The following is a 230686-nucleotide window of genomic DNA, read 5'->3' on the forward strand; positions in this document are numbered from 1 at the left end:
ATCTTCGCTTGGATTTTGATGGCTTTGTTGTAATTCGCTTCCGGTTCCATCACTTCCGCCTGTTCGTCGAACAAGCCGAGCATGGAAACCGCTGTGCGAAGAGCCGCCATCGGGTGGACGTTCTTGATGTCGTATGTCTTGAAATGATCCAGTACAGCTTGTGGAACGGCCATGTTGTCCGCCAATTGCTGTTTCAGTTCCGCCAGTTCGTCTGCTTTCGGCAAGCGCTGGTGCCAAAGCAGGTAGATCACTTCTTCAAAGCTTGCGTTAACGGCCAAGTCATCGATATCGTAGCCGACGTATGTAAGTGTGTCATCAATGATCGAGCTGATGGCGGATTGGGTCGCTACTACACCTTCTAAACCTTTAGTTGTTGTCATAAGAAAAATCTCTCCTCAGTAATTTTTTTAAGTTTGGGCTGACCCGATTATGGCGATGCTCTGATTTGCAGGAATAATCAGTTAAGCGTTTTCATTTGAATAATTTCGACATGTTCTACTGGGTCAATACCGCTACTCGGGGTAACTGTGACTATTCTGTGTTATTTATTTACTTTAACTTATCTGCCTGATAAAACAGTTTTAAATGGCTGTGATTGCTTATATATTGTCTAAAGCAGAATAATGGATGTTTGAAAGAGAGTATTTTTACGTTCGAGATGAATTCATAACACAGAAAAACCAGTAAAACAATGGAATTTATTTTTTCTGTAATATTTCGTTATTTCTCAAAATTTTTTTTAGACAATCAAACCTTACAGCCGCAAGGCTTGATAAGCAGGAAAATAAGAGTTTGAAATTACAAATTTAAAAAACGCTCTTGTGTTATTTTGGAATAACATATATTCTCTGTAGAATCGCTTCTCAGCTGATGAAGCAGATAAAAATGGTTTAAAGGAGGACTTTTGATGAGTAAAACAAAAAACAGATGGCTGATTGCTTTGGCAGCCATAGCGATTCAACTTTCGATCGGGGCGGCTTATGCATATAGCGTCTATACAACACCGATCAGCGACGAAATGGGATGGGCACCTAAAGAAATTACATACGCCTTTACGATCATGATGGCACTCGGTGGTATTTCGGCAGCCTTCTTCGGAGGATTTGTGGAAAAGAATGGCCCTCGAAAGTCAGCAATTGTAGCAGCATTACTATTCGGTTTCGGACAAGCCGGCGCAGGATTTGCCGTTCAAATCGATTCGTTGGTATTATTCCTGCTTACATATGGCTTGTTAAGCGGTCTTGGCTTAGGTGTAGGCTATATCGCACCTATCTCTACCCTTGTTAAATGGTTCCCGGACCGCAGAGGATTGGCTACTGGGATGGCAGTAATGGGCTTTGGTGCCGGTGCATTGATCACCGCTCCGGTTGCTGCAAACTTAATGGGATCATTTGGAGTCAGCACTACGTTCTATATCCTAGGAATCAGTTATTTCATACTGATCGTATTGGGTGCATCCTATATTGCCCCACCGCCGAAAGACTGGATGCCAGCTGGTATGCAGCAGGCTATCGATTCCGGTAAAAAAGTAATGAAAAAAGATTTAGCGCAGTTGTCGGCTAGAGAAGCCGTGAAAACACGCCGTTTCTGGATGCTTTGGTCAATGATGCTGATTAATGTCAGTGCCGGCATCATGATCATTTCAGTTGCTTCACCAATGTCGCAGGAGATGATGGGACTTTCAGCAGCTGGTGCTGCTACGTTAGTAGGCATCATGGGAATTTTCAATGGTGGAGGCAGACTAGGATGGGCTGCACTTTCCGATTACATCGGACGCCCAACAATCTTCACGATTTTCTTTGTACTGGAAATCGCAGCTTTCACTATGCTTCCGAACATCACCAATGTACTAATCTTCCAAGCATTGATTTTAATTATTGTCAGCTGTTATGGTGGTGGTTTCTCCAATCTGCCAGCGTATATCGGCGATTTATTTGGAACCAAGCAATTGGGCGCAATTCACGGCTACTTATTGACGACATGGTCACTGGGTGGCATCATCGGACCGGCAATCGTCTCGCAGATCAGAGAGCGGACAGACAGCTATGTGCCAGTGTTCTATGTCTTTATTGTTTTGGCATCTATCGCATTCCTGATTTCTCTGTTGATCCGTTGGGACATTAAGCGGGTTGAGGGGCTGCAGGATCCGAAAAAGGAGAATGTCTCTCCAAAAGGACTTAACTTACAAGAAGGAAATAACTAATAAAATTGATTCTAAAGAATCAATTTTAACTTAAAGAAAAATGAATAATTAGTAGCGTGTTAAAATAAAATTAATTTCACTCAATTACTACAGATGAAACAAAAAAGTCGCATCCAAAAACCTTAATGGGTTTCGGATGCGACTTTTTTATAGTGAAATTTCCAAGGAAACTGAATTCCAGCAGTAGTTATAGAGAGTGGAAGACGAGTCCAGAGTAAAGGAATCAGATGGTGGAGAATTCTCATTTTTTTTTGACTAATAATCCTAGTTCAATCACTCAATTTTCCAACACCCAGATAATCATTTTTTCATTACGAAAATCAAATGTCTGCCACTCTCTCTGTCCTGCCGGTAGGAGAAGCCTTTCGGGCTTGAAAATGTGCAGGTCGGATCAATTGAGATCTGTTCAGTTGGAACACCGGCAAGCTCACATTGCTTTTTTACCGTAGCCTGGTTGTCGATATGGTATTTGTTTGTGGCATTATTAAATTCTATAAATTCGCTGGCATAGCCAAGCAGATCGAACTTCAAGTAGACATCCTGATCGACTTCAAACTGTTGCTGGCTGATGGCTGCTCCAATCTGGATTTCTATATCGGAAGGCTTGCAGTTTTCAACATGGATCAACTGCTGAAGCAACTTAAGCGTAATTTCTTTGACCGTGCCTTGCCAGCCCGAATGGACAACGCCGACCATTCCGGTTTTCCTGTCACGGATGATGACAGGTACACAATCAGCTGCAAAGCTGCACAACACAAGTCCGCTCTCGTAGGTATATAAGGCATCCGTAGCGGGAAAAGCATCCTCCGCATCATATGCACCACGGCCTTTGTCCTTGCTCGACACACGCTGGAAATTGGCGCTGTGGGTCTGTTGCGTACAAATAAAATCGGCGAGCGAAACATCCAGGAGTTCCGCTAACTTCTTTCGGTTCGCCAAGATCGTTTGTGGATTTTCACAGGCATGTAAGGCCATATTGTTGTGTTCAGGTTCCGCGATATCTTTTTCCGTCATTCCGGATAGGAATTGTTCATCATTTACATATATTTTTGCTTTCATTTTCATCACCTTTCCTAAATATAGAACAATAAAAATTGGATGTACAGGGAAGAGGGAGACCGGATTGGAGTTTGGATACAAAAAATAGCCCTGCCGCTGCCAGCAGGCAACGAAGGACTATCTTTCAGGTATTCTTATACCAATGATGCCGGCTTAGCGAGAGCTTCATCGACAGAAACAAAGTCAAACCCAAGGTCTTTGGCGACAGCTTCATACGTAACACTGCCGTTTGCTGTGTTGACACCCAGTTTCAACGCTGGGTTTTCTGCGACTGCTTGTTGAACGCCTTTATTGGCCATCTGAAGTGCATAACCGACTGTGACATTCGTCAAGGCAATCGTTGATGTGCGTGGAACAGCGCCAGGCATATTCGCAACGGCGTAATGAACCACTTCATGTTTTACATAAGTTGGATCATCGTGTGTGCTGATGCGGTCTGTCGTTTCAAAAATTCCGCCTTGGTCGATGGCGATGTCTACAATAACAGAACCCGGGTTCATGGATTGGACCATTTCTTCAGATACCAATTTAGGTGCTTTAGATCCTGGAATCAATACAGCGCCGATAACCAGATCGGATTCTTTGACTGCTTCTGCGATATTGAATGGATTGGAAATCAATGTAGTTACATCAGTTCCAAAAATATCATCCAATTGGCGAAGGCGTTCCGGGCTCAAATCGATGACAGTCACTTGCGCGCCAAGGCCGATCGCCATTTTCGCTGCATTTGTTCCTGCAACACCGCCGCCGATGATTGTCACTTTGCCGCGTTGTACACCCGGTACTCCAGATAATAGGATTCCTTTGCCGCCATAAACTTTTTCAAGGAATTGAGCGCCGACTTGAGCAGCCATTCTTCCAGCTACTTCACTCATTGGCGTCAATAGTGGAAGCGTACGGTTTACTGATACCGTTTCATAGGCAACTGCAGTTACTTTGCTGTCAACCAAAGCTTGTGTTAACGCAGGTTCCGCTGCAAGATGCAGGTAAGTGAATAACAAAAGGTCTTCACGGAAATACTTGTATTCAGAAGCAACGGGCTCTTTAACCTTCATGACCATTTCTGCAGACCAGGCTTCCTGAGCTGTTTCAACCATCTTCGCACCAGTCGCTGTGTAATCAGCGTCTGTAAAGCTGCTTCCAAGACCTGCACCTGCTTCGATGATGACTTGATGTCCGGCTCTTACAAAAGCGTCGACACCAGCTGGAGTGATGGCCACTCGGTTTTCGTTGTTTTTGATTTCTTTTGGAATTCCAATAATCATTTTTCTTCCCCCTATAAAACGAATAGTGTAGATATCCATAAGTATAGCGGGAAGCCTATGATTCTTCATTGTATGAAACAAAGAAAGAAAGCGGTTTCTTTTGTGAAATTTCACAAAAAACTATTTGTTGCCCAGTTTTCGGGCTTTCAAATCCAAGTATATGCCCATTTTTTCATGGACATTGGTCATGCGGATTCCGCCTATTTCCGAAATTCGTTTAATCCGGTAATGAAGCGTATTGGTATGGACAAACAGTTTTTTTGCAGCATCGTTCATATTGCTGTCCTGCTGGATAAAAACTTCCAGTGTTTTCAACAGATTGGACTTGTGCTGGTTATCATAGGCTTCAAGTTTCGCAATGGCTGGATGTTCATAGCGTTCGGCACGCAGATCTTTTTGCAGTTTTTCCATATACCTGAAAATCCCGAGCTGGCGAAAATGGAACACATCCTCCAGTTCCTCCGGAAAAAAATCTTTCATCTTCAACACTTTTTGCGCTTCCTGATAACTCGTCTCTACTTTGACGAAATCGCTGTAACTTGTTCCGGCACTTCCTTTGACGCCAGAGATTGAAAAACGATTGGCCATTTCAGAAATAAAGAATGCAATAAAGTCTTCAAAGGCTTTGTCATCGGATTGTGACGGATGGGGAGAAGCGATGAGGATCAACTCCTCCTCCATGACCACCAAAAAATGATTGGTGATCTTTTGGCTAGTTGTAATTAAATAGGAAATCTGCTCTTCCATTTTTCGTGTAATACTTTGATCGAAACGGAAGGCGAGTACGGTGAACCGATCTGGTTTTTTCAGATTCAACTCATCGAATTTATCATGGATTTCTTCTAAGGTTTTATATTGGCCGGTCAAAAGCTTCCAGAGGAAATCCTGGTAATTTTCTTCTTTCCGCTTGCGGTTCTGATGCAGCTTGGACATTAAGGGGGTAGCAGCGGCAGCGGCATCCTTCAACAAATCCAATTGTGCATCAGTCAATTTCTTGCCGCCTTCAACTACCCAGATATACCCTAGAATTTCATTGTTTTTCCGGATGGCAATCGCGACGCGGTCACGAAGTCCGATGTCTTCAATGTGAGGGATGCGCAAAGCCGAATCCGATTTCATCAATTTGGGGATGACACCTTCTTTCCAAAGGCGATTGATGACTCTTTCGGGCACACGCTGTGAGATGATGGTGCCGATGCGGGCAGAATCGGTATCATCCTCATGGGAGCTATACGCATGCAGCCGATGGTTTGTATCTTCGATCGTAGCTGGGCACAGCAAATTTTCCTGGATGCTGTCGACCAATTCCTTCAGGTCAAAGAATGATTTCTTAAATGGATTTTCATATGGCATTTCGTACATGGAGCAGCTCCTTTGACGGTCTTTTCAACTCACAACCGTATTCATTGATCTCTATACTTCAGTATAACGAAAAACAACATCTTACTCTAGCAGAGTTGGGGAAGCTGAGTGTATTTGTACAGAAAATAACAATTGGTGCTGATGCTTTATATCTTTTTTGGCAGGGTATAGGATAAAAAGAGATGGTTTTTAGAAATGGGGAATACTGGTTGGGCGCAGCTGGCGATAATTTAGTCGGGGTAAGGGTTTTATGGAAGAACTTGAGGGGGTGTATATCATGCCATTGGAAATTGTACGAGAGGATATCACCAATGTGGAGGCGGATGCGATTGTCAATGCCGCAAACTCGGAACTGCAGATGGGCGGTGGGGTCTGCGGCGCCATTTTTCGTGCAGCTGGCGCGGAACAATTGCAGAAAGCCTGTGATGAAATAGGGCATTGCCCTGTAGGAGCCGCGGTTTTTACCGATAGTTTCCAGCTGCCCTCGAAATATATTATCCATACAGTCGGACCGATTTGGCAGGGTGGCTATGAGGGAGAAGAAGAATTATTGCGTTCCTGCTACCGTAATTCATTGGAGTTGGCGAGGTCACTTGATTGCGCATCGATCGCGTTTCCACTGATTTCTTCAGGAATTTATGGCTATCCGAAAGAACAAGCCAAACAAGTTGCTGTTTCAGAAATAGAGAAATTTATACAAGAGCATGAAATGACGGTTTACTTGGTGTTGTTCAATTAATGAACGGATAATTCACATCGAAAAACGGAAAAGATGAAAACAAGCCGCAGCTCCTTTAAGGAGCCGCGGCTTGTTTGGAGAGTTTAGAGCTACATTATTTCTCTACAGAAGTGAGAATTTCTGTGTCAACCAACGGAATGGCATACTTGACATCAGCCGCGGTTCCTAACGGGTAAGGGTTAAGGCGGAAATGATCAATGGCATTTCCAATGGCTTGTGCATGTTCGTGCAGCTGTAAATCAGCAAAAGAAATATAATCGATGGACAGCAGGGAGTCGGAAACCTCAATTAGGCGGACAGCCTGTTCATCCAGCACTGCCGCAAGCTGAAGGAAGGTCCAGTTTTCACGTGCGGCTATGGAATTGAAGTGGTTATGGCCGTTGACGTATAGACCGGTACCTTGTTTTTGGGATAGGATGTCCCACATCGGAATATCGGGATGGATGCAGCGCTTATCTTTGGTGGAGTTTTTGGTGGTGCCGTGGATTGGATGGTGCCCGAATACGATCAGAGGCCGTTTGTCGGTTTCTTTAACCACCGCCGACAGCCAGTCCTGCTGGAGCGGATCCATGGTTCCGCCCCAATCGGCGTAATTTTGTTCCTGTGCAGTATCCAAAAATGCCAGAACAACTGAAGCGGTTGAAACTTGATGGAAACGATGCTGGCGCGTAATGGCCAGTACTTCTTTCCGGGTCATCCCGTAGACATCATGGTTACCAAGAACATGCTTGAATGGCTTGCCGTGTTTCTCGATGATGGAATAGACATCTGCCAGTTCGTCCTTTGTGCCGAAATTAGTCAAATCACCGATCGATACATAAAGGTCTGCTGGAATTGAAAAGAATTCTCTCAGGAAAACCTCGTAAAATCTTTTCCGGTCCCTTTCGATAAAGGAATAGGACTCTTTCAAAGCCGGATAATGCAAGTCACCGATAACCGCAATTTTCATCTGCTGTTCCGCCCCTTTCAATCTTATCTAAATCCAGTATCTCAAAAGATTGTTGAGCTGCTTTTAAGCGGATGTTAAGAATTGTGTTCACCGGACAATAAAAGCATTATTTTGCTTTCAAGATGCCGCTTTCTACAAGATTGTTTAAGGCACCGATATTTTTGAACCGGAAATAACCGCTCAACCTGTTCAAGTCTTTTTGCGTCCAAGCTGTGAAGTCTGTACTCAGCTCATAATCCTGCTCAAGTTTCAGCACCAAGGTTTTGGCAAATTCAATCTGTTTTTGTGTCAGTCGCTTTTCCTCCGCTTTAGCTTTATTGGCGGAAAGTTGTTTGGTGACTTCGGAAGGGGAATTGATGGTTTTTTGGATAGCTTCGGTATAGAATCCTTTTTTTATCCAGGATAGATCTTCCCGTGTCAGGCTGAACCATTCGCCTTCAAGGCGCTTGTCTGAAAAATGCTGGTGAAAGGCGCTTTCCGTTTGATGATGATCTGCAGTTTTAATAAGGAAAATCAATTTGTTTTCAAAAGGGAGTTTGACATTGAAGACATTCATTCGTCTGTCGATTTGCTTGGTTTTGCCTATTTTAAACGAGCCGGTCATGTACTCCTGTACGAAATACACATAGCCGGGAGCTTTCCCTGGCTGTGCAGGAAGTTGGATGATCCGATCAAGTTCCTGTTGATTGGATTCAAAAAGATAAATTTTGTTAGAGTCTATTTTAGGGGATGAGGCTTGCGGGATAGGATTTTCTGGTTGTTTTGCAAACTTACTGAAAAAACTTTTGAACATGAGTGATGCCTCCTAAAGGCCGATTGAAGAATCTGGGCTTTCCATTTATTATAATATAAGTAAGCTGGTTTTAGAGGATGTAAATGTGAAAAATGTAAATTACTTTACTATCCAGGATATGTTTGGAAGACGAGTCTGAAAAGTCTCTTGAATGCATAGTGGAATTACATAGAAAATCTTTGCCTCTTTAAAGTTGTGGCAAGGTGGCTGTGTCTTAAAAAAACACAGCGGGAATTAGGCGTACATCAAAAGTTTAAAGAGAATTTTCAGCTGCGAAGTGGTAGGGAAGCAGAATGGAGTCAACTTTCAATTCGAAACCGATTTCAAAAGTAAAGATATATCAGCAGATCTTTTATTGCTATTCAATTTGCTTTAGACAATCGTATCGTAGTGGAGGGATCCAGTAGAGCTAACTCTTTTTAAAATTATATGGCTTAACTCTATGCGCCTACACATATAACCGTTCTTTTATTGCGTTCTTGAAAGCTTGACACAACTGGGTTTTTCTTTTTTTTTGAAAAAAACAATGAAGAGGGGAGGGGACTTTAGTGAAGAACCAACCGAAAATAGAAATACCAGGTTCAGTTCTTGAGGCATTTCTGAATGCTGTCTCTGTACTGGTCTTTTTAATGATGTTCGTCTATCTGCTATTTCACTATAATGCGTTGCCTGACCAAGTACCGAGCCACTATAACGCTGCAGGTGAACCCGACGGCTGGGGCAGGAAAACGGAGCTATTTCTTCTGCCGATAATCGCAGCAGCATTATGGAGCGGTATGACAGTTCTTGAAAAGTATCCGCATAGTTATAACTACCTAAACCTGACAGAAGAGAATATAGAGGCACAATACAGTAATGGCCGGTTAATGATCAATGTACTGAAAAACGAAATCAGTATCCTTTTCAGTTTCATCACTGTCCAGTCGGTTCGAGTGGCTACGGGTGCTGCAGATGGTCTGGGGAGCTTCTTTATGCCCGTCTTCTTGACAGTAATACTAGTCACAGGTATTTATTTCATCGGACGCATGCTGCGAAATTAGTTTTTCCACATCCAAAGCATACTATACACAGTTGCGCACAGATAAAGTAGGTTATCCACAGTGTCTGAAAGTTGTTAATATTTTGGTAATACAGTCGTATCAACAAAATAAAAGGTGAAAAACCATCCTAACACAGTCGTATTAAAAAGATTGAAAATTATTATTATTCTGATAATATAAAGCTATGCCAAAACTTATCGATTCAAACGAAAGAAAACAGTTAATTGCCGAAGCCACTTGGAAAATCATGCTTGAACATGGGATGGAAGCGGCATCCTCACGGAATATAGCAAAGGAGGCCGGTTTGTCATTGGGTGCATTGCGTTATTATTTTTCATCTCAGGAAGAATTGATGCTTTATGCAGAAGCATTGATTTTTGAACGGCTGACTGATAAAACAAGTGAAATATTCCAGCAAGAACAGACTCCGCTGGAGAAAATCATTGCTGTGTTGATGGTGTTTCTGCCTGCTGCTGATGAGCTGGAGGTTGAAGCCAAGGTCAGGCTGATCTTTAAGCTTCAGGGAGGACATAGCAGGAAGGGATACCGCGAAGGTCAGGATGTAGCCATGCAGGCGATCAAAAACGTTATGTCTAATTTAATCTTACTGAATTTGTTGAAGAAAGAGCTGGACGTTCCGCTTGAAACAAATAGATTGATCAACCTGCTGGACGGGATGGTGTTGGATGCATTGGTCAGGCCCGAGTATTCGGGCAGGGAACAGCAACGGAAAATGATCGTTTATCATTTGCAGGGGATCTGCAAGGAACCGGTCGGCTGATAAAATATGTCAGCGGCGAAGACACCTCTCCTGTCTTCGCCGCTGGCATTTTGTTTTGCATACTTATAAATGATTACTCTTGTGAAAACTGATTATTCAGAAAAAACTAACATTTTTGGCTAGGAATATGCTACCATTTAAATAAAGTCTTAGGGTTTTCCAGCTTGCTATTCTTCCTTCCTATAGAAAGAGGTGAGAACCGATGTGGCAACAGAACATCAGGATAAGCTGAACAGAAGCAGTCATCCAACACCTAACTTCATAGAGCATACGGCATACGAACTTCATCATGTAAGTACAAACCTCATCATTTACCCTGTTATTTTTTGTGACTAATATCAGAAGAGAGGGATTCATATGGCTGAAGGTAAAAATCGTGCACGGATCCAACGTTTCGGAAGTCATTTAAGCGGGATGATCATGCCGAACATCGGCGCGTTCATCGCATGGGGACTTATCACGGCATTATTCATTCCAGATGGATGGCTGCCTTACGAGCCGCTGGCGGCATTGGTCGGTCCGATGATCACGTATCTCCTTCCATTATTGATCGGCTTTACCGGTGGACGGCTCGTCTATGACTTCAGGGGCGGCGTACTGGGTGCGACTGCTACGATGGGCGTTATTGTTGGTGCTGATATTCCCATGTTCCTCGGCGCCATGATCATGGGGCCGTTGGCAGGTTATCTAATGAAGAAAGTGGACCAGCTTTTCCTGGACAAAATACGTGCCGGATTTGAAATGCTCTATAATAATTTCTCAGCTGGCATCTTGGGTGCAATTCTGGCAGGCATCGCGGTACTCGGAGTTGGACCGATTGTTAACTCCCTGACCAATAGCCTGGCAGCAGGAGTTGAGGTCATCGTCAATAACGGGCTTTTGCCTTTGGCGAGCATCATCATTGAGCCTGCCAAGATCCTGTTCCTGAATAATGCGATCAACCACGGGCTGTTGAGTCCGCTTGGAGTTGAACAAGCGGCATCGAATGGCAAGTCGATTTTGTTCCTACTGGAGACCAATCCGGGACCCGGACTCGGGATTTTGCTGGCTTTCAGTATTTTCGGAAAAGGGATATCCAAAAGCTCAGCACCTGGCGCAGCCATTATCCAGTTTCTCGGTGGTATCCATGAAATCTATTTCCCTTACGTTCTAATGAAGCCACTATTGCTGTTGGCTGTCATCGGCGGTGGGATGAGCGGTGTTTTCACCTTTGTCTTGCTGGATGCAGGATTAGTGGCCACACCATCACCGGGCAGTATTTTTGCCCTTCTCGCTTTGACGCCGCAAGGAAACTACGTCGGCGTGGTACTCGGTGTAATTGTTGCCGCAGCCGTCTCGTTCACTATCGCGTCGCTTGTCCTGAAAACCACCAAGGATGTGGAAGAGGACCTGACAGCTGCAACCGGTAAAATGGAGGAAATGAAAGGCAAAAAGAGCACAGCGGCTGGATACTTGGCGCCTCAGGCAGCCCAAGGACCGACAGCCACTTCTGATGGAGATATCCTTCAGGAAGGCGCTGTAGTGACTTCCGACCCTCATATGAAAGAAGCGGATCAGGTGCGTCGTGTCGTCTTCGCCTGTGATGCGGGTATGGGGTCCAGTGCCATGGGCGCTTCCTTGCTGAAAAATAAGTTCAAGAAAGAAAACATTGATATACCGGTCACCAACACCGCCATCAGCCAGTTGCCGGACGATGCAGATATCGTTGTCACCCACAAAGATCTGACGCCGCGTGCAAAAGAAAAATTGCCGCAGGCGGAACATATTTCAGTGGAGAATTTCATGAATAGTCCGGAATACGACAAGCTGGCACAGCGTTTAAAAAAATAAGCACTGATAGGAAATCATAAAAAACAAATCGGGAGTGATGATGATGGCCAAAGCAGTATTGAAAAGGGAAAATATTAAATTGAATGTCCCCATATCTACGATGGAGGAAGGAATTCGGTATACCGGAGGAATCTTGGTTGATAACGGCTATGTGGATGCAGCATATGTCGACAAAATGCTTGAACGGGAAGGCATGGCTTCCACTTTCATGGGGAATAGCCTGGCAATTCCCCATGGCACAGAAGATGCCAAAGCCAACGTCCTGGAAACCGGCATTTCGGTAGTCACTGTACAGGAAGGAGTCGATTTTGGCAGCGGCAATATCGCAAAAATCCTGATCGGCATTGCCGGAAAGAACAATGAGCATCTGGAGATTCTCTCCAATATAGCGATTGTCTGTTCAGAGGAGGAAAATATCGACAAGATCCTCAATGCAACTTCGGAAGATGAAATCATGGATTTGTTCAGTGAGGTGAGCTGAATGCAAGCGGTTCATTTCGGGGCTGGCAATATTGGCAGGGGATTTATCGGAGCATTATTATATGAATCGGGCTATGAAACGATTTTTCTCGATGTCAACGGAGCGGTCATCGATGAGCTTAATACAAAACGCCAATACGATGTGAATTTACTGGGAAAGGAACAATCCGTCCAAACGGTCAAAAATGTCCGGGGCATCAATAGCCAGACGATGCTCGATCAAGCAGCGGAAGCCATCAGCAAGTCAGATCTGGTAACGGCTGCCGTGGGACCGAACGTGCTGTCAGCCATTTCCGGGTTGATTGCCGAGGGATTGAAGATTCGGTTACAGACCGATCCGGAACCATTGAATATTATAGCCTGTGAAAATATGATCAACGGAAGCTCTGCCTTAAAAGAACATGTCTATAAGCATTTAAGTGAATCGGAAAAAAAGCAGGCGGATAAACTATTCGGCTTCCCGAACGCTGCGGTCGACAGGATTGTGCCTGACCAGTCCAATGAAAACGTGCTGGATGTTTCGGTTGAACCTTATTTTGAATGGGTGGTGGAGCGGCCAGCTGTCAAAGGCAGCGTCCCTGATATTAAAGGCATCACCTATGTAGACCAATTGACCCCTTATATAGAAAGAAAATTGTTCACCGTCAATACCGGTCATGCAGTTCCTGCCTATTTTGGCCGCTACAAAGGCCACCAGACGATTTTCGAAGCGATGCAGGATCGCGAAGTGGAGAAACTGCTTCAACAGACGCTGGCAGAAACAGGCGAAGTAGTAATCCGTGAACACGGCTTTGACCGTAGTGAACATGAGGCGTATACCCAAAAAATCATTGAACGCTTCCGCAATCCGCATATATCTGATCATGTTACGCGTGTAGGCAGAGGGCCGATCCGCAAGCTGGGCAAAAAAGACCGGTTGCTGCGGCCGGCGGTCCTTTATCAGCAATCCACCGGCAAAGAACCGGATGGCCTTGCCACAGTAATTGCGGCCGCTTTGCTATACCGCAGTGAAGAAGATGCAGAAGCAGTAAAACTAAGTGGAATGATTGCTGAAAAAGGTTATGAAGCGGCATTTCGGGAAGTTTCGGGAGTGGCGGAAGGCGACCCTTTAGTGTCCGTAGTGATGAAGAAACTGGAGTTAATGAGATAAAGAAAAGACAGCCTTGGTTTTCACCAGAGATCTCCCTTTTGTCTGTAATCCGCATATTCGCTGCCGAGGCAGCATCTCGAAGTGTGTATAAGCGAAATATATTTTAAAGAATTTTGATTTGTTAATAGTTTATTCACATTTGTTCTGTATACTGAGACTATGAAAAAGTCTTGGAGGTTGATGAAGATGAGCGGAACCTTATTTTATGTGAATCCCAAACCGAAAACAGCCCGTGAGATTGTTGAAAGCTTGAAAATCCGTGGAATTAAAGCGGAATTGTGTAAAAAAGCGGCCTGTTTGTAAGAAGTTCAAAAAAATCTCCAATGCCTGTATGGCATTGGAGATTTTTAGTTGGACTGGAAAATTTCAATAACTAAGCGCTTTTTCATACATCCATCTTTTTAAATTGCCGATTGAATTAAAAGAGATGGCTTCTCCTGTCCCCTTATGTTCCGCTTTCACGATGACGTCAAATTCATTGGGAGTGAATGACCAGCCATCTTCCACTAAAGCGCGCGCCATCTTCACAATCATGCTCGAGCCTTTTATTGAGTCTAAGTTCATTTTAACCATCTCCTTTTCTCGGTAGTTGCTTTTCATTATATTCTATTTGTCAGAATTTTAAAACTTTTATTCTCGAGATAAATGATGAAATAGGTTGATATGTGTTTTATTCTATTCCCAGCGTTTTAAAAATCCAAACTTTACTTTTTGGTTTTAATTAAAAGAAGAAAGGCTTTGTCACAGAATTGTGACAAAGCCTTTCTTACGGAGAGAATACAATCAGTTTTGTGCAAACCCTATTTTTCTTTAGTCAACTGGCTGACGATGACCTCGACGACTTTGTCGATATAGGGGTCTTTGCTGGTTTTCAGTAAGGCAGGCGCAAATGTGCGGTACTTCATAATTTTATAGTAGCCGTACATACTGTCTTCCAAGTTTATGTTTTCATCTTCCAAAAATGAAGAGTTCAGTATTTTCCGCAGAGCGGCGTCGTCCTGAGCAATGATCAAAGAAGGATTAAGAAGATTGAAATCCCCATCGATCATGCCGTTTTCGTAAAAAGTATGAAGTGTTGAAATCCGTTCGTTTGCGAGCTTCAGCTTGCGTTCATATAAGGAAGGAAGAGTTATTTTCAATTCATTCAAGTAGATTTCAGAGGCGTAGACAGCGGAAAAGGCAGCCTGTTCAAAAACAGTAGGAAATCTCTGGTTATAGGCAAAACGTGGGTTATTGATGAAAGCATTGGTGTTTGTCAGGTAATCAATATAGATTTCGGTGACTTCCAGGATGATGTCTTCTTTTGATGCGAAAAAGTTATATAAGGAAGCCCGGCTGATTCCCATCAAACGTGCCAAATCCTGAATTGTTAAGGTGATGAAGCCTTTTGTCCGAACAGTCTCCATAATTTTCTCGGCATAGGACCGCCGCATTATCCGCCGCTCCTCCGGAGAGATTTTCCGCATACAAACACCCCCATCTTGTGAAAATTATAACACAGGAATCGGATCGAGACGGTCTATTTTTCAGGGTAATTTGTTTAGTTTGGCGGAGGAATCGGGTAAAGGATTAGGGTGCAATAATAATAGACTGATTTAAACTGAAATGTCTAAAGTCAAGAAATGGAGATGAACAGATATGACAATAGATAAAACCGCAATCGTGACAGGAGCAAGCAGTGGAATAGGGCAGGCTACCGCAAGGGAATTGGCTGCCAAGGGATATCATGTCCTGCTCGCTGCACGGCGCGAAGACCGACTGGTGGAACTGAAAAAGGAAATTGAACGTGATGGCGGATCAGCGGATTATAAAGTGACCGATGTGACTTCGGCTGATGAGATGAAAGCTTTAGTGGAAGCCGGTTTGGAGAAAACCGGTAAAATCGACGTGCTGGTGAATAACGCCGGACTTATGCCGCTATCATTTATGAATAAATTGAAAGTCGACGAATGGGATAGAATGGTCGATGTCAATATCAAAGGTGTCCTTTATGGGATTGCCGCAGTATTGCCGGTTATGGAGAAACAAAAATTTGGACATATCCTCAATGTCTCTTCAGTGGCAGGACATAGCGTTTCCAAAGGCAGTGCCGTATACAGCGGTACCAAATTCGCTGTTCGTGCCATTTCAGAGGGACTGCGCCAGGAAATCGACCCATCACATGAAATTCGCGTGACGATTGTTTCACCGGGTGCGGTGGAAACAGAATTGACCAGTACGATTACGGACGAAGATGTTTTGACTGCCTTTAAACAAGGCGGAGAGATGAAGATGCTTCAAGCACAGGATATTGCTAATGCAATCGCCTATGCGGTGGAACAGCCGGCACATGTCGATGTCAACGAAATCCTGATCCGCCCTAGACAACAGCCGTAAACTTTAGAGAATGGAGACGATCCAAATGAAAACCGATTTTTCGAAGATTTATATAAATGGTGAATGGACTACCGGCTCAAGCGACAGCCAAATGAAAAACACCAATCCGTTCACTGGAGAAGAACTGGTGACAACTCAAGCCGCTGATAAGAATGACTTGGATGCTGCTTATAAAGCTGCAGCTGAAGCGCAGGTGGCATGGTCGAAAGAATTGCCTCAGACCAAGCGGGCAGTCATCGAGAAAGCGTTGGAAGTGATGCAGGAAAACAAAGAGCTGATTATCGAATGGCTTGTTAAAGAAGCCGGCAGTACCGTCATTAAAGCGACTGTCGAGTTCGGAGCTTCAATCAATATCCTGAAGGAAGCGGCGACTTTCCCGTACCGCATGGAAGGCAAAATCCTTCCTTCCCAGCAAGCAGGCAAGGAAAACCGGGTATACCGCAATTCCTTAGGTGTCATCGGCATCATCAGCCCGTGGAATTTCCCCTTGCATTTGGCGATCCGTTCCATTGCGCCGGCACTCGCAACCGGCAACGCCGTAGTCATCAAACCGGCAACAGACACTCCGGTAACCGGTGGTTTGCTGTTTGCCAGCATTTTTGAAGCAGCTGGATTACCGAAAGGGCTGCTAAATGTGGTGGTCGGACGCGGTTCAGAAATTGGCGATGACATTGTCACACATCCGACGCCGCGGCTTATTTCCTTTACTGGTTCAACGCCCGTCGGAAAACGCATCGGTGAACTTGCCGGTGGTGCATTGAAGAAAACGGCGTTGGAACTCGGTGGAAATAATAACTTCATCGTCTTGGGGGATGCTGATGTGGACCAGGCTGTGGATTCCGCCTTATTCGGCAAATTCTATCATCAAGGCCAGATCTGTATGGCCATCAATCGTATTTTTGTCCACCAGGATATTTACGATGAATTCGCAGAGCAGTTTATTGCCCGCGCCGGAAAGTTGAAGTTCGGCAATCCGGCAGAGCAGGATACTCAAGTCGGGCCACTCATCAACCGTGAACAGGTGGACCGGATCCTGAAAGACATTGAAGCGAGCGTCGAACAGGGTGCAAAAGTACAGCTTGGCGGCAATGCTGACGGCAATGTACTGGAGCCGACTGTGCTGACAGGCGTGACGAACGACATGCCACTTGCAGAAAATGAAATATTTGGCCCCGTAGCGATTTTGATCCCTTTCAACAGCGACGAAGAAGTGGTTGAAATGGCGAATGCCTACCCGTTTGGACTCAGTGGAGCGGTTCATTCCGCAAACATCGAGCACGGTACGAATATTGCTCATCAGATCCATACCGGCATGATCCACGTAAACGACCAGCCGGTCAATGATGAAGCGCATATGCCGTTCGGCGGAGAAAAAGATTCAGGACTTGGCCGCTTTAACGGCGAATGGGTGCTTGAAGAGTTCACTACCTTAAAATGGTTATCGGTTCAGCATCAGCGCCGTGAATACGGGCCATTTGTCAATAACACAAAAAACTAAACAGATCATGCGACGGCAATCTCGAAAAAGGGATTGCCGTCTTTTTGTGCTCTGGAATGCAGAGAGCCGTCCAAGACACTTGCTTTCTTCTGCACTGAAGTTTCATTGGCAACAAGGGAAACAAGCGCGAAAAGTCGAATTCTATACCATACAGAAAAACACAGAACAGGAGCTGAGTAGCTTGGCCGGATTGTTTCCGAAACTATACGATGTAGCAATGAAACCACTTGAGAAAACACGTTTTGAGAGGATCCGTGCGGGCCTTGTCAGGAAAGCCCAAGGGCGGGTTTTGGAAATCGGTTTTGGAACAGGCGCGAACTTTGGCTATTACAGAAATGTCGAACGAGTGGATGCGATCGAACCAAATCCTGCAATGGCTAAACAGGCAATAAAGCGGATTAAAAAGACCCGAACCCCTATTTATGCATATCAGGCAATAGCGGAAGAACTGCCGTTTTTCGACGATAGCTTTGACACGGTAGTTGCAACTTTAGTGTTCTGCACCATTCCAGAACCCGAGCGGGCACTCCAGGAAATTCGAAGAGCGAGCAAGCCAGGCGCGAAAATTCTATTATTCGAACATGTTAAAATGGACCAAAAAATGTTGGGGAAAACCCAAGAAGCTTTGACGCCTATCTGGAAAAGAGTATGTGATGGATGTCATCTAGACCGGGATACACTCCAACTGGTGAAGGAATCTGGTCTGCATATAGAGAAAGTCACATCCTATTATGGCGGGCTATTTCTAACGATTGAATGCCGCAACCCTCAATGAAAATCCGTTAAAACAGGGCAATCAGAAAGCTTATGTAGAAAGAAGGCGCTGAGCGTGGCTGATTTTATCCGCATTGTAAAGGCTTCCGAAAACAATTTGAAAAACGTCTCTGTTGCCATTCCAAAACAGCGATTTGTTGTGATCACCGGTCCATCCGGTTCAGGTAAATCGACATTGGCGCTGGATATCATCCAACGGGAGAGCCAACGGCAGTACATGGAACTGAATGGCATGACCACCAATTTCATCAATAAACCGAAAATGGAATCAATCAGCGGGCTGTCACCGTCCATTGGCATCGGCCAGCAGCAAACCACCAACCGCAATCCGCGTTCTACAGTCGGTACGGTGACGGATATGTATACGTATTTGCGGGTCATTTATGAAAAATTGGGGATGCGGGAATGCCCAAATTGTCATGAAAAGGTCAGACGGCCGCCGGAGCTGGATGAAGAAAGTGAAATGATGCCTTGTTCAGCTTGTGGCTTCCATATGAAGAATTTAAAGAAGGCCCACTTCTCCTTCAACACCGTTGAAGGGGCATGTGAAGCCTGTTCCGGCTTAGGGAAAAAGCTGGGGATCCGTGCTGAGCGGGTGGTGGATGAAGGGAAAAGCTTGAACGCAGGCGCTGTGACTGTTTGGAATGCTGCAGTCACTGAGTATTACGGCAAATCGGTTGTCGCTGCGGCAAAGCATTATGGCTTTGTGATTGATAAGGATCTGGCAGTGGAAAACTGGACAGCTGAACAGAAAGATCTTCTATTGTATGGTGTGGAGAGTGAGGAGTTCAAAAAACATCATCCGCAGACACCATCTCCCAAAACAGTCGCGAAAGGCAAGTTCGAAGGCGTCTTGACCGGATTGTGGAGGCGCTACAACGAAAAAGGCGGCAACTTAGCGGAAGCCGATTTTTTCTTTCAGCAAACCTGCCAGGAATGCCAGGGAACCAAGTTGAAAAAAGAAAGCCGCCAGGTAACAGTGGCTGGAAAATCGATTTCCGATGTGTCGCAAATTCCAATGGATGCAATACTTGCATGGGTGGAAGAAATCTCTCTGGGCTTTGAAGCGAATGACGAGTCAGTCGCGTCTTCATTGGTCTATGAACTGGCAGAAAAAATCAAGCGGATTATCCATGTCGGCATCGGTTATCTGTCGATGGAAAGGCAGTCGTCTACATTATCCGGAGGAGAAGCGCAGCGCCTTCGGCTGGCAACCATCCTGGGTTCCAGTTTGACGGGAGTGCTGTACATACTGGATGAACCTACAGCCGGGCTCCACCCCAAGGATATTCAGGGCTTGGTCGATGTCTTGAAACAATTACGGGAACTGGGCAATTCGGTCTTGGTCATTGAACACGATGTCGACGTCATGAAGCAGGCGGACTGGATTATCGACCTTGGGCCGGGAGCGGGAATTAATGGCGGACAAATTGTGGGAGAAGGCACATTGGATGAATTGATGGAGCAACAGAATTCCGTAACAGGTGCTTACCTGAAGGAAGAGCCGCCAGCAATAAAGATGCGTCGAACCGGAAACGGGCGCCATGTGGCTATACACAACGCCTATAAGAACAATTTGAAAAACATCACCGTTGCATTCCCACTCGGGTCATTTATTGCCGTTACCGGTGTATCGGGTTCAGGAAAATCGTCTCTTTTGTTTGGCATTCTGGCCGCCAGTGTCGAAACGGATCATATAAAAGAGGGCTACGATGAGATTACCGGAACAGCAGAACTCAGCCGGATGGTCACCTTTGGACAATCCGGATTGACCCGGATGCAGCGTTCTAATGTGGCAACGTATACAGAAATCTATACATTATTCCGGAATCTGTTTGCGAAATTGCCGCAAGCGAAAGAAAGAGGGTTAAGCGCAAAGCATTTTTCGTTCAACACAGAAGGTGGACGCTGTGAGCATTGCCTCGGCATGGGCTATGTCTTTACACCGATGTATTTTCTGCCGGACCTGGAAGTGATTTGTCCGGTTTGTTCAGGCAATCGTTTTAAAGAAGAAGTGTTGGCCGTGACGTATAAAGGCAAATCCATTTCGGATATCCTAAATATCAGCATTGAAGAAAGCAGCGTCTTTTTCGCTGGCCAGAAAAAGATAATATCCACTATCGAATTGCTTTGTGAAGTTGGGCTCGGCTACTTGACATGGGGCCAGACGCTTACCACTTTGTCAGGCGGTGAAGGTCAGCGTCTGAAATTGGCTAAGGAATTGAACAGAAATGTCAAAGGTGAGACACTCTACATTTTAGACGAGCCTTCTACCGGGCTTCACCCAAATGACATTAAAAAATTATTGATTTTGCTCAATAAGCTGGTGGATGAAGGCCATACCGTTATAATTGTCGAGCATAATATACAAATCATCAAACAAGCCGACTGGGTCATCGACCTTGGTCCTGAAGGTGGGAATGGTGGTGGCCGCATTATTGCCGAAGGAACGCCTGAAGAAGTAAAATTATGCAAGAAATCCTACACCGGGATATACCTGTAATGGTGATTTGACTGAATCCAAGCAGCAAAAAAATCTGAATTTCCCTGTTAATTTTGAAAGCTTTTAATTGACAAAAAAACATCATTTTCTATAATTATTATTAGAGAGCGGCAAATCACTCACCAGCAATTTAGAAGGCAAAGGAGGGATAATCGGTATTAGCAGGAAGACAGCAGTCGTTGGGTAAAGCAGATTTTCGTAGAGCATTTCAAAGTGATGTTCCATTAAAATTTTTTCGAGGGGAGAGTTTGAAAATGAGACTTTTACCAAGAAAACGGGAAGATTTTTTCCCAAGCCTTTTTGACAGCAATTTTGAAATGGATGTTTTCGATCGTTTTTTCAAAGAAGCCAATTATCCTCAAGTAGACATCAAAGATGCCGACGACCATTATGAAGTGGAAGTGGATGTACCAGGATTCAAAAAAGAAGATATCTCAGTTGAATACAAAGATGGTTATCTTCAACTTCAAGGGAAGAAGGAAGAAAACAAAGAAGTAACAGAAAACGACGGCCATTATATCCGGAAAGAACGGTCCTATGGCTCTTTCAAGCGAAGCTTCTATGTTGGTGACGTGGAACAAAACGAAATTTCCGGATCTTTTAAAGACGGTGTTTTGATGATTCAGGTTCCTAAATCAAAAGAAGACAAGAAGAAAGACGAAGGGCACCAGATTTTGATCGAGTAGCTTCATGTAAACTATATGAAAAGACCGAAAAGCCAAAAGGCTCTTCGGTCTTTTCTCTGGCATTAAGGAAGATTCCGGTATTCACGTTCAATATATATCGATAAATCTTCCGCTGCCTCTCCTGTGATGCTTTCAAAATCCTCTGTAACTTCCGCCATCAATCCTCTGGCTGCAGCTTCATACAAAGAAACAAGAACAGGACCGAACCCTTTCGGTTCGTCATAAAGTTCCGCGAATTCCTCATTGCTGAGCGGATCGTAGAAAATTGATGTTCCGCTGATTTGTGAGAGCAATTCGGCAAGTTCAGTCATAGACCACGCTTTTGGTCCGGTCAACGTAAACTCATTGCCGTGCAACTCCTGTTTCAATGCAATTTGAACGATGGCTTTTGCCAGATCCTTTCTGGAAATAAAAGAAATTCGCTCGTCACCAACCGGATAAAGAATTTTTCCCCGTTCGGCCAGTTCCGGCAGATAAGGAGGCAGGGGATCAGAATACATGCCGTTTCGGATATAAGTGAATGGAACTGATCCGGATGCCAAACGGCGCTGGACATAGCCGAAAAATGGGCTCATTTTAAACGGGTTATTGCCGTGGTCAGCCATGAAACCGATAAAAATGAATTGTTTGATCCCGGTTTGTTCAGCAGCCAAAATCGCATTCTCGAATTCCATGATTCGTGCGACGCTCGGGAACGTAAGACTTGGAATATAGATGAGCACATCTGTACCCTTGAAAGCATTTGCCATTGCTGATTCAGAGCGGTAATTCGCCTGTTTTATTTGTATTCCCTTTTTTTGGAAATGCAAAGCTTTTTCAGGATTGCGCACTGTCAGCACCAGATTTTTTGGATCCATGTACTTTAATGCTTCTTCGACGATTTTGACACCAAGATGGCCGGTTGCAGCGGTGATGTTATAGATCATAAGGATTCCTCCAGTCGTTCTGTTTTCTACCTACAGTTCTATTCCCGATTTTAACCAATAGTGAACTAATTCCTTGTTACATGCGTTTTGTATATAGCAGATAAAAACGGAAGAACTTTTTAATAACTTCCAGGCTATGCGTAGTTTCCAGCTGACTGTTGCTTTTTCGGAATTAGTAGAATTCAAGCGTAAGATTCTTTTCCGTAGCCAAGGACACGGAGAACAGCCCATGAAAAGAAAAGATTTTCCTGTAGCGGGAAGTATAGTAAGGTAGGTATACGAAATATGTAAAAAGGAGACAGGGGATGGAAAAAACTACCGATACACATCTATATTTGCGGATCAATGAACAAGACAAAGCCGCGCTCGAACAATTATACGACCGCTATGAAAAAATCCTTTTCTCTTTTCTATATAAGATGCTGGAAGATCGCGATCTGGCTGAAGAGGTGTTACAGGAAGTATTCATCAAGATCTGGCGCGGCAAAGGGGTGTACGATGAAAGTAAAGGGAAATTCACTTCCTGGCTTTTCAGAATGGCACAAAATACAGCCATCGACTTGATACGGAAACGCAAAAAACCGACCGTGCCGATTGAAGAGGCGGCTCAGGTGGCCAGCAACGATGCGCCTGTTGCCGAACAGGTGGAATGGCAGGAAAAGAAAGGGCAGATCGAAACGGCTGTTCAGCATTTGTCCATTGAGCAGCAAAAAATGATCGACTTGTTTTATTTTAAGGGACACACCCATGAAACGATTGCAGATATGTGCGATATTCCACTCGGAACTGTGAAGAGCCGAATAAGGCTTGCGTTAAAAAAATTAAAAACATCTCTGCATGGGTTGCAGGAAAGGGGGGCTTACGATGACTAACATGGATTGTGACCGTTTAGTGGATTATTTGAACGGAACGCTATCAGCAGACGAAATCCAGCAATATGAACATCATTTGAAAACATGTACGGAATGCCAGGAAATAGTAGAAGCGACAGGCGAGCTCCCTTATCTTGCAGATCCGGTGGAACCGCCGGCAGGCATGAAAGCGCGTATTCTGTCTAATGTATTTGAAGAAGAGCGGGAACAGGATGAACCGCCAGTGGCCTTGAAGCCGGAAATGGCCGCCATACCGATGCACAAGCCAAAAAGAAAGCCTGGCTTATGGAAGCCGCTCCTTGCGGCTGTACTCCTCGCATCCTTAATGGGCAATGCCTATGCTTTCTTCCAATTATCAGATCAGGAAGATGCACCGGAAACGGCGATCGAGTCTATCGAGCTGGAGCCGAATGAAGCATTTGAGGGAACCGCAACCGCAGCGATGATTGAAGAAGAGGGTTCGCTCAATTTAGTTGTACAAGCCGATCGATTGGCAGAGCTGGAAGATAGCCAGGTTTATCAGGTGTGGTTGATCAAGGATGACAAGCCGATACCGGCAGGCGCTTTTTCACCCAACCCAAATGGTGAAGGGGCAAGCTATTATCAGTTGGATGAAAGTTCAGCCGACTGGGATACGATTGCCATAACGTTGGAACCTCAGGCAGGAAACGAATTGCCCGAAGGTGAAGTTGTACTGAGTGCAGGAATTTAACTGGCCGCTTTAGCGGTCAGTTTTTTTTATTTGATTTTTTTTAAGTAAATGTGATCTAAATGTAAACGCTCTCCGTTATGTCTATGAAACTATAAAAAAAGAGGAGAGATTAAGATGAAATTAAACAAATGTCTATTAGCACTTCCACTATCATTAGCCTTATTAGTACCCACGGCGGCATTGGCGGACAGCCACGGCCATGCGACTCCAGCTAGCGAAACGGCCATGGAGTCAAGCACAGCAACGCCGGCAGCGGAATTGCGCATCGCACTGGATACCACATTGACCGAACATGCATTCCTGGCAGTCGAAGCGATGAGAAAAGGCGTTGATGGCGCCGAAGATTTCGAACAGGCTTCGGGTGCATTATTGGCAAACGCTGACGATCTTTCAGCGGCTGTCGGTTCTGTCTACGGGGAAGAAGGCGCAGCACAGTTTGACGAGATCTGGAAATCCCATATCGGCTACTTTGTTGATTATGTAACAGCAACAGCTGAAGATAACCAGGAAGGCAAAGAGCAGGCGTTGGCCGCTTTGGAAGAATACAAAGTGGAACAATCAACATTCTTCGACACTGCAACGGGCGGGCTTCTGCCGGCAGCAGCGGTTCAGGAAGGATTGGATATGCACGTCGATCAGCTGATTTCCGCTTTTGATGCGTATGTAGCGGGCGACTACGAAACTGCTTACTCGCTTGAACGTGAATCCATTCACCATATGAGCATGTTCGCGGAAAGCCTATCGATTGCCATCACGACACAATTCCCAGAGAAGTTCGATAACACGAATCCGGATACACCAGCAGCAGATTTACGCGCTCAATTGAACATGACATTTACTGAGCATGCCGGACTTGCCGCAATGGCAATGCAAGATGGTGCCGATGGGGCTGAAAGCTTTGAACAGGCTTCTGCTGCATTGATCGCCAATGCAGATGACTTGTCTGCAGCAGTGGAATCTGTCTACGGAGAAGAAGCAGGGGCGCAATTTGAAAAAATCTGGAAATCCCATATCGGCTACTTTGTGGATTACGTTGTAGCGACAGGTGAAGGCGATGCAGCAGCACAAGAGCAGGCAAAAGCTGATCTTGATGGCTATATTGTCGAACAGGCCGCTTTGCTTGATGCAGCAACAGAAGGCCGTGTACCGGCTGATGCATTGGAAGAAGGATTGACGGCTCACGTCGACCAATTATTGATGGCTTTTGACTCATATGTAGCAGGCGATTACGAAACAGCTTACAGCTCGATTCGTGAAGCCTATGCACATATGACAATGCCAGCAGCTGGATTATCAGCAGCCATCGTCGACCAGTTCCCGGAAGAGTTTGGCGCAACTGAAATGCCTTCAGAAATGCCGGCAACCGGTATGGGCGGCACAGCGGATACAGGTACGATTCCATACCTTTGGATCTTAGCTGGGCTAATGCTTGCAGGATTGACAACAACCCTTGCTTTGCGTTTCCGCAAACAATAAAGCAAGAAAGTGAAATGTAAACAGAGAACAGCCCTGAAGTCGTGAAACCCGGCTTCAGGGCTGTTCTTTTTTTGCGTTCTGTAAAGCATCCCATACTCGTGATGTTCTTAGCTGATAAAAAAATGTCTTGAGGACCTCAATAAGACTATATATTGTTTTGGATACCTGCTACTATTTAGAAAAGATTAAGGACTTATTACCTTTTCAAGCCATAAAATGTTAGGCAAGGGTGGACTTTTATAAGTCTGCAGATTTTCTATAAATGTAAAGTGGGGGTATCGATGAAAAGCACAGTTAAGCAATTCCTTATGTTAATTTTCAGTTCGTATCTTGCCTATTTCCTTATTCTAAATCAAGGGCTGATTGGGGGATTGATGGTTGCGGGCACGTTCCTTCTAGTCTGCACAATCCTTTTCTTAGCCGGTATGATAGGGGCCATAAAAGGAAAGTTGAGATTCTTGAAGCTCAAGAGTATCAGCGAAGCAGTCGGAATGCTGATTTTTTCATCCATCCTATTTCTTGTGGTGCTGGTAGTAGCCGTCATCAATTCTTTTGTCGTCTTTACAACCGGAGACGACAAGCAAGCATCAGATGACAAAGTCAGGCTGTTCGCCTCGACAGTTTTTCAAGTTTCCTCACAAAAAGAGTTGATGAAGACCGAAAAAAATGGGGTCATCTATTTTTATTCTGAAGAAACCGAAGCTGAAATCGCTAAAATGGATGAGGTTCTCCAACGGGAACGGCAAAGCTTCAATTCGATTCTGGGCACCAGCGATGAAGGTGGATTGACAGTCGAGTTCCATGATGATTACGGCTCTCTTGAATCCAGCTATGGTTCGGGGGAAGTCGCCGGGTATTATAACTTAGGCAACAAAAGCATCCACCTGGTTCCTACTGATGAAAACTGGGAACTGATCTTGGTGCATGAATACTCCCATTACCAGAGCCATCTTTTCTCCAATCAGTATAGTTTGCCGATTACACGGATTCCTTCCTGGTTTGAAGAAGGCATCGCCGATTATTTTGCGGATGATTCCAGTGGTTGGTATGACCTGAAAACTATTGAACTCATCGATTTCCATGATCTCGACAGCCAAGAAGAGTATGACAGTTCTGCTTCAGCTAGTTATGATCCATACGCTCAGGGTTTTTTGGCGGTGGAATCACTGGTGGATGCTTATGGAGAGGGTTTCATTGTGGATTTATTGAAATCCAGATCCACCAGTACATTCTATAATAAGCTGGAAACGATGATCGGTATGGAAATTGAAGAATATCAGGACATCTTCCTTGAAAAGATGATTGCGGAACAAGAGCAATTGGATGAATGGTACGAACTTTCCCATATACAATTCGAACAGAAAGATTATGAGGGGGCTGAAAAAACAGCGACGGCCATCAAAGAAGCTGGAGACATTTATGACAACGATGCAGCGGATTGGATGCTTGTGGATATCCAATTGGCTCGGGGGAATTTCATGGAAGCTGCAGATTTGATGAATCGGAAGATTGCGGCAGACCACGCAGATTTCCTCATTGATGACTTGTTTTTACTGGCGGAAATTTACTTGTTGATCGATCCGCAGCTATCGTTGGAGTCAGCTTTACAGGCAGAAAAATTACAGGAGGATACTGAATTCTATTTCTATGAAGAAGACCTGATAGCCATTTATGAAAAAATAAATTCCAGTAAAGCAACAGAAGGCTATCGTCAGCTTTTGGATGAAGAATGGCTTTATAATCCCTATGTGCTTGATCGTTTAAATGAGAAGTTGGACAAGGAGTATCCAGGTGAATTTTAACTGTTGCGGAGTAGCGAGTATGCCGGTGCTTTTATATCCACTCATTCAAATCAGGAGAACCATGCCTTAATTGAACATGGCTCACCAACTGGAAAGAAGGAATACGATGTGCAAGATGCTGCTGACATCCAACGGTTTTTTTACCGAAGGGATTAAATGGAAATTCTTATCAGTATTGCCGAAGCCCCCATCAGAAATCAGAGCGGTTATCATCACCACAGCTTCTCCACAGAAAGAGTCGAGCAAGTCTGCAATTAAAGCACAAAAAGATTTGTTTGAAATGGACATTTGCCATGTCGCTTTTTTTGACTTCGAATATGAAAATCCAACAGCACTTGAAACGTATGATGTCATCTTTTTGAACGGGGGAAATCCTATTCAACTTCTTTATCGGATGAAGATAAGCGGCGGCATAAAGGTCCTCAGAAAACTTGCTCAACAAGATACGGTCTTTATCGGCGCGAGTGCCGGTGCGATGGTCCTTGGGGGCACTATCGAGCTGGCTGCTTTTTTTGCGCCGGAATTGAATACACCAAAACTGACGGACTTTAATGCCTTGAACCTTACTGACATCCTCCTTTTCCCCCATTATGATCGGGAAGACCTTTTTCCTGATGAAGTGGGGAGAACGATAGAAGAACGGATAAAACAATTCGAATCCATAAAACGAGTAGCAGTATCCAGACTTAAGGACGATGAATATTTGTTGTTCGACTAATGTTCCATTAAAGTGAAGGTTCTGCTACACAGAAAAATAGAGAGTATCCAAAACAGGCCAGCCGCTTCCCGAAGTGGCTGGCCTGTTTGATTTCAGCAGAAAATTCTAAAACGGACAGATGCCGTATTTTACAATCAAATTATAAAAAAAGATTGCATTGGAAACTTCAAAAGGATATGATGTAAAACGTAACAGTTACAGTTTGTAAAATACATAAAGTTTATTTATAGAAGAGCTTAAGAAGAAAGTTCCCTTTTTCTCCAAGCTGTACAAGGAGAGAAAGGGAATATTTTTAATTTACAAACCGTAATAATTACACTTGAAAAAGGGGCGTGTTCATTGATGAAGAAGGTATTTGGATTACTGTTTATAGTAGTAACGCTATTCTTAACCGCATGCACATCAGGTGCAGCAAATCAGCAGGAAGAGGACCGCAAAGAACTTAATTTGCTGTTCAACTTCGCAGCACGGTCGCTGGATCCCAATGTTGACAGCAGCTATGTACCATTGCGCGCAGGAATTACAGAGACTTTGGTGCATTTGAATGACGATTCGCTGACACTTGAACCGTGGCTTGCAGAAAGCTGGCACAGTGACAATGGACAAGACTGGACAATTCAATTGCGCGAAGGGGTCACGTTCCAAAATGGCAATCCACTGGATGCGGAAGCCGTAAAAGCTTCACTGGAACGGGCGATGAAGGATAATGTGGCTATTGAGAATGCTTTGCGGATCGAGTCGATGGAAGCTGATGGACAGCTGTTAAGGGTGAAAACAACCATGCCATTTCCTGAATTTCCTTCCGAACTGGTTCATCCTAACACTTCGATTATAGATATTACTGAAACCGATTATATTAACCGGCCGATCGGTACTGGTCCGTTTGCCGTCGAATCATTTACCCCTGGAACGGCAGTCGATCTTGTCCGGTACGATGATTATTGGGATGGAGCTGCAAAATTAGAGGCGGCACGCTTTTCATTCAATGAAGATGCCAACGCTAGATCGCTTGCACTCGAATCAGGAGATGCGGACATTTCATTCCGCCCAGAAGTTGAAAGTTTGGAAAATCTGGAGTCGGTTCCGGGTGTAAAAGTCGAATCGACCTCCACTTTCCGGGTACACCAGATGACGATGAACCTACAGAGGGAATCAATGAAAGACATCAACGTGAGAAAAGCTGTAGATGCACTGATCAACCGTGATTTGATTGCAGACACAATTTTAAAAGGACATGCAGAAGTGGCAGAAGGTCCATTTCCTTCGACTTTCTCATTTGCCCCGGATTATCCTGAAAAACAGACCGGACCTGAAGCAGCCAAAAAGCTTTTGGCACAGGCAGGTTATGAAGAAAAAGACGGCGTAATGCAAAAAGATGGAGAACCTTTAGTATGGACAATGCTGACTTACAGTGCTCGTGCAGATTTGCCATTGATCGCCCAGGTGTTTCAGTCAGATGCCAAACAATTGGGCATAATTGTAGATATCCAACAAATTGAAGTGCCGGAAGAATATATGGCAGCCAACCGTGATTGGGACTTGACTACCTACAGTAATTTAACAGCTCCACGCGGAGACGCAGGCTATTACTTAAATGCAACTTACCATCCGCAGGGAGCTTTGAACTTTAGCGGAGCTGCTGATGATCAGTTGACTGCTTTGATCGATGAACTGAATTTGACAGTAGGAGAAGAAGCGCGTTCAGTCATTGCTGAAAAAATCGCGTTGTATGTGGATGACCATGTATACAATTCGTTTATCCTGCATCCTAATACATTAGTCGCTTACAACGCCGATAAAGTAGAAAATTGGGTTACGACCCGCAGCGAGTATTATATGTTGACCAATACCCTGGATGTGAAATAAATGGCACGGATTTTATTGACAAGATTTATCGAAGTGGCAGTTTTTCTCTTATTAATTACTTTTGTTAGCTTCCTGTTTGCAAGGCTGGCACCCGGGGATCCGGTGTTGTCGATTTTGCGGGTAGATGATGTATCGGTGACCGCGGCACAAGTGGAAGAGCTTCGTGAAGACATGGGATTCAATGAGCCGCTTTTAGTCCAGTATGGCGAGTGGTTTGTGAATTTTGTGAAATTGGATTTTGGGGAATCCTATTTGACCAACCAACCGGTTTTGGAAATGCTGGTAAGCGGGCTTCCGGCGACATTGGAATTGACCGCAGGAGCACTGATTGTCATGGTTCTCATCGCTCTGCCTTTAGGATCGCTCGCAGCCCTTTACCGGGGAAGCTGGATTGACCACGTCAGCCGCTGGTTCTCACTGTTCGGCGCCGCTGTCCCAAGCTTTTGGCTTGGACTTTTATTAATTGATCTGTTTGGCGTCCGGTTGAATGTGCTGCCGACGATGGGCAGGGACGGCTTTGTTTCCATCCTCTTGCCGTCCGCAACATTGGGGCTTGCCATTACAAGTGTTTATGTCAGGCTGCTCCGCTCCAGCTTAATCGATTCTTTAAGCAATGAGTATATAAAAGCAGCCCGCTCGAGAGGAATTTCCGAAATTCGGATTTTTTTCACTCATGCACTGCGGGCTGCTTTACCGCCGGTGATTACCGTATTTGGTGTCAGTTTGGGAAGTTTGATCGGTGGAGTGGTGGTCATCGAGGTGATTTTTGCTTATCCAGGAATTGGTAAGATGGTCGTAGAAGCCATTAGAAGCCGTGACTATCCCGTTATCCAAGGCTATCTGTTCATCATGGCCATTATTGTATTTGTGGTCAACAGCCTGGTTGATCTCTCATACCGCTATTTAAATCCGGAAATCAGGCTAAAGGAAAGGAAGGGGAATTGATGGGCGCTTTCCCGATCAACTACAGTAAATTAAATTGGAAGACAGGTCTTTTGCTGTTATTGCTGAGTCTATTGGCTTTGCTCACCACCTATACTTTTCTATTCTTAAAACATGATCCGGATTTTGTTGATTTAGGCTCTAGACTTTTGCCGATGAGCTTTTCGCATCCATTTGGAACGGATCATTTGGGAAGGGATGTGCTGACGCGCATTTTACTTGGAGCACAACTGACAGTAGGGTATGCATTTTTGGCATTGCTGATAGCGGTAGCCATCGGCCTGCCGATTGGTTTGATTGCCGGATACAAAGGGGGCCTGCTCGAACGCGTACTTATGCGAATTGCCGATACATTTCTGGCTTTTCCGGATACCATTGTGGCGATTGTCTTAAGTGGTCTGCTCGGACCGGGGATTGAAAATTTACTGCTCGCTATCGTTTTTGTGAAATGGGTCAATTATGCACGCCTTGTCAGAAGCACGGTGGTAAGTGAGCGTCAAAAAGAGTATATAGCGATGGCGAAAATCAACGGCTTGCATGACGGGAAAATTATTCGGAAACATCTTTTCCCCCATATTATCGGCAATGTGCTGGTTCTTGCCAGCCTGGATATGGGGAAAATCATTTTATTGATTTCGTCCCTATCCTATATTGGGCTTGGCGCTCAACCGCCGGCTCCTGAATGGGGAGCCATGCTGAATGATGCGCGCCCTTATTTTCAGTCCATGCCTTCGTTGATGGTTTATCCAGGTCTGGCCATTATTACGGTTGTGCTGATTTCAAATGTTCTGGGTGATTATCTGCGGGACAAGTTTGATGTGAAGAAGGAAGTGCGATCATGAGTTTATTGAAAGTCCATAAACTGACAGTCGAAACAAAAGATCAACAAATCGTCAAAGAAATCTCATTTGAAGTAGACCCAGGGGATTGGCTCGCTATCGTTGGCCAGAGCGGAAGCGGCAAAAGCATGACTGCGTCTGCCATTGGACAATTACTGAAGCCCAATCTGCAAGCCAAAGGTACGATTGAGTTTAACGGAGCCAATGTATTGGCCATGACTTCCAAAAAAATGAGAAGCATCCGTGGAAATAGGATTTCCTATATTTTTCAGGATTATCAGAGTTCCTTTACGCCATTCTTGACCATTGGAAAGCATTTTGATGAATACCAGCGAACGCATCTCCGGATGACAAAAGCTCAGCGCAACAAGAACACACAGGAGGCATTGGGCTCTGTAGGACTTACAAAAGACTTAGTAAGCCGCTACCCTTTCCAACTAAGCGGTGGACAGCTGCAGCGCACCGCAATTGCGTTAGCATTGCTGCTTAAACCTGATCTGGTGATTGCGGATGAACCGACGACAGCTCTGGACAGCATTTCATCATTCCGGATTCTTCAACTGCTGGCAAAGCTGCAGGAAGAGACGGGATGCGCCATTTTGTTTATCACACACGATCTGCGGCACGCAAGCAAATACGCTGACCGTATACTCGTGATGAAAGAAGGCCATATTATTGAGCAAGGAGATCAGTCCACCATTCTCGAGTTTCCGAAACACCCATATACACAAGCATTGGTTGAAGCAATTCCGGTGTTAAAAAAGCCGGAAAATCTGCATGACAGGAGGTCGGATGAGAATGTTGATGAAGATTAGCCATGTCGATAAATCATTTCCGAACGGCAAACAGGTATTGAAAGATATCTCCTTTACACTGGAAAAAGGCCAATGCCTGGGAATCATCGGAGAAAGCGGCTGCGGCAAAAGCACATTGGCACGCTGTCTTCTGCAACTTGAAAAAATAGATGCGGGAGAAATTTCCATGAACGGCTATATGCTCCATAATCAAACCGATAAAAGTCTCAATCCTTTCAGGAAGCACATTCAGGCAGTTTTCCAGAATCCCTCCGCTTCGCTGAACCCGAAATTGAAAATAAAAGATTCGCTGATGGACCCCTACCAGCAATATGGCAGCCAGAAAGAGTTGCAGCATTTCAATTTTACAAGCAAAGAAGACTATATTAGCCAATTGCTGGAGGCGGTTGAACTTCCTGCCCACCTTGCAGACTGTTATCCGCACGAACTGAGCGGCGGGCAACAGCAACGCGTGACTATTAGCCGGGCCATCAGCATAGAACCCGAAGTCCTCATACTTGACGAACCGACTTCCAGCCTTGATGTGCTGTCCCAGGCTTCGCTATTGAAATTGCTGGAGAAACTTCGCCGGCAATTTTCACTTTCCTACGTTTTTATATCCCATGATTTAGCGGCCGTTGCTTCTTTAAGCCAGAAAATGCTGGTGATGGAAGAAGGGCGCATCATTGATGGTTTCAGAAGTGATGAGATTTTTTTGCAAAACCGGCATCCTTATACGAAAGAACTGATTTCCATGTTTTGAAGAATAAATTCTGTACTGCCTGAATATATTTGCTAATATGGCATATGGCAGTAATTTTTCAAATTAATAGTTAGGAGCTTCAAAATGAATCATCGTACATACCTTGCTCTGGCGATTCCATTGACACTATCAACTATCACCACCCCTTTGCTGGGAGCTGTCGACACGGCGGTCGTTGGTCAATTGCCGGACCCCGCTTTTATAGGCGGTGTTGCCATCGGGGCAGTGATCTTCAACACACTATATTGGCTTTTCGGCTTCTTGCGAATTGGAACATCCGGTTTTGCTGCACAGGCGAATGGAGCTAACGATTCCTTATTAGAGACACTTGCCCTTATTCGGCCATTGATTATTGCGCTTGTTGTAGGACTCAGTTTCTTTCTGCTGCAGAAACCGATTGAATTTCTTGCGTTAACTTTGCTTGATCCTGCTGATGACGTCTCTGCGCTGGCATCCGACTATTTCGGCATCCGAATCTGGGGAGTACCGTTTACTTTGGTCAATTACGTCATCATGGGTTGGTTAGTCGGCATGGCGCGCATTAAAATATCAGTGATGATACAGGTTTTTATGAACTTGCTGAACATTCTGCTGGATGTGATTTTTGTTTTTGGTTTCGGCTGGGGAGTATCCGGAGTCGCCTCTGCCACGTTGATCGCTGAAGTAACGGCCTGTCTGTTCGGACTTTGGATCGTTTGGAAAGGAACTTCTTATCAGTTCCAGGTGCCTTCAATAACACTGGTCACCGATGGATCTTCCATCAAGAAGATGATGGCTGTCAATCAGGATTTATTTATCCGTACGCTCTGCCTGCTTACTGTTATAAACTTGTTCACTTATAAAAGCGCGGCATTTGGCACAGAAACATTGGCCGCTAATGCTGTTCTGCTGCAGGTTCATTATTTAATGGCTTATTTTTATGACGGAATTTCCAATGCTTCAAGCATCCTTTCCGGAAGAGCGGTTGGTTCGAATGATTCCAGACTTTTTAAAAAAACGATCAATTTATCATTTCAATGGGCCATTTACTCCTCACTGTTGCTGACTGTGAGTTATTGGCTTTTTAGCGAATCCTTATTTTCGTTTTTCACCTCGATTCCTGAAGTAATCGAATTGGGCGGAATTTATGGAGACTGGCTATTGCTGTATCCTTTAGTCGCAAGTTTTGGCATTGTATTATACGGCGTCTTTACAGGTGCTACCGAAACAGCACATATCAGAAATTCGATGCTTTTCGCATTAGGGGTATTTTTGCTTGCCCTCTGGGGAGGGGTCCCAATTTTACAAAATCATGGACTATGGCTGGCTTTTATCTTGTTTAGCCTTGGCAGATCTGTTTTTCTAGTAATGTATATTCCAAAGTTAAATTTATTACAGGGTAAATCCCAATAGATACATCGTCTAAGATGAAATCCTGCTATTGACAAGCAAATATTTTTGTTCTTTGACATCTCCTCCAAAATAAAGTACATTATCATATGGACGAACAATAATGATGGTATATCGAAAAATCATTCGTGTATAGGGGTGTAATTTATGGAAAATGTGTTTGATTACGAAGATATTCAGTTGGTTCCTGCAAAAGCGGTGGTGGAAAGCCGATCAGAATGCGATACCTCGATTGAATTCGGTGGACGGACCTTTAAGTTGCCGGTCGTACCTGCAAATATGCAGACCATTGTAGATGAAAAAATCGCCGGATTTCTGGCTGAAAATAATTATTTTTATATTATGCATAGATTTGAGCCTGAAAAACGCTTGGCATTTACAAAAGACATGCAACAGCGCGGACTTTACGCTTCCATAAGTGTCGGCGTAAAATCGGAAGAGTATGAATTTATCCAACAGTTGGCTGATGAAAAAATCACGCCGGAATACATTACAATCGATGTGGCTCATGGCCATTCGAACGCTGTGATCAAGATGATTCAGCATATCAAGAAATTGGTGCCAGACAGCTTTTTGATCGCTGGAAATGTCGGTACACCAGAAGCTGTCCGGGAATTGGAACACGCCGGAGCAGATGCGACGAAAGTGGGCATCGGTCCCGGAAAAGTGTGCATCACCAAGATTAAGACAGGGTTCGGTACAGGCGGCTGGCAGTTGGCTGCACTTCGCTGGTGCGGAAAAGCGGCGAGCAAACCGATCATTGCGGACGGTGGAATCCGTACGCATGGCGATATTGCCAAATCGGTACGTTTCGGTGCTTCAATGGTGATGATCGGTTCTCTTTTTGCGGGGCACGAGGAATCACCTGGACAAACGATCAATCAAGACGGCAAGCTGTTAAAGGAATATTTCGGATCAGCTTCTGAATTTCAAAAAGGTGAGAAGAAAAACGTCGAAGGCAAGAAAATGTATGTGGAATATAAAGGTTCACTTAAAGATACGCTGGTGGAAATGGAACAGGATCTTCAATCTTCCATTTCATACGCTGGAGGAGACAAGTTGCTGGCGATCCGCAATGTGGATTACGTCATCGTCAAAAACTCCATCTTCAATGGCGATAAAGTCTACTGAATCAGTCAAAAAGCCCTCAATCCGTTGATTGAGGGCTGAGCTTGTAGACAAAAGAATATTGATGTCATTTAAAGAATGAATACACATTTCAACTTGTTTATACCGGATCCTGCGCTCCAGGCGGACGCTTTCCACGGGCTCGCGCCGAACTAACTCGGACTGGTGCCCGAGTGGATTTCGGCACTTCGCTGTTCCCGCAGGAAGCGAGTCGGGCTGTGCCTGACTCGTTTGCGACGAAGCAGCGCAGCGATGCAGGAGCATATCTTTGCCCTTCGCCGCCTTGTGCTCCGGATCCTTGAGTGAAGGGTTTTCTAGATTTGTTAGGACTATTTTTTCCTGATATTGACTAGCCAGCTTCTCTCTTTGATTGAAGCAACATGCCCCCAACCGGGCTGGCCACGAAGACTCCTGTGGGACAGCGAAAGCTGAAGACCCCGCAGGAACGCAGTGACGAGGAGGCTGAAGCTGAGCCCACGGAAAGCGAAGTGGCCGGACCGGTTGGGGATTATGCACCACTATACATTTTGGTCAGACTTTGTCTACAGTCTGAGCCCTCAATCCGTTGATTGAGGGCTTTTTTTCCGTTTGGAAGAGTTAATAAAAAAGATAGTTAGAGAAATAGCCAATACTGCGCAGAATAAGATGTACTGAATGGTGACTGGCACTGCTTGGGTAAATCCGTAAACTGCGGCCAGTTCCAGGAGGACAGCCGGTATTTTGCCGATGGTGCTGGCGGTAAAGAACAGTTTGCCGCTGATGCTCGTCAAGGCTGCTCCTGCTGTCACAAAACCGGATGGCATAAAAGGAAGCAGCCGCAGCAAAATCACCAGGCTGAACACACGGGTTGCCGGCTGGTTCTGAAATTTTTGCCAGAATGGGTGCCGCAGCCATTTCGGGTCTGCTTTGGAAAATCCGAAGCGGTACAGGTAAAATCCGAGCAAGGCACCGATGATTTCACCAGAGAAAGTTAAAACTGCACCGCCATAAAGGCCGAAAGATTGAATATTGACAACCGTGACGAGGACGCTTGGAATAAATCCGACAGCTCCAACTGATAAATTGACGATCAGGAGAACCAGGAATTCCACTGTAGTGGATAAAGACTCGATAAGCGATGCCCCTTTCTCAGAGAACCTGTGTTTACTATACATAGCAACAGCAACTCTTTTTAGATTCATTTTAACACAGCCGAAAGATAGCTATTTGCGAGCTCGGTCGGTAAAGTTTTTAAAACAGAAAAAACTGCTTAAAATCCTCTTTTTTTGCTGAAAAAACGTTTTATTTTTTGTGGAATGGATAAGGAATAGTAGATGAAAAAGAAAGGAGGAGGTTTGGCGAAAGATGATGTGATCAATCAGTCCAGTCGTCGGAAATAGCCATTTGGCTGAGTATAAGCAGTAAAATTTTTAGAGGAGGAACTATTCATGAAGATTACCGACATCATGACGAAAGACGTCGAGACATGTGCACCGGAAACGTCCCTTCAGGAAATTGCATCTAAGATGCTGGAACTCGATGTAGGGTCCATTCCAATCAGCGACGGCAAACGATTACTTGGAATCGTTACAGACCGCGACATTGTCACACGTGGAATCGCTTCTCAAATTTCATTGGATAGCCCTGTATCACAGATTCTGACTTCAGAAATGGTCATTGGAACAAAAGATATGTCTATCGAAGACGCTGCTGATTTAATGTCCGAACATCAAATTCGCCGACTTCCAATTGTTGAGAATGATCAGTTAGTAGGGATCGTATCATTGGGAGACATTGCCGTAAGAGACCAAACAGACGACAATGCCAGCCTTGTACTGGAGGAAGTCTCCGAGTCAGAAGACACAGAGCTGCATTAAAAAAAGAAGATTCGAAAGAAGCATGTCCTTGGTGGGCATGCTTCTTTTTGTTTCGTATGAATGTGAATCAACGAAAGATGGCCAGGTATTCGGCTGCATGTTTAACCTTCGTTTTGTGCTTTTACGTCTGCTGCCGACTAGGGGAAAGTTCCTGCAGATCCACCTATCATTATAAATTCAGGATGGTAAAATAAGTATGAGAATTGATGAGTACAAGAAGATTTATGACAGTTTTACTCATCAGGTGATTGAAGATAAAAAGAGGGGGAGTTAGATGAAAGATCGAATCCTGTTCGCTATTATCATATTTTTCGTCTTAGGATCGAGTGTCACCAGCGGCAATGATTCCATAAACCAGACGGCTAAGTCAATATTCCATGGACTTGGCATGTTTACTCTTGGGTTGATCGGAATTTATAGTCTTTATAATGTATTCGAAAAAAGGCGGGCAGAAAGAAAGTTGGATCATAAAAAATAAAAGCAGAAATTACTGCAGCTTGACTCTTGATTTTTCCATCAACGCCATACATAGCTGAACGTATTGATAAGGATCGCAACAAATCAACTATTTAATAGGGGTGGGCATTTGAGAAACCAAAAGCGAATTCGTGATTATGGAGTAGAAATCGGCAAGATGAAGCCCGGTGTGCTGAACGCCATAACAGATGTAGAAGGTGTTTCCATAGGGCATGTAACTTTAAGTGAAGGCGATATGCAGACCGGTGTGACAGCAATCCTGCCGCATCAGGGAGATCTGTTTCATGAAAAATTGATTGCCTCGAGCCATGTCATCAATGGCTTCGGAAAAACGATGGGGACGATCCAACTGGCGGAATTGGGTACGTTGGAGACGCCGATTGTTTTGACTAATACATTGAATGTCGGGACGGCAGCCAATGCCGTCATCGACTATATGCTGGAGAAGAATCCGGATATCGGCAACACGACCGGCACGGTAAATCCAGTGATTGGCGAATGCAACGATATGTTTTTGAATGATGTCCGGGGCCGTTTTGTCAAAGAAGAGCACGTTCGGCAGGCACTTGACAATACCGCTGTTGAATTTGAAGAAGGCGCGGTCGGAGCAGGCAGAGGCATGCTGTGCTATTCGCTGAAAGGCGGCATCGGCACCGCTTCGCGCATTATGGAGCAGGAGCATGGAACCTATACGATAGGTGTACTGGTGCTGTCGAACTTCGGGATGCTGAGTGATTTGACGATCGACGGCAATCCCATCGGCGAAGCATTAAAGAAAAATATCCAGCAAACGCATAAAGAAGAAGACAAGGGCTCTGTCATGGTCATCGTGGCCACCGATCTTCCGTTATCTGAACGGCAATTGAACCGGATCCTTAAACGGGCGGTAACGGGGCTTTCGCGGACGGGATCCATCATCACCAACGGCAGCGGAGAAATCGTACTGGGTTTTTCAACTGCCAATAAAATCCCTCATGCCAAACCGGAAAAAACCCTTTCGATCGAAACCATTCATGAAGACGATCTGGATGAAGCCTTCCGCGCTGTTGGGGAAGCTGTGGAAGAAGCAGTGCTCAATTCATTGATCACTGCAGAAGCGGTTGTTGGACGTTATGGCAATGAAAGACCAGCACTGAAAGAATTGCTAGAAAAATATGCGATGACTTTAAAGGACCTTTAATCGGGTTCTTTTTTCTTTTCAGCAAAGGGAAGAGCTCGATAAAAACAAAATATTGCCTGCTGATTAAATAGTTTATTTGAATAATACTTTATCTTCTGGGCTGAATACACTTTCTAGACAGCGAGCAATACAAAAGAAAATAACTATCGAATTAAAGATATCCAAGTATAGAAGAATACAGTGAAGAAATAGAGAAAAATAGTTTTTGGAAAAATAAGGTTGCAATAAAAATACTAAATTAACGTTAAATTGTTTACAATTTGCATAATCCATTGTAGTCTATGAGTATTATGAAAAACACTGAATTTCAATTTAATAGTAAATTAAATGGGTTTAAAGACTGTTAATACGACTGACTATTTTCAAAACAGCAAATTATTTTTAATAATATTTTGCTTGTTCATTCTAACGGGAAGACGAGAGGATGGAGTACATGATTAGTGCACAACCGGTAAAAACTTTGACTGAAATCCTGGAGAATATATTGGAAGCACCGGTCGAGGTGTTTGGAGATCTTCACGTAGTGAATAAGCAGAGGGAGTTAGCCATCAAAACAGGAAATTCCACTTTGTGCTTTAAAATCGATTACGAAATTACGTTTCAAAATATCCACCAGCAAGGCAAGATGCTGAATAAAGCCGAACTGCTTTTATTGCCTGAAGAACTGCCCGTGTTTTCCTCAGCGTTGATCAGCCAAAGTGTCTCATTACCCACCAATTACACACAACGGTTGGTTATGGAAACGGATGTCTTTTGCTTATACATGGAGTCCCAAGAACTTCCTGAACTTTTTGCCGAACGTTTTGCAGCCGCATTAAAAGCTGTCATTAATTGATCTTTTTGTCCGGATCGTCAAACTTTGATACCCACAACAGAAAAGAGGGTGTTCTTATGAATGGGAAATGTTTATCATGCATCTCGGCAGTCCTCTTTTTATTGACCATGCTGCCCTTGTCAATGGCAGCGATTCACTGGTTCTATAAACCACTTGAAATTTTGCTGAGCCTTCACCTGCATCTGCCTTGCGTGTTGAGCGGTTTGGGGATTGTGGCAGCGATGATCGGCGCAAAAGGAGATTTGAGGTTCAATCTTGTCTTATTCAATGTGCTGACGCTAAGTCTGTACCTCATTTTTTCTACAAGTCTGCACTCTATGTAAACCCGGTTGCATGCTACTGAAATATCGTACGAAATTACATGAACTTCTAAACAAAAAGATGGAATGCAGTGCATATTTGCGCAGCGTTCCATCTTTTCGATTTAATGTGCAATAATCGGCCTTACCCATAGTTTGGAAAAATCGACATAGCCGAAATGACTGATGGAAATATTCATTAAGTCAACAGAAAAAGGAATTTGACGCTTTTCATAATACAAAGTCAGCATGATGGAGGACTCGATCAGATCACGTTCAATTTCCAGATTTAAGGCCGTCCAATTTTCAAATGGCGTTTCAGCATACAGCTGCATGTAATCAGTAAATCGTGGTTGGGATTTCATGATAGCCGCCAGCGGAGAATAGCCGTTTGAAAGAAAATAGAAAAACGAGAAATTTTGGTTCATTTCAAAGACCTCTCCGTGAACAAAAAGGTCGGCTGTTTGGTCGTCTTTGGTATCCATCAGTTTGTCCCGGAAAGACAGCCATTGGATTTCGACAGGAATGCCTTCGCTTTCCAGAGCTTCTTTCAGCCAGCGGGTAGCTCCGTTGGTATAGTTTGCCGCTTTAATGATCAATGGCTGTTCAATGCGCGGACATACAGGCTTTGGCTGTGTATAGGCTTGTTTTTGTCCGATTAAACAGCTGTGGTGATTGGGCAAGGCACGCGGATGAAACTCGCCGATTTTATGGCGGTGTTTGGCGATGGCATAGTGGACATACTCACGTACTTCTTTCCGATTGATGGGTGAATTCCTGAATGCATTTAATATGACCACCCCAAACCCTGAATCGCTTTCTACTTGAAACGTCTCATTGGTCTGTTCATTCGCTGAAGAACGATAGGCAAAGTCGAAATCCTCGGGTACCTGGAGGAATTCGACGATGTCGAGCAGCGGCCGTTCACGGAAGTATCCACCGAATGCCATCAAGGTGGTTTTCAGCATGTCATTTTCCGTGACATAAAAGCTGCCGGTGCCGATAGGGTTCAATGGTCCTTCTTTATAGATGCTGGAATTGATCATGCCGAGCATATAGAGGCAGTAGCTGCAGCCATTTGGAAATGAGATTTCAAGAACATGTGGGGAGATTGCTTTTATGGCTGTAATCGGCTTCCAAAGATCCGCGTAAGAAGCATCCGTACGCAGCCGGTTTAGGCATTCGACTACATCTTCTGAAGTCAAAAAAGAGCCATCGTGAAAACTGACTTCTTTCCTGAGATACAGCCGAAGAGTAGTGGGGGTAAGGTCCCAACTATGGGCCAGCTCCGGAGAAACGTCTCCGTTTGCATGGACTGACACCAAACGGCTATAGACATTGGAAACCATATTTGCACTTTGGACATCTGCCGCTTCCAATGGATGGAGCGTCAGCAACGGATATTTCCGCGGGATGATCAGTTTATCTTTCTGGCTAACAGCGTTTTGGACATAACCGAAGTTGGACCGGAAGTGATGGAGCAAACGCTGCCTGACTTCCGATGACCAATCAAAAAGCAGGTATTTCCCGGCCGCTTCGATGGATTGTTCTTCAATCAAGTGAAGAAGCTGTTGTTCATATACTTCTTCTACATCCTGATGCCACTCAATATGGGAAGTATTTCCACGGCCACGGCCCGACGTAAAGGTGAACCAGCCCTCGTCAGCCCATTTACGCAACAGCCGTGCCGTTTGTTTATTGCTCAATTGAAGTGAATCTGCCAGCTCATTTTGCTTGATGTTGCCGGACGGGATCGCTTGCCATAACGCCAAAAGGGATTTTTCCATAATGCCTCCTTGTAAAAGTGGACATGATTTATAAAATTGTCTATTTTTAGTATCTTTCGTCTAGTTTAATATACATAAGACAAAGGAGGTTGACAAGATGAAATGGAAGGACTATCCACAAAATATTAAAGTGCGTTTGATTACTTCATTCTTTAACCGGGCTGTCGCTTCAGCCGTCATGCCATTTATGGCATTGTTTTTTGCCCAGGAGATGAGCAAGGTCTGGGCAGGTTCTTTTTTGATCATCACCGTTTTCATCGGTTTCTTTGTCAACATGATCGGCGGCTATATTTCTGATCGCTTCCCGCGAAAAAGAGTGTTGGTGATGACCTCTTCTCTGAGTGCTGTCATGTTCCTGTTGATGGCGATCAGTTTGTTGCCGGATGAAAAATGGATTCGCCTGTTTGCGCTCGCCTACGTCATGTTTATCGTCACCAGCAGTTTGGGCAGACCGGCGATGCATGCCATCATCATCGATTCGACAACTCCGGAAAACCGTAAAGCGATCTATGCCATCGATTATTGGATGATCAACCTGTCGATGGCCATCGGTGCAGCACTCGGTGGCTTATTGTATCTGAATCATCAGATTGAATTGTTTATTCTATTGACAGTAACAGCTGCCAGCTTGCCGATTGCTTATCAGATTTGGCTGAAGGACGAACGCGTCCAAAGCTTGAAAAAACAGCATCAGAATGTGGTGATCGATCTGCTGCAAAACTACAAAGTTGCTTTCCAGGACCGGCCTTTTGTGAAAGTGGTGATCGGTTCCATGTTCATTTTTTCGGCGGAATTTTCCTTGAACAGCTATATCGGCGTCCGGCTTGCCGAGAGCTTCGATTCTTTCACCATCGGGGATTTCGAGGTTGCCGGAGTCCGGATGCTGAGCCTCTTGAATATCCAAAACATGCTACTGGTCGTCTGTATGACATTTATGGTCAATAAATTCACGGACCGATTTTCCAAACGGCATGTCCTCTTGACCGGATTGTTGCTTTACAGCATTGGCTATGTCACGATTACATCAGCGAACAGCTGGTACCTGCTGCTCCTGTTCAACTTTATCGGGACAATCGGCGAACTCGTATATTCGCCGGTGCGCAATGCAGAGATGGCGAATATGATACCCGAAGACAAGCGGGGTTCGTATTCCGCTTTCTCCAATGTTTCATTCAGCGGCGCGGATCTATTGGCCCGCTCCACCATCATCATTGGTGCATTCCTGATTCCGACAATGATGTCTGTCTATATCGGCGTCCTGTTGATGATCGGAACGCTCCTTGTTTACACGGGCCTGTTTGTCAGAAAATCGAAGAAAGAGCAAGTGGCCGAACTGGAAATCGTTTGATCTCCACTACTTTAGTAGACAAATGAAATGCCAGGAGGATGAGCATGATGATTAGAAAAGCAGTTCCAGCAGATGCGGCTCAGTTAACCACACTCATGAAGCATGTGGAAGAATCGAATTTGATGCTGTTTGAGCCGGGAGAACGAAAAACCACTGCCGAACAGCTGAAGAAACGCCTTGGTGCTGCAGGGGATGAGTCAATCGTGCTGGTGGCAGAAGAAGAGTCGGAGTTGACAGGCTATTTGTTTGCGATGGGCGAAGGAGTCAAACGGAAACGGCATTCCGTTTATGTGGCGCTGGGCATTAGGCAAAACGAGCGGGGAAAAGGCAGAGGCACCGAGCTGTTTCTGGCGTTGGAGCAATGGGCCAAAGAAAAGGCGCTTCACCGCATTGAACTTACCGTTCTCGAGCATAATAAAGCTGCCATTGCACTATATGAAAAAATGGGGTTTCAAGTAGAAGGAATCAAGCGGGATTCTATATGGATTAACGACAGCTATGCCAACGAATTGTATATGTCGAAACTGCTTTAGGTCATAGAGCGGCAAAGGGTTCTATTACCACCAGTAACGTCGGTGGCTATAGAACCCTTTGCCGCTTTTTAGGAAATGAAGCGAGAAATGTGGAAATAAGACGATATCTTATGTTTATATACTAGAGGTATGTAAAATATTGTAGTTTATCTGTATTTTTAGACGCAATGATTGTAAACTAATAAAGAATGTTTTTACGGGGAGTTGGATAAATGGATTCGTTGCTTTTTTTCTTTCTTGAAAATATGGCGTTGATCATCGCGCTGCTATACCTGGCTTTAAAAGCTAAGGAATTATTATTCCCCGATTTAACCGAATCAACATTTTTATTGGTGTTGAGTGTAGTGTTCATCGGATTTTTAACGTTTTCAGTCATGTACAACCCTTATATCCACGAAGGGATGAGGCTTGACCTGCGGGAAGTGCCGCTTTATTTCATCTCCTATGTGGGAGGGTGGAAAGTTGGGATTCTGTCTGCTGTGTTCCCGTCGTTCTACCGCTATTCGCTAGGTGGTCCAACCGCAATAGAAGGTGTATTGCAGACAGTGGTGTTGCCGGTCATCATCGGCAGCTTGTTCCGCGATAAGAAGACCGTCAATAAGTTTTTTGCCTTGCTGGATATCAAGAGAATGGTTCTGGGATTGCTTGTATTCGAAGTCCTTAAATCGATAACGATGCTGGTAACTACACCGGCAACGATTTTTATAACACTATCGATGATGTTCTTTTCGATGGTTGCTGTATTGGCCATGGGATTGATCGCAAATGGGGAAAATCATCACATCCTCGTCCGCAAGGAACTTGAATTTTATTCGAATCAGGATCCGATGACACAATTGCCCAATATCCGCTATTTCCGAAATAAAGTTCAAATGCTGGTGGCGCAATATGTCCCAGTGGCTATTGTAATGATCGATGTCGATTACTTCAAAACCTATAACGACACGCATGGCCACCAAAAAGGGGATGCTGTGCTCCGGTCGATTGGCCAGCTGCTGCGGGACAATACACGAAAAAAAGATTATATCGCCCGTTATGGCGGTGAAGAATTCATCTTTTGTATCACCGATCCTCTAGATGATGCGGAAGCACTGGAAATCGCTGAAAGGGTTCGGGAACGGATCGAACAGTATCATTTTGAGGGTGAAGAGCTGCAACCTGAAGGCAAGCTGACTGTATCTATGGGAATATCCTTGAATTCCTACCACAAAACGCTGGATCAGCTGATTGGCGAAGCCGACCAGGCACTTTACCAATCCAAGCACCATGGAAGAAATCAGGTTACCGCTTTTTCAGAAACCGAGGAAAAGGAATCCGTGAATGTGTAGAGTGAAAAACTTATCGAACCGGACAGCCGTCTTTTCTCAAAAGCGGCTGTCTTTTTTTAGTGAAAGCGAGACCTTAAACATAGAAGCATGGAAAATTGGGTAGAGGGGATAAAGAGGAAAGCTGGCTCAATGGACAATGGGCTTTCCAATTAACATAAAAGACGGGAGGAATCCAGATGGAGCACAATCTGCAGACGGGATTAGCGTCTATGGAGACACTAGTCGTCATCTTGCTGTTCTTGGCATTTTTGCTGTACCCACTTGCAGCAGCTTTGACGAGCTTGCGCTTAAAAGCGTGGCCGCTCCATCGCTATTTTTTATGGAGCCTCGGTGTTTTTTGCATCGCAGCCGTCTTTACAGGGCCATTGGCGGATATAGCGCATGATGATTTCACTGGACATATGTGGACACATCTGCTGCTTGGCATGCTGGCACCTCTACTATTATTGCTGGCCATGCCTATGACTCTGCTGTTGCGGTCCCTGCCGATTTCTGCAGCAAGAAAGGTTACTTCAATTTTAAAGAGCCAGCTGTTTCATTTGTTGAGCAACCCGATTACCGCATGGATCCTCAATACCGGCGGGTTGTATATGCTGTACATGACGGATTTATATGAGCTTATGCACCGGTCGCTGATTGCTTACGCCCTTATCCATCTGCATGTATTTCTAGCAGGCTACCTGTTCACTGCTTCTATCCTCTATATCGATGTCACAAGCCATCGCCTGGGTTATTTGTTCCGTTCCATTGTTTTGATCGTGTCGTTGGCGGCTCATAAAATCCTTTCAAAACTCATCTACGCCTATCCGCCTGACGGTGTGCCAAGAGAGCAAGCCGAAGCAGGAGGAATGATCATGTATTATGGTGGGGACTTCATCGATTTGGTCATCATCGTCATCTTTTGCTGGCAGTGGTATAAAGCCACTGCTCCAAGGAAAAGTGAAATGGCTGAGAAGATATGAAGCGTACGGGGAAGCTGTTTCGTCGGTGCGTCTTATGTCTTTCGGGGCTGAACGGCCGTTTCCGCTTTTCTTTTTGTCCAGCTCCAACGGCCAACTCCTCGGGTCATAAGCCACACTGACTATGCGGCAAAAAACGCCGCTTCGTCAGCGCGTCTTATGCCTTTCGGAGCTGAACGGCCGTTTCCGCTTTTCTTTTTCTCAGGCAAAGTCTCTTGTTTTGGGTTAAACTAGAGATAAGCGTTTGGATTCGAATAATCTGCTCTACTACATAAGAACGAATGAATTTAAGCATCACCATCATTAGGAGGCAATTCATGAATAGTTTTATTGTTATGCAAGGAGAGACTTATCAGGCAGAACGCAATGCGGGGGTTCTTTGGACGCCGCAGATCGACAAATCCGGCATGGTGCCGCATTCGTGGAACCGGATGCAGGAATTGAAGAAAGGCGATATTGTGTTTCATTATGTAAAAGGCTCCTTTATGGCCATCAGCCGAGTACGGGAAGATTGCCATAAAGGCACGAAGCCGAAAAATCCGGATGAGCAGCAGAATGGACATGAAGACGCGTTCGTGGCACACACTGTCTATCGCGAACTGGATAAGCCCTTGTCAGTGAAGGAATTCTTTGCGGAAATCGAGCCTTTATTGCCGGTGAAGTATTCCGCGTTCCAGGAAGATGCCAGCGGCAATTCAGGCTATCTGTATCCCTGCAATGAAGAACTGGCGATGAAGTTTCTGGAGCTGATCAGCTCGTTGAACATTTTTACAATTGAAGTGGAACAGTTGGAATTATCGATGGAAGTGATCAAAAAAACGGAGCACAATCCATTGCTGGGGCTGATTGCCGAAGCGGAACTTGAAATCAAAACTAAAATGCGCAGAGGCAAAGAACAATTTCGGGAAAGTTTGCTGCCGCAATGGAACGGCGAATGTCCGCTTTGCGGCATCGGGGTCGAAGAGGTTTTAAAAGCGACCCATGCGAAGCCGTGGAAGGACAGTTCGGATTCAGAGCGATTGGATCCGTTCAATGGCATTCTGCTTTGCGCTAATCACGCCGCCTTGTACTCAGCAGGTTATATTGCCTTCACCGGTGGGGGAAGGCTCCATATTTCGAGCCGGATTCCCGAAGAAGACTATCCGGTATATAGATTGCGTAAGAGCATGAAAGTTCCGGTCTCCCCGGAGCATGCGCCTTATTTAAGGTGGCATAAACGGATTGTTTTTGCAGAACCGAGAAAAGTGAAATTGCTGACAAACCAGGAACAATAGATTTTTTTAGCTGTCTATAGGCGAATGGAATATGCTACACTGAAAACAAGTGAATAATCATGCAGAAAAAAGGTGCTGATTCGTCAGCATAACAGGGAACCCGGTTAGATTCCGGGGCTGTTTCCGCAACTGTAAGTGCGTATGAAATAAGAAAATGCCACTGTTCCGATGACTAGTCATCGGGACGGGAAGGTTCTTAGAGTAAATCGATGCACAAGCCAGGAGACCTACCTTTTTTTGAACGTATTTTTACTCTTCGGAAGATAAGGGAATCATACGGCAACGTTTCTATTTTTGACTGCTGGAGTATGTCTCTGAATAGCTATGGCGCCGCCCTTTTTTTGAGGGCGGCTTTTTGGTGTTTAATGAGAGCGTTCAATGCAGTGATTTTCACCAGACAAAAGTGAGGTGAAATGATGAAGAAAGACATGCGTTACCTATGTTATCCATTCATGCGGGAATCCGCCTCTACAGTGGACTTTGAAATCAGAACAGATTCATTGACCACACACATCGGGGAAGCCCTGGCGCTGACAGAAGATGTAGCTGCAGTTCAGCGCGACCTGCAGATTCTCCAGCCGATGGCCTATCATTTGAATGGCTCAGTCCGAGGGAAACTGGCTATCCGGGATGAAGATTTGATCGAGTTAAGTAACATGTATGATTATTATGTCAACTGTACAAGGGACAAAATCGACCACTTCGTTTTGCCTCAAGGGACTATAGGTGCTTGTGTCCTGCATGGATGCCGTAGTGAGGCGAAAAAATCTGTCCGCGCCTTGCATAAAGTAAGCTTGGAACGTGAAGTTCCGGAAATCCTTTTCAATTACGCCAATCTTTTGGCGAATGTATTCTTTACCATGGCTGTTTATGTCAATCAACACCACGGCGTGGAAGAAATTCCGTTTGTCAGCAAGTCCTATCCAACCAAAAAAACCAAAAAGAAAGAAGTGGCCAACTAACAATGAAAATTTCCCTATTCAAGTACCTATCCATCGGAGCAGTGGCATTAACGCTCGGCGCCTGCCAGTCAGACACATCCCAAACAGCTGATTCGGATGCAGCAGCTGAAGTTGAAGAACAGGCAAGTTATACCGTGACGGATGACCTGGACAAGGAGCTGACTTTTGAAGAAGTTCCTGCTACTGTCGTGTCATTGATTCCCAGCAATACTGAAATCCTCTATGAAATCGGAGCTGGAGACAAAGTGGTCGGTGCGACAGATTACGACAACTACCCGGCTGAGGCAGCCGAAGTGGAGCGTGTTTCCGATTCGGTGGCTTTCAATGCCGAACGCATCATTGAACTGGAACCGGATGTGGTCATCGGTTATTCGACAGGTGGACCGACCGGCTACGACGAATTGGAAGCAGCCGGCATACAGGTATTTGTCATCGAATCAGCGGAATCCTTCGACGACGTTTACGGAGACATCGAGCAAATTTCAACTGTAATGGGCTTGGAAGACAAAGGCGAAGAAGTGATCGGGGCCATTCAGCAGCAAATTGAAGGCGTACAGGGAAAAGTAGCAAGCGTGGAAGAGAAAAAACAGCTGTATTTCGAAATCAGCCCTTCACCGGAAATCTATACAACAGGCCAGAAGACTTTTCAGCAGGAAATATTGAATCACGCCAATGTCGACAACCTGTTTGGCGATTTGGAAGGATGGCCGCAGATTTCTGAAGAAGAAGTCATCAAACGAAATCCGAAAATCATTGCGACCACAGTCTCTTATATTGATGACCCAATCGGCGAAATTAAAAGCCGCGAAGGTTGGAAAGATATCGAAGCAATCCAAAACGATCAGGTGTTTTTCCTGGACTCCGATATCACTTCCCGTCCGGGACCAAGAATCGGAGATGCTGTCGAGCTGGTAGCGAAAACAGTATATCCCGAAGCTTTCGAATAATAGTGAAAACCCCGCTCAAATATGAGCGGGGTTTTCTGATCCATTCATAGTAGAGGCTGTTATTGGTGCTGTTTTTCAAGCACATCCAAATCAATGCCGAATTCTTCCTTCAATACACTTTGTTTTTCTGCAGCCGACAATTCTGTCTTTTCCTTTTTCCCATTTTCAGAACGCGTCAGCTGACTGCCTGATAACGTCACCCGGCCATTTTCAGTAGCCCGTGTAACTAGGTCATCATGGGTAAAAGGAGACTCCTGTGAAACCTGGTTGAAGACACAGCCTTCGTGAAAATCAGCCAGCTGTTTTGCTTCTATGGAAAATCGGTATAGTGTTTTCTCCGTATCTTCGGTTTCACGAATCAAGTCGTAGTAGACTTCATCAACGTGTTCAACACGGTAAGTGCCGCTATGGTCTGTATGCCGTTCACCGCCGAGCGGAATTGGGCTGATGGTGGAATCCCCGAATCCAGCATCGACCAGATAGAGGGTATCGAGCTCAACGAGAATCGCTGCATGGGTATCGGCTTTCGACCATGTACCGTCGGGTTTTTGTACAGTAGCGGAAATCAGTTTTGCATCAAATCCCAATTCATTCAGCAGCCAATGGAACAAACCATTTATTTCGTAGCAATAGCCGCCGCGGTGTTGATTGACGATTTTGTCGTAAATGCTATTGATATTTAAATAGATCGGCGTCCGGCGGATAACATCCAAATTTTCAAAAGGGATATTCTGCATATGCAAAGACTGCAGCTCAGCCAAGTTCTGCAGGTAATGCTCCTGTACGGGTGAAGCTTTGAATCGCTTAAGGTAGTCGGTGGTATTCATATTTATTATTCATTCCTTTCGGCTAGTCGAATGGGTATATATTTTATTCTGTGAAATAAACATTCATTCATTATAATAAAAGAGTGTAGAGTTTGCTCCTGCGTGGTATAGTGAATAAGTATGTGAATTTAAAATGAATATCACAAACTGAATGACTGTATGAATGCTGTTCAAAAAAATAGGAAGCAGGGTGATGGATTTGGTATCCACTACGGATGTTGCTAAGCATGCAGGTGTTTCGCAGACCACGGTTTCACGTGTGTTGAATAAACCCGATCAAGTGAAAAAGGAAACTTATGATAAAGTGATGGCTGCTGTAACTGACTTGAATTATTCGCTGGATGGGAATGAAGAGGCAGTTCCAATCATCGAAAAAACCAAATCAATCAGCCTGATTGCCGGACCATTGGATGACCCGATTTTCATCGGTGCTGCTCCAGCTATTATCAACTATGCAAAAGAACGGGGCTATCAAGTAAACGTTCATTTTGTTACAAAAGAGAATGAGTTGGAGACTTATGACGCCGTTTTGTCCAGCAAAACCGGTGGCATTATTTTGGCTTCCGTACTCCTTGATGATGTAAGCCATAAGAGACTGGTTGAATCAAATATCCCATTCATCCTGTTGAATTCGAACCATCCTGGTAGCCAACACTCAATTGGCCTGGACAATATCGAAGCCGGATATCTTGCGGCCAGCCACCTGCTTACCGCTGATCATCAGGAAGTGGCTTGGGTGGGGGGACCTTTAAATAGCTCCACCTATAAAGACCGGTTTTTAGGCTTCATTCATGCGCTTCAGGAAGCGAAAAGCAAAATACGCAAAAAACGATTGGTGATTACCGATACCGATAAATCTTCTCTCTATGCAGTTTATCAGGATCTGCAGAGTTTGAAGAAAAAACCGACGGCTATTGTGGCGGCTACCGATGAAATTGCCATCCAGCTGTTGGATTTCTATCAGGAAGACGGATATCGGATTCCGGAAGACATCAGCATCATCGGTATCGGAAATTCAGAAATCGGTCAGCATTCAGCATTCGGACTGACTTCTGTCGGTTCAGCCGATAGCCTGGCTAATCTCGGTCAGGAAGCCGTGAAAAGACTTTTTGATATCTTGACGCTCGATCAAGATGAAGCCTTTCATGTAAACCGGGAAGTTCTTCTTTATGAGCGCAAGACTACTGTTCACGGATAGGTGATGAAACTGTACGGAATGCAGGATTCATTTTCTGCATCCATTATAGTCTTACCCTGAAAGGAACGGAGATTAACCCATAATTAAAAAGCTGTACTGGCAAAGATGCCGGTACAGCTTTTTTCAGTGAGTAAAAACCCACGGCAAAGTCCGAGATACGGGTTCATTTCTTTCATTCTGTTCTGCATAAATGGATGGAGTTGCTTATTATTTCATTTCTTTATGCGTAAAGGGACACTTCCCCTGTATCGGTTCACTGTCGTCGCCGATGAAAAATTGCTTCCATTCGTTATGTTCAGGGTCTCCGAAATGGCTGATATCCGGGTGTGTCGGCAAATGATCCCATGCCTCTACACGCTGCCGCACTTTATCGCGTGACATGACGCCGCCTTTTTCGGTTCCTTTTAATCCTTCAAAGATGCGGCGGGGCTGGAATCCTAAAACCATTGCGTTGCCGAGGTCCCGGGTTTTCCGTTGTTTATAAGCCGGTGTATTGCCGAAGATGAAGATCGGCTCTCCCTGGAAAGTGAAATCCCATAGATAATGGTCCGGGTCGCGTGGTGCTTCTTCCGGCCATTCCATTTCATCTTCATCATGCAGGTATTGGAGAATGTCCCAGAATTGCTGGCGGTAGGTTTCCAGTGAACCTTCTTCCTTGAATGGTTCAACAAAAACAAACAATCCATGCCGCTTGTGTTTCGGATCATTGAATAGCGTCAAAAATGATTCAACGGCGGCAGGCAAGTTGCTCCAGTCGTCTTGGGTGATATAAGCGTAGCGCAATTCTCCCTTCAGTTCGCCGCTCATCCCGAAATAACATGGAAAAGTCTTATCCGTTACGGTTTCGTGAAAGGTTTTGTATTCGGCCAGCAACCATTCAGGCAAGTCTGTCCGTACTGAAAAATCTTCTTTCGTCAATAAAGCTGAGTGGGTTGTAATCATCAAATATTCCTCCATATGCATAAAATAGCGTCTTCCTTCTACTTCCCTAAGAAACACAGGACAAAACAAAAACGGCTGAGAAAAATCACAGCCGTTTCATCAATTGAATTAAAAAGCTCCGGAACCGCCACCGCCGCCTCCGACTCCACCGCCTGCAGGCATAGAGCCTGTCCCGCTGGCTGAAGCACTGGTGCTGGAATTCGCAGCGATGAAAATACCCGTCAAGAGGACTGGATTGTAGAACACGCCAAACTCTGCAAAAGCAGATTCACTGTAGGCATTGGTGAAGCTCTGCGTTTTCGGATTGGCCGATTTTTCGTCCGCTCCCAAAACGTAGGCATAGGCACGCATTTTTTCATCCTGCGTCAAGTTTTCCCAGTCTGAAGCATCCAGATTTTCCATGGCAGTACGCAGTTGTTTCCATTCTTCCCGTATCTCGTGGCCATCACGGGTAATCGGGGAGTAGAAGCAAAAAGCGACAAAACCGATTCCAATGAAGAGAGAAAAGAACATCAACGGCAATAGATCCATTACCCCGAAAAAGATGCTTGCTGCAAATAAGGCAAGCCCGATCAGTCCCACGGTCCAGCGCAGCAACGGGTGCTTGCCGTATAGGTCATGTTGCTTCACTTCTTCGACGACGCCCTGCTGCCAGGCCGTGATCGATTCGTTATAGGAAGAGTGGTTCAGTTCGTTATTGGTATAGGTTTCAAGATCCTTGGTTGCAAAAGTTTCGCCATCCCCGACTTTATCGAATAATAAGTCGATCAATGTCGCCTCATGCGCATGTTCCGCATGGCGATCGATCAGCCGGAAGTGTTCTTCCGACAATTGCTCTACATTCTTTTTGCGCACCAGTTCCATTAAGGCGGCTGCTGTTACGGCAGGCGTCAAGATGGAGGATTTGGTGAAATACAAGGTCGCCGGAATACTCATTTTCTGTTTGGGCACGAAGAAGGCGCTTGTACTTGGTTTTGCTTGCTGTTTGGTTCTGCGCGCACGGTTCCACCCCCAGGCGGCAAGTGCAAGCAGCAAAGCCCCGGCCCCCGGAATCAGTCCATTGCCGATGAGAGAGCCGGTGTCCCGTCTTGCCGCAAAAGCGATGGCCTCATCTTCCAAACGTTCTTTTTCATCTGCCAATTCCCCGCGGATAGATCCATCCTGCTCGGGAAGGGCGGGGAAGAGCTGAGCGTCAAAGATGACACGGACATCTCCGTTAGATCCTTCCGGCACGCGACCCATATCGAAGCGGACCGCTCCATCGTCCTGCAGGCTGCCCGTCCCATAAGCTTCATCATAGCCGACAAAATCCGTTTCTTCGGAAGGAGCGGGAGGGGTGACCGTAATGGTCATTTGTCCGTAATCACTTTCGTTGCGGTCATCGAAGAACGGCCAGTAGAATTCGGCGCCGTCTTCGAATTTGTCCACAGCATCCTGGATTTCGTAGTGCAATTCGATGGTTACGGTTTCATCTTCGCCTGCACGGAAGACCTTGTACAGATCGCCTTCCCGTTCGACTTCCAATTCCTGGCCGTTTTCATAACCGCTGAACTTTTGGATCGAGCTTCCTTCTTTCGGAGCGATTTCCCGTGTGATGCCGTTGAAGTCATCTTCAAATTCATATGTGTGATGTTCCACCACATCCACGGTGCCGTCTGTGTTCACCTGTGCATCGATAACAACTTCAGCAATCGAGAACTCGACGGCTAATGCCTGCAAGGGAAACAGCATGAGAACCAGCAGCGTCAAAAAACAGATAAACGGTTTTTTTCTGTGCATTTCCATCACCTCTTTCTCTATTTACGAGAATCTCCATAAAAAGTTTCAGAAAGAACAATCAGCGAAGAACGCCATGAGGCAAAATTGCATGAACGCCTTTGACCCCATTGACGACTTGGGTGACATGCAGATCGACTGCGACACTCGATAAGGCAGTCGCTTCTGTCCGTGAAATGCTATAGAGCTGTTGCATAAACGAAATCATTTCAGCTAAAGCGACAGCTGCAGCTTCGTTCAGGTCTTCATTGAATCCGAATGTAATCCATCCGGCGGGTGTGTTTGCACGCGGCATCGATAATGTCCTGTCTTTATGGAGAATCAGCGTGATATCCGCGAGATCCATCGGGCATTCAATTGCAGTTCCGGAACTTTCCCCATCACCTTGAAGGGCGTGGCCATCTCCCAGTGAAAACAACGCACCCTCCACAGATATAGGCAGAAATAAGCTGCTTCCCGGCACCAATTCCTTGCAGTCGATATTGCCTCCGAAATACGCAGGTGGTTTTGTCGGAAAAGTTCCCGCTTCCTTTGGCGCTACGCCCATCAACCCTAAAAAAGGGGACAAACCGACTTTGAATTCCTGCCCGGCGAGTTTACAGCTGCCCGTCATCCGTGCGGCATCGAGCCTCCAATCCACCTGCAGCCGTCCGCTGTCTGAGATGCCCAACTTGTCATTTTGCCAAGCCGGGAGACCGCCTGCCCAATTGCGGCCGTACCAGCCTGGGATGAGTTTATTGGTGCGCACTTCAAGCACCATGCCGGGTTTCGCACCTGCAACGGCAATCGGGCCAATGATTGGATGTGCGAGCTTTTCTTCGTTTTCACGCGACGTGAAAATCGTCCGTGCTTCAGTTTCGGCTGCCGAATAGCCCCATTGGATATCGATGGTCTTCAACTGGATGGTATCGCCTGAATCGACGGTTAGAATCGGGTTATAATCCCGGTTAAAGGAAGAATGAAGGTGCTTTGAATCGAGTGGAATGGAATGAATCACAGAACTGCCCCTTTCTATTAAACAAACTTTCTGTCATTACGGTAATTATAGCAATGAAGCTGGCAATAAAACAAAAAATGGCCTTGCTGACCTGAAGAATGAGGCGACGGAGAACAGGCACACAAATTTTCCTGAAAATAAATAAGCGGCTGAAACCCTAAGGTTCCAACCGCTTTGTCATCTAGTCAATCTCTATTGCTTAAGTTGGATATGGTTAATCCTGATGCCATTCCATTAATACCTCACCGATTTGACGATGATTGATCACCAGGTCGGCATAATCATCAAGCGGCGTGGCTTCCTGATTGACGATGACCAGTTTCGCACCGTGTTCCTTGGCGATGAGCGGGAACTGATTGGCTGGTGTCACGGACAAGGAAGACCCGAGAACGATGAATAATTCTGCACGGCTTGCTTCGTCAAACGCCGACTCGAATGGCTGTTCCGGCAGCATTTCCCCGAACAGCACGACGGAGGGGCGCAAAATGCCGCCGCAATTGCAGCGGTATGAACCGTCGAGAAACGCTTCGCTGTTGTAGGAGGTTCCACACGATTGGCAATGGACCTTCTGCAGCGTGCCGTGCAGTTCTGCCACATTTTTGCTGCCGGCCTGTTGATGGAAGCCGTCGACGTTCTGGGTGATCACCGACTGGATCCGGCCTTGCCTTTCCCATTCCGCTAAAATGCGATGGCCGTTGTGCGGACGGTATTCCTTTACACCAAGCACACGCTTCCGGTAGAAATCGATAAACTCGTCAACATTCCTATTCAGCGCTTCGACACTGGCAACCTGGCTGGGGTCTTTTTGCTGCCATAAGCCCTGATTTGCCGAGCGGAAGTCAGGAAGCCCGCTCTCCGTCGACATGCCGGCACCGGTAAAAACCACTGTATGTCTTGAATTGGTCAGCCAGTCTTTAATCAACAAAACCACTCCTTTTTTGAATACCCATTTTACCGGGTTGGCCATGCCCGTTCATCTGCTTCAATAACACCCAATAATTTGCTGCGGCGTTGCTGCAGCTCTTCATAAGCTTGTAGATAATCTTTTTCCGGCATCAATGGAATTCCTGACTGGCGAAGAAACTCAAAATCAGGAAGAGATGGATTGTGTTCCGATGGACGATAAAAGGATTTATTGAGCGTTTCCAAATATTGCTGGACGCTGGAGCGCGCATTTTTCAAAAGCAGCCTGTTGGGGTGGTGTTCGGCAGGTATACTGAATTTAATGAGGCTCAGCGTTTCGTCCAGAATCGCAACGGCTGTCGGCATGGCAGATTTTTTGCTCACTGCATGATAATAATGCAACACAGGATAAGCAATATGCTGAGTAGTCAAAGAGCCCAATTGCTCCGAATAAGTATCCAGCAATAAATCGAAATCGTGGAAGTCGTCTCCATTCCATGCGCTTTCGACCAGTTCCTCAGCGGTTTCACCCACACCATGGATACTGGAAGCGAAAGATCGCTTCATCGTAACTGCACTCAAGATAGAGATTAAGTAAGTGACGCCAAAGGTGATGAACAGCATGCCCGTGCCGGTAGCAAGAACAGAAGCGATTTGCCAAACTCCTTCTTTCGGACTGAAATCACCGTTGCCCAGCGTAAAGATCAAATAGCCGGCAAAATAGACGCGGTCGAACCAGGAGATCGGGTCGGTTCCGCTGGAAGGCGAGATTGAATCCGCCAATCCGGCGAAAATGAGTGTCCAGCCGCTCCATAACATGAAAATCCACATGGCCAGCGTGGCACTCAAAACAAAAGGACCTGCTAAACTCAATGCTTTCGAGTGGTCTCCCGCGATTGCTTTGACCGTTCTCCAGACCAATGATGACAAGCGGTCTGTAACCGGTCCCGCTCCACCATCGATCCATAACGTGGTCCACGTGAAATCGATGATGCACAGGACAATCAGCACGATTCCTGCGATTAAGTAAACCATATCCATTGGAGTTCCTCCTTATGTATATACTAAATGAAATATTGAAAAAACAGCCTTGTTTTTTATGATAATGCCTACAGTTCAAAATGTAAAAAAAACGACGTTGCCTGAGGCTTATTCAATAGGTCGAGTGCCGAAATATGTTAAAATAAGAGAGAAAATCAGCAAGAAGGGACGTGCAGCAGATTGGTTAAGATTCGATCCGGTGCCCTTTTTGGAAGAGCACCTTTTCTCGCTTCGAAAAAAATTAAAACCCCACTTGATATAGAAAATATCGTCATACTAGGTGATTCTGTGGCTTACGGCTATGGCACCAAAGGCGGCATCGCCAATTATTTGAAAGAAACCTTCCCATCAAGCCGCATCACCAATCTCGGCATCAATGGATTGACCAGCAGCGGGCTCGTCCAAAAAATGCGGACAGGCTCCTGGCATAAACCGCTCGAACAGGCGGACCTGGTCCTGTTGAATATCGGCGGAAATGACTTGCTCCGCGGATTCCGAGACGGCGGAGCAAAAGGATTAATTCGGCAGTTCGCCATTCTGAAACGGACTTACCGCCAAAACCTGCTTCAAATATATGCATATCTTCGACAGGCCAATGACCAAGTCATTATCGTCCAGAACAATCTGTATAATTCCATGAAAAAGGATGTGCAGTATTTTGGCTTCACCAACCTGCTATTCCGTCTTTGGAATACAGCAATCGGCGAAAAAGGGGTCATCGTTTCCAAAACTGATGCGATGGGGAAAAACCCATCCATCTGGCTTGATTCCATTCATCCGAATGATGAAGGCTATAAGTTGATGCATGAATTATTGCTCCATACGCTTTCGACAACAGGATTCACCATCCTGCCGAATAAAAAATAAGCAATTGATGAATGATGAAAGTACAGGGTATTCACCCTGTACTTTTTTCTTTTGCTGAAAAGATTGAAGGATGTTCTCTCTGCGAGGATAATAGAAGTATAAATTGATGTATAGAAGAAAGGGGAAGAGGATGAAGAAATCGGTCATTTTATATTCAGTATGGGCAGTCCTTTTTCTGATTTTACAGGCCTGCAGCCAGCAAGAGGACCAAGAGGAGCGTGTACAGATGGATGAACTCATTGGGAATTGGGAAGGGGCGATTCAAGTGCCGGGTCAGGCATTGCCGATCGCCGTCGAGTTTGACGGGGCCACTGGAGCGATTTCAATTCCTGTACAGGGGATTCAAGGTTTCCCCCTTTCAAACTTTGACTTTATCGATCCGGATATTCACTTTGAAATGAGTATTCAAAATCAATTGCTGGTCTTTGATGGGGAGCTTTCGCAAGACACCATTGCCGGCACATTTACACAGCAAGGACAATCTTTTCCGTTTGAACTTTCCAGAACGGCTGCAGCTGAGGAAGAAGCAGGAACACGCGCAGAGATAGAAGTGGAGGGAGGGGGCATGACAGCCCTTATACTGACACCTGAAGGCGAGGGGCCGTTTCCCGTCATGCTGTTGCTGTCAGGGTCCGGACCCACCGATAAAAACGGCAACTCTCTGATTACTGTCGGAAAAAACAATAGTTTGAAGATGGTCGCTGAAGCGCTCGCTGAAGAGGGAATCGCCACAATCCGCTATGACAAGCGTGGAGTCGGAGACAATATCGGCCTGATGGCGAAAGAGGAAGAGCTGCGGTTTGAAGATTATATCAAAGATGCTTCCGCATGGATCGGCTACGCCCACTCACAGGAAAGGTTCTCCTCTATAGGCGTTATCGGACACAGTGAAGGATCTTTGATCGGCATGATTGCGGCAGGGCAACAGCAGGCAGCATCGTTCGTTTCATTGGCCGGGCCAGGGCGCCCAGCTGATGAGATCCTGATGGAGCAGTTAAAGGAGCAATTGCCGCAAAATCTGCTGGATGAAGCGCTTGGCACCATAAGTGAGTTGAAGAAAGGGCGTACGGTCGAACAGGTCAGTCCAGAACTCGCCAGCATCTTCCGGCCTTCTGTCCAACCTTACCTGATTTCCTGGATGGCGTATGATCCCCGGGATGAACTGAAAAAGCTCGACATGCCGGTCCTGGTCGTTGGCGGGACCACTGACCTGCAGGTGCCTATCGGTGATGCAGAGCTGCTGGAGAAAGCGCATGATCAGGCTGAATTGCTGATCGTCGACAACATGAATCATGTGCTGAAAAATACCTCTACCGATCCAACGGAAAATCTGGCAAGCTACGGCAATCCTGATTTGCCCCTGGCAGAAGGACTGATGGAAGGGATATTGGAATTCCTGAAATAAACCTGAAACGCCTTCCGTAAGCCGGAAGGCGTTTTTTTCAGTTGAAACGAGCGGATCATTTATCTGGACACGTAGTTGGAAATGGTTTTCTTGTATTTCCCAAAAAAGATTGACTATTTTAAATTAAAATACTAATATAAAATATACTTCTAGTTCCAGAAAGAAGAATCTTGATATGGAGATATAAAGGGGGAGGTATAAAAAAGAAGGAACATTTTTTGTTATATCGAGAAAGCGTTTACAACATAGAATAGGGGTGCACCATGTTTACATTTTTGATTTCCATCGTCATTTTGGTGGTGGCATATTTTACATACGGTAAATTTATCGAAAAACTGTTCGATCCGGTCGAAGCGAGAAAGACGCCGGCTTACGCGAATGCGGACGGTGTGGATTTTGTTCCGATGAACAAGCATAAGAACGCGCTGATCCAATTATTGAACATTGCCGGTACGGGGCCGATTTTCGGTCCCATCATGGGTGCGTTATACGGCCCCGTGGCATTTCTGTGGATCGTCATCGGCTCGATCTTTGCCGGAGCCGTACACGATTACTTGACCGGTATGATATCCATCCGCAACAAAGGTGCGCATATTCCGGAGCTTGCCGGCAAATTCCTGGGGGCTGCTTCGCGGCACATCGTCAACGTTTTCGCTTTGTTGCTGCTGTTATTGGTCGGAACGGTATTTGTCACGACACCGGCATCGCTGCTGTCGATTTTGTTGGATGGCAAGCTGGCGGTCGGCATCATCATTGTGTTCATCTTCATCTATTACTTCCTGTCGACAATCTTGCCGATCGACAAAATCATCGGCCGTTTCTATCCTTATTTTGGTGCCGTTCTATTGATCGGTACTTTGGGTGTCGGAATTGCATTGGTATTCTCTGAGTACAAAATACCGGAACTGAACTTCACAAACATGCATCCGGGCGATTTGCCGATCTTCCCAATCTTGTTCTTTACGATCACGTGCGGGGCGCTATCCGGATTTCACGCTACACAGTCGCCGATCATTTCCCGGACAGTTGAAAAAGAATCCCAGGGCCGCTACATTTTTTACGGCATGATGATTGCAGAAGCCATCATCGCCATGATCTGGGCAGCTGCCGCTATGAGTATTTTTGACGGGCAAACACTGAGCGGATTGATCAATTCCGGAACGCCCTCAGCGGTTGTCAACGAAGTGTCCATGACGCTTCTTGGCGCTGTAGGCGGTACGATTGCCGTTCTTGGCGCCATCGTATTGCCGATCACTTCAGGCGATACGGCCTTCCGCGCTGCGCGTTCCATCATTGCGGATTACATCAAGATCGACCAAACCAAGCTGATGAAACGTCTGCTCATCGCCATACCGCTGTTCATCATTTCAGCGGTCCTGACACAGGTTGACTTCAATCTGCTGTGGCGTTATTTTTCCTGGGCCAACCAGGCGACGGCAGCCATTGCCTTATGGATAGCCACCATGTATCTCTACATCCAAGGCAAGAACTATCTGGTGTCACTTGCTCCAGCGATTTTCATCACCTATATGGTATTCGTCTATATACTCAACCAGAAAATCGGTTTTAATCTGGATCTGAACCTGTCCTTCATCATCGGTCTGGTACTTACCGGCATCATCATTGTGATGTTCTACACCAAAGCCAGAAAAAACCGGAAAGCGGAAGTTCAGACGGTCGCAACGGTCGAATAAAGAAAACTTCATCACGGGAATCTATGACTCCCCTTTACCGCTAAAGCAGGCTCAAGCAGCCTGCTTTTTTCTTTGCCATTCACTTGCTGAAACCCTTTTTGAGCCAACAAAAATAAAAAACTCTTTATTTATCCTGTTTTTTTGCTAAAATAAGAAATTGAGATGATTAGAAGCTTTCATAGAAAAAGCCGGTCGCTCTTAAAAAGGGAGGAAGCGTCAATTTCTAATAATTGGTTATGGTTGCCGGTATTGATCTTTATGATGAATGGTTTCCGCTACGCAGAAATAATGATGCATAGCAGCTTGAATACTTATCAGGTCACCTTTTTTTCATTGAGTATCGTCGGCATCGTATATTTGCTGTGGGTAATTTACAAAGAAAAACTAGTACGCAACAAACCAACCGGTAAGCGGCATTTTAAAATCTGAATAGCGGTATAAAAACGGCTTGCCCCATTTCTACTTGGGACAAGCCGTTTTTATGGTTTCTGGTTCAAATAGGATAATGTTCATCCTCAAGCAAATCTTTCAAAGCCTGTTTTTCAAGGTTGATTTCGCTCATTGTGCGGATGCCCATGCGGCGGATCAGCGACAGCGGTGGACACCAGCCCTGAAGTGCATGCTGAAGCATGAATGCACTGACAGCACCGCTGAAGTAAGCCCATTTTTTGTCGACAGTAAGGGCCATGATAGAAGAAGCCAGCGCAAGGGAAGCCATATTGACTTCCAAGACACGTTCGGTATCCCATTCTTGTTCCAGCTCAGATATGCGTTGTTTGATAGCCTCAGGATCTTTTCGCTTGAATGAGTTGATGCGGGCTTCGGTTTCCCGTTCGATTTTTTGGTTGATGTGATCGGGTGTCGCGTTAGTGACCTTCGACTGGGTTGATGGCAATGTGTCGATTTGCACAGTCATATCGGATTCCTCACTTTCGGTGTTTTTACTAGTATTCCGCAACGGGCTCCCTCTAAACCTTTTTGAAGGATAATTCTCTATCCGTTCCAAGCGTAATCGGCTGCACGGGATGCGGAAACAAGAGGTTCAATGCTATAATTGCAGGACCAAAATGAAAGGTTGCCGAGCTCGGAATCGGCCCTTCCAGTCTGGCAGGAAAGGTGGAATAGGCATGATACGCGTATTGTTTGTTTGTCTCGGAAATATTTGCCGATCCCCGATGGCGGAGGCTGTTTTGCGGGAGCAGCTGGACCGTCAGGGATTATCACATAAAGTAGAAGTGGATTCAGCCGGCACCGGAAACTGGCATGTCGGCAATAATCCGCATCCGGGAACATTGAAAATCCTGAAGGACAATGCGATCCCCGCTGATGGCATGATAGGGCGCCAGCTGAATAAAGGTGATTTTGATGAGTTCGATTATATCATCGGGATGGACGAAACCAATATAGCTGATATCCGCTCAATGCTCGGCCAGCCGGACCATCCGAAAATACTTCGTTTCCTGGATTTGACCGACCATCTGAAGGATGTACCAGACCCTTATTACACAGGGGATTTCGAAGAAACGTATGAACTGGTGAATGATGGCTGTGAAGCGCTGTTGGCGAAAATTAGGAAAGATCATGAAATCTGAAAAAAACCATCGAAAACGGCTGGAGATTCATTTCCAGCCGTTTTTTTATGATTCTTCGAATTTTGCCCAGACCTCAGGAAGCAAGTCCGTCAGTTCATGCGCCAACAGGGTGTGGGGAGAGCGGCTCCGAGTCCATTCGTCTGCGCAGGCTCCGTGCAGATGAACGGCGTTCAGCACTGCATGTTTCCAGTCGCTGTGGCTGCACAGCATGCCGAGCATCATGCCGGTCAGAGTGTCTCCGGTGCCTCCTTTAGCGAGGGCGCTGTTGCCGGTCGGGTTGGTCCACGTATCGCCATCCGGAAAAGCCGTGATGGTGTTTTTGCCTTTCAGGACAATCGTGGCACCTAATCTCCCAGCCCATTCAGCGGCGTGATAAGCTCGGTTTTCTTGCAGTTCGCGGACATCGACGCCAGTGATGCGTGAAAACTCAGCTGGGTGAGGGGTCAAAATGACAGGAGCCTCACGCACGGGATAAGAACGCCTGCTCAAAGCGCCGGCATCGGCAATCACAGGAATCGTACTTTCAAGAAGGACGCGCACGGCATCTTCTGTCAATGTGTCCGGGTTAGTACCGGGTCCGATTGCCGCTGCTCGGTAGACATCGATAGTTTCTTTTTTTTCTGCGATCCGCCGCAAGCCATCCCGCAGATAGGTGGCTTCGGGAAGACGTGGGACAATCATCGCCATCGCTTCCGCCTCTGTTGCGATGACCAGCTTGCCGACACCGCTCCGCATAGCGCCAAGTCCGGCGAGAAGTGCAGCGCCTGGCATTTCTTCTGTCCCGGCAATCAATAGAGCAGTGCCATAGCTTCCTTTGTGGCTGTTTGCGCCTCTTTGGGGAAGTGCCGCCTTTACGTGCTCCGCCGTCCAAAAAGGCGGTGTTCCAGTTGATGAGGCCATTGCGTAATTCCTCCTGTTCGCTGAAAAAATATATTTCATTTACTTATAGTTTCTAAGTTACTCATTAGTTTCGTGAATTGCAAAAAATTCATTGAAGAAACCGGAAATTCAGATAAATTCCAATTTACAGCCGCGTCGAAGAGAAAGAAAGAGAGCGGAAAAGTCTAGCCTATACAACTAATTTATTGAAACTCCTGCTGATTTTTGCCACAAGGGTGGGAATATTCGGCTTAATCTTCCCGAAACCCTGGGAACGGCTTTTTGCCAGCGGTTTTATCGGACGCATTCTGGAGCTGGCCATCTTCTTCACGCGCATCGGCATCTTTGGAATCTACTTTGCGATGACCATCTCTATTTTAAATACTTATCTGAACATGAAGAAGTATTATGTGACTCCGAACTTGATCACCTTGTCACTGAATATCGTCTTTATCGCTTTGACTTCGTCTTGCTGCCGTTTTATTTTAAAAATGAAGAATCAGTCCATCAAAACTATTCATTTTGGCTGGACTTTGTTTATAGTCTGAAACCTCTTTTTCCAGAAAATAAAATAGACTTTTTTAATTGAAGCAGTTTATCTTTATCGCATTGCGTAAATGCCGCTCCAGGCGCATACTTAATATCGGAATAAATACTTAGGAGATTGATGATATGACACTAGAATTACAGCCTGCAAAGCCGATGAGCCCATTGAATGACCCGTGGGAGGCTTACCTTGATATCGAGCAGCACGGCAAGCCAACCCTATCGAGCATTGAGTTCACCACGACTTATTTATGCAATATGCGCTGCGAACATTGCGCGGTAGGCTATATGCTGGAACAAAAGGATCCTGATGCCTTGCCGGTTGACTTGTTATTGTCCCGTCTGGATGAAATACCGCATTTGCGGACCATCAGCCTGACCGGTGGAGAGCCGATGTTTTCAAAAAAGTCTGTGGAGCGGTATGTACTGCCTTTACTGAAATACGCCCACGAACGCGGTGTACAGACGCAGATGAATTCGAATCTGACCATACCCCTTGAACGATATATGTTGATTGCGCCTTTTTTGGATGTGCTGCATATCTCGCATAATTGGGGGACAGTGGATGATTTCATTGATGGCGGCTTTGCCAAGATGGAGCGAAAACCAACGCGTGAACGGCGCACTGAGCAGTTCCAGCGGATGATCGATAATAGCCGGGCATTAGCAGAAGCGGGTGTTATGGTATCTGCAGAAACGATGCTCAACAAAAGGACTTTGCCGCATCTGGCAACTATCCATAAACAAATTGTTGAAGAAATGAAATGCGCTCGCCACGAGATTCATCCAATGTATCCAAGTGACTTCGCTTCCAATCTGGAGGTGCTGTCACTGGCAGAAACCAGAAACGCCATCCATGAATTATTGGACAGCCGGGATGACAACACCTGGATGCTTTTCGGCACCTTGCCCTTTTATCCATGCAGTGACGATTTTGAGGAACAGGCTTTATTTAAACGCATCCGCAGCAGCAAAAACGTCTCGGTCCGAAACGACCCGGATGGGCGCTCCCGCCTCAACGTCAATATTTTCACCGGTGAAGTGATCGTCACGGATTTCGGCGACACGCCACCGATGGGCAATATCAAGAATGATTCGCTGCCGGCGATGCTTAATAACTGGCTCAGCCGTCCTTTGGCGCAGTCCATATCCTGCCATTGTCCAGCAGTCAAATGCCTGGGCCCGAATTTGCTGGTGAAAAACGCCTATTATCCGGGAATCGACTTTACCCAAAGGACTTCCAATCTTTAAGGTTATAAATAGAAGAAGTTGCATTAAAAGAGCGGAAGGAGCAATTTATCCTTCCGCTCTTTTTTGCAGTATCTTCATTTTCCATAAGGTGAGAGGCACTGTGGCGAGGAATGGAAGCTCAACCCACGATAAAAAATCAGAAAAATCAGATAACTGGTTTACATCAAAAGATTTCTATTTTATACTGGTAGCCAAGGATCGTTTAGAAAATCCTAAACGTTCAATTTTGTTTTTTGGAAACGAAGAAGGGAAGTTGAAGGCGGCTATTGGAAAAAATCAATCTTGAAAAGGGAGTGAAGCAAATGAGAAGGGAGTACCGTATTCACCTATCGTTGATCGTACTTATGGTGACGGGCTTTTTATTGGGCGCATGTTCCAATGACAATGCAGAAACCGGTGGCAGTGAAGACGGAGCTGAGGAGGAGGGCGGCGTGTTCGTCTTTGCCAGAGGGGGAGATTCCGTATCACTCGACCCATCGGAAGTGACGGATAACGAATCGACGAATGTGGCACAGAGCATGCTCGAAAATCTGGTGGCTTTTGAAGAGGGCGGAACCGGCATTGAACCGATGCTAGCGGAAGAATGGGAAGAGTCAGAAGATGGACTGACGTACACGTTCCAGTTGCAGGAGGGTGTAAAATTCCACGATGGGACAGATTTTAACGCGGAAGCGGTCGTAGTCAATTTCGAACGCTGGATGAATGGTTCAGGAGATCAATTTCCGACCTATGGTTCAGTTTTTGGAGGATTCATTGATGATGAATCGCATATCATCGAATCGGTGGAAGCACTCGATGAAACGACAGTTGAATTCAAGTTGAATACACTCAAACCAACATTCCTGAAAGAATTGGCGCTGACCAACTTTGCGATTTCCAGCCCTGCAGCGATTGAGCTTCACGGGGAAGACTACAGCAACAACCCGGTCGGAACCGGACCTTTCGTCTTCGATGAATGGATACGGAATGACCGGGTGGTGATGAGCAAATACGAAGACTATCGATTAGAGGGGTATCCAAAGCTTGACCAGGTCATCATACGCGCCATCCCGGACAATTCCGCACGGATGAATGCGTTGATAAGCGGGGAAGTCGACATGATTGATGGAGTAGACCCGGAAAACGCGCAGCAAATCGAAGAGGATGAGAACCTCCGATTGTTGACACGTCCCGCTTTGAATATCGGCTATCTCGGATTTACAGTAACACGGGAACCTTTCGATGATCCTCTAGTCAGACAGGCATTGAGCCATGCGGTCGATAAGGAAGCGATGGTCGAAGGGCTGTTTGCCGGAATGGAGGAGCCAGCAAAAAATGCCATTCCACCGGTTATAGATGGACATCATGATGAAGTGGAGACCTATGACTACGACCCGGAAAAAGCAAGAGAGCTATTGGCCGAAGCAGGATATCCGGACGGGTTTGAAATGGAGCTGTGGGCGATGCCCGTCCCGCGTCCTTATATGCCTGACGCCAATAAAGTCGCGGAATACCTGCAGTCTAATTTTGCGGACATCGGTGTCACCGCTAATATCGTCAGTTTTGAATGGGCCACTTACCTCGAAAAAGCAAGAGCTGGGGAAGCCGACACCTTCATTCTTGGATGGACAGGTACAAATGGCGATGCGGATGATTTCCTTTTTTCCCTATGGCATGAAAATAACATCGGCAGCTTGAACTCCACCCATTACACAAATGAAGAATTCAATCAAGTGCTTGAAGAAGCGCGTTCCATCACAGATGAGGAGAAGCGCAACGAGCTGTATAGAGAAGCGCAGGAAATCATGCATGAAGACCCACCGATCATCCCATTGGTTCACCCGACACCAATTCTGGGGGCACAGGATTATGTCAAAGGGTTTGATCCGCATCCGACCGGCAGTTTGTACACTACGGAAATCACACTTGATAAATAACTTTTAAAGGCGGATGGCTATCCGCCTTTCTTTTGAGTTTTTAAAAAGACTGCTGCTCTATATCAATTGCGGGGTTATTAAGATTTATCAGAATGGATCAAAGAAAGGAGTTTCTCCATGTTACAGAAAATCTACCAGCAGCTTGAAACCATCTATCCTGAAATGGTGGAAATACGCAGGGACTTGCACATGCATCCGGAATTATCGTTTCAGGAAAAACGGACACCAGCTTTTATTGCAGAATACTTGAAGAAACTTGGAATGGAAGTGAAGATTGGGGTTGGTGGCAACGGTGTCGTCGGCTACCTTCAAGGCGGAAAACCCGGAAAGACTATTGCGCTGCGTGCAGATTTCGATGCATTGCCCATTGCAGATGAAAAAGAAGTGGCGTATCGCTCCCAGGTGCCGGGCGTGATGCATGCGTGTGGACATGATATCCATACAGCAGCATTATTGGGAACGGCTAAAGCACTCAGTTCCGTAAAAGATGAAATTCCGGGAAATGTGGTATTCCTCCATCAGCATGCAGAAGAATTGGCGCCGGGCGGAGCAAAGTCGATGGTGGAAGACGGCTGCCTGGACGGAGTGGATGAAGTGTACGGAGCCCATGTGGAAGTCAATTACCCGGTGGGTCAGGTGGCAGTCAATGACGGATACGTACAAGCGGCTTCTGACACGTTCGACATTACGATCCACGGACGCGGAGGACATGCCGCAGAGCCCCATTGGTGCATCGATCCGCTGGTGATCGGGAGCCACCTCGTTGTTGATTTGCAGGATATCGTCAGCCGCAGGATCGATCCACTTCAACCGGCTCTCGTGACTGTCGGTGCATTCAACAGTGGAGACGCCTATAATGTCATACCGGACAAAGCTTATCTCAAAGGGACCGTGCGCACTTACGATAAACAAGTGAGGATACAAGCTGAAAATGCGCTGAAAATGATTGCGCAAAAAACAGCTGAAAAAAACGGAGCGGTTATTGAAGTAACGTATACTAAAGGATATATTTCTTTGTATAATCATCCGAAGGAGACGGAATTCATTAAAAATCTGGCAATCGATCTGGTCGGAAGAGATAAAGTCATGGTAAAACCTCCAGATATGGGTGGGGAAGATTTTGCTTATTATGTAGATGCCCGGCCGGGTTCATTTTTTTGGGTGGGGGGAGGAAACCCTGAAATCGATGCCGTTTTTCCGCATCACCATCCAAAGTTCGATGTTGATGAAAAATCGATGCTGCTGACGGCGAAATTGTTTGCATCGGCGGTATTCAACAGCAAGTAATTTAGCTGAGATTCCAGAAAAGGTGTGATTCGTTTGGAAAAATTCGAGGAAGCAAGAAATCGCATCATAGAGCAAAATACAGACAGCCAAACCTTAATCGGGATGCAGCAGACTGTCAGGCGTCTGCTGTCCGTCATGTATTATTACGAAAAACCGATGACCTTGAACGACATGATGGAACTTTTGGATATGAGTAAAGCCAGTATGAGCATCGCCGTCCGGGAATTGGAAGAGATGGGACTGGTGAAGAAGGTGTCACAGAAAGCGCAACGGAGAGACCTCTATCAAGTGGAAGATGACAATTATGAAAGTTTCCTCAAATATTATGGCTACCATTGGCGGAAGATCATTGACCGCAAAACAGTATCCTTTCATGAGTCCATCCTTGAATTGACTGAGTTGCTGGATCAAGAGTCCTTAGATGATGAAACAACAAGCAAGGCTGAAAAAGACTTAGCCAAACTTCATGCAGGACTTGGTTACTTCGAATGGCTGAACCGGCTAATCGAAACATTCGAAACGGAGGAGATTTTTGATTTCATTCCCAAAAAGGATGGCTTCACCCAAACTGGCAAGGACGCAAAATAAAGCAAAACAGCCGCACAGGGTTCGCGCCAATCTTTCCTTTTCGAAATTCATGGCTTGGCGTTCCCTGAAAGCGGCTATGAAAAGAAGTTCCTTTTGTTAGGCGGGCAACTGAACTGGATGATAGAATATTCCTATAATGAACAAAGACTAAACAATGCAAAGGGGATGGATAAAATGAAAGACAAACAACCGATTCGCTTGAATGAACGCATGCACCTGATCGACGGATTTGACTTGGGGCTGCCGGACCGGACCGGCACTTACGTCATCGCTGAAGAAGAACTGACACTGGTGGACACCGGGCCAAGCCCATCGGTCAAACATGTTAAAAAAGGGTTGGCTGCTTTAGGCTTTACGCTGGAAGACGTCAAATACATAATCGTCACCCATGTCCATTTGGACCATTCGGGTGGAGCAGGTCTTTTGCTGCAGGATTGTCCGAACGCCAAAGTGGTGGTCCATCCGAAAGGCGCACGGCATCTGTCTGATCCGAGCCGCCTGATTGCGGGGGCACGGATGGTGTACGGCGAGCAGTTCGATGAGTTGTTTGATCCGATCGTTGCCATTCCGGAAGATCGTCTGCTCATTAAGTCAGAAGGCGATGGTCTCGAAATCGGCCCTTCGTGCACGCTTGAATTCTGGAACACTCCAGGACATGCCAACCATCATTTCAGCATCTATGATCCCGTAAGCAACGGGGTTTTCGCCGGTGATACAGTGGGGATCCGCTATGACCAATTGGTTCGGGAAGGAATTGAACTGTACCTGCCTTCGACATCGCCCAACCAATTCAATCCGGAAGCCATGCAAAACGCCATTGAACGGTTTTCTGCCGCAAAGCTGGATGCCATCTATTACGGCCATTTCAGCAAATCCGACCAGCCAGAACAAGCGCTGCGCCAATCCGAGGAATGGCTCCAGGTTTTTCTGGAAGAAGGAAAAGCGGCAATGGCTGCACAACTGGCGCCGGATCAATTGGCCGATCGTATGTTTGACCGGGTTCAGGCTTACTTAAGAACTCAAAACGTACCGGATGATCACGAAGTCTATCCCTATATCCGGCTGGATATGCAAGTCAGTTCCATGGGCATTCTCGATACCTTGTCAAAGCAGCAACAAGTTTAAACCTGTGCATTTATGCACAGGTTTTTTTGTGCCATCCTTCGCGTCAACCAAAGATAAGAAATCTGGATTAAAGAAATCCGGAGAGGGGTATTCTAAATGTAACCACAATCATAAGGAGGAGCCAGAACATGAATAAATATAATAAGAAGAGAACTGAAGAAGAGGAAAAAGAAGAATTTACGGGGACTCCTGAAGAGCAGCTTCCTGATTTTGAAGCGGAAGAGCAGACAGACCAGCAAGAAAAAGAAGAAAACGATACGGATGAATAAATTATTTACGATCTTTTCGGAATGGGGAGAATAGGAGAGGCGCCGAGTCTGTTCGTTCGACGCCTTCTTTAAAACCTTCCACTGAATACACATTTAAAATATTAATGAATAATGAATATTGAATAATGAATGACATGCGGTATTTTTGTTGAATATTCATTCAACATATTCAGATTCCTTTTTTTATTTTCGGGCTGTTTATCCCCTGGCCTATTAGGGGTAAAGAAAAAGCGTGCAAGTTTTTTCGTGAATGCAAAATGAATGGGACAGATTAGTGAGAGGTGGAGTTTTACATTATGCAAGTATTGACAGAAAAAACGGCTTTTATCACAGGAGCGGGAAAAGGCATCGGCCGCGCAACGGCGCTGGCTTTGGCGAATGAAGGGGTCAATGTTGGGCTGATTGCGCGTACAGAAGCGGATTTAGCAAAGCTGACTGCTGAAATCAAATCGCTTCGTGGACGTGCAGCATATGCAGTAGCGGATGTTTCCGACTTAGAGCAGGTGGAAGCGGCCGTGAAAAAATTGACGAAAGAACTTGGAACTGCAGATATATTGATCAATAATGCCGGAATCGGCAAATACGGCCCGTTTTTGGAATTGGAGCCGGAGGAATGGAAACGGGTCATTGACGTCAACTTGATGGGCATGTACTACGTCACGAGAACTGTCCTGCCGCAGATGATCGAAAAAAACAGGGGAGACATCATTAATATTTCCTCAAGTTCAGGTCTGCGCGGAACAGCTGGATCGAGTGCCTATAGTGCTTCGAAATTTGGTGTGCTGGGAATGACGGAAGCTTTGTCGCAAGAAGTCCGCAAGCAGAACATCCGCGTTTTTGCTTTGACGCCGAGCCGTGTGGTAACGGATTTGACGCACAAGGAAGGCGAAACAGCTCAGGAAAAAGAAAAGTTCATGCAGCCGGAGGACCTGGCGGAATATATGGTCGCGCAGTTGAAATTGCATCCGCGGATCTTTATTCCAACATCAAGCCAGTGGGCAACCAACCCTTTTTAAGCAAAAGAAAACGAGCCAGGGAAAAGATCCCTTGGCTCGTTTTTTATTTTGCGGAAAGTTTCTTAACATAATCTTCAACTTCCTGGGAAGTACTGAGCGCCAGGATCTGGTCTGTATGCTGGGCCATTTCCGCTTTGGAAAGTTTGCTGATCTGTGAACGGGCTTTCAGAATCGATGAAGCGCTCATCGAGAATTCATCCAGACCCAGTCCGAGAAGGATCGGGATCGCAATTTCGTCCCCGGCCATTTCCCCGCACATGCCGGTCCATTTTCCTTCGCGGTGAGAAGCGTCAATAACCATTTTCACCAGACGCAAAATCGCCGGGTTGAATGGCTGATACAAATACGACACACTTTCATTCATGCGGTCAGCGGCCATCGTGTACTGGATCAGGTCATTGGTGCCGATCGAGAAGAAATCCACTTCTTTGGCGAAAGTATCCGCCATGACAGCGGTCGATGGAATCTCGACCATGATGCCGACTTCAATCGATTCGCTGATTTCCACGCCTTCAGACTGCAGTTTCGCTTTCTCTTCCAGCAGCAATGCTTTCGCAGCGCGGAATTCATCGACTGTCGCAATCATCGGGAACATGATTTTCAAGTTCCCGTGGACGCTGGCCCGAAGCAGGGCACGCAGCTGCGTCCGGAACATATCCGGCATTTCCAGGCACAGGCGGATTGCGCGCAGGCCAAGGAATGGGTTCAGTTCTTTCGGCAAGTCCAGGTAGGACAGCTCTTTGTCGCCGCCGATGTCCAAAGTGCGGACTACGGTTGGTTTGCCTTGCATGCCTTTTAAGACAGCGGCGTAGGCTTCAACCTGCTCGTCTTCTGTCGGGAACTGGTCGCGTCCCATATAAAGGAACTCCGTGCGGTACAAGCCGATCGCTTCGCCGCCGTTATCGACGACGCCGGCAATGTCTTTCGGCGTTCCGATATTGGCACCGAGTTCAACGGCTTGGCCATCCGCAGTTACGGTGGCTTCGTTCTTCAATACGGCCCATTCCGCTTTTTGCTGGTCATAGGCCGTTTGCTTGTTTTTGTATTCTTCGATGACGCTGTCTTCCGGGTCGATCAGAATCGTCCCATCCAAGCCATCGACGATGACTGTCATGCCGTTCTTTATGTCGGCCATCGCCTTTTTCGCGCCGACCACGGCGGGGATTTCCAGCGTCCGCGCCAGGATCGCCGAATGGGAAGTGCGTCCGCCGATATCGGTGATGAAGCCTTTGACGAACTCGGCGTTCAATTGAACGGTATCGGATGGGGTCAAATCTTCCGCGATGATGATGACTTCGTCTGAAATCATGCTCGGGCTTTGGATCGTGACGCCTAACAAGTGGGCAAGAACCCGTTTTCTGACGTCACGGATATCCGCGGCGCGTTCTTTCATATAGTCATTGTCCATTGCTTCGAACATGGAAATGAACATATCCGTCGTTTCCTGCAAGGCGAACTCCGCATTGACTTTGTCCGCGGTGATGCGCTCGGTAATCGGTCCGACCAGTTCAGGGTCGCTCAGGACCAGCAGGTGAGCGCCGAAAATCGCCGCTTCCTTTTCGCTGATCTGTTCTGCGGTTTTCTTTTGGATGGCTTCCAGTTCGGTGATCGATTGCTCCAAGGCGGAAGTTAATCGCTCCAATTCACTGTCGGTATCCGAAATCGTCCGTTTGTCAACATTCAATTCCGGATTTTCCAAGCGGAAAGCTTTAGCGATGGCGATGCCATTTGATGCTGCTATTCCGGACATTGTTTGTGTCATTGGTTTGAGATCCCTTCTGCTTTCATGACGTCGGCCGCTTTTTCGATGGCTTCGTTTTCGTCTTCGCCATCAGCTGCGATCGTGACGACTGAACCGCTTGGAACACCCAGGGACATAACGCCCAAGATGGATTTCAAGTTCACTTTTTTGCCTTTGTGTTCGATTGTGATATCCGATTTGAATTTTGACACCGCTCCAACTAATGCGGATGCCGGACGTGCGTGCATACCTGCTTCATCTGTAATTGTAAATTGTTTTTCGACCATGATTGATTTCCTCCTTTTGTAGGTGCAGCCATTTATGTATCCACTGACCGATTGTGACGGGTTTTGAGTGAATGTAAATTTTAAAATGGCGTTTTTTGATTGCTTATGAACGATTATGATTGATTGTGGAAGCGATTTCAAGTATTATCTATTTAACAGAACTTTTACTCTATTAAAAAGAAGGTGAGAACTTGCTGACCAACGAACGTCATGCCTATATTCTACGATTGTTGGATGAAAAGCAGACAGTCAAAATACAGGAGCTGGTGGAAACCACCGGCGCATCAGAATCGACCATCCGAAGGGATTTGACCGATCTTGAACATTCCCGGAAATTGGAACGCGTTTTCGGCGGTGCCATTTTGCCGGGACAAAATCTGATGGAACCTAGCATATCGGACAAATCCACACAGTTTCTGGAAGAAAAAATCAGGATTGCAGAATTCGCTTCTTCACTGATCCAACAGGGAGATAGTATTTTCCTGGATGCGGGCACCACGACCTTCCAATTGATTCCGTTTTTGAAAGACAAAGATCTGGTGGTCGTCACCAACGGATTGACGCTTGTTGAAGCCCTTAATGAACAAGGCATCACGACCTATTTGACCGGGGGCTTGATGAAGCCCCGGACCGGAGCTTTTGTCGGCTCCCATACCATCTCTGCTTTGCGGAACTACCGCTTCGACATCTGTTTTCTCGGCATCAACGGCTTCCATCCGGAATACGGCTACACCACACCGGACCCAGAGGAAGCAGCTGTCAAACAGATGGCCAGCTCCTTATCGCGAAAGACGTTTGCGCTCGCTGATCATTCCAAAGCCAATAAAATCAGTTTTGCCAAAATCATGGATTTGGATCGCGCCACTTTAATTGTAGATGAAATTTCCAAAGAAGCCAATGCTGGGCTCCAAAAAAAGACAATAGTAAAGGTTGTGGCACCATGATATACACCTGCACAATCACGCCTTCCATCGATTACACAGTTTATGTACCCGAATTTGAAAGCGGGAAACTGAACCGCTCCGACGAAGTCTATTACTATCCCGGCGGAAAAGGCATCAATGTCTCCCGGGTTTTGAAGCGGCTTGGTGTCTCTAATCGGGCACTCGGTTATGCCGGAGGCTTTACGGGACATTATATAGAGGAGTTTTTGAAAAACGAAGGCGTTGACACCGATTTTATCAAAACGGGGGAAATCACCCGGATTAACGTCAAAATCAAATCGGCTCAAGAAACCGAGCTGAATGGTCCAGGGCCTAATCTGAATGCCGCCCAACTGGATGCCCTGACGGAAAAAGTACAAAATATTGCTGAAGGCGATTGGTTCGTGCTGGCAGGGAGCCTGCCGGGCTCTATCGCCGCCGATTATTTTCTGGAACTCGCGGAAATCTGCCAAGCCAATAAGGTCCGTTTTGTATTGGATACTTCAGGGCCTGCGCTGGAAAGCCTGATTACCGCCCCGGTGTTTCTGGCAAAACCCAATCAACAAGAGCTGGGTGAACTGTTCGGTGTGGAAATTACCACAGTGCCGGAAGCATTCCGCTACGCAAAAAAACTGGTGGAGCGCGGCACGGAACATGTTGTCGTTTCCATGGGCGGGAGCGGTGCGCTGCTTGTCACAAAAGACCAGGCTTTAATCGCCAAAGCACCTCAAGGAACCGTGGTCAACACCGTTGGTTCCGGCGATTCACTGGTGTCGGGGTTCATTGCGTCCTACGCCACCGATCAGAACGCGGAGCTCGCTTTCCGCTACGGAGTAGCCAGTGGGAGTGCGACCGCTTTCCGGTCGGATTTATGCCGCAGGGAAGACGTAGAAAGGCTGCTTGACCAAGTAAAGATTTATCCATTCGAAGAAAAGGGTGTGACCACATGAAAATCACTCAGCTGTTGACAGAAGAAACCATCATCTTAAACCTTACTGCTGCGACAAAACAAGAAGTACTGGAAGAACTTGCCGGCCAATTGGAGCGCGCAGGCAAATTGGCCGATAGACGTGCGTTCACTGCAGCCATACTCGAACGCGAAAGCCAAAGCACCACCGGCATCGGAGACGGCATCGCCATCCCGCACGCCAAGTCGGCGGCGGTGAAATCTCCAGCCATCGCTTTCGGTCGTGCGCCTGATGGACTTGATTTTGAATCGCTCGACGGCCAGCCGGCCAATCTGTTCTTTATGATCGCCGCTACTGAAGGCGCCAATGACGATCATTTGGAGGCGCTGTCACGCCTCGCAACTTACCTGATGGACAATCAGTTCCGCACGAATATTCTCGCTGCGCAATCCAAACAGGAAGTCTTGCAGGTGGTGACCGATAAAGAAGCTTCCCTGGAAGAACCGGAAGAGGCAGCTGAAAACATCCCCGTCGACAGCACGCAAAAGAAAATCCTGGCCGTCACGGCGTGTCCGACTGGGATCGCGCACACGTATATGGCCGCTGAAAAATTGAACGAACGCGCAAAAGAGCTGGGCATCGCCTTGAAAGTGGAGACCAACGGCTCGAGCGGCGTGAAAAACCGCTTGACCGATGAAGACATTGCGGGAGCGGATGCCATCATCGTTGCAGCCGACACGAAAGTGGATATGGGCCGTTTCGACGGCAAACCGGTCATCCAGACCGCAGTCGGCAAAGCCATCTATGAAACGGACAATCTGTTGAACCGTGCCGTAAACGGAGATGCCCCGACCTATAAGCATGACAAGTCGAAAGATGAAGCGGACGCCGGGGAAACCAAAGGCGGGTTTTATAAGCATTTGATGAACGGGGTCTCGAATATGCTGCCGTTTGTTGTCGGCGGCGGGATTTTGATCGCTATCTCGTTCTTCTGGGGCATCAACGCCTCCAACCCTGACAGTCCTGAATACAATGAATTTGCGGCCATGCTGAGCACCATCGGCGGCGGCAACGCCTTCTTCTTGATGGTTCCGGTACTGGCCGGCTTTATCGCCATGAGCATTGCCGACCGTCCCGGGTTTGCGCCGGGTATGATCGGCGGATTGATTGCCATTACTGTCACCGGTGTAGAAGAAGCAAGCGGCGGTTCGGGATTCCTCGGCGGATTGATCGCCGGATTCCTGGCCGGTTATGTGACGCTTTTGGTCAAAAGAGCGTTTGCGGATTTGCCCGATGCACTGGAAGGCTTGAAACCGGTACTGTTCTATCCGGTCTTTGCGATTGCCATCACCGGCATCATCATGATGCTCGTCAATCCACAGCTGACGAAAGTCTATACGACCATTTCCGCTTTCCTTGAAAGTTTAGGCGGCACGAATCTGGTGCTGGTCGGTTTGCTGCTCGGCGGCATGATGGCTATCGATATGGGCGGCCCGATCAACAAAGCGGCCTATACATTCGGCATTGCGATGCTGGATGCGCAGAATTTCAATTTCATGGCGACCGTCATGGCGGCCGGAATGGTTCCGCCGCTGGGCATGGCGATTGCTACGACACTTTTCAAAAACAAATTCACCAGACCGGAACGTGAAGCCGGCAAGACCGCTTATGTGCTGGGTGCCTGCTTTATCACCGAAGGCGTCATCCCGTTCGCTGCAGCCGACCCTGCCCGCGTCATTCCGGCTTCAGTAGCTGGAGCGGCGGTCACCGGTGCCATGGTCATGCTGTTTGACATCGGATTGCGCGCTCCTCACGGCGGCGTGTTCGTCATCGGCCTCGTCGATGGAGGGGTTGCCAGCATTCTGATGTACGTGGTGGCCATTCTGGCAGGAGCGGTCGTTACCGCACTTGTCGCTGGCTCATTGAAAAAACGGGTTCCCGTTGCCGCATAATCAACAACCGCTTCAGGGCGTAACCTGGAGCGGTTTTTTTGAGTCATTTAATGCAAAATAAATCTTAGCGGCAGCGGTTTTCGCGTATGTTTTCAAACGGAATGGGGTATTGAATACTACGATGCAATTGAAGAGTCCGGAACCGGTGCACTGGGGAAATTGATCGGGAAGAGGTGAAAAGTCTCACAGCAAGTATGCAAGTTGGCCGGCAGTTGCTATTATCTAATGGTTATCCAAGAAAAGGGGAATTACCAGCGGATCTTCCGTTGTTTCAAGCGGGAGTTCTGCAGACCGTTAAACGGAAGAAATACAAAGAAAGGAAAAAAGGACCGGAAGGAGCGGCTGGCGATGAAAACGGCAAGAAACACGGATTTTTTCCGGCAATTCAATGGGGCTTTCTTTCAGGGAGACCGCCAATTCATAGAAGAGAGCATTGCGGAAGACATCGTTTGGACCATAGTGGGGTCAGAACCGATCAAAGGCAAGCAGGCATTTCTCGATGTGGCATTCGGCGTGGATGATGGCTATACGGACATGGAATACACCACCGAGCTGTCCTTGACCAATGGCAGAGAAGCGGCGCTCAAAGGAAAGATGATCCGAAAAGGCACAGGGGATGTCCCGAAAATTTATGCCTATTGCGATTTTTATGTATTGGACGATGAAGATGAAGGCAAGATCAAAGAAATGACCACCTTTGTCGTCGAATTAAAGGAATAACCGATGTGTGGCAGCCCCTGATAGCCATAGGGGCTTTTTTTGATGGCAAAATGGGGTTTAGGTTTATAAATGTAATTATCTACATAAGGCTAATACAAAATCAGTTCAAAACAAGCTTTTACGTTAAAAAGAGGGTATACATTAGGAAAACTACTTATGAAGGACGTGTCTGGATGAAAATCACGCATTTGGATCATTTGGTCTTGACGGTGTCATCCATCGAAGAAAGCTGCAGATTTTATGAACAGGTACTGGGTATGGAAGTGATTCGTTTTGGGGAAGGGCGGACTGCGCTGAAATTTGGCAATCAAAAAATCAACCTTCATGAAACAGGCAAAGAGTTCGAACCGAAAGCGGCAACGCCGACAGCAGGAAGCGGGGATCTTTGTTTTATTACAGAAAGCTCAGTCAAGGAAATCACAGCCCATTTGGCTAAACTTGGTGTCGAGATTGAAGAAGGGCCTGTCAAAAGGACCGGGGCTCTTGGGAAAATGGATTCGGTCTATCTCCGAGATCCCGACGGCAATTTGCTAGAGGTGTTGAGCTACTGACCGAGTAGCTGCTAAAGTAGAGGTTTTATAGATGAGCCTCAGGTGACTTTATGGTAAAATGAAGAAATACACGATTGACTAAAGGGGTGAATAAATATGACCATCGTATGCTTGGTACGTCACGGAGAGACCGATTGGAATGCACGAGGAAAAATTCAAGGAAAAACCGACATTCCGTTGAACGAGGCAGGTGTCCAGCAGGCAGCTCAATGCGGGGCGTATTTATCCGACTCCAACTGGGATCTGATCGTCACGAGCCCATTGCAGCGCGCCCGTCGTACTGCTGAAATCATCAATGAAACATTGGATTTGCCGCTGATTGAAATGGAAGAGTTTGCGGAGAAGCATTTCGGTGATGCAGAGGGCTTAACCTATGAGGAGCGGGCACTTACTTTTCCGGACAGGCATTATCCGAATCAGGAAGACAATGAGCTATTCGCTGAACGCCTGGCACAGGGGTTGAAGATCATCAACGACCGTTACAAAGAACAGCGCGTGCTGCTGGTTTCCCATGGCGGTGTCATCAACGCCATACTTGGAGAGCTGTCGGACGGTGAAATCGGTTCCGGGAAAACCCGCTTACTGAATGCCTGCCTCAGCCACATCCATTTTCATGAAGACAACTGGATCATCCGAAACTACAATCAGATCAGCCATCTCGAAAAAACAGTCAGCAAACGATAGGCAATCGAAAAATAAAAAGCAGCAAGACGCAAAACGTCTTTGCTGCTTTTTATTTTTTCCCGGCCGCTGCTTTGTCTTTGTCCATGCGGTAAACATAAACAGCCAATGCCCCCATGAATAGAGATGAATTGAACCAGAAAACGAGATCGCCCAGCGCTCCACTGAACAGCAGGGCATTTGCAGCAATTATCAATTGCATCGCAATTATGAATAAAATCAATATGGTCGCGGTCTTCACCGAATCACTCCGTTCCTTTTCCCATTATAAAGGTGCTGGCGATTATTTCAAGTGAGCGGAAATCCGGAGAACTCGAACAGGTATGCCATAGTCCCCTGAAACGGAAGCAACCGGACGTGAATCTTTGGGGCAGGAATGGGATAATGACTGAGAGCAAGTTAGACCGAAGGAGGAACACCCATGGTGAAATGGAAAGAAGAAATGATGATTGATGCCGATATCGAAAAAGTCTGGAGTTTGTTCCGGGACGACAACATCAAAAAGCTGATGCCGAAAGTCGAGGAGCATATCCTGCTGGAAAACGATAATGACCAGCTTGGCGCCAAACACGCACAAAGCTATCACGAAGGCACTCAGCTGCAGACCTACATCATCGAGACCGTAGGCTATGCGGACAGTCCGGATAAAAAACTCAAACAGACACAGTTTGAGATGGGGCAAAGCTTCACAGTGTTTTATTCGTTTACGCTGGTGAGGGAAGGGGAAAATCGCACAAAGTTCATCTATGAAGGCACCAATAAAGGCAAAGGCTTGATGGGCAAAGCGATGCTGCTGTCGGGCAGCAAGAAAAAACGCCAGCAGACCGTCACCACGTTCATGGAGCGGGTAAGGGATGAAGCACTGAAGCTATAGAGGGGAGCGGGGGAGATGATCCAGTGGAATGAACAACGGGTGATCAATGCGCCAATCGATAAGGTGTGGAGCTTGTTTTCAGACGAGCAACTGCAGACGATTATGCCGCAGCTGGAAAAACATCAATTGCTCGAAGGGCCGCCGAACCGGGTGGGATCCAAGTATGCACAGCAGAACCGGATGGGCAATCGGTTGGTCAGCTATGTCATGGAAATTACCGCTTATGAAGATTTGCCGGCGTACAAACGCAAAGATATCAGTTTTGTAGCAGCTGGGCTGTTCCGCATCTCGCTGTGTTTTTCCTTGACCCAAAAAAGCAGTGATCAGACTTTGTTTGTCTACAGCGGCTCCAATGCAGGTGTCAACCTGGTTGGAAGAACCTTATTGAAGCTGGATCCGAGTAACAGCAGCCGGCAGGAAGTGGAAGATTTGATGGCGCGGGTGGCCGAGGCGGCGGAGTCATGAAACTTTACATCATCGGCTCAGTGGGGAGCGGCAAATCCACCCTGGCGCGTCAGTTGTCACATGCTTTACGCGTTCAGCATTTTGAAACGGATAATTTCGTCTGGCAGCGGCAGGAGGGCGGAGACGTCCGCAATGCCGAACCTGTCAGAGATGCGCAGTTGCTTTCAGCTATTGCACAAAAGGATTGGATCATAGAAGGCGTCCACATCGGTTGGACGGATAAAGCGATCCAAACTGCAGATATCGTGATTTTCTTGGACATTCCTTATCACCAAAGGACTTACCGGTGTGTAGTCCGTTACTTGAAACAGCGGGTGGGGGCGGAGCGGTCCAATTACAAGCCCAGTTTATCGATGCTGCTGAAAATGTTCACATGGAACCGTTATTTTGAAGAAACGATGAAGCCGGTATTTCTTGAAAAACTTGAACTGATGCCTGATAAAACATGGGTTTTTAAAAACCGGAGACAAATCAATGAATTTCTGGTTGAACAGGTCCGAGAGTAGGGAAAATGCTCTTTTTTATTAGATATGTAACAAACTACATAAGGACATATCATTAAAAACAAAAACCGTCCACAAGAAAAGAAAAATCAGTATGAAAAGAAACGCGAAGCTTTATCCCTTTACCAGTTTAAAGCTTCGCGTGACAGAAGACAGCCATATTTGTATCATGAAAGAAACGGATAGGGAGCCAGAGGGGGATAAGAACATGATTAAGGTTTATGAAAAAGAACAGGTGCTGTGCATTGAAGGGATACTTGAAGAAACCCGCAGCAAAGTTTTCATCTATCTGGTTGACGGCATGCTGATCGATACCGGTGCCGAAAAGCTGCAGGAGGAATTGATCGGTTTTTTCAATGAGCACACGTTCGACCGGGTCGTGCTGACACATCATCACGAGGATCATACCGGCAATGCGGCTTGGCTACAACAAAATCAGGAGATTCCATTCTTTATTCATCCATTGGGATTGGAAATTACAAAAGAAAACGGGGAGTACCCGGAGTACCGGAAAATCACTTGGGGCAATCGAAGCGCATTTGACGCACAACCCCTTGGAGCGCGCGTCCGCTCCCGCACACTCGACTGGCAAGTGATCCATACACCAGGGCACGCAGACGACCATGTCGCTTTGTTTCATGAGGAATCGGGCCGACTTTTCACGGGCGACTTATTTGTCTCACCGAAAACGCGTGTCATGATGAAAACTGAATCGGTCGCGCTCCTTGCAGCGTCATTACGCAAACTATTGGCGCTGCCGTTCGAGTCGGTATTTTGCAGCCATGCAGGCTTTCTGGAGAATGGACGCGCTTTGCTTGAGCAGAAGCTGCATCATTTGGAAGCCCTACAGCAAACCATCATCAATCTTTATGAACAAGGACTGGCTCCAAGCGACATCAATCAACAGCTTTTTCAAAAAACGTATCCCATCATCGCGTTTTCGAAAAGGGAATGGGACACCATCCATATTGTCTCTTCTGTAGTCTCTGATTATGAGAAGAAAAAGAACCGCCACCTTAGTCCACGGGCGACCACCTTAGGAATCCTCAGAAAAGGAGATGCGATTCTCCTGGAACAGCAATTCACACCCCATTCGGCAGGAGACGGTCCATTTTACCGGCCACTGGGTGGCACCATCGAGCTCGGGGAACCGTCCGCTGTAAGTTTAAAAAGGGAGTTTGAAGAAGAAATCGGTGCTAGCATCCACATTGTGCGCTACCTGGATGTGGTGGAGAACATCTTTACGCTTAAAAATCAGGTTTTTCATGAAATCACCCTCGTCTACGAAGTTGAATTTGAAGAAGACGACCTCTATCAGCAAGAAGAATTTGCCGTGACCGAAGGTGGCAAAACGACCAAAGCGAAATGGGTCACTCTGGATGAGCTGGCACTCGATGTAACGACTTTATATCCCACTGGTTTGCTGGAGCTCATCCAAAGAATACCGGCGCCACTGGGTTCAAAACTGTGACCGGCAAAATTTCTTTGTAGTCGATTTTCTGAGCGATTCAGGTCTATCCGCCCAAAGATTTGATATACTGAAGAAATAAAGTCCACCTATTGCTGTCAAGGATTGGTGATGAAAGGAGAATGCCCTTCATGATCTATTTCATTATGTTAATGGGACTACTGGTGGTGGCCTTTTTTATCTACTATGTGAGTGGCCGTTTAATGGGTTCACAGATCAACTTCACCAAACGGATCCTGTCTGTCCTGCTGGGGGTCAGCTTGACGACATTTGTCTATTGGTATTCCTATTTACGCTATACGGATGTTTTAAGTGAAAACATCACTTTTGCGGTCACTGATGCCAGTGCCATCATTTGGATTGGCAGCATGCTGCTGATCTCGATGCTGTTCTATCTGTTTTTCGAGCTGTTCGATCCCATTGAACTGGGGGAACGGGGAGAGCGCATCACCGGACAGAAATTCATCATCCAAAGGCTGAGACATCGGTGGCGCCGCCAGAAACGCCTGAGCCAGGTGTTGGAGATCGCCGTCCGTAACGGATTTTCCCGAACCATCCGCTATGCGCGCCATCGGGAAAGCAACCGGGATTTCGCCATCGCGTTCCGTGATACGCTGGAGCAAAGCGGCGGGATCTTCATCAAGTTCGGACAGGTGCTGTCTACGCGCACCGAGCTGTTTTCACCGGTTTTCATAGAGGAACTGGAAACGCTGCAACAGGATGTTAAACCCTTGACCAGTGATCAGGTCAAAACGATTTTAAAGAATTCTTTGTCCGCGAGTGTTGAAGACGTCTTTTCGGAATTCCAGATGGACCCACTTGCTGCAGGCTCCATCGGGCAAGTGCACCGGGCTGTCTTAAGGAAGACGCAAGAAGATGTTGTAGTAAAATTACTGCGGCCGGAAGTCAAAGGCATCATGCGCAATGATTTGGACATTCTGGTCGAATTTGCCGATTGGGTCGCCAGCAAATCCAAATGGGCGGAGAACATCGGCTTCCGTGAACTGGCCATCGGTTTTGCGAACGGCTTGCGTGAAGAAATCAACTTCGGCATTGAAACCCGCAACACCATCCAAGTTGCCAATGCACTCAAAAAAAGCGATTATCCAGTCAAGATTCCACATGTCTACCGGGAATACAGCAATGATAATTTAATCGTCATGCAATATTTCAAAGGGAAAAGCATTTCCCGCGGCCAGCAAGTCTTTGACCAATTCAATATTGACCAGAAGGAATTCGGCCGCACCATTTTGTTTTCATTTTTCGAACAAATGCTGTTTTCCGGTATATTTCATGCCGATCCGCATCCCGGCAATATCTTCATCGATGAACAGGACGGCAAACCGATTCTCTTGGACTTTGGCGCCGTCGGACGGCTGGCCGCTCCTCAACAAGACGGTTTGAACCTCTTTATCATCGGCGTCCAGCAAAATGACGCAGAAGTCATTTTTGATGCCATCAATGCATTAGTGGAAGACAATAGCCAAATTGAACGCCAAAAGCTCGAACAGGCGATCGGGCAATTGCTGCTGAAAATTTCCTATGTGGACAAGATTCCGACTGATGAGCTTATCCATTCCATGTTCGATATCGTCCGCGAATTCGGGTTGGCGTTCTATCCATCCGTGGGCATGGCGCTGCGGTCCTTGATCAGTCTCGACAGTACGCTCCATACCATCGATCCGAAGTTCGATATGTTCACAGAAGCCAAAGTCTTTGCGAAAAAATACAAGACTGCTGTACTGAAGAAGCCGTTTACTGAACCGCGTGAGACCAAGCAAAAAATCGAAGAGGAATTGGCGTTGCTGATACCGGAAATGATGAAGTTGCCGAAACGCGCCGATCAATTGATCCAGCGAATCGAAGGCGGAAAAATCATCCTTCATCATGATGTTTTCTCAGACAAGCACAATGCCAATTTTGTCCTTCAACTTTTTTCACGCTTTGTGCTGTTGTTGTCGGGTATCACCTTCGGAATGATATCCGCCGCTCTATTAGCCATTGCACAGTTCATCAATACCCAATACGCGGTCTACCTGAACACAGCCGCCTATACTGGATTGTTCCTGTGTGTCATCCTGTTGGTTCGTCTGTCCATTCAGGCGATACGCGATATGAAGCGAAGCACCAGTTAAGATTTTCTCTTTTCAAGAATAATTTTCTTTATCTGGTAGTCACCGTTTTGATTGGCCGAAAAGTCTCTGCTACTTGCTAGATGTAGATACGAAGTATATACTAGATATAAAACGAGCATGATGAGGAGCTGAAACAATATGCCACAAGTCAAGCAGAGTATGAGCCGCAAAGAGGTAAAGCTTCAGAGCTGGGGTAACAGTAAAGCGGTACGCCTTACTAAAGATATCTTGGAGGAAGCCGGATTTGATGAAGTAGATGATGCTTTACTGGATGTGGAGATTGAACCTAATCGAATTTCGCTGGTTCGAAAAAACAAATTGACTCCTTTCCAAAAATTATTCGCTGGTTACGATGGTACGAAACCCGAGCCTGAAGCTTTTTGGGATGAAGCAGAGCCAGTTGGAAAAGAAGAATGGTAGATTATTTACTACTTTAAAGACTTTTTGCCTGTACTTAATTCCTCAACCGGAAAGTACAGGCATTATTCATATGGAGGAGTGAAAATGACACAATATTTTAAAGCTGGTGACATTATAAAAGTCGATATGTCCCCGGCAAAAGGACATGAACAGCAAGGTTATCGCCCTGCCATAGTCGTATCAGAAAAAACTGTACATAAAGAGACTGGTTTGATTTGGGTCTTGCCAATTACAAACACAAATAAAAGATATCCAACCCATGTCCCCGTCAATGGGAGAACTAAAAACCATGCAACAACAGGGTATGTGCTGTGTGAAAAAATAAAAGCGATTGATCCACTTGCTCGAGCAGCACGGTTAACAGATGAAGCTGATCGGGATCTCATTGAAGATTGTAAAGCAATTATCGATGCCATTACCTATATCGGGTAAATTAAGCAGGGCCAATCATCGTGATTGGTCTCTTTTCTTTAGTGGGATTCCTGGAGCATTCAAATCCAACTTGTGTAGGATTCTCTTGAAAAGCTAACAAACGAATTAAAATTCATGCCATCTGGTAATTACTGGATATCATTGTTACCATTCAAGTATGAACTGTTAATCTGATTAGGAGGGATGATATTCTTTATCCAACAAATTTGTACATCGGAATAGCCCTCGCTGTCATTTATTGCTTTGCCTTCTGGAAGTTCGGCAATCTGGGCAGATTCCGTATTCCTCTATTTATTTACGCAGTCATCATTCAATTTCTTTTTCTGATCTTATTCGCATGGACCAATAACCGCTTTCGGACAGATGAGAGTTTTTCGCGCGAATACGTGAACATTTTCGGAAACGGCATCATCCTGTTTTATTTCTTGATGGTGGTGCCGCTCCTTGCCGCTTTGTGGGTTCATACTTATAAAGGGGTAGAGAAACTGGAAGTCGGGAAAATCAGTCGGTGGGTGATGATAGGGATATTTATTGTTTTCACCCTGATTTCTTCCACTATCGGGTTTTACCTGCACGTATTCTTCTATTATGGGTTTGCGCCGTAATTCGCAGGTGAATTAGTGGGCTTTCCTATACGTGGATCAGCGTCCGGTTAACTTCTATCTTTTAGAGGTTTTGATAGACAAGAAGAAAAAGTCTCTTTAGCAGTAAAAAAATGCAAATTAACTGTAAGGGAATTGAAACCGTTTGCCGTTTTATTCGTATAAATCAGTAGAAAACAGTTAACACCTTTTACTTATATAGAAGGAGGGGATTTTATGTATTTTGTTAATGACAACGAACATGCATCGATGAAAAAAACTGTTACTCTTATGTTTTTAATCTTCGCCAGTTTATTGATTGCAGGGTGTTCAGCCAATGAAACATCAGAGGGCAGTGGGGCTGAAGCCAAAGAATCCGTTGATAAAAATGAACAAGCGATCCGGGCTGTTATTGAAAAGGAATTCAATGGACCAGATGAGAAGTACAACGAATTATGGGATGCAATGGAGGAAGCTCAGGTTTCAGAAAAATACGTTGATGATCATGAAGCCTTTCTGGAATCAGCTGAGTACCAGGACCTCATGAACTACATGGAAGAAACTTATGCATCCTATTTTACAGAGAACGGCTATGAGACCTTTAAAAATACATCCGCCTTTATGTATTCTGGATTTGATCACGATTATAACTTAACTCCTTCTGCTATTGAAATTGTTCAAAATGAAAGTGAAGCAACGCTATACGACCTTACTTTCCAAGTAGAATATACTGATGAAGACGGTGAATCCAGTCAATTCAATTTTGAAGGGGAAGCAATCACTCCAGAAAAAGGAAAAATCGGGAAGATCGAGTACTTGGATGGCTTTGAAGATGGACTGCGCCAAGCGCTGGTAAACGATGAAGAAAAGTAGATGACTCTGGCACGCTTGAGAAAATAACTAGATAGAGTTAATGAGAAACAGCCGCTTAAATTTGTGGCTGTTTTTTTATACTTATAGGAGGATGGTGTTCCCAGTACTCATTGATTGACATATCGAACAAATCCGATATACAATACGCCCATGGATAATTTAAATGAACTAGATGTATTTAAAGCGCTGTCGAATAAGACCCGTCTGGATATATTGAAATGGCTGAAAGAACCTGAAAAGAACTTCCCGAAACAACAGGCGCATTTGCCGAAGGAGGTAAGCATTGAAGGTGGGGTTTGCGTCGGGGATATCCAAGATAAAGTAAACTTATCCCAATCCACGGTTTCGCATTATCTGTCGCTTATGCAAAAGGCAGGATTACTGGAAGCAGTCAGGTATGGACAGTGGACATATTACAGACGGAACGAAGAGACCTTGGCTAAAATCGCTGAGTTTGTGAAACAGGAGATTTAATTCCGAATTGGAGGCAAATCTCTGCCCTTTTCATATATCGATTTTTCTAGATATATCTATATTTTAAACTCCAAACTTTTGTGAAAGAAGAGTAGGGGAATACGCACTATAAATAAAAACAAAAATTGGAGTGAACCGTTTTATGGCCGCACATGTACGTGAAGATCTATTAACGACAAAACAGAAAATATTAGCATTCACCTTAACTTTGTTGACCTTTGTGATGGGAACCAGCGAGTTTGTCATCGTCGGGTTGTTGACAGAGGTTTCAAGCGATTTGAATATCACACTGGCTACAGCAGGTTCGTTGATTTCAGGATTCGCCATCGCTTATGCAATTGGTACACCTCTATTGACGGCTTACGTCAGCCGTTTCCCGAAATATCCCTTGATGCTCTTATTCATTTCCATCTTCATCATCGGCAACGTCATCAGTGCATTGTCGGGATCTTATGAGCTTTTAATTTTATCACGCGTTTTAACAGCTGTTGTCAGCGGAGTGTTGATCGCTTTATCAATGAGTATTGCGAGTGACACCATGCCGGAAGCCAAAAAAGGGGCGATCATCGCCCTTATTTTCGCCGGCTTCACCATCGCTAATGTGCTAGGCGTGCCTTTAGGGACGTTCATCGGACAACTCGGCAACTGGCAGCTTACGTTCTGGTTCACAGCGCTCTTGGGTGTCATCAGTTTGATTATCAGCATATTCATCATTCCGAAACATTTGCCGGTCGAGAAAGCATCCGCCAAAGAGCAATTGAAATTATTGACCAACCCGCGGATGGTGCTGGCGTTCTTTATTCCGACGTTCGCCATTGCCGGGACCTATACGGTTTATACGTATATCACTCCAATTTTGGAGGAAGGTCTGGGAATCCAGACAAAATACATCAGCATCATTCTTTTGGGCTATGGTGCGTTTTCCATCCTCAGCAATGTATTGGCAGGAAAAATTGCCAGCCATAACGGCATCAGCAAGCTGCGCTTTGTATTTATCGCACAGGCCATTATCTTAGGGTCGCTTTTCTTCACAATGCAATCGACCGTAGCCGGGCTGATCAGCATCATGCTGATGGCGGTCATGATCTACGTTATGAATGCAACGATTCAATTGTACTTAATGAATCTGGCCGCAGTGTATTTTCCGGCTGCGAAAGATTTCGCTTCATCACTCACACCAGTAGCCGTGAATATCGGCATCGCACTGGGAGCGACACTTGGCGGATACGTCGTCGCAAACGGCAGTTTGATCCACTTGTCGTGGGTCGGCGGACTGTGTGCGTTGATTGCATCCGGTTTGGCATTCGTGAGTTATCGTTTAGACCAAAAAGAAGATACGGTGACCAAACCTGCATACCAAGGTTCGAACCTATAATTTTAAACACTCAGCGGTCAGCTGGGTGTTTTTTTGTACGTTTCCAATAACTTGGAGCGTTATAAGCAGAATCTATTATTCAATGTAGCGTACGTGATATAAGAGTGAGACGTATTTTGGAGAAGGAACGATTGGTTATTCTGTGAAGGACGAGTCAGAATTTGTTATGGATGAAAATCCTGAAGGGCAAAAGCATTTATTGCAGCAAGTTCTAGAGATTAATAGTGAATAGCCCTGTACAGTTGCTGACGGATTGAATGAGCGTTTGCTAACGATAAAGATGTTTTTAAAGCAGCTGATGAACGATGCCAGGCAAGCAAGCTTAACTAGCGACGTGTAATGAACGTGCAGATAGTAAAGATAGAAGGAGAGCCGACAGCAAAAGGTCTCTTTTGTTAAAATTTAATTTAAGTAGACATAATATAAATTATCGGAAGTAGTGTCTCATTTAATAAGTATGCTTAAGACAGTGAGACGAAACCGATTTTTCCGTTATTTTTAGCGATTTCGATTCATTTTCAAGTTTTCCGTTTACGTACAATTTTTCGTGCGGTTTGTCTAAACCTTACTCTAAACTTATAGAATCTGCTTGCTGAAGAATTTTACTGTCGTTAGAAAATTCTTCAGCAAGTATTGTTTTACAAATTCAATCGCAATCCCGTAAACACAACTCGCATTGATCATGATCTGCATTTACGGTTGGTTCCTGACACAAAATCCGTTTCACTACATCACCAGCAAATTCCACCGGTGTCCGTCCAGATCCGCAAATCCTGCACCGTATAAACCATCTTGTTCCGACGGTTCGGCAAATACAAATCCACCTGCTTGTTTCACTTTGCCGATCGTCTCATCAAGTTCTTCTCTGGTACCTACTGAGATTGAAAACAATACTTCTGTCGACTGATTGGTATCTGCCAAATCATTGAGTGAAAATCGTTTAAACCGCTCCTCCAAAACCAGCATAACGTGAACTTGGTGATCACCCACGACCATTCCGATCATTTGGTTGTTTTCTTGTCCCTGATCCATGATCTCCATGCCGATATTGCTGAAAAACTCACTGGATTTACGCAGATCTTTGACGGGTAAATTGATCCATAGCTCTTTCACGGCGTTTCACCTTCTTTCTATGCTTGGATTCGAGTGTTTCTTGGCATATCACTGTCCGATTCCCTCCTTTGCTCCATTATTTACTTAGAGTTTAGCTTAATTTTCGGAATATTCATACCGATAGTCTTCTATTTCCGGTAAAATAATGGCCAAATCCTCTTCTGAATTTGCTGTTTACGCTTCTTCCATACTTACTCTTCTGCTTTGAAACCATTTCTTGTTTCCAACGTATGTAATAGCCACTACTAGAAGTTAAGGAGAATTGATGATGAAAAACAACGCCACAGTCTACTTAAGAGCGATCAAGGACGAGGACATGGAAAGTATTTACTGCTCTTGCCAAGATGAAGAAACCTTATATATGACAGGTACGCGCACTCCTGTCACACTCGACAGCATCCGTGAAAGCCATCAACGGTTCAGCCAAGATCCAAGCCGCCATGACTTTGCGATTTGCGCAACGGCAAGCCAAGAAATCATCGGAGATCTGGCCATCCAGGACATTGACCCTGACAATCACAAAGCCGGCTTTAGAATAGCGCTGCACAGCCGAGAGACCTGGAACAAAGGCTACGGCACTAAAGCAACGCAACTTGCCCTGGCTTTCGCATTCGAGGAGCTCGAGCTAAACCGTCTGGAATTGGAAGTGTACTCGCATAACGTCCGCGGCATAAAAGCGTATGAAAAAGCCGGATTTAAAAAAGAAGGAACCTTAAGGCAGTCCCTCTATTTGAACAATGCCTATTCCGATGAAATTCTGATGGCTATGCTCCGGGAGGATTACTGCAGCCAACTAGATGCAGGAATCCGGCAGAAACATAAATGATCTCGTTCCCTGATCTCTGTGCGGTCCTGCAGAGATCAGCTCTTATCGATTCTTGTATTTATTCGCTCTTTTTTATCAGAATTTACCGGTATTATACAGAATTTCTTATTAATTCTTGTTAAAATAGAAGAAAAGCAGAAATGAGCGATCCTTTTGACTGAAACGATTAATCCCATCTCAGAAACGTTCCTATTCCATTCCATCCAGCATTTTTCAATTCCGCATGGTGAGCCCCGCTATCAGCCGCTCCACCGCCATCCTGATACAGCGGAATTGCTGCTGGTGACAGAAGGCCGTGTCCACTGTAAGATCGGTACGCACTCCTATTCCCTCCCTTCCGGTACGGCTTTGTTCGTGCCTTCGGGTTTCTGGCACGAACTCGACTATCCTGCTGCACCAAAGCAAAGCGGATACCGGCTGTCGTTTGCTTCGCCTCATTTAAAACCTGATCTCGTGACGGATGTGCCGCAGGTGATCCAGGTAGACGACCTTGCCGGAATAATCCCGCTGTTTGCCCGGCTCGAGCAGGAAAACGAACAGCCGCATCCAGACTCCAGGATCACCCATCACTTGGTCGGATTGATTAGAGCACTGTTAGACCGCTCCGCAAACACGCAAAACTCCCTGGACTCCCGTGAGGTTGAAAAAACGATCCGACTGGTCAAGCATTATATGGAAGAACACCATTACCGCTCCCTGTTGCTTGACGACCTTGCCGCAAAGTTCGCCCTGAACAAATACCAGCTTTCGCGCCTCTTCAAACAGCATACCGGCATGAGTCCGCTCCAATACCTCATCTCCTGCCGGATGGAGACAGCAAAACAACTGCTTGCCACGACTGAAACTGCTGTCGCATCCATCAGCTTTCGTGTCGGCTACAAAAGTGCTACCCAGTTCCAGGCAGCCTTCAAGAAATCGGTTGGCACCACGCCGAGGCTTTACCGAATCGCCTCTACGAAAGAGAGTTAAAGTCAAACTGTACATATTTTATTTGTTAAATTAAAAAATAAATGGAAGTTGTTTGAAGGATACGTTATCATACATAACAAGCGTCATATTATTGCACAGAACGCAGAAAGTTAGCTGTCAGGTTTCACTTGCCGTAAATCAGTACTTGTTCAAATCAATGGAGGTTCAACTTATGGAATACGATAAAAACAATAGGAAATCCTCCGGTATTGAAAAAATGTTTTTATCCAGCGATGTGCTGTATAAAGACCTCTTTGATGGAATGGTCCACCAAGCACCTATCAGCATGTATATAGTAAAAGACTGGTCTTATTCCTACGTCAATCAGCATTTCTGTGAATTGATCGGCTATAGCGAAGAAGATCTGTTGAATGGCAGCATCACGCCCAATACTTTAATCCATCCGGAAGATCTGGCGATTATCCAGGCACGGATGCTGAATAGCGATAATTTGGACACCTATGCACGTTACCGCGTCAGGGTTTATAGAAGTGATGGACAATTGCGCCATGTTGAAGTACATTCGACTAAAAAGCAATGGCAAAATGAGACTGTTTTGTGCGGGACCGTTATTGACATCACCGCAGAAGTCACAGCCAATCTCCTGGTAAAAGAAAACGAAGATCGGCTGAACTCCCTATTCGTCCACAATCCAGATGCAGTCTTCACTTTCGATCTGGAAGGGAATTTTAAGACAGCTAATCCGGCATGTGAAACGTTGTCTGGCTATTCAATCTCAGAGATCCTTCAGTTGACGTTCAGCCCGATGATCGTTTCAGAAGATCTGCCCACTGCCCTCCTTCATTTCCGTAACGCCCTGAGCGGTATTACAGAAACCTATGACGTCGCCATCATCCGGAAAGACGGGAAAAAGCGGAATCTGCTGGTGACCAATTTTCCGATGAAGGCAAACGGCACCATCATCGGCGCGTACGGCATCGCCAAAGACATCACCGATGAACTCTACTATAAAAACGTGATGGAAGAATTAGCTTTTTTCGATCCGTTGACCCGTCTGCCAAACCGCAAATTGTTCGAAGACCGGGTCAATCAGGCGATTGAAAGCACTTCTGGCGAAAAACGCCGACCTGCCGTGCTGTCGCTGAATTTGGATCGCTTTAAATTCATCAATGATTCGTTCGGCCACCAGTTCGGCGATGAATTTTTAAAAGGAATCGCACAACGGCTGTTGGACAGTGTCAATGGGTGCGACACTGTGGGAAGGTTTGCGGGTGATGAATTTGCAGTCCTGCTGCCGAACCTCAACCAACAGGAGGTTTTCCGATTGGCGGAACAGCTCCATGAATCACTGGCGAAGCCATTTGAAGCACTCGGCCATGCCGTCGCCATCTCGGCAAGCGTCGGCATCGCGTTCAGCATCGGACCGGAAGAAACCTCCAATGCCCTGATCAAAAAAGCGGATGCCGCGATGTACTACACCAAAAAACACAAGACCAATCAGTACACGGTCTACTCCGAAGAACTGGATCAACAATCCGCATACCGGCTAACCATCGAACGCGAGTTGAAATCGGCCCTCACAAAACAGGAAATGGTGCTGCACTACCAGCCCATCATCCAGTTGAAGAGCGGCAAGCTGAGTGCGATGGAAGCATTGATCCGCTGGAACCACCCGGAACTGGGCTTGGTGCCGCCGGATATCTTTATCCCGGTAACCGAAGAAACGGGACAAATCGTCTCCATCGGCCGCTGGGTGCTCCACACTGCCTGCACACAGAACAAAGCCTGGCAGGACCAAGGCTACCCGCCCATTAAAATCTGCGTCAACATATCCACAATCCAGCTACAGCAGCCGAATTTCGTCCAGACAGTAAAAGCCATCCTGGAAGAAACCGGACTGAGTGCGGAGTGGCTGGAACTAGAAGTGACCGAAAGCATTTTACTGGTGGACACGGATTTGCTCAAATGCAGCTTGAACAGCTTGAAAGAGCTCGGCGTCTCCATGTCCATTGATGATTTCGGCACCGGCTACACGTCCCTCAGTTATTTGCGTCAGTTTTCGTTTGACCGGGTGAAAATCGACCGCAGTTTTGTCGAAGACATCAGCAAAAATTTGAACGGCAAAGCCATCACCGCCACCATCATCTCCCTGGCGCATCAATTGAACATGACCGTCGTAGCGGAAGGCATTGAAGAACAAACCCAATTGGCTTTCCTGCACGGGGAAAATTGCGATGAAGGCCAAGGCTATTATTTCGGCCGTCCCCTGCCAGCGGAACTGCATAATCTCTTCACTCTATTCAATCAATGAATAACCTAAAAAGCGGCCGGTAGAAAAAACCGGCCGCTTTTTGCGTTGTTCTGTTTTATTCAAATTTAAAGTCAGTTGAGACGAATTCCTCCTTCTCCCTGATGAAACCCGCCTCCTTCATTAAGAAGGCGGTGCACTGTCTTCGACAAAAGCGTCAATGACCACCGGTTTCCCGCTCGTCTTGGCTTTTGCCAGCGCATCCCGCAGCTCAATTCGTGTCTTCACGGTATAGCCTTCTCCGCCGCAGGCATGGGCAAACGCTGCGAAGTCGATATTCGCCAGATTGGTCTGCGTCGCCTGATTGCCCATTTCTTCCTGTTCGTGTTCAATGAGTTGGATTTTCTGGTTGTTGAAGATGACCAGGATCATCGGCAAGTCGTATTTGACCGCCGTGACGAAGTCCTGCATGCCCATCGAGAATCCGCCATCGCCGAGCAGTGACACGACTTGCTTGTCCGGGTAGGCCAGTTTTCCGGCAATCGCACCCGGCAACCCGCAGCCCATGGTCGCAAGCCATGCCGACACGACGAGCTGCTGCTGGGTCAATTGCAGGTAGCGCGCCGCCCACAGCGTTACACTGCCGACATCGAGTGACACCACCGCATCGCGTTCCAGAATGGACTGCACTTCCGCAATGACCTGCTGCGGCTGCAGCTGGTCCGTTTCCTGCGCCATATCCTTTTGCAGGGTTTCATGCCATTGTGCACGTTTTTCCTGATACTTCAAGAGGAAAGCGTCTTCTTTCTCCCCTAAATGGGCGGTCAGCCAGGCGGCAGCCGGTGCAAGTTCCCCGACCAGTCCGACCAGCACCGGGTAATACTTGCCGATGACTTTTGGATCGACATCAATTTGAATGGCCGGTGCGTCATCAGGCAAATACTCCCGGTACGGAAATGCGGTGCCCGCCAGTATCAACAGATCCGCTTCTTTCATGGCTTGTTCAGCTGGATCGGTGCCGAGCTGTCCCAATTGGCCCAAATTATGTGGATGGTCGTCCGGAATGATGCCTTTCGCCGGGAATGAGGCGATCACGGGCGCTTTCAGCTTTTCTGCAAACGCCAGCACTTCCGACGTGCCGCCGGTTGCGCCTTTACCAGCCAAAATGACTGGTTTTTTCGCGGCCTGCAGCAACTTCAACGCGTCTTGCAGGTCTTCTTCATGCGCCCGGACATTCGGTGCGGCATAGGCAGGTGAAGTCAGCACTTTATCGCGCTTGATTTTGGTGCCGAACAGATCATCCGAGACGATCAGCACTGCCGGCCCTTTTTCGGCATAAGCCGTCCGGATTGCCTGATTCAGCATGTCCGGCAGCTGTTCTGCCGTTTGAACGCGGCGGTTGTAGACGGCCACTTCCTCAAACAGCGACTCCATCTTCAGCTCCTGGAAGCTGTCGGTGCCGACCAGCTCGCTGCTGACCTGCCCGACGATCGCCAAGACGGGTGTTTTATCTTTTTGTGCATCATACAGGCCATTTTGCAGATGCACCGCTCCAGGACCCGCAATCGACAAACAGACGCCGATCTTACCGGTCAATTTCGAATAGGCGGACGCTGCCAGTGCTCCGGTTTCTTCGTGACGTATTTGGATAAAGCGGATCACGTCATCTTTTCGCAACTCTTCCATGAATTCATTGATGGAGTCGCCCGGCATTCCGTAGATATGGTCCACTTTCCATTCCTTCAGTAATTCCACCACATAACTTCCCGCTGTCCTGTCAAACATGGACATCCCTCACTTTCAAAAGGTTAGGCATAAGCCCTTATCTCTTGCTCATACCTCCAGCCGCTGGGAGTTAAACGTTGTGGCAATAAAAAAGAGCCCATTGCCGCAGCACGCAGCAATAAAGCTCTCTTCTTAGTTGGAATCCTTTTTATAGTCCCGGTAAAACCGTTCTTCCCGTTTGTTATCGACCCAGCTCCAGATAGAGTAGATGACTGCCGTGATCCCGACAACCAGTAAAGAAGCATAGAACACGAAGTCAAAATCCATCTCCCGAACCATGACTTCATCGACACCGGCCAAATTCAACTGGCTATAGATGATGCTTTCATAACCAATCCACCAAAATGCCAAAGGCAAGCCGGCCAACAGACCGCCTAGTAATGACCCAACGAATTTTTTCATGGACACCCTCCCCCTTTTCAGCAGGCACACATTCTCCAGACATTCCATTTACTCGGTTTTTTCAGGCGGCTGCGCCGGATAAGCGTAGATATGCTTGAATTTCCCGCTGCCCGGATGAGCTTGAGGCGCTTTCCCGGACAGTACGATATCCGCGTGGATGCCTTGCTTCTGAAAGAACGCCTGCAGCTTTTGTTCCGCCTCCTTAAACGCCTGGTCCGGTTTTTGTGCCTGCAGCCGGAGTTCAAGCGTATCTTCCCTGCGCTGGATCAGCTGAAAACGGTCGATCGTTTCGATGTCGGCAATCACAGACTGCACGGCAAGCGGCGCGACTTTGCGGCCTCCTGAAAAACTCAGGATTTCATCTGTGCGCCCTTCGAGTTCGATCCACCGGCTTGGTTTGCCGCAGGGACAAGGATTGCTGTGGATGATCGCACGGTCAGTCACTGCATAGCGGATAAACGGCTGCGTGTAGTTGAACAAATTGGTGATCAGCAACTGCTCGGCTTGAACGCCGTCAGCCACTGGACGGAAGTCCCTATCCACCGCTTCGACGATCAGCCAGTCTTCATTGAGGTGATAACGCCCTTCCCGGCATTCACAAGCGATCGTTCCCGCTTCTGTGCAGGCATAAGTCGACTGGACCATGCAGCCGAACACCTCTTTGAGCTCTGTCCGCAAGTCGCCGCTCATGTGTTCACCGCCCGCCATGATCAACACCGGTGAAATGGAGAGCTTCCCGCTCCGCTTATAAGGCAAAAGCAGTTCAAGCGCCGTAGGGTAGCCACCAAGGAGCGCTGGCTGAAAAGCGTTCAGCTGGTTGACGATTTTGTCGGTATCTTGCCGCACATCGATAATGATCTGGTTTTTCTTCCACGGCATGCGCCGCAGGTTATAACGCACCGTCCCGTTGCCGAGGTAAAAGCCGCCATCCACGAACAGACCCGCTGTGCTTTTGCCGCTTCTGAGAAACGCCTTTAAATCTTCGCGTTTGGCCACAGCGCGCAGTACCGCAATCGCTGACACGACGTTCATCGTGGCGTTGTCATACAGGACGATTGCTGGGTGCCCGGTGGAACCGGACGTGGTATTGACCAGGTAACGTCCGTTCAGTTTCCGCCCGATGTTGTCCGGGTTTTCCATAAACCGCTCCACGTCTTGTTTCGACAGGGAGCGGTCGGTGAGCCAGTCATCAAAGTTCGCCATCAATTCCTTCTTCTGGGTGAGGGGCAAATCGGCCAAGCTGAGCGGCCCGTTGACGTGCGAAAGTTTCGTCTTGAAATACGGGCTGCGTCTGGCGTGTTGCACGAGGCGCGCAAGGCGCTTTTGCTGAAGCGCTTCCAGCTGTTTCCGGTTTAGTTTCCGTGCGCGGTGCGTCAGGTGAAGAGCGGTGAGAAGTCCCATCCCTTTCATGCCGGTTTCTCCTTTCGGAAGGTCAGATTTGTTGTCACCAGTTTACCATGCGGCGCCTTTTGCGGCACCGATACATTAGAAAACTCAATTAATGCGCAGCATCATTGTGCTTTTTCCCCGTCCATGCACCGACAGCCACTATGCCAATCATGACCGTCCAGAAAACCACCGTCCACGGCAGTGAATGCGGGAAATCATGCGGCAGCAAGCCGATCTTTTCGTGGGACAGGGTCAACACGCCCAGTTTCACACCGACCCAACCGACCACAATGAAGGCGGCAGTTTCAAGCGTCGGATACCGCTCCAACAACCGGACAAATTTATGGGCCGCAAAGCGCATAATCACCACACCGATCAATCCCCCGGCAATCATGACGGAAAATTGCCCGCCGTTGATGCCGCCAATGGAGAACGCTCCCCAATGCGGCAGCGTCATGGCCAGTGCGACCGCCGCAAGCATCGAGTCCACCGCAAATGCAATGTCCGCGACTTCAATTTTCAATACAGTGGTCCAGAAACCGGAATGTCCACGTTGCCCACTTTCCAGTGCGACGTGATGTTTCCGCTGGTCGTGGAGGTGCTTGGCCGCGATGAAGATCAGGTAAAGCGCACCGAGCGCCTGAATCTGCCAAATGTTGACCAGGAAAGTAATCGCGAAAAGAGCCAGAAAGCGGAACAGAAACGCTACCGACAAGCCATAGAACAAGGCTTTTTTCTGCTGCGGTTTCGGCAAATGCTTGACCATGACCGCCATCACGACCGCATTGTCAGCAGCAAGCAAGCCTTCAAGGCCCACCAGCACCAAAAGAATCCATGCATACTGCAGCACTAACACATCCATCGCCGTTCTCCTCCTTCTTGAAATCAAACAAAAAAGACCCATACCTAACTACTTAGGCAAAGGTCTCGCTGAGCATTCGTATCTGCCATCACAACCGATGATGACGCATCATCATGTCCTGACGATTGTGAAAGAGGTGTTCCTCCAGCTACTCCCCCTTGGCTGCGGGGAATTCATATAGGTGGTACCTGTTTAAACCTGTGGCATTTTTTGTAGATGTAACTGCTTGTTGACGTTCAGGTCTTTAATATGTTTATACCATCATTGTGTAGCTCATTAAACTGAAAAAAGGGTGTTTTCGAAAGAAAATTTTCACAGATGAATGGCACGCATTGAATTTTATGTCATTTAAAATTCGAAAGACCCATAACCTTAGCTAAAGAGGTTACGGGTCTTTCTATGTCTACTTTATACCCTATAGCGACATGCCTGCTCTATAGAACTTCAGGTTTGTGTTACTCCCTCTTTGACAGTCCTGCTATTCACCGGTCGCGGCTTAATTGCTTCAGGATCCAGGCCATTTCCGAGTGAGCCATAGACGAGTTCTGCCTGAGGATCAATCAATTCTTTTCCATTGTAATAAACTCTTGGTGTCTTCCATAGCGCTTTTAAAGCACTCGACATCGGCATCTCGTGATAAAGACCTGGCCAGTTATCCTTTATTTTTTCTTTCACTAACGGATAATACTTCGAGCTCATGCTTGGAAAGATGTGATGCTCTGTATGATAGGAAAAATTAAAATGCAACACGTCGATCCATTTAGGAACCGTCACGGATAAGGTGTTTGCCAATGGATCATTAACGGGAACGTGTGGATTCAACCGATGATTCGTCGAGATATACCCCATCACGATGGCATTCGCAATTAAATGCGGAATCAAGAAGATGAATACCCAATTGCTTATACCTACAAAGAAGATCAAGCCTGTCCAAACAATCCAAGGAATTAAAAACTGGATCCAGACAGCTGCCCGTTTTTCAGGCTGAAACTCTTTAACGTAATTGAAGAACATTCTCGTGGAGTGGAGTGTGAATAGGAAGCACAACGAGAAAAATTCCAGAAATGCACGTACTGAAAAGGGCAATCGATAGATAAGTTTCAGCGCAGGCTTTCGGTCCAATTCGTCTTTTGTCATCCAGGTATCCGGATCTTTCTCTTCATTTTGCGTATGAACATGATGGGTCATGTTATGCCATTTGCGCCATAATCTGGGTCCGGTAAGCAGGGGGAAAAAGAAAACAGCCTCTAATAAATTACGCAAACCGGCTTTTTTCACTATCGTTCCGTGTAAGATTTCATGTCCTAGGAATCCCATGGCAGCAAAACTTGTACCAATGACAAACGAAATGGCGATGTTTGCAAGAAACGGTAAATCATATAGCCCAATCGTCAACATTCCAGCGATGGTGATGATCAGATAAGCGAGTCCGCCGAGTAGACGCCCAGGTACCGGTTTAAACGCTGGTTTGGGCAGGTGCGGCGCTACTTTAGACGCGTACCAGCCAAATGAGTGGTATTCTTTATTCATTCTTTTGCCTCCAATTACTATGCTGTTACTTCTTCTCCGATGACTAGGTATAACCAAAAACTGGGGCAGTTCGAAATAATTGCGAAAGAAACAATGATTGACGCTGTAACAACCCGAACTAAAGAGTCGTTCTGTACAAACAAGCTTCTTTCTATGCTTCACTATAAAGGTTACTCTTGCAAATTCATAACCTTTTCTTTATTAATTTATCGAAAAAAGCTTCAGGTAGAGTGATCGCCTGAAGCTTTTTTCATCATTCATGGAAAATTTTGAGCTTACTGCAAACAAAAAGTGCTCTACCGCAAACAACCTTGCCTATTCCGCAAACAAATGGGTTTATGGCGCAAACAACGAGCGTTATTGTGCAAACAAACACGCGTAATCCGCAAACAAATTGATTTGACGTAAAATAATTGAGGCAGCTATTCTTCGATGAATCAACAAAAAAGCTTTAGGCAAAGTGTTTGCCTAAAGCTTTTCCATCTTTTTGCAGGTAAAGAATGATGGAATATAGCGGAAATGACTGGTTAAATCTCTCGGCTCCACTCTTCATCTTCCAGGATTTCACCTGTTTCAGCGACATAGGACACGATAAGCTGACCGTTTTGCAAAATGCCTTCATCTTTTAAATAAGAAATGAATTCAGTGAAATGTTCCTCGTCATCCACTATTCTTTCCCTTGGTATATCCAGTCGGACGATGGGCTCGAGGTTGTAATCTTTAGAACTTCCGACATTGAGCGGATCGACATTTAAGGTAGCTCCTATCTCATCATCAATAAATACATAAACTACAGCCGATTCTCCAAAAGCTCGGCGGATGTAGGGACGCATTTCCTCTTCAAGTTCATTAGACCATCGGTCAGAAACATACGTATCCACCATCTGTTCTGTCTCAGCATCCGGATACACCAGAAATTCTGTATTGCTTCGGATTTCTCGTACCTTAGCTGCGTACTCGAATTCGAAATTCCCCATATTGTCATATAGTGTAGCGTAGATTTCAAAATCATCATTGAAGTTTGCTTGCAGGTATCGGTCTGCTTCTTGCCGTATCTTTTCTTCTCTATCAGAATCCGGTTTCATACTTAGGTTAAATGATATGACCAGCACTGCTATGCCTAGAAAAATGACGCCTAAAATCACAAGAATAACTTTTAAGGATTTTCTCAATTCATACCCCGCCTTCCTTTTTGACCTTCGAAATTCCGACAGTCCCTTTCGTTGATGCTTTACATCTTTTTTGATATTCGATCAACCAACAGTCCTGATAAATTCCTTCATGCAACTCATTCTTAGGAAGGATTCGCACTTTTTTGAATCCACATTTTTGATAGCATTTTATAGCCCTCGCATTTCTGATCTGAGGGTCCATAACTACCCGGTCTGCTTTTTTATTTTCAATTAGAAAACTAACAAGTGATGTAACAAGTAGTGTTCCAATGCCTCTATTCCAATATTCATTCTTGCCTATAAACTGGTCTGCACCATAAATATTCTCATCACCATACCCATATTTCGTTTTTGTTTCATCATCTAATTGATAAAATTGAACATATCCTATTTCGTTATCGTCAAACTCTACTATGCATTTGAATTTCTGATCATTGGAATTATAAAAAACTTTAGTAACTTTTTCTAAATCAAACGGATTATCTCTTCCTTCATAAAATTCCAGAACTGACGGGTTTGAAAGCCATCTCGTTAACAGGTAATTGTCCTTTTCCTCTAAATTACGAACCTTTAAGTGTCCATTTTGAAACAACAACATAATCCCCCTCCCAATTCAAAAGCCTTTTTAAAGGTATTCATGTTTTATGCACTACTAAAATCGCCTTTCTCCAGGATCACCTGTTGATCGACCATTTTAAAAATAACATCGAAGTTTTGGCTATAGGGATGCATAAAAACTTCATACTGGATGCGCCGTTCTTCATGAGACCGTCTAAGGTCACTTATCGTTCTTCCTCTTTCCTCAATATCGCGAATGGATCTTCTCTTTAACTCCGTTTCTCCATCGGTATAAAAATAAACCGTCAAATCAAATAAGGCTGGATCAACAAAAGCGACGCTCATTCCTTCTACAACAGTTATGTTTTTTCGGGATGAAATCAACTCGCTTTTCATATAATGCGTATCTATCGTGCAGAAATCTAAACCTTCTCTAACCATCCGAATGTCTCTTTCCAAAGAAGGTAAATGATGTGCGGAAGGGTGGCAAGCTGTTATTTTATACCGATGATTTTCTTTTTGGTATGTATAATCGATGGTCGCGTGATTACGTACACTACTATCTATAATATAGGGGTCTGTATTTATGTAATTGATTTTACTTTTGTCCAGAAGATTGATGAGCCTGTTTGTAAACGTGGTTTTCCCAGCGGCGCCATGGCCAGATACCCCTATAATGAGTTTTTTGTCCTGCACTTTTATCCTGTTTGCCAGTTCGTGAATAAACTGATCCATTATTCTCCTCCTTTCAAACTTGTTGTCAGCTGATTTGAATGCCATGCGAAAGCATCTTTTTAAATTTTAATGCTAATTCCTGTTCCAGCATTAACACGGATTATTACTATTCAAGTAATTTATTACCGCTGCAACACGCTCTTCGACTGAATAGTCGCCCTCGATTCTTAGTACCGGGCAAGACAATTCGGCTATCCATTGTTCATGCAAGGCTTTGCTCCTGACTTCCATTCCTGCATGGTCATACAGGGATGCCCACTCCAGAAAAGCTTGCGATTCTTCGTATCTGGTGCCACCAGCCAGTGCATCCTTTCCGTACCGTTCCACTTCTCTCTGCTGTAATCTCGCAAGTCTGATTTCCGACGGGATCCATAAGAAAACAACCAGGTCAAAGCAGGGCATGAAGCAATCGCCCCAGCCGGCTACAGCTCCTGACAGAATCCATTCATCATCTCGCGACAAATCCTTCTTGAGCATTTCCTTTCTTTCAAGGACTGGCCTTTGTTCTATGTATTTGGTTGTCCAAAAATAGTCATCTGTATCAAGGTGAGTATGCGGCAGGGCTTTTGCTAACGAGTTGCCGAGTGTCGATGTTCCTGATCCCGCAGCTCCCAGGATATGAATCTTGCTATTCATCATTTTCCCTCCTATAAAAGCAAAAACTTACGGTCAAGCTTCTTCTCTTTTGATAGTTCTCTGATATATAAATTAGGTTAATTTCGACTGAACAATCACTTGAATCTTCCCATCACAACAGTATTGCCGAATTTCCCATCAGCAAATAGTTTGTCGTTCTTTAAAATGCCTTCAATTTCAAAACCAAAATCTTTATAAAGGGAAATCGCCTTTTCATTTGATTCAAGAACATTTAATGTTATTTTCCTTACTTCATTGGCACCACACCAAGCAACAGATTCCTTTAAAAGATTTCTTCCGATCCCATATCCCCAATATCCTTTTAATACACCCACCCCAAATTCTACTTTATGGGAAAACCGATTTAATGTACTTCCCTCACATCTCGAAAAACCGGCAATATTGTTATCAACTACAGCAACTAAAAAAAGATTCTTCTTATTCATCGTGTCTGCTTTAATCAGTTGCTCAAAATCAGTTACATCCATAAAAGCTTCGCCTTTTTCTCTGTCCAAATTTTGAGTTTCCCCATCTATCTGCAACCTTATTTCTGACAAGCTTTGCGCGTCTGACTGTACTGCAGATCTGACTATATAGGACCTGCCTTTGACATTAAATTCTTGACTATCAATTTCCATACTTTTTCTCCTCACTCTTAACTTAACCATCTCTTAGTGAAAGGCATCGGTCAGCTGCGAAACCGTATTGAGGATATTTCGATAAAAGCCATAGCAGGTTCATCCCATATGATTCAATGGAATGAACCTGAACAAACAGCCGTTATTATCATTAAAGTGGATAAATGAAGAAAAGTGATCCGAAATCCCGACATTCTCCTCATTTTCACGGATAAAAGAGGAAGAACAGCGCAAATTAAGCTACTGTCTATTTTAGAATTGGGAGTTGCTGTCCAGACATTAAATCCTCAAAGAAAGTCCGATGATCCGGAAAAAGATTTTCAGGCAACTCGGTTAGATCGTAAAATTTGTTATTCAACGATTCGTCGTTCTGTTCAACTAGTTGCCCTTCATATTGACGGCAATTGAATAAAACCTGGACCATGGATACTTGATCTCCATTCGAAAATGTCTTATCATAATCCGAACCAGAATAAATGCCAAATAACTCAAGCTCTTGCATCCTCAGACCGGTTTCTTCGTAGACTTCTCTGTTCGCTGTCTCTTGAACGCGTTCCCCCATCTCCATAAACCCACCAGGCAGACCCCATTCACCAGTATCAGAGCGTTGCTGTAAAAGAAGTCGGTTTTCTCCATCAAATACAAAAGCACCGGCGATTACCATAATCACTTTTTCATTGCCAACCAGAGATCTCAATTTTTTAATGTAATCCATGTACCCATTCCTCCAATGGTGTAAAAATCGAATGAAATTTAACTTTCAATACATCACAATCAGTGAATTACCGTTTAATCGCATCAATTATGAGTGATGGAAAGATGAGCTTATCTCCTTGATTTCGAGGATCCCATTTTTTCGAACGAAAGATAACTCCATCCTCTTCCTGCCATTCACTGAATTGAAAATGGCCGGCTTCATCACAATACTCAAGAAATTTCACTTCATAGCCGGCAATTTCAAATATGGACGCTAAAGTATTGTAGTTGTAAACGATTTTATGGCTAGCGGCTGGATGATCTTTTGGGCCAGGTCCACCGATTTTAACTATGTTTTGATATGCTTCGTCGGGAAAGTATCCATCGGGAACCGCGCATCGAATATGCCCCCGAGGTTTCAGGTATTGATGGCAAAGCCTTGCAGCTTCAAGCCCTTCTTGATATGTAAGGTGTTCCCAAACATGTTCAGCCAAAATAGCTGATATAGAGCCCTTTTTAAATTGGTTTTTCCAAGTTGTTTCATCTAGTAAACTAAGTTCTTCTTCTTGGGTGTGGATCCATCCGGGATTGTTGTTGTAATTATCGGCGCCAATGACCACTTTAATTTCTTTATGTCCGCGTATCATCAAGTCACCTCTACCTTTTTTAAGCTGTTTTCTTGAAAATTTGAAGTTTCTTTAAATTACTCAATTTGGTTTCCTGTTGAACTACTTCAGCCGTTGTCTTCTTACAATCTATTTCCATTGTACTAAAAATTCCCATAAAATAGATTTTATATTTGAATTTTCGAAAATAAAACCATTAGTAAAAATACATATATACAGACAAAAGAGGAAGAGCAGCGCCAACTAGCTTCTACCTCTTTTACCTGAGCTGATAGGTCCACTGCTTTTATTGACTTGCATTAGCATTTAAAATTAAATAGGCTGTATCACTGTTATCACTACGCTTCCCTTTTTATGCCCTGTTTCCACATAGCTATGAGCCGCAGCAACCTGAGCCAAAGGATAACTTCTGTCTATCACAGATTTAATCCTTCCTGCCTCAATCAACTCTTTCAGGAAAAGTAAATCGTCCTTGCGCATCGGCGCTAAGCCACCTATTAGTTTCTTGCCGCCTCTTACAGAAGTTGTCATCATCCAAGCAAATTGCGGCAATCCGGCTACTGTAGACAGGTAAATACCATTTTCCTTGAGGAAGCTTTTGCATTTTGAAAAGGATGTCTTTCCTGCCGTGTCGAAAATGATATCGTACGACTCCCCGGTTTTGGTGAAATCCACTATTATTTTTGGCTTCTTTATAAGGTTATCCCCTTTCTATGTAGTCAAGCTGCATTCCTCTGATTTTATACATTCTGAATGGGAATAGTGTAAACTTTTTTCTTATCGCTAGAGATACTAACAGCAAAAAAAAACATAGTTTAAGACTTTTTATTTCGATACTATACCTCTAATCAATGTTCAGTAAGTTTAACTAACTTTCTATTTTAGACAGGGATGGATTCTTGGTTTTTACAAGATTTTTCACGAGATCTTAAAGAGTTTTATTGCGAAGCATTGGATCGCAAAACATAAAAAAAGAGGCTGCACAGACTGCCCCTTCAAATTGTTACTGTTATAGATAACTGTAGCTCAGGGTAAAGTCTGGCTCCAATCCATGATTTCTTGGCCTTCCAAGTGACGTTCCGTGTCTAATGCCGCCATACAGCCTGTGCCTGCAGCGGTGATTGCCTGACGATATTTTTTGTCCTGCACATCCCCGCAGGCCATAACTCCGGGAATATTCGTTTCTGTAGTACCAGGCTTCACTTTGATATAGCCGATTTCATCCGTTTCAATTTGCCCTTTAAGAAACGAAGTGTTTGGCAAATGACCGATTGCCACGAAAATTCCGTCTGCTTCAATCACTTCTTCTTCCACTGTTGTATTGTCTTTCACTTTCAATCCTCCAACTTTTCCATCAGCTGTAACTACCTCTAGAGGCGTTTTGTTGAGTGCCCATGAAATTTTTTCATTTTCCCGCGCGCGATCCTGCATGATCTTTGATGCGCGAAGTTCACTGCGGCGATGGACAATAACTACTTCAGAAGCGAATTTAGTCAAAAAACTAGCTTCTTCCATGGCTGAATCCCCTCCGCCCACAACGACGATTTTTTTATTGCGGAAGAAAAATCCATCGCAGGTCGCACATGTGCTGACGCCTCTGCCTACGTTTTCCTGCTCCCCAGGAATCCCAAGCATTTTGGCTGTCGCTCCTGTAGAAATAATGAGTGCATGAGTTTCGATATTCCCCTCACCTTGCACAGACAGCTGATAAGGTTTTTCACTCAGATCTACATCCGTAACCCAACCTCTTTTAAACCGTGCCCCAAATTGTTCCGCTTGTTTTCTCATATTATCCATCAACTCGGGTCCCATGATGCCTGTAGGAAAACCCGGGAAGTTTTCTACTTCCGTCGTTAACATCAACTGTCCTCCGGGTTCTGCTCCTTCAATAACCAGTGGATTCATATTCGCTCTTGCCAAATAAACAGCGGCTGTTAAACCCGCTGGTCCTGTTCCTAAAATCACTACTTCTTCCATATTAAAACCTCCCGCCGCTTGTTATTTCTATACATTCTTACTACCGTAATTCCCCTTCTCTATAGAGATAAACAAGGGCAACAGCAGGTGTCCTGGATTTTGTAACTACCTGTTTTACTATGTAATCTTAATTGTTCGTGGAGAAGTTTTCGGCTTTACCGACTTTGAAGATGAATGGTGATGGTGCCTTTGATGAAATCGAACCCTTGCTTGCTCAACTCAAATTAAATGCAGCCATCGCAGACGATGAGGTCATCAGTGAAGGTACAATAATATTCAACATGGAACCAGACTATGATCCTTTGAGTATTCAAGTAACTTATGAAGTAGGGAATACCACTTTCAATGAAAAGCCTCTTAATTGATACTAGAGACTTTAATCTTTATTTTTTATTTTTCAGCTCTAAGAGTATAGGTGTCATATTCAATAAAATTGATAATACCGTCAACACCCATAACACTACTGCCATCGTAGGCACTACATCCAACAAAGCAGACCAATCTTCCGCATTGACCCAATCGGACACCATACTGTAATCCGCAACAACTGTTAAAGCTGTAAACGATAACCCCATTGCCATCGCTAATTTATAATCTCTACCTGTTGCATACAGATAAAGATTTATACAAGTTGCAGCTATTGCAATAAGGCCTAATATGAACCACATAATTGCGCCTCCTTTCTCTTTTTATTTAAGATGAACATTTCTCAAAAAAATACAAGAAGGTTTGGTCTTGCCTTCCTTTAAAATTAATTTCAGAGACGGAAAATTTGTATATTCTATAATAACGGTCTAGATTTACAAAAGTTTCCAAAATTGAAATTCAGTTAAATTAAAAGGAAGAAAGGATGCTCAAATACAAGCGTTCTCTCTTCCCTCAATATATGTTATATCCTCTGTTTCTACCTATAACGTTATCTAATCTTGTCAAACTCGTAGTTCCTGCCTCGCTATCGTATCTTCAAGCTCTAAAGACTTTGTACCAGTACAACGTAATGTCGATATTTGGATTTGCATGCTGCTTTAAGGTATCAGCACCGCCCAGCACAAACCCTTCTTTCTCATAAAAACGGCAGGCAATCACATTGTCATTCTGTGCTTCAAGGGAGAGGCCTATCAACGATTTGTCCTGCGCCCATCTTTCTGCAGATTCCAACAGCAAGTGCCCGATCCCGCTTTTCCGAAACCTCTCCCGGACAGCGATATTTTCAATATAGGCAAAACCGTTCCAGTCTTTCACCAAGCGAATTTGCCCAATGCATTCCTCTGCGTGGAACGCTAAAAACACTACTTTGTTCTCGCTGTCGATATACTCTGTCCAGTTAAGCTGATCATCCGGAAAACTCGTTTCCGACTTGTTCTCATATAACTGTTCTTCGTATGACCATGCTCCTTTAAAAAAACTGGGGAGAATTTTTCCAATAACTGGAAAAGTATCGTTTGCTTTATTCACAACTCCTGTAAATTCTTCTTCCAAAGGTTTGATTGTAATCTTTTTGCTTTGCTTCATAAATTTCACCTTCCACTCTGTATTTACACTATCCTCATTTGAATTCTTTAACTAACAACTAAAGATTCAGATACGATAACCCAATCTGAATCTGGGTCAGTCAAATCTCCATTACTCGCATTTTATCATCTGTGAGGATCTTACCCGATTCTTTTCGAACTTTAAAGATAAACCTTTCCACTTTAAAGCATCAACCATGCAGCAGAAGCTACAAAGCAATATAGCTTCTGCTGAAAGTAAATTTCTCCTACTCCAGGTCATCATGAAAAGAACCCATTTTGACGGATTAACCGTTCAAAAATGGGTTCTTTATTATTTTCATTTAAAATAAGTTTCTAAATCATCGAGCATTAGATCGGCGGCTAAATAACCTCCGGCAGTGTTCCAGATAACATCGTCGACTTTGAAGACTTTGTTTGCTTTTGCAACCTCCAGATTCTGGAATAACGGGTCATTAATCCATTCATCTTCTAATTTTGTAGCTTCATTGTCCCCTGTGTCATAAGTGAAATAGAACAAGATATCTCCATCCATTGCAGGAATCCGTTCTTTCGTCACCCCTTTTTCTGCAAAATCAGCTACATCCTGTTCGGCCGGCCGTGCAAAGCCGAGTTGTTCAAGAATGACGCCCGAGAAAGAGTCCTTATGATAGATACGGACATCTCCTGCCATAAAGCGGACCATTGATACCTCTTGTTCTGTTTGATCCCCCAAAGAAGTCTTCATATCTTCGATCCGTTGATTATAAGCTGCAAGCTTCTCATTTCCGACTTCCTCTTTATTGATTGCTTTTGAATACAGCTTGAAGTTTTCCTGCCAATCCCCACGCAAGGTTTCAGCAAATACAGTTGGTGCAATTTGACTCAATTGCTCGTAGACTTTTTCCTGTCTCATTTTATTTCCGATGATCAGGTCCGGTTTCAAAGCAGCAATCGCTTCTAGAGAAGGTTCGCTTTCCTTACCTACAGATTCTGTGTCTTTCAGTTGATCAGCGAGATGGGCATACCATTTATCCCCTGTAAAAGCTTCTACAGCTCCAACGGGTGTAATGCCCATTGCCAAAACGGCCTCTATTCCTTCATTCGTCAAAACAACGACACGCTTGGGCTCTCCTTCAATGGTCGTTTCCCCCATCGCATGGCTGACTGTATAGCTTTCTTTGTCGACCGTTTCTTTTGCTTCGGCTTCTTTAGTGCTTTCTGTCTTGCCGCATGCCCCCAAGAAAATCAACAAACATACAGCTGTAAGTACTCCTAATTTCTTCATAACCTATGTGCCTACCCTTCTTAATTGAGAATGAAAATCATTTACAACGTGTAGCTTATATGATAGGATTTTGTTTGTCAATAAAGTTTGAAAAATAAAAATTCAGAGGTTTTATTTATGCTACATACTAATTCTTCCCGTTCTGTAGGCTTTTCTCTGGGCATTTTCTTTATTTTGCTGCTCATGTGTTCCAGCATGGTATACGGTTATACCGATACAGAATGGAAAGATGCTTACCTGGCTTTTTTTCAACCCACCAGTTCTAACGAACATATAATCATTCGGGACGTTCGGTTTCCCCGTGCGTTGATTGCTGCATTTGTAGGGGCGTGCTTAGGTGTTTCAGGTGCGATTATGCAATCCATCACCCGGAACCCTCTATCCTCCCCCAGCATTCTCGGTGTAAATTCAGGTGCCAGTTTCTTTGTTGTGGCAGGAGTAGTGTTCTTTTCCGTCCAAAGTTTACAGACCTATATGTGGCTGAGCTTTGCCGGTGCCGCTTTTTCTTTTTTACTGGTATTTGTTATAAGTTCAACTGGAAGGGAAGGTCTGACACCCATCAAATTAGTGTTAGCCGGAGCTGCCATTTCCGCTCTCTTTGCGTCCTTCACACAAGGGCTCCTCGTGGTAAATGAAAATGCACTTGATCAAGTATTGTTCTGGTTGGCGGGCTCTGTTGCTAATCGGCCGTTGAATTTACTGACCACTGCTCTTCCATACATAATCATTGCGTTAGTTTTGGCGTTTATCCGCGCCAAAGAATTGAATGTGTTAAGCATTGGAGATGACATCGCAACGGGACTCGGCCAAAAGACACTATGGACTAAATTTTTCTTCAGTGTATGCGCGATCGTCTTGGCTGGTGCTGCAGTCTCAGTTGCTGGTCCAATCGGTTTTGTTGGAATTGTCATTCCCCATCTCATCCGTTCTTTAGTTGGGCTTGACCATCGTTGGATTCTTCCATTTTCCGCGATGGGCGGCGCAATCCTTTTGCTGCTTGCAGATATTGGAAGCCGTTACGTCTTAATGCCGCAGGAGTTGCCTGTCGGTGTGATGACCGCCCTTATCGGAGTTCCGTTCTTCATTTATGTAGCACGCAGAAAGATGGGAATTTAAGATATGAAATTTTATAGAAAAATTGATTTTACACGCCAGCCTGTCTCTGCCACAATCCTTGTTTTTTTGGCAGTCTTTATCGTAATGATTTTTTCTGCCGGCTCAGGCGAGTTCGTTTTGTCTCCAATGAAAGTCATCATGGCGCTATTTGGATTCGGAGACGAATTTAACCGAACGATTGTAGTCGACTTCCGGCTTCCGCGTATTATGATGGGCCTATTTGTCGGGATATCACTCGCGGTTTCCGGAGCGATTTTGCAAGGTATCACAAAAAATTCACTGGCATCGCCTGACATTATCGGCATTACGGCCGGAGCCTCATTTTCAGTAGTCCTTTTTTTGAGTTTGTTTTCTGATGACAACAATTCTCTGACGGTAAGCATTCAATGGTTGCCTTTATCGGCTTTCTTAGGAGCAACCCTTACCGCATTTCTGGTCTTTTTCCTTTCGTGGAAAAATGGATTGGCTCCGTTCCGGCTATTGCTGATTGGTATTGCCATTTCCGCTTTTATGCAGGCTGGAACCACCCTATGGATGCTGATGGGCCCGATTTATAGAGCCAGCCAAGCGACTATCTGGACGACCGGGAGCATCTACGGAGCAAATTGGCCCCAAATTTATGTATTGATGCCCTGGACTCTTTTGTTGATTGTAGTTTCCCTTCTTTTGCGAAGACAAATGAACATCTTGGAACTTGGAGATGATATTGCAATGGGGGTAGGCTCCCACGTACAAAGGAACCGGTTCATATTACTGCTGATCAGCACAGGTTTGACAGGAGTGGCTGTAGCATTTGCCGGGGGGGTTGGATTTGTGGGACTTCTGGCTCCGCATATTGCAAGAAGAATCGTCGGCCCGCAATTCCAAACAATGGTGCTGTTCTCAGCCGGAGTCGGTGCTCTATTAGTGCTTATCGCCGACTTGATCGGACGTGTGGCTTTTGCACCGATGGAAGTTCCTGCTGGTGTCTGGACGGCGGCGGTCGGAGCACCTTATTTCATCTATCTGTTAATGACACAGCGAAAGAGTAGAGCTTAAGAGCTGATTGTCCATGTAATATAAACAGCGTCAGCTTCTTTGAAGCCTGGCGCTGTTTCTTTAATTCCACTGATCTTTTAAAAATTTTTCATTAACTATGAAATATTTTCTTTCTATGTTTTCGTCTTTCAGATGAGTTCGGTATATCCACCCTACCATGATATCTTTCTTTTTTAATACGACTCATCAGAAGAGCAACCTGGCAATTTTCACCAATAGTACCACGTAAAAAATGTCTGAAAGAAAAACATTAAAAAAGTCCAGCCGATGATGTGCCGGCTTGGACTTTTCCAGTTTACCTCCTTATTCTTGCGTTATTCGTCTGCATGAACCACATAGACAGTCATTGAAGTGGATCCATTATTTTCTATGCTGATTTTTTGTTGAGGATTGCAGTGAATGATATCTCCTTGTTGGACAGCAGAATCGATATTATCCAAGTGACAGGTGCCCTCTCCTTCGACCACAACCACATAAGCATTCTTATGGGGATGGCCATGTTTAGGCATTACTTGCCCTGGCAGAAAGTTGAATACAATTACTTTGCTTTTTTCTTCTTCTATAACTATTTGCTTCGCCATTTTTTTCTCGTCATAAGTTTGAAGATCTATCATCTTATTAATGGTCATCATAATTGCTCCATTCTGTTTTAGTTTTTCACTAATTTCTTATTGCACATCATTCATGCCATCACTTGCAATGAAGTATTAGGAAATTAAGTCTGTCATCTTTTCTTGTTCTTTTGGATGCTGTAAAGAATTTTTCTCTTTTGACTACTTCTTTCTGTCCTATCATACAAGTTCTCTGCTAAAAAAAACTTGTTCCCCATCAAGGAACTATTATGAACGTGCGGATCACTTTCTATAGGGTTGAAGGTGCATCACAACCAGATTAAAAAACAGGAGCGGGAAAAATTTCTCCGCTCCTGTTTTGATTCACTAAACTGCATCATCACGCTCGCTTGAATAGTCATCATTTTGGATTCGCTACCATAATCTGCTTGTGTCCGGTCAGTCCGAAAAAGGCGGGCATGCCCAGATCCATGGTACTGAAGAGAAAAGTGCAGTCGAATAAGGGAATCGAGTGTTTAAGTTAACTTACTATGTTAACTAAGTTAATTGACAAAAAAGGAGAGAAGATGCGCTATTATTAGCCTCTTCACTCCCTCTAGCTTCTGTTCTTTTCTTTCACACAGGAAAGGTATGAAGTTTTTGCCTTTCGTTTGCATGGTACCTAGACGCCAACAAAATACCAACCACTACTTACCAAATCGATTCTGCCCATTCTGGATGGTCGATAAACGGGTTGCGATTGCCTTGGATGTTTTCGATTTTTTCGTTGCGCTGCTGTTCCCAAGTGCTGACAGGATCTTGTGCATGCCACTCCAGCAAAACGGAAATCTTGCCGTGGTAAGGCGTTGAACCATTATTCACAAGGTCGTTCAGTTCCAAGTCCACCGCATCGCCTGGCTCATAACGGACTGCCATGTAAAACAGCATACGGGCAACGTCGCCTTTGACATCATTCGGTGGTTCCCAAGAAGTAGTTGTCCGCAAGCAACCATCGCAACCGTTCATTGTCGTGCCGCCGTAATCAAAATCCAGGTTGCCGCGCAGTCCGTTCACTTGCACATCGATCGGGATGAAAAGCTTGGTGAATGCCCGCAGGTTCACTACCTGACTTCAAAGGGTTTTTATAACCTATTATTATTTGCTGTAAATAAGCCGTTTTTAAAAAGACAGCCACAATATGGCTGCCTTATGTGTTATAAATTTATTTCATTCATTTTCTCAATACCCAGGTGCAGCTGAATAATTCAACTCACAGCCTTACTAGCTGCTCCATTCAAAACATACTTGTATTCAATAGAAGCATTGAGCGAATGAACCACAGTGCAATACGTTTCGCTTGATAACATTATTGCCCGCACGACCTTGTCTTCTGGCAACGCGCCTTTAATATGATAAGTGATGGCTATATCAGTAAAACGCTTCGGGTGTTCTGATGCACGATTCCCTTCAATATCTATAAAGAATTCATCGATTACCAGTCGCATTTTATTTAATACATAGACGATGTCCATTCCGGTACAAACAGCTGCGGCGTGCAAAAGCACTTCTGGAGGCCGTGCCCCTTGATTTGAACCGCCACTTTCAGAGCCGGCATCCAACAATACCATATGGCCGGATTCTGTCATGCCACTAAACGCCATCCCGCCTTGCCAATTTAAAACAGCTTTCATGAAAATCACTCTCCTTTTCATGCAGGATTGGACTAATTCACTTAAAGCCCCGTTTGTCTAATTAGCTGCCATTAACTTAGAATAAGCTAAAGTAATTAGCAGAGTTAATATACCAAGAAGTTAGTTGGAGTGAAAAAAATAGCACCTCCAGATGACAGCACTCATTTATACTTTATTAACCTACTTTTTTGAATATCCTAGAACCTTACCTTCAATTGCTTCCAGAGATAATTCTCCGAAGTCCTTACTATCTGTTCCTCTCCACCATTGATCTACTAAGACAAAAACAGCTTCATTTGATACTTTTACAGCTTCCATCGAAGTATTGAAATACTCTTCTTTGGCATCCAGATTCATCCAAGTTATGAATTCTGTTTTAGAAACTTCTTCATCTGTTGTCAAAGTTCCTTCTTCAATATTTTGCTCTGCCATTTCAAAAAAGTCTTCTTTACCGAGCCCTCTATCTGTTGCAACACCATAAAACGTCTCTAGTTTTTTGTCGTCCACATAAACCTGACCCTCACGTATTTCCACAGTTTCACCTGGTAAACCTACTACTCTGGCAATATAGTGTTCAGGTAATTGCGGATTTTTATTAATAGCAGATTCAGGTGTTTTGTAATACACCACATCTCCGCGGTTAACTTCTTGATACTCCATTTCAACTACTAAACTACTGTGGATAATGGTGTTATAATCGTGATTTCCGCGATCCATAGCGTCTGAGCTCCACTCGAGTAACCTAGTGTTCTCTTTAGCTTCAACCAATTCAATTTGTTTAGTTTGATTGTCAGTTAAAACTTCAGATTCAAGGATTGCTGTTGCTTTATTTGTCTCTTTTGTACTCTCTTCCATTGAACAAGCACTCAAAACTAGAACGATTCCTATCAACAATGAGTTTTTCACCGCCAACCTCCTCCTCTAAATCATTATACCCAAATCTCCCTTTAAATAAGTTGAACTTTCAGTTTTCAATTAGTGCGAACTTTAAATTCATCGTAGTTTTACTAATTCATTTTAAGTAGTAACTTATGCTAAATTTACCCAACAATAAACACCTTGATAAATACCAAGCGTATTTTCAAAAAAAAGTTTTGAAGCGCTCCATAATCTTCACTTCCAACCTTTCAAACTGGATGTAACTGTTCTTTTGAATAGGAAGAGGCACCTGATCACCCAGAACCAACGATTCTATCTTATTCATTTTCTGCTGAAAATTCTTTGTTATCCATCTCGATAGGTTCCTTTTTTTCATTCAGAAATAAAACGTTGTTTTCCACATCTACTTGAGAAGTGGATCTTGAAGTGATGAACCATACCTTCACCTCTGTTAGATCAGCGTCCGATAAAACGTCTTCAACTCCATATACAGGAGACACATTGTCTTTTCGGACAGTGCTGCCATGTGCTGTATATGCAACTTTCTCATTTTTGATCAGTCCGAATGTAACTTCTAAATACCAAGGGCCTATTGCATAAGGAATTTCATTCTCTAAGTCCGAGCTATAGATATTCAAAGGAGTGGGAATGACTTCAAAGTCTTTATATAAGTTGAATAGGCGCTCCACTTCCATAAAAGCAATTGCCACATCTCCATTTCCATCAATGAGAAGTACTAAATCATTCATCGGCAAACTCAGGACATGGCCATCTGTCTGCTGTCTTAGTTCTTCCAAGGCACTTTCAGGTGTCTTATGGTAGTTTTCATGTAAATAGGAAGCTGCAGCTCCTAAACTTAAGAGAAACAGACAAACCAGTACAAAAAGAAGGATTTTTTTCATAAACTGCCTCCTTTGCCGTTAAACAATTTATAGTTGCCTAGAAGAACCTGGCATGCGAGCGCTATCCCGATAAATGTTTCAGCGTACAGAACAGGCGAAGGTGCCTTGCCGAAAACCTTTTCATTTAACAGAATATCTGCATTGGCCCGTACCGCTTTCCACTCAAGTGTCCTTATCTTCATATAGCCGAAGGCAGCAAAAGCCACAAAATGAGCGATATGGATTCCCGTAGCCGCACATAAAACTCTCGACAAGACATTCATCTCACATCCTTCCTCTTCTTCTATATTTTACCATCGATTAATTGAAGTGCTGGTAACGCTATTAAATAAAGGATCAGCGGATGTGTGTAAATGAAAACTATTGAATATTATAAATAGTTTAAGTTATCAAAATATGTTAAAATAAGTTAATTGATGAGAAGGAGGGATATTTTGTTTGAGGTATTTGTAAAAAAAGTTAATTCTGAGATTGTGATTAGATGGCTATTAACAAAGATCACAATTCCACTAGCTGATATTTTAGCAGTTGCCACGGATGACACTTATGCTGGAAAAGAAAAAAAGGCAATAAGAATTGGAATGCCATATGGCACAACTGATCGAGTCGTTATCCTCACAAAGGAAAATACTTATATTTTATTTACAACCAACTATTTAGAGATACAAAAAAAACTAGACTCGTACATTAATTCAATTTAATAAATGGACGATTAAAAACTGTTTGCGTTTTCGCGCATTCGGTTTTTGTTTTCCGATTGCTCGATTAACTTATGACAGAAGGTAAGAGCTTTAATCAAAAATTCCCTCCCCTACTTCTACTTTTACTTTACTGCACTTATTTCTTTCACTCTAAACAATTTTTGGTTGAACATAGGCCAATTCATTCAACTTTGCTTTAAAAAACCAATCATTTCTTATGTTACCCATTCGTAAAAGTACACTTTCATTGACTTGCTCCCACCTCCCTCTCTACTCTAAATCCATGCGGTTGCCTCTCTTCTCAGATATCCTCTATCGATATATCCACTAAACGAGAAATTAGAGGAGGTTGAGCATGAAGCTATTTACCAAATTCGCGTTTTGGCTGCCTTTTTTCAGTTTTTTGTTAATTCTGTTCGAATTATTTGCGCAGCCAGCGAAGTCACTTGTTTTTACAGTAATAGATCCTGTATTCGGACATATCCGATCCATGTTGCCGGAAACAATGAACTCGCCTTCCTTTCTCCTGCCTCTCCACTTTCTTCTGGCGGTAGTTTATGGATCCGCGATTGATGTTTTGATCAAAAAGTTACAGGAATTACCAAACAACGAGTAATTCCTGCAATAGTCTCCAGAGAGAAACCGTATAAAAATTCCCGTGCAGCCCAATCTTACAGTTCACTCCGATCCTTTTCCAAAAAGAATAGGAGTGAAAATTGCTGGTATTCCCTCTTCTCCCCCATTTTATATGTCCGATAAAATATGAATTTTGCGAACATATACAAAGCGACGATAGCGAAATCCCTCGCTGTAACAAGTTGTCTCCCCTGCAGTAAATTGAGATTTCTTTACTCCCTGCAGTAAGTCAAATGGAGCCGCTGGAAATAGTCAATTCTAGAATTTGATTTCATCAATTAGAGTATACTTCTTATAAGGGGTGATGAATATGGATGAAAAAGACTGGCGTATTATTACAACGATATATGAAGAAAAAAATATAACCAAAGCGGCGAATAAACTTTTTACCTCTCAGCCGGCCATTACTTACCGTTTAAATCAATTGGAAGAAGAAGTGGGTGTTCGGCTCATATGGCGTGACAAAAAGGGCATCAAATTCACTCCTCAAGGAGAATACATTGTAAAGTATGCAAAAGAAATGCTTGTAAAGCTCCAACAGACAAAAGACCATTTGCTTAACACAACCGAAGAGTCTGCTGTAATGATCCGCTTGGGTGTTTCCAGTAATTATGCCCGCTTCATCCTGCCTGATGTGCTAAAGGAATTTTCCGAGAAATACAGCAACATCCAGTTCAAGGTGTTTACCGGCTGGAGCTATGAAGTGCTGAAAGAGATAGAACAGGACAATATTGCCCTGGGGATTGTGCGCGGCGATATCTATTGGCAGAGCAATAAAGTTTTGTTGAACCGGGAAAATTTGTGCATCATTTCCAAAGACCCCATTGATTTGCCGAGCCTGCCCAAAGAGCCGCGCATCGTTTTCAATACTGATCCCAAGCTCCAACAGATAATGGACAGCTGGTGGTACAGCAATTATTCGCAGCCTCCTGCCATCAATATGGAAATTGATAATATCGAAACGTGTACGAAGCTTGTCTCCAGAGGGCTGGGATACGCCATTGTACCCGAACTGGCCGTGACAGATATGGCCGACCTCCACAAGGTGACCTTACTGGATCAAAATGGGCAGCCCCTCGACCGACCAACCTGGCTGATCTACAAAGAAACGGACGTCCTGTATCCGGCGGTCGAGAACTTCATCGACTTTTTGACCCGTTCATCCGCTCCTCGTGAAACAGATTCGGATTAGCCATGGCTCATCTATGTAAAATGATCTCTCAGGACATACAAACCCCCTGGCTAATTTATAGCCAGGGGGTTTCGAGTTGCCTCTACTTTATACATTCACCTTTGCCTGCTTTGAACGGGATGCTGCTGCTGTACCTGCAATTTTCCCAAAGACGGCACCGGACATCAATCCCGATCCGCCAGGGTAGTTGTCATAGAAAATGCCGCCGATCATTTCACCTGCTGCAAACAGCCCTTCTATCGCTTGCCCGTCTTTCCTCAATACTTCTCCATTCGGATTCACATGCAGTCCCCCAAACGAGAAGGTGACGCCGCAAGTGACCGGATACGCATAGAACGGACCTTTTTCGATTTTTAATGCCCAATTCGATTTCGGAGGCGTGATATCTTTTGTCCGTTTTCCGTCTTTCTCGTTCGGACTGTATTCGCCTTTTTGAACAGCCGCGTTGTATTCTTGGATCGTCTCTAAAAACTGGTTCTGGTCGACCGGCAATTGCGCAATCAGTTCTTCAAGCGTATCCGCTTTGTATTCCGATGCCTCTTCCAAATCATATTCTTTCCGGAGCAGCGGCTTGACTTGAGCATCGAATATCTGGATGGCCATCTGTCCGGGCTGCTTCAGTATTTCACGGCCATATTTAGCATACGTGTAATTTCTTAAATCCGCGCCCTCGTCGACAAAGCGCTTGCCGTCCTTATTCAGCATGATTCCCAGCGGATAGGAGTGTTTTTTGAAGATATCTCCCGGTTTTGTGAAATCGCCGACTCTTGGGGCGTTGTAATCCGTGCCGATTGAGTGGCAGCCTGACCACTGGCCGAAAGTGGCTGCACCGGCTTCCACTGCCATGGAAAGCCCGTCGCCCGTATTGAATTCCGTTCCTCTGACAATGGCTGCTTCCCATTCTTCCCCCAGGTATTCCATCCGCATTTTCTTGTTCGCTTCAAAGCCGCCGCAAGCCAGGACCACACTGTTCGTGTTTATAGTAAACTCTTTACCTTTTTGGTTGATGACGATTCCCGTAATCTGGTCCGCTTCTTTTTTCAATCCAATTGCCGCCGATTCGTACCAGACGTCGATGCCCAGTTTACTGACGCGTTCGTTCAATTGCTTGATCAGACCAACACCTTTATCCGCCGTTTTTACCGGCAGCCCTCCCCAGAAATGCCGCTTGCCGTTCTTCTCGAACGACTGATTGTCATAAATCAATTCAAACGTGATGTCGTTGTCTTTCATCCAGGCAATTGTTTCATACGATTTTGAGACAAGTTGATGTGCCAAGCTGGGTTCACTCCGGTTTCCAGTCACACGCATGATATCGTTATAATAATCTTCCTCACTGTAATTCGGCATTTCAATCTTTTCCGCCTCTTCATCTGTAATAGCGACAATTTTCTTTATTGAATCCAGTCCGTTATACGCAAAACGGATTGCACCGTCCGTGAAAAAAGAGTTGCCCCCTCTTTTTTCTTGCGGCCCTTTTTCCAACACCAGCACATTCGCCCCTGATTCATGGGCGGAAATTGCTGCGCAAAGCGCTGCATTCCCCGCTCCTACCACCACTACATCGTACTCATTCGTTTTCTCTGTCATTGTTATTCCTCCTTATAATTCTTCTTGCTTTCATGATAGAACTAAATTATCAGAAAATAAAATCGAAAAAATCTATAATTTATCATAAGATAATTTTATCTAAAATTACATTTTAAATAGTTTTTTCTTATCATTAATCTACATTTTAAGAGCTTCTGGAAATAGAAGCTCTTTCCTACCAATCGGAGTGGTTCTAAAGCTATAATAAGGGCATGCTCACCATTACAAATACAATCGAAGGTGGTATGAATTCATGCATACTTTTCGGAAATATAAAAATTCACATTTACAAGTGCCGGTCAAGGCACCCTTACATTTCAATGGACAGACTGGAAACGAAGAGATGACCTTACTGATTGCAAAGCTGAAGAAAATCTTTGTGGAAGCGAAGCAGCAACAGCGCGAAGTGGTTTTCTTGTGCATCGGATCGGACCGTTATATCGGGGATTCACTCGGTCCATTAATCGGCAGCATGATGATGGAGAGTAGAATTTCCCACCCTGTGTACGGCACCTTGGAAGAACCGGTTCATGCATTTAATTTAAAAATCGTCTTAAAAGACATCTATAAGAAAATTGACAATCCGTTGCTGATCAGCATTGACGCCAGTCTGGGGAAAAAAGAACAAGTAGGCGATGTGCTATTTAACGAGGGCCCTTTAGTTCCTGGAAAAGCCCTTGAAAAAATGCTTCCGGCAGTAGGCGACTATCACTTCCAAGGCATCGTCAATTACCTCGATCCGTTTCCCAGTTCCCAGTTCCTGAATGACACCCGACTGCATACGGTCATGACACTGGCCAAGCTGATTACGCAGATTATTCTAGACAGCGACAAAGAAAAATAAAAAAGGGATTCCGCCGTGAATGGCGGAACCCCTTTTTGGTTTAAATCGCTCCTGTAATAAATGCCACCGCAATGATGGTGATACAGCAAATAAAGGCCCATTTAAATGCAAACTTCTGCAGTTCGCCGATGTCCTTTTGCACCATGCCGGCAACCAGAAGCGTGGAAGCGACTAGCGGGCTCAGGAAGTGAATCGGCTGGCCCAAAACAGATGCTCGGGCAATTTCCAATGGACTGACCCCATAAGCGGCTCCCGCCTCTGCCAAAATCGGCAAGACGCCGAAATAGTAGGCATCGTTTGAAAGCGCAAACGTAAATGGCATGCTGGTAATCGCCACTACTAAGGGATAAAACGAACCGACTGAAGCCGGAATAATGGAAATCAACGAATTGGAGATGGCGTCGACCATCTGAGTTCCGGAAAAGATGCCTGAGAATATACCGGCTGCAAAAACAAGAACGACTACGGTAATAGCATTTCCGGCATGAGCCAAAATCCGTTCTTTTTGAAGAGCTAAATTAGGATAGTTGAGGGTAGCTGCCAAGACAAAACCGATTAGGAAACTGATTGGTGCCGGCAATAAGCCCATCACCAAAATCGTCATAATGGCCACGGCCAAGATCAAGTTGAGCCAGATCAGTTTCGGCCGTTTCAAGTCGTTTTCCACAGCCTGAGTAGCGGCTACCTGAAGCATGCTTTCTGAGGCTGCTGGAATCTTTTCCACTGTGATGATGCCAAGCCGGGCCCGTTCTTTTTTGCCCATCAGATAGGCCACCCCCAAAATACTGAGCATCCCTGCCAGCATCGTCGGCAGTATCGGAATAAAGAATTCGTTGGCATCCAGCCCAAGCGATGCAATGGCACGTGTTGCAGGTCCGCCCCATGGCGTCATGCCGCTGACGATACTTACAGATAAAATAGAGATTGTCGCTAAAACTAACGGATTCATCTTTAAACGCAGATAAAGCGCCAGCATAGCTGAAATGGTGATCATATGAGTAGTCGTTCCGTCGCCATCCAAAGACGCAATCATCGCAATGACGGCTGTACCTAGTGCAATTTTTACCGGATCCCCTTTGACAACTTTCAAGACTTTATTGATCAACGGATCAAACAAACCGGCATCGATCAAAATTCCAAAGAACAAAATCGCGAATAACAGCAATGCCGCGGAAGGAGCAACCTGCTTCAATCCCTCCATCATCATATCCCCTAGCCCCGACCAAAACCCTCCGATCAAAGCAAAGAAAATTGGAACCACTACCAACGCCGCCACCGGCGACATCTTTTTTGCCATGATCAGATACGTAAATGCAACAACCATCGACACCCCTAAAAATGTAAGAATAAGAATTCCCCCTTTGAATGTATTCGCTTACAAATAATATAAATCTGCTAAGATTCCCGATTACTTAACAAATTGAATTAGTTATAAGAATATTCTATCTAATAAAATAAGTAAAATAGATAAATTTTATTAGAAATGAACAAAAAAACTTATAACCAATTGTCTATCTAATCTGTCTATCTTAAAAGGAGGGGTGGGCATCAAGAAAGTCGATGAATGTTCGCACCGTCGATAATTTTAAAAACTCCTGGTTGTACATTAGCCAAGTATCTCGAGTTACCGGTTCTCCATTCTCATAAAACAATGGATATTTGTAGAGTTCGTCTGAAGGGCGAAGACAAATTTCAGGCAAAATAGCGATTCCGAGATCGTTTTTCACCATTTCTTTACAGGTTTCCTGCCTGTCCGTCTCCATTGTAATCATCGGCGGTTCGATATAACGGTTATTCCACCATTTGCTGATGATGTCTTTTAACGAACTGTCTGTTTTGTAATTGATAAAGGGCAGTTCGGGCACTTCCTCCAGATTTACTTCTTTTTTAGAAATCAAAAATAATTGTTCCGTCTGCAGCAAAGTCTTCGATCCCGTCCAATTGTAATCGCCGCGCAGAATTCCCAGATGAACGCCTGAGGAATTGAGAAGTCCCATTACGTCTGAACTCCATCCCGTGTTTACACTGAACTGGACGTTTGGATAAGTGGTCAAAAATTCCTTCAGCAACGGAGGCAATTTGTATTGAGCAAAATTACTTGAAACGCCTAAACGGATTGTGCCGCGGATTTCCTGCTGCATATTTTGAAGATAATCTTTTGTATTTTGAAGCTTTGTAATCATTTCTTCCGCGTATTGAGCTAGATAAATCCCTTCTGAGGTCAATTCAATCCCTTTTTTCGTTTTGAAAAAAAGTTTTGTTCCAACTTCTTTCTCCAGATTTTTTAAACGGTACGTTAAAGCCGGCTGTGAAATGTATAAGCGTTCCGAAGACCGGCTAATATTTTTTTCTTCATATAGTATTTGCATGGCTTCCCAATCTTTTTCGTCCATTTCAATCACTCCAGTTAGGTTATAAGTTTCTTTGATAAGTTATTGATCAAAATATCTATTTCACTTATGAACCAAATTACCATATTCTATTTTTAGAAGCAATAGAATTTTCAGAAAGGTGGTTCATCCGATGAGAGTACCGATTGCCGTGATGCGCGGTGGAACCAGTAAAGGAGTTTTTATCAATTACGAAGAAATGCCTGAGGACCGTGTGCTCTGGGATAGCTTTTTATTGGATATTATGGGAAGCCCTGACCAGCGGCAAATTGATGGGCTCGGTGGAGGAAACTCCCTGACGAGTAAAGCAGCAATCATCAAAAAGTCGAAGATGAAGGAAATCGATGTGGAGTATACCTTTGCACAAGTCAGTATTGAAAATCAGTTGGTCGATTTTAAGGGGAATTGCGGGAACATTTCTTCCGCGGTTGGTCCATATGCCATCGAGCAAGGATTGGTTGCAGCATCTGCGCCTATGACAGCCGTCAGAATCTTTAATACCAATACACAGAAAGTCATCATCGCTGAAGTCGAAGTGGAAGATGGACGGGTGAAAACAGAAGGGAAATGCGAAATCCCCGGTGTTCCAGGGACCGGTTCTCCTATCTATTTATCCTTTACAGATGCGCAAGGCGCAGTCACTGGAAAGCTGTTCCCGACTGAAAACCCGATTGACCGCATTGAAACAAGAAACGGCCTGCTTGAAGTTTCCATTATTGACGTCGCCAACCCTCTGGTTTTTGTGAAAGCAGAAGATGTAGGATTGACTGGTTCGGAATTGCCGCATGAGTTTACTGTGGAAAAACTAAGGGAGTTAGAAGAAATTCGTTCAGCAGCAGCTGAAATGTGCTTATTTTCAACTAAAGAAGAAGCTACGGTGAAATCGCCCGCAGTGCCTAAACTTACGATTATCGCTCCTCCAGAAACCTATTTGGATGTTAATGGTGTTGAGCGGAAAATAGATGAAATGGATTGTCGAATTCGAATGATGTCCATGCAAAAACCCCATCAGGCATTGGCAATCACGGGTGCTATCTGCACAACCGCGGGAGCTTTTTTAACAGATACCATTTTAAATGACGTAATCCAAGTCGAAAATACTGTGTTGCGCTTAGGACACCCATCAGGGATCATTGAAACTAAAGTTGACTTAATTGCCGGCCATATCAGCAATATAAAAGTGGTGCGCACAGCTAGATTGATTTTAGAAGGATATGTTTATACGAAAAATAACTATGATTACAGGGAAGCTTTGGCCTGACAAAACACCCATCATTTTTTGGATCATTTATCTAATTGTATGAGAAACCGAATCCAAATGGCAGCCGCTTATGAAAAAGCGGCTGCCATTTGGGTTTAATTTCATTTTAGGATTTCCCTCGTTCCTATTCCAATTACCGAAATCAAGTACTTCTGATAAACTCCTGAGAGGTAAATTGATTTTTTGTAAGAACTTTTTTCCGGAATCTCTAAAACCAGTGTGTTAATGCACCTTATTATATGGAGAGAATTAGACAATCTTTTTCTAATAATCCTATAGTATCAAGCTTCTGAATGTACCTCTTTTGCTAGTAAGTTGCATTCATAGTTAGTTTTTTGGGTATATTGTTCCTTAAATGCTTAGGAAAGGTCAACGAGAAATGCTATAGTCAAAAGGGCCAGAAATTTCATTAAATCGGCCATAGGCTATTTGAGGAGGCGTTCATTATGACAAACAACATCACCGTTACCATCAATGAGTACAAGGGGATAACGCCTAATTAACGTTTCTATTTCGCGTTCCCCGAAATTCGAAAGGGGAAAATGATGAATACAGAACATGTGAAAATCGTCGAATTAAACACAGAGAACTGGTATGACTGCTGTGAACTAGAGGTATCAGAAGAACAAACGCAATACATGGAACCAAATGCCGTATCGATCGCTCAGTCAAAGTTTGAAACTAGTTTAAAACCTCATGCCATCTATACAGGCGATAAAATGGTTGGCTTTTTGATGTATAACTCTGTCCCAGAGGAACTTGACGGCTATTGGGTATACCGAATAATGGTGGACAAAGCCTTCCAAGGTAAAGGAATCGGCAAAGCTGCAACTAAATTGATGATTGCTGAGATGGCCAAATCACTGAATGCCACGAAAATTGTGGTCGGCTATCATCCAGACAACTTGAATGCCCATAATTTATATGCCAGTTTGGGATTTGAGGACCATGGAGATCGGTTTGGCAAAGAAATGGCCGTTGTAAAACAGCTAATGGATTAATAAATTAAAACTATATTTTAGTGAAAGGACCTTTAAAAAGGTCCTTTTTCCTTTATAAAAAATCAGTATTTCCTTTGTGCTGAATAAAATTTACTTAGTATTGAGTTACATTCAAATTCCTTTATACAATAAAAGAAACATTTACATTTTCCCTTGTCTTATCCAGCTTACTATTCGATAAGAACCGAAAAAGTTTACTAGGAAAAGAAGGCTCAAAATAAGTATCCAAATCCCTAAGCTACTAATTTCTTGGAGTGCTTGTGCATTCATGACAATGAACCATAGTATACCGATGGCTAAGAGGTAGAGTAAGACATTAGGTATGATCCAAATCATTTTTAATCCCCTATTCTTCATGTTCCTCTTCATCTCCATTTCACGTTGACTGTAACTTAACTGCACTTAAGTTACAGTCAAAGTCCTGCCCTATTATTAAAGCTACAATCAGAAATCTCAGCTACATAATGTGATAATTTATTGCACTCAAAATTTGTAGTCAATAACTTTAGTAATAAGATACCCCCTGAGAATATGGATAACCACCTTTTTTATCGAAACTAACTTTCGACATCAAGACGAACAGTTTTAAACTCTTTTGCGATAACATAGGATGGACCTAAGCGTAGAAGATGGAAACCCTTACTGGTCGGAGTTCCTTTTTGTTGCAGTAATGAAGTCGAAAAACCATATTCCGACAATAATTCCTGATAGGCTTTGGTTAAAATCTCCGGTCCTGTTGAGAACAACCCTTGAGTGTTGCCAAGCAACCATTCCAAGTCACCAGTTCCGCTCTTCGTGTTTAAATATTGATCAAAGGGAATTAAATTTTTAGTAAGGCTGTGGTGCTTTAAATATAAAGCTCCAATGAGTGCTTTTACATGCTTGGCTTCCCCTCTAAAATAAAGCTCAATCAACGATTTTTGATAATTCCACAGGAAAGGATGTTCTTCTGTAACCTCAAACTCGTCTTGTTCGTAAGAAACGAAAGACTCAATTCGATATTCTTCCCAGTCAAGGCACTCGATTAGCCATTGATCCACTACCTTTTCTTTGTCATCTTCGTCTGTGTAAATGGAACATACAAGAGTCAAACAGACTCCTCGTTGCTGGAATTCAATAAATTGCAAATAAATATCTCTTTCATAATTGCCACCGTCAATAGCATGCCGTATCTCTGCAATCATTCTGTCGTCTCTTTTGTTTTTAACCAAGTCATTTAATGACCCCTTCGTTTGAATATTGGAAAACTATTAATTGTTTCTTCAAATATACATATACAACAAAAAGATAGCTAGCTGATTTGGCAAACAAAGCGTTCTCAAAGGTGCACTTACATGAACAAAAAAGGAAGAGACTTTCAATGAAGTCTCTTCCCTACCGATAATCCCTCATTTGTAAAGTGATTAATTATTACTTTTTCATGCCATCTTAGGATTAGTTAACTTTCAGCTTTTCTATTTTTTAAAATCAATTCAGCAAGATAAACCGTCTAGCCAACAACATATAATGAAGCAATCGTTCTACTGGACTGCCTTTATCCCTTAAAGATCTTGAATCGTTGGACGAACAGTCATTTCATGAACCATGAAATTTCCTAGCTGCTCGATGACAAGGGCGATTTGAACTTTGTGACTTACTTCAGCGGATGCAGCTTTCAATTCGGTATCTGAAATGGAATACAATAATTCTGTCGCAATCGTCCCATGGTGGGATCAGGTTAATGCGAATATTTTTGGCATGTTCTTCTAAACGGAACTCACAAGAAACACTAAGTGACCGGTTATAGAAGGAATTTGCTACACTACAACCTTAAGTAAAAGAAGCCACGAACTACTTTATTGAAAATAAGTGGACTGATCAGATTTCACTGATCAGTCCATTTATTTTTATTTCACCGCACGAAAGCGACCTTTAACAGGACAAGTAAAGGTCGGAAGGAAAAAAGAATACCTACCTTATTCTAAGTGGTTTGGAGATTTCAGTGTTTCACCAATTCTCTCCATCAAACTTTCTGTCGGCGCTTTGCGGTCCACTTTCGAGGTTTCGATTATCAGCCGGTACAAGTCAACATTCTTCTCTTCCGCGATTTGTTTATACCGTTTCTCAAAACTGGAATGGCAACCCGATAAGCCATAGATCAAGTTCAATGGAGAAACAGCATTGTGATAATTATGATTTTTCATAGCCGGCTCCAATTGTTGATCAATAAAGTTAAGCAGATTAAACAAATCAACGCTCTCCAGTTTACCGTCTCTTTGGAAGATAGCCGCAATCATTTCCGTTGTGCAGTTGCCTGCGCTCCTTGCCATGCCCATCAGCCCGCAATCGATGCTGGTTGCACCTGCTTCAACTGCAACTATTGCATTTGCCGAAGATAAGCCCAAGTTGTTATGGCCATGGAAGCCAACAGGAATGTTCACTTTTTCCACCATCTTGCTCACATAAGCTTCCACTTGTTCAGGTGTCATGGTCCCAGCAGAATCCATGATTGTGATCTCATCTACCCCGAAGGATTCCAGCAGCGCAGCTTCTTCAGCTAATTCTTCTGCAGTCGATAGGTAGGCTTTCATCAAGGAAAACCTGCATTTCAACTTATGCTTTTTAATCAATTCTATTCCAGCTCTGGCACTTTCCCCATCCCCTGCATCTGTTCCGACTCTTAGGAAATTTAAGCTTTTTTTTGACGCAAGGGAAACATTCTCTTCATTGAGATTGTTCGCTAACACGAACATCCCTAGATTCCCTTCCGAAAGGTATGGCTGTACTAAGTCCATGTACTCCTCATCATTCAAAGGAGCAACCGCCCCTGCAGATTGATAAGCCCCCAGTCCTTTCGCGTTGCCAAATTCAATTTCCTTTACATTGCTGGCAATGAGCCCTTCAATAATCAATTTTGTCAGTTCTGCATCAAATCCATTTCCGACTACGTTTGCGCCGTCTCTTAACGTACAGTCCAATAAGTATAGATTTTCCATAGGCCCCTCCATTGTTCATTTTCTTTTTAAATAGTTTGTTTCTTTTTCTTTATCAATGTCTCACCGAGGAAAATATTAATAAGTGCAACGAGCAAGCCAATTCCAATGAGAATCATGTCCGACTTCATGGCGATTAAAGGCAAGATTGCGACCAATGTGCTGCTTATTACGACAAACACGCCTATGCCAACGCCAAACGCTTCCCATGCTGTTGTTTTTTGGTCGGGGTCAACACTTCTAGCCAATGTGAAGCCGGTAGGCGTGCTTCCGATGCCTTGTCCAAAAATGATCAAGTTTGTCTCGAACCAGTCGTTCTTGATCCAGCGTTTGCCGAAGACGACAAAGATGATGACCATCAGGACAATGATGGTGGCCGTGTAGATGAGGATCGGAACGAATAGCGTTGATACAAGACCTAGATTAAGCGTTGCAACTGCTGCACAGATACAGATTTCCAATGCAATCCCTGAAAAAGTATTGATGGATTTTTTATCAGCGTATTTGTCGAGTTTCGTATAGCTCATAAAACCCCAGATAATAGCTGCTCCCACCATGCCATACAATAAAGACGGGATACTAGATGCCGCTGGAATGACTACTGCAATACCACTAAAAATCTGCGTACCAAGATAAATGCTCAACATGATCAATGCAAATTGCAGTGCCATGCTGTTGATGCCATTTGAAGATACGACGCCATCGGCAATAGAGACCTGCTTTTCCTTCGGAATTGTTCCGCCAAAGAAATAGGAATTGTTCAACTCTTTTTGCGCTTCTTGTCCGTAACCCTTTCTGATTCCCCAGTTTACGAGGACCATCCCGACTAGAATGGCGACGATTAAACCCAGTGTGGCGAGAATAATACCAATCCCTAAATTCCCTTCCACGCCCAGTTCCTCGAATAAGGCCCCTGCAGCAGAAGCCGCACCATGACCTCCCCAGAAACTAAATACAGACATAATCCCCCAGTGCTCCGGTAAGCTTGTCCACACTTTTGATAAAAGGATACCTACCGTTACCCCTACAACAAGTTGTGCGAAATATGTAAAGGAGACCATATTAGTTACAGATGCATAGGTTTTTAACTTAGTTCTGGAAATCGTCGTGCCCAAGATCATACATGTCAAAACGATATTAATCATCGGTCCAGGCATATCAGCAAATGTTTCCGGCAAAGTAACCCAGCCCAAAAGCTGCTGCCCTAAAATCAATGCCACGAGACCGCCAATAACAGATGCAGGAATAAAAAGTTTCTGCAATGGTTTTATCACTTCACGAATTAGAAACCCGACAAATAAGAATACAAACAAATACATCAGATCGTATAAAATTTCCTCTACCATAATTATTCCCCCCTCTTTTTGAAGATCCAGCCTTTATCCTATAACCAGCCCTTTAGCAGGCTTTCCTTCTAAGATGTTTATCACATTATCGACAACTTGCATACCGGCTCTGAATAAAGCTTCCTCCGTATTCCCACCGATATGTGGGGTTGCGCTGAAGTTTTCCAACGAAAGAAGTTTGTTTTCACTTGTCGGAGGCTCTTCTACGAAAGCATCGCATGCAGCGCCTTGCAGTTTCTTATTTACTAGCGCATGGTATAGATCCTCTTCATTTACGATTCCGCCTCTGGCTGCATTGACTAAAATCGCATTTGGCTTGAAATAATCAAATACATTTCCTGATACAAGATTCTTGGTATCCTTCGTTAAAGGAACACTTATATTAACCAAATCCGAATTTCTTAACAGCTCTTTGAGTGTTTCTACTTTTTTCAGTTCGAGTTCTTCTGCTCTCTCCTGCGAAAGAAAAGGATCGTAACAAATAACCTCTACATTAAATCCATTACGAAGAATCGATGCAACTCTTTGACCGATGTTTCCAACACCAATTAAACCCAGTACTTTTCCGCTCAATTCAGTTCCTAGAAAATCACTGGGTGCTACTGATTCAAATTCCCCTCTACGACTTTTTAAGTTTGCCTCATAAACACGGCGGCTCATCATAATAAAGAGGCCTGTAATCATTTCCGCTACAGAATCCGCATTAGCGGTTGGGGTATTCAGCACCTTCACAGTGTTTTCTTTCGCTGCTTCCAAATCGATGGTATTGCAGCCGACGCCATGCTTCCCGATCACCTTAAGTTTTTTCGCTTTTTGGATCATCTCTTTCGTCACATCAATATTCCGCAGAATAATGGCATCAATTTTCTCGATTTCTTCGAAGGTATCGACTACTTTGGCATAACTTTTTAATTTTTCAACAGCTGATGGATGGATATGTTCACTCAAATAGACAATCATGCTTTCACCTCTTTTTAATATTCAATAAATTCTGTTTGTAAAAAATTAAAGTAGCGACTTATAACTTCTACTTCAAAAATTGTTTAACTATAAAAATACGTTCAAGACGATGATAAAATGAATATATTATCTCTCCTTCCATCTCTGGTTATGATAGCGCTTGCATAACTGTAGTCTATATATTAATATGTGGTAAGTAAAATGAATAATATGGCTATTAAATAACACAAATAATGCTATTTGGAGGATTTAAAAAAATGAACCCACTTGCAATGGAAACATTTCTAGTAGTTGTGCAGTCCCAAAGTCTGACAAAAGCCGCCAAAGAATTACACATCGCTCAAACGACTGTAAGCCAAAGATTGAAGGTATTGGAGAAAGAACTGGGCATTAAATTGATTGAGCGAGGAAAAGGAATTAAGCAAATCAGTTTGACTCCATCGGGTGAAGAATTCTATAAATTGGCCGAACAATGGAGTTTTATTCAGCAGAGCACCAAAACCCTGCAATCACAAGGCCCTAAACTAGGTCTAGTTGTAGGTTCTGTAGACAGCATTAACACTTTTGTTCTGCCGCCAGTTTATGAATCGCTCATCAATTACCAGACCCCATTTGACCTCTCAATTCAAACGCTTCATTCAGCAGAGATTTATGAAAAAATTGAAAGCCGCCAAATTGACGTCGGTTTTGTTGTTCGGGATCGAATCCACCCGAACGTCATCGTTACCGAAGTTTTTACAAATCCCATGGTCGGTCTTTGTATTAAAGGCAATTCCGAGTCGAATCTCAAAAAGATTCATCCTTCAGAACTTAATCCAGAGCACGAGCTATACATGCCTTGGGGACATGAGTTCCAAGGTTGGCATGATCATTGGTGGGGATCTCTCTCAAGCACAAGGATCAAACTAGACAGCACGCACTTGTTTATGAAACTCCTTAAGAATCCAAATCAATGGGCAGTCGTACCACAATGGATTGCCAATCAGGCGTTAACAACAGGAAATTTCTCTGTATTTCAACTTACAGATCCTCCACCAGACTTTGTTTGTTATAAGCTTACTCATCGAAAAAACACAGCTCTTACTCAACAAGCTTTATCTATATTTGAGCATTTTCTTCAATTATCGGTTTCAGCGCGAATTGATGATCAAATAAAAATCAGTTTTTAACTGTCGTTGATAGCGAGGATATTTTTCTAATATATTTTGGTAGGCTTTATTTTATATTTACTTTTAGTAGTTTCTCAATGGCACCTTTTTCTGGTATTTTGACAGACTGATTTGCAAAGAGATTCAAATGTCACCTTAAGAAATGAGTTGCATCAATTTTAAGTTCTACTTTTCGCAGAATTCAAGAAAAACTATCCCCCTTAATATAGAGCCACTGATTTTAAAATTTTTTTAAAAAAACTATCGATAAATTCCTCATGCATTAACTAATTGTTGAATGAAAATTTATGTATAGGTAGAAGGTGTTTTATGTTCTCAAATTAAAAATTAGAAATCAGGCTATTTACACAACTATATTTATACAAACGAAAGAGAAAAAGCACTGTTAATTCAGTACTCTTCCTCTTTTTTTCCGTTTTAAAAGATTTTGTTTTCCGGTAGACTGTTTTACCTATTGTTCAATTAAGGCATCGCTCACCTGTTTGAAAATTTCATAGGAACGAATTTCCTTTTTAGGGTCATAGATATTGGATATGGCAATGATTTCATCTGCTTGATATGTTTCTTGGAAGTTGATTACTTCCCGCCGGATCGTTTCTGCATCCCCCATGATTGTATACCCAAGTCGACGATGGAGAATCTCTAATTCAAATTGTGACAACGAATCAAGAAAGTCGGGGGTTGGCGGGATAAGCTGGCTTAAATTGTTTGTATAGATATCGATATACACCTGCAGATGGCTGGCGGAAATCAACGCTGCCTCTTCCATGGACTCTGCTGCAATGACATTAATGGCAGCAATCACGTAAGGTTCTTGTAAATAAGCAGACGGCTGGAAATTTTCCCGGTAAATCGCGAGTGCTTCCTCCATCGACTCAGGTGAAAATTGAGCACCAAATGCATAAGGCAGACCCAGACTCGCAGCGATTTTAGCTGAGCCTGTTGAAGAGCCTAACACAAAAACAGGTACATTCGTCCCGATGCCTGGATAGGCTCGCACCTCTCCTTGGGCTTCCTCATCTCCCATATAACGCAAAATATCCCGGACTTCCCGTTCAAAGAAAAACACGCCATTGTGATTGGAACGGCGGATCACGTCGGCAGTTTTTTGATCCGTCCCCGGCGCTCGGCCCATTGCCAGATCCACACGGTTCGGGTACAAGGTTTCCAGCGTCCCGAATTGCTCTGCTACGACTAACGGGGAATGGTTCGGCAGCATAATCCCGCCGGAGCCTACCCGAATGTTTTCTGTATTCCCTAATATATGTTGTACGATTGATACGGTAGCCGCACTGGCATAGGCATCGTGGTTATGGTGTTCCGCAAACCAAATCCGTCTATAACCCATTTTATCGACCGCTTTTGCTAACGATACCGCAGAATCAATCCCTTGTTTCATGGTTTCACCTTTCCTTAATGGAGCAACAGATAAAACAGATACATCAAATTTCTTCATCATTTCACCTCTAAAATTTATTGTCCGCTTCGGTACTGTGTCGATTGGATGCCTTCTCCTTACAGCCGAAAAGGTTTCATCCCTTCGCTTTTCACCTTAATAGGAGTAAGCTTCTCCGTCATCCGGCACGACTACATTAGACTCCATCCCTTTATCGTTGATAAAGTTCTTCAATTCTTCTCTGGACAATCCCCAGTGGTTCACTGCTTCCATATGGCTCACAATAATGTCAGCTTCCGGTGCAGCTTTGTATACTTCGTATACGTCTTCTTTCCCCATAATAAGCGGGCCAACAGGGCCATCTTCAACAAACTGATTTTCGCCACCGTTCAGCAGTATAACTTCTGGTTTGTAGGTATCGATAATCTGTTGCACTTCTTCGTACCAGACGGTATCACCAGCTAAATACACTGTTTTTTCATCCGTGTGTTGGAAGACAATCCCCATCACATTCCCCATGAGCTTTGCCGTTTCTCCATGTCCGTGACGACCATCCACTTCAGTAAGTTCAACTCCATTAAAGTCTATACCTACTTCTTCCTCAATGACTTCAATATTCGTGAATCCTGATTCTTTGGCCATTTCTGCATCCTGTTCATCTTGCATAATCATCTTCATGTCTTTAGGCAGCTGTTCTTTTGCTGCTTGGTCAAAGTGATCCTCATGTGTATGAGTTACGATAACTGCATCTACACCCTCAAGAATCTCATCAACGGACATAGGTAATTCAACGATTGGATTTCGATCATCTCTTTCGGCAGGAAGGAAAGGATCAAATTCGCCTTTTTTGGAAAACATCGGATCAATCAAAAACTTTTGGCCACCGTATTCGACCGTTACTGTCGCATTTCGTATTTGTTGGATAACCATATCCTGCTCTTGTTGTGGAGAAGCGCTCTGCTCTTCTGCTGGCTGGGTGTTCTGTGGGGTTCCGCAAGCAGCTAATATGCTACTCGCCAAAAGCATTGTCAGCATAGTTGTTTTTTTGAATTTCTTCATAATTGATTAATCCTCTTTTCTAAAACTTAATAGTTTTTTTTTTATTTTTTTCATTAAGATCGACAACCTAATGACCCGAGTGGACTCTTCTGTCATCATGGCAACACTTTTTCAGTTCCTTTGGCGGTAAAACCTTGTCTAAAGTGAAGATTTGTGAACATAAGATTTTTATTATCCGAAATCAGTGACTGGACGACGTATGCCCACCTTTCTTCCTTCATTGCAGAAGTTACTATATAAGCCACTAAGTTAAAGCACGGCCGACTAAAATGGCATCAGTTTTTTAATTCTTCATCGTGATGTGTCAACTCATTTTTTCTGATCCTCCTCAAATAGAACTTTGATTCAACTTCTTTTTTGACGCCGATGAATGTTAAAGAAATTGCAAAATGGAGACTCCCTGAAATTTCACGTCTGAACGGCTGCAACTCTTTACTCGAAGTTAAATGTATTATATAGTCAGTACAAATCCATAAACAAGTATGCACTTTTTCCGCATATACTATCAGAAAGGATAGTGTAAATATGAAAACATCTAAAATCAATGTGGCTGATAACCAGGAAACCTTCTTTGGCTACACACTTTCCATCATCAATGGAAAATGGAAACTACTAGTTATTTACTATTTATCGAACAACAATGCCGTGCGATATAACGAACTTCAGCGTATGATCGGCAAAATCACTTACAGGACCCTTAGCTCCACATTGAAAGAAATGGAAAGCGATGGGTTGATTCACCGCGAGGAATATCCACAAATTCCACCAAAGGTTGAATACAGCCTCACAGAAAAAGGGAAAACACTTTGGCCGATTATTCAAGAAATGTGCCAATGGGGAGAATTCAATAAAGAGAAATAAAAAAATCAATACCAACTCATCAAGCTTTCCATCAATTTCAGCAAGCATTGATACAACACAAAATTTGGAGAGTTGCTGAAAAGGAAAAAGGCTGACATTCTTGTTTGTCCAAGAATGTCAGCCTTTATTGATAGTGTCCTTTGAGAAGACAGTAATTTCATATTTCTAGAATGCTAACTTTAAAATGTACCTTGCAAGAAAAGCCAGTTAAAGTGAATGAGGGGTGGATTTGTAAGCATTCATCCTCTGAACAATTTTCATTGAGTTAAATGCCATTAATCAATGAGCTACGCTGCTTGATTTCTTTTATGGAGAGGTATAAGGTATAGTTTCCATAATCGAGAATCGCATTCAAAGAAAGATTTAATTGTTCTTGGGAAGCGACTTTTATTTTTAAATGGTAGCAGCCTTCTCCCGACACCCGATGAGCTTCAATCACTTCTTGTCGCTCGTCAAGAAAATTAATGAACTTCTCGTGATTGGCTGTTTTCATATAAATTATGACGAATGCGGTATAAGAAAACCCTAATTTCATTTCATCAATGATAAGGGAATAAGCTTTGATGACACCGCTGTCTTCTAGTTTTTTGATGCGATTCCCTACTGCCTGTCCCGTCATGTGAATTTTTTCACCTAAGTCTTTCCACTGAATACGTGAGTTTTCAGACAGCAAGCGAAGGATTTGAAAATCAATATTGTTGAGTTCCATAGTCGATTCCTTTCATGGTGAAATGATATCATGCAAAAGTGATTCATCAGCCTATCGATAATAGGGTAGAAATTGTCTATCATTTAAGGTGTAGGAAAAAATATAAATGAGGTGGAAAAATGAGCACAGCTTTAATCATTGTCGATATTCAAAAGGACTATTTTCCAAATGGAAAAATGGAGTTGAGCAATCCTGAAGGCGCAGCTGCCAACGCGGCCAAAGTTCTTGAATGGTTTAGAAAAAATCACAAAGAAAACATTTTTCATGTTCAGCATATCGCAAGCAACCCCGCAATGGGCTTCTTTCTTCCAGATACAGAAGGCGCTGAAATACATGGAGCGGTCCAGCCATTAGAACACGAAAGCATCATCGTTAAACAGTTCGCAAACAGTTTTTTGCACACAAAATTGGAAATTCAATTAAAGGAAAAAGGCATTACCAAGCTGGTAGTAGTGGGCATGATGACACATATGTGCATCGACGCCACTGTGCGTGCTGCCGTCGATCTGGGTTACGAAACGACACTGATTGAAGATGCTTGTGCGACTCGTGAGTTAACTTACCAGGATAACGTGGTTTCAGCCGAACAGGTTCATTATGCGTTTGTCGGCGCGCTCCAAGGTATGTATGCGGAAGTAACTTCGACCGAGGATTTCTTACAACTGAAAGCCGCAAATCTGTAGAAATGATGATTTCAATATAAAGGGAAGCTTGTTTCTTTGCAAGCTTCCCTTTTTCCCTTTCTCTTAAAATCAAAGAGAAGACTTGCTACTGCCCTATCTTTTTTCCCTTCCAATTTATGTTGTTTCCGATTCCGCCTGATATGAAACTAAACAGGAATTTAGCGTAAAGTTAGATTTTGAGTCTAAGGCGAGTTCAACTCTCTCCCGCCTTTAAAAAGTTGAGATTTATTCGTTAAATTAGTATTTTGCGAACATATAGAATGGATAGAAGAAATATCATCGAACTGAACCGCACCTCAAATGGTAGAGACTTCAAAAAAGTGACTTCATTTGGGGTTCAGTTCACTTGGCGGAATGCTATTTTTTTATAATGTGTATTGTTTTTCTGCAAGAAAAGAGGCTATTTAAATTACAGGTTATAACACCATGCCAGCCGACGGAATGCTGTAAGTACAAGAAAACGGAGCAGTCCTCGTAAGGTCTGCTCCGTTTTCTAAGAGGAAGTAGAAATAATTAATAAAGTTAAACATCCTCAAAAATAAAATGAATATTCGAAAAATAATATCGGTAACGGCTTCCAATCAGTAAAAACTATTGCTCTTTAAAGGTTTAGAACGAGTACTTTATCGCGCAGCATGGAATCAATACTTCTACCGATGCCCTGTACGCCTTGACCAGAGTTTTTCACTCCCAGGAATGGGAAATGATCCGGTCCACGTGATGTTTTGCCGTTCACCTGTACAGTTCCTACATTCAGCTTGTCTGAAATAGAGAAGGCATTCTCCAGATTATTGGTGAAGACACTAGCTTGAAGACCATACTGGTTGCGCTTTTCAAGCGCGATTGCTTCCCGTTCATCCTCAACTCGCATAAATGGAAGCACCGGTCCAAACTGTTCTTCCCAAGCGACGTCCATTTCTTCCGTTACATGGTCAAGAAGAGTTGGGCCAAGAAGGTTCTTTTCCCTACTGCCTTCCAGTGCTACAGTAGCTCCTTTATTCTGGGCATCTTCAATCAGACCGGTAACGAAATCTGCTGATTTTTGATTGATCAGAGGCGTCACACTCGCGTCTTCACTGGATCTGCCTACTGTCAGTCCGGATACGATTTCTTTCACTTTCCCGATAAGCTCATCCGCAATACTATCAACGACCATCACACGCTTTATGGCGGTGCAGCGTTGTCCGGAATAGCTGAGTGCTCCACTGACGATTTCTTTTGCGGCTTTATTCAAATCTGCATCTTCCAGTACAATTGCGGAGTCTTTACCGCCAAGTTCAAGCACAACCGGAACCATGGATGCTTTTTTAGCGATATGTTTTCCGGTTGCCGTTCCTCCAGTAAAAGTGATCATATCGATAAGAGGATGGGCAACAATGAAATCACCGATAACAGAACCCCGCCCCGTTACTACGTTGACTACGCCCTCCGGCAGGCCGGCTTTTACTAGAGCTTTCATCATTAATAGTCCACTGATTGCCCCCTGGGTAGCCGGCTTAAAGATTACGGTGTTGCCGGTAATAAGCGCTGGCGCGATTTTAGAAGCTGCAAGGTTTACTGGATAGTTGAATGGCGATATGGCCAGCACCACGCCATGAGGAACTTTCTGCACGATGGCTTTTGTCTTCTTGGTAGCGCCGGGAAACGCATCTCCCTGGATAAAGCTTCCGTGTGTACGAAGGCCTTCTTCTGCCGTATAGCGTATCAGCTGCGCAGTACGCTCGACTTCACTTTTTCCTGCCGAAAATGTCTTACCCACTTCTTTATGGATCATTTCACCGATTTCATCGGTCATCTTTTCCAATTCTTCTGCCCAGCGATGAAGAAGTGCAGAACGCTCATGGACTTCTTTTGCTGCCCACGTTTCCTGCACATCTGCTGTTTTTTGAATCGCAGCAGCGACTTCCTCCTGACTCAAGGCAGGAACTTCGCCAACTACTTCATAATCATCCGGAGAGTAAATCTGTACAGTTTCCCCACTGCTGCTTCCTATCCATTCATTATTCAATAAAGTATAAAACAAACTTTCAGCTTGGCGTACTGTCATATTCTCTTCACACTCCGTCTCTTTTTTTAATCTGCAAAAGATTAATGTTACCCATTAAACCACATGAAAACTCTTTCAAGCAAGGCTTTGTTGAATCAAGGAATGCAACTTCCGCCCCCTAATTTTTCCATTTTAGGAGCTGTTCAATATAGTAATATATCTCTTTCCCTAAGTTTTCAAAAATGATAGCGAGAAAAATACTCTCTCTAAATTATGCAGTTTAAGAGCGTAAATCTTCCCTTTCAAAATTTTAAAACAATCTATTTTTAATTTTTTGTTTTAAATAGAATTACCTTCAGTCAGAGAAGTATGCTTGAAAAATCAATGAAGAAAACGCTAACATTTTAATCCAACAATACCGTTTCTTTTTAGTTTTTAACTGAGCCTTCCTGTAAGAAATAAGGACATATTAAATTAATTTTTAATTTCTAACTCAACGATAATTTTTCTGATTCAATTAACAGCAAATTACTTCAGTTAACATGTGAAATAATTAACAAGGCATGCATTAAGCTAACTTATTTTTTTATAAAATTTTGACTACTTACATTAAACATAGAATAGGGCCAAATAAATTGCGCAAATCGATCTAAGAAGCAATTCATTACGCTAAGAATTAATAAAGTATCCAAGTGTAACTTTAAGTACGCTCGAATCAAATCTAAATCGGACACACTGACAGTTAACATTTTGCTCGAAGAAATCAAGATATGGTTAGAGGATTCTACTAAGTCAAGGTTGACCGAATAAAATTTGGATACTTTAGATAGAAAGCCTTTCATAAAATAAACTTCAGCAAACAAAAGAAAAGAAGAAACTTATTGCTAAGTTCCTACCGGTAATCCCTCATATGTTAACTAATCAACACCAGTGTTTAACTAATTCATTAATTTATATTTTCATTGAGTTTCACAATATGAAACCAAACTGACTTATTTTGATTTGCAATTTTAATTATCCTACACTGTAACTGTGGCTATGACGCTCAGCTTTTACTTTGATTCAAATTACCATCTTCCCCCTATTCAACAGATGAGGCTGTGAAATTCCAAAGCAAAAAGCGCAAAATAAGCCAAATATATATTTCAAATAAAAGGAGAATGATCATGTCAACATTTGTAGAATTAGTAGAAAAACGCCGTTCGATTTACGTATTGGGAACAGATAGTGAGTATGCACAAAAGGAAATTGAGACTAGAATTCGCGAGGTCGTCAAACAAGTGCCTACAGCTTTCAACAGCCGAACCACGCGAGTAGTGACATTATTCGATGGAGCAAACGAAAATTTCTGGAATCATATTTACGATATTCAGAAAGAGGTTCTTGAAGGTGAAATGTGGGATATGATGTCAGGAATTATAACTGGAGCAAAAAATGGGATTGGTACAGTTCTGTTCTTTGAAGATAAGGATGCAGTTAAAGAAATGCCCGCACAAGGAATCCGTGAAGAAGCTTATAAGCAAAACAACAATGCGAATGCACAATACGCTATTTGGTTAGCTTTAACTGAAATGAACTTAGGCGCAAGCTTACAGCATTTTAACGTTGGCTATGAACAAGGGTTCGATAAAGGAACGAAAGAAATGTTCAATCTGTCGGAATCATATGAAATGCTTGCACAAATGCCCTTTGGTTCCGTTGAACAGGAAGCTGGCGAAAAAGAACATATCGATACGGAGGTTCAAGTAAAAGTTTTTAACAACTGATTTTGCTTGATAAAAAGCATTGAGACTTGAAGCCATGCAAAAAGCCCGGGTAATCGTAAAAGATTACCCGGGCTTTTATCGATGTATTGGATTAAAGAAAAAACGTACTTAGTGGTGGATTGTTAATTTTATAGGAAACCAGCCTTCCACTTCTAAAATCAATTTCCATAACGGAGTCGGTATCACGGCTCTTTCCTGGTCACTTTCTGTTAAATGATGAATGATTTCATCTTCTTCGCCATTTACAACTTTTTCAACCCAATGCGGATCAATAACGATAGCGCGTCCAAGTGCTACAAAATCCGTTTTCCCTTTTTCTAAAACCAGAGATGCATCATCAGCAGTATGAATACTCCCTACTCCTATCACTGGTATCCGGCCATTCACATATTCCGAAATGATTTCTGTCCGTGATTTTTCACTTTCAATGCCCCGGCGCGGTTTGGCCCATGCTTCGGTTGTTGCAATATGAAGATAATCGATATCCTGTTCAATCAATGTATCGAGCAATCCAAAAGTTTCCTTCATGGTGATGCCTGGAGTTTCCGGCTCTTCCGGTGAAAAACGGTAGCCGATTAAGAATGGTTTTGTTGCATGTGCTTTGATGACGTTTCTTACTTCCTTGATCAGTTTGACCGCAAATAAATTCCGGTCCTGGAATTCATCAGTCCGCTGGTTTGAGTGTGGAGAAACGAATTGCTGCAGCAAATATCCGGTTGCACCGTGCAATTCCACACCATCAAATCCAGCTTCAATCGCCCGGCGTGCAGACTCGCCGAAGCTTCCAATCATTTCATATACTTCTTTTGCCGTTAATTCCCTCGGTGCCTGATCGATACTGTAGAATCCCCGATCGCCCAGCGGTGCAACAGTGCCCGCACTGACAGTTTCGCCGTTTGGCGTAAGCCGTGGAACAGCCAAACGTCCGCCATGGTAAAGCTGGACGATGCCTTTTGCTCCGCCTTCATGGACGACGCCGGCCAGTTTGGATAGGCCGGCTATCGTTCCATCGTGATCAATGCCCATTTGTCCGTCAAACCCTTTTCCGTTCTTCGTCACATAAGCACAAGCTGTAACAATTGCACCTACACCTTTCGAGCGTTCTTTGTAATAGTCCAGTTCTTCTTGTGACACATAATCATCTACATCCGCTGAAAATGTCGTCATCGGCGCCATCATCAGCCGATTTCTTACTCCCACACCACTTTTGAATGTAAAATCCTGAAATAAATGCTGATATTTTTCCTTCATGTAATTACCTCCATGTTGTATGAACAAACTACTTTTTCTCTAACGCCTCTATTTCTTCGGCAATTGCTTTACTGCCAGCGCCCAATTTCGTTGCAATTTGTTTGATGTTTCTCCGTGAAATTTGTACTGCTGGTGCCGCAATAGCAAATGCCGCAATCCCTTTCTTATCCCGAAATACCGGAACAGCCACACAGCGAATTCCAATATTTCGTTCTTCATCATCAAAAGCATAGCCGTCTTCCTTGATCGCTTTTAAATGGTAGCGGAATAATTGAGAGTCTTGAAATGTATTGGGAGTGGCTGGTTCCAGTGCCATCCTGTTTAATAATTTATTCAATTCTTCTTCCTCTAAGTGAGCCAAGATGACTTTACCCAAAGCTGATAAATAGACTCTGGAACGATTTCCAATCTCTTTATCTGTAGGATGCAGATAAGGTTCGTTTATAACTTGTGTCATGATAAAATCTGTGCCATCCAATTTTCCAAGATACGTACTCATTTGCAGACTTTGTGCAAACTGATAAATAGAACGCAAAGAAGTCCAATCATTTTTTTGGCGCTCGGTTTCTTCTTTGCTGAATAGTTTAAAGTTGAAGAAATATTGGGACTGAATTTTATAAATATAGTTCATATCCTCTAAAGTGGTTAAAAGCCGAAAAGCCGTAGACTTACTTAATTTGAGTTTTTCCATTACTTCCGCTAAAGTGATTCCCTGCATCTGTTTTACCAATTCTAATACAATCAACCCTTTTTTCAGGGTCGATAATTGGTTATTGGCCATTTCCTCACCTCTCGTCTTGTAGTATACGTTCTTTCTCCATTTTCGACAAAAAAGTTCAGGGAAGTTTCATTTAATGAACCTGGATGTTAGAAACGGATCATGCTTCTTTATTTAAAACCTGTCGTAAAAATATATTTATACAGACAAAAGAGAAAAAGCCTTGCTGACTAGCATTGTTTCACCCCTGCTTATTTAGCAATTAGAATAACTACCACTTCCGATAACTCAATGATATGTAAACTTAGAATCTTTAAAAACACGATTTTATAACCATACAGAATAGCCTTTTGAATGTATCATTTTTTCTAGCAAATCCATTCTTATCTCTCGCTCTTCGAAGATTACTGAAATAAAGGTTTTGAATGTAACTTACTTACACTTATGTTACATTCAGAATTCTTAAAAAATATTCTTTATTTCAGTTATACTAAAGACAATAATTGTCTTTCTAAAAAAGGTAATTGTCCTAAGCTAGTCGAACTTAAGGTTTCAGAACTAGTAATTTTTGAGATAACTATTCTTTGTATGAGAAAGGTGGAGCGTTGGTATGTCAAGACTAGATAATTCCCGATGGAAAATGAGTATGGCTGGCTTTACTGCATTTGTTTTAGCTACTATTTTCTTCTTAATAACGGGGCCTAATATACCTGGAATACTTGGCTTTTTAATATCCGCAATAGTATTGTTCATTCTAAATGCTGTTTATGTCTTATATACAAACAAGAAATCAGGTAACGCAAAAAAATCAAATATAGACTAACTGTTTAACATTTGTTTTCTCTTAATTTGAATGTAACTTAATTCACATTAAGTTACATTCAGATTCAGTAAAAGATTTCTACGAAGTTCTTTTTTTAACGTGCTTAGGCAAAAACAAAGAGCTACTACCCATTAATATTCCTCCCAGGACTGCAAGAAATACACCAACTATAATCCATGTTGTAGTTAAAAAAGTGGATACATAAATTCCTGTAATAAGAAATAATAAGCCTATGAACATACATGTTAGTAGCTTCCCCATCTTTTACCCTCCAATACATATTTTGAATGTAACTTAACTGCACTTAAGTTACATTCACTTTCGCTAAGATAGCGCCTTTCATTTGTGCCATTTCCCAGCCCCCTAAACATCTTGTAAAATTTCCTCTACCATTCCCGCCATTCTTCTGTAATATCTTCCTCTGTCTCTAACCCAGCGTTTTGCGCTTTTTCCATAATGAAATCATAAAGTTCTTCCCGCTCAAGTGTCTCAATGAAAAAATTATAGTCCTCATTTAATGCATTTAAACGAAGGATCGTTTCCTTTACTTTCCGAATGATTTCTTCGTCACTCGGGTTTTGAAGATGAGAAAGGCCTTCACTATACGCTTGGAGCACTTTCTCTGTTGATGCTATATTTTCTTCTGTAAACAGGTCGTCTCCTTCGTCCATTCGAATCTTCCAAGCTTGCGTAGGTAAAGGCTGCTCCAACTGATTTTTGTTTTGCTGGACGGATTCAGCGTCTTGCGGCATTGATTTTCCTATAAAAAGGGGGCGGCCGCTGCTACTCTCCCCTTCTAGCAGCATGTGAGAATAATGTTTCTTATTCGTGAAATAAACGTATTCCAGCTCGAGGCACGGTGACATGTCTCCATCTAATACAGTGGAATCCCAAAATTTCATGCTTTCTAAATGAGGGAGGTGTTTTATAAAACGGATGGATGGAATCGTTCCACAGTTATTTAAAGCTAAATCTTCAAGCGACCAGACCTTGCCTATAGGAGAAAAATCTTCTATTTTTTTCGCAGACTCTATTTCGAGATCCTTTAAATTTTCCGGCAGATACTGTATCGCGCTGATGTCCATCAAGGTTCTCATTCTGAACAATCCTAGCCGAATCAACTTCTTCAATCCTTGAATCCCCTCCAAGGAAGTAATGTTGGAGCTGATAAGCTCAAGATCTTCGAGCGCTTTCAGGTCTGTGAACTCCTTCAGGTTTTTCCCTTTTGATTTATAGCCCGAAACCTGCATTTTCTTCAAGTTGATCAGGCTGCCGAAGGCCATGGCCTTCGGCGGCAGTGTGCCGTAGATCTTTTCCAACGTGGTCAATTGGTTGAAATCAACTGCCAAGGAAGGAGCAGTGTCATTGATTGACAAAGATTTAAGCCCCTTCAAGTGATAAAGTCCACTCAAATTCTTCACATTCGGACCTTCCAGGAAAAAAGACTCGATGGTTGGGCATTCACTAAGGAAATCAATTTGGGATTCTTCATAGGAATAGGTCACCTTTGCCCTTTTAATTTTATGTGTTTGGATATACAGAATGGATTCTTGTACGTTATTTTTACCAATTAACACCGTGATTCCATTCTCGTCATTTCTTGTACGAATTTTACTTTGTTCCATAATTCCTCCTTAGTTATCTTTTTAACATTGGAATCAAAACTCTTATGTTAAATATACGTAGAACTAAAATTAATAGCTAGATAATTTTGGAAATCAAAGCGTTCGTAAAAGTACAATTTTACAGACAAAAAGGAGAGAAATGGCGCTATTCAACCACTTCTCTCCCTTTTATCGATGTAGGTTTCGATACCCTTCTACAAGTTGCTTCATTCATTCTGCACGGTCTTTTTTTCTACAAAATTCTTCTTTCCGATCTCCAGAATTTCTTTGTCGGCATTCAAAAACAGCATGTCGCTTTTCAGGTCTTCCGGGGAAGTGGAACCGGAAGGGATATACCAAAGCTTAACCCCTTTCAGCCTGGTGTCATCCAACTCTTTTTCAAGGGCAAACACGTCAGAGACATTGTCTTTTCTGACGGTGCTGCCCAGGGCTGTATATTCAACGTTTTCATTCTTGAGCAGCCCGAACGTATATTCCAAATACCAGGGGCCCATGGCATAAGGAATTTCATTTTCCATGTCTGCATCATAGACATTCAACGATGTTGGAAAGACTTGAAAGTCTTTGTATAACTGGAATGGACGCTCCACTTTCATAAAGGCAATGGAAACATCCCCTGCTTCATCAAGGAGAAAGACTTTATTATTCTCCGGCAACTGCAGGACCTGGACATTTGACTGTTGCCGCAGTTCCTCTAAGGCGCTTTCAGGTGTTCGATGGTAATTGGTGGAAAAATAGCTTGCAGCAGACCCTACACTTAATAAGATTAAAATAACGAGTATCGAAAAAATGATTTTTTTCATCAAGTTCCTCCTGTGCTGCTGATTCATTGGCAACTCTCTTAAGCAGAATATTGATTTAGTACTTAAACAATTCAATTAGTAACTATTTCAATTAAACATTAAAAGTCAGAAAAGTAAATTCGAAATTGTGAGCATTGTTGCTCCAATCAAAAGAACGAGTGTCGGTATTATCTTGGCCATTATCGGGATCCATGTATTCAACCATTAAGTTATCATGATAATACCCTGTTAATCTCCATCCACTTCCGGCTACAATTTGATAATCTAGATCAGGATTTGACGAAAAAAAAGGCGATTTAATGGATGGCTTTTATTTAATGAACACTTGTATCTTGAGCCAACTAGCATAGTTCTTGATGAACCGTTCGTAAAAGTACACAATTACGAACGCTCATAAGTAAACTGGCAAAAGACCAAAAGAACGTCCGCGAAATTGTATACACTTTTACGAACGTTTTTCAGATAAAATTAGGAGAACTAATCGTTTTTAAAGTTTAAATTTGAATATATTTTTAATCAAAGAGGTTTCGATTAAACTTTCAGAAACTATAAAAAACAGGAGCGGAAGAAAATCTCTTCCGCTCCTGTTTCAATTCAGCAAACTGCATACTCGCACCTGCTTGAATATTATTTAGTATTCTCTGCAACTTTCTGCTTGTGTCCGGTCAGTCCGAAAAAGGCGAGCAGGCCAAGAACTGACGTGCCAAATAGGATGGCGCCCATCGGAACAGCCGAAGTTTCGTTGATGCCGACCAGCGGTGATACGAGAGCACCGATGACAAGCGGCAGCATGCCGACAACCGCGCTGGCACTTCCCGCCCGGTGTTTCTGGCCTCTCATCGCCAGGGTGAACGAACTGGTGAAGATCATTCCGATTGCGGTCATGTAAATGAAGATCGACGTCACCAGTGAAGCCAGCGGCCCTTCGATGATCGTCATGACCAGCAAGACGAAGGTGGCACTGGCTGCAACTATGACTGCGCCCTGTAAGAGCCGGTGCTCAGAAACAATGCCGCCGAATTTGCCGATGATAAAGCTTCCGATGATCATCGCGATGCCGTTGATGCCGAACAGCACACTGAAGACTTGGGGGGAAACGCCGTAAATCTCCTGATAGACGAACGGCGTCCCGGCGACATAAGCAAAACTGCCGCCGTGAACCAAGCCGACCACAAGAGCGTAGCCGATAAAAGGACGCGCCTTAAACAGGCTCCCCATCGTCCGGACGGAGTGTCCGATTGAACTTGGCATGCGGTCTTGCGGTGGCAAAGTCTCCGGCAGGCGGAATATGACGACGATCACCATGATGACACCAAGCAAACCGAGGAAATAAAAGATGGTTTCCCAGCCCGCAAACGGCAATGCCAAGATGCCGCCGCCCGCAATTGGAGCGGCCATTGGTGCTACAGCATTGATGACCATGAGCAATGCGAAGAATTTCGTCATTTCACGGCCAGTAAAGATGTCGCTGACCACGGCTCTGGAAAGGACCACACCACCTGATGCGGTGAATCCTTGCAAAAATCGTGCGGCGATCAACGTTTCGATGTTCGGGGCCACTGCGCAAAGTACGGACGACAGTGCAAACAGGATGACCGAGATGATCAACGGTTTGCGCCTGCCGACCGCATCACTAAACGGTCCGACGACGATTTGCCCTGCCGCAAGTCCAATCAGGCAAGCCGTTAAGCTCAGCTGAACGAGCGAGACGTGTGCGTCCAATTCGTCTGCGATCGCTGGAAATGCCGGTAGATACATATCGATATTCAGCGGAGCCAGTATGCCCAGCATGCTGAGGATCAGGGCCAGGCCGAGCCGTTTTCTTCCTGTGGGGTTCTGCAACATTTTGAGATAACACCTTTCATTTCTAAATAAATTCTTATTAACTATACAATATTCCGGCGAAAGGTGTAATGCTCTATGGAAAACAATCCGTTTCAAAGCAGAATTTCTTCATCTGTTTTCAACGGAAGCCACTCAGATGCGGGTTAATTTCTAGTTTTTTCAGGCATTAATTCCACAGCGAGCAGTGCCTGCTCTTCAATACTGGCGAAATACAGCATGCCGCACAATTCTACAACTCCGGTGACGGCGTGATAATCAATGCTTGAACTTTGGAGATCAAGCAGGCAGTTTCCCTTTTCATCGAAAAGCATGGCCCAAGCGGTTTTAGCGCCTTTTGGCTGCAGACGTTCAGGCACCCGCCACAGCAGCTTCCGTAAAAATGCGGGCGCCGTGCCCAGCCGGTCAAGTAAAGGGTTGCGGTTTGTCATCATGGCTACCCAGAACGTGCCGTCGCTTATGCGAGAGATATTGTCTGGGAACCCCGGCAGATTAGCCGCAAGGATTTCCCTCTTTCCAGCATTGCGTCCTTGTATCCATAACCGGTTGAGCCGGTAGCCATCCGTTTCAGCAAAAATTACGGCCTGTTCATCATTCGACAGCGTGATGCCGTTGGCGAAATACAACCCTTCGAGGATCACTTCGACGCGTCCCTGTGGATCCCGCCGGAACAGCCGACCGGATGCCCGGTGTTCCATCAATGCGCCTGTATACTGCTCGAAGTCATAGCGGTTGCTGGATTCCGTGAACCAAATCGTGCCATCCGCTGCGGCTGTGGCATTGGAACAAAAACGCAGCGGAACTCCGTCGACATACTGGACCAGTGTTTCAATCAAACCCGTCTTCGGATCCAGCCGAAGCAGACCTTTCTGGGCATCGCATATCAATAGATGGCCATCCGGCAGAACTTCAAGACCTAAGGGGCGGCCTGCTGTATCACCGATGGCTTCCTCTAAATGCCGCTCCGGATCGATGCGTAAAATGCGCCCATCTTCCACGCCACAGATCAATCGCCCCTGTCCGTCAACGACGACATCTTCCGGCCCATAGCCGCTGAGCGGAATGCGCCAGGAACGCGGAAAAGCTGTCCGGCTGGATTTGCGTGCGGCACGCGGTGGAGCAGGCGGCAGTTTCCTTCGTACCGGCTCTAGTGCTTGTTTTGGTTCAGGCATGATTTGCGGAAGCGTCGGCCGCCCGGCTTTTGTGAATACATAGGATGCTGCAACGGAATAGGTATGAATCGCCGCACAGTGTTTTTCCTGTTCCCCCTGAGTTGCCAGGAAAGCGGATGATCCGAGCACCTTCAGGAATGCAGGAGCATCCGCCGCACCAAGAACCAGCATTGCTTCATAATCCCCCATGGATGTATTCCGTTTTTTTTCATCTTCTTCGAACAATTGGTAACGGACTTCCGAAAAACCGGGAATTGCTGCAATCGAAGGGGCCAGGCTGTTTTGGATGAATGCCTGGAAATCACGCAGCCGGACGGATGGTTTTTTGCGGATCAGCACGATTTCCCGGTAAGTTGCTTGTGAATGGCGGGTTGGATGACGCAGTATTCGGCTGTTTTTCAGGCGAGCCTTATAGAGCGCCCTATCGGCGAATAGCATTTCCCCATAACTACCCTTCAGTTTCCCATGCCGTTTGGCTGCGGCTGTTTTCAAAACATACTCTTCCATTCCATCGATTCGAGCTAACCGTTGGACCACTGTTTCAACTCCAGAGAGTACTGGCCAATATCCAAGTTGATTCTTGCAGAAATGATGCTGCCGGTATTCGAGCACACCGTTAATCCGCGCTGCTTTTTGTGCATAAGGACCACTCCAGGCATCCATTCCCTGTTCATGCGGAAAATCTCCGCGCAAATAAATCAATGCCGTCACTGCTTCAATTTTTCGTATGCCAATCACTTCCATTCTATTTGTAAGCGGATAGCCGCATAAATGAATAAAAACTGATGTTAGTTGGACTTCCGAATGATTTTATACCAACTTTCAACTTGATGGTTGTCCACGTATGTCCGGATCTTTTCCAATTGAATCTCGAGATTTTCCAAATGCTCGAAAAAGCGTGTCCCTTTTCCCAGCAGCACCGGGGCGAAACAGATTTGCAGCTCATCAGCCAGATTGGCCCAAAGCAGCTGCTGGCTGACATTCGCTCCCAACACCAGCACATCTTTGCCGTTTGCAGCTGTCTTCGCCTGGTTGATGGCTGACTCTATGCCTTCTGTGACAAAAGTGAAGGTAAGTTTATCATTTTCTTTCGGCTGCTTTTCAGGTGGATGATGGGTCAATACAAACAACGGCACTTGAAACTCATAATGGTCAGCGTAGCCATCCGGATCGCTGGCCATGTCGAAGCTATTGCGCCCCATGACGACAGCCCCAGGAAACTCATAATGTGGCTGGTAACTTTCATAAAGTTTGTCTATTCTTCCATAGCGATCGTTGACGAATCCATCAAGTGAAACAATCATGCCAAAATACACTTTTGTCATTTCGATTCCTCTCCATTCATTTCTCGAATAAAGTTCTGTACGTCAATCACGTCTTCTGGGCTCCTGGAAATCACAATAAATACTTGGTTTAAACTGATGTTCCATAATATGTTCACTTGACCATACCTGTTTTTTTATTTTTATAAGCCAAAATGCAATAGGAATATTTTTTCTTTCTCCGGTGGTTTTAGGCATCCTATTCTCTATTTGATATTGATTTGTTTGTATTTATCATCAGTTTTTTCACTTTTGCTGAATTTCTTGTTTGCGGTTTTGAATTTTGTAATAAATCCTTAAGTAGTTTACTACATTTGTATCTAAAAATACCTGAGTATTAGAAACTCAAAACAATGGAACGCTCCAACTCTTCAGGTGCAGCTTATTTAATTAATATCGCCCAAATAGACCCTGTTTCGTTTACCAGCTTCAAACTCTTGTATATATTTCCGCAAATCTTTTGGATAGATTCGATACTCCAGTAAATGCTTGACCGCTATCCACTCTATTCCAACTTGATGGCTATCCGGATTTGTTGGCCCGATTGCTTGTTCACTTTTTGTTTCGCAGAAAAAATAGTACTCGATTTGATGAACGTGGCGATCAAATTCTACATGTTCGTGGTTTTTTCCGATGTACTCACGAAGATGAAGCAACTCCCCGACTTCCACCTGTTGACCGATTTCTTCCAGACATTCTCTTTTTATTGTCTCCGTTAAGGTTTCTCCGTGTTCTTGCCCGCCGCCCGGAAACAAGTAAAAGAACCCTTCATCATCTACATTTTTTGTCAGCAACACTTTAGAGCCTTTCAAAATAACTGCTTTGGCCGAATTCCGTATAAACATTCTACACTTTCCTTTCCAGCTCTTTTTCAAATGAAATCCACTAACGCCAGCTTATGATCTATTAGTTAAAGCTTTTATGAACTCATCCATGCGCAATGCAATATAAATTAATGTCATTGCTGCGATGGCTAACCAGATTTCACCGAAAAAGACACCCATAATCGCGCCAAAACCGATGTATGTCGCTAATGTTTTATCCATCATGATCCCCCCTTTTAGATATGAATACTTGAATGTTATAGAAAGTAGATTCGTTTCCATCAGTCCAATGCATATCTGTTTGTTTCATGTTGAAGGACTATGCTACGATTAATGCATATAATGAATAGACCATTTTATATCTGAAGGAGTGCTGATATGATTTATATTGTCAATGGCGAATCGGCTGCAGCCGCCCTAAAAAACACGCTTTCGGAAACCACCGATCAAATCATCCCATTGCCAATGGATTTTTCCGTTGGTCCAATCACAGCGATCCACTTGGAAAACGGCGTCTCAATTCGCGCAGATTGGGAAGATTCTTCATTCCACCCACTGAATAACCGCTCTGGCGAAGCATTATCCATTTACCAACGCTCATTGAAAGAATTGAAGGAAGTAAAGAATGGTGAACAGCTAACCATCTGGACATGCGAAAACGCATTAGAACAAATAGGGCTGCGCATTGCCTGCTTCGTACTGGCCGGCAAACAACTCGAGCTGTCCCTTGTAAATACACAGCAAGCATTGAACGAATACTTGAAGGATCAGGAAATACAGCAAACCGTCCGGCATTCAGGTGAATGCAATGCCAAGCAACTGGCACATTTTTTTAACTACTCTTCCCTCTCCGTCACAAAAGACATGCGGATCGCATTTGAAGAGGATGGAAAGAACTTGCTTCACAGCACCAGCCAGGTCCGTACCTGGAAAAATGGAGAAATTTTTGAAGAAGCCGAAACCCGTGACGACTCTTTTATCATCGATTGTATAAAAGGACAGGTTGCAGAATCTGCCGGCAATGATTACGTAGACGCCATCCGGGTAATTGGTGAAGCATACGGCCTGTCTGAACAGCCAATCTCTGATTCATGGATTGATTACCGAATCCGCTCATTGATCGAAGACGGACAAGTAGCCTTTATAGGCGGCCTTCAATCGATGAGGTCCTACAAAATAAAAGCGGTGGATTAATACATACCGAAGATACGCTTGAATACTGTTCAGAAGACATTGATTCATAGGTGAACCCTGGATGTACCACTTTTAATACCTATTGAACTATTGCTCCAGAGAAGATAGATTCTTCCTCCTACTATATCCATTTTTTTCTTAACAAGCCATTTATTTCCCAAATAATTAGCGTATAATGGGAATAATCAAACATTTTGATGTACTTCAATCCCCCGAAGATCATCATTCCCGGAAAGGAACATCTTTCATGACCACTCGTCCAATTTAACTCAACCCCTTCTAGAAGTCATTTACCAATTGAACTCTTGGGGGATTTTACGATGAAATTTAATAGAAACTTTAAGTTGCTGCTGACTGGGCAGTCTTTTGCCAATATTGGCGATGTGCTTTACATCGTCAGTGTTATTTACCTGATTTTTGAACTCACAGGCTCAGCCACCGCCGCTGCTTTCGTGCCTTTCACGATCACAAGCGCAATGTTTCTTTCGAACACATTGACGCCTTTATTGATGGAGCGGTTCAACTTGAAATGGCTCCTTGCCGGTTCGCAAATCGGAAAAACGGGCCTGTTGGTGGGGCTCGCTTTCTTCATGCCACAGCTTTCACACGCTAATTACATGGGGCTGTTTTTGGTGATCAGCTTGGTGGCTTTGCTTGATGGCTGTGCGAATCCGGTTACCCGCTCGCTTATCCCGGTTTATGTAAAAAACGAACTTCTCTTGAAAGCCAATGGTATAACCGAAACGGTGACACAACTGATCCAGACCGCCATGTGGTTTGTCGGCAGTTCGCTGTTGGTTTGGCTGACAGCAAATGAATTGATCTGGATTACAGCGGGTTTGTTTTTCCTGTCCAGTCTTCTGTTAAGCGGGCTGGATAGAGCCGATTTCACACCATCCAGCAAGCAGGGCAAATGGCAGCAAATCAGCAGCGGTTGGAAAAACGTTTCCGCTTCTCCTGTGCTGAAACGAATTGCTTTGATGGATGTACTGGAAACAATCGCCGGTACGGTATGGATCGCCGCAATCCTTTATGTATTCGTCAGCGAAGCGCTGATGCTCGAAGAGATGTGGTGGGGCTTTATCAACGGCTCCTTCTTCCTGGGATTGATTGCCGGCAGCCTTTTCTGCCTGTGGTTCTCCGATTGGATTAGACAGAATCTCAGCCTTTTTATTGTCGGAGGAGCGGTCTCCAGCAGCCTGGCAACCTTCCTTTTCGGACTGAACGCTGTTCCGGTACTGGCGCTGCTTCTTTCTGTTCTAGTCGGCATTTTCAGCCAAATCAAAAACATTCCGCAGCAGACCATCGTCCAGACGAGCGTCCCGAAAGACCGGCTGCCGACAGTATTCACGACATTGGGTGCAATCGGAACGGGAACATTCGGCGTCTCTTCCCTTTTGATGGGGATACTGGCTGATGCAATCGGCATCCGTTCCGTCTTTATCTTATCGGGTCTATTGCTCGCACTAGTCAGCTTGATCGCCTATTGCAGCAGAAGCCATTTCCGGAAAACGATAGACCAATAATCAAACGTAAAAAAAGGAGGTCAGCGGAGACATCCGTTGACCTCCTTTTCATTATGCTTACAAGCCAATCTAAACCATGAATGGGAAGTGGATAAATGATTGATTACCGAATCATTTCAGCAGTGCCTCACCGAGAAAATAGGTGAGCTTGTCTCCATGCTGGAATACACAAGGAATGTAACTTTGAATGAAATTTCCGGTCTGACCCAAAACGAATTGGATTACTTGCCGGATGACAGTTCAAATACCATTGCCGCTCTGCTGCTGCATATGGCGTCCATCGAATTTGTGCACCAAGTCATTTCCAATGAAAAGAGAGATTTAACCACTGCTGAATATAAAAAGTGGAAAATCCCTTTAGAACTGGGAGATGAAGCGAGAGCAACTATAAAAAATTGGCCACTTGAATATTATTTAGTTCAATTGCAGGAGACCAGAAACAGCACATTATCCTTGCTGAAATCCAAGCAAGACAGCTGGTTGCTGGAAGAGAGCCAGTGAGAAAATGGCGTTGCCTATAATAACCATTATCTTTGGTTCCATGTCATGGAAGATGAAATCAGCCACCGGGGACAAATCAGGACTCTGCTAAGAAATTCGAAGAGATAAAATTATTCGTGAATTATTCTTTTTCGAAATCAAATCTATTTTTCAATTCATAAAAATAGAAACTTTTACAATTCACCTATTCATTCAAACTGAACCATCTCTGGATCTAATGCAATAAAATGCGCCATCCAGCAATCCGATTTTTCTGTGCCAATCTCGTGGTTTCTCAGACAAAGGCGGTTCCTTCCATCCAATCCATCCATGCCGCAACAGCCATTCAGCCGGCTCCTGTTTGAATGACGTTTTGAATTGACTAGATCTTTAAGGTTGATGATGATGGCATCTCTAAGGTCCAGGTGCATTTTATTGTCGTCAATAATGTAAAACCCTTCGGGAATATAATCTTGGGCATCTTCATGGTTCAGCAGGCTGACGTCTGGCAATTCCCTTACTTCCTTTGAAATTTCCAGATGGCATGTACGGCAAATCAGTTTCATATGGATTCACTCCTCGTTTTTTATCGGTCCATTTTAGAGCCGGATAATGCGTTCAACGAAAGGATGAAAAAATCATGTTCTATTTTCTGGTAACCACTCTCGTCGTTTTTATAGCCATTTTATTGATCCATGTTGCCGTCAGTATGCTTCTCGGAACCAGCCAAGAATACCGTTGGGTAAAGTCTTCTGTCATCAGCTTGGTATTTACGCTGATTTTTGTGGCAATCTTAGGCTTCTAACTTTAGAGCAAACACTCTTTTATTCGACTATAGCATCTTTCGAATCAGTTATTAAAAAACGTCCGTTGAATGCCTCTCAGCATTATACGGACGTTTCTTTTTTCATCTACTCAGATCAATTCACTTTCTTCGGGCCGCTCCAGTACATTTCGCGCAAACGGAATTTCTGCAGTTTGCCGGTCGCGGTCTTCGGCAGCTCCTCGACGAATTCGATGGATTTCGGTGCCTTGAAATGCGCCATATTGTCGCGTGTGTACGCGATGATCTCCTGTTCGGTAACAGTCGCCTCCGCATGCAGGACGATGATCGCTTTCGGCACTTCTCCCCACTTCTCATCAGGTACAGCGATGACAGCCACTTCTAAGACATCCGGATGCTTATACAGCACGCCTTCGATTTCCGTAGAAGAAATATTTTCGCCTCCGGAAATGATCATGTCCTTGATGCGGTCCTGGATCTCAATATAACCGTCCGGATAGGTCACAGCCAGATCGCCTGTATAGAACCAGCCGTCACGGATCGCTTCAGCTGTTTTTTCGGGATCTTTATAATAGCCGCTCATGACGACATTTCCACGCGTAATGATTTCGCCCAGTTCCTTGCCGTTCCATGCGACTTCTTTGCCGTCTTCCTGGTTGACGACTTTGGTTTCGCCGTTGAAGGCCAGCTCGATTCCTTGGCGCGCTTTGATGGTCGCCTGTTCATCCGGCGTCTTCCCGTCAAATTCCTTTTTCCATTCATTATACAAAATGAATGGCGACGTTTCTGTCAAACCATAGACATGCATCATATTCAATCCAAGCAATTCCTGCGCTTTGCCGATCAATGCAGCAGCGGGCGGAGCGCCGGCTGTCCCCATTCGTGGATTGGTGGTGATGTTGATGGTTTTCGCTTTCGGTTCATTGACCAGCATATTGACGACGGTCGGTGCACCGCATAACACGGAGATTTTATGTGTTTCAAACAGTTCCAAAATCAGCGGCGGATCAACTTTCCGCAGGCAGACATGCGTGCCTCCCGCAGCGGTGATCGCCCAGACGCCGCCCCAGCCATTGGCGTGGAACATCGGCAAAGTATGAAGATAGACGTCGTCATGCTCTACTTTCAGATGGTACAGGAAGTTCGCTGCATTGAGGTAATTGCTGCGATGCGTCAGCATGACACCTTTCGGATTTGATGTCGTGCCGCTTGTATAGTTCAGCGTCAGCATCTGATTTTCATCAATCCTTACTTCAGGAAGTACAGCGTCGCTGTCCACTTGAATAAAATCTTCATAGGAGATCCCATTGATCTTCGATTCATGCCCGTCCACTTCCACGACGATGAATTTTTCAATCGGCAGTTTGTCCTGGATCTCTTCAATCAGCTTGCCGAACTCTGCATCGACGATCAATGTTTTCGCATCGCTGTGGTTGATGATGTATTCCAGGTCTTTGGCGGTCAGGCGGTAATTGAGCGGCACCATGACCGCACCGATTTGGCAGATGCCATAAAAGCATTCCAGCATATAATGGGTGTTCGGCAGCATGACGGCTACATGGTCACCTTGTTGGATACCCGCGTTGTGCAAAGCGAACGCCAGCTGGTCGGTCCGATTACCGAACTCTTTGTATGTAAACGTTTTCTCTTCATCGATGACGGCCACTTTCTCCGGGTAATACTTGATGGCTCTGCGTTTCCAGTCGAGCGGTGTTAATGGTGCAATCATAATTCTCGTGCCCCTTTCAATCTCTTTCTCATAAAACATATCTACTTTAGTATAGGAATGCATTTATTCACTGTCAAATGAACTTTCGGAATTTTAACTCAGTTCAGCAAAAAATAAAGGCGAAGAATGCTCTTCGCCTTTACGCATTTCTTTAATTCACTTTTTTGCCGCCGCCCCAGTACATTTCCCGCAATTGGAATTTCTGCAGTTTGCCTGTAGCCGTTTTCGGCAAGGCTTCCACAAAATCCACGGATTTCGGTACTTTGAAGCGGGACATATTTTCGCGTGTATAATCTAGGATTTCCTGTTCGGTCACTTCCGACCCAATGTGCAGGACGATGATGGCCTTCGGCACTTCTCCCCATTTTTCATCCGGAACCGCTATGACAGCGACTTCGGCAATGGCCGGGTGCTTGTACAGGACGCCTTCAATTTCAGTGGAGGAAATGTTCTCGCCGCCGGAGATGATCATATCCTTGATGCGATCCTGGATCTCGATGAATCCGTCCGGATGCGTGACCGCCAAATCTCCTGTATGGAACCAGCCATCGCGTATGGCTTCGGCTGTTTTTTCAGGGTCTTTGTAATAGCCGGCCATGACGACATTGCCGCGCGTTACGATTTCACCAAGTTCTTTGCCGTTCCAGGCGACTTCTTCCCCGTCTTCCTGGTTGACGACTTTGGTTTCCCCGTTGAATGCCAGTTCGATTCCTTGGCGAGCTTTAATAGCTGCCTGCTGATCCGGATCCAATTCATCGAATTCGTTTTTCCATTCGCAATAAAGGATGAATGGAGAAGTTTCCGTCAAGCCGTAAACGTGCATCATATTCAAGCCAAGAATGCTTTGCGCTTTGGCGATCAATGCTGCGGCAGGCGGTGCTCCAGCTGTCCCCATCCTGATTTTCCGCGTCAATTCGATTTCTTTGGCTTTCGGGTCATTGACCAGCATATTGACCACGGTCGGCGCGCCGCAAAGAGAGGTGATGCCGTGATTTTCGAACAGGTCCAGAATCAACGGCGGATCGACTTTGCGCAGGCAGACATGGGTTCCGCCGGCTGCAGTGATCGCCCAAACGCCGCCCCAGCCGTTTGTATGGAACATCGGCAAGGTATGCAGGTAAACGTCATCGTATTTGATTTCCAAATGATGCAGGAAATTCGCAGCGTTCATGTAATTCGTGCGATGGGTCTGCATGACCCCTTTCGGATTGGACGTGGTGCCACTTGTATAGTTTAGGGAAAGCATCTGGCTTTCATCCAGTTCTGCCGCCGGCACTTTGGCGTCATCCGGCACTTCACCGATAAAATCTTCATAATCAACGCCTTTGAGGGTCGACTCGCAGCCTTCTACAGCCACGATGATAAATTTTTCAATCGGCAGTTCGTCCTGGGCTTCTTCGAGCATCTTGCCGAATTCAGCATCGACAATCAGCACTTTGGCATCGCTGTGCTTCAGGATATACACCAGGTCTTTTGTCGACAGGCGGTAATTGAGCGGAACAATGACCGCTCCAAGCGGTGGGATGCCGTAAAAGCATTCCAACATTGCATGATTGTTCGGCAGCATGACCGCTACATGGTCTTTTTCGTTGATGCCGGCGTTATGTAAAGCGATCGACAGGCGGTCGACCCGTTTTCCGAACTCTTTGTATGTAAACTTCTTGTCTCCGTCAATGACCGCGATTTTCTCCGGGTAGTATTTGACTGCACGGCGTTTCCAATCGAGTGGTGTCAATGTTGCCAGCATAAGTATGTCCCCTTTCATCTGTCAGTAGCTAAACTGTTATATATCAAGTATAGGTAGTGCCCCCAACTGTGTCAATACAGTTTTCGGAATCGATTGACAATTCAGGCGGATACAGAAAAAAACCGGCAGTCCCTTTTTCTCGGGCTGCCGGCTTTCTGCAGGTGTTTCTATTAAATCAGCAATTGCTTTCCGGAAGGCCTTCGAGTACCAGGCCGCCGTCTTTAAAATCAAGCGATACTTCCTCCACCATTGTGCTGACGCGTTCATCGAGCGCCACTTGGATGCCGTTGATTTCCTTGATGATGTCGCCTTGTTCCGGCGCATCCATCGACAGGCCGAACTGCGGTCCGCAGCAGCCCTGCCCCGCAAAATAAAAGCGGATGCCTTGTGCTGTGTTTTCTTTCATGGATTCCAACAGCATGTCTTTTGCCGGTTGTGTGATGTTCATTGAAAATCCCCCTTTAATTGGTTACCAATTGCCTCATTTTATCATAGCCGATGCTGTCCTGTGCCTGCCAGGGAATCAACGCTGTGCGCTCAGCCAGCTCGCTGCCGACTTTACGGATCCACGGCCATTCGCTTTGGGCTTTTGCCTGCAGGAGCGCTTCGGTTGTGCCGGTACCTGCCAGACTTTGATTGATGACCCAGTTCTCCGCCTGGATCCCCGCACGCTTCAAGTCTTGCTGCAGGCGCGCCGCTTCAAAAACTGGAGTCGCTTCCGGCAAGGTGACGAGAAGGACATCTGTTTCTTTTGGATTGCGCAGGCGTGGCAGCAGGTTTTGGACGCTTTTTGGAATTTCTCCGGTCGAGCGTTCCAGCTCCTTGTGGTAGGTCTGTGTCGCATCCAGCAGCAATAACGTATGTCCGGTCGGCGCCGTATCGATGATGACGATTTCATTGTCCGCTTTGGCGACCACCTCCGCAAAAGCGCGGAACACCGCTATTTCTTCGGTGCACGGGGAACGCAGGTCTTCTTCCAGGTAAGCGCGGGCTTCGTCGTCCATCGGCCCCGCCGCTTCCATGACTTGTGCTTGATAAGATTCAACTTCAAGCTGCGGATCGATTCGGGAAACCGTCAACCGGTCATTGCCTGATTCTCCAAAGCGGTCCGCCAGATGCGCTGCGGGATCGGTCGTGGTTAAATGCACCGAATGCCCTTTCTCAACTAAGCCGACAGCGAGCCGCGACGCGACGGTCGTTTTGCCGACACCGCCTTTGCCCATCGTCAAAATGACGCGGGTATTCTGCGCTGAATAATGGTCGACCATGTCTTTTAAACCGGCCAATTCCGTGGGCATCTGATCCGTATTCAAGGCATCCGGACGCCACTCAGGTTCTGTGAAAAGGCGCCGCAGATTAGTGATGCCGGTCAAGGGAAATGCCACAAACGGCAGGCTGTATACCGGCAATGTCTGCAAATGTGCAGGCATCTCTTTTAAAGCCTGCTGGTGCTGCTGGGCAAACGCTTGAGATATATGGTCTTCGTTTTGGACTGGTGAATAAACCCCATTCAGGATCAGCACCTGATTTTCGATGCCGATGGTTTGGAGTTCATGGGACGCACGGGCAGCTTCTTTAAAAGAAGCCGTGTCCGGACGCGCCACCAGAATCAATGTCGTCTGGTTGGGATCGGAAAGAGCCTGTACGGTTTTTGCGTAAAGATCCTTTTTGGCGTCCAGTCCTGCGAGTGGACCGAGACACGAAGCCCCGTGTGTGGATTCGTCCAAAAATCCGCTCCAAGCCGTGGGCAGCTTCAATAGCCGCAAGGTATGGCCAGTCGGTGCCGTATCAAAAAGAATATGGTCGTAATCATCCATGACCCGTTCATCGGCCAAGAGCTTGGTGAATTCATCGAATGCGGCAATTTCAACCGTGCAGGCGCCAGACAGCTGCTCCTCCATCTGGTTGACGACCGCTTCCGGCAATTTGCCGCGGTAGGGCCCAACGACCGAGTCGCGGTACGTTCGTGCCGCTTCTTCCGGGTCGAGGTTGCAGGCAAACAAATTTTGGATGCCGTCAACGGCTTGCGGTTCGTTCGTCAGTTCCATGCCAAAGACATCCTGCAGATTCGAAGCCGGGTCTGTACTGACCAGAAGCACCCGCTTGCCTGAATCCGCTAAAGCCACAGCCGTCGCAGAAGCGGTGGAAGTTTTGCCAACTCCGCCTTTTCCGGTGAAAAACAGGAAAGGTGTTCCGCTGACGTCGTCTGGTTTAAAAGTCCGGCCGGTCATTTCGCACCGGATGATGCGATTTTGACGTTGAGTGGGTTGACCGGCTGTTTAATCGGCTGCAATTCAGTTTTCTCCACCTTGAACCATTCAGCGAACTCCTCGATAGTCGGGTAATCTCCGGTTTTGGCGATTTCGCCATCGATCAGGATCACCGGCAAAGATTCTACGCCTTTCTCGAACAACAGTGCATTGACTGTTTTGTTTTCGACAAAAGCTGCCGGGTCAGTCCCCAGATTAAAGCGTTTGATGTCAAAACCTTTTTTCTCCAGTGAAAAAACAGCGGCTGCTACAGCGGTCAGCTTCGGATCCACTACAGGTCCGCAGACACCGGTATCACAGCACATGGCTGGGTCATATATCGTCACTTTCGTCATGAGTCATTCTCCTTTAACGTTCAGTTTCCGGTTTTGGCAAAGGTTTCAATGCGTGTTCCGATCGCATCGCGGACCGTTTGGAACACCGTCCATTTCTCTGCTTCCGTCCCTTGCGCTTTCGCCGGATCTTCAAAGCCCCAGTGTTCACGTCTGACGTGCGGCGGAGTCATCGGACATTTATCAGCTGCATCGCCGCAAAGCGTGACGACGAAATCTGCATTATTCAGCAAGTCTGTATCGATGATGTCAGATGTCTGGTTTGAAATATCAACGCCTACTTCATTCATCGCCTTTACTGCGTTCGGGTTTAAGCCATGCGCTTCGATTCCTGCGCTATAGACGTCCCATTCATCAGCTAAATGCTGTTTTGCCCAGCCTTCAGCCATTTGGCTGCGGCAAGAATTTCCGGTACATAAAAAATAGATGGTTTTTTTCGGCATAGTGAGTTCTCCTTTTGAGCAGCTTCAAAAAGCTTATGTTCTCTAGTATTTTTTCGGTAAGTCGCAGATGCTTTTCCTAGCAGCAATCCACGGGTGCTTCTTTGGCGCGCAAGGCCATTACTTGGGGGTCCGTATCTTCAATATGGCTTAAGATGCCTTCAAGCAATGGTACATGCATTGATTCCTTGTTCATGGAATAAAATCGCCATTGTCCTCTTCTGTTTTCTTTTACGAGTCCCGCTTGCTTCAGCTTGCGCAGATGCTGGCTGATGGCCGGCTGGCTCATGCCGAACATCTCGACGAATTGGCAGACGCATAATTCATTGGTCTCCACCAGTTTCATCATCAACAGGCGGGTTGGATCGCTGACTGCCTTCAGGCAAGCCGTGACGTCAGCTGCAGATTGTTTTGCCAAAGTCTCCATTGGGATCCACTCCTTCGCGCTTAGTATATAATGATTTCTTTATATAAGTCAATCGTTATAACCGAGGTCTCTTACTAAATCAATTTTTTTTGATTTAGTAATTGCATTCACCTCTTCTACCTATTATACTTAATTCATCAAATAAATTTGATTTAACGAAAGTAGGGATTGGAATGGTTCAACCGCTGGAGGAAAATACTGCAGTCCACATGACTAACGAGACCTATGCCCAAAAATTCAAAGCGCTGGCTGACCCCAAGCGGCTGGAGTTGCTGAACTTGATCGGCCAGAAAGACTCGGTTTGTGTCTGCGACCTGGTCGAGGACATGGCGATGCCTCAGTCGAAACTGTCTTATCACTTGAAGATCCTGTTGAATGCCGGGCTCCTGACAAAAGAAACCAGAGGCACTTGGAGCTATTACGCCTTGCAGAATGAGGAAATGGAGCGGCTGTTGCCTGAAGAGCTATACACATCCATCAAACCATCAAACTGATCAGCAGCCTGAAAAAATCGAACTTATTAATAGAAGGAGTGCATCCAAATGACAAGCTCTCTACCCGTAGCCATCATCGGCGGCGGACCGGCAGGACTGGCCGCTGCCGCCCACCTGGTCCAATATAAGCAAGCATTCGTTCTTTTCGAATCAGGGCCTGCGCTTGGCACCCATTTTCTTGAATATGGCCATGTGCGTTTGTTTTCGGCTTGGCGCTATAATATCGATGCAGCTTCCAAAAAATTATTCGAGCTGCATGGACTGGCACTGCCCGATCCGGAGCGTCTGCCTTATGGCAAGGAAATCGCCGAACAGTATCTTCAGCCGCTAGGAGAACTTCCAGAGCTAAAACCGTTCATCCACTTAAACAGCCGGGTCATTCACCTGCAACGCCAAGGACTGGACAAGATGAAAACAGTGGACCGCGAAGAGAAGCCGTTCGAACTCGTTATCGAAAACGGCACAGGTATACGAAAAACTATACGCGCACGAGCAGTTATCGATGCAACTGGCACCTGGAAAAAACCCAACTCTGTTATATCCGGCGGTGCACCTGATACGGCAGCCGGATTGGTGGATTACGGCATTCCAGCGATTCTTGGCTCCGACCAAAAACGCTTTGAAAACAAGCGTGTAGCAGTGGTCGGGAGCGGCCATTCAGCGATGAATTCCTTGTTGGACCTGGTCCAGCTGAAGAAAAGCTTTCCAGCGACACACATCACTTGGATCGTCCGAAAAGACTCTCCAGAACAAGTACTAGGAGGCGGCGACGCTGACCAATTGCCGGAACGCGGTGCTCTTGGCACGCAGGTCAGATTATTGCTGGAACAAGGGATGGTCGAAAGCCAAACTTCAACATTCATACAATCCCTCAGCCAACTGGATGAACAACAAGTCGTGCTGGGCGCTGAACAAAAAGGACGCCAAATTGAGCTCGGTCCATACGACCGTGTAATCGCCAATACCGGTTCCCGTCCCGATTTTGAACTTTTGCGTGAAATTCGCTATAGCTTTGACCCGGCACTTGAAAGTGTGCCAGCTCTGGCCCCGCTGATCGATCCGAACGTCCATAGCTGCGGTACCGTGAGGCCGCATGGTGAGCGGGAATTGCGGCAGCCGGAAAAAGACTTCTATATTATCGGTGCTAAAAGCTATGGGCGCGCACCCACTTACCTGATGGCGACAGGATTTGAACAAGCCCGGTCGGTTGTTGCCCATCTTTCCGGCAATCACGAAGCCGCTGAACGGGTAGAGCTGGAGCTGCCGGAAACAGGCGTCTGCAGCAGCAAGCCACTTGTCTTTACAATCAGTGGTACACCGTCTGGCAATAGTTGCTGCTGAATGTTTTTTATAGATATGAATAATAATTGAATAATATTTTTATCCATAAACAAACCTCAATAATTCATGAATAAAACCATTCAAAAAAGCCTTGTTCTTAAGTTTAATATTAATGAATAACCCAACTAACCACTCTGGCTTGATATATATAAATGAATCGAAATTAAAATAAATAGTTATTCCGAATAAAAAAGACTTGCTGCCACTGTGGGCGCAAGTCTTTTTTATTCATCCTACAAACCATAAGTCTTTTTGTTTCACTACTACGTCAATCTCTTGACCAACTATTAATCCTTCAGCCTGTTGGCTGGTTAAGGAACAATCCATCCAATGGATTCCTACTTGGATAGTTCCGGTGTAAAAGCCATGATTGAATCTCAGTTGTTGAATAACTCCATTAAGCTGAATAGAGTCTTGAAGCGGCTCGTTATTGATGGTATTGATTTGTACCACTTCTGGTCGAAGGATCAAATGGCATGGTCCCGGTCCAACGTTTTCTTCTACCGGAACATCAAAAATTCGATCAGCAGATGAAAATCGGCCCGCTGCCACTATGCCCTTAACACTGTTTTTTAAGCCTAAAAATGAAGCAACTTCCCTGCTCTTAGGTCGTTCATATAAATCCCTGGCTTTGCCTACCTGCAACAGCGCGCCTTCACTCATCACACCGATCCGGTCGGACAACTGGAAAGCTTCTTCCCGGTCATGGGTGACAAAGAGCACTGTGACACGGAACTGTTTTTGGATCCGGCTGAGCAGCTCCCTCATTTCTTCCCGGAGACTCGGATCTAAGGCACTGAAGGGTTCATCCATCAGCAGCACTTGTGGATTGGCGACCAATGCGCGAGCTAAGGCTACACGCTGTTGCTGCCCTCCGCTCAATTCATCGGGAGAACGGCGGCCGAATCCTTTGAGCCCCACATGCTCGAGCATCTCTCTTGCATCAGCTAGACGCTGTTTTTTGCCGACTTTCTGCATCTTCAAGCCGAAAGCCACGTTGTCCTCCACTGTCATATGCGGAAACAGCAGCGATTGCTGAAATACCATGGCGAACCTTCTGTCTTCCGGAGGAACCGCTGTTATATTGGCATCTCCCACCCAAATTTCCCCATCGTCTGCCTGCAATAATCCCGCCACCAGCTTCAATAATGTCGTCTTGCCACAGCCGGAAGGGCCCAATAATGAGAAAAATTCCCCTTCATTGATGGTCAGCCCAACCGGCTGCAGGGAAAACGCCGGATTGCTTTTACGCTGAGTTTGTTGGTATTGCTTTTCGATATTGATGATGCGCAAACTGCTCATATTTCCACTCCTTTAGCCCTTCTCTGCGCCGGCTTTCTTATTTTGGTAATATCTTTTCAAGGCGGCATCCATTCCGATTAAGGTCAAGATCGCTATTCCAGCGAAAAGCAGCGAATAGGCCGAAGCGATCGCCGGATCCCCACCGCTGATGAATGGAAACAGCAAAATCGGCAAAGTTACAACCTGCCCTGAGCCGATGATGAACGTGATCAAGTACTGGCTCAAGGAAATCAGGATGCTTAAACTGGCTCCTGCAGCGATGCCCGGCAACAGATGCGGCAGCACGACATGCCTAAAGCGGGTAAGCGGGCCCGCTCCAAGCATCCGTGCCTGGTCTTCCCAGTCGATTGATAATGTATTATAGCTGATCATGATAGCACGGACCATATAAGGCAAAGTCGGTGAAATATGTGCCAGGACTACACCAAAAACGGTTTCCGTCAAACCAAGCCGCAGAAACGTCAGATGGATTCCCATGACAGCTACAAACGGCGGAATGACGATCGGTGCAAAAAGGATCGCTTCCAGCAGCCATTTGCCACGCAGTCGATAGCGCACCAGTGCATTGGCAGCCGGAACCGCGAGAAGGATATTCACAGCTGCGACGATAAAGGCAATCAGCAGACTGACTGACACCGCCTGCCAGGTGCCCGAACTCCCAAACAGTACATATTCCCAGGCACGGAAACTGAATGATTCAGGGAAAATATTCGGCCATTGCCAACCAAAGGAAACACTCGACAGGATCAAAGGAATGAATGGCAGTCCAATAAGGATGAATAACAAGGTGAATATTATGGATTTCAAGAAAGGCCGGGTCTTATTCATCAATCCCACCCCTTCAAGACGTTCCAGCGTTTACTGAAGTAATAGACGACCAGCCCAAGTAAAATAGTGAGGACAGCGAGAATGATGTTGACCGCCAATGCTTCCGGACGGTCAGCCAACGTACCGCTCGTATACAGCTGATAAGAGTAGACCGGCAGCATATTCGGATACGTGACGCCCAGCAGGAACGGGACTTCAAAAGCTGAAAACGTGAAGACAAAAACGATAAATGTCGCAATCGTCCAAGCCGGAAGCATCACCGGCAAGACAATTTCCCTGATGAAATTCCAATTGCCTGCACCGAATATACGCGAAACATCGCGCCAAGACCGGTGAATGCGTGACAGCACCGGATAGATCATCAATGATACAAAAGGAGCTTCTTTCCAGGCGTAAGTCAAAATTATCCCCCACCCGAATGGATCATTTACCAATACGGGAAAATCCGGAATTTCATCGATGAAGCCTAGAGTCGCCAAAATCTTCGATATAAACCCACTTTGCATAAACAGCAGGACGATGATATAGCCGCCGACCAGATGCGGAATGGTCAAAGGAAGCTGAAACAACCGGTGCCAAACTTGAGTCGTCCCGGATTTCGCTGATTCATTCAACAAATACAGGGATATTGCGACTGCTGCCCCCAATACTCCTGCAATCACTGAAGATAGTGCCGCTACTCGGAGTGTCAGAAGAAGTGATTCCCAGAACTCAGTAGAGCGCAGCAAATCTGTGTAGGCTGTAAGGTCAAAACGCGTCTCCCCGATGGCTGGAAAATAGCCCAGGCTTTTCAGAAGCCCATCAAAAAGTCCTCCAAAAAACAGGAGGACGATGGTGCCGATGGCTGGCAGCAGCAAAAGATAAGGTTTAGTCTTTTGCCACATTTTCCATCCATCCTTTTTCGATAATATCAATGTAATCGGCTGACAGCTCCGGAAGACGGTGTTTTTCCAATTCTTCCAAAGGCAATGTAGCCGCGCCTAAATCCACGTCGTTCATGGCCTGTTGCTGCTCAGGTGATAATTTCTCCAAATCCAATGCCGACAAATCGCCCCAGTTTTCAGGAGACAATTTAGCGGTTTGGGCTTCCGGCGACATCATTTCGTTGATGGCCACCATCGCTCCCGCTTTCGCGGAAGAGTTGAATGGAATCGATAGGAAATGCGTATTAGAGAGTGTCCCGCCTTCCAATACGAAAGTCCGTGTCGATTCAGGGAAACGCCCTTTCAGCACTTCACTGGCAGCAAGCGCAGGGTCGTAGCTCATGGTCATGCCGATTTCACCGCTCGCAAACAATTGGTCCTGCTTGGCCAGGCTTTCCGGATAGGTTTCCCCTTCACGCCATAAATACGGTTCGATTTCGTTCAAGTATTGCCACATCGGTTCAAGTCGTGCTTCGAGGTCTTCGATGTCAGCTGCCGGTTGCTGGTACTGTTCATAGCCGCCAGTTGTTTCATAGAGTACATGACGGATAAAGGCACTGCCGGTAAAATCAGGCAAGGCCGGATAGGTGAACTGCCCTGGGTTGTCCTGCACCCATTCGGCCAATTCGTCCATTGATTTTGGCGGATCTTCGGACTTGTTTTCATCGTGGACAAAAACAAATTGGGCTTTGCCCCACGGTGCTTCCAATCCATCCACGGGTTCTCCGAAGTCATTGGCAATTTCCGGTGCTTCCACATCGACATACTCATTGAAATTCGGCAATTGCCCGCTGAAATCCCCCCAAAGCAGCTCATTGTCTTTGGCGGCTTTGAAATTCTCGCCGTTGATCCAAATGATGTCCATGCTGCCTTCGGTCTTGCCGGCTGATTTTTCATCCACCAATTGGTTGATGATATCCTGTGAGTCGTTCATCGGCACCCGGTTCAACTCAACGTCATGCTCTTCTTTCAATCGGGGAGCTACCCACTCATCGAGGTAACGGTTGATATTGTCGTTGCCACCCCACATATACATAGTGACTTCCTGCCCTGTCGCCGCTCCAGAAACTTCTTCCCAGTCACTTGTCTGCAGGCTATCTGCTTCTGCCGCAGCACCGTCTCCGGTTTCTTCTGAACACGCTGCCAATGTAAGCACCAGAAATCCTGGTGCCAGTAATGAAAACTTTTTCATTTTTCCACTTCCTAAATGCTTTAATGAACTTCCTGTTATTTATCGAGATTTTGTTTTTTACTCCACCGATTTCGGATGATGATCGGAACCACCGTCAAGACGACAAAAACCCCGACTGCCAGAAGGATGATTTGTGGATTTCCAGTGACGAAGCTGCTGCCCAAAAAGTTATAGGCGAATGTCCCCGGTATGATGCCAATCAATGTGGCAAGCGCAAAAGAAGTGAAACGGACCTTCGCAAAAGCTGCCGCATAGCTGATCAAATCGAAATTAATGACCGGTATGAAACGGAACAGTAAGACGTAGAAAAATCCGTTCTGCTCCATTTGGGATTGGATTTTTCCGGCATTGCCGCTCCATTCCTTGCGAATTAAGCTTTTTCCGAATGTTTTCGCCACATAAAAAGACAGCATCGCACCTAAAGTCGCACCGATGATGGTATAAAGCGTTCCGAGCCAGGCACCGAAAGCCAATCCTCCGGCAATCGATAGGACCGATGCCGGAAAAAAGATCAGCGGCCTGATGGTATAGATGACGATGTACATGACAGGTGCCCATATACCAAAGGACAAAATCCAGATGCGGAGATCATTGGCGTCGACTTCGAAGACCGAGCGACTGAGCCAAATGACCAATCCGACGGCAAAAACAGCTAACAGCCATTTCGCCACCTTTAAAGTCACACTGCTGTTCATAAGTTGCGCGTATGTGCCGAGATGCTGAAGTAACGGTTTCTCATTTCATCATAACGCTTCCGGTTGACTCCTGCATCTGAATAGCCTACACGCGAAGCTGAACGGAATTCGATTCGCTGATCGCCATCATTAAAATAGAACTCGATATCATCCTTGAATCGCATCGTTTTGGACTTGGCGACTGCATAGACGTAATTTTCATCATTTTGCACGATTGTTACACCTTCATAGCCTTTCAGCATACCGATCAAGTTCTTTTTCGCTTCGTTTTTGGTACCTTTATACGGCCATGCCGGCACATGCTTGTCTTTTGTTTGAGCTTGTGACGAAACCGCATTCGGCGTTGACGGCATTTCCTTCAGACGGCCGTTTTCCACACCGAGTTTCGGCTTGACGTTGTTTTTGATGGCCATGTTGGCGATACCGATTCCTGCTGCCGTGGCGGCTCCGTAAATTGCGACTTTTTCCGCCGGCAAATCCCCTGCTTTTGCTTTATTGAATGTTTTGACGACGGGCTGGTTCAATAGATTATCGACATAGACTTTCTTGCCGATTTTCACCAACACCTCACTGTAGGTCGGGTAGGGATGGATGACTCCCGATAATTTGCCCATGTTGATGTGCAGCGATTTGATGGTCTGGATTTGGCTGATGATTTCACCGGCACGGTCACCGAGAATGCTTGCTCCCAAAATATAGCCTTTTTTATCCAGAATGATTTTCACTTTGCCGATGCTGTCTTTTTTCGTATTGGCACGATCAATATCCGCATAATCGTGTTCGTAGACCCGAATGGAATCGCCGTATTTTTCACGTGCTTCCTCCTCGGACAAACCGGATCGGCCAAGTTCAGGATCCGTGTATGTACACCACGTGACATGCTCATAATCCATTTTTCTATTGATCGGTAAAATGGCGTTTTGTGTAGCGGTAATGCCTTGTGCATTGGCCATATGGGATAGTTGATAAGGTCCGACGACATCACCGATTGCATAGATGCCTTTAGCTGTAGTCTCCATATGATCATCCACCTGGATGCTCTTCGAATCATATTCGACGCCTGCTTTTTCGAGGTCATAGCCTTTGACGTTTGCCTGCCGTCCCAGCGCGACCAACAGCCCTTCAGCAGAAACGGTCATATCCTTTCCGTCTTTTTCGATCTTCAAGTCGATTTGGTCGCCTGCTTGCTCCGCTTTAACGGCGGTGGCGCCTGTGTGGATGGTTACGCCTTCGTCGATCAGCCGCTGTTGGATCATCAAGACCAGTTCTTCTTCATCCTTCGGCAAGATCCGCTCGAATTTCTCGACCAACGTCACTTTCACACCAATGCGGTTCAAAGCTTGGCTCATTTCGACGCCGATCGCTCCTCCACCAAGAATCGTCATGGATTTCGGGAAGGATTTCCGGGTAAAGATGGTTTCGTTGGTCAAATACGATACCTTATCCAAGCCGTCAATTGGCGGAACCATTGGTGATGATCCGGTGGAAAGGATGATTTTCTTCGCCTCGATGCGCTCTCCATCAACTTCCACTGCATGTGGACCGACAAACTTTGCATAGCCGTTGATGAAATCGATGCCTGACTTTTTCAGCACTTCCGGCGATTCACCTTCGTAGACCTTCTGGATGACGTCTTGGATATCCTTTAATACGACTGAAGTATCGACTTGCAGATTGGGCGTGTATTTTTTGGCGTGATGGACTTCTTTTGCGATATTGATCAATGATTTACTTGGAATACATCCTGACCAGGTACATTCTCCGCCCGGCAGATTTTTGTCGATCAACACGACTTTTTTTGAGAATCCTGCTCCTGTAAATGCTGCTGTAAGTCCAGCAGCGCCGGCTCCTATTATTGCAATATCAACCTTTTTTACCATCTTTACCATTTCCTTTCTTTTCCTGAATTACAACCATCTTATCAAAAGGCATAAAAAACTTACTCCTAATCAGACTCGGATAAGTGAAATTTCTTTAAAAACCTAATTTCGCTTCCGAGTGGGAATACGGGTTTCAAACGGACTCCTATTATATACTGAAAATATCTTGAAAATGAAAAGGTGAACTTGATGCTCGATACTCATGCACGAAAACATGTTCAACCGGTTGTAGAAAAAACGGCTGATGTTTTGCTGAAAAAAGGCTTTACAGCTGATGGCGTGACAAAAATCGCTTTTGCCATCGGGATGTCATCAGGTGTTTTCATCTACCTGGACCAACCTTTATGGGCCGTCTTTGTTCTTTGGTTCTCCGGATATCTTGATGTCGTCGATGGCACCATGGCGCGAAAAACCAAACCATCTTCATGGGGGACTTTGTTGGATATCAGCTTTGACCGCCTGGTGGAGATCAGTGTCATCATCGGGTTAGCTTTCCGATTCCCTGATTCGATGTGGGCATTGCTGCTGTTAAGTGTCTCCATCATCGTCGCAATGACCGTGTTCCTGACGGTGGGTGCGTTATCTGATAAGCCAGGCATGAAATCCTTCTACTACCAGGCAGGACTTGCTGAAAGAACAGAAGGCTTTATACTCTTTACCCTAATGATTATTTTTTCAACATACTTAACAGCAATCACGCTGATTTTTTTCGCTGTACAGATTGTGACGATTTTACAGCGCTTGGCTGAAGCCAAAAGGATTCTGAAGTAGACGGGGAGTGGAATGGGATGAAGACACTTGTACTGGTCGGAGGCGGACATGCGCATCTGCATTGTCTTGAACAAACAAAACATGAATTGCCGGAAGACTGGCAAGTGGTGCTGATTTCTCCTTCTTCCTATCAGTATTATTCAGGGATGTTTTCCGGATATACGGAAGGCGTTTACACGCTCGAAGATATCCGGATCAATCTGAAACGCCTTTGTGACAAGATCGGGGCACTATTTGTCGAGGATCTGATCCACACCATCGATCCGGAAAAGAAAGAATTGAAGGGCACAGAGGGCGACGTTTATCACTATGATGCCGTATCATTTGATATCGGCTCACAAACTGCTATTCCAGAGACGCTGCAAGAACAGGTCTCTTCCATCAAACCCAATTATCGCTTTCCAGAGCAGTTGGCGCAGCTGAGGGATTCTGCTTACCCGGTGATTGTCGGCGGAGGCGCTTCGGGAGTGGAATTGGCGTTTTCCATTCTGTCATGGAGAAAAAAGCAAAACTTGCCTGCCAGTGTGGCGCTGTTCAGTTCGACTTCGCTCCTTTCCGGTCAAGGGCTGACAGCCTCAAAAAAAATTGAATTCATTGCACAGCAGAAATCTTTGCCTTTTTTTACAGAGGTCCTGGTTCAAGCCGTTGATGATTTCAGTGTCATCACAAGTGAAGGACGGTCGTATCCGCAATCAGGTGTGCTTTGGCTGACGGGACCAAAAAGTTCGGATTTGTTCCGTCTTTCCGGATTGCCGACAGATGACGACGGATTTCTGCTGGTCAACGACACTTTGCAAAGCGTCGAGCATCCAAACATATTCGGAGCTGGGGATTGCATCACGATCGACCGTTATCCGTCACTTGCCAAAAATGGCGTCTATGCGGTCCGTCAAGGTCCAATCCTTTGGAAGAACCTGAAAAACAGCCTTTCTTCAGAAAGGCTGTTGCCGTTCACTCCACAAAAACGATTCGTTTCCATCTTGTCTACCGGTGGAGGCGAGGCTTTCCTTTCTTACGGAAAGCAGGTTCTTCACGGCAAGATCCCCTGGAAAATCAAGCAGCATATCGACGGAAAATTCATGAAGCACTATAAGGACCTTTATGAATAAAAAAGCTGCCCTCAAGCAGCTTTTTTACATGACAACATTGATTCAGCGATTTTGTTGAATTTGATGATATATATAGAGATTCAACATCATACTGGAATTCCATTTATCCTAAATAGCGATGGTACAAAGTTTTAGCTTCTATAATGTTCTTCGTTCCATGTACCAGGACACGGCCATCTTTAAAAACGACAAGCCGGTGCTGTGCTGTCGAAAAAGACAGTAAATAGGGATTGCGGGACACATTCACCCCCAGTTCTGATAAAATACCCTCCAAATTTTCTAAATCCCTGTCCATCTGTTGGGATGGGCGGATCTGAACTGTGTCCCTGCCACATAATATGGCGGTTTTTGTCTGGTTTTCAAATGAAAGATACGGATAGGATCGATTCAAACCGCAGGATGGACAATCTTCTTTTTTCACTTTATCGACGGTAATGGATGAATATTGATTTTTCCAAAGGTCGAACGATACGAGTTTGTTGCTCAACTGAAGTGAATCTTCGACCAGAATCTTTAATGCTTCTGAAATCTGTAAAGACAGAACCATTTGAACAGCGGGATTGATGATTCCTACGGTATCACATGTTATCCCTCCCATCGGCACTTCCTCGAGAAGGCAACTCAGACAGGGTGTTTTCCCCGGGAGAATGGCATAACTGATTCCGTAACTTCCTACACAGGCACTGTAGATCCATGGAATTCGATGCTTCTGAGAAATATCGTTCACAATCATCCGTATATCAAAATTATCGCTAGCATCAATGATCAAATCAATTCCCTCTACCAGCTGTTCCATTTCTTCGACAGAGACATCCATAATAAGTGAACGGACTTCTACTTCCGAATTGATCAGTGATAAGCGTGCTTTAGCAGCCACTGCCTTAGGGGTACGCTGTTCCGCATCCGCTTCAGTGTAAAGCTGCTGGCGTTGAAGGTTGCTCCACTCTACATAATCACGGTCCACTATAGTCAGTTTCCCTATACCTGCACGTACAAGCATTTCCGCACTGCCTGTTCCTAAAGCCCCGGCACCCACCACTAAAACATGCTTGTTCTCCATTTTCCGTTGCCCTTCTCTGCCTATCGGTGCAAAAAGCTCCTGTCGTGAATAGCGTCCATTCAACTGAAACTCATTCCTTCAACTGGACTGCTGGCGGTGGCATATCGTTTTTTGGGAATTCGTCCAGCTTCAAATCCCAATCTTCCTGCTTCAATCGAAAGTTTCATCGCTTCGGCCATTTTCACCGGATCTTTTGCCCCAGATACCGCAGTATTCAACAAGACCCCAGCCGCCCCCAATTCCATTGCAATGGCAGCATCAGAAGGCGTCCCGATTCCAGCATCCACAATAACAGGGACCTGGCACTGTTCAATTATGAAAGAAAGGTTCAACGGATTGATGATTCCTTGACCAGAACCGATCGGAGACGCTCCGGGCATGATCGCATGGCACCCTAATTCCTCGAGACGCCTTGCGAGGAGTACGTCATCTGATGTATACGGCAAAACGGTAAACCCTTCTTTCACTAGCTCTTCCGACGCCTTTAATGTTTCAACCGGGTCCGGCAGCAAGGTTTTTTGGCACCCTATCACTTCCACTTTAACCATGTCACAAAGACCCGATGCCTTTGCTAATTTTGCAATCCGAACCGCTTCTTCAGCCGTCTTGGCTCCAGCTGTATTCGGAAGCAAAGTATATTTTTCAATATCCAGATTTTCAAGGAAGTTAGGTTGTCCTGCTTCAAAAATATTCATCCGCCGAACTGAAAACGTCAAAATCTCTGTACCTGAAATATCCACGGCTTTTCTTTGTATATCAAAATCAGGATACTTGCCTGTGCCCAATAATAGTCTTGATGAAAATTCGTAATCACCTATTCTTAACATGTTCATCCTCCTCCAACAAAATGTACTAATTCGATTTTATCTCCGAGAGAAATTCGGGTTTCTGCATGCCTCGCTTTTCCCACTATTTCAGCATTCAATTCAACGATGATCACTTTCTGATTCAATTCAAAATGCTGCAGCAGCTCAGTCACCGTTTCCACTGTACTTGGAACTACTACATGTACCCCGTTAACCGTCAACTTCATTTCCACCACTTCCTTATCGTGTTTTTTTACTGATCAATCGTTCGATACGAAAAGAGGAGATATCAAGAGAAGGCTTTTTCCCTTCAATCAAATCAGCCATCACTTCTCCCGTAATCGGCGACAGCAAAATTCCATTTCTATAATGGCCAGTCGCGATAAATAAGCCGTCGTAGTCAGGATGTTCACCCATATAAGGCAAACCATCCGCAGTTTGTGGACGAATTCCAGCCCATGCCCCTTCCCATTCTGCTTCTTCTATAGAAGGCACCAGCTTCTTTGCATTTTCCAGCAATAACGAAATGCCTTTTACAGTAGTTTGTTGATTGAATGTATTCGGTATGACGGTTGCGCCTACAATAATTCTTCCACCTTTCTTCGGAACCAGGTAGCAGCCGGAAGAAAAGATGGTGCTGGATAGTAGAGGAACTTCTGTCCGCACAGAAAAACATTCCCCCTTTACGGGATGGGTGATAAGCGGTAACCCCATTTCCATCAGCAAGCTTTCGCTCCACGCACCCCCCGTCACCACGATATTGTCGCTCATAAAGTCTCCTTCAGTTGTAGCGACTCCTATGATTTTCCCCTTAGTGGAATGAAATGAATGAACTTCTACATCTTCTTTAATGACGGAGCCAAGAGCCTCAGCTGACTTTAAAAATCCTAACGCCAGCTGAGGGGCGGCAACTTGGCCATCCCGTTCCAGGTACAGGGCTCCCATCACCTCGTTAGCCAATGCCGGTTCCCTTCTTCTTGCTTCATCGCCTGTGAATAATTCGGCCACTTCGTTATTCTGTCTATGGACCTCCAGTATCCTACGGTGTTCCTGCTGCTCTCTATCGGTTAAGGCAAGCTTCATCATTCCCTTATTGACAAGTTCAATATCAATTCCACTCGTCATTTTCAGTTCATCGGTTAAGCCGTTAAACATCGCCCTGCTGGTTTTTGCTAATTGAAAAAGCGGTCCCTCTCCTTCCAATTCCGCTTGCGCACCAAGCATCCCAGCTGCAGCACCAGATGCTTGACCAGCAAGGCTGTCTTTTTCCAACAGCAAAACTTCCATTCCTCTTTTCGCCAAACTATAGGCCACCGAACCGCCGATGACTCCACCCCCAACTACAATGGCTTCATATGTTCTGTTCATAGAAATCCTCTCCTCATGGCTCCAGATAAAAACTTTCTTTCGCTAAACAGGAACGATAAGATCTTGCAGCCAGCAAAGGATCTTTCGCTTCGAAAATTCCCGACATTACAGCGATCCCTTTCGCTCCTGACCCGATAACATCCCCAGTATTTCCGGGCGTTATGCCACCGATTGCAATGACTGGAATAGAAACTGATTCAGAAACATTTTTCAATAGTTCTAAGCCTTTCGGTATCAGTCCAGTTTTTGATGAGGTCGAATAAATATGACCACATACTACATAATCAGCCCCCTTTTTTTCGGCAAATCGAGCTTCTTCAATCGCATGCACTGAACACCCAATCGTTAAATTTGTGAAATTTCTTTTCACGCAATCTACCGGCAACGAGTGATAAGCCAATTGAACACCTTTTACATTGGAGGCAACGGCAATATCCACTCGGTCGTTTATGATTATTTTTGATAAAGGTACATTTTCATTCACCAACAACTTCACTAATTCCACTACTTCCCTTGCTGTTTTGCTCTTTTCACGTAGATGGATAAAATCAACTTCATGATGAATCCGGCTGATGATTTCTGCCAGTTGTTGGGGGGGTTGCTTATCAGTTGAGATAATATGCAGCTCGCCATCTCTCATAAATTCCCTCCTTCTATCGACTTTCGGAAAGTTAAAACAAATGAGTTCAATAACAAAATAAAAAAACCACTCCAGCGATGGAGTGGTTTTGGGTATATCTTCAGAAAAAATGGACATACATTAACCACTTCCCTACGCTAGTTTCAACTAGATCAGGTTCAAAGGGTCCGGATTTCTCCATCTCAGTCTCATAAGACTCCCCTAGTGTTTTTATATTCAGTTATTTTGAAAGTGCTAAAATCTAAAGTAAGCTTAACATCAACATCGCCATTAATCCAGTTTATCTTGCATTCAATCTTCTAAATATTCAGCGATAAAAAAAGAACTGAATATATCTATATCACACTTTCTATCTCTATCTATTTAGTCCTGACAGGCGTTGAAGCAAGTTTTTTATACCCGCACAACAACAACAACATACAAGCGACGGTTGCAGCTGAAAAAGTACCAAAATAGATGATAGGGGAAACAGCGTATCCGAAAGCTGCAGTACTTTGCAGATTTTCTGCATTTTCCCAGGCTTTTGGAATATTGGGTCTGTAGGTGATGGTTTTTACATAGCCCACGGAAAATACTGCCGCAAAGTAAAGAAGATGGACAATTACGGCCCCAAGCAAAGCCAGCCAAATAGTTTTCATTCCCAACTTCCTTTCTTTTATTCCATAATTTAGTATATCAACTACTTTAAGCCATGTACATAAAAAACCGCGAATTTTCAGCTTTCAAATTTGCAGACAGTAAAATAGCCCTGTTTTTTAAACAAGACCATTTCGTCATACTCCTCTTAAGAAATGAACCTTTATCCTTCTTTATGTTAAACGACGATTAACTAAAGCAAAGACCTCATGTTCGTTGGTTTCTGTCAGTGCCATTGGATTTATCGGCACTGTTTTGCTTATTCATTTTCAACGGAATAAAATAATGGGCAATGCCTTCCCACTGGAGTTCATTGGATAAAATATCGAAACTGGAACGGAAGAAATCTTGTATAGCATTACTGGGATCCTCAAAACTGACTGCACTCTCCAAATCAAGGAAGTATTCGCTCAGTTTTTTATCGTAATATGCCGATTCGGGTTTCAGGTTGGGATGATTTAAATCTTTATAGATGAATGGATAGGGCAATACAAAAAATGTTGGGACATTGACTTTGTCGTCTCCCAACCAAAATCCATATTCGATCATCTGTTCATCAAAAGCCGCCTTTTCAATGATTTTGTCTTCCGGAAATGGTTCCATTTTATCTTTGATAATCAATAAAGACACATCAAAGGTGCCCCAAAACAATTGCGGTTTCATTTTCCGGCATCTGAGCGGACCTGCAAATCTCAATTGTTCTCGCAACGCGAAATGGAATAGCTGCAATCCCCTCATCGCATCCTTGTGATTAAATGTCAGAGGACTACTGTCTTCATTCAGGTTCTTTTTATAGGCCATTTCCTGCGGTTTTGGATTAATAAGGACATCAATGCCACCAGCATTAAGAGCTTCCATTATTTCTTCAAAATAATCCTTTATGGATTTGGAGGATTTCAATTCCAAAGATTGAACGTTGCCATCCACATTGAAAAGGATTTGGCTGTTCCTGATATCCAGATCGAGTTGAAAAACAGCTTTCTTATGGAACAATAAACCGGTTGAAAAGCCATCAGGAGTGACATTCAGCCCGACATGCGCCCATTGTGGTTCCTGCTGGGCAGTTTCCAGTTTTATTTTCCCCAGAATCTGTGAAATCAAATGCAGCGTGAATTTGGTGTCTGCCCATTCGGTATGTCTGATAATATCAACCTTCATTTCTCTCGCCTCCGGGATTCGTATTAGTAGTTACTATACCAACTAGGGCCCAAGGAGAAACTCTTACTAGATGGATTTCCCCATTTATGCAGCAAGTTAGACAGAAATCGATCAGGAGAAAATGATTGAGAAAAACAGTAAACAAGTCAGAACATAACAACAACTTATCGATATCCATTACAGATTCGATTTTACTTATCTTTCTTTTAGCGATATGCTTTTACCTAATTAAAAAGATGCACCAGAATTTTTGAAAAATCCCATAAAACGAAGGAGTGTTTAGTAAAATGGCAAATCAATCACTTATCGAACAATACAAATCCATTCCCACTACCGCTATTTCCGATGCAATGGAAGGGTTGAATAATCTGGATTCGTCCATCAAGCCATTGAAGGATACCTATAAAATCAGTGGGAAAGCACTTACTGTGAAAATGCCCATAGGAGACAATTACAGTGTTATGAAGGCGCTCGATGCAGCCGAGCCTGGAGATATTATTGTCATTGATGCAAAAGGAGACCTGTCGCGCGCCGTCGCAGGCGATTTCGTGATCGGCATGGCCAAAACCCTAGGAATCGCTGGCTTTGTGGTCGATGGTGCCATTCGGGACTTGGAAGCATGCAAAGCGCTTGATTTCCCGATTTTCTGCAAAGGCACAACGATGGCCGCCGGCAATAAGGCTGGCCAAGGCGAAATAAACACGGCGATTTCCTGTGGAGGCGTTTCAGTTCAGTCCGGGGATATCATTGTCGGAGACTGCGATGGCGTTACTGTTATCCCACAGGAAAGCGCACAAAAAGTATTGGCCGGCTCACTTGAGAAAATTGAAAAAGATGAACAGCGCGCTGCCTCGGTTTCTGAGGATGTTGCAGCCATTAAAGAGCACTTGAAAAAGCAACTTGCAAAATCGGCGAAAGCTTAACTTGAAATGATAGAGTCTATTTTTTGCAGAATGAAAAGAGCTATTCTCCCAAAACCTTTTGACTATAGGCAAATACCATCCTTTGAAGGGTTAAGCGAGAGTACATAACGGGTATAGCATATCCAAGACATCAATAAATTTAGAGGAGGAAATCATCATGGATCCAACATTATGGCTGTACATAGCGCTCGGAATTTTCGTTCTGGGCCTGATTATCGCAATCGTCGGAGTGGTTATGCTGATATCAGGAATCAAAGAACCGGTGAAAGAGATCAAAGGCTCAGCAAACAACCTGAAAGAGCGTGTTGACAAGCTCAATTTGGAAGCGACTGCCCTTTCGCATACCGCAAATGAATTAAAAGAAGATGTCCAAATGAAATCTGAAAAAGTCAGCATGTTCGTTGATGCTGCGAAAGGCACCCTGAATTCGGTTGTCGATCTGAATGCAACAGTCCGGTCGATCACTAACGATATTTCAACACGAGTGGATCATGACAAGCGGAACATTGCTGAGGTTAATCAATATAGCAATACGGCAATCGGCTTTGTCGAGCTTGTGAAAAACCGAAAATCTTCCAAAGCCAGCAACACCACTTATACACCAACAGCTATACCTGATGTCAAAGAGTATTAAAAACATCAAAACAGCACCCCGTTGTTCGGTTAATCCGACAATAGGGTGCTGTTTTGATTTGTAGTACATCCTTTTCACCAAGAAAAAAAGAAAAGGCAATCAATGCAATGAAGGGTTTTCCGTCCTGTTGTGCAATGATAGAAGTACAGCATCAACTGAAGCGCAACATCAATACTCGTGATTAGGTTATGCCTTTGTTAATAAAAATAGGACAAGGAGGAGATTCAATGTGAAAAAAGGATGGATCTCGATTGTTGGAGGATTATTGATAGGGCTGGCAATTTCTTACGTGGTACTCGATTATAATGGTTGGACTTTGATAACTATAGGCAGTAACGGCGAAAACACAAGATCGATCAACGAACTTGATTTTGATTTGATGACCAATGCTTTCGGCATCGTGCTCATCTGTGCAGCTGTAATTTACGGAGCTCTCACTGTCATCAGTAAAAAGAAACAAGCGGACAAGTAAAGAGCTATTTCAATCAACAGGGATCCGTCCTCCCCATTGATCAAAAACTCGGATTTCTATTATTCTATTGAGTTTTTCGAATACGCAGTCGTTTTATACATCACCATTGCACAGAAATAGAAAACAGGTGTAGGAAATTTAATATCAATAATTTCCAGAGTAGTATCTTCTAGAAATTCGTTGACCTTTTTATCCATCCCTTTCTCACTCCAGCCATAAAATGTTTTAACTCTCAAACTATCCCTCTCCTTTACAGTATATGTCTTATAGAATATACGGACGAAGCACCTTCAGGTTTCAGAAAACGAGGAAATCAAAGGTTCAGTATTGTTGAAATGATAAGATAAGCGAGTATTCCCGAAATGAAATTAACAATATATTTCATTTTTCTTCCTATCAGAATCCCCTCCTCTTTTCATCCGAATACCCTCAACGGCGTTTTTTATTCACGTTTATCATATTAATCGCGCCCAACTGAAGGCAGGAGTTTGCCCATCACGCAGCGAAGTACTTTCTATCACCTAACCTGACAGGAGGAAATACTATGGACTTAACATACCGGCATCTCCTTGTAGCAATCGACGGTTCAGAAGAGGCGGGATTGGCCTTCAATAAGTCGATTGGCATTGCCAAACGAAACAATGCCGTGTTGAACTTGATTTATGTCGTGGATCCCCGCACCTATACCGCCATTAAAGTGCACGGACCCAATGATGACCAGGAATCCTTTAAGTTCGGCAAGGATCTTCTCGAGAGATACCAGACGGAAGCACTGGCCGCAGGCGTGGAAAATGTAAATGCCATCGTCACTCCTGGTTCCCCCAAAAAGGTCATTGCACGTGACTTCGCCAACAAAGTTGAAGCGGACTTGATCGTATGCGGCGCCTCTGGAATGGATGCCATGGAACGTTTTATGTTGGGTAGTGTGTCCCAACATATTGTCCGCCGGAGCCCCTGTGATGTCTTAGTGGTCCGTATCCCGGACCCTGAAGAAGTAAAAGCACAAGTTTAACAGATGGCCGCTATCAACTCGATATATAGGAAGGACATCCTTGAAAATGCTATAGTGTACAAAAAGATACCACTGGAGGAGAAGAGTTATGGATGCCGATGTACAACCCGAACTGTGTCGAGTGGATGATGCTTTAGATATCATTGTGGGAAAATGGAAACCCATCATTCTATTGTATTTGATGCAAAACGACACCATGAGATTCAGCGAATTGAAACGCAGTATTCCTGCAATTACACAGAAAATGCTTACGAAGCATTTACGGGAACTTGAAGATGAGGATATTGTAAATCGAGTCGTCTACCCCCAAGTTCCACCGAAAGTCGAATATTCCATCACGGAATATGGACGTACCTTGGAAGACATTTTAGGTGCGATGCATGAATGGGGAACCAAACATAGTGCACGCGAAAAACAAAATACGAAAAGTGAGATGAGTGGTTAAGCTCATCTCTTTTTTGTACTTTAAAACTATTGCTCTCTTCCTTACTGCGCAGCCCCAAAAGATGATGCTTGGTTTTCTTTTCTATCAATAATTTTTAATAAAACTAGTGATAGAGTATTGCATTTATAATATTCCTAATATTTTCTAATTTTTATTATAAACCCCTATCTTGCTCTGACTCAATCCTATAAACTAGTAAGACATGGGAATTACTGTCTTTTTAACGATATATAAAATTTTTTTCAAATTTCATTTCAGATCAATTCAAAAACAAAGCAAATCAATCAAGAAAACAATTGGGATTTGTCTACCTGCCTACCGTTATTCAACATGCTCTTAGTTGCAGGACTGGCCTATATGAAATCTGCTGAAAAAATAGTAAACTTCCTTTGCAACGAAAATGAATTTCATTCCTACCACACTTGCCGATAAACGCAGGATTCTTAAAAATAAAAATTCTGATTACCGAAAGGAGATTGATGATGATGAAGGATATCACAAAAAAAGGCGGAGAAGATATTTTAACGTCCACCCCTCTTTTTGATTTAATTAAAGATCCCATTTTCTTGATGGAGGAAGCTCACGACTCTTATCGATATATTTACGTAAATCCATCAGCCTTATCCATCATGCCTTCCCAAAATATTATCGGATGCCTGATCGAAGAGATATTCCCTAAGGAATTAAGCGACCGGTTAATCCAACATTATAAAAAAGCAAAAGCTGCTCAAAAACCCATCGAGTTTATTGAGAAAATAGAAACCGGGTTTGGCGAATTCATCGGAGAAACCATGCTTAATCCGATTGAAGCAGAAAATGGCCAATCTCAATACATATTAGCTGTCGTAAGAGACGTCACCGAAAGAGAATATAAAAACAAGGACCTCCAAAAGACAAAAAGAGCAATCGAAATCGAACGAAAAAGATTAAATTCCTTGGTAGAAAACAATGGGAATGCTGTGTTTGAATTTGACCAGCAAAAAAATTTCATCAGCATCAATAAAATGGTCACTGAAGTAAGGGGATTCACTGAAGAAGAATTGCTTGGCCAATCGATAGTTTCCTTAATTATTGAAACCGATTTGAAGGATACCATAGCGCATTTTGAAGAGGCGCTAAAAGGGCGTTCTGTGGAATTTGAGACGACTATCTATACTAAAAACAAGCAGATGGCCACTTTCCAAGTAAATACGGTTCCCATCATCGACGAAGACATAGTCCTCGGAATCTATGCCATCGCAAAAGAAATTACTGTGCAGAAAAATACGGAACGTCTTTTGCGTGAAAATGAACAACGATATAAGTCCTTGTTCGATAATCATCCACATGGAATTTTCACATTCGACCGCACCGGCAATCTGAATAGCATCAATGCCGGAACAGAAACCATTACGGGTTACTCCTTGAAAGAACTTCAGGCAAATGCATTTATAGCTGTCGTCATGCCTGAAGAAACAGATAAAGTTCGCCACCACTTTTTCGAATCGATCCATAATAAAAGGCCGGAGCGCTATGAAATGGGCTTCCATAAAAAAGATGGTGATCTAATTGATTTGCAGGTTCTGAATATCCCCATCATAGTAGACGGGGAATTGCTTGGAATCCATGGCATCGTGACCGATATCACCGAAAAAAAGCGTGCCCAAAAAGCCTTATTGGAAGCGAAAGAAGAACTTGAAGTCTTTTGGAAAAGTTCTACAGATCCGATTTTTTACATTGATACAAAAGGAGATATCCTCAAAGTCAATCCAGCCTTTGAAGAAACATTTGAATTTACAGAAGAAGAAATGATCAGAGGAGAAGCTACAATTATTCCACCGCATATGACGTCGGACCAAGACAATATCGTGGAAAGGATTTTAGCTGGAGAAACCGTCAAATTTCATGATACAGTGCGGATAAACAAATCAGGTAAACCGCTGAATATCATTTCTTCCTATTCGCCGGTTCACGACGCAGATAAAAAAGTGATCGGCGCAATAATTGTCTACAAAAATGTAACGGAACTAAAAAAAGCAGAACAGGAACTTCAGAAAAGCCAGGAAAAATACAAGCTGATTACGGAAAGCACCTTTGATATCATCACCTTGATCGACCTTGCCGGCCAGATTGAATATGTTTCTCCCGCAAGCGAAAAGGTCCTTGGATATCCCGATCAAACTTATATCGGAAGCCCTTTTACCAGCCATATCCATTCTGAAGATGCTTTCGACTTAATAGAAAATGTAGCTTCTCTGATTGATGGAGGAGAACCGACCACGATAGAAGTGCGATACTTGCACCGGGCAGGCCATTATATCTGGATGGAAGTCTCCCCTACCCCGGTCTTCTCCAACGGTGAATTGAAACTATTTTTCACCATTTCCAGAGATATCACCGAGCGGAGAAGACTTCAGGATAAAGTGGCGAAAATGGCTTTTTATGACCATCTTTCCGGAATCCCCAATCGGCGGACTTTTGATGACAAGTTGAAAAAAGCGATTCATCAAGCGAAACGCACCGGCAAAAAAGTAGGGGTTTTGATGCTGGATGGACGTAAATTCAAACAGATTAATGATCAGTTCGGCCACGATGCAGGAGATGCTGTCATTAAGGAAATGGCCGTTCGGCTTCAAGCGAGTATCCGCTCCAGTGATACAGTTGCACGGCTGGGCGGAGATGAGATGGGAATAATTTTACCGGAAATCGATTCAGTGGAAATGGCAGAAAATACAGCCATACGCATATTGAAATCATTTGAGGTTCCCTTGAACTTCAATGGTTTTAACATTAGAATTGGCGCAGGGATTGGCATCTCCCTCTATCCTGATGATGCAGTCAATGAAAAGCAATTGGTCAAGTACGCGGATATGGCCTTATACGAAGCAAAAACTTCAGATCAGGATCAGTACAAGATTTATAGTTGACGGAAAAAGCCGCCAGCACTTTAACATCCAAAGATAAGCAAATGTCAGCCGAATTTTAAAAAGTCTGGAAGAAACCCAGTATACGGGTTTCTTCCAGACTTTTTTCCATGCGTTTATAGTCGTTTCAGGAGAAACAATCCCTACTGCTGAACTTGAAGGTAAAACACCATGAACAGGCTGAACGATGCGATTACGCACATTGCACCATAGACCACTCTTCTCCATAAGTCCCCTCTAAAATATAAATTTAATAATAGGAAGTAAAAGATGCCACTGACTAAAATGAATAAAAGAAATTCAGTTTTGTACTCAATCCCATGAACGAAAATAGCGGCCAAGAGCCCTAGAAATAGAAAAACACCGTAGCTATTTAGAACAGTAAGAATGGTTATTTCTTTCGGTGTATTCGTTTCTTTTTTCGGATGATCTTCCATTTTCATACCTCCTCTACGTCCACCTTACTTACTTCTTCAACGAAGTAGAATGATTTCCGATATTTCGCAGCAGCAAGATCAGCGATACTGCACAACCAGCAGTGAGTATAATCCACAAAAGAATAAATGGATCCACCACCCCTGTATTGCGATAACTGAGTACTGTCATATTGATTAAGGCCAATCCGTAGGCAGTGGCCTTTACTAATACAACCGAACTCACTATCGGTCCCCAGGATTTTTTTTGCCACAAGAGTATCCCGCTGATGATTAAAGACGGTACCAATAAGGTCAAATCCACCGCAAACACAACAGCAGTTGGATGATCGGTTTGCGAAATACTTTGGTGGATCTGCCCAGTAAAGACAAAATTGAACGACAAGATAATCCACATGCTCCCTAAAAGTATGGCAAAGCACAACATGAATATACTGACGGATTTATAGGGAAGTTGCTCACTGAAGCTCCGGCTGAATGCCTGTGCATCCGTTTGGATCAACGCAAGTACAAAAGTATAGACAGAAACCACGAATAAGGCTGCATACAACAGAAAGAAATTATTAAAGGCCGCTCCAAAAAGATAGAACATATAATTGTAGATCATATACCACAGGGAACCCATCCAAAACAGCCTGCCTCTGTTAGAAGTACGTGATGCAAACAACGACGAAATCAATAACAGTGGCACTGCGATAAACAAAGTCACGATATCATTGCCTCGCCAGGCAGAAACAACGAGTGCATTATCCCGGTAGAGTCCTTCAGAGAACAATCCTCCCCAAGAAGCTAAGCCAGCCATGAAAGAAATTAAAACTGACAGCCATAGAATGGTTTTACTTTTCAAAGCGAACATCCGGAATTCCTCCTTTTCCGATTGAACCCAGTTTTCGTCTCAATGCTTATAAACTATCAGCTCAATCATCAGTCACTCCACAATCACTTCCGAAGGAAGGATTCCAGAGAAATTATCCGGAACATCAAAGGGAATGACACGGACTTGATGCCCTACTTCCAATTCCTCATAAGAACTGATCGCCCCCTTGAAGACCGTACCGTCATTCAGGTGCATTTCATGAACAACCGGTTCTTCTTCCGGATCATCCGTAGGCACTTCTATAATAAAGCTGACATCTTTCTTTTCCGTAACTTCACCTTCATAATCCCCACAGGCCGATAACGCTATCAGGAGAATAACGAGTATACCAAGCAATCGTTTCATTTCCGCCACTTCCTCTTCTTCAGGATATCTATTCACTCAGCGCGACACAGGCAAATTTTAGGTTAATCTTCTACAACGATCGTTTCTGCCAGCTCCTTTTCTTCACTCTTCTTATCAACCCAAACCTCCACTTTGTCCAAGCGCTCAAGTTCATCAAATGATTCTTTTTTTCCTTCTACAATCGTTTCTTCTGTACTAAATACTTCATAGATAGGATAATCAGCTTCAGGGTCAGTAGCTGGAGGAGAGATAATTATGCTCGATTTCTTGACTTCTTCTATATAGCCCTGATAATCACTCGAATCAAATGGATTGCAACTACAGAGAAGTATCGTAGAAAGAAACAAGATCATGAATCTTTTCATTAAATGAGTTCCCTCCTTAAGATTCTCTATATGAAGTTAACATATCTTCGCTATATAATTATCTGAATATTTAGATTATAATAGAACAAAACAATCGTTACATCTATGAATGAATTGTTAGAACAGAAAAATCATGGGAGGTTTTAGCATGACATTGGCATACAAACGAATTTTAACAGCAATTGACGGTTCACATGAAGCAGATTGGGCATTTAAAAAATCGGTAGAAATCACTAAGCAAAATAATGCAGTATTAAACTTACTTTATGTAGTGGATACCCGTTCATTTACGGTCATGACAAAACATGTGCCGGACATGGATGAAGAAGTGTTTGAGTTCGGCAAAACAATGCTCGATAAATACAAAGAGCAAGCTTTAGCAGCCGGAATCCCTGAAGTAAATGTATATGTTGCACCTGGCTCTCCCAATAAAGTCATTTCCCGTGATTTTTCAAAGCGAGTGGAAGCCGATCTTATTGTATGTGGAGCTCAGGGCTTAAATGCAGTTGATCATTATTTAATGGGGAGTGTATCTCAGCACATTGTAAGAAGCAGTCCTTGTGATGTTTTAGTGGTCAGAAGTGACAATCCAGAGAAAGCCAAAGAATAAAAATAGGAAGTTTACTGTAAGGTCTGCAGAAAACTTGACTTTTCTCCACTGATTTATCGAAGTCCGATTAACTTGCCTCTCAAGCTAATCGGACTTTTGTGGTTCTTTCTTCAACAGTTTTCTTCCAATCCATAAAATATCTTGCAAAAATGCCTTCTGCATGTTCTGTAGCTGGCTTGATAATAGGTAGATTCATATTTATCCCTTTAAGATTCATAGAGCTTGTAAACTAAGTCCATCACCCACTATACAATCAGGCGATACGATTCTGTTTCTTCAAGAAAGTCAGCTCTTGTCAGCACCAGCCCTGAAAGTTCTTGCCGATACGAAGTGATGGTTCCATCATGCGTGACGATATAAGCTTTATCTTTTTTCAGGCTTTGACAAAAATCAATAAACGCTTCTGCTAACCGACTGAATTCGCCTTCAGGCAAGACATTGATGCCTGTTTCCCACAATGAAGAAGGAAGGTTTGGCGCTGGATGAAAATGCGGAAATTCTTCTGCAAATCTCCCGAAACTGAGTAGTTCATCACACGGCAATGTACCAGCGGCAGAACGACTCGGAAATATGCGCGGAGCTACCAGAGGATGAACTATTTTCAGGCACTCTATATTCCCGGACCATAGATCAGCCGTTTGAAGTGTTCGTAAAGTCGGGCTAACGATTAAAACATCTTTTTTAGCTAAAGGATGGGATATCCTCAGATCCTTCGCCTGGTTCTTCCCTATCTTTGTCAATGAAGGATTTGCTACATTTAGGCTTTCAGGCAAATTCGCTGTATGCTGCCCTTGTCCGTGGCGAATAAAGACCAACTCCATTTCTTCGCCTCCCATTTTGAAAAATGATTGAATCTTAATTTTCGTTCATCAATACTAACTTTTCCGTTTGCCCATCCCATGTGATCTCCACTTCAACCTTTTCATCCTCTTGAACAACAGCACAACCTCCGCAAGAACCATTAGCAATATTTCCGACTCCATTAGTTAACATGACTCCTGTACCTTCGGAATCTCCCGAAGTTGTTTGAAGTCTATACTCTATTACTTCTGGAGCGTCATCGTCGCCGGTGAATTTAACAGTTCCCTTTTCTTGTTGCCTATCTCTATCCAAAATCTCCACAACATAAAATACATCCCAATTTTCACTGCTTCCTGAAAACTCATATCGATCGCTATTCACGCACCCGCTTAAAATAAGCAACAAGCTTACTGGCAAAATAAGCTTCTTCATTCTTTCCCTCTCCTATCCACTATGTTTTTCTACTCCCTTTCTTTTAATATACCAAATAAACCCAATCCATATACGATATAAGTGAATATTCTATCTTTTTAACCAAATCATATATTTCAAAGTCAGTAATTTTCCACAAAAAAATCTCTTTTGAACACCCATTTACATGGCCATTCAAAAGAGATGCTCATTAACTTTCTGCTGCCAACTTGAAGGCTTTGCGGCTTCTTAAGCTAAGCACAAGCCACAACAAAACATTGAAGGCAAGGAAAAACGCTCCGAGCACTGTAAAGCTCATCACAAATGTATCTATTCCATATGCCGAAGACATCGATTCCCGGAATCCAAGCAGTGCATAGCTCATCGGAATAAAATCATGCACTTTCTGGAAGAAACCATTTGTCAGCTCTACCGGGAACATGCCGCCGCTCGCGCCCAATTGAAGGACGAGTAAAATCATGGCCATAAAACGTCCGGGATTGCCAAACGTCATTCCCAAGAACATGATCAGGAACATATAGGTGAGCGATGTCATCACCGAAATTGCGAGGAATTCTCCAAGATGTTCCACTTGTAGATGGAAACCGAATAACATAATAGCGTCTACGATTAATGCCGCTGCGGTTGCTTGCACAAAGCCGAGCGAAAACTTGCTTAGCCACCATGCGGTCCCTGATGTCGGACGCCCTGCCGGCGCATTGATCGGGAACACCAAGTTGAATGACAAAGCACCGACAAAGAGCCCAAGCGACAAAATATAAGGGGCAAGTGCATGGCCGTAGTTCGGTACGTCGCTGCGCTGGTTTTCTGTCGCTTTTGCTGGAGCAGCCAGCATATTGAAGTTGGCGTCCTCCAGTTGGGTACCATTTACGTCGTCCGCTCCCTCGGCTAAACTTTTGGCGAGTTCGGATGAACCTTTTGAAAGCTCACCGATTCCTTTTTCAAGTTCACCTGAACCTTCTGTCAGCTGGTTTGCCCCACTGTGCAGTCCAGCTGAACCGTCAGCAAGTTCTTCCGCTCCACCGGAAAGTGCCGGGACGCCTTCTGCCAGACGACTTGCACCATCTGCCAATTCACCGGAACCCGAATTCAATTGCGCCGAGTTGCCTGCCAGTTGATCGGTTCCCTGTAGAAGTTTGCCGGCGCCTTCCGCTGCTTCTGATACGCCGGTCGTATAAGCCGCTGTGCCTTTTTTCAATTCTACGGATCCTTGCTGCAATTCGTTAGCGCCTTCAACAAGGCCGACTGAACCCGAAGCAAGAGATGAGACGCCTTCATTCAATGAAGAGCTGCCTTGCGCCAAACGGTCGACCGCTTCCGCCAGCTGTGGAAGGTTTGCTGTTGCCTTTTCCGTGCCTGCCATCAGTTTCTCGCTGCCTTGCATAGCATGATTCGCTCCAGCCACCAGAGATGCTGCTCCCGGAATAAGCTGCTCAGTCAGGGTACTTTGTACTGATGCATATCCGCCGAGTACCTGGACCGCTTGGGGATTCACTCTTTCCACAGCACTGTTCAGTTCTGCGATTTGCTCCGGCAATGAACCCAATGATTGGAACGAAGGAATTAGTTGTTCATTCAATTCGGCTGATACAGCGTTAAGGCTTTCCTCAAGCTTTGCAACAGCCGCTAGTTGCGCAGCCGTTTGTCCTTCTATACTCCCACTGACGGCAGCCGACAGCTCTGCCTGTTGTTCTTCAGTTAAATTCGCAAACGCCGGAGCCGCCTGCATCGCTTCAATTGCACTACTTGAAGACGTTGTCTTCAGCTCGGCTAGAGCCTGCTGCGCCGCGGCCAAATTCGCCTGCATACCTGCAGCACCCTGCACATTACCTGCGGAAACTGCCCCATTCAATTGGTTAAGGTTCGTCTGAATACCTGCAAGTTCCTGTTGCAGACCGGCAATTTGGTTTGCTTCGGGCAGCCCCTCATCCAATGCATTTAGTCCGTCATGAAGTGCCGAACTGCCAGTCGACAAATCGGCTAGGCCCTCGCTTAGTGCGGCTTGGCCAGAAACCAATTGTTGGATGCCTGATGAGCCATCTGCCAACTGACTTGTTTGTGCCTGCAATTCATGTAAGCCATTATCCAATTCAGCACTGCCGCGCTCAGTTGCTGAAAGGCCATCACTTAATTGTTCCGCTCCCGGAAGGAGTGAATCGATGCCTTGCACCAATTTTTCGGAACCCAGGACCAGACTAGCTCCATTTTCATTCAAAGTAGCGGTGCCTTCAGCAAGTCCAGCCACACCGCTCTGCAATCTGCCGACCCCTTCGGTGTATTCAAAAATCCCTTTGTTCAGCTGGTTTGCCCCATTGTGCAACTCAGTTGCTCCACGCGCAAATTGTTCGGCACCAATTTCCAATTGCTCGGCGCCTTCCTGGAAAGTCAAACTGCCTTCTGACAATTCGAGCAGTCCTGCAGTTAATCGGGTGTTTCCTTCCTGCAATCGCACAGCTCCTGCATCCAATTGCTCCGCACCGTCCGCCGCTTGTCCCATCCCTTCACCAAGCGTTTCAATTTGTGCAAATACCGCTTTTACATATTCTTTCGTGACGTTTTCAGCAATTTCTTCCTTTATAGCCATAGTCGCTTGTTTACTGACAGCTTCGATGAAAAAGCCGCGGCCAGGATTGGTTTCGTACTGTAGGTTCATGGCTTTTGGTTGATCGGCCATAATAGACGAAGCATTTGCAGAAAAATTCTCCGGAATCGTCAATACCATAAAATAGTCTCCGTCTTCCATGCCGCGTTCAGCTTCTTTGGCATCTGTAAAATGCCAGTCGAGTGTTTTGTTTTCTTTTAAATTACCGACCAGTTCGTCCCCGACAGCAAAGGTCCTGCCTTCATAAGCCGCAGCTCTATCTTCGTTTACGACGGCTACCGGCAATTGATCCGTTTTTCCATAGGGATCCCAAGAAGAACCGAGGAAAAATCCCCCATAAATAATCGGGATAAACATCATTACGATCATTGTTCCCAATAAAAGAGGGTTCGAAAACAATTGCTTCCATTCCCGCTTCAGCATTTTCACTTGTCATCATCCCGTTCATTACCGATTACATCACTTAATGTTTCCCGGTTCCAGTTTAAAGTCGGCAAATTGGACGTTCCTAATCCTTCTTTCAAAAGATCTGCTGCTGTTACATTCGAAAAGTATTCAATCAGTAAACGATCTCCCTGGGAAAAAACATTGCGGAGAAGTTCTTGCCCTTTTTGCGCATACTTTCCATCGTGAAAAGCAAGACTGATCAATCCCGTATCCGGATAAAGTTGAATAGATCCTTCCATCGCTTCGATCACGTCAAGCAAGGTAATCTCTGTTGCTGGCTTTGCGAGCGAGACACCTCCATTATTCCCTGATACCGACTCAGCAATTCCCTGGACGACCAGCTTCCTGATGATTTTTTTCATATAGGAAGGAGATACTCCCAGTCTTTTGCTGATTTCATCGGATGCGAGTGGCGCGCTGCTTTCCTGAGTGGCGAGCAGAACGATGATGCAAACGGCTTGCTCTACTCCTTTTGTCAATTGCATACGTAACACCTCTTTTTCTTCTACTTTGGATATCCATTATGGATATCCAATATCCAATTATAGATGATACTCCTTTTTTCCGGAAAATACAATCGTTGGATTCATTTTTAAGTGAAAATAAAAAGCAGGCAACCTTATTATTTCGGCTGCCTCCCTTGCTTATAGGAATAAATGTCAGAGCTTAGGATTAATTCTATGTAACAAACTTTAAGGGTTCCCCCTTTCCATACTAGTTGTCATTGTCTTCAAAACATGAAAAGCATCTAAAATTTTATGGTAAAATTAACAAAAAGATACATTAAAGTTTTGAAAAGAAAATAAACTCATTCAGAACAATCGATTTGAAGATTCGTATACTTATGATTGGAGGAGATTTGGTGGTTGGAATCGATTCATCTTTTTGGCTCGACTTGCTGTTTGTACTGGTTCCGTTTTTTATACTGACGTTTTTGTTCAACGGCATTATGAGAAGATGGCTAAAAGTTGAAAGACCAAAAATGTTCTCACATAACCATGTTAACGACAAGCACAAAAAAATCGATTGGATCTTTCGAGGGGTATTTATTGCCTTGATGATACTCGGCGGAGCGGTCAATATCAACAGGCTTCCCGAAGAGCCGATTTTGTTTTTGGAACCGTGGGTATTGTTGCTGACGCTTGTAATTATCGCTGAAATCATACGGGCTATTATGGAAAAAAGACATGCAGAAAATCCGAATGCCTATATTTACACTTTAAGCCAGCTTATTTTTATTGTAATTCTATTGATTTCTTTATTTTCAACAAATTTTTGGGGAGTTCTTTAATCATTGGGTATCCCAGTTGATCCTCTCCAAAAACAAATGCCATACTGGAATGAATAGCCATCTTAAGATAGGCCTATTTTTATGTCTGCCATAAGTCCTTAAGATGAGTCACTCCTCGCATTCCGGCCTTCATCACTAAAAAGAAATAAATCTTCTCCCTTTATTATCGGTTGAAGAATTCAATTGGATATGCTAAATTTAGAGTGACCGTTATATCTACATTGGAAAGAGGGAATTAGATGAGTACTAAAAAAGAAGATTTATTAGTTGCTGCCGAACAGCTTTTTTACAGCCACGGGTTCCATGCAATCGGCTTAAAATCGATTGTCCAAGAAGCGGACGTAGCACTTATGACCTTGTATAATCATTTTGGTTCTAAAGAAGAACTCATTTTGGAGATTTTGAATAGAAGAGAATTGGCTTATTTCACTTATTTGGAAACAGCCCAAAAAGAAGAAACTGGACCCCTCACGAAAAGACTCGCTGTTGGCCATCTGCTCTGGCTAAAAAAACACGCGCCGAATGGCTGCATGTTTCTTCGGGCAAAAGAAGAATTCGGCAATTCCCCGGATCAGTTGATTGTTCAAAAAGTCTATGCCCATAAAGAACAGCTAATACACTTTTTTATCGCGAGCGGACTCTCCCACACAAAAGCCATTCAATTATCCTTGTTATTCGAAGGAGCCACATCTTTAGCTGAAACCATAGATAGTGAAGAAATTGAGCAGGCGACGATGGCAATGGTTCAACACTTATAAGTAAGCTGATTGCTTACTTTTTTTATAAAAATTTTAGAGTTATCGTTCTATCTATAAAGGAGTTGGAAAATATGTGGAAACTTGTATTTCCTGGCATTGCGATGATCGCCGTTACGTATGCTTTCGCTAGATATAGTTTTGGATGGTTCTTGCCTGACATCAGCTCCTCCCTGAAACTATCTGAGAGTCAGGCGGGATATGTCAGTTCATCTGCTTATCTGGCTTATACAATTGCTTTGCTGACTGCCTCCATTTTTATACATCATTTCGGCGCGAGGTGTATGATTCTGTTGTCTGGCACCACCGCCAGTCTAGGCATGGCAGGAATGGCTTTGTCCCAAGGGTTTTATACGTTGACACTCAGCGCATTCTTGGCGGGATTGGGGAGCGGATGGGTTTCCCCGGCTTTTAGCCAAGTAGTGGCGCAGTCGGTCAGTTCCGATCTACAGGATAAAAGGAACACCTGGATTAATACAGGAACCAGTTTCGGCATTTTACTAACCGGTCCTGTTGCTTTGGCATTTGCAGAGCAGTGGAGATGGAGTTATGCCTTATTCGCAGTTTTTGCCATGATTGTTTGCTTGTGGAACGGCTATTCGATCAAAGAGAAAAAACAGGAAACCCGAATGACCCATCAAATTAGGATCAGCTTAAAACCTTTAGTTAAAGCGCGCTTTTTGATCATGGCTTCTATTGGAATCGGGTTTAGCTCCTCCATCTATTGGACTTTCTCAAAAAGTTACATCACTGCTATCCATGGCTTAACTGTAAGCGAAAGTGTTGGATTTTGGACCATCATGGGAGGGGCTGGCATTCTTGGAGGAGTGGCAGGCGCCATCATCCAGTCAATCGGGCTGCACCGCTCATATCTTTTAGGGGTTGTGGTTGTATCGGCATCTATTTTCGGATTGACAAACCCTAATTTTGCAGCCATCTACTTTTCGGCACTTTTCTTTGGGGTCGCATTTATTTTCATGACAGGCCTTTTTATAGTATGGGGCACCCGTCAGTTTCCTGAATCCCCTTCAACCGGTGTCAGTATTTCATTTTTCTCGTTGGGAATTGGACAATCAGCAGGCTCAATAGCCGCAGGGATGTTAATCGAAGGAATCTCCTATCCTTTCGCTTTTATCCTGTTTTCAATCATCGGCCTGCTATTTCTTTTTTGCAGAACGACGATCCTTCCCCTTTCCACTAAGCCAAAGAAGAATGTGGAGATCGCTGTAAAAGAATAATCAGGGGCTTTCATTATCTGTCCGCTCTTTCATTTGTAAAATAAAAAGCATCTATATTTTCTCATCCATGTTTTACCTTATTGTTTAGTGGTAGATAAAGATAGACACCATTCATTATCTACTTAAGGAGAGATCGATATGACGAACATTCCAAATCCTAAAACTCAATACACGACAGATGATTTTCCAAAACAATTTCAAGAGCCACCAGGCCTTCAAAACCAAATGAGCCCCCTTCCGGATTGTGGTGAAACAAGTTACGAAGGATCAGGAAAATTAACGGGAAGAAAAGCGCTTGTGACAGGCGGTGATTCTGGAATTGGTCGAGCGGCGGCAATTGCTTATGCCAGAGAAGGCGCAGATGTTGCAATTAACTACTTGCCTGTGGAACAAACCGATGCAGAAGAAGTCAAAAAATTGATCGAAGCTGAAGGTCGAAAAGCCATCTTACTTCCAGGAGATTTAAGTGATGAATCTTTCTGCAAGGAGCTTGTCGAACAAGCAAACTCCGAACTTGGCGGACTGGATATTCTGGCATTGGTCGCAGGCAAGCAGCAAGCCGTGGAAGACATTTTGGATTTGCGCACCGAGCAGCTTGAAAAAACCTTCCAAGTAAATGTCTATTCCCTCTACTGGACTGTAAAAGCAGCACTTCCACATCTTCCGGCAGGGGCTTCCATCATCACTACCAGCTCTGTTGAAGGTTTTGACCCGAGCCCGATGCTCGTCGATTATGCAGCAACGAAGTTTGCGATTATCGGGTTTACAAAATCCTTATCAAAACAATTGGCTGAGAAAGGCATCCGAGTAAATTCGGTTGCTCCGGGACCGATTTGGACAGCTCTTCAAATTTCCGGCGGACAACCTCAAGAAAACATTCCGGAATTCGGCAAAAGCACACCTGAAACCCCGATTGGACGTGCAGGACAACCTGTTGAGTTGTCTTCTGTTTACGTATTCCTGGCTTCGACCGAATCCAGCTACGTTACCGGACAAATTTATAGCATAACCGGCGGAATGCCGACTGCCTAAGTGCATTTCCTCAACATGTCAGGAAACTTCCTTGATTTCAATCCATTTTTTTCTTGAAAACAAACCAAACTAAAAGGAGAAGCGATGATATCGCTTCTCCTTTTTAAATTTATGAAAGTCGACTGCTGTCGCTTGCCAAAGATAGCTGTTTGTATTATTTCCGAAGATAAGTCTAGACCTATTACCTGTTGAATACTCTTTAGTGATGCGTTATTCCCCCTTTACTTTGACCAGAATTATAGGTAAAATCTACATATAGCTGTATAAATGGTTTTTTTGATTTCCAGACGATATTTCATTTCGATGAAGTAAATAATAGAATATAATTGAGCTGAGTATTTCGGACAATAGAGCCGGTAAGAACGCCAAGAAGAATGTTACATTCTTTTTGGCGTTCTTTTTTATTTGTTCGAAAAAGTCAGAAAATATCGGTCTGCTGAATTATTCAATCGAGGAGTGCATCTAATGAATAAGGAACAGAACAGTCTGAGCACTACTATCCACTACATAGAAACTTTCTTGGAAGAACATTTCGGAGGGAAACCTGCACAACTGGAAATCACGCTGCGCCCCCCTTTCCTGCTTGTTCACATCACCGGCTTCTTATTGCCTTCTGAAGAAATACTGTTGGAAAAAGGACGGGCCAGACAGGTTCGTGAAACCCGAGATATCCTCGTCCGATCCGTAAAAAATGAGCTATTAAAGGGATTCGAAGATCACTTAGGTCTCCATACTGATGATTTGTATGCAGACTGGAATTTAACTAAACAAAACGGATTGTTGATCATCACATTAAAAACAGAAAATGATGAACCTGATTTTTTATGGCCGCAAAATGTGAATCAGGACACATTGAAGGAAATTATTATCTTGAACAGCATCCGTACACAAAAACAGCCGGATCAAACGAACTTTTACTGGCTGAATGAGTATACTCTTTTGATTGAACGCATTGGAGTGCTTGTGGATATCGAAAAACAATTGATCCAAAATGGCGTTACGGAAGAACTGCGTTTGGCCAAACGGCCATTGGAATACCGGATAATCGAACTTTTCAATTTGCAATCCATTTTAAAAAGCCCGGTTGAAGACCTTTTTGTAGACTGGAACTTCCAAAAGGATATTAGTTATATGGTTCTTTTATTGAAAAGGGACGAAAGCCAAAAATACAGATGATCCTGTAGCAGAATTTTGAAAAATGAACGGCTGTCACTCGCCAAAAGGAGCTTTTACTATGCTTGAAGAAAGAACAATCCAAGCCGATATATCAGGGTATATGTCCACTTTGTTGCGAAAACATTTTGGAAAAGGACCCACCTCTGTTTATGTTACCCTCAAAAGACCCTACATTGCTATTCACTTCAGAGGATTTCTCAGTCCGATGGAAAAAATCCTACTCGACCAAAACGAATGGAAACGAGTATTAGAAACGAGAGATTTGCTGCTGAATGCGCTAAAACCTCAAATTCTGGCAGAATTATTGAAAATAACGGAACTGGAATTTACAGAACTTTATACCGATTGGAATATCTCGTCACAAACGGGAATATTCATCGGAATTATGGACGAAAAAGTGACTGCCCAAAATTTGAAGTGGTCAAAAGAAACAGATAGAAAAATGATTCACAAAAAAATAGAAAAAGTAAATGAAGCAGTGGAGCGCAAACCTGGTCTGATTGAAAGCATCTGGTTAAGCAATCGGATTTTGCTGGTAAAGCGGGTGGATATCCTAGTCGGCATTGAAAAGGCATTGATCGCTGAAGGCTACGAAGAAGTTTTGAAAGTGGTTAAGCGTCCACTGGAACGGAAGTTGTTTGGTCAAGCAGGTTTGGAAGAAATATTGCAGCAGCAAATACTGGATATCTTTATGGACTGGGATTTCGATCAGGATTTGGGTTACATTGTTTTCATATTAGCTCCAAATTCCCGTACATAACAGAATAGTAACTAGACTGAACCCCACATGTGATTGCTTCCTTGAAGTGACTCTCATTTGGGGTTCTATTCATTGAATTCAGTAACTTTTCTTTATTTGCTCCTTGGAATGGCCGATTGTTTCCCCTTATCTATCAGTGAATGAATTCTTCCTCAAACCAATCATCCTCTACCTTTACTTCGTTCAAAAAAACAGCAGACATTTGTCTGCTATTTTTCATCTTCTATCGTTAATTCGGTTTCCTGCTCCCATGATTTGAACGCAACCGACCAATGATCTTCCGCAGCATGGTAAGTGACAGAACGGATGGCCGGTATGCCGAACTCCAGCTGGTCAATCCCTTTCAATGCCCGTTTCACTACTTCAGCTTCCGTCAAATCAGCAGATTTCGGTTGATAGGTCGGCAATACTTCCACAAACACAGCGCGTCCTTGTCCCGGATATGATTCCAGAATCGGTCCGGCTGCTTCTATTTTGACACGCTGGCCGACTTCCAACAAATTAGCAGCATCCTTGAATTCAAAGTGGACCGCCGAATAAAATTCATCCTGCCCTCCATTTTCACTGAAGTCTTTTGGTGTAGCTTCAACTGCGAGGAAACGGTCTTCCTCCATATCTATGATATAGCTTCCTTCACTCGATGGCTCAACTGTCATGGCGGGTTCGGGATACTTAACGGTCGGTTCGCCCGGTGCCGGCACCATGATGCCTTCCTGTTCAATCATAACTTCACGTTCTGGAAACGCATTTTTCAGTTCATCAATCTGCGCTTCTGTCAAAAAGTTATGTCCAATCTCGATAGCGCCTGTTATGGTATCTGCAGAAATAGAATAAGAGACGGATTCAGGATTTGGATGGGCTTCCGCCATCGGTTTCACAATTTTCCCTGCCTGATACATCAGGTCATTCAGTTCAGATCGGGTATGGGCACTCTTATAGATGTAAATCGGTTCTGCCAGAATTTCACCAGCGTCGACTTGCTTCTGCAAGATCGCGGCAAGCTCCCCAATCCGCTCATCGGGATTCTTGATGCCTACCCAGACTCCTGACTGGTTTGCGCCGGATGTCTGGTTTTCCAGGAATATAACACCCGCTTTCTCTAGTCCCTCATTTCCTTTGTATATGTCCTCCACCGCCTTAAACACCGCTTCTGCTTCGATTTGCTGAACTGCCATGTCTTCGGCAAGTTCTTCTGTCGGTTCTCCTAAATAACCTTCTTTGAAGTCAGAGGATTCCTTCACAGCTGCTGCCGCTTCGTTGCGTTTTACCGGATCTGCAGTCTGTTCAAGTGTCACAAGAATTTCACGGCCACTCACTGTTTCTATATCCCCTGCTCCGCTTGCAGCTGATGGATCCTGTTCATTTGCCAGCGGCTCCTCAAGCGGCTCTTCATCTGTTCCGCAAGCAGACAATAAAAGCAGCAGGCCGGTCAATACGAGAATCTTTTTCATCATTATGGCCTCCTTTTCTTCTGTTGCTTTAAAGAGTTAGACGGTTTCTCAGAAAAATGGTTACAGTAGGTGTTTCGTCCCCTAACCCGGTCGATACCACTGAGTTCCATAGATCGTTTACCCCGAATTTCTTGAATGCTCTTCTCCATAATTTTCTTTGGAAATATTTTGTGCTCAAGAAAATAGAGTTTATAAAAAAAGAAAAGAAGATAAGCTTTGGGCAGCCTCTTCTTTCCTTGCTTCGTAAAATTCAAATGGATTAGTTTGGTACTATTCATTCCAATAATTATTGGCTGCAGCTACTGTTTGAAAGTTAATCGCTACGACTTGGGAAGCGAATGTTAAACTATCTGCGTCATTTGCATACACTGGGCGTAGCTTTTTTCTTACCTCTTCATCCGGTTGAGTCATCCCTACCGCTTTACGCGCTAATTTTACCGCTAATTCGTATCCTTCTTGAGGCGTATTTGTTTTTAATGTCGGCAACCATGATTCCTGGGTCATCTGAATCCCTCCTGTAATCTACTATTTTTCAGCATATTTGTCTTCCAGCCATACCCTTACTCGACCATATTGTCACTTCCAAAGAAGTTACGAAACATTTGGACTGTAGTGTCCCGGTTCATAGCGGAGATGGAAGTCGTCAACGGAATGCCTTTCGGACAGGATTCCACACAGTTTTGAGCCATGCCGCAGTTCTGGATTCCGCCGGGTCCCATCAGTAAATTCAAACGTACATCTTTATTCATTGCACCTGTAGGATGTGCATTCATAAGCCGCACCTGAGAAATAGGTGCAGCACCGATGAAATCATTTTTTTCATTGACGTTCGGACATACTTCCAAACAGACACCGCAGGTCATGCATTTAGACAATTCATACGCCCATTGCCGTTTGCGTTCAGGCATGCGCGGCCCTTCCCCTAAATCATGAGTTCCATCAATGGGAATCCACGCCTTGAGCCTTTTCAATGTATCGAACATGGTGCTGCGGTCCACGATTAAATCTCTGACCACTGGGAATGTCTTCATCGGCTGCAGCCGGATCGGTTGTTCCAATTGATCCACTAAAGCTGTACAAGATTGGCGCGCCTTGCCATTTATGACCATCGAACAAGCGCCGCACACTTCCTCCAAACAGTTCATATCCCATGTGACGGGTGTCGTTTTTTCACCTTCCATATTTACCGGATTCCGGCGGATTTCCATTAAAGCAGAAATGACATTCATATTCATCACATAAGGCAATTCGAACTTTTCCCAATATGAATCTTCCTCAGTGGAGTTTCTGCGTTCGATTTCAAATAGCACTGTTTTTGCTGTTTCTCCCACGATAACCAACTCCTTTTTTCTTGAGGATGAGACTGATCCTCGGTTGCTCAATAAACGCATCTATCCTTGGCATTTGCCTATTTAACCGATTAGTTAGAAGGTTAATTACTTTATGATAGCATATATTTCTGAATAGTTAAAAAAATTATTAATCTAGATTTATTACAAAAAAAGCAATCGGATTAGTTCCGATTGCTTTATCCATTATTTATAAAAACTATTTCCGTACAGTTAATTTTCCTGCATAGTTATGTTTTTATGGATATTGACCTGATGCGGAAATGGGATTTCGATGTCATTGGCATCCAGAGCTTCTTTAATGGCTTTACGCAAATGGCGTTCCACTGCCCATTGCTCCCCGTTCTTGGCTTTGGCGATGATCCTCAACGTAACATCTGATGCACCGAACGCCTGTACACCGATGACATCGGGCCCTTCAATGATCATTTCATTTTCTGCAGCGACCTTTTCACAGGCTGTTTGCAGGACAACAATCGCTTTATCGATGTCTTCATCATAAGATACGCCAATATCCACGAGCGCCTGCATATTTCCGCGTGAATGGTTGCTGACAGTCGTGATGTCCCGATTCGGAATATAATTCAGCGTGCCATCGAAACTGCGGAGTTGAGTGGTCCGCAAGCCGACCGATTCAACGATGCCGTCGATGCTTCCGACAGTTACATAATCATTGACATCAATCTGCTTTTCGAGCAACAGGAAAAAACCCGTGACCACATCGCTTACGAGGCCCTGAGCCCCGAAGCCGATCGCCAAACCGACAATTCCTGCCCCGGCAATCAGGCTGGCCACAGACAGGCCGAATATGTTGAAGATCGTTGCGACGAGAATAAAGACCAACGCATAGGAGAAAACATTTTCCGATAAAGTCTGCAGCGTCAATGCCCGGCCTTTTGTGACATCTCCCTTGCCCGTCAATTTAGCGAAAAATCGATTGATCAGTTTGTTTCCGATTGCCCGCACAATAACAAAAGCAATCAAAATACCGATTATTTGCGCCGCAACCAATCCTGCCTTCAACAGCAGGCTTTCCCAATCAAAACTTTCAAAATCAAACAAAAAATCATCCTTTCAATCCGTTGCGGGAAAACCTAAAGCTCATGTTCGCCCCATTTTATAAATACCTGTTCATTTATAACATAAATGCATAACCAATTTCACTCCTTAATGGTTCCAGGACTTTCATTCCCACCAGGTTGAAACGGGTACAGGCGCATTTTCGTCCAGCTCAACCGTTTCACCAATTCTGGGAGCTATAAGATTCACATTATTTTCCTTTGCCGCTTTGGACGCCCGTTCTATCGGTTCTGTCCAACCGTGCCGCGCTAGCGTAAAGGCACCCCAGTGGGCTAACATCATCTGCTTGCCTTGTACATCGATATTGGCCTGTATGGATTCTTCCGGAAGCATATGAGAGTCTGGCCAGCGTTCATCATATTGTCCACCTTCTATTAAAGCGATATCAAAAGGTCCGTATTTATCGCCGATTTCCTTAAAATGCGTACCGTACCCGCCGTCCCCACTCGTATAGAATCGGGTTTGTTCTCCAAGAATGACCCATCCTCCCCAAAGAGTCGAGTTTTGATTCAAAATGCCTCTTCCGGAGAAATGATCAGCTGGCGTTAAAGCCAGCGTCATTCCTTGGAACTCCGTTTCCTCCCACCAATTCATTTCGGTAATGTTTTCTTTTATGACCCCCCACTGGATCAAATGGTTGCCTACTCCATGAGGAACAAAGAAATGACTGACCTTGCTCTTCAGTTTTTTAATGGACTGATAATCCAAATGGTCATAATGATCATGTGTGATGAAGACTGCATCGATAGGAGGCATTTCTTCTATACTCCCCAGGAAATCTTCACTGTAGCGTTTTGGCCCTATAAAAGCAACAGGGGAAGCGACGGAACCCAGCATAGGATCAACCAGGATTTTCTTATCATCCAGGCTCAGGATAAAGGCTGAATGGCCAAGCCAGGTCAGACTATCTTCACTGCCATTGATTTTATCCCAATCAATTTCAGAGACAGGTAGTTGTCCAGTCGGCTGTTTTTCTTTATCCGTTGAATCGGGTTCCGCAGATGTGAAAGGAATCTCCACGCTGACAGTTTCCATGGTTGAAGCCTGATAGACAAACTTGCCATCTTCATAGTTATCAAAGGTCTTGTATACTTCTTCTTGTTCTTTGCTCGGGTTACTGCCAAAACCGGGATGAATGTTGATAAACAAAATTAAGATCCCTCCCAATGCGCCGATCAGCACCAGAATATACAACAGGACTTTTTTGATCTTACCTTTTTTGTTTTTGGATACAAGCTGTCCATCTCTTTTCTTGGATGTTGGATATTCTTCAGAATTTGTCATTTTATCTCCTATCTTACAGCTTGTATTTCCCTCAAGCGTTTACCATATGTTTTAACTTTATTGAATAGCACTTTTTTCAGTCTGCTTTTCCAGCACTTCCACATAGCCTTCAGAACCGTTAATGCGAATCTTCTGCCCATCTTTAATGGTCTTCGTGGCGTCCATTACCCCGACGACAGCCGGCAGGCCATATTCCCGTGCTATGACCGCCCCGTGTGTCATCCGGCCGCCCACTTCTGTCACCAAACCCGACAGTGAAATGAATAGCGGAGTCCAACTGGGATCTGTAAAAGCCGTTACGAGTATATCCCCGGGTTCGATGTGGGCGTCCTCCATTTTCAAGATGACCCTCGCCCGCCCTTCCACGATGCCGGAAGAGACCGCGATGCCTGGAATTGCGCCGCTTGGCAACTTATCCATTTGATAGCTTCCGAAAATCTCTTCTCCTTCTGAAGTCATCAGTCGTGGCGCTTTTAATTTCTCGTAATAGCGGTAGTCCGCTTTCCGCTTTTCAATCACCTGTTGGTCTATGTTCTTGCCGTTGACGGCATCCCGGAATTCCTCAAATGATAAATAATAAACATCCTGCGGCGTTTGGATGCCCCCTTTTTCACAGAGCAGAACAGCTTCTTTCATCAATGCTTGCTTATAAAGAAAATAGCGTTTGATAAAATTGAATTTCGGATATTCACGGTACCCGAGGAAGTTTTGCAGCAAACCAATCATGTGCTTGGTTTGTTTTATTTTTCTCTCGCCCCACGGAAGCTTGGCCAAGCGCTCCAGCAATTCCTGTTCTTTCTGCTTGGCTTTCCGTTTGCCTTCTGCCACTTTGGCTGCATGCGCTTGCGGCTCGAAGTTTTTGATATTGCCCAAGATAACAGGAACCAGAATTGTCGGATCCTCGCTCCACCGCGTTTTCGTAATGTCGATTTCACCCGCACAGCGCATGCCATATTTCTCAAGATACTCCTTCAGAGCTGCACTGACCGCCGCTCCGCCATGCATTTTTTCCAAGTCTTCAAAAAACGTTTCTTTTCGGGGGTGTTCAAAATATGCTTGTACCTCGGGATAATTTCGCACCACATCCGCTACGTCCAGAAGTTCAAGCCCCATTTCGGACGTCACGTTATGGGCCACCGATTGACTAAGGGTGTCTGCAACATTCTTTTCCCCCAGCCATTTTTCCATTTGTTTATTGAGCCAGTTGACCGCATAGATGCCAACCATAATGGCGCCAAAGCTTTCCTGATTGTAAATTTCTTTTTTCAATTGTTCTTGGTCTTCTTCAATAAACTCGAACAATCCATCTCCTGAAACCGTTTGAATGCGCCATTCGAGTGAGCGGATAGAAGCCTCATTATAATTGATGAGCTGACTGGCCAGCCTGCGGTCATTTTTCCGATACAATTTCAGCAGTTCCACCGGAAATCTCCACGTAAAGAGTTCGTTCCCCAATTTATACATGCGCTTTCCTTTCGAGAACGGCGGTTTTCGCTTCATGAAATTGGTCAATGCATCTTTCATCAGCGGATCGTTGCTTCCAAGCGACGACACGATAATCGCCCGCCCAGTAACTGAAGCAAGCTCAGGCGACAAATCCATGAATAGCCGTCCGCCAGCTTGTGTCAAATTGTAATTGGAAAGAAAAACAAAAAACGACATGCCAAGCGGATTGATCGGCTCGGTCATCATCTGCTGGTGCCCGACGGACAGATAGAGGCGATACTTTCCGTCACTCGTTTCCGGCAACGGGTACAAAGTGGTGATCGGCCGGCTTTGCACAATATAGATCGACTCGTCTACCAGGCACCATTCGATGTCCTGAGGCTGTCCGAAATGCGCTTCGATTTTCCGACCTATGCCCTCAAGCGCCAGAATCTGTTCATCCGATAGCGCTTGCTGTTCACGTTGTTCGAGAGGAACCTCCCGTTGTTCCGTTCCACCGCTGTCCGACGGATAAACGGCAAGCTTCTTCACGGAAACCGTCTTTTGGATGATTTGCCTTTCCCGGACTTTGTAATTGTCTGCGGAGACAATGCCTGAGACGAGTGCTTCACCCAAACCGAAACTTGCATCAATCGATACCACTTTGCGGTTGGAAGTGACTGGGTCAGCCGTAAACAGGATTCCCGAAGCTTGAGGAAAAACCATTTGCTGGACGACAACCGATAAATGGACCTTCTGGTGGTCAAAATCGTTTTGGATGCGATACACGACTGCCCGTTCCGTGAACAAAGAAGCCCAGCATTTGCGGATGTGCCTCAAGAGCTGCCCTTTACCGTGAATATTCAAATACGAATCCTGCTGTCCTGCAAAAGACGCAGTCGGCAAATCCTCTGCCGTTGCACTTGACCGGACCGCATAGGTGAACTTGCTTCCCTGCTGTTCAAAAGAGTCGGCGATTTCCTGTTCTATTTCCACCGGAATCTCCGTGCTTTCGATGGCTTTTCTTAGCTTTTCGCTGAGCAATCGGATTTCGTCTGCATCTGAGGATTCAAGCGCTGCCAAACGCTCCATCAATTCTGCAGCTGAAGAATTGCCTTCAACCATGCGCTTATATGCGTTAGTTGTAACACAAAATCCTTCCGGCACCCGAATGCCCGGAACTTTCGCCAACTTTGCTAAATTCAAGCCTTTGCCACCCACCAGCAGCAAATCGTCTTCGTCCACTTCTTGAAATCCCATCACGTATTTTTGCAAAATGATCGTCTCCTTTGCATTTTGCCATCGGCCCCTATTTAACCCCACTTTACAGTTTATGAAGAAGTTTAAGGCAAAAAAACAAACAACTCGAACTTTTTTGTATGGTTGATTTGACGTAAAAACCAATAAAAAAGGAGTTGTTTGTGTTGAATTAATTTTATCAAAATAGCCTGTCAATTAACAGTTTGTGAACCTTTTCGTTCTATTTTCATCCCAGCCGGTACCAGAGCCATCTCTCTTTTATCGGAATCTATCGGACTGGCACAAACCCTGTATCTTCCACTAATAGTTGCCCTTCTTCAGAAAGGATCCAGTCAATGAATGGTTGCACGTTAGGGTTTTCTGTTCCCGCGGTAATAGCATAAAATTCAGAAGCCAGTGGATAGCTGCCCGAACGGATATTTTTGATGCTCGGTTCAATGCCATCAATGGAGATCAACTTAATTTTCTCATTGCCGACCATCTCGGTGGAATAGTAACGGAAAGTATAGCCAATTGCATTTTTATAGTTCCGGTAGCTCGCCACTTCATCTATCATCCCGCCCATCCCTTCAGCCACTTCTTCAGTTTCTGGTTCAGTGATTTTCGTGTCTCCCATGAATTTGATGAACATGGTTTGGCTGCCGCTGTCTTCAGGCCGCTGGAAAGGACGGATTTCATCGTCTTTCCCACCAAGCTCTTTCCAATTCCCATGTCCCCCTGAATAGATTTTTCGAATATCCTCACTCGATAAATTATCTACAGGATTGCGTGAATTGACGAAAAACACAAAGGCTTCACGTCCAATTGGCGTTAATTGCAGTTCAACGCCAGCTTTTTCTGCCGCCTGTATTTGGCCGCTGGAAGGCTCTGCAGCAAAGATTAAATCGACATTCCCTTCAATGAGACGGCTATAGGCAGATGGAGTTGTCGTTGTAGCGACCGGCCCTCTGTGGGGTTCATATACATCTACCGGGTAGGTCGCTTCCGCAAATGCTGCAAATAACGGATATAGAGCCGTTGCTCCATCCAGTATCGGCACTTCCCCTTCTATTTGGAAAGAGGCATTCCCCTCCAATCTCGCCAAGTCTTCACTTTCTGTGAACGGCTCATAGGCAAAGAGGTCCACTTCTGAATCATTCACTTTCTCGAAACTTTCTTTATAGTAGTGTGGAACTGCGAAGGCTGCTCCACCCGCTAAAACTAAAGAAATCCAAACAGCCATTTTTTTGCCGCTTCTGTTTTCTATAATAAAAACAAAGAAAATTATCAGCGAAATGATGATTGCACCAAAAAAGTAAAATAAATGAACATCTCCAGTATTTAAAATATGAAGCGCTCCACCAAAAAATACATAAAGAATGCTGGCGATGATCAGTATTCCTATTATTGTTTTCCAAAATCCATTCATGTTGCTTCCTCCAATAATGCGTTATTTATTTCAGATCAACTTTGAACTTGAGGTTCGGTTATTCTTTAATAGGCTATTTTATGTAACGAATAAAAGTTATCTATAAACTTACTGCCCTGCTATGGAATGACTCGTTAAGGCAGCTGACCGAAGTTGCAGCAGCAATCAGTCTGTTTTCATATTTAACAACAGCCCCTATACAAGTTATTGTATCCTCTGTAAAATAAGGCAAACGAATAAATGAAGAGGAGACTGTCCAATGTCTAAGACGGCTTTACTAATCATTGATGCCCAAAACGAAATGTTCGACCAATCGAATCCTGTCCATCAAAGCGGACAATTGCTCGAGAATCTCCAGACACTGATCAAAAAAGCGCGTTCAGCCGATGTTCCCGTAATTTATGTACAGCATAACGACTCTGGCCTTGTAAAAGGCACCGACTTCTGGCAAATCCATCCATCAATCACTCCCGAAGAAGAAGATGCCGTTGTCCAGAAATGGACGCCCGATTCCTTTCATGAGACAAAGCTACTGGAGGTATTGAAAAATAAAGACATCCAGAACCTCATAATCGCAGGCAACCAAACTGAGTATTGTATAGATGCAACGACACGCAGCGCCAGCAACCTAGGATTTCACGTGACTCTTGCCAAAGACGCACACGGCACCTGGGATTCTGAAAAGATGAGCGCTGTGCAAATCATCGATCATCATAATGGCCTACTGAGCAATTTTGCCACGTTGCAGGAGACAAACGATATTGAGTTTGTTGAGTAAGACCAAACGAATAGAGTAGGAGTTTTAAAGATACTCTTTCCAGAACTGAATTTTTGGAAGGAGTTTTTCTTCTGTTCTATTCGTTTGATGAATGTATCTTACTTACCAATAAGTTACATTCGTTTAACTAAATTATTTGTCAAATAAGGTTGCTTCGGTCATAGATTCTAAAATTTGATGAGGAATGTCATTACGGACGATGCTTTGAATAAAAGGAGTGTATGGAGAATCTACAAATTGGCCTGTTCTATTGGTTTTTGAGATTTTAAAATTCTCTCTGTCAGAAAGATTCGGTGATAGTGACATTTGGTCAACGAACCTCTTTGTATATCTAACTATGTCTTCAAATCTTCTGGAAGATTTTTCGATCAAGTAAATAAAATTTTCTTGCTTTCGATTATTTTTATTAGTAAAAATCATTACATACCCTATTACCTCTTTTAACCTTCCATCCCAATAGTCATCGAAACTATCCGAATCATTTACTCCAATAATAAAAAAGAATTCAATATTCTCATCCTTGTACAACCGAGAAAAAGAATAACTTTCAAATTCAGCCACTTGTCATTACCCCTTTTGAAATTCAGCCATTCTGTATTTTATCGAATGTAACTTAACTGCACATAAGTTACATTCGATTCCTCTAATTCATTGGTTATTTCTGTTTAGCTCAGCTGCCCATTCTTTAAACCATTCAGGTGGTAATTCCAATTTCGACAAATCCATCTTAAACAGTTCTTTGTGGGAATAGAACTCGTACCAATGCAAATCCCACTGCGCCTCAATATCCCGTGCAATATGAAAAGCTAGTTGATCCTGATCGCCTAAATCTTCTTCATCCCAAGCCATCGTTAAATTATCGCACCACATACAGAAGTCTACTTGGCTGAATTGATTTTCTTCTCTGCAGACTGCATTTAAAAGAGCCTTGAGATTTTCATATGAATAAGGACGCTTGATGCTGGTCTTATTCCAACTCCATTCCACACCATAGCCCTCCTCTGTTGAAATGGTATTATCTGCGTATTTATTTTTAATTTTTTACTAATAATACCATATAATAAAGCTGGAAAATATAATCGAAGAAAGATCATCAGAATATAACCGTTCATAAAATAATTCTATACGAACAACAATACGCTGAATGATTTTATAAAATCTTAAAATCCGTCAGTTCCTTATGGCCCTTCAACAAATCCAGAAATGCAGAAAGGGCTTTTGTTCGGAACGGAGATCTTGTCACAATTGAAAAGTCTCTTGTATAAGGCAATCCTTCTACATCCACTACCTTTAAGTCTCCGTAGTGCAGTTCTTTTTTTATCGCCCATTCCGATACCAGGCTGATGCCCATACCCGCCTCGACCATGGCTTTGATTGGTTGTGTGCTGCTGAAATGCATCAGGGACTTGGGTTCTATTGAAAATTGCTTAAAGACATTTTCTGACGCCTCCCTTGTGCCGGAGCCAAGCTCCCTCAATATCCAGGTTTCTTCAATCAGCTCTTCCACTTTTATAGGCTTAACGCGTTGAACCAATGGATGGTCGGCGGATGCGACTACGACCATTCTGTCTTCTGCGAACGGCTCGGTCTTCAATTCCTGCACACCTTTAAAATGTCCTTCCACGATGCCGACATCCAATTGGTGACTGAGCACAAGGCCGGCAATGGTAGTGGTGTTGCCGATCGTGACAGTCGGTTTGATGTCCGGAAATTGCTCTTTCGCTTCTGCGATTATTTGCGGCAGCAGGTACTCCCCGAATGTGTAGCTTGCTCCGATGGCGATCGAACCGCTCGCTTTATTGGTCAGGTCATCGAGAAGGTGGTTCATTTTTGCGTAAAGTTCTTTGATTTCAATGGCATGGTGATAGACAATTTCCCCTGCTTTGTTCAAGCGTACATATTTATTGGTCCGCTCCAGCAATTGGACACCCGTGCTTTCTTCCAAAGACCGGATATACTGACTGACGGCAGGTTGTGTCATATGGAGTTCTTCCGCTGCTTTAGAAAAGTTTCTCTTTTCGATTACTTTCAGAAATACTTCCAGGCGCTGATCCATTTTCTTCCTCCTTCTGTATATGCTTTTACTTATCATAACTATATTAGATACTTATTTTACTAATGTATAGCATTTTTCTATACTTGTTGCAGGAGGTCTTCCCATGTCTGCAAATACCCATAAACCTACCCATTCCAATTCCAAATGGACTTCACCGGCCACAGCCTGGATCGGCGGCGTTCTTTTTACATTTCTATTGGCTTTTCTTGGCTACCTGTTAGCTCAGGTGCCTGGCTTCGACCAGGTTGGGCAACTTGCCTGTGCCATCATCCTCGCGGTTTTTTACCGGCAGATTTTCGGCTATCCAAATGCCGTCCGCTCGGGCATCACCTTTTCCTCAAAGCGTCTGTTGCGAGTCGCCATCATTCTTTACGGACTGAAATTGAATATCGATACCGTCTTAAGTGACGGACTGGGGTTATTGCTGCGGGACATGGTCGTCATCGCCTTCGCTATCCTGCTGACGGTGTGGCTGGCGAAACGCTTTAAAGCTGATAAGACCATCTCTCTCCTGCTCGGTGTCGGGACTGGGGTATGCGGAGCGGCAGCGATTGCCGCAATCGCCCCGATCATCAAAGCAAAAGACGAAGACACAGCCATCGGCGTCGGCATCATCGCCCTGGTTGGAACAGTCTTCGCCATCTCCTACACTATTCTTCGCCCGTTTTTGCCGCTTGACGACATCGAATACGGCATGTGGGTCGGCATCAGTCTCCATGAAATCGCCCATGTGGCGTTAGCCGGAGCACCGGCTGGAGAAGACGGCCTGGCAATGGCCTTGTTAGGGAAATTGGGACGCGTCTTTCTGCTTGTTCCACTTTGCTTTATCTTCATTTTTCTGATGAAGCGTAAAAACAAAGATCAGAAAACAGAAACTGCAATTGAATTCCCGTGGTTTCTTGCAGGTTTTATCTTGTTGAGTGTGTTGGGCAGCTATGTCTTCGGCCACTCAGTTCCATTTCCGGATGCCTGGCGTGACTTTGTTTCGACATTGACTACGTGGCTCCTGACGGCTGCGATGGTCGGACTCGGCTTGACTGTCAGCTTGCGGGATTTGCGCGAACGCGCCATGTTGCCGCTTGCTGCGATGACGATCACTTCCATTCTGCTGTCAGTCATTGCGTATTTCGCGGTTTAGATTTAGTTGCTTTATGATATCAAAAGACGAAAAACCGTTTGCATGTACACACGGTTTTTCGTCTTTTGTAGTTAGATACTATGTACATACCGTTCACCAATAAATCTCATTCATTAAGTTTTTTCCAGTCTATATCTTCTCTTTTACCATTAGATTTAATGCAACAAAGCTCGGAAAGGGACTTGCGTTAATCGAATGGATAAGTATATCTATTCAACTTATTATTAATAGGTATTTAGACTTTATCTTACTAAACAACAAATATTCACTAATAACTAGTAATTATTCGAAAAAATTACTATACAAACACATTAATAATCAGCTATAATAATTTCAGTTTGATGAATAGAAATTGAAAGAAAGGAACAATTATCCAAGTCGTTTTATTATTCAAAGTTTATCAAAAAAGCACTCATTATATTTAGATCGGGGATACTTCATTGACCATCAAAAAATTCTTGTATACAGCAGCTGCTGTAGTAGTTGCAGCCATGACCATCGCTTCACCTGCATCCGCTTCTTCTCTCCACCCTTTTACTGATGTCGGAGACCGTTACGAAGAAGCAGTAGAGTTCTTCTATATGGCAGAACTTATAAATGGGAAAACCACAACAAAGTTCGGTACAAATGAGCCATTAACACGCGGCGATGCTGCGGTCATTTTAGCGAATACGTTATTTTTGGATACCGATACCGCTAAAGATGCAGGCTTCAAAGATTTGAATACCCGTGTTCGTGGATCTGTAAATGCTCTTGCTGAAGTCGGCATAGTTTCAGGCGTAACAAAAACTGAGTTCCAGCCGGGCGCTCCATTAAGCCGTGGTGCAATGGCGAAATTCCTGTCAGTGGCATTTGAATTGGAAGAGTATCAGCAAACGACTCCATTTTCTGATGTTGGCGGAGTCTTCAAACCGTATATCGAAGCATTATATGGCGCAGGGATCACTTCAGGTAAAACGCCTACTTCATATGGAACATATACCAATATTACACGCGGAGAATATGCTAACCTGTTGTACAAAACAATCGATACAACAACAGATTGGTTCTATTACCCGGAAGCTTCAAGTGTAAAAGTGGTTTCAGCCACTTCTACTGCAATTACATTAACAGAACCCGCTTTGGCTGATTACAATGCGACAGAAATAGCTGATTTCTTCAGTTTCATGGTTGAGTTGGAAGACGGTACTGAAATTCCAGTAAAACCTACTTCGTTCAAATTGTCACCGGACCGCCAATTACTGACGATCGAACATACCAAACAAAACTTAACTGGTAAAGCAGGCAACTTTATTGTTGATGATTATGAGACAATGGTCAAGTCAGCATTTAACTTCAAATAATTGCAGAGTATATGATTTTCAATCAAAAACCCTGAATGGTTTTCACGCAACAGTGATCCCATTCAGGGTTTTCTAATTTACTTATGTCCAGTACGTTCTGCTCATTTACACTGCACTATCCATTCTTCACGCAATATCCCCATCTTAATGGCATCATAATATTCACCTTCTACCATACGCGCTTTTCGGATGCGGGCTTCTTCTTTCATTCCGAGCCTTTGAGCGACTTTCATCATCCGGTCATTTCCCGACCAAGTGGACATGCCAAGCCGATGCAGATCGGTGAATTCAAACAGAAAATCAATCCATAGCCGGTATGCTTCCGTTCCATATCCACCATTCCAGTACGCAGTGTCATAAATGACGATGCCTGTTTCCAGCCAGTTTGTGTTTTGGTCCACCCAATAAGCGCCGACGTAACCGATAGTTTTTTCATCAGCTGTTATGATGAGTGACGCGGGCACTCCGCTTGCGATCGACTCCTCTTCCAGCCATTTTTCCCGGTGCTGTTCTTTGCTCAGCCGCGTTTCCGGAATATAGGGTCCGTTCCATTTTTTTGCTTCCTGCCGCTTTTCCTCAAAGCGCCAATAATAAAGTTCGTCCAGCTGGGCCGTTGATGCTTGTGTCAATCTAATCTTATCTCCAATGATGTTAACCATGATGAGCTGCTTCCCTTCCTAATCGCTTTCTACCTCTGTTTCAAGCCGTTTCTTCAAGGCAATCAATTCAAATCGTGCAACAGAATTATTGTCCGGGTATTCCAATAAGACATTATTGAAAACTTATTCCTGCTGGATTTAAACAGTGACTTTTACCGGCATCTGCTTTTCTGGCCAGTTCACCAGAAAAATGCCAGCGAAGATTAAACTGCCGCCGACCAGTAAAGGCAAGCCGAGCTGCTCTCCTAGCACCAACCAACCTGATAGGATCCCGAACAAAGGAGCCAAAAACAGAAAAGCGCTGACCTTTCCAGAATCGCCTTTTTGCAGCAAATAGAACCACACGGTAAATTGGATGATAGAGGCAGGGATGGATAGCCATAAAAGAATCGCAATGGAGTTGGAATTGATGACAAGACGGGAAGTTTCAAGTAAAGCCGAGCCGACAAGCAAAATGAGGCCACCGAAAAACATCTGGTAAGCAGTCAGCACCCATATATCGAACAACTTGCCCCATTTTTTGATCAAAAGCGTTCCGGCAGCCCAAAAAACGGCGCTCAAAAATCCCAGAAACGTGCCGATTTCAATCGCCAAATGGCTTCCCATCGCAATGAAAACACCGATAAAGCCGATCAGCACCCCCGTCCACTGGACCATCCGGTAGCGGACACCCATCACCAATGTCCCGAAAATCACGACCAGCAAAGGATTCATGAAAGTTAAAATGGCCGATTCGCCGGACGTAATAGTACGCAAGCTTAAAAAAATCGCTCCCATGACGCCAGCCGTTTGAACAGCGCCAATCAGTATCACTTTCCCCCATTCGCCTCGGTGTGCGGGCTGCTTCCTTTTGAACATTCGGACGAAAAACAACATGATGCTCCCGGCAATTACGAAGCGCAATCCTGCTAACAACAACGGCGATATGTAAACTAACCCCATTTTAGCCACCACAAAGGAAGACCCCATCAAGCCGGTCGTCAATATGACCAAAAATGAGAAAATCAGTTTCTCCTTCATTTGCCATTCTCCTTTACCTATAGCTTCTCTGAACTTATCGGACTGCTGTTTTTCTCTGTTTTGTTGACAGAAAGCGGCTCTCTTCCAACAATTCCCTCCCAATATTTCCAAGCCTGAAGATATGCATGGAAGTTCTCTGGATGATGTTTCACACAAATCGCTAAGCGCCGGTACAAGCCGATCAGTACTTCCATGTATAGCTGCTGCCTGTCGGGCAGTGGCAAGGTGAAAACTTCGAAAGCAGCGTCCAGCGCTTCTTTTGTCAGTTCATGCGGCGTCGAAAAGAATGCATAGATCAAATCATCATGCGGCCACCCAAGTACCGGCGTCGGATCGATGACACCTGCGAGCCTTTTTTCATGAAGGATGAAGTTATGGACACCGCAATCGCCGTGGATTAAATAAGGAATAGATTTAGGCGAATTTTGCGTTAGGTCTCTTGTCGATGGTGATACAATACTCAAATCTTTCTTTTTTAGGTAGGCGTTCAGAACTTCTTCAGAAGCCTTCACTCTTTCCATCAAGAATTGTTGCCAGGATCTCACGGGCGCATCCTGCCATCCCCAGCCTTTACCCGAATATACAGGCAGATACTGATTGATCAATCCGCTGACAAGCGCTTGGAGAAGATCTTTTTTATTACCGCCAGACGAATTGTCCGTGGAACCTGGAATATAGGTATAGGCTATGAATCGATATACGGGATCAACCGCCACAAGTCGCGGCAAGAGTGAAAGGAAAGGATAAAAAGAAAGAAAGTCCGCTTCTGATTTGGTTACTTTTGCCTCATTTATTTTGACAACGACCGGCATGCCTATTTCCAACTGCAAAAGATAGACTTCACTCATTGTCCCGCCTGCCATAGCCGTGCATTTCCAGTCGGAAGAAGGAAGGATTTTTTCTTCTGTCAAATAGGCCAATACTGTAGAAATTTCCATTACGAGCCTCCAGTCGATTTCCTAATTGGAATAATTATACCATTATCTCCCGCTCTCAATTTGCAATAATTAATTTATTCATCACTGTACCCTAGTGACAGTGAAAGACGAAATGTGCAGTTTCTATGAAGTTTATTGTGCTTTATCCATGGTATACAGATAGAAAGAACCCATTTATATGTAAATCATCTAGAAAAGGAGGAGAATACCTGATGAACCCATATTTGAAATTTGGCATTATGATCGGGACTTCCACATTTTTGATGTACTGGTTGATGTATTTGAATGTTTTTCAAATTGATCACGTGACCTTCAGTGAAACGAGAGTCTACATGGCCTTGATCATGGGATCCATCATGGCGGTCGTCATGATGTTATTCATGTGGCCCATGTACAAAAACAAAAAAATCAACACTGCGATTCTCGCAGGAAGTGCCGTCGTTTTCGCCCTTTCTTTGTGGCTTGTCCGCAGCCAAGTGCTGATTGAAGACACCGGATGGATGAAAGCGATGATCCCACATCATTCAATTGCCATTCTGACAAGTGAAAGAGCGGATATTTCAGATCCCCGTGTACGCGAACTAGCAGATCAGATTATCGAAGCGCAACGGGAGGAAATCGCAGAAATGAAAAGGCTGATAGAAGATCTGGAAAATGACGAATAATTTCAGTTGATGAGAACAAAAAAAGTCAGGGCGAGGATGCTCCTGACTTTTTCATGCAGACAATTTTTTCATGTATTCGCTAAAATTCTATGTAAAACGGATGGGCCCTATCATTCAGACAATATTCAATTCTTTGCCTGAAGTTCTTCCAGGTCACCAGTTCCAACGCTTCCGCTATTGGATAATAGACAACTTCCAAGCTTTCAGCAGACGTCGTTTCGATGCCTCCGATTGGTTTCGCCAAAAAGAGCGTATTACAGATGGAGTCTTCGACATTTTGAAAAACCCCACAAAATTTCACCACTTCAATCTCTATACCTGTTTCTTCTTTTACTTCCCGCACTGCAGCTCCTTTCAAAGATTCCCCTTCCTCCACTTGTCCTCCTGGCATTTCCCATCCTCTGCGCGGACCTTTAATCAGCAAAATTTCACCTTGATCGTTGAGGACGATAGCTGCCGCAGAAAGGATGTGCTTTGGAGGTGAAAGAGCTGGATATGTTTTTTGTTTTTGCGGCATCAAACAGACCACTCCCTTATTTCAGCTTCCATACTGCTTCATTTTCCCCATCAATTCTGTTACTGCATTTTTATAGAGATTAAAGCGCTCCCATACTACCGGGACAACCAACTTTTTTCCATTCATTTCTTCCCATTCGGCCAATGTGACGAATTTCGCGCCGCACACTTCTCCTGCCTGTAATCTTAAATCCGTCAGTTCGAAGTTATTTGGACTTTTCCACAGATAACTGTCCAAGAAATAATCATTTTTCTTTAAGCTCCCGATAAGATGCAGGTCCTGGGGATTTGCACAGAGTCCGGTTTCCTCTTCAAGCTCCCGGACCGCTCCAACCAGACTGGTTTCTCCAGCAGTCACCGATCCGCCTGTACACTCCCACAGCAAAGGGTAAGTCTTGACCCGATCTCTTTGCGTAATCAATAGTTTTCCATCTTTGTTGAAAGTGAAGATTTCCACCACTAGGTGGTATTCGCCTGGCAGCAACGCCTGACCTCGTATATGTTGTTTGCCAAGGGGGGTTCTTGTTCGATCAAATACATCCCAAACTTCCATTCAGTCAATCTCCTTATCTCTATTACTGTCCAAGAACCTCGCTTCCAGTATTGCGTTGCCGACAAAAGAAGAGATTGAGCTGCATCGGCAACGCTTTAATTTCCCTCATCGGTCTCGCTCACTTCAACAGATATGATAAGAGTCAGGATTGCCGTTACGATAAGCACTAAAGACATAATTACCAGCATGAGAATCTCCTCCAGACTGAGTTATATTCTGTCTCTGCTCTTGGAGCCAGCATCAACAGAACCCGATTTTCATCATCCAATCCAGCTTCCGTCAAATGCAGGATACATTAACTGAATTGTCCGTACTATTCACACCTTCATTATAGACCATTTTGGTATGCAGATTCTTGACCTGCATCAAGAATTTTAAATAAAAGAAAAAATTGTCAAGCCAACAGAGAAATCCGTGTCTTTTTCTAACTTGAAAGATTGGTTTTTTCTTTTGCTGTACATTTATCCAGCTGCAGGTTTTTTCCTTGATGCAGCTCAAGGATTTTCACATTCAGTTCCGTTACGATAAAGAACTAGAAAGATCTTCAGCCAATCAGAAAGTGGGCTAGCAATCGTATATCGGGAAATATGCCGATAAGCCTTCTAAATTATCTGAATATTTGTTACCATGAAGATAATTATGCTTTGTATAGTTTTTAGCAACAAAAAGCCTATTTTCCACCTTATGAAATCTTCGTTATGAAAAACAAGGAAAGGAGGATTTTACTATGAAGAATACAGCTTCTGCAAATAACAACCACAAAGGCCGCAAAAAATATGATGAAACTTCTTTGAGTGGCACGTTTGTTTCCGTCATGATCATAGCTGTCTTCATGATTCTCTCCTGGTTCAGTGTTTTCCTTTTATTTTTAGAACGAAATTAAAGCATTTTCCAGCAAAGAAATCAGAAAGGGGTTTGTCATTCATGCATATTCATCGTTATGAAAAACTTTGGTTGATTATCGGCTCTCTCATTCTCGTAGTCTTCCTGGCAATTTTAGCGATCCAAACCTTTTATCTCGAAATGGGACCGCCAAGCCATGCTGAGATGATGGATCCACAAGAGGTACGGGAATCTGAACTCTTCGCAGATGCCGAACTGACAGAAATTGGCGATAACGAATACGAAATCGCCATCGTTGCAGAAATGTTTGCTTTTCAGCCTGGAGATCTGGAAATCCCAGCAGGTGCAACTGTCCACTTCACATTGGCTTCTCCTGACGTGACACATGGCTTTAAAATAACCGACACCAATGTCAATGTCATGGTCGTTCCGGGACATATCTCGAAAGTCAGCCATACCTTCGATGAAGCGGGGGAATACTTGATTTTGTGCAATGAATACTGCGGACTGGGACACGAGTTCATGGCAAATACCATTACCGTCAATTGAGCTGCTGCTCGATCAGCACCAGCCGGTATTTTCACCATAATCTTACGAATAGAAAGTAGGGAAAAAAATGACGCACATAACTGACGTACCAATCCGCCATAAAGGAAAAGCAGTTAAGGCAGGTGCCATCGCCGGGATTTCAAAAAGGGATTCCCGCTTGTCCATCGCCAATTTATCGATCGCCTTTATCGCCTTAGTCATCGGCGGTGCTGCCGGTTTGTTGCAGGGCTTTGTCCGAAGCGGTTTTTTGGAACTTCCTTCCTGGATCAGCTATTATGCTTTGCTGACAGCTCACGGCGTCTTGCTGGTACTGGTGTTAAGCTCTTTCTTCAGTATTGGCTATCTATATGCCGGAACATCGCGGGTACTGGGTGGACTCGCAGATAAAACAGTGGCTTTCGGATGGACTGGTTTTGGATTGATGACAGCCGGAACTGTAATTGCCGCATTTTTCATCCTTTCGGGAGACGCTAATGTGCTCTACACATTCTACACACCCATGCAGGCGAATCCCTGGTTTTATGTCGGCCTGGCCTTGCTGGTCGTTGGAATCCTGCTGAATTGTGTGGGGATGTTCATCACCTATCAGAGCTGGAGAAAACGGAATCCCGGTGAATTGACGCCGCTTTTCGCATTTTTCTCCAATGCAGTTTTTGTCCTTTGGGTCTTTGCGTCCCTCTTCATCGCTGTGTTTGTAGTGGGGATGGTCATCCCTTGGGCGTTTGGCTGGGTCCCGACAATCGATCCCATGATCGGGCGCACCATGTTTTGGGCTTTCGGCCATACGCTCGTTAATATTTGGATGCTGACTTCCATTTCCGCCTGGTATGTCTCAATGCCAAAAATTATCGGTGGGAAGGTGTTCAGTGATTCGCTTGCCCGAGTCGCCGTGGTCATTCTTGTGGTCGCCAACGTACCCGGTGGCTTCCATCACCAGATTCTTGATCCAGGATTGTCTGTGGAATTGAAATTCCTGCATGTCATCCAAACGTTCATGATCATCTTTCCATCGCTTATGACAGCTTTCGCGATGCTTGCTACAATGGAGCGTGCCGGCAGAACAAAAGGGGTCACAAGTTTACTGGGCTGGTGGAAAATCCTCCCTTGGTCCGACGCTCGTTTCTTCGCTTTGATTGTCGCCATGTTGGCTTACATTCCGGCTGGACTGGGGGGGATCATCAATGCCAGCAATCAGGTCAATCAAGTTGTCCACAATTCGATCTGGGTCACTGGACACCTGCATTTGACTGTGGGGACGACGGTTATGCTGACGTTTTTCGGAATTTCCTATTGGCTGATCCCTTATCTATCGGGAAGAAAAATGACGAAAACCATCAATCGTTTAGCCCTTGCCCAAACGGTTGTCTGGGCAAGCGGAATGCTTCTGATGTCCGGTGCGATGCATTTTAATGGACTGCTTGGAAGCCCGCGCCGGACGGCAAATACAACATATAACGGACACAGTGCCGCATCGGATTGGGCGCTGTATGAAATGTTGATGGCTATGGGTGGAGTCATCCTGTTTATCGGCATTCTCTTGCTGGTATACATCTGGATCCAACTTGCCTTTATCGCACCAAAAGGAGACACAGATTTTCCGATTGGCGAAGATTACAATAAAAAAGATGCATCCCCACTGTTCATGGATCGTTGGGCGATCTGGGTTGCTCTGGCGACACTTTCAATCGCCATCGCCTACGTGATCCCGTTACTGGACTTTGCTTCGGGAAATTCACCGGGATCTCCACCATTTTTGATGCCATAACTTTTCAAAATAGAAAGAGGGCGATAGAAGTCTGATGAATACAGACTTCTATCGCCCTCTTTCCTCTTGCTCCGAAAATTCAATTCGTACAGGTTCAAACCTGAAGCGAAAAGAAGGTCCGCTTTTCAACATCCCGGATAACAGAATTTAACGAAAAACACTGTACCTTCTTCATTCGACTGCACATTGATTTTAGCATGATGGCGGGCGGCAATTGCATAAGAGACGCCCAGCCCTAGACCAGTGCCATTATCTTTCGTGGTATAGAAAGGAGTGCCGATTTTCTTCAGGACTTCTTTGTCCATCCCTGCGCCTTGATCGCGGATTTCCAATACGACAGTGTCTTTCTCTTCAGTATAAGTGCGAATCGACAGCATTTTTCCCGGCTGCATCGCTTCCAGGCCATTTCTGCACAGGTTGATGAGCAATTGACGGATTTCATCCCGGTTCAAGAACATTTCGGGTATCTCCTGCGTCTCGAACTCGATGATTTTGTTTTGGTTGAAGGTATCGATTTCCAGTAGTGGTGCGATATCATAGATGATGGCATTTAAATCCTGCATCTTCAATTCCGATGAACGCGTATTTCCCATCGAAAGAAATTCTGAAATGATGGAGTTGGCGCGATCCAATTCATCAATCATGAGCTCGAAGTAATTAATGTATTTCTTCAATCCCTGATCATTTGTAAGCAATTGAAGGAAGCCCCGGACCGTGGTCATCGGATTACGGATTTCATGGCTGATTCCCGCAGCCATCTGGCCGATCAATTCGAGATTCGATAAGCGTTTCAGCTCATTTTCATAGTTCTTTTTTTCTGTAGTGTTTTTGCATAGGCAGCAGATGCCATCATCAAATGGATAGGCGACCACTTCAAAGCAGCAGCCCTCCGCTGATGAAACTTCAAAATGCACAGGAATGCGCTCCGACATCGCTCGGTAAAGCTCATCATGCAGAACGGGATTGAGTGTATCCGAATACACATCCCATATGCTTTGCCCCAACACGTTCTCGGATGCTTTCCCTTTTGGTAGATACTGATGCTGGTTGATGTAGATGAATTCCCAGTTCTTGTTCAGCGCGAAGAAACCATCCGTTATGCTTTCGATGACACTGGTGACTTTGTCGTTGGCAGTCGCCAATTCGTTTGTACGTCTTTTCACACGCAATTCCAGTTGATCCATATACGTTAAATTTGAATAGCTGAGGGCTGTCGCATCAACAATCGAATGCGCCAGGTGGACCTGGGATTTTTCGTCCGACTGGAGGGTCTCCATTAAACAGGCGATGGCAATAAACCCGAAAACTTCTCCTTTCGAAATCAATGGAATTAACAGCAGCCGGCATCTTTCCTCACTCGGTATAAACTTGACTGTTCTGTTGACCATCACTTCATGGATAATGTTTTCAGTGCATTGATTCGCCTGGATATCCTTCAGTGCATTCTTCCATTCATCTTCTGTCCATTCAGACTCCTTGCTCATTCCTTTAAAACTGAGGACATTTTCTTTCTTCGGATTGCTGAGAAAGGCGGCAACATTCGTGCAGTCCACGGTTTTGCCCAAATAATAAAAACAAGTATCCAAGGTTTCCTGGATGGTTGAGCACATGGACAATTCGCGGTTGGCATCGAGCAACAGCTGCTTTTCTGCAAGTAAATGCTCTTTCTGCTTTAAGTTATTGGCATTTTGAATAGCGACCGCTGCCATATTGACATATGCCTCTACACTTTGTATCTGCAGCTCTGTAATGTCCATGGGTTTTCCACAATCGAATAGAAAGACCAGTCCAAAGAGGTGCTCCTCATAAATGATTGGGAGCCCGAGCAGTGAATGGATATTGAATGCCGCGACAGCTGACGGGTCGGGTCGTCTATCCCTCGAAGTATCGGGAATATAAATCGTCTGCTTCGTATTCAGGATGTCTTTGGCGAAGCGATCTGTTTCAATATTGATTTCCTGGGAAGAAATGGCGTGGCCGTTGATGAAATCAGGTTTTCCGGCTACCGCCCTGAAATGGCCATCTTCATCAGGGAGATAGATGCCGACAGAATCGCATTGAACGATCTCTTCGGAGATTGCAACCGTGACATGCTTTAGTACTTCATGCAGTTCCAACTTCGTATTGATGATTTTCGTCAGTTCTGCCAGTCTTGAATACCTGCTTTGTTCTTTTAACATAGTCATACGCTCCGCTCTTGATCCTTACGAAATAGTAACGATGATTTTGGACAAATTTCTCTATTTCGTGAGGATATTATGTCAGTAGCTTACCATAGATTATTTTGTATCGGCTGATAATTTTTCACTTTCCCGCTTTGCTGAATGTTTTTCGGAAAACAGCATGCTGAAGTTGATGGCAGCTAGATTCAGCCATTCATGTATGCGTATTCTCCTTGTCTTAAGATGGCAGAATAACGCCTGAAAATCCGCCGATCAACACTTCCTTGCCCAGTTGGTTTTTACAGCTGAACGAAGCTGCGATCGCTGTCCGGTTGTTGGCCAGTTTCTCATACTGTTCAATTTCCACGTCACAAATGATGGTGTCTTTTGAAAACACCGGTCTTAAAAACTCAAAGTTCATGGTGCGGGCCATGACATTATGGTCTCCACCGACTTTTGTAGGCAAGGTTGCCGTCAGCAAACCCTGCACCATCAATCTTCCTTCCTCGTCTGGCGTCAGGTGATGATTTCCCTCATCTCCTGAAACTTTCGTAAACAGTTCTATGTCCTCTTTTGTGAAGCTCCGTTCGAATGAAATGACATCTCCTACTTTTAATGACAAATCGATTCCTCCTGTCGGCAGTTTTAAATCTGCTGAAAAAATCACACTGCCCGTTATTTTAATCGGTTAAATTTTTGATATATCTTCTTGGCTGCTTGGATTGGAAACTTCTTGTTATTTTCATTATAAACAAAACCACCGACTTTTTCGGCGAATTTAACTATAGTGTGGATTTCAGACAACTCCCAGCTAAGTTTACTTATTTTAAATCCATTTTCATGAATAGGACACATGTCCTTTCCGTATTTTTCATCTTCTTTTACTGTAAAATGAAAGAAAGGTGTGTGAGCTGGATGAGAGGAATCTTTTTTGCCCTGGCAGGCGGCTTTTTCCTGACCTTCCAGAGTGTTGCAAATGCCACAATCAGTACTGGCATCGGAACATGGCAGGCAGCGACGATGACACAGTTCACCGGCTTTGTGCTGGCGCTGTTGATTGTTGTTATCCTGAGGGACCGTTCGTACCTCAATTTAAAAACAGTACCGCCTCTTTACGCATCCGGGGGAATGCTGGCAGCGGTCGTCCTTTACAGCAATATGACAGCAGTCCACCGGATGGGTGTAACGCTGACCATCGGCATCTTTTTGATTGCCCAGTTGGTTGCGGCAGTCATGATCGACAGTAAAGGCTGGTTCGACATGGCCAAGCAGCGGATCGGGCGGACACAGATTGCGGGGCTGTTGCTGATGATTGCAGGAGTCATTGTCCTGAAATGGTGAGGAGAGTGGAAATGGAATTGACAAGCAGGGATTATCTATCCCAATACGGACTTGCGGATTTGTTTCCGGAACGTGTCCAACATGCGATGCAAATGGAAAGTTTAGCAGGTGGAGACCGTTTGCTGTCTCAAGGAGATGATTCCGGTACCCTCTACCTCCTAGTCAAAGGAAAACTGAAGGTATCCATGCTTTCGCCCGAAGGAAAGCGTTTAATTTTAGCGTTTAAAAATCCTTTTGATTTGGTGGGCGATATCGAATTCATCCAGCAATGTCCGCTGATCAATACCGTAGAAGCCGTCACAACGACACGGGTCATCCGGATTCCATACGAAATCCTGCAAAAAGAGATGGCAGACAATCCCGTGTGGCTTCAATTCCTCCTCGAAACCGTTACCCAGAAATTCAAAATGAAATCGCACGCCATGAACTTCAACCTGCTTTATCCAGTGGATGTTCGCCTGGCGAGCTACCTGTTGTCCATGACACCGACAGAGCCGAAACTCGACTCCACTTCCCTCGTCGATATGGCTGACTTGATCGGCACCAGCTATCGGCATTTGAATCGTGTGCTTAAGCAATTCGAACAAGCCGGCTGGATCACTAAAAAGCGTGGGAAAATCACCATTCTTGACCGTTCTTCCCTGCTCGCTCAAGCCGGTCAAAATATTTACGAATAGGAGAATCTGTATGGCAATCGGCATCTTATTGGCATTACTCGGAGGCGCGTTTGTCTGTCTTCAAAATACGTTCAACGCCAACGTTAAAAAACATGTCAGCGTCTGGTCCACTACGGCCCTTGTCCTGCTTCTCGGATTTCTGGCTTCACTTGCCGCGGGGCTCGCTTTTGAAGGCAGCCGGCTGTTCGAATTCGAGGCACAACCCTGGTTTTGGTTCAGCGGCATACTCGGCGTCGGCGTCGTGGCCTGCGTAACACAGGGCGTCCAGATTCTCGGACCCAGCCGCGCCATTTCCCTGATCATGGTGTCGCAGATTTTCTTTGGCTTGATGTGGGATACGCTCGGATGGTTCGGCTTGGAAAAAGTCGCTTTCACATGGCAGTCCCTGCTCGGCGTCCTGTTGATCAGCGGCGGTGTCCTGTTATTTCAGCTGGGTCCAAGACTTGAGCAGCATCACGCTTCAAAAAGAAAATCTGTCGGGGTGGACGGCTCTGTAAAAGGGTAGTCCCAAGAAATTTTAATCGACATCAGTTTTTTGAGAATAAGTGGATCGTTAAGACAAAAAAAGGAAGAGCCGCAATGGTGCAGCTCTCCTTTTTTTATGCCATTCAACTGCCGTTACTTCATGTAACGGTATTCCCTCAAACTGTTTAAATTGAAGATTTCCTGCATTAATTCTTCTCCGATATTCGTTTCCCTGACTTTTTTTCGCTCCAGCTCTTCATCGACCAGCCGTTTTGCGGACAATACATCCGTACCGTTCTGCAATACCTCTTCTTTGGAGTTGAACAATTGATGCGCCACCAGCTGCATGCCATAAGAGTTGTATAACAGCGTATAGCCGGCGATTCCTGTGGTCGATTGGTAGGCTTTCGAGAATCCGCCATCAATCACCAGCATCTTGCCGTTCGCTTTGATTGGGTTTTCCCCATCACGTTCCTTGACCGGCGTATGGCCATTGATGATACGTCCATGATCCGGATTCAAGTCGAACTCCTCCAGCATCTTGCGGCACATTTCCTCATCTTCACGCAAATAATAATACGGATTCTTCCGCTCTTTATGCGTCTCTTTGTCTTTGATGAAATAGCGCTCAAACGTCGTCATTTCCCGTTTGCCGAAAAGGGAGGAATATTCCCCTGTCCACAAGTACCAGACCATATCAGTCGCAAAGTCATCAGTTTCCTCGGGATGAACAAATGAATGCCGGAGATACCGCTCGAAAAGGTCCAATAAATCCCGGCCCGCATAGTCTTTCCCTTCAATCTCCATCTTCTCCATATTGCCTTCTTCATCCAGCGGTATACAGCCATGGATCAGTAAGTTGCCGTTGTACTTCAAATAAAGGCTCCCTTTTTTCATCAGGAAATTCATGTGCCTTGCCAATTTTTCCGAATGTTGAAGAGAAAACAGCAGCTTATCGATGACCTGCTGCTCTTCTTCCAGCAATTCATCAGGTTTTTCCGGATTGACGGTCGCAAAACAGCCGTTTTCCAGCGGATAAGTTTTTCCATGGATCGTTGCTTCATTTTTTTCATAATCGACTTTTTCAAGCAACAACCGGTCTTCCATCGCAAAACAAGGACGTCTTTTGATGATCGGACTTTCCAGCTTAAACTGAATGATGGAAATCGCCTGATGGATTTTAGTGATCTGCAGCTGTTCCTGCTCCGTCAGTTTTTCATCCGCAATTCTTTTCGGACGGAAAGCCGGGTTGTCGTCATAGTACTTTTCCGCCAGGTTCAACAGCGGACGCAGATTGATGCCATAGACATCTTCGATAATATCCAAATTATTGTAGCGTGCGCAGATACGAACGATGTTCGCCAGGCACACCTTAGAGCCGGCAAATGCGCCGATCCAAAGGACATCATGATTTCCCCATTGAATATCAACTGAATGGTAATCGATGAGTGTATCCACAATCTTATGCGGATCCGGTCCCCGGTCATAGATATCGCCCACTACATGCAGATGATCCACAGTCAAACGCTGCATCGTGTAAGCCAATCCGATGATCAGCTTGTCGGCCTGTCCGAGCGATATGATCTGATCCACCATTTTGGCGTAGTACTCTTTTTTATTTTTGAACTCGTCCGTCTTGTACAGCAGCTCTTCGATAATATAAACAAATTGCTTCGGCAGGGCTTTGCGCAGTTTCGAACGTGTGTATTTGGACGATGCATAGGACACGAGTTTCAGCATCCGTTCAATGATTTCTATGTACCATTCCTGCAACTCCGCTTTACTGCTGAAATTGCTTTTGATCAACTGCAGTTTTTCTTCCGGATAGTAAACTAATGTCGCAAATTCGTTGAGCTCTTTCTGGCTCATTTCATCTTTGAACAAGTCCTTGATCTTCACTTTCACATTTCCCGAGCCATTTCGCAGAACATGCTGGAAAGCTTGGAATTCTCCGTGTAAATCGCTGACAAAATGCTCGGTTCCTTTAGGCAGATCAAGGATTGACTCAAGATTGATGATTTCAGTTGCAACTTTTTCTTCACTATCGTATTTTTGCGCCAATAGATCCAAGTATTTTAAGTTCAACATACTACATCTCCTTCCGCGACTCGTTTTATTTTTCTGCCGTTCGGCAAAAAATAAGACGGTTACTGTAAATACCATTACTTGTTCAGAAACCTGGTCACTTTGACTGAAATAAACATTTACATACACTCAATTAAATGGTTTTATTTGGATATAAGACAAATTATACACCTCTTTTTCATCTACAAAAGAGAGAAAGGATGCTTTTTCTTAGTATTTGAGACCCCCATAAACAAAAAGGGAAAAAAAATGGTCTTCCTTATGATTCAGTTTACCGCAGAAACCGCATAAGCTCTAGTAGAAAAAAGATTAGCCGGCTGAACTGAAAAGAAATCGTTTGAACAACGGGCTGAAACCCATCGAGGAAACTCGTTATACGTGCCCAGATGAAACAGACGGTCCGGTAGATGATAAAAAAGAAGCAAGAAAGTGATGGTTTCACTTCCCTGCTTCTTATCATCTTTTAAACTTGGAGAACCTGCTGGATTTTAAAGGGCCAGCGCCAAACTGAAGGCTCACATCTCCTGAGAGCAGTCATTTGCGGTTGTTTATTGATTACCAATCCGATAGTCACAGCTATTGATATGGTCATGGACCATCCCGATTGCCTGCATAAACGAATATGTCGTCACCGGTCCCACAAATTTAAAGCCGCGCTTTTTCAATTCTTTGCTGAGCTGGACAGAAAACGGCGATTGCGCAGGAATCTGTGCATCGGTTTCCCAGTTATTGTGGACCGGTACGCCATCTGTAAAGCTCCATAGGAAATCAGCGAAACTTCCCCACTCCTTTTGAATGCTATGTACCGCCTGAGCGTTGGTACGGACAGATTGGATTTTTGCGCTGTGCTTGACTATAGGATAATTCTCTTTGATGGATACAAGATCTGCATCCGACAGCCCCGTACAATAATCAACGTCGAATTGATGGAAAGCTTCCTGATAGGCTTTGCGCTTTGATAACACAATATTCCACGATAATCCGGCCTGTGCACCTTCCAGAATCAACATTTCGAAAATATAGCGGTCTTCCCGGCTGGGCCTGCACCATTCTTCATCATGGTAGGCTTGCATCACGGCATTGCTTTGAGCCCATAAACATCGATTTCCCACCTATACCACCTCGTTTCTGTAGTTGATTCCACTATACCACTGAAGAGAAACCTCCACATTTATAGACTTTTTCGGAATACTGAAAAGGACGTCCACTAATCGTGAACGCCCTTTCGTCTAGGTCAACTCTGCCATTAGATCAATAAATTGAACAGCAGAGAATCATTATTGAGGTCTTTATATGGAAAACCGTTTTCTGTCATGCGTTTGACGAGCGGCTCGTAGTCCTCCTGGCACTTCAATTCGATTCCGACCAAGACCGGTCCTTCTTCGCGGTTTGTCCGTTTCGTGTATTCGAAATGGGTGATGTCATCATTTTCTCCAAGAACCTGCTCCATAAATTTACGGAGAGCTCCAGCACGCTGCGGGAAAGTGACGATGAAATAATGCTTCAATCCCTCATAAATCAGAGATTTTTCTTTGATTTCCTGCATCCGTTCAATGTCATTATTGCCCCCACTGATGACGCAAACAACGTTTTTTCCTTTGATGTCATCTTTATAGAAATCAAGGGCTGCAACGGATAATGCGCCAGCGGGTTCCGCCACGATGGCATTTTCGTTATACAGCTGCAAAATCGTCGTGCAGACTTTACCTTCGGGCACCAGAGCGATGTCGTCCAAGACATCTGAACAGATGGCCATGGAAAGATCCCCGACCTGTTTGACTGCAGCGCCATCGACAAATGTGTCGATGGTATCCAGACGCGTCACCTGTCCATTGGCTAGAGAAGCTTTCATCCCCGCAGCTCCGGCCGGTTCCACACCGATCAGTTTTGTCGAAGGGCTGATTCCTTTCAAGTAAGACCCGACGCCGGACGCCAATCCGCCGCCTCCGATTGCGCAGAACATATAATCGACGCGCTCCTGCATATCATTCAGCACTTCTACCGCAACTGTCCCTTGTCCAGCGATGATGCGGCTGTCGTTGAATGGATGGACAAACACCTTTTCTTCCACCGTGCAGTAGTCCATCGCCGCAGTGAAAGAATCGTCAAACGTATCGCCCGTCAATACTACCGATACTTTGTCTCCGCCAAACCGCTTGACCTGCGATACTTTTTGGCGCGGAGTCGTCAATGGCATGAAAATCTTCCCTTCAATGCCGAGTGCGAAGCACGAGTAGGCCACACCTTGCGCATGGTTGCCGGCGCTGGCACAGACGACGCCTTTAGCACGGTCTGCTGCGCTTAGGCTGCGGATGAAGTTATAGGCTCCACGCAGTTTAAAGGAACGAACCACTTGCAGATCCTCACGCTTCAAATAGACATTGCATTCATATCGTGCGGACAATAATTCATTTTTCTGCAACGGAGTTTTATTGACGACATCCTTGAGCGCCTGGTTGGCCACCATAATCTCTTCCACCGATACTCTAGATAGCTTTACTTCCCTGTCAAGCTCTGTGATGTTGCTCTTAGCCATAGATGTCACCTTCTTATTTTTATTTATCTCACTACTCTAACACATCAGAGCGTTTACTTGGTAAGAAAATTGCGACAATTCAATGAAAAGTTTTTCTCCATCTTGTCTTTATCGAACTTAAATACACCTGCAAAAGATTAGAATGGAAGATTGTTAACTATTCATTTTAATGAATGGCACATTTCCCATTTCTCCAATTGAATATTAATGAATAACAAATATGGCTCGGCTGAAAAATGAATAACTTGAATAAAAATAACCCACCCTTTTGAATAAAGGGTGGGTTATAAGTATTACTCTTTTAGTTCGACACGATAAGCGGAAACCACTTTTCCATCTGTTGCTTCATCCGCGATAAAGGAACCATTTGAATAACGGTCCACGTTCTTCAACGAATTGGCAATCAGTGAAATGCGTGCGCCTTTGTCGGTTTCCAGAATGATTTCTTCTTTACCGGTTGCAGCGACTACAGCAACCACACGGTGAGCATTCGATTTCAACTCACGGAGCATGACGACGCCCCGCTTTGCACGGCTGCCGCTTTCAAACTCCTGCAGCTTCATTTTCTTCGCCGCACCGCGGTGGGTGATCAAGACTAATTCCTGCTTCACTTCCGGGTCGATCATAACAGCGGACACTGCTTCATCCGCATCTTTCAGATTGATGCCTTTGACACCCCCGGTACGAAGTCCGGTAAGCGGAACTTCCTCCAGTGGGAAACGTACCCCATAGGCTTGCTTAGTCCCTATGAACAATTCGGTTTCCTTCGTCACCAATCCCGCATAAATCATCGCATCGCCCGACTTCAGGTTCATCGTCTTAATAGCACGTGAATAACGCTGAATATGATAATCCTTCAACGCTGAACGTTTGACCTGCCCTAATTTAGAGACCGTCAGGATGCTGGCTTCTGCATCGAAGTTTTCAAACGGATACACCGCAAGGATGGATTCATTGGCATCCAATTGCACGATGCTGGATAAATGCTGGCCAAGGTCTTTCCATTTGATATCAGGCAATTCATTGATCGGCTGGTAAACAAAGTTTCCTGCAGTGGTGAATATCAGAATGGTATGCTGCGTATTTAAGTTGCCTTCGAACAGCAGATAATCCGTTTCTTTCATCGCGAAGTCCTTGCCGTTTGAAGCGGCATGAGAACGTGTACTGGTCCGCTTGACATACCCTTCTTTGGTTACGGTTACTACCACTTCTTCGCTTGGGATCATGATTTCGCGTGTAATAGTGATTTCTTCAATTTTATCTTCAATGACGGATCGGCGCGGTTCTGCAAATTGCTTGCGTATGTTTGCCAATTCTTTCTTGATGACATTTTTTAATTTTGTTGAACTGGTCAGTATCCCTGTCAATTCAGCGATCAATTTTTTCAGATCGTTTTCTTCTTTTTGCAGTTCCGTGATGTCCGTATTGGTCAAACGGTATAGTTGCAGGGAGACAATCGCTTCCGACTGTGCTTCCGAGAAATCGAATGACTCAATCAGGTTATTTTTGGCATCGCGTTTATCTTTTGAAGAACGGATGGTCTTGATCACTTTGTCCAGAATCGATAGAGCTTTCATCAAGCCTTCCACAATATGCATACGATCACTGGCTTTTTGCAGATCGAACTCAGAACGCTTGGTGATAACTTCTTTCTGATGCTCGATATAGGCATCCAGCATCGTCTGCAATGT

Annotated in this window: 231 protein-coding genes, 1 pseudogene and 2 riboswitches (1 of these 234 cut by a window edge); of the genes and pseudogenes, 115 read left to right on the plus strand and 117 right to left on the minus strand. The window is 44.5% G+C overall.

Annotated features, from left to right (window positions below; translation table 11 throughout):
* The coding region (locus Q0785_RS08570; protein ID WP_298828560.1) for a citrate/2-methylcitrate synthase at window positions 1–380 on the minus strand (380 nt) is incomplete at its 3' end.
* 527 nt (window positions 381–907) lie between these two features.
* Between Q0785_RS08570 and Q0785_RS08575 the strand changes: the two genes are divergently transcribed.
* Complete coding sequence (locus tag Q0785_RS08575; RefSeq protein WP_223638532.1) at window positions 908–2203, plus strand: OFA family MFS transporter; 1296 nt, start codon at window positions 908–910, stop codon at window positions 2201–2203.
* A 300-nt stretch (window positions 2204–2503) separates the two neighbouring features.
* On the opposite strand, the gene pgeF is transcribed toward Q0785_RS08575, so the two are convergent.
* The 3 genes from pgeF to Q0785_RS08590 form a co-directional block, all read right to left on the minus strand.
* Window positions 2504–3262, minus strand: coding sequence for a peptidoglycan editing factor PgeF (gene pgeF, locus Q0785_RS08580; protein ID WP_223638534.1), 759 nt, complete (start codon window positions 3260–3262; stop codon window positions 2504–2506).
* 134 nt (window positions 3263–3396) lie between these two features.
* Window positions 3397–4527: an alanine dehydrogenase gene (ald, locus tag Q0785_RS08585; RefSeq protein WP_223638543.1), complete on the minus strand. Its 1131-nt coding sequence runs from the start codon at window positions 4525–4527 to the stop codon at window positions 3397–3399.
* 120 nt (window positions 4528–4647) lie between these two features.
* Complete coding sequence (locus Q0785_RS08590; RefSeq protein ID WP_298828574.1) at window positions 4648–5889, minus strand: helix-turn-helix domain-containing protein; 1242 nt, start codon at window positions 5887–5889, stop codon at window positions 4648–4650.
* A 277-nt stretch (window positions 5890–6166) separates the two neighbouring features.
* Between Q0785_RS08590 and Q0785_RS08595 the strand changes: the two genes are divergently transcribed.
* Entirely contained in the window at window positions 6167–6628 is a 462-nt protein-coding gene (locus tag Q0785_RS08595; protein ID WP_317851924.1) for a macro domain-containing protein, read from the plus strand.
* Window positions 6629–6722: 94 nt separating this feature from the next.
* Here Q0785_RS08595 and Q0785_RS08600 read toward each other — a convergent pair whose 3' ends face one another.
* Both Q0785_RS08600 and Q0785_RS08605 read right to left on the minus strand, forming a co-directional pair.
* Window positions 6723–7577, minus strand: coding sequence for a metallophosphoesterase (locus Q0785_RS08600; RefSeq protein WP_223638547.1), 855 nt, complete (start codon window positions 7575–7577; stop codon window positions 6723–6725).
* Window positions 7578–7683: 106 nt separating this feature from the next.
* On the minus strand, window positions 7684–8370 hold the full coding sequence (locus Q0785_RS08605; RefSeq protein WP_298828581.1) for a GIY-YIG nuclease family protein: 687 nt from the start codon (window positions 8368–8370) through the stop codon (window positions 7684–7686).
* A 548-nt stretch (window positions 8371–8918) separates the two neighbouring features.
* Between Q0785_RS08605 and Q0785_RS08610 the strand changes: the two genes are divergently transcribed.
* The 5 genes from Q0785_RS08610 (at window position 8919) to Q0785_RS08630 (ending at window position 13651) form a co-directional block, all read left to right on the plus strand.
* A complete protein-coding gene (locus Q0785_RS08610) occupies window positions 8919–9410 on the plus strand; it encodes a DUF1648 domain-containing protein (RefSeq protein ID WP_223638551.1) in 492 nt (163 codons plus the stop codon).
* 184 nt (window positions 9411–9594) lie between these two features.
* Complete coding sequence (locus tag Q0785_RS08615) at window positions 9595–10191, plus strand: TetR/AcrR family transcriptional regulator (protein WP_223638553.1); 597 nt, start codon at window positions 9595–9597, stop codon at window positions 10189–10191.
* A 357-nt stretch (window positions 10192–10548) separates the two neighbouring features.
* A complete protein-coding gene (locus tag Q0785_RS08620; RefSeq protein ID WP_298828589.1) occupies window positions 10549–12021 on the plus strand; it encodes a PTS mannitol transporter subunit IICB in 1473 nt (490 codons plus the stop codon).
* A 43-nt stretch (window positions 12022–12064) separates the two neighbouring features.
* Window positions 12065–12502 carry a PTS sugar transporter subunit IIA gene (locus Q0785_RS08625; protein WP_223638559.1) on the plus strand — a complete coding sequence of 146 codons (438 nt, stop codon included), beginning with the start codon at window positions 12065–12067 and terminating at the stop codon, window positions 12500–12502.
* On the plus strand, window positions 12503–13651 hold the full coding sequence (locus Q0785_RS08630) for a mannitol-1-phosphate 5-dehydrogenase (RefSeq protein ID WP_298828595.1): 1149 nt from the start codon (window positions 12503–12505) through the stop codon (window positions 13649–13651). It begins immediately after the preceding gene.
* Between the two features lie 366 nt (window positions 13652–14017).
* Here the strand turns inward: Q0785_RS08630 and Q0785_RS08635 are convergent, their stop codons facing one another.
* A complete protein-coding gene (locus tag Q0785_RS08635) occupies window positions 14018–14215 on the minus strand; it encodes a hypothetical protein (protein WP_223638565.1) in 198 nt (65 codons plus the stop codon).
* A gap of 236 nt (window positions 14216–14451) precedes the next feature.
* Window positions 14452–15117 (minus strand): TetR/AcrR family transcriptional regulator, encoded by a 666-nt coding sequence (locus Q0785_RS08640; RefSeq protein ID WP_298828602.1) that lies wholly within the window; start codon window positions 15115–15117, stop codon window positions 14452–14454.
* Window positions 15118–15289: 172 nt separating this feature from the next.
* Here Q0785_RS08640 and Q0785_RS08645 point away from each other — a divergent pair, with 172 nt between their 5' ends.
* The 5 genes from Q0785_RS08645 to Q0785_RS08665 all read left to right on the plus strand — a co-directional run bounded on the left by Q0785_RS08645 (window position 15290) and on the right by Q0785_RS08665 (window position 21488).
* Window positions 15290–16027 (plus strand): SDR family oxidoreductase, encoded by a 738-nt coding sequence (locus Q0785_RS08645; RefSeq protein WP_223638572.1) that lies wholly within the window; start codon window positions 15290–15292, stop codon window positions 16025–16027.
* A 25-nt stretch (window positions 16028–16052) separates the two neighbouring features.
* Window positions 16053–17525 (plus strand): aldehyde dehydrogenase family protein, encoded by a 1473-nt coding sequence (locus Q0785_RS08650; protein WP_298828607.1) that lies wholly within the window; start codon window positions 16053–16055, stop codon window positions 17523–17525.
* A 181-nt stretch (window positions 17526–17706) separates the two neighbouring features.
* Window positions 17707–18300, plus strand: coding sequence for a class I SAM-dependent methyltransferase (locus Q0785_RS08655; RefSeq protein ID WP_298828610.1), 594 nt, complete (start codon window positions 17707–17709; stop codon window positions 18298–18300).
* Window positions 18301–18354: 54 nt separating this feature from the next.
* A complete protein-coding gene (gene uvrA, locus Q0785_RS08660; RefSeq protein WP_298828613.1) occupies window positions 18355–20802 on the plus strand; it encodes an excinuclease ABC subunit UvrA in 2448 nt (815 codons plus the stop codon).
* Between the two features lie 254 nt (window positions 20803–21056).
* Window positions 21057–21488 (plus strand): Hsp20/alpha crystallin family protein, encoded by a 432-nt coding sequence (locus Q0785_RS08665; RefSeq protein ID WP_223638584.1) that lies wholly within the window; start codon window positions 21057–21059, stop codon window positions 21486–21488.
* A gap of 62 nt (window positions 21489–21550) precedes the next feature.
* Here Q0785_RS08665 and Q0785_RS08670 read toward each other — a convergent pair whose 3' ends face one another.
* Entirely contained in the window at window positions 21551–22414 is an 864-nt protein-coding gene (locus tag Q0785_RS08670) for an SDR family oxidoreductase (protein WP_223638587.1), read from the minus strand.
* A gap of 305 nt (window positions 22415–22719) precedes the next feature.
* Between Q0785_RS08670 and Q0785_RS08675 the strand changes: the two genes are divergently transcribed.
* The 12 genes from Q0785_RS08675 to guaC all read left to right on the plus strand — a co-directional run bounded on the left by Q0785_RS08675 (window position 22720) and on the right by guaC (window position 35718).
* Window positions 22720–23286 carry an RNA polymerase sigma factor gene (locus Q0785_RS08675; RefSeq protein WP_223638590.1) on the plus strand — a complete coding sequence of 189 codons (567 nt, stop codon included), beginning with the start codon at window positions 22720–22722 and terminating at the stop codon, window positions 23284–23286.
* Window positions 23279–23998 (plus strand): anti-sigma factor, encoded by a 720-nt coding sequence (locus Q0785_RS08680; protein WP_298828625.1) that lies wholly within the window; start codon window positions 23279–23281, stop codon window positions 23996–23998. Before Q0785_RS08675 ends, Q0785_RS08680 begins: the two co-directional genes overlap by 8 nt.
* A 114-nt stretch (window positions 23999–24112) precedes the next feature.
* Window positions 24113–25474: a copper amine oxidase gene (locus tag Q0785_RS08685; RefSeq protein ID WP_298828628.1), complete on the plus strand. Its 1362-nt coding sequence runs from the start codon at window positions 24113–24115 to the stop codon at window positions 25472–25474.
* Between the two features lie 458 nt (window positions 25475–25932).
* Entirely contained in the window at window positions 25933–27276 is a 1344-nt protein-coding gene (locus Q0785_RS08690) for a hypothetical protein (protein WP_298828630.1), read from the plus strand.
* A gap of 106 nt (window positions 27277–27382) precedes the next feature.
* Entirely contained in the window at window positions 27383–27994 is a 612-nt protein-coding gene (locus tag Q0785_RS08695; protein ID WP_223638601.1) for a Type 1 glutamine amidotransferase-like domain-containing protein, read from the plus strand.
* Between the two features lie 342 nt (window positions 27995–28336).
* Window positions 28337–29860 (plus strand): nickel ABC transporter substrate-binding protein, encoded by a 1524-nt coding sequence (gene nikA, locus Q0785_RS08700; protein ID WP_223638607.1) that lies wholly within the window; start codon window positions 28337–28339, stop codon window positions 29858–29860.
* Window positions 29861–30805, plus strand: coding sequence for a nickel ABC transporter permease (nikB, locus tag Q0785_RS08705; RefSeq protein WP_223638610.1), 945 nt, complete (start codon window positions 29861–29863; stop codon window positions 30803–30805). It abuts the gene before it with no gap.
* On the plus strand, window positions 30805–31644 hold the full coding sequence (gene nikC, locus Q0785_RS08710; protein WP_223638626.1) for a nickel transporter permease: 840 nt from the start codon (window positions 30805–30807) through the stop codon (window positions 31642–31644). The genes nikB and nikC overlap by 1 nt, the downstream gene beginning before the upstream one ends.
* The gene (locus tag Q0785_RS08715; RefSeq protein WP_223638629.1) at window positions 31641–32456 is read left to right on the plus strand and encodes an ABC transporter ATP-binding protein; all 816 of its coding nucleotides are present in this window, start codon (window positions 31641–31643) and stop codon (window positions 32454–32456) included. The genes nikC and Q0785_RS08715 overlap by 4 nt, the downstream gene beginning before the upstream one ends.
* Complete coding sequence (locus Q0785_RS08720) at window positions 32440–33198, plus strand: dipeptide/oligopeptide/nickel ABC transporter ATP-binding protein (protein ID WP_298828647.1); 759 nt, start codon at window positions 32440–32442, stop codon at window positions 33196–33198. The genes Q0785_RS08715 and Q0785_RS08720 overlap by 17 nt, the downstream gene beginning before the upstream one ends.
* Window positions 33199–33282: 84 nt before the next feature.
* Window positions 33283–34590 carry an MATE family efflux transporter gene (locus Q0785_RS08725; protein WP_298828649.1) on the plus strand — a complete coding sequence of 436 codons (1308 nt, stop codon included), beginning with the start codon at window positions 33283–33285 and terminating at the stop codon, window positions 34588–34590.
* 144 nt (window positions 34591–34734) lie between these two features.
* Window positions 34735–35718 (plus strand): GMP reductase, encoded by a 984-nt coding sequence (gene guaC, locus Q0785_RS08730; RefSeq protein ID WP_223638638.1) that lies wholly within the window; start codon window positions 34735–34737, stop codon window positions 35716–35718.
* 554 nt (window positions 35719–36272) lie between these two features.
* Here guaC and Q0785_RS08735 read toward each other — a convergent pair.
* Window positions 36273–36869, minus strand: a complete 597-nt coding sequence (locus tag Q0785_RS08735) for a VTT domain-containing protein (RefSeq protein WP_298828657.1) — start codon at window positions 36867–36869, stop codon at window positions 36273–36275.
* 273 nt (window positions 36870–37142) lie between these two features.
* Here Q0785_RS08735 and Q0785_RS08740 point away from each other — a divergent pair, with 273 nt between their 5' ends.
* From Q0785_RS08740 to Q0785_RS08760, 5 genes are all read left to right on the plus strand, one after another.
* On the plus strand, window positions 37143–37571 hold the full coding sequence (locus Q0785_RS08740; RefSeq protein ID WP_298828661.1) for a CBS domain-containing protein: 429 nt from the start codon (window positions 37143–37145) through the stop codon (window positions 37569–37571).
* A gap of 274 nt (window positions 37572–37845) precedes the next feature.
* Entirely contained in the window at window positions 37846–38049 is a 204-nt protein-coding gene (locus tag Q0785_RS08745; protein ID WP_298828664.1) for a hypothetical protein, read from the plus strand.
* 108 nt (window positions 38050–38157) lie between these two features.
* Window positions 38158–39228 (plus strand): P1 family peptidase, encoded by a 1071-nt coding sequence (locus tag Q0785_RS08750; RefSeq protein ID WP_298828666.1) that lies wholly within the window; start codon window positions 38158–38160, stop codon window positions 39226–39228.
* 433 nt (window positions 39229–39661) lie between these two features.
* A complete protein-coding gene (locus Q0785_RS08755; RefSeq protein WP_298828669.1) occupies window positions 39662–40063 on the plus strand; it encodes a hypothetical protein in 402 nt (133 codons plus the stop codon).
* Window positions 40064–40119: 56 nt separating this feature from the next.
* On the plus strand, window positions 40120–40386 hold the full coding sequence (locus Q0785_RS08760; protein WP_223638655.1) for a hypothetical protein: 267 nt from the start codon (window positions 40120–40122) through the stop codon (window positions 40384–40386).
* Between the two features lie 101 nt (window positions 40387–40487).
* Here Q0785_RS08760 and Q0785_RS08765 read toward each other — a convergent pair whose 3' ends face one another.
* A complete protein-coding gene (locus tag Q0785_RS08765; protein WP_298828673.1) occupies window positions 40488–42149 on the minus strand; it encodes an ABC transporter substrate-binding protein in 1662 nt (553 codons plus the stop codon).
* A 97-nt stretch (window positions 42150–42246) separates the two neighbouring features.
* On the opposite strand from Q0785_RS08765, the gene Q0785_RS08770 reads away from it, so the two are divergent.
* From Q0785_RS08770 to Q0785_RS08800, 7 genes are all read left to right on the plus strand, one after another.
* Entirely contained in the window at window positions 42247–43497 is a 1251-nt protein-coding gene (locus Q0785_RS08770; RefSeq protein ID WP_298828676.1) for an MFS transporter, read from the plus strand.
* Between the two features lie 44 nt (window positions 43498–43541).
* Window positions 43542–44030: a GNAT family N-acetyltransferase gene (locus tag Q0785_RS08775; protein WP_223638664.1), complete on the plus strand. Its 489-nt coding sequence runs from the start codon at window positions 43542–43544 to the stop codon at window positions 44028–44030.
* A 212-nt stretch (window positions 44031–44242) separates the two neighbouring features.
* Window positions 44243–45358 (plus strand): diguanylate cyclase, encoded by a 1116-nt coding sequence (locus Q0785_RS08780; protein ID WP_298828680.1) that lies wholly within the window; start codon window positions 44243–44245, stop codon window positions 45356–45358.
* A gap of 176 nt (window positions 45359–45534) precedes the next feature.
* Window positions 45535–46320: a cytochrome c oxidase assembly protein gene (locus Q0785_RS08785; RefSeq protein ID WP_298828683.1), complete on the plus strand. Its 786-nt coding sequence runs from the start codon at window positions 45535–45537 to the stop codon at window positions 46318–46320.
* Between the two features lie 314 nt (window positions 46321–46634).
* Window positions 46635–47591 (plus strand): HNH endonuclease signature motif containing protein, encoded by a 957-nt coding sequence (locus Q0785_RS08790; RefSeq protein ID WP_223638670.1) that lies wholly within the window; start codon window positions 46635–46637, stop codon window positions 47589–47591.
* 53 nt (window positions 47592–47644) lie between these two features.
* Window positions 47645–47841: riboswitch (cobalamin riboswitch) on the plus strand.
* A 166-nt stretch (window positions 47842–48007) separates the two neighbouring features.
* Window positions 48008–48553, plus strand: a complete 546-nt coding sequence (locus tag Q0785_RS08795) for a hypothetical protein (RefSeq protein ID WP_223638714.1) — start codon at window positions 48008–48010, stop codon at window positions 48551–48553.
* A 2-nt stretch (window positions 48554–48555) separates the two neighbouring features.
* On the plus strand, window positions 48556–49500 hold the full coding sequence (locus Q0785_RS08800) for an ABC transporter substrate-binding protein (RefSeq protein WP_223638717.1): 945 nt from the start codon (window positions 48556–48558) through the stop codon (window positions 49498–49500).
* Between the two features lie 59 nt (window positions 49501–49559).
* Here the strand turns inward: Q0785_RS08800 and Q0785_RS08805 are convergent, their stop codons facing one another.
* Complete coding sequence (locus Q0785_RS08805) at window positions 49560–50327, minus strand: arylamine N-acetyltransferase (RefSeq protein WP_223638720.1); 768 nt, start codon at window positions 50325–50327, stop codon at window positions 49560–49562.
* 193 nt (window positions 50328–50520) lie between these two features.
* Between Q0785_RS08805 and Q0785_RS08810 the strand changes: the two genes are divergently transcribed.
* A complete protein-coding gene (locus Q0785_RS08810) occupies window positions 50521–51525 on the plus strand; it encodes a LacI family DNA-binding transcriptional regulator (protein WP_298828703.1) in 1005 nt (334 codons plus the stop codon).
* 207 nt (window positions 51526–51732) lie between these two features.
* On the opposite strand, the gene Q0785_RS08815 is transcribed toward Q0785_RS08810, so the two are convergent.
* From Q0785_RS08815 to Q0785_RS08835, 5 genes are all read right to left on the minus strand, one after another.
* Window positions 51733–52467 carry a YqcI/YcgG family protein gene (locus Q0785_RS08815; protein ID WP_223638726.1) on the minus strand — a complete coding sequence of 245 codons (735 nt, stop codon included), beginning with the start codon at window positions 52465–52467 and terminating at the stop codon, window positions 51733–51735.
* 108 nt (window positions 52468–52575) lie between these two features.
* Entirely contained in the window at window positions 52576–54246 is a 1671-nt protein-coding gene (locus tag Q0785_RS08820) for a DUF2207 domain-containing protein (RefSeq protein WP_298828708.1), read from the minus strand.
* Window positions 54247–54304: 58 nt separating this feature from the next.
* A complete protein-coding gene (locus Q0785_RS08825) occupies window positions 54305–55240 on the minus strand; it encodes an acetamidase/formamidase family protein (protein WP_223638732.1) in 936 nt (311 codons plus the stop codon).
* 214 nt (window positions 55241–55454) lie between these two features.
* Window positions 55455–56162: an NAD-dependent protein deacylase gene (locus tag Q0785_RS08830; protein ID WP_223639339.1), complete on the minus strand. Its 708-nt coding sequence runs from the start codon at window positions 56160–56162 to the stop codon at window positions 55455–55457.
* A 29-nt stretch (window positions 56163–56191) separates the two neighbouring features.
* Window positions 56192–57184 carry a potassium channel family protein gene (locus tag Q0785_RS08835; RefSeq protein WP_298828715.1) on the minus strand — a complete coding sequence of 331 codons (993 nt, stop codon included), beginning with the start codon at window positions 57182–57184 and terminating at the stop codon, window positions 56192–56194.
* Between the two features lie 180 nt (window positions 57185–57364).
* Here Q0785_RS08835 and Q0785_RS08840 point away from each other — a divergent pair, with 180 nt between their 5' ends.
* The 3 genes from Q0785_RS08840 (at window position 57365) to Q0785_RS08850 (ending at window position 61150) form a co-directional block, all read left to right on the plus strand.
* Complete coding sequence (locus Q0785_RS08840; protein WP_298828718.1) at window positions 57365–58051, plus strand: GDSL-type esterase/lipase family protein; 687 nt, start codon at window positions 57365–57367, stop codon at window positions 58049–58051.
* 130 nt (window positions 58052–58181) lie between these two features.
* Entirely contained in the window at window positions 58182–59456 is a 1275-nt protein-coding gene (locus Q0785_RS08845; protein WP_298828721.1) for an alpha/beta fold hydrolase, read from the plus strand.
* 263 nt (window positions 59457–59719) lie between these two features.
* Complete coding sequence (locus Q0785_RS08850) at window positions 59720–61150, plus strand: carbon starvation CstA family protein (RefSeq protein WP_298828724.1); 1431 nt, start codon at window positions 59720–59722, stop codon at window positions 61148–61150.
* A gap of 493 nt (window positions 61151–61643) precedes the next feature.
* Here Q0785_RS08850 and Q0785_RS08855 read toward each other — a convergent pair whose 3' ends face one another.
* A complete protein-coding gene (locus Q0785_RS08855) occupies window positions 61644–62066 on the minus strand; it encodes a YgaP-like transmembrane domain (RefSeq protein WP_298828727.1) in 423 nt (140 codons plus the stop codon).
* A 211-nt stretch (window positions 62067–62277) separates the two neighbouring features.
* Here Q0785_RS08855 and Q0785_RS08860 point away from each other — a divergent pair, with 211 nt between their 5' ends.
* A complete protein-coding gene (locus Q0785_RS08860; protein WP_298828730.1) occupies window positions 62278–62742 on the plus strand; it encodes a low molecular weight protein-tyrosine-phosphatase in 465 nt (154 codons plus the stop codon).
* A 45-nt stretch (window positions 62743–62787) separates the two neighbouring features.
* On the opposite strand, the gene Q0785_RS08865 is transcribed toward Q0785_RS08860, so the two are convergent.
* Window positions 62788–63642, minus strand: a complete 855-nt coding sequence (locus Q0785_RS08865; RefSeq protein WP_298828733.1) for an NAD(P)H-hydrate dehydratase — start codon at window positions 63640–63642, stop codon at window positions 62788–62790.
* Window positions 63643–63764: 122 nt separating this feature from the next.
* Between Q0785_RS08865 and Q0785_RS08870 the strand changes: the two genes are divergently transcribed.
* The 9 genes from Q0785_RS08870 to Q0785_RS08910 all read left to right on the plus strand — a co-directional run bounded on the left by Q0785_RS08870 (window position 63765) and on the right by Q0785_RS08910 (window position 71619).
* Window positions 63765–64169 (plus strand): lipid II flippase MurJ, encoded by a 405-nt coding sequence (locus Q0785_RS08870; protein ID WP_298829338.1) that lies wholly within the window; start codon window positions 63765–63767, stop codon window positions 64167–64169.
* Window positions 64170–64293: 124 nt separating this feature from the next.
* On the plus strand, window positions 64294–65418 hold the full coding sequence (gene yfkAB, locus Q0785_RS08875) for a radical SAM/CxCxxxxC motif protein YfkAB (RefSeq protein ID WP_298828736.1): 1125 nt from the start codon (window positions 64294–64296) through the stop codon (window positions 65416–65418).
* Between the two features lie 100 nt (window positions 65419–65518).
* Window positions 65519–65704, plus strand: a complete 186-nt coding sequence (locus Q0785_RS08880) for a hypothetical protein (RefSeq protein ID WP_298828739.1) — start codon at window positions 65519–65521, stop codon at window positions 65702–65704.
* Window positions 65705–65720: 16 nt separating this feature from the next.
* The gene (locus Q0785_RS08885) at window positions 65721–67334 is read left to right on the plus strand and encodes an ABC transporter substrate-binding protein (protein WP_298828742.1); all 1614 of its coding nucleotides are present in this window, start codon (window positions 65721–65723) and stop codon (window positions 67332–67334) included.
* Between the two features lie 117 nt (window positions 67335–67451).
* Window positions 67452–68621, plus strand: coding sequence for an amidohydrolase (locus tag Q0785_RS08890; protein WP_298828744.1), 1170 nt, complete (start codon window positions 67452–67454; stop codon window positions 68619–68621).
* Between the two features lie 33 nt (window positions 68622–68654).
* Window positions 68655–69209, plus strand: coding sequence for a MarR family transcriptional regulator (locus tag Q0785_RS08895; RefSeq protein WP_298828747.1), 555 nt, complete (start codon window positions 68655–68657; stop codon window positions 69207–69209).
* A 174-nt stretch (window positions 69210–69383) separates the two neighbouring features.
* The gene (locus Q0785_RS08900; RefSeq protein ID WP_298828750.1) at window positions 69384–70334 is read left to right on the plus strand and encodes an MBL fold metallo-hydrolase; all 951 of its coding nucleotides are present in this window, start codon (window positions 69384–69386) and stop codon (window positions 70332–70334) included.
* A 128-nt stretch (window positions 70335–70462) separates the two neighbouring features.
* Window positions 70463–70603 carry a hypothetical protein gene (locus tag Q0785_RS08905; protein ID WP_298828753.1) on the plus strand — a complete coding sequence of 47 codons (141 nt, stop codon included), beginning with the start codon at window positions 70463–70465 and terminating at the stop codon, window positions 70601–70603.
* A gap of 296 nt (window positions 70604–70899) precedes the next feature.
* Window positions 70900–71619, plus strand: coding sequence for a 3-ketoacyl-ACP reductase (locus tag Q0785_RS08910; RefSeq protein ID WP_223638759.1), 720 nt, complete (start codon window positions 70900–70902; stop codon window positions 71617–71619).
* A gap of 43 nt (window positions 71620–71662) precedes the next feature.
* On the opposite strand, the gene ptsP is transcribed toward Q0785_RS08910, so the two are convergent.
* Window positions 71663–73381 (minus strand): phosphoenolpyruvate--protein phosphotransferase, encoded by a 1719-nt coding sequence (gene ptsP / locus Q0785_RS08915; protein ID WP_298828759.1) that lies wholly within the window; start codon window positions 73379–73381, stop codon window positions 71663–71665.
* Window positions 73378–73647, minus strand: coding sequence for a phosphocarrier protein HPr (locus Q0785_RS08920; protein WP_223638763.1), 270 nt, complete (start codon window positions 73645–73647; stop codon window positions 73378–73380). Before Q0785_RS08920 ends, ptsP begins: the two co-directional genes overlap by 4 nt.
* Window positions 73648–73838: 191 nt before the next feature.
* Here Q0785_RS08920 and Q0785_RS08925 point away from each other — a divergent pair, with 191 nt between their 5' ends.
* The 6 genes from Q0785_RS08925 (at window position 73839) to Q0785_RS08950 (ending at window position 79385) form a co-directional block, all read left to right on the plus strand.
* Window positions 73839–74591: a DeoR/GlpR family DNA-binding transcription regulator gene (locus Q0785_RS08925; protein WP_298828764.1), complete on the plus strand. Its 753-nt coding sequence runs from the start codon at window positions 73839–73841 to the stop codon at window positions 74589–74591.
* Complete coding sequence (gene pfkB, locus Q0785_RS08930; RefSeq protein ID WP_223638775.1) at window positions 74588–75520, plus strand: 1-phosphofructokinase; 933 nt, start codon at window positions 74588–74590, stop codon at window positions 75518–75520. Before Q0785_RS08925 ends, pfkB begins: the two co-directional genes overlap by 4 nt.
* Entirely contained in the window at window positions 75517–77430 is a 1914-nt protein-coding gene (locus Q0785_RS08935) for a PTS fructose transporter subunit IIABC (RefSeq protein WP_298828766.1), read from the plus strand. Before pfkB ends, Q0785_RS08935 begins: the two co-directional genes overlap by 4 nt.
* A gap of 348 nt (window positions 77431–77778) precedes the next feature.
* Window positions 77779–78150, plus strand: a complete 372-nt coding sequence (locus tag Q0785_RS08940) for a nuclear transport factor 2 family protein (protein ID WP_298828771.1) — start codon at window positions 77779–77781, stop codon at window positions 78148–78150.
* A 173-nt stretch (window positions 78151–78323) separates the two neighbouring features.
* Window positions 78324–78701, plus strand: coding sequence for a VOC family protein (locus Q0785_RS08945; RefSeq protein WP_298828776.1), 378 nt, complete (start codon window positions 78324–78326; stop codon window positions 78699–78701).
* A gap of 96 nt (window positions 78702–78797) precedes the next feature.
* A complete protein-coding gene (locus tag Q0785_RS08950) occupies window positions 78798–79385 on the plus strand; it encodes a histidine phosphatase family protein (protein WP_298828778.1) in 588 nt (195 codons plus the stop codon).
* A 49-nt stretch (window positions 79386–79434) separates the two neighbouring features.
* Here the strand turns inward: Q0785_RS08950 and Q0785_RS08955 are convergent, their stop codons facing one another.
* Window positions 79435–79623 carry a hypothetical protein gene (locus tag Q0785_RS08955; protein ID WP_298828781.1) on the minus strand — a complete coding sequence of 63 codons (189 nt, stop codon included), beginning with the start codon at window positions 79621–79623 and terminating at the stop codon, window positions 79435–79437.
* A 180-nt stretch (window positions 79624–79803) separates the two neighbouring features.
* On the opposite strand from Q0785_RS08955, the gene Q0785_RS08960 reads away from it, so the two are divergent.
* From Q0785_RS08960 to Q0785_RS09010, 11 genes are all read left to right on the plus strand, one after another.
* A complete protein-coding gene (locus tag Q0785_RS08960; protein ID WP_223638788.1) occupies window positions 79804–80256 on the plus strand; it encodes an SRPBCC family protein in 453 nt (150 codons plus the stop codon).
* A 15-nt stretch (window positions 80257–80271) separates the two neighbouring features.
* A complete protein-coding gene (locus Q0785_RS08965; RefSeq protein WP_223638790.1) occupies window positions 80272–80721 on the plus strand; it encodes an SRPBCC family protein in 450 nt (149 codons plus the stop codon).
* Window positions 80718–81227 (plus strand): DNA topology modulation protein FlaR, encoded by a 510-nt coding sequence (locus Q0785_RS08970; protein ID WP_298828786.1) that lies wholly within the window; start codon window positions 80718–80720, stop codon window positions 81225–81227. The genes Q0785_RS08965 and Q0785_RS08970 overlap by 4 nt, the downstream gene beginning before the upstream one ends.
* Before the next feature lie 205 nt (window positions 81228–81432).
* Entirely contained in the window at window positions 81433–82695 is a 1263-nt protein-coding gene (locus Q0785_RS08975; RefSeq protein ID WP_298828789.1) for an MBL fold metallo-hydrolase, read from the plus strand.
* 128 nt (window positions 82696–82823) lie between these two features.
* Window positions 82824–84827, plus strand: coding sequence for an AarF/UbiB family protein (locus Q0785_RS08980; RefSeq protein ID WP_298828792.1), 2004 nt, complete (start codon window positions 82824–82826; stop codon window positions 84825–84827).
* 138 nt (window positions 84828–84965) lie between these two features.
* Window positions 84966–85247: a hypothetical protein gene (locus Q0785_RS08985; protein ID WP_298828795.1), complete on the plus strand. Its 282-nt coding sequence runs from the start codon at window positions 84966–84968 to the stop codon at window positions 85245–85247.
* An 84-nt stretch (window positions 85248–85331) separates the two neighbouring features.
* Entirely contained in the window at window positions 85332–85679 is a 348-nt protein-coding gene (locus tag Q0785_RS08990) for a type II toxin-antitoxin system PemK/MazF family toxin (protein WP_298828798.1), read from the plus strand.
* Window positions 85680–85885: 206 nt separating this feature from the next.
* Window positions 85886–86284 carry a hypothetical protein gene (locus Q0785_RS08995; protein WP_298828801.1) on the plus strand — a complete coding sequence of 133 codons (399 nt, stop codon included), beginning with the start codon at window positions 85886–85888 and terminating at the stop codon, window positions 86282–86284.
* Window positions 86285–86497: 213 nt separating this feature from the next.
* Window positions 86498–87133 (plus strand): hypothetical protein, encoded by a 636-nt coding sequence (locus Q0785_RS09000; RefSeq protein ID WP_298828804.1) that lies wholly within the window; start codon window positions 86498–86500, stop codon window positions 87131–87133.
* Window positions 87134–87283: 150 nt separating this feature from the next.
* Window positions 87284–87607: a metalloregulator ArsR/SmtB family transcription factor gene (locus Q0785_RS09005; RefSeq protein WP_203339970.1), complete on the plus strand. Its 324-nt coding sequence runs from the start codon at window positions 87284–87286 to the stop codon at window positions 87605–87607.
* 142 nt (window positions 87608–87749) lie between these two features.
* On the plus strand, window positions 87750–88982 hold the full coding sequence (locus Q0785_RS09010; RefSeq protein ID WP_298828806.1) for an MFS transporter: 1233 nt from the start codon (window positions 87750–87752) through the stop codon (window positions 88980–88982).
* 726 nt (window positions 88983–89708) lie between these two features.
* Here Q0785_RS09010 and Q0785_RS09015 read toward each other — a convergent pair.
* A complete protein-coding gene (locus Q0785_RS09015; protein ID WP_298828808.1) occupies window positions 89709–90095 on the minus strand; it encodes a VOC family protein in 387 nt (128 codons plus the stop codon).
* Window positions 90096–90363: 268 nt separating this feature from the next.
* On the opposite strand from Q0785_RS09015, the gene Q0785_RS09020 reads away from it, so the two are divergent.
* The 3 genes from Q0785_RS09020 to Q0785_RS09030 all read left to right on the plus strand — a co-directional run bounded on the left by Q0785_RS09020 (window position 90364) and on the right by Q0785_RS09030 (window position 94162).
* Window positions 90364–90921: a GNAT family protein gene (locus tag Q0785_RS09020; RefSeq protein ID WP_298828811.1), complete on the plus strand. Its 558-nt coding sequence runs from the start codon at window positions 90364–90366 to the stop codon at window positions 90919–90921.
* 153 nt (window positions 90922–91074) lie between these two features.
* Window positions 91075–91890, plus strand: coding sequence for an AraC family transcriptional regulator (locus Q0785_RS09025; RefSeq protein WP_298828814.1), 816 nt, complete (start codon window positions 91075–91077; stop codon window positions 91888–91890).
* A 172-nt stretch (window positions 91891–92062) separates the two neighbouring features.
* Entirely contained in the window at window positions 92063–94162 is a 2100-nt protein-coding gene (locus tag Q0785_RS09030) for an EAL domain-containing protein (RefSeq protein ID WP_298828817.1), read from the plus strand.
* 120 nt (window positions 94163–94282) lie between these two features.
* Here Q0785_RS09030 and Q0785_RS09035 read toward each other — a convergent pair whose 3' ends face one another.
* From Q0785_RS09035 to trxB, 14 genes are all read right to left on the minus strand, one after another.
* Window positions 94283–95884: a pyruvate oxidase gene (locus Q0785_RS09035; RefSeq protein WP_298828820.1), complete on the minus strand. Its 1602-nt coding sequence runs from the start codon at window positions 95882–95884 to the stop codon at window positions 94283–94285.
* 132 nt (window positions 95885–96016) lie between these two features.
* Complete coding sequence (locus Q0785_RS09040) at window positions 96017–96286, minus strand: hypothetical protein (RefSeq protein WP_298828823.1); 270 nt, start codon at window positions 96284–96286, stop codon at window positions 96017–96019.
* A 48-nt stretch (window positions 96287–96334) separates the two neighbouring features.
* Window positions 96335–97696: an AMP-binding protein gene (locus tag Q0785_RS09045; protein ID WP_366522831.1), complete on the minus strand. Its 1362-nt coding sequence runs from the start codon at window positions 97694–97696 to the stop codon at window positions 96335–96337.
* A gap of 88 nt (window positions 97697–97784) precedes the next feature.
* Complete coding sequence (locus Q0785_RS09050; RefSeq protein ID WP_298828826.1) at window positions 97785–98537, minus strand: TerC family protein; 753 nt, start codon at window positions 98535–98537, stop codon at window positions 97785–97787.
* A 444-nt stretch (window positions 98538–98981) separates the two neighbouring features.
* Window positions 98982–100067, minus strand: coding sequence for an acyl-CoA desaturase (locus Q0785_RS09055; protein ID WP_298828829.1), 1086 nt, complete (start codon window positions 100065–100067; stop codon window positions 98982–98984).
* A 527-nt stretch (window positions 100068–100594) separates the two neighbouring features.
* Window positions 100595–101239 carry a hypothetical protein gene (locus Q0785_RS09060; RefSeq protein ID WP_298828832.1) on the minus strand — a complete coding sequence of 215 codons (645 nt, stop codon included), beginning with the start codon at window positions 101237–101239 and terminating at the stop codon, window positions 100595–100597.
* Window position 101240: 1 nt separating this feature from the next.
* The gene (locus Q0785_RS09065; protein ID WP_298828835.1) at window positions 101241–101837 is read right to left on the minus strand and encodes a GNAT family N-acetyltransferase; all 597 of its coding nucleotides are present in this window, start codon (window positions 101835–101837) and stop codon (window positions 101241–101243) included.
* Between the two features lie 44 nt (window positions 101838–101881).
* Window positions 101882–102532 (minus strand): phosphoribulokinase, encoded by a 651-nt coding sequence (locus Q0785_RS09070; RefSeq protein ID WP_298828839.1) that lies wholly within the window; start codon window positions 102530–102532, stop codon window positions 101882–101884.
* A 90-nt stretch (window positions 102533–102622) separates the two neighbouring features.
* Window positions 102623–103168, minus strand: a complete 546-nt coding sequence (locus Q0785_RS09075; protein WP_298828841.1) for a hypothetical protein — start codon at window positions 103166–103168, stop codon at window positions 102623–102625.
* Window positions 103169–103263: 95 nt separating this feature from the next.
* Window positions 103264–103806, minus strand: coding sequence for a GNAT family N-acetyltransferase (locus tag Q0785_RS09080; protein WP_298828844.1), 543 nt, complete (start codon window positions 103804–103806; stop codon window positions 103264–103266).
* A gap of 247 nt (window positions 103807–104053) precedes the next feature.
* Complete coding sequence (locus Q0785_RS09085; RefSeq protein WP_298828848.1) at window positions 104054–104521, minus strand: NUDIX domain-containing protein; 468 nt, start codon at window positions 104519–104521, stop codon at window positions 104054–104056.
* Window positions 104522–104588: 67 nt separating this feature from the next.
* Entirely contained in the window at window positions 104589–105149 is a 561-nt protein-coding gene (locus tag Q0785_RS09090) for an SAM-dependent methyltransferase (RefSeq protein ID WP_298828851.1), read from the minus strand.
* Window positions 105150–105440: 291 nt separating this feature from the next.
* Window positions 105441–105803, minus strand: coding sequence for a zinc-binding dehydrogenase (locus Q0785_RS09095; RefSeq protein ID WP_298828855.1), 363 nt, complete (start codon window positions 105801–105803; stop codon window positions 105441–105443).
* Between the two features lie 351 nt (window positions 105804–106154).
* On the minus strand, window positions 106155–107105 hold the full coding sequence (gene trxB / locus Q0785_RS09100) for a thioredoxin-disulfide reductase (protein WP_298828858.1): 951 nt from the start codon (window positions 107103–107105) through the stop codon (window positions 106155–106157).
* A gap of 170 nt (window positions 107106–107275) precedes the next feature.
* Here trxB and Q0785_RS09105 point away from each other — a divergent pair, with 170 nt between their 5' ends.
* Window positions 107276–107470, plus strand: coding sequence for a YusW family protein (locus tag Q0785_RS09105; protein WP_298829344.1), 195 nt, complete (start codon window positions 107276–107278; stop codon window positions 107468–107470).
* Between the two features lie 18 nt (window positions 107471–107488).
* On the opposite strand, the gene Q0785_RS09110 is transcribed toward Q0785_RS09105, so the two are convergent.
* The 3 genes from Q0785_RS09110 to Q0785_RS09120 all read right to left on the minus strand — a co-directional run bounded on the left by Q0785_RS09110 (window position 107489) and on the right by Q0785_RS09120 (window position 109883).
* Window positions 107489–107773, minus strand: coding sequence for a hypothetical protein (locus Q0785_RS09110; protein WP_298828861.1), 285 nt, complete (start codon window positions 107771–107773; stop codon window positions 107489–107491).
* A gap of 295 nt (window positions 107774–108068) precedes the next feature.
* The gene (locus tag Q0785_RS09115; protein ID WP_298828864.1) at window positions 108069–108617 is read right to left on the minus strand and encodes a GNAT family N-acetyltransferase; all 549 of its coding nucleotides are present in this window, start codon (window positions 108615–108617) and stop codon (window positions 108069–108071) included.
* A 318-nt stretch (window positions 108618–108935) separates the two neighbouring features.
* On the minus strand, window positions 108936–109883 hold the full coding sequence (locus Q0785_RS09120) for an iron-siderophore ABC transporter substrate-binding protein (protein ID WP_298828868.1): 948 nt from the start codon (window positions 109881–109883) through the stop codon (window positions 108936–108938).
* Between the two features lie 117 nt (window positions 109884–110000).
* On the opposite strand from Q0785_RS09120, the gene Q0785_RS09125 reads away from it, so the two are divergent.
* Together Q0785_RS09125 and Q0785_RS09130 are read left to right on the plus strand one after the other, a co-directional pair.
* Window positions 110001–110999, plus strand: coding sequence for an iron ABC transporter permease (locus tag Q0785_RS09125; RefSeq protein ID WP_298828871.1), 999 nt, complete (start codon window positions 110001–110003; stop codon window positions 110997–110999).
* Window positions 111000–111002: 3 nt separating this feature from the next.
* Complete coding sequence (locus Q0785_RS09130; RefSeq protein ID WP_298828874.1) at window positions 111003–112037, plus strand: iron ABC transporter permease; 1035 nt, start codon at window positions 111003–111005, stop codon at window positions 112035–112037.
* A gap of 314 nt (window positions 112038–112351) precedes the next feature.
* On the opposite strand, the gene Q0785_RS09135 is transcribed toward Q0785_RS09130, so the two are convergent.
* From Q0785_RS09135 to Q0785_RS09160, 6 genes are all read right to left on the minus strand, one after another.
* A complete protein-coding gene (locus Q0785_RS09135) occupies window positions 112352–112666 on the minus strand; it encodes a cupin domain-containing protein (RefSeq protein ID WP_298828877.1) in 315 nt (104 codons plus the stop codon).
* A gap of 633 nt (window positions 112667–113299) precedes the next feature.
* Entirely contained in the window at window positions 113300–113710 is a 411-nt protein-coding gene (locus Q0785_RS09140; RefSeq protein ID WP_298828880.1) for an endonuclease, read from the minus strand.
* 143 nt (window positions 113711–113853) lie between these two features.
* Window positions 113854–114279, minus strand: a complete 426-nt coding sequence (locus Q0785_RS09145) for an OsmC family protein (protein ID WP_298828883.1) — start codon at window positions 114277–114279, stop codon at window positions 113854–113856.
* A 180-nt stretch (window positions 114280–114459) separates the two neighbouring features.
* A complete protein-coding gene (lepB, locus tag Q0785_RS09150) occupies window positions 114460–115185 on the minus strand; it encodes a signal peptidase I (protein WP_298828886.1) in 726 nt (241 codons plus the stop codon).
* Window positions 115186–115475: 290 nt separating this feature from the next.
* Complete coding sequence (locus Q0785_RS09155; RefSeq protein ID WP_298828889.1) at window positions 115476–116060, minus strand: hypothetical protein; 585 nt, start codon at window positions 116058–116060, stop codon at window positions 115476–115478.
* On the minus strand, window positions 116057–116323 hold the full coding sequence (locus Q0785_RS09160) for a hypothetical protein (protein ID WP_298828893.1): 267 nt from the start codon (window positions 116321–116323) through the stop codon (window positions 116057–116059). The genes Q0785_RS09155 and Q0785_RS09160 overlap by 4 nt, the downstream gene beginning before the upstream one ends.
* A 171-nt stretch (window positions 116324–116494) precedes the next feature.
* On the opposite strand from Q0785_RS09160, the gene Q0785_RS09165 reads away from it, so the two are divergent.
* From Q0785_RS09165 to Q0785_RS09175, 3 genes are all read left to right on the plus strand, one after another.
* On the plus strand, window positions 116495–116761 hold the full coding sequence (locus Q0785_RS09165) for a hypothetical protein (protein ID WP_298828896.1): 267 nt from the start codon (window positions 116495–116497) through the stop codon (window positions 116759–116761).
* Window positions 116762–117116: 355 nt separating this feature from the next.
* The gene (locus tag Q0785_RS09170; RefSeq protein WP_298828899.1) at window positions 117117–117377 is read left to right on the plus strand and encodes a hypothetical protein; all 261 of its coding nucleotides are present in this window, start codon (window positions 117117–117119) and stop codon (window positions 117375–117377) included.
* Window positions 117378–117707: 330 nt separating this feature from the next.
* Window positions 117708–118589 carry a LysR family transcriptional regulator gene (locus Q0785_RS09175; protein ID WP_298828902.1) on the plus strand — a complete coding sequence of 294 codons (882 nt, stop codon included), beginning with the start codon at window positions 117708–117710 and terminating at the stop codon, window positions 118587–118589.
* Between the two features lie 87 nt (window positions 118590–118676).
* Here Q0785_RS09175 and tcuA read toward each other — a convergent pair whose 3' ends face one another.
* A complete protein-coding gene (tcuA, locus tag Q0785_RS09180; protein ID WP_298828905.1) occupies window positions 118677–120179 on the minus strand; it encodes an FAD-dependent tricarballylate dehydrogenase TcuA in 1503 nt (500 codons plus the stop codon).
* 253 nt (window positions 120180–120432) lie between these two features.
* Here tcuA and yyaC point away from each other — a divergent pair, with 253 nt between their 5' ends.
* Window positions 120433–121023, plus strand: a complete 591-nt coding sequence (gene yyaC / locus Q0785_RS09185; RefSeq protein WP_298828908.1) for a spore protease YyaC — start codon at window positions 120433–120435, stop codon at window positions 121021–121023.
* 40 nt (window positions 121024–121063) lie between these two features.
* On the opposite strand, the gene Q0785_RS09190 is transcribed toward yyaC, so the two are convergent.
* Both Q0785_RS09190 and Q0785_RS09195 read right to left on the minus strand, forming a co-directional pair.
* Complete coding sequence (locus Q0785_RS09190; RefSeq protein WP_298829346.1) at window positions 121064–122371, minus strand: citrate:proton symporter; 1308 nt, start codon at window positions 122369–122371, stop codon at window positions 121064–121066.
* Window positions 122372–122552: 181 nt separating this feature from the next.
* Window positions 122553–123416: a LysR family transcriptional regulator gene (locus tag Q0785_RS09195; RefSeq protein WP_298828911.1), complete on the minus strand. Its 864-nt coding sequence runs from the start codon at window positions 123414–123416 to the stop codon at window positions 122553–122555.
* Window positions 123417–123546: 130 nt separating this feature from the next.
* Between Q0785_RS09195 and Q0785_RS09200 the strand changes: the two genes are divergently transcribed.
* Both Q0785_RS09200 and Q0785_RS09205 read left to right on the plus strand, forming a co-directional pair.
* Window positions 123547–124674: a PrpF domain-containing protein gene (locus tag Q0785_RS09200; RefSeq protein ID WP_298828914.1), complete on the plus strand. Its 1128-nt coding sequence runs from the start codon at window positions 123547–123549 to the stop codon at window positions 124672–124674.
* 545 nt (window positions 124675–125219) lie between these two features.
* Window positions 125220–125675 (plus strand): GNAT family N-acetyltransferase, encoded by a 456-nt coding sequence (locus Q0785_RS09205; RefSeq protein WP_298828918.1) that lies wholly within the window; start codon window positions 125220–125222, stop codon window positions 125673–125675.
* Window positions 125676–126232: 557 nt separating this feature from the next.
* On the opposite strand, the gene Q0785_RS09210 is transcribed toward Q0785_RS09205, so the two are convergent.
* The 4 genes from Q0785_RS09210 to Q0785_RS09225 all read right to left on the minus strand — a co-directional run bounded on the left by Q0785_RS09210 (window position 126233) and on the right by Q0785_RS09225 (window position 130953).
* Window positions 126233–126859 (minus strand): hypothetical protein, encoded by a 627-nt coding sequence (locus Q0785_RS09210; protein WP_298828920.1) that lies wholly within the window; start codon window positions 126857–126859, stop codon window positions 126233–126235.
* 771 nt (window positions 126860–127630) lie between these two features.
* Window positions 127631–128650 carry a hypothetical protein gene (locus tag Q0785_RS09215; RefSeq protein ID WP_298828923.1) on the minus strand — a complete coding sequence of 340 codons (1020 nt, stop codon included), beginning with the start codon at window positions 128648–128650 and terminating at the stop codon, window positions 127631–127633.
* A gap of 26 nt (window positions 128651–128676) precedes the next feature.
* The gene (locus tag Q0785_RS09220) at window positions 128677–129993 is read right to left on the minus strand and encodes a sodium/glutamate symporter (protein WP_298828926.1); all 1317 of its coding nucleotides are present in this window, start codon (window positions 129991–129993) and stop codon (window positions 128677–128679) included.
* A gap of 33 nt (window positions 129994–130026) precedes the next feature.
* Window positions 130027–130953 (minus strand): hydroxyacid dehydrogenase, encoded by a 927-nt coding sequence (locus tag Q0785_RS09225; RefSeq protein WP_298828929.1) that lies wholly within the window; start codon window positions 130951–130953, stop codon window positions 130027–130029.
* Window positions 130954–131210: 257 nt separating this feature from the next.
* Between Q0785_RS09225 and Q0785_RS09230 the strand changes: the two genes are divergently transcribed.
* Window positions 131211–132122: a LysR family transcriptional regulator gene (locus Q0785_RS09230; RefSeq protein ID WP_298828932.1), complete on the plus strand. Its 912-nt coding sequence runs from the start codon at window positions 131211–131213 to the stop codon at window positions 132120–132122.
* A gap of 451 nt (window positions 132123–132573) precedes the next feature.
* Here the strand turns inward: Q0785_RS09230 and Q0785_RS09235 are convergent, their stop codons facing one another.
* A complete protein-coding gene (locus Q0785_RS09235) occupies window positions 132574–133578 on the minus strand; it encodes an LLM class flavin-dependent oxidoreductase (RefSeq protein WP_298828935.1) in 1005 nt (334 codons plus the stop codon).
* A gap of 96 nt (window positions 133579–133674) precedes the next feature.
* Complete coding sequence (locus Q0785_RS09240; RefSeq protein ID WP_298829348.1) at window positions 133675–134448, minus strand: MBL fold metallo-hydrolase; 774 nt, start codon at window positions 134446–134448, stop codon at window positions 133675–133677.
* Window positions 134449–135102: 654 nt separating this feature from the next.
* On the opposite strand from Q0785_RS09240, the gene Q0785_RS09245 reads away from it, so the two are divergent.
* Window positions 135103–135438, plus strand: a complete 336-nt coding sequence (locus Q0785_RS09245; RefSeq protein WP_298828938.1) for a helix-turn-helix domain-containing protein — start codon at window positions 135103–135105, stop codon at window positions 135436–135438.
* Window positions 135439–135703: 265 nt separating this feature from the next.
* Here Q0785_RS09245 and Q0785_RS09250 read toward each other — a convergent pair whose 3' ends face one another.
* Window positions 135704–136147, minus strand: a complete 444-nt coding sequence (locus Q0785_RS09250) for an Lrp/AsnC family transcriptional regulator (RefSeq protein WP_298828941.1) — start codon at window positions 136145–136147, stop codon at window positions 135704–135706.
* A gap of 119 nt (window positions 136148–136266) precedes the next feature.
* On the opposite strand from Q0785_RS09250, the gene Q0785_RS09255 reads away from it, so the two are divergent.
* A complete protein-coding gene (locus Q0785_RS09255) occupies window positions 136267–136830 on the plus strand; it encodes a cysteine hydrolase family protein (protein ID WP_298828944.1) in 564 nt (187 codons plus the stop codon).
* Between the two features lie 601 nt (window positions 136831–137431).
* Here Q0785_RS09255 and Q0785_RS09260 read toward each other — a convergent pair.
* On the minus strand, window positions 137432–138877 hold the full coding sequence (locus Q0785_RS09260) for an NADP-dependent glyceraldehyde-3-phosphate dehydrogenase (protein WP_298828947.1): 1446 nt from the start codon (window positions 138875–138877) through the stop codon (window positions 137432–137434).
* Between the two features lie 1106 nt (window positions 138878–139983).
* On the opposite strand from Q0785_RS09260, the gene Q0785_RS09265 reads away from it, so the two are divergent.
* A complete protein-coding gene (locus Q0785_RS09265; protein ID WP_298828949.1) occupies window positions 139984–140583 on the plus strand; it encodes a nitroreductase family protein in 600 nt (199 codons plus the stop codon).
* 108 nt (window positions 140584–140691) lie between these two features.
* On the opposite strand, the gene Q0785_RS09270 is transcribed toward Q0785_RS09265, so the two are convergent.
* Together Q0785_RS09270 and Q0785_RS09275 are read right to left on the minus strand one after the other, a co-directional pair.
* Window positions 140692–141834, minus strand: coding sequence for an NADH-dependent flavin oxidoreductase (locus tag Q0785_RS09270; RefSeq protein WP_298828952.1), 1143 nt, complete (start codon window positions 141832–141834; stop codon window positions 140692–140694).
* 28 nt (window positions 141835–141862) lie between these two features.
* Entirely contained in the window at window positions 141863–142615 is a 753-nt protein-coding gene (locus Q0785_RS09275; protein WP_298828955.1) for an IclR family transcriptional regulator C-terminal domain-containing protein, read from the minus strand.
* A 547-nt stretch (window positions 142616–143162) separates the two neighbouring features.
* On the opposite strand from Q0785_RS09275, the gene Q0785_RS09280 reads away from it, so the two are divergent.
* Complete coding sequence (locus Q0785_RS09280; protein WP_101191804.1) at window positions 143163–143375, plus strand: hypothetical protein; 213 nt, start codon at window positions 143163–143165, stop codon at window positions 143373–143375.
* 386 nt (window positions 143376–143761) lie between these two features.
* On the opposite strand, the gene Q0785_RS20375 is transcribed toward Q0785_RS09280, so the two are convergent.
* The 7 genes from Q0785_RS20375 to Q0785_RS09315 form a co-directional block, all read right to left on the minus strand.
* Entirely contained in the window at window positions 143762–144127 is a 366-nt protein-coding gene (locus Q0785_RS20375; RefSeq protein WP_366522833.1) for a hypothetical protein, read from the minus strand.
* A gap of 1079 nt (window positions 144128–145206) precedes the next feature.
* The gene (locus tag Q0785_RS09290; RefSeq protein WP_298828985.1) at window positions 145207–145803 is read right to left on the minus strand and encodes a hypothetical protein; all 597 of its coding nucleotides are present in this window, start codon (window positions 145801–145803) and stop codon (window positions 145207–145209) included.
* Between the two features lie 627 nt (window positions 145804–146430).
* Entirely contained in the window at window positions 146431–147648 is a 1218-nt protein-coding gene (locus Q0785_RS09295; RefSeq protein ID WP_298828988.1) for a Bcr/CflA family efflux MFS transporter, read from the minus strand.
* Window positions 147649–147791: 143 nt separating this feature from the next.
* Window positions 147792–149555, minus strand: a complete 1764-nt coding sequence (locus Q0785_RS09300; RefSeq protein ID WP_298828991.1) for an SMP-30/gluconolactonase/LRE family protein — start codon at window positions 149553–149555, stop codon at window positions 147792–147794.
* A gap of 50 nt (window positions 149556–149605) precedes the next feature.
* Window positions 149606–150142, minus strand: coding sequence for a dihydrofolate reductase family protein (locus tag Q0785_RS09305; RefSeq protein WP_298828994.1), 537 nt, complete (start codon window positions 150140–150142; stop codon window positions 149606–149608).
* Between the two features lie 383 nt (window positions 150143–150525).
* Window positions 150526–150984, minus strand: coding sequence for an NUDIX domain-containing protein (locus Q0785_RS09310; protein WP_298828997.1), 459 nt, complete (start codon window positions 150982–150984; stop codon window positions 150526–150528).
* 51 nt (window positions 150985–151035) lie between these two features.
* Window positions 151036–151185 carry a hypothetical protein gene (locus Q0785_RS09315; protein ID WP_223638916.1) on the minus strand — a complete coding sequence of 50 codons (150 nt, stop codon included), beginning with the start codon at window positions 151183–151185 and terminating at the stop codon, window positions 151036–151038.
* A gap of 156 nt (window positions 151186–151341) precedes the next feature.
* On the opposite strand from Q0785_RS09315, the gene Q0785_RS09320 reads away from it, so the two are divergent.
* The 3 genes and pseudogenes from Q0785_RS09320 to Q0785_RS09330 all read left to right on the plus strand — a co-directional run bounded on the left by Q0785_RS09320 (window position 151342) and on the right by Q0785_RS09330 (window position 154292).
* Window positions 151342–152157: a DUF1835 domain-containing protein gene (locus Q0785_RS09320; RefSeq protein WP_298829012.1), complete on the plus strand. Its 816-nt coding sequence runs from the start codon at window positions 151342–151344 to the stop codon at window positions 152155–152157.
* Window positions 152158–152477: 320 nt separating this feature from the next.
* Window positions 152478–153683 carry an MFS transporter gene (locus Q0785_RS09325; RefSeq protein WP_298829015.1) on the plus strand — a complete coding sequence of 402 codons (1206 nt, stop codon included), beginning with the start codon at window positions 152478–152480 and terminating at the stop codon, window positions 153681–153683.
* A 95-nt stretch (window positions 153684–153778) separates the two neighbouring features.
* A pseudogene (locus Q0785_RS09330) lies at window positions 153779–154292 on the plus strand (DinB family protein).
* Between the two features lie 80 nt (window positions 154293–154372).
* Here the strand turns inward: Q0785_RS09330 and Q0785_RS09335 are convergent.
* Entirely contained in the window at window positions 154373–154729 is a 357-nt protein-coding gene (locus tag Q0785_RS09335) for a hypothetical protein (protein ID WP_223638928.1), read from the minus strand.
* Window positions 154730–154803: 74 nt separating this feature from the next.
* Between Q0785_RS09335 and Q0785_RS09340 the strand changes: the two genes are divergently transcribed.
* Complete coding sequence (locus Q0785_RS09340) at window positions 154804–154968, plus strand: hypothetical protein (RefSeq protein WP_223638930.1); 165 nt, start codon at window positions 154804–154806, stop codon at window positions 154966–154968.
* 115 nt (window positions 154969–155083) lie between these two features.
* Here Q0785_RS09340 and Q0785_RS09345 read toward each other — a convergent pair whose 3' ends face one another.
* The 7 genes from Q0785_RS09345 to Q0785_RS09375 form a co-directional block, all read right to left on the minus strand.
* Entirely contained in the window at window positions 155084–156676 is a 1593-nt protein-coding gene (locus tag Q0785_RS09345; RefSeq protein WP_298829021.1) for a long-chain-fatty-acid--CoA ligase, read from the minus strand.
* Window positions 156677–156827: 151 nt separating this feature from the next.
* Window positions 156828–158423, minus strand: coding sequence for a long-chain-fatty-acid--CoA ligase (locus Q0785_RS09350; RefSeq protein ID WP_298829024.1), 1596 nt, complete (start codon window positions 158421–158423; stop codon window positions 156828–156830).
* Window positions 158424–158598: 175 nt separating this feature from the next.
* Window positions 158599–158871, minus strand: a complete 273-nt coding sequence (locus Q0785_RS09355) for an adhesin (protein WP_223638948.1) — start codon at window positions 158869–158871, stop codon at window positions 158599–158601.
* A gap of 13 nt (window positions 158872–158884) precedes the next feature.
* Complete coding sequence (gene arsA / locus Q0785_RS09360; RefSeq protein ID WP_298829028.1) at window positions 158885–160654, minus strand: arsenical pump-driving ATPase; 1770 nt, start codon at window positions 160652–160654, stop codon at window positions 158885–158887.
* Window positions 160651–161028, minus strand: coding sequence for an arsenite efflux transporter metallochaperone ArsD (gene arsD, locus Q0785_RS09365; RefSeq protein ID WP_298829031.1), 378 nt, complete (start codon window positions 161026–161028; stop codon window positions 160651–160653). The genes arsA and arsD overlap by 4 nt, the downstream gene beginning before the upstream one ends.
* A gap of 20 nt (window positions 161029–161048) precedes the next feature.
* Window positions 161049–161468, minus strand: coding sequence for an arsenate reductase (thioredoxin) (arsC, locus tag Q0785_RS09370; RefSeq protein ID WP_298829034.1), 420 nt, complete (start codon window positions 161466–161468; stop codon window positions 161049–161051).
* A gap of 76 nt (window positions 161469–161544) precedes the next feature.
* Complete coding sequence (locus tag Q0785_RS09375; RefSeq protein WP_298829037.1) at window positions 161545–161892, minus strand: metalloregulator ArsR/SmtB family transcription factor; 348 nt, start codon at window positions 161890–161892, stop codon at window positions 161545–161547.
* A 173-nt stretch (window positions 161893–162065) separates the two neighbouring features.
* On the opposite strand from Q0785_RS09375, the gene Q0785_RS09380 reads away from it, so the two are divergent.
* Window positions 162066–162386, plus strand: a complete 321-nt coding sequence (locus tag Q0785_RS09380) for a metalloregulator ArsR/SmtB family transcription factor (RefSeq protein WP_298829039.1) — start codon at window positions 162066–162068, stop codon at window positions 162384–162386.
* A gap of 48 nt (window positions 162387–162434) precedes the next feature.
* A complete protein-coding gene (locus Q0785_RS09385; protein ID WP_298829041.1) occupies window positions 162435–163727 on the plus strand; it encodes an NAD(P)-binding domain-containing protein in 1293 nt (430 codons plus the stop codon).
* 228 nt (window positions 163728–163955) lie between these two features.
* Here the strand turns inward: Q0785_RS09385 and Q0785_RS09390 are convergent, their stop codons facing one another.
* From Q0785_RS09390 to Q0785_RS09415, 6 genes are read right to left on the minus strand one after another with little or no spacing between them, the layout of a single operon-like run.
* Window positions 163956–165029, minus strand: coding sequence for an ABC transporter ATP-binding protein (locus tag Q0785_RS09390; RefSeq protein ID WP_298829044.1), 1074 nt, complete (start codon window positions 165027–165029; stop codon window positions 163956–163958).
* 12 nt (window positions 165030–165041) lie between these two features.
* Window positions 165042–165857 carry an ABC transporter permease gene (locus Q0785_RS09395; protein WP_298829046.1) on the minus strand — a complete coding sequence of 272 codons (816 nt, stop codon included), beginning with the start codon at window positions 165855–165857 and terminating at the stop codon, window positions 165042–165044.
* Window positions 165857–166741, minus strand: a complete 885-nt coding sequence (locus Q0785_RS09400; protein ID WP_298829048.1) for an ABC transporter permease subunit — start codon at window positions 166739–166741, stop codon at window positions 165857–165859. The genes Q0785_RS09395 and Q0785_RS09400 overlap by 1 nt, the downstream gene beginning before the upstream one ends.
* Complete coding sequence (locus Q0785_RS09405) at window positions 166725–167972, minus strand: ABC transporter substrate-binding protein (RefSeq protein WP_298829049.1); 1248 nt, start codon at window positions 167970–167972, stop codon at window positions 166725–166727. The genes Q0785_RS09400 and Q0785_RS09405 overlap by 17 nt, the downstream gene beginning before the upstream one ends.
* A 35-nt stretch (window positions 167973–168007) precedes the next feature.
* Window positions 168008–168667: a TVP38/TMEM64 family protein gene (locus Q0785_RS09410; RefSeq protein ID WP_298829050.1), complete on the minus strand. Its 660-nt coding sequence runs from the start codon at window positions 168665–168667 to the stop codon at window positions 168008–168010.
* Window positions 168664–170547: an FAD-dependent oxidoreductase gene (locus Q0785_RS09415; RefSeq protein WP_298829052.1), complete on the minus strand. Its 1884-nt coding sequence runs from the start codon at window positions 170545–170547 to the stop codon at window positions 168664–168666. Before Q0785_RS09415 ends, Q0785_RS09410 begins: the two co-directional genes overlap by 4 nt.
* A 189-nt stretch (window positions 170548–170736) precedes the next feature.
* Between Q0785_RS09415 and Q0785_RS09420 the strand changes: the two genes are divergently transcribed.
* Both Q0785_RS09420 and Q0785_RS09425 read left to right on the plus strand, forming a co-directional pair.
* Complete coding sequence (locus Q0785_RS09420; protein ID WP_298829054.1) at window positions 170737–171318, plus strand: CDP-alcohol phosphatidyltransferase family protein; 582 nt, start codon at window positions 170737–170739, stop codon at window positions 171316–171318.
* Between the two features lie 17 nt (window positions 171319–171335).
* Window positions 171336–172427, plus strand: coding sequence for an FAD-dependent oxidoreductase (locus Q0785_RS09425; RefSeq protein WP_298829056.1), 1092 nt, complete (start codon window positions 171336–171338; stop codon window positions 172425–172427).
* Between the two features lie 103 nt (window positions 172428–172530).
* Here the strand turns inward: Q0785_RS09425 and Q0785_RS09430 are convergent, their stop codons facing one another.
* The 7 genes from Q0785_RS09430 to Q0785_RS09460 all read right to left on the minus strand — a co-directional run bounded on the left by Q0785_RS09430 (window position 172531) and on the right by Q0785_RS09460 (window position 178095).
* Window positions 172531–173550, minus strand: a complete 1020-nt coding sequence (locus tag Q0785_RS09430) for a thiazole biosynthesis adenylyltransferase ThiF (protein ID WP_298829058.1) — start codon at window positions 173548–173550, stop codon at window positions 172531–172533.
* On the minus strand, window positions 173547–174314 hold the full coding sequence (locus Q0785_RS09435) for a thiazole synthase (RefSeq protein WP_298829060.1): 768 nt from the start codon (window positions 174312–174314) through the stop codon (window positions 173547–173549). Before Q0785_RS09435 ends, Q0785_RS09430 begins: the two co-directional genes overlap by 4 nt.
* Window positions 174315–174316: 2 nt before the next feature.
* Window positions 174317–174520 carry a sulfur carrier protein ThiS gene (gene thiS, locus Q0785_RS09440; RefSeq protein ID WP_298829062.1) on the minus strand — a complete coding sequence of 68 codons (204 nt, stop codon included), beginning with the start codon at window positions 174518–174520 and terminating at the stop codon, window positions 174317–174319.
* Window positions 174521–174533: 13 nt separating this feature from the next.
* Entirely contained in the window at window positions 174534–175661 is a 1128-nt protein-coding gene (thiO, locus tag Q0785_RS09445; RefSeq protein ID WP_298829064.1) for a glycine oxidase ThiO, read from the minus strand.
* Between the two features lie 13 nt (window positions 175662–175674).
* A complete protein-coding gene (gene tenI / locus Q0785_RS09450) occupies window positions 175675–176301 on the minus strand; it encodes a thiazole tautomerase TenI (protein WP_298829066.1) in 627 nt (208 codons plus the stop codon).
* A 112-nt stretch (window positions 176302–176413) separates the two neighbouring features.
* A riboswitch (TPP riboswitch) is annotated at window positions 176414–176514 on the minus strand.
* 146 nt (window positions 176515–176660) lie between these two features.
* Window positions 176661–176939: a hypothetical protein gene (locus Q0785_RS09455; protein WP_298829068.1), complete on the minus strand. Its 279-nt coding sequence runs from the start codon at window positions 176937–176939 to the stop codon at window positions 176661–176663.
* A gap of 205 nt (window positions 176940–177144) precedes the next feature.
* On the minus strand, window positions 177145–178095 hold the full coding sequence (locus tag Q0785_RS09460) for a DUF5996 family protein (protein ID WP_298829070.1): 951 nt from the start codon (window positions 178093–178095) through the stop codon (window positions 177145–177147).
* A gap of 287 nt (window positions 178096–178382) precedes the next feature.
* Here Q0785_RS09460 and Q0785_RS09465 point away from each other — a divergent pair, with 287 nt between their 5' ends.
* From Q0785_RS09465 to Q0785_RS09475, 3 genes are all read left to right on the plus strand, one after another.
* Entirely contained in the window at window positions 178383–179018 is a 636-nt protein-coding gene (locus tag Q0785_RS09465; protein WP_298829072.1) for an RraA family protein, read from the plus strand.
* A gap of 157 nt (window positions 179019–179175) precedes the next feature.
* Window positions 179176–179652, plus strand: coding sequence for a DUF948 domain-containing protein (locus tag Q0785_RS09470; protein ID WP_298829074.1), 477 nt, complete (start codon window positions 179176–179178; stop codon window positions 179650–179652).
* A 229-nt stretch (window positions 179653–179881) separates the two neighbouring features.
* A complete protein-coding gene (locus Q0785_RS09475) occupies window positions 179882–180124 on the plus strand; it encodes a hypothetical protein (RefSeq protein WP_298829076.1) in 243 nt (80 codons plus the stop codon).
* A 59-nt stretch (window positions 180125–180183) separates the two neighbouring features.
* Here the strand turns inward: Q0785_RS09475 and Q0785_RS09480 are convergent, their stop codons facing one another.
* Window positions 180184–180360, minus strand: coding sequence for a hypothetical protein (locus tag Q0785_RS09480; RefSeq protein WP_298829078.1), 177 nt, complete (start codon window positions 180358–180360; stop codon window positions 180184–180186).
* A gap of 308 nt (window positions 180361–180668) precedes the next feature.
* Here Q0785_RS09480 and Q0785_RS09485 point away from each other — a divergent pair, with 308 nt between their 5' ends.
* From Q0785_RS09485 to Q0785_RS09495, 3 genes are all read left to right on the plus strand, one after another.
* The gene (locus Q0785_RS09485) at window positions 180669–181136 is read left to right on the plus strand and encodes a universal stress protein (protein ID WP_298829080.1); all 468 of its coding nucleotides are present in this window, start codon (window positions 180669–180671) and stop codon (window positions 181134–181136) included.
* A gap of 88 nt (window positions 181137–181224) precedes the next feature.
* The gene (locus Q0785_RS09490; protein WP_223639033.1) at window positions 181225–181581 is read left to right on the plus strand and encodes a helix-turn-helix domain-containing protein; all 357 of its coding nucleotides are present in this window, start codon (window positions 181225–181227) and stop codon (window positions 181579–181581) included.
* 482 nt (window positions 181582–182063) lie between these two features.
* Window positions 182064–184487 carry a PAS domain S-box protein gene (locus Q0785_RS09495; protein WP_298829086.1) on the plus strand — a complete coding sequence of 808 codons (2424 nt, stop codon included), beginning with the start codon at window positions 182064–182066 and terminating at the stop codon, window positions 184485–184487.
* Between the two features lie 140 nt (window positions 184488–184627).
* Here Q0785_RS09495 and Q0785_RS09500 read toward each other — a convergent pair whose 3' ends face one another.
* The 4 genes from Q0785_RS09500 to Q0785_RS09515 form a co-directional block, all read right to left on the minus strand.
* Complete coding sequence (locus Q0785_RS09500) at window positions 184628–184921, minus strand: hypothetical protein (RefSeq protein ID WP_223639037.1); 294 nt, start codon at window positions 184919–184921, stop codon at window positions 184628–184630.
* Between the two features lie 28 nt (window positions 184922–184949).
* Window positions 184950–185774, minus strand: coding sequence for a hypothetical protein (locus Q0785_RS09505; protein ID WP_298829090.1), 825 nt, complete (start codon window positions 185772–185774; stop codon window positions 184950–184952).
* A gap of 72 nt (window positions 185775–185846) precedes the next feature.
* Window positions 185847–186140 (minus strand): hypothetical protein, encoded by a 294-nt coding sequence (locus Q0785_RS09510; RefSeq protein WP_223639041.1) that lies wholly within the window; start codon window positions 186138–186140, stop codon window positions 185847–185849.
* Window positions 186141–186202: 62 nt separating this feature from the next.
* Window positions 186203–186505: a hypothetical protein gene (locus Q0785_RS09515; RefSeq protein ID WP_223639043.1), complete on the minus strand. Its 303-nt coding sequence runs from the start codon at window positions 186503–186505 to the stop codon at window positions 186203–186205.
* A gap of 148 nt (window positions 186506–186653) precedes the next feature.
* On the opposite strand from Q0785_RS09515, the gene Q0785_RS09520 reads away from it, so the two are divergent.
* A complete protein-coding gene (locus Q0785_RS09520) occupies window positions 186654–187115 on the plus strand; it encodes a universal stress protein (protein WP_223639046.1) in 462 nt (153 codons plus the stop codon).
* Window positions 187116–187360: 245 nt separating this feature from the next.
* Here the strand turns inward: Q0785_RS09520 and Q0785_RS09525 are convergent, their stop codons facing one another.
* From Q0785_RS09525 to Q0785_RS09540, 4 genes are all read right to left on the minus strand, one after another.
* Window positions 187361–187936, minus strand: coding sequence for a histidine phosphatase family protein (locus Q0785_RS09525; protein ID WP_223639048.1), 576 nt, complete (start codon window positions 187934–187936; stop codon window positions 187361–187363).
* Window positions 187937–187970: 34 nt separating this feature from the next.
* A complete protein-coding gene (locus tag Q0785_RS09530; RefSeq protein ID WP_223639050.1) occupies window positions 187971–188348 on the minus strand; it encodes a hypothetical protein in 378 nt (125 codons plus the stop codon).
* Between the two features lie 190 nt (window positions 188349–188538).
* The gene (locus Q0785_RS09535) at window positions 188539–191373 is read right to left on the minus strand and encodes a YhgE/Pip domain-containing protein (RefSeq protein ID WP_298829349.1); all 2835 of its coding nucleotides are present in this window, start codon (window positions 191371–191373) and stop codon (window positions 188539–188541) included.
* A gap of 2 nt (window positions 191374–191375) precedes the next feature.
* A complete protein-coding gene (locus Q0785_RS09540) occupies window positions 191376–191882 on the minus strand; it encodes an Rrf2 family transcriptional regulator (RefSeq protein ID WP_298829095.1) in 507 nt (168 codons plus the stop codon).
* A 377-nt stretch (window positions 191883–192259) separates the two neighbouring features.
* On the opposite strand from Q0785_RS09540, the gene Q0785_RS09545 reads away from it, so the two are divergent.
* The 6 genes from Q0785_RS09545 to Q0785_RS09570 all read left to right on the plus strand — a co-directional run bounded on the left by Q0785_RS09545 (window position 192260) and on the right by Q0785_RS09570 (window position 197649).
* Window positions 192260–192688 (plus strand): DUF4181 domain-containing protein, encoded by a 429-nt coding sequence (locus Q0785_RS09545; protein ID WP_298829097.1) that lies wholly within the window; start codon window positions 192260–192262, stop codon window positions 192686–192688.
* Window positions 192689–192927: 239 nt separating this feature from the next.
* Complete coding sequence (locus Q0785_RS09550; RefSeq protein ID WP_298829099.1) at window positions 192928–193446, plus strand: TetR/AcrR family transcriptional regulator; 519 nt, start codon at window positions 192928–192930, stop codon at window positions 193444–193446.
* Window positions 193447–193517: 71 nt separating this feature from the next.
* Entirely contained in the window at window positions 193518–194681 is a 1164-nt protein-coding gene (locus Q0785_RS09555; protein WP_298829101.1) for an MFS transporter, read from the plus strand.
* A 138-nt stretch (window positions 194682–194819) separates the two neighbouring features.
* Window positions 194820–195713 carry an SDR family oxidoreductase gene (locus Q0785_RS09560; protein WP_223639063.1) on the plus strand — a complete coding sequence of 298 codons (894 nt, stop codon included), beginning with the start codon at window positions 194820–194822 and terminating at the stop codon, window positions 195711–195713.
* 465 nt (window positions 195714–196178) lie between these two features.
* The gene (locus Q0785_RS09565; RefSeq protein WP_298829104.1) at window positions 196179–196889 is read left to right on the plus strand and encodes a Na-translocating system protein MpsC family protein; all 711 of its coding nucleotides are present in this window, start codon (window positions 196179–196181) and stop codon (window positions 196887–196889) included.
* Between the two features lie 58 nt (window positions 196890–196947).
* A complete protein-coding gene (locus Q0785_RS09570; protein ID WP_223639069.1) occupies window positions 196948–197649 on the plus strand; it encodes a Na-translocating system protein MpsC family protein in 702 nt (233 codons plus the stop codon).
* A gap of 209 nt (window positions 197650–197858) precedes the next feature.
* Here the strand turns inward: Q0785_RS09570 and Q0785_RS09575 are convergent, their stop codons facing one another.
* The 7 genes from Q0785_RS09575 to Q0785_RS09605 all read right to left on the minus strand — a co-directional run bounded on the left by Q0785_RS09575 (window position 197859) and on the right by Q0785_RS09605 (window position 206906).
* The gene (locus tag Q0785_RS09575) at window positions 197859–199100 is read right to left on the minus strand and encodes a DUF3221 domain-containing protein (RefSeq protein ID WP_298829107.1); all 1242 of its coding nucleotides are present in this window, start codon (window positions 199098–199100) and stop codon (window positions 197859–197861) included.
* 270 nt (window positions 199101–199370) lie between these two features.
* Window positions 199371–199604: a hexameric tyrosine-coordinated heme protein gene (locus Q0785_RS09580; protein ID WP_298829109.1), complete on the minus strand. Its 234-nt coding sequence runs from the start codon at window positions 199602–199604 to the stop codon at window positions 199371–199373.
* Between the two features lie 56 nt (window positions 199605–199660).
* Complete coding sequence (sdhB, locus tag Q0785_RS09585; RefSeq protein WP_298829111.1) at window positions 199661–200431, minus strand: succinate dehydrogenase iron-sulfur subunit; 771 nt, start codon at window positions 200429–200431, stop codon at window positions 199661–199663.
* 231 nt (window positions 200432–200662) lie between these two features.
* The gene (locus Q0785_RS09590; RefSeq protein ID WP_298829113.1) at window positions 200663–201511 is read right to left on the minus strand and encodes a mechanosensitive ion channel family protein; all 849 of its coding nucleotides are present in this window, start codon (window positions 201509–201511) and stop codon (window positions 200663–200665) included.
* Window positions 201512–201634: 123 nt separating this feature from the next.
* The gene (locus Q0785_RS09595) at window positions 201635–202726 is read right to left on the minus strand and encodes an MBL fold metallo-hydrolase (protein WP_298829351.1); all 1092 of its coding nucleotides are present in this window, start codon (window positions 202724–202726) and stop codon (window positions 201635–201637) included.
* Between the two features lie 144 nt (window positions 202727–202870).
* Window positions 202871–205513: a phosphoenolpyruvate synthase gene (gene ppsA, locus Q0785_RS09600; protein ID WP_298829117.1), complete on the minus strand. Its 2643-nt coding sequence runs from the start codon at window positions 205511–205513 to the stop codon at window positions 202871–202873.
* A 253-nt stretch (window positions 205514–205766) separates the two neighbouring features.
* Complete coding sequence (locus Q0785_RS09605) at window positions 205767–206906, minus strand: substrate-binding domain-containing protein (RefSeq protein WP_298829119.1); 1140 nt, start codon at window positions 206904–206906, stop codon at window positions 205767–205769.
* Between the two features lie 259 nt (window positions 206907–207165).
* On the opposite strand from Q0785_RS09605, the gene Q0785_RS09610 reads away from it, so the two are divergent.
* Entirely contained in the window at window positions 207166–207684 is a 519-nt protein-coding gene (locus Q0785_RS09610; RefSeq protein ID WP_298829121.1) for a cysteine hydrolase family protein, read from the plus strand.
* 132 nt (window positions 207685–207816) lie between these two features.
* On the opposite strand, the gene Q0785_RS09615 is transcribed toward Q0785_RS09610, so the two are convergent.
* The 3 genes from Q0785_RS09615 to Q0785_RS09625 form a co-directional block, all read right to left on the minus strand.
* A complete protein-coding gene (locus Q0785_RS09615; RefSeq protein ID WP_223639107.1) occupies window positions 207817–208245 on the minus strand; it encodes a hypothetical protein in 429 nt (142 codons plus the stop codon).
* Between the two features lie 87 nt (window positions 208246–208332).
* Window positions 208333–208671 (minus strand): hypothetical protein, encoded by a 339-nt coding sequence (locus Q0785_RS09620; RefSeq protein ID WP_298829125.1) that lies wholly within the window; start codon window positions 208669–208671, stop codon window positions 208333–208335.
* A gap of 163 nt (window positions 208672–208834) precedes the next feature.
* Entirely contained in the window at window positions 208835–209740 is a 906-nt protein-coding gene (locus Q0785_RS09625; RefSeq protein WP_223639113.1) for a LysR family transcriptional regulator, read from the minus strand.
* 103 nt (window positions 209741–209843) lie between these two features.
* On the opposite strand from Q0785_RS09625, the gene Q0785_RS09630 reads away from it, so the two are divergent.
* Both Q0785_RS09630 and Q0785_RS09635 read left to right on the plus strand, forming a co-directional pair.
* Window positions 209844–210878 carry a putative sulfate exporter family transporter gene (locus Q0785_RS09630; RefSeq protein WP_223639116.1) on the plus strand — a complete coding sequence of 345 codons (1035 nt, stop codon included), beginning with the start codon at window positions 209844–209846 and terminating at the stop codon, window positions 210876–210878.
* 440 nt (window positions 210879–211318) lie between these two features.
* Entirely contained in the window at window positions 211319–212221 is a 903-nt protein-coding gene (locus Q0785_RS09635; RefSeq protein ID WP_298829131.1) for an S-layer homology domain-containing protein, read from the plus strand.
* 101 nt (window positions 212222–212322) lie between these two features.
* On the opposite strand, the gene Q0785_RS09640 is transcribed toward Q0785_RS09635, so the two are convergent.
* The 3 genes from Q0785_RS09640 to Q0785_RS09650 all read right to left on the minus strand — a co-directional run bounded on the left by Q0785_RS09640 (window position 212323) and on the right by Q0785_RS09650 (window position 214838).
* The gene (locus Q0785_RS09640) at window positions 212323–212880 is read right to left on the minus strand and encodes a GNAT family protein (protein WP_298829134.1); all 558 of its coding nucleotides are present in this window, start codon (window positions 212878–212880) and stop codon (window positions 212323–212325) included.
* Window positions 212881–213018: 138 nt separating this feature from the next.
* Window positions 213019–213900 carry a DMT family transporter gene (locus tag Q0785_RS09645; protein ID WP_298829136.1) on the minus strand — a complete coding sequence of 294 codons (882 nt, stop codon included), beginning with the start codon at window positions 213898–213900 and terminating at the stop codon, window positions 213019–213021.
* A 17-nt stretch (window positions 213901–213917) separates the two neighbouring features.
* Window positions 213918–214838, minus strand: coding sequence for an aminoglycoside phosphotransferase family protein (locus tag Q0785_RS09650; RefSeq protein WP_298829138.1), 921 nt, complete (start codon window positions 214836–214838; stop codon window positions 213918–213920).
* A 212-nt stretch (window positions 214839–215050) separates the two neighbouring features.
* Here Q0785_RS09650 and Q0785_RS09655 point away from each other — a divergent pair, with 212 nt between their 5' ends.
* On the plus strand, window positions 215051–215503 hold the full coding sequence (locus tag Q0785_RS09655) for a DUF305 domain-containing protein (RefSeq protein WP_298829140.1): 453 nt from the start codon (window positions 215051–215053) through the stop codon (window positions 215501–215503).
* Between the two features lie 79 nt (window positions 215504–215582).
* Here Q0785_RS09655 and Q0785_RS09660 read toward each other — a convergent pair whose 3' ends face one another.
* Together Q0785_RS09660 and Q0785_RS09665 are read right to left on the minus strand one after the other, a co-directional pair.
* A complete protein-coding gene (locus Q0785_RS09660) occupies window positions 215583–216020 on the minus strand; it encodes an NUDIX domain-containing protein (protein WP_298829141.1) in 438 nt (145 codons plus the stop codon).
* A 21-nt stretch (window positions 216021–216041) separates the two neighbouring features.
* Window positions 216042–216572 (minus strand): NUDIX domain-containing protein, encoded by a 531-nt coding sequence (locus tag Q0785_RS09665; RefSeq protein WP_298829144.1) that lies wholly within the window; start codon window positions 216570–216572, stop codon window positions 216042–216044.
* Between the two features lie 727 nt (window positions 216573–217299).
* On the opposite strand from Q0785_RS09665, the gene Q0785_RS09670 reads away from it, so the two are divergent.
* From Q0785_RS09670 to Q0785_RS09680, 3 genes are all read left to right on the plus strand, one after another.
* Window positions 217300–217455 (plus strand): cytochrome c oxidase subunit 2A, encoded by a 156-nt coding sequence (locus Q0785_RS09670; protein WP_298829146.1) that lies wholly within the window; start codon window positions 217300–217302, stop codon window positions 217453–217455.
* A gap of 41 nt (window positions 217456–217496) precedes the next feature.
* On the plus strand, window positions 217497–217964 hold the full coding sequence (locus Q0785_RS09675) for a cytochrome c oxidase subunit II (RefSeq protein ID WP_298829148.1): 468 nt from the start codon (window positions 217497–217499) through the stop codon (window positions 217962–217964).
* Between the two features lie 67 nt (window positions 217965–218031).
* Window positions 218032–219729: a cbb3-type cytochrome c oxidase subunit I gene (locus Q0785_RS09680; protein ID WP_298829150.1), complete on the plus strand. Its 1698-nt coding sequence runs from the start codon at window positions 218032–218034 to the stop codon at window positions 219727–219729.
* 125 nt (window positions 219730–219854) lie between these two features.
* On the opposite strand, the gene Q0785_RS09685 is transcribed toward Q0785_RS09680, so the two are convergent.
* Together Q0785_RS09685 and Q0785_RS09690 are read right to left on the minus strand one after the other, a co-directional pair.
* On the minus strand, window positions 219855–221909 hold the full coding sequence (locus Q0785_RS09685) for an ATP-binding protein (RefSeq protein WP_298829352.1): 2055 nt from the start codon (window positions 221907–221909) through the stop codon (window positions 219855–219857).
* Between the two features lie 220 nt (window positions 221910–222129).
* The gene (locus Q0785_RS09690; protein WP_298829151.1) at window positions 222130–222513 is read right to left on the minus strand and encodes an enoyl-CoA hydratase; all 384 of its coding nucleotides are present in this window, start codon (window positions 222511–222513) and stop codon (window positions 222130–222132) included.
* Window positions 222514–222806: 293 nt separating this feature from the next.
* Here Q0785_RS09690 and Q0785_RS09695 point away from each other — a divergent pair, with 293 nt between their 5' ends.
* The 3 genes from Q0785_RS09695 to Q0785_RS09705 are packed head-to-tail and all read left to right on the plus strand — an operon-like array spanning window position 222807 to window position 224414.
* Window positions 222807–223232 carry a DMT family transporter gene (locus Q0785_RS09695; RefSeq protein WP_298829153.1) on the plus strand — a complete coding sequence of 142 codons (426 nt, stop codon included), beginning with the start codon at window positions 222807–222809 and terminating at the stop codon, window positions 223230–223232.
* Between the two features lie 11 nt (window positions 223233–223243).
* Entirely contained in the window at window positions 223244–223909 is a 666-nt protein-coding gene (locus Q0785_RS09700) for a Crp/Fnr family transcriptional regulator (RefSeq protein WP_298829155.1), read from the plus strand.
* Window positions 223910–223919: 10 nt separating this feature from the next.
* A complete protein-coding gene (locus Q0785_RS09705; RefSeq protein ID WP_298829157.1) occupies window positions 223920–224414 on the plus strand; it encodes a DMT family transporter in 495 nt (164 codons plus the stop codon).
* Window positions 224415–224527: 113 nt separating this feature from the next.
* Here Q0785_RS09705 and Q0785_RS09710 read toward each other — a convergent pair whose 3' ends face one another.
* The 4 genes from Q0785_RS09710 to parC all read right to left on the minus strand — a co-directional run.
* Window positions 224528–226459, minus strand: coding sequence for a fructose-1,6-bisphosphatase (locus tag Q0785_RS09710; protein ID WP_298829353.1), 1932 nt, complete (start codon window positions 226457–226459; stop codon window positions 224528–224530).
* A 548-nt stretch (window positions 226460–227007) separates the two neighbouring features.
* Window positions 227008–227571, minus strand: coding sequence for a DNA-3-methyladenine glycosylase I (locus Q0785_RS09715; protein ID WP_298829160.1), 564 nt, complete (start codon window positions 227569–227571; stop codon window positions 227008–227010).
* A gap of 134 nt (window positions 227572–227705) precedes the next feature.
* Window positions 227706–228995: a threonine ammonia-lyase IlvA gene (gene ilvA, locus Q0785_RS09720; protein WP_223639171.1), complete on the minus strand. Its 1290-nt coding sequence runs from the start codon at window positions 228993–228995 to the stop codon at window positions 227706–227708.
* A gap of 293 nt (window positions 228996–229288) precedes the next feature.
* Window positions 229289–230686, minus strand: partial view of a DNA topoisomerase IV subunit A gene (gene parC / locus Q0785_RS09725; RefSeq protein ID WP_298829164.1) — the 3' portion only. 1029 nt of this gene lie beyond the right edge of the window; 1398 of the gene's 2427 nt are visible here — the last part of the coding sequence; its start codon lies off the right edge, out of view; it ends in the stop codon at window positions 229289–229291.

Source organism: uncultured Planococcus sp. (assembly GCF_947501725.1).
GTDB classification, from domain to species: domain Bacteria; phylum Bacillota; class Bacilli; order Bacillales_A; family Planococcaceae; genus Planococcus; species Planococcus donghaensis_C.

What these genes read in the sequence shown, in the direction of transcription:
- Q0785_RS08575 (WP_223638532.1), top strand. Translation starts at nt 908, where the DNA reads ATGAGTAAAACAAAAAACAGATGGCTGATTGCTTTGGCAGCCATAGCG.
- pgeF (WP_223638534.1), bottom strand. Translation starts at nt 3,262, where the DNA reads ATGAAAGCAAAAATATATGTAAATGATGAACAATTCCTATCCGGAATG.
- ald (WP_223638543.1), bottom strand. Translation starts at nt 4,527, where the DNA reads ATGATTATTGGAATTCCAAAAGAAATCAAAAACAACGAAAACCGAGTG.
- Q0785_RS08590 (WP_298828574.1), bottom strand. Translation starts at nt 5,889, where the DNA reads ATGTACGAAATGCCATATGAAAATCCATTTAAGAAATCATTCTTTGAC.
- Q0785_RS08595 (WP_317851924.1), top strand. Translation starts at nt 6,167, where the DNA reads ATGCCATTGGAAATTGTACGAGAGGATATCACCAATGTGGAGGCGGAT.
- Q0785_RS08600 (WP_223638547.1), bottom strand. Translation starts at nt 7,577, where the DNA reads ATGAAAATTGCGGTTATCGGTGACTTGCATTATCCGGCTTTGAAAGAG.
- Q0785_RS08605 (WP_298828581.1), bottom strand. Translation starts at nt 8,370, where the DNA reads ATGTTCAAAAGTTTTTTCAGTAAGTTTGCAAAACAACCAGAAAATCCT.
- Q0785_RS08615 (WP_223638553.1), top strand. Translation starts at nt 9,595, where the DNA reads ATGCCAAAACTTATCGATTCAAACGAAAGAAAACAGTTAATTGCCGAA.
- Q0785_RS08620 (WP_298828589.1), top strand. Translation starts at nt 10,549, where the DNA reads ATGGCTGAAGGTAAAAATCGTGCACGGATCCAACGTTTCGGAAGTCAT.
- Q0785_RS08625 (WP_223638559.1), top strand. Translation starts at nt 12,065, where the DNA reads ATGGCCAAAGCAGTATTGAAAAGGGAAAATATTAAATTGAATGTCCCC.
- Q0785_RS08630 (WP_298828595.1), top strand. Translation starts at nt 12,503, where the DNA reads ATGCAAGCGGTTCATTTCGGGGCTGGCAATATTGGCAGGGGATTTATC.
- Q0785_RS08635 (WP_223638565.1), bottom strand. Translation starts at nt 14,215, where the DNA reads ATGAACTTAGACTCAATAAAAGGCTCGAGCATGATTGTGAAGATGGCG.
- Q0785_RS08640 (WP_298828602.1), bottom strand. Translation starts at nt 15,117, where the DNA reads ATGCGGAAAATCTCTCCGGAGGAGCGGCGGATAATGCGGCGGTCCTAT.
- Q0785_RS08645 (WP_223638572.1), top strand. Translation starts at nt 15,290, where the DNA reads ATGACAATAGATAAAACCGCAATCGTGACAGGAGCAAGCAGTGGAATA.
- Q0785_RS08650 (WP_298828607.1), top strand. Translation starts at nt 16,053, where the DNA reads ATGAAAACCGATTTTTCGAAGATTTATATAAATGGTGAATGGACTACC.
- Q0785_RS08665 (WP_223638584.1), top strand. Translation starts at nt 21,057, where the DNA reads ATGAGACTTTTACCAAGAAAACGGGAAGATTTTTTCCCAAGCCTTTTT.
- Q0785_RS08670 (WP_223638587.1), bottom strand. Translation starts at nt 22,414, where the DNA reads ATGATCTATAACATCACCGCTGCAACCGGCCATCTTGGTGTCAAAATC.
- Q0785_RS08675 (WP_223638590.1), top strand. Translation starts at nt 22,720, where the DNA reads ATGGAAAAAACTACCGATACACATCTATATTTGCGGATCAATGAACAA.
- Q0785_RS08680 (WP_298828625.1), top strand. Translation starts at nt 23,279, where the DNA reads ATGACTAACATGGATTGTGACCGTTTAGTGGATTATTTGAACGGAACG.
- Q0785_RS08685 (WP_298828628.1), top strand. Translation starts at nt 24,113, where the DNA reads ATGAAATTAAACAAATGTCTATTAGCACTTCCACTATCATTAGCCTTA.
- Q0785_RS08695 (WP_223638601.1), top strand. Translation starts at nt 27,383, where the DNA reads ATGTGCAAGATGCTGCTGACATCCAACGGTTTTTTTACCGAAGGGATT.
- nikA (WP_223638607.1), top strand. Translation starts at nt 28,337, where the DNA reads ATGAAGAAGGTATTTGGATTACTGTTTATAGTAGTAACGCTATTCTTA.
- nikB (WP_223638610.1), top strand. Translation starts at nt 29,861, where the DNA reads ATGGCACGGATTTTATTGACAAGATTTATCGAAGTGGCAGTTTTTCTC.
- nikC (WP_223638626.1), top strand. Translation starts at nt 30,805, where the DNA reads ATGGGCGCTTTCCCGATCAACTACAGTAAATTAAATTGGAAGACAGGT.
- Q0785_RS08715 (WP_223638629.1), top strand. Translation starts at nt 31,641, where the DNA reads ATGAGTTTATTGAAAGTCCATAAACTGACAGTCGAAACAAAAGATCAA.
- Q0785_RS08720 (WP_298828647.1), top strand. Translation starts at nt 32,440, where the DNA reads ATGTTGATGAAGATTAGCCATGTCGATAAATCATTTCCGAACGGCAAA.
- Q0785_RS08725 (WP_298828649.1), top strand. Translation starts at nt 33,283, where the DNA reads ATGAATCATCGTACATACCTTGCTCTGGCGATTCCATTGACACTATCA.
- guaC (WP_223638638.1), top strand. Translation starts at nt 34,735, where the DNA reads ATGGAAAATGTGTTTGATTACGAAGATATTCAGTTGGTTCCTGCAAAA.
- Q0785_RS08735 (WP_298828657.1), bottom strand. Translation starts at nt 36,869, where the DNA reads ATGTATAGTAAACACAGGTTCTCTGAGAAAGGGGCATCGCTTATCGAG.
- Q0785_RS08740 (WP_298828661.1), top strand. Translation starts at nt 37,143, where the DNA reads ATGAAGATTACCGACATCATGACGAAAGACGTCGAGACATGTGCACCG.
- Q0785_RS08745 (WP_298828664.1), top strand. Translation starts at nt 37,846, where the DNA reads ATGAAAGATCGAATCCTGTTCGCTATTATCATATTTTTCGTCTTAGGA.
- Q0785_RS08755 (WP_298828669.1), top strand. Translation starts at nt 39,662, where the DNA reads ATGATTAGTGCACAACCGGTAAAAACTTTGACTGAAATCCTGGAGAAT.
- Q0785_RS08760 (WP_223638655.1), top strand. Translation starts at nt 40,120, where the DNA reads ATGAATGGGAAATGTTTATCATGCATCTCGGCAGTCCTCTTTTTATTG.
- Q0785_RS08765 (WP_298828673.1), bottom strand. Translation starts at nt 42,149, where the DNA reads ATGGAAAAATCCCTTTTGGCGTTATGGCAAGCGATCCCGTCCGGCAAC.
- Q0785_RS08770 (WP_298828676.1), top strand. Translation starts at nt 42,247, where the DNA reads ATGAAATGGAAGGACTATCCACAAAATATTAAAGTGCGTTTGATTACT.
- Q0785_RS08775 (WP_223638664.1), top strand. Translation starts at nt 43,542, where the DNA reads ATGATGATTAGAAAAGCAGTTCCAGCAGATGCGGCTCAGTTAACCACA.
- Q0785_RS08780 (WP_298828680.1), top strand. Translation starts at nt 44,243, where the DNA reads ATGGATTCGTTGCTTTTTTTCTTTCTTGAAAATATGGCGTTGATCATC.
- Q0785_RS08785 (WP_298828683.1), top strand. Translation starts at nt 45,535, where the DNA reads ATGGAGCACAATCTGCAGACGGGATTAGCGTCTATGGAGACACTAGTC.
- Q0785_RS08790 (WP_223638670.1), top strand. Translation starts at nt 46,635, where the DNA reads ATGAATAGTTTTATTGTTATGCAAGGAGAGACTTATCAGGCAGAACGC.
- Q0785_RS08795 (WP_223638714.1), top strand. Translation starts at nt 48,008, where the DNA reads ATGAAGAAAGACATGCGTTACCTATGTTATCCATTCATGCGGGAATCC.
- Q0785_RS08800 (WP_223638717.1), top strand. Translation starts at nt 48,556, where the DNA reads ATGAAAATTTCCCTATTCAAGTACCTATCCATCGGAGCAGTGGCATTA.
- Q0785_RS08805 (WP_223638720.1), bottom strand. Translation starts at nt 50,327, where the DNA reads ATGAATACCACCGACTACCTTAAGCGATTCAAAGCTTCACCCGTACAG.
- Q0785_RS08810 (WP_298828703.1), top strand. Translation starts at nt 50,521, where the DNA reads ATGGATTTGGTATCCACTACGGATGTTGCTAAGCATGCAGGTGTTTCG.
- Q0785_RS08815 (WP_223638726.1), bottom strand. Translation starts at nt 52,467, where the DNA reads ATGATTACAACCCACTCAGCTTTATTGACGAAAGAAGATTTTTCAGTA.
- Q0785_RS08820 (WP_298828708.1), bottom strand. Translation starts at nt 54,246, where the DNA reads ATGCACAGAAAAAAACCGTTTATCTGTTTTTTGACGCTGCTGGTTCTC.
- Q0785_RS08835 (WP_298828715.1), bottom strand. Translation starts at nt 57,184, where the DNA reads ATGGATATGGTTTACTTAATCGCAGGAATCGTGCTGATTGTCCTGTGC.
- Q0785_RS08845 (WP_298828721.1), top strand. Translation starts at nt 58,182, where the DNA reads ATGAAGAAATCGGTCATTTTATATTCAGTATGGGCAGTCCTTTTTCTG.
- Q0785_RS08850 (WP_298828724.1), top strand. Translation starts at nt 59,720, where the DNA reads ATGTTTACATTTTTGATTTCCATCGTCATTTTGGTGGTGGCATATTTT.
- Q0785_RS08855 (WP_298828727.1), bottom strand. Translation starts at nt 62,066, where the DNA reads ATGACTGTGCAAATCGACACATTGCCATCAACCCAGTCGAAGGTCACT.
- Q0785_RS08860 (WP_298828730.1), top strand. Translation starts at nt 62,278, where the DNA reads ATGATACGCGTATTGTTTGTTTGTCTCGGAAATATTTGCCGATCCCCG.
- Q0785_RS08865 (WP_298828733.1), bottom strand. Translation starts at nt 63,642, where the DNA reads ATGGCCTCATCAACTGGAACACCGCCTTTTTGGACGGCGGAGCACGTA.
- yfkAB (WP_298828736.1), top strand. Translation starts at nt 64,294, where the DNA reads ATGACACTAGAATTACAGCCTGCAAAGCCGATGAGCCCATTGAATGAC.
- Q0785_RS08885 (WP_298828742.1), top strand. Translation starts at nt 65,721, where the DNA reads ATGAGAAGGGAGTACCGTATTCACCTATCGTTGATCGTACTTATGGTG.
- Q0785_RS08890 (WP_298828744.1), top strand. Translation starts at nt 67,452, where the DNA reads ATGTTACAGAAAATCTACCAGCAGCTTGAAACCATCTATCCTGAAATG.
- Q0785_RS08900 (WP_298828750.1), top strand. Translation starts at nt 69,384, where the DNA reads ATGAAAGACAAACAACCGATTCGCTTGAATGAACGCATGCACCTGATC.
- Q0785_RS08905 (WP_298828753.1), top strand. Translation starts at nt 70,463, where the DNA reads ATGAATAAATATAATAAGAAGAGAACTGAAGAAGAGGAAAAAGAAGAA.
- Q0785_RS08910 (WP_223638759.1), top strand. Translation starts at nt 70,900, where the DNA reads ATGCAAGTATTGACAGAAAAAACGGCTTTTATCACAGGAGCGGGAAAA.
- ptsP (WP_298828759.1), bottom strand. Translation starts at nt 73,381, where the DNA reads ATGACACAAACAATGTCCGGAATAGCAGCATCAAATGGCATCGCCATC.
- Q0785_RS08920 (WP_223638763.1), bottom strand. Translation starts at nt 73,647, where the DNA reads ATGGTCGAAAAACAATTTACAATTACAGATGAAGCAGGTATGCACGCA.
- pfkB (WP_223638775.1), top strand. Translation starts at nt 74,588, where the DNA reads ATGATATACACCTGCACAATCACGCCTTCCATCGATTACACAGTTTAT.
- Q0785_RS08935 (WP_298828766.1), top strand. Translation starts at nt 75,517, where the DNA reads ATGAAAATCACTCAGCTGTTGACAGAAGAAACCATCATCTTAAACCTT.
- Q0785_RS08940 (WP_298828771.1), top strand. Translation starts at nt 77,779, where the DNA reads ATGAAAACGGCAAGAAACACGGATTTTTTCCGGCAATTCAATGGGGCT.
- Q0785_RS08945 (WP_298828776.1), top strand. Translation starts at nt 78,324, where the DNA reads ATGAAAATCACGCATTTGGATCATTTGGTCTTGACGGTGTCATCCATC.
- Q0785_RS08950 (WP_298828778.1), top strand. Translation starts at nt 78,798, where the DNA reads ATGACCATCGTATGCTTGGTACGTCACGGAGAGACCGATTGGAATGCA.
- Q0785_RS08960 (WP_223638788.1), top strand. Translation starts at nt 79,804, where the DNA reads ATGGTGAAATGGAAAGAAGAAATGATGATTGATGCCGATATCGAAAAA.
- Q0785_RS08965 (WP_223638790.1), top strand. Translation starts at nt 80,272, where the DNA reads ATGATCCAGTGGAATGAACAACGGGTGATCAATGCGCCAATCGATAAG.
- Q0785_RS08970 (WP_298828786.1), top strand. Translation starts at nt 80,718, where the DNA reads ATGAAACTTTACATCATCGGCTCAGTGGGGAGCGGCAAATCCACCCTG.
- Q0785_RS08975 (WP_298828789.1), top strand. Translation starts at nt 81,433, where the DNA reads ATGATTAAGGTTTATGAAAAAGAACAGGTGCTGTGCATTGAAGGGATA.
- Q0785_RS08980 (WP_298828792.1), top strand. Translation starts at nt 82,824, where the DNA reads ATGATCTATTTCATTATGTTAATGGGACTACTGGTGGTGGCCTTTTTT.
- Q0785_RS08985 (WP_298828795.1), top strand. Translation starts at nt 84,966, where the DNA reads ATGCCACAAGTCAAGCAGAGTATGAGCCGCAAAGAGGTAAAGCTTCAG.
- Q0785_RS08990 (WP_298828798.1), top strand. Translation starts at nt 85,332, where the DNA reads ATGACACAATATTTTAAAGCTGGTGACATTATAAAAGTCGATATGTCC.
- Q0785_RS09000 (WP_298828804.1), top strand. Translation starts at nt 86,498, where the DNA reads ATGTATTTTGTTAATGACAACGAACATGCATCGATGAAAAAAACTGTT.
- Q0785_RS09005 (WP_203339970.1), top strand. Translation starts at nt 87,284, where the DNA reads ATGGATAATTTAAATGAACTAGATGTATTTAAAGCGCTGTCGAATAAG.
- Q0785_RS09010 (WP_298828806.1), top strand. Translation starts at nt 87,750, where the DNA reads ATGGCCGCACATGTACGTGAAGATCTATTAACGACAAAACAGAAAATA.
- Q0785_RS09020 (WP_298828811.1), top strand. Translation starts at nt 90,364, where the DNA reads ATGAAAAACAACGCCACAGTCTACTTAAGAGCGATCAAGGACGAGGAC.
- Q0785_RS09030 (WP_298828817.1), top strand. Translation starts at nt 92,063, where the DNA reads ATGGAATACGATAAAAACAATAGGAAATCCTCCGGTATTGAAAAAATG.
- Q0785_RS09035 (WP_298828820.1), bottom strand. Translation starts at nt 95,884, where the DNA reads ATGTTTGACAGGACAGCGGGAAGTTATGTGGTGGAATTACTGAAGGAA.
- Q0785_RS09040 (WP_298828823.1), bottom strand. Translation starts at nt 96,286, where the DNA reads ATGAAAAAATTCGTTGGGTCATTACTAGGCGGTCTGTTGGCCGGCTTG.
- Q0785_RS09045 (WP_366522831.1), bottom strand. Translation starts at nt 97,696, where the DNA reads ATGAAAGGGATGGGACTTCTCACCGCTCTTCACCTGACGCACCGCGCA.
- Q0785_RS09050 (WP_298828826.1), bottom strand. Translation starts at nt 98,537, where the DNA reads ATGGATGTGTTAGTGCTGCAGTATGCATGGATTCTTTTGGTGCTGGTG.
- Q0785_RS09055 (WP_298828829.1), bottom strand. Translation starts at nt 100,067, where the DNA reads ATGAATAAAGAATACCACTCATTTGGCTGGTACGCGTCTAAAGTAGCG.
- Q0785_RS09065 (WP_298828835.1), bottom strand. Translation starts at nt 101,837, where the DNA reads ATGTTGTTGTTTCAAAATGGACACTTAAAGGTTCGTAATTTAGAGGAA.
- Q0785_RS09070 (WP_298828839.1), bottom strand. Translation starts at nt 102,532, where the DNA reads ATGGATCAGTTTATTCACGAACTGGCAAACAGGATAAAAGTGCAGGAC.
- Q0785_RS09075 (WP_298828841.1), bottom strand. Translation starts at nt 103,168, where the DNA reads ATGAATAGCAAGATTCATATCCTGGGAGCTGCGGGATCAGGAACATCG.
- Q0785_RS09080 (WP_298828844.1), bottom strand. Translation starts at nt 103,806, where the DNA reads ATGGAAATTGATAGTCAAGAATTTAATGTCAAAGGCAGGTCCTATATA.
- Q0785_RS09085 (WP_298828848.1), bottom strand. Translation starts at nt 104,521, where the DNA reads ATGGATTACATTAAAAAATTGAGATCTCTGGTTGGCAATGAAAAAGTG.
- Q0785_RS09090 (WP_298828851.1), bottom strand. Translation starts at nt 105,149, where the DNA reads ATGATACGCGGACATAAAGAAATTAAAGTGGTCATTGGCGCCGATAAT.
- trxB (WP_298828858.1), bottom strand. Translation starts at nt 107,105, where the DNA reads ATGGAAGAAGTAGTGATTTTAGGAACAGGACCAGCGGGTTTAACAGCC.
- Q0785_RS09105 (WP_298829344.1), top strand. Translation starts at nt 107,276, where the DNA reads ATGAATGGTGATGGTGCCTTTGATGAAATCGAACCCTTGCTTGCTCAA.
- Q0785_RS09110 (WP_298828861.1), bottom strand. Translation starts at nt 107,773, where the DNA reads ATGTGGTTCATATTAGGCCTTATTGCAATAGCTGCAACTTGTATAAAT.
- Q0785_RS09115 (WP_298828864.1), bottom strand. Translation starts at nt 108,617, where the DNA reads ATGAAGCAAAGCAAAAAGATTACAATCAAACCTTTGGAAGAAGAATTT.
- Q0785_RS09120 (WP_298828868.1), bottom strand. Translation starts at nt 109,883, where the DNA reads ATGAAGAAATTAGGAGTACTTACAGCTGTATGTTTGTTGATTTTCTTG.
- Q0785_RS09125 (WP_298828871.1), top strand. Translation starts at nt 110,001, where the DNA reads ATGCTACATACTAATTCTTCCCGTTCTGTAGGCTTTTCTCTGGGCATT.
- Q0785_RS09130 (WP_298828874.1), top strand. Translation starts at nt 111,003, where the DNA reads ATGAAATTTTATAGAAAAATTGATTTTACACGCCAGCCTGTCTCTGCC.
- Q0785_RS09135 (WP_298828877.1), bottom strand. Translation starts at nt 112,666, where the DNA reads ATGACCATTAATAAGATGATAGATCTTCAAACTTATGACGAGAAAAAA.
- Q0785_RS09145 (WP_298828883.1), bottom strand. Translation starts at nt 114,279, where the DNA reads ATGAAAGCTGTTTTAAATTGGCAAGGCGGGATGGCGTTTAGTGGCATG.
- Q0785_RS09155 (WP_298828889.1), bottom strand. Translation starts at nt 116,060, where the DNA reads ATGAAAAAAATCCTTCTTTTTGTACTGGTTTGTCTGTTTCTCTTAAGT.
- Q0785_RS09160 (WP_298828893.1), bottom strand. Translation starts at nt 116,323, where the DNA reads ATGAATGTCTTGTCGAGAGTTTTATGTGCGGCTACGGGAATCCATATC.
- Q0785_RS09170 (WP_298828899.1), top strand. Translation starts at nt 117,117, where the DNA reads ATGAAGCTATTTACCAAATTCGCGTTTTGGCTGCCTTTTTTCAGTTTT.
- Q0785_RS09175 (WP_298828902.1), top strand. Translation starts at nt 117,708, where the DNA reads ATGGATGAAAAAGACTGGCGTATTATTACAACGATATATGAAGAAAAA.
- tcuA (WP_298828905.1), bottom strand. Translation starts at nt 120,179, where the DNA reads ATGACAGAGAAAACGAATGAGTACGATGTAGTGGTGGTAGGAGCGGGG.
- yyaC (WP_298828908.1), top strand. Translation starts at nt 120,433, where the DNA reads ATGCATACTTTTCGGAAATATAAAAATTCACATTTACAAGTGCCGGTC.
- Q0785_RS09195 (WP_298828911.1), bottom strand. Translation starts at nt 123,416, where the DNA reads ATGGACGAAAAAGATTGGGAAGCCATGCAAATACTATATGAAGAAAAA.
- Q0785_RS09200 (WP_298828914.1), top strand. Translation starts at nt 123,547, where the DNA reads ATGAGAGTACCGATTGCCGTGATGCGCGGTGGAACCAGTAAAGGAGTT.
- Q0785_RS09205 (WP_298828918.1), top strand. Translation starts at nt 125,220, where the DNA reads ATGAATACAGAACATGTGAAAATCGTCGAATTAAACACAGAGAACTGG.
- Q0785_RS09210 (WP_298828920.1), bottom strand. Translation starts at nt 126,859, where the DNA reads ATGATTGCAGAGATACGGCATGCTATTGACGGTGGCAATTATGAAAGA.
- Q0785_RS09215 (WP_298828923.1), bottom strand. Translation starts at nt 128,650, where the DNA reads ATGGAAAATCTATACTTATTGGACTGTACGTTAAGAGACGGCGCAAAC.
- Q0785_RS09220 (WP_298828926.1), bottom strand. Translation starts at nt 129,993, where the DNA reads ATGGTAGAGGAAATTTTATACGATCTGATGTATTTGTTTGTATTCTTA.
- Q0785_RS09225 (WP_298828929.1), bottom strand. Translation starts at nt 130,953, where the DNA reads ATGATTGTCTATTTGAGTGAACATATCCATCCATCAGCTGTTGAAAAA.
- Q0785_RS09230 (WP_298828932.1), top strand. Translation starts at nt 131,211, where the DNA reads ATGAACCCACTTGCAATGGAAACATTTCTAGTAGTTGTGCAGTCCCAA.
- Q0785_RS09235 (WP_298828935.1), bottom strand. Translation starts at nt 133,578, where the DNA reads ATGAAGAAATTTGATGTATCTGTTTTATCTGTTGCTCCATTAAGGAAA.
- Q0785_RS09240 (WP_298829348.1), bottom strand. Translation starts at nt 134,448, where the DNA reads ATGGTTATCCAACAAATACGAAATGCGACAGTAACGGTCGAATACGGT.
- Q0785_RS09245 (WP_298828938.1), top strand. Translation starts at nt 135,103, where the DNA reads ATGAAAACATCTAAAATCAATGTGGCTGATAACCAGGAAACCTTCTTT.
- Q0785_RS09250 (WP_298828941.1), bottom strand. Translation starts at nt 136,147, where the DNA reads ATGGAACTCAACAATATTGATTTTCAAATCCTTCGCTTGCTGTCTGAA.
- Q0785_RS09255 (WP_298828944.1), top strand. Translation starts at nt 136,267, where the DNA reads ATGAGCACAGCTTTAATCATTGTCGATATTCAAAAGGACTATTTTCCA.
- Q0785_RS09260 (WP_298828947.1), bottom strand. Translation starts at nt 138,877, where the DNA reads ATGACAGTACGCCAAGCTGAAAGTTTGTTTTATACTTTATTGAATAAT.
- Q0785_RS09265 (WP_298828949.1), top strand. Translation starts at nt 139,984, where the DNA reads ATGTCAACATTTGTAGAATTAGTAGAAAAACGCCGTTCGATTTACGTA.
- Q0785_RS09270 (WP_298828952.1), bottom strand. Translation starts at nt 141,834, where the DNA reads ATGAAGGAAAAATATCAGCATTTATTTCAGGATTTTACATTCAAAAGT.
- Q0785_RS09275 (WP_298828955.1), bottom strand. Translation starts at nt 142,615, where the DNA reads ATGGCCAATAACCAATTATCGACCCTGAAAAAAGGGTTGATTGTATTA.
- Q0785_RS09280 (WP_101191804.1), top strand. Translation starts at nt 143,163, where the DNA reads ATGTCAAGACTAGATAATTCCCGATGGAAAATGAGTATGGCTGGCTTT.
- Q0785_RS20375 (WP_366522833.1), bottom strand. Translation starts at nt 144,127, where the DNA reads ATGCCGCAAGACGCTGAATCCGTCCAGCAAAACAAAAATCAGTTGGAG.
- Q0785_RS09290 (WP_298828985.1), bottom strand. Translation starts at nt 145,803, where the DNA reads ATGAAAAAAATCATTTTTTCGATACTCGTTATTTTAATCTTATTAAGT.
- Q0785_RS09295 (WP_298828988.1), bottom strand. Translation starts at nt 147,648, where the DNA reads ATGTTGCAGAACCCCACAGGAAGAAAACGGCTCGGCCTGGCCCTGATC.
- Q0785_RS09305 (WP_298828994.1), bottom strand. Translation starts at nt 150,142, where the DNA reads ATGACAAAAGTGTATTTTGGCATGATTGTTTCACTTGATGGATTCGTC.
- Q0785_RS09310 (WP_298828997.1), bottom strand. Translation starts at nt 150,984, where the DNA reads ATGTTTATACGGAATTCGGCCAAAGCAGTTATTTTGAAAGGCTCTAAA.
- Q0785_RS09315 (WP_223638916.1), bottom strand. Translation starts at nt 151,185, where the DNA reads ATGGATAAAACATTAGCGACATACATCGGTTTTGGCGCGATTATGGGT.
- Q0785_RS09320 (WP_298829012.1), top strand. Translation starts at nt 151,342, where the DNA reads ATGATTTATATTGTCAATGGCGAATCGGCTGCAGCCGCCCTAAAAAAC.
- Q0785_RS09325 (WP_298829015.1), top strand. Translation starts at nt 152,478, where the DNA reads ATGAAATTTAATAGAAACTTTAAGTTGCTGCTGACTGGGCAGTCTTTT.
- Q0785_RS09335 (WP_223638928.1), bottom strand. Translation starts at nt 154,729, where the DNA reads ATGAAACTGATTTGCCGTACATGCCATCTGGAAATTTCAAAGGAAGTA.
- Q0785_RS09340 (WP_223638930.1), top strand. Translation starts at nt 154,804, where the DNA reads ATGTTCTATTTTCTGGTAACCACTCTCGTCGTTTTTATAGCCATTTTA.
- Q0785_RS09345 (WP_298829021.1), bottom strand. Translation starts at nt 156,676, where the DNA reads ATGATTGCACCATTAACACCGCTCGACTGGAAACGCAGAGCCATCAAG.
- Q0785_RS09350 (WP_298829024.1), bottom strand. Translation starts at nt 158,423, where the DNA reads ATGCTGGCAACATTGACACCACTCGATTGGAAACGCCGTGCAGTCAAA.
- Q0785_RS09355 (WP_223638948.1), bottom strand. Translation starts at nt 158,871, where the DNA reads ATGAACATCACACAACCGGCAAAAGACATGCTGTTGGAATCCATGAAA.
- arsA (WP_298829028.1), bottom strand. Translation starts at nt 160,654, where the DNA reads ATGACCGGCCGGACTTTTAAACCAGACGACGTCAGCGGAACACCTTTC.
- arsD (WP_298829031.1), bottom strand. Translation starts at nt 161,028, where the DNA reads ATGACGAAAGTGACGATATATGACCCAGCCATGTGCTGTGATACCGGT.
- arsC (WP_298829034.1), bottom strand. Translation starts at nt 161,468, where the DNA reads ATGCCGAAAAAAACCATCTATTTTTTATGTACCGGAAATTCTTGCCGC.
- Q0785_RS09375 (WP_298829037.1), bottom strand. Translation starts at nt 161,892, where the DNA reads ATGGAGACTTTGGCAAAACAATCTGCAGCTGACGTCACGGCTTGCCTG.
- Q0785_RS09380 (WP_298829039.1), top strand. Translation starts at nt 162,066, where the DNA reads ATGGTTCAACCGCTGGAGGAAAATACTGCAGTCCACATGACTAACGAG.
- Q0785_RS09385 (WP_298829041.1), top strand. Translation starts at nt 162,435, where the DNA reads ATGACAAGCTCTCTACCCGTAGCCATCATCGGCGGCGGACCGGCAGGA.
- Q0785_RS09390 (WP_298829044.1), bottom strand. Translation starts at nt 165,029, where the DNA reads ATGAGCAGTTTGCGCATCATCAATATCGAAAAGCAATACCAACAAACT.
- Q0785_RS09395 (WP_298829046.1), bottom strand. Translation starts at nt 165,857, where the DNA reads ATGAATAAGACCCGGCCTTTCTTGAAATCCATAATATTCACCTTGTTA.
- Q0785_RS09400 (WP_298829048.1), bottom strand. Translation starts at nt 166,741, where the DNA reads ATGTGGCAAAAGACTAAACCTTATCTTTTGCTGCTGCCAGCCATCGGC.
- Q0785_RS09405 (WP_298829049.1), bottom strand. Translation starts at nt 167,972, where the DNA reads ATGAAAAAGTTTTCATTACTGGCACCAGGATTTCTGGTGCTTACATTG.
- Q0785_RS09410 (WP_298829050.1), bottom strand. Translation starts at nt 168,667, where the DNA reads ATGAACAGCAGTGTGACTTTAAAGGTGGCGAAATGGCTGTTAGCTGTT.
- Q0785_RS09415 (WP_298829052.1), bottom strand. Translation starts at nt 170,547, where the DNA reads ATGGTAAAAAAGGTTGATATTGCAATAATAGGAGCCGGCGCTGCTGGA.
- Q0785_RS09420 (WP_298829054.1), top strand. Translation starts at nt 170,737, where the DNA reads ATGCTCGATACTCATGCACGAAAACATGTTCAACCGGTTGTAGAAAAA.
- Q0785_RS09425 (WP_298829056.1), top strand. Translation starts at nt 171,336, where the DNA reads ATGAAGACACTTGTACTGGTCGGAGGCGGACATGCGCATCTGCATTGT.
- Q0785_RS09435 (WP_298829060.1), bottom strand. Translation starts at nt 174,314, where the DNA reads ATGTTAAGAATAGGTGATTACGAATTTTCATCAAGACTATTATTGGGC.
- thiS (WP_298829062.1), bottom strand. Translation starts at nt 174,520, where the DNA reads ATGAAGTTGACGGTTAACGGGGTACATGTAGTAGTTCCAAGTACAGTG.
- thiO (WP_298829064.1), bottom strand. Translation starts at nt 175,661, where the DNA reads ATGAACAGAACATATGAAGCCATTGTAGTTGGGGGTGGAGTCATCGGC.
- tenI (WP_298829066.1), bottom strand. Translation starts at nt 176,301, where the DNA reads ATGAGAGATGGCGAGCTGCATATTATCTCAACTGATAAGCAACCCCCC.
- Q0785_RS09455 (WP_298829068.1), bottom strand. Translation starts at nt 176,939, where the DNA reads ATGAAAACTATTTGGCTGGCTTTGCTTGGGGCCGTAATTGTCCATCTT.
- Q0785_RS09460 (WP_298829070.1), bottom strand. Translation starts at nt 178,095, where the DNA reads ATGAAGGTTGATATTATCAGACATACCGAATGGGCAGACACCAAATTC.
- Q0785_RS09465 (WP_298829072.1), top strand. Translation starts at nt 178,383, where the DNA reads ATGGCAAATCAATCACTTATCGAACAATACAAATCCATTCCCACTACC.
- Q0785_RS09470 (WP_298829074.1), top strand. Translation starts at nt 179,176, where the DNA reads ATGGATCCAACATTATGGCTGTACATAGCGCTCGGAATTTTCGTTCTG.
- Q0785_RS09485 (WP_298829080.1), top strand. Translation starts at nt 180,669, where the DNA reads ATGGACTTAACATACCGGCATCTCCTTGTAGCAATCGACGGTTCAGAA.
- Q0785_RS09490 (WP_223639033.1), top strand. Translation starts at nt 181,225, where the DNA reads ATGGATGCCGATGTACAACCCGAACTGTGTCGAGTGGATGATGCTTTA.
- Q0785_RS09495 (WP_298829086.1), top strand. Translation starts at nt 182,064, where the DNA reads ATGATGAAGGATATCACAAAAAAAGGCGGAGAAGATATTTTAACGTCC.
- Q0785_RS09500 (WP_223639037.1), bottom strand. Translation starts at nt 184,921, where the DNA reads ATGGAAGATCATCCGAAAAAAGAAACGAATACACCGAAAGAAATAACC.
- Q0785_RS09505 (WP_298829090.1), bottom strand. Translation starts at nt 185,774, where the DNA reads ATGTTCGCTTTGAAAAGTAAAACCATTCTATGGCTGTCAGTTTTAATT.
- Q0785_RS09510 (WP_223639041.1), bottom strand. Translation starts at nt 186,140, where the DNA reads ATGAAACGATTGCTTGGTATACTCGTTATTCTCCTGATAGCGTTATCG.
- Q0785_RS09515 (WP_223639043.1), bottom strand. Translation starts at nt 186,505, where the DNA reads ATGAAAAGATTCATGATCTTGTTTCTTTCTACGATACTTCTCTGTAGT.
- Q0785_RS09520 (WP_223639046.1), top strand. Translation starts at nt 186,654, where the DNA reads ATGACATTGGCATACAAACGAATTTTAACAGCAATTGACGGTTCACAT.
- Q0785_RS09525 (WP_223639048.1), bottom strand. Translation starts at nt 187,936, where the DNA reads ATGGAGTTGGTCTTTATTCGCCACGGACAAGGGCAGCATACAGCGAAT.
- Q0785_RS09530 (WP_223639050.1), bottom strand. Translation starts at nt 188,348, where the DNA reads ATGAAGAAGCTTATTTTGCCAGTAAGCTTGTTGCTTATTTTAAGCGGG.
- Q0785_RS09535 (WP_298829349.1), bottom strand. Translation starts at nt 191,373, where the DNA reads ATGCTGAAGCGGGAATGGAAGCAATTGTTTTCGAACCCTCTTTTATTG.
- Q0785_RS09540 (WP_298829095.1), bottom strand. Translation starts at nt 191,882, where the DNA reads ATGCAATTGACAAAAGGAGTAGAGCAAGCCGTTTGCATCATCGTTCTG.
- Q0785_RS09550 (WP_298829099.1), top strand. Translation starts at nt 192,928, where the DNA reads ATGAGTACTAAAAAAGAAGATTTATTAGTTGCTGCCGAACAGCTTTTT.
- Q0785_RS09555 (WP_298829101.1), top strand. Translation starts at nt 193,518, where the DNA reads ATGTGGAAACTTGTATTTCCTGGCATTGCGATGATCGCCGTTACGTAT.
- Q0785_RS09560 (WP_223639063.1), top strand. Translation starts at nt 194,820, where the DNA reads ATGACGAACATTCCAAATCCTAAAACTCAATACACGACAGATGATTTT.
- Q0785_RS09565 (WP_298829104.1), top strand. Translation starts at nt 196,179, where the DNA reads ATGAATAAGGAACAGAACAGTCTGAGCACTACTATCCACTACATAGAA.
- Q0785_RS09570 (WP_223639069.1), top strand. Translation starts at nt 196,948, where the DNA reads ATGCTTGAAGAAAGAACAATCCAAGCCGATATATCAGGGTATATGTCC.
- Q0785_RS09575 (WP_298829107.1), bottom strand. Translation starts at nt 199,100, where the DNA reads ATGAAAAAGATTCTCGTATTGACCGGCCTGCTGCTTTTATTGTCTGCT.
- Q0785_RS09580 (WP_298829109.1), bottom strand. Translation starts at nt 199,604, where the DNA reads ATGACCCAGGAATCATGGTTGCCGACATTAAAAACAAATACGCCTCAA.
- Q0785_RS09605 (WP_298829119.1), bottom strand. Translation starts at nt 206,906, where the DNA reads ATGAATGGATTTTGGAAAACAATAATAGGAATACTGATCATCGCCAGC.
- Q0785_RS09610 (WP_298829121.1), top strand. Translation starts at nt 207,166, where the DNA reads ATGTCTAAGACGGCTTTACTAATCATTGATGCCCAAAACGAAATGTTC.
- Q0785_RS09625 (WP_223639113.1), bottom strand. Translation starts at nt 209,740, where the DNA reads ATGGATCAGCGCCTGGAAGTATTTCTGAAAGTAATCGAAAAGAGAAAC.
- Q0785_RS09630 (WP_223639116.1), top strand. Translation starts at nt 209,844, where the DNA reads ATGTCTGCAAATACCCATAAACCTACCCATTCCAATTCCAAATGGACT.
- Q0785_RS09640 (WP_298829134.1), bottom strand. Translation starts at nt 212,880, where the DNA reads ATGGTTAACATCATTGGAGATAAGATTAGATTGACACAAGCATCAACG.
- Q0785_RS09645 (WP_298829136.1), bottom strand. Translation starts at nt 213,900, where the DNA reads ATGAAGGAGAAACTGATTTTCTCATTTTTGGTCATATTGACGACCGGC.
- Q0785_RS09650 (WP_298829138.1), bottom strand. Translation starts at nt 214,838, where the DNA reads ATGGAAATTTCTACAGTATTGGCCTATTTGACAGAAGAAAAAATCCTT.
- Q0785_RS09655 (WP_298829140.1), top strand. Translation starts at nt 215,051, where the DNA reads ATGAACCCATATTTGAAATTTGGCATTATGATCGGGACTTCCACATTT.
- Q0785_RS09660 (WP_298829141.1), bottom strand. Translation starts at nt 216,020, where the DNA reads ATGCCGCAAAAACAAAAAACATATCCAGCTCTTTCACCTCCAAAGCAC.
- Q0785_RS09665 (WP_298829144.1), bottom strand. Translation starts at nt 216,572, where the DNA reads ATGGAAGTTTGGGATGTATTTGATCGAACAAGAACCCCCCTTGGCAAA.
- Q0785_RS09670 (WP_298829146.1), top strand. Translation starts at nt 217,300, where the DNA reads ATGAAGAATACAGCTTCTGCAAATAACAACCACAAAGGCCGCAAAAAA.
- Q0785_RS09675 (WP_298829148.1), top strand. Translation starts at nt 217,497, where the DNA reads ATGCATATTCATCGTTATGAAAAACTTTGGTTGATTATCGGCTCTCTC.
- Q0785_RS09680 (WP_298829150.1), top strand. Translation starts at nt 218,032, where the DNA reads ATGACGCACATAACTGACGTACCAATCCGCCATAAAGGAAAAGCAGTT.
- Q0785_RS09685 (WP_298829352.1), bottom strand. Translation starts at nt 221,909, where the DNA reads ATGTTAAAAGAACAAAGCAGGTATTCAAGACTGGCAGAACTGACGAAA.
- Q0785_RS09695 (WP_298829153.1), top strand. Translation starts at nt 222,807, where the DNA reads ATGAGAGGAATCTTTTTTGCCCTGGCAGGCGGCTTTTTCCTGACCTTC.
- Q0785_RS09700 (WP_298829155.1), top strand. Translation starts at nt 223,244, where the DNA reads ATGGAATTGACAAGCAGGGATTATCTATCCCAATACGGACTTGCGGAT.
- Q0785_RS09705 (WP_298829157.1), top strand. Translation starts at nt 223,920, where the DNA reads ATGGCAATCGGCATCTTATTGGCATTACTCGGAGGCGCGTTTGTCTGT.
- ilvA (WP_223639171.1), bottom strand. Translation starts at nt 228,995, where the DNA reads ATGGCTAAGAGCAACATCACAGAGCTTGACAGGGAAGTAAAGCTATCT.